Genomic DNA, 222,721 nt, shown 5'->3' with positions numbered 1-222,721 from the left:
ACCGACTTGATCAGGTTGAAGACGGCGTCCGAGACGTCCTTCGTGACCGAGGTCAGGATGGACTCCTTGTAGTTGGCGAGCCCTTCCTGGTTGTACTGGTCGGAGTCGACGCCGATGTTCCACTTGCCCGCCTTGGAGACGGCCTCGATGGCACCGGAGCCGGCCAGACCGGCGGCCGAGTAGACCACGTCGGCCTTCTTGTCGAGCTGGCCCTGGGCGGCGGCCTTGCCGAGGTCGGGCTTGGAGAAGCCGTCGAAGTTCGGCGGCTGGGTCAGGTACTGCGGGAGCACGTTCACCGACGGGTCGGTGTCCTTGACGCCCTGGACGTAACCGGCCTCGAACTTCTTGATCAGCGGGGTCTCGACACCGCCGATGAAGCCGACCACCTTGGACTTGCTGACCTTGGCGGCGGCGACGCCGGCGAGGTAGGAGCCCTGCTCCTCGTTGAAGACCATGTTGGCGATGTTCTTGCCGGTCACCGAGGAGTCGTCGATGATCCCGAACGTGGTGTCCGGGAACTTCGGGGCGACCTTCTTGATGGCGGGCGCGTAGGCGAAACCGACACCGATCACCGGGTTGTTGCCGGCGCGGGCCAGCTCGGTGAGGCGCTGCACCTTGTCGGCGTCGCTCTCACCGTCGGAGGGCTCGGCCTCCTTGCCCTCGATGCCGAGGTCCTTCTGCGCCTTGGAGAGACCGGCGTAGGCGGCGTCGTTGAACGACTGGTCGCCGCGGCCACCGATGTCGTAGGCGATGGCGGCTTTGTCACCGTCGGAGTCGGAGCCCGCCGACGACGACGTCTTTCCGCCACATGCGGTGGCGCTGAGCGCGAGGGCCGCTGACGCGACGCCCACGGTGGCAATCCTGGTGATCCGGCGCAAGGGAGGCTCCTTCAAACCTGACCGAAGCGCCTCTTCCGGCGCTGGTTTCGCCGCGATCGTAACGCGCGTAGATGTCAGATAAGAGCACGTACGGAAGCCGTTATCGGATCGTCGCGAACAGAGGGTGGCGCGTCCGTCCATGGATGGCCCGCGAACAGTTCGTTACGGCTGCCCTACGACCGTCCGGCCAGCAGGGCGGCGGCCGTGAACAGCTCGACCCCCACGGTGATGGCCTCTTCGTCCACGTCGAAGTTGCCCCGGTGCAGGTCCAGACCGCGCGTGTCACCGGGCGGCCGGACGCCCAGGCGGGCCATGGCTCCGGGAACGCGCTCCAGATACCAGGAGAAGTCCTCGCCGCCGAGGCTCTGCTCGGTGTCCTCGATCGCGTACGAGCCGCGACGCTCGGTCATCGCGGCGTCCAGCAGACCGACGGATTCGGCGTCGTTCACCACGGGCGGGACGCCCCGGACGTAGTTGATCACGGTCTTGGCCCGATGCATTCCGGCCACCTCGTCCACGGCGGCGTGCACCAGGTCGGCCGCGTCCCGCCAGGCGTTCAGGTCCAGGCAGCGGACCGTGCCGGACAGCTCGGCGTGCTGGGGTACGACGTTGGGGGCGTGGCCCGTCTGGAGGCGGCCCCAGGTCAGGACGAGGCCGGAGCGGGCGTCGACGCGGCGGGCGAGCAGCGCGGGGACGTCCACGGCGACCCGGGCGGCGGCGGTGACCAGGTCGGTGGTCAGGTGCGGGCGGGCGGTGTGGCCGCCGGGGCCGTCGAGGGAGATCTCCAGGCGGTCGCAGGCGGAGGTGATGGGCCCGACGCGCAGCCCGATCCTGCCCGCGTCCACCTTGGGGTCGCAGTGGACGGCGATGATCCGCCCGACCCCCTCCAGCACCCCGGACTCGATCGCGCTGAGCGCGCCGCCCGGCATGACCTCCTCGGCCGGCTGGAAGACCAGGCGCACCGCGTTCGGCAGGAGCCCCTCGCGGTCCAGCGCCGCGAGCACCAGCCCGGCGCCGAGCACGGTGGTGGTGTGCACGTCGTGCCCGCAGGCGTGGGCCCGGTCGGGGACGGTGGACCGGTAGGGCACGTCCACCTTGGTGTCCGGGATCGGCAGCGCGTCGATGTCCGCCCGCAACGCCAGCATGGGCGTCACGCCGTCCCACTCCCCCACGTCGCAGACGAGCCCCGTGCCCACGTCGAGCACCCGCGGGCGCAGCCCGGCCTTCTCCAGCCGGTCCTTGATGGCGGCGGTGGTCCGGAACTCCTGGTTGCCCAGCTCGGGGTGCATGTGCAGATCCCGGCGGAAGGCGATCAGCTCGGCCCGCAGCTCGTCACCGAGCCTGCCGGGCAGCCCACCTCCTCCCGGCTGGTCGACCGGGTCTTCGGAACGGGCTGCGGCGCGGGACTTCAACTGGTTCACCTGGTGAAGCGTAGGCCCCTTCACCCCCCAACTGGCCACAGATCAAGAAAACTTCAACCGCACAGGGGAACGAAAGGCGGCGTGGAGGTGTGTGACGGGTCGTGACGGTGGGTATGCATTGGGGTTCTCCCCAGGTGTGCGGGGCGGTTGATACGCCCCGCCGCTCCCCTCGCGTACGCCTCTCCCACTCCCCGCCCGTGCGCCCGCTCTCCGCGCGTGCGCCCTCTCCACTTCCTACGCGTGCGCCGTCGACGTCAGCCGCTGCACCCCCCGGGCCGTCTCCGTGACCCCGCTCAGGAAGCCCTGGGCGCGCGGGGAGGCCGTCGTGCGCAGCCACTCCGGGGCGATGTCGCAGACCGCGACGTTCACCCCGGTGCCGGCCAGGGCCAGCGGGAGGGTGTGGACCACCGTGGAGGGGAAGCTCACCACGGTGTGGCCGATGGGGCCGCGGCGGGCGATGAGTTCCAGGGGGAGGTCCGGGCGGACGATCTCCAGGCCGGTGGCGGCTTCCAGGGCGTGGAGCTTCTCGGCGGACTCGCGGCGGTGGGCGAAGTAGCGGGTGGCCCCGTGGGTGCGGGCCAGGGCCGCCACCGCCTCCTGGTACGGGGCGGCGTCGACCACGCCCGTCTCCACCAGGGAGGTGCCGACCAGGTCCGCGCCCCGGCCGATGGTGGGCGGGCCGAAGCGGGCGCGGGTCCAGGTGAAGGCGTTGGCGGTGACGGTGATGCCCTCGGGGGGCTCGACCGGCATCGCGGTGAAGACCTCCACCGCGTGCCGGGCCGTCGGGGTGAAGCGGCGCCGCGCGGTGGCCGTGACCGGGGCCAGGACCAGCTCGCGCGGCCCGCCCCGGCCCTTGCGGTGCCAGCGGGTCAGCCGCTCGCCCCGGGCCAGCTGGGCGACGAACTCCATGGTCGCCGTGCCGTCGTCGACCACCGTGAGGCGCTCGGCGCGGACCAGGGTCAGCAGGAGCTGCACGTAACGGGAGAACGGGTCGCCGATCACGATGTGGTCCGCGCGCCTGACCAGTCCGGCCAGGGCGCGCAGGGCCTTGAGAGGCGCGCCGGACTCCCCGCGCGCCTCCTGCCAGCGGACCGCGATGCCCTCGTCGCGGGCCAGCTCCGCCATCCGGCGCAGCTGACCGCGCGACATCGGGTCGACCGGGGGGAGAACGACGACCGTGGTGGCGGCCGGATCGTCTCCCCCCTCGGTGTGCACCCACTCCAGGACGTTCAGGAGCTGGACCGGGCTCTCGACGAAGGCGAGGTTCACCGGTCGGCGCTCAGACCGCGACCGGCTCGGGGGCCGGGGCGTTGTCGGCCTCGGCGACGACGCCCGCGACCCGGCGGAGCTTCTTCATCGGGCCCAGCTCGGACTCGTACACCTTCTTGACGCCGTCACCGAGCGACTGCTCGATGGTGCGGATGTCGCGGACCAGGCGGGTCAGGCCCTGGGGCTCGACGGAGGCGGCCTGGTCGGAGCCCCACATGGCGCGGTCGAGGGTGATGTGGCGCTCGACGAAGGTGGCGCCGAGGGCGACGGCGGCCAGGGTGGTCTGGAGGCCGGTCTCGTGGCCGGAGTAGCCGATCGGGACGTTCGGGTACTCCTGCTGGAGGGTGTTGATGACCCGCAGGTTCAGCTCCTCGGCCTTGGCCGGGTAGGTGGAGGTGGCGTGGCAGAGCAGGATGTTGTCGCTGCCCAGGACCTCGACCGCGTGGCGGATCTGCTTCGGGGTGGACATGCCCGTGGAGAGGATGACCGTACGGCCGGTGGCGCGCAGGGCTCGGAGCAGTTCGTCGTCGGTGAGCGAGGCGGAGGCCACCTTGTGGGCGGGGACGTCGAACTTCTCCAGGAAGGCGACGGCCTCGGTGTCCCACGGGGAGGCGAACCAGTCGATGCCGCGCTCGGCGCAGTGCTCGGAGATGGCCCGGTACTCCTCCTCGCCGAACTCGACGCGGTGGCGGTAGTCGATGTACGTCATCCGGCCCCAGGGGGTGTCGCGCTCGATGTCCCACTGGTCGCGCGGGGTGCAGATCTCCGGGGTGCGCTTCTGGAACTTGACGGCGTCGCAGCCGGCTTCGGCGGCCACGTCGATGAGGGCGAGGGCGTTGCCGAGGTCGCCGTTGTGGTTGATGCCGATCTCGCCGGTGATGTAGACGGGGTTGCCGGGTCCGGCGGTACGGGTGCCGAAGGTGCGCAGACGGGAGGTGCTCATGGTGGTGCTTCCTTACGTGGTGGGGACAGTGGGGGCTGAGAGGTCAGCGGTGAGGGTGGGGCCCAGCAGCCAGGCCGCGATCTCGCGGATGGCGCCGTAGCCGCCGGGGGTGGTCGTGACGGCGCGCGCTGCCGCGCGCACCGAGTCGTGGGCGCTGCCGACCGCGACGGGCCAGCCGGCGAGGGCGAAGCAGCCGAGGTCGTTGACGTCGTTGCCGACGTAGAGCACGCGCTCGGGGGCGATGTCCTGCTCGTCGCACCACTGCTTGAGCGCCTCGTCCTTGCGGTCGATGCCGTGCAGGACGGGGACCTGGAGCTTGCGGGCGCGGGCGGCGACGACGGGGTTCTGCTCGGTGGAGAGGATCAGGAGGGGGACGCCCGCCCTGCGCAGGGCCGCGATGCCCAGGCCGTCGCCCCGGTGGACGGCGACGGTCTCGCGGCCGTCGGAGTCGACCATGACCCGGTCGTCGGTCTGGGTGCCGTCGAAGTCCAGGACGACCGCGTCCACGTCGGCCCGGGTGGGCAGCGGCGCGGGGTCCAGGAGCGGGGCGAGGGCGCGGGCGCGGGCCAGGTCGTGCGGGTCGTCGATCTCCAGCACCCGGGCCGGGTCGGTGGGGACCAGGGCGGTGTGGCCGAAGAAGCGGTGGCGGTGGGTGCGGAAGCCCGCCGCGTCCATCGCGTAGGCGGCGCCGGTCTCCAGGTAGTCCTGGGGGCGGTCCTGGCGGCGGGGCCGTACGGACTTGTCGTGGTTGACGCCGTACGTGCCCTCCTCCACCGCGTGCCCGTCGCGCCAGACGAAGCCGTGGAAGGCGGCGACGGTGACGGCCGTGTCGGCGCCCTCGTGGACGACCGCCCGCGCCACCCCGTCGATGTCGTCGCGGGAGACGAAGGGGCTGGTGCACTGGACGAGGAGGACCACGTCGACGCGCTTGGCGCGCTCGGCCTCGTAGGTGTCCAGGGCGTGCAGCACGGCCGCCTCGCTGGTGGCGGTGTCGCCCGCGATGGCGGCGGGGCGCTCGACGCAGTGCAGCCGGTGGGCGGCGCCGAGGTCGACGGCGGCGGCGCGGGCGGCCTGGGCGATGGCCCCGTCGTCGGTGGTGACGACGACGTCGGTGACCTCGGGGGCGCCGAGCGCGGCGCGCACGGCGCGGGCGACCAGCGGGATGCCGCCGACCTCGGCGAGGTTCTTGGCGGGCACGCCCTTGGATCCGCCGCGGGCGGGGATCACGGCGAGGACGGTCGGTCTCATCGAAGCTCCTGAGGTGGTGGTCACAGCTCCCCCATCCGGCGGATCACCGGGGCGACGCGCTGGACGCCGTGCCGGTAGGCGCCGCGCGCCGCGTTCCGTACCGTCTCCCGCACCGCGCCGCGCACCCGGCCGGGCTCCTGCGGTGCGGCGGCGCCGGGCAGGGGCGTGCCGTCGGGGGCCAGGTGGTGGCGGGCGAGGATGCCGGGGAGGTAGCCGGGGGCGGTGGTGGGCGTGTAGTACGGCGCCAGGGCCGGGAGTCGGCCCCCGGCCAGCAGCTCGGCCACCGTGGCGCGGGCGCTGTCGTAGGCGGCGGAGTACGAGCCGTCGGAGGCGACGCCCTGTCCGGCCAGCCACTCCCCGTCCGGGCGCGGGCGGTACCCGCCGTCGAGCCGGTCCCAGGAGGTGAGGAGCCCGGAGCCGACGAAGTGGTGGTTGCCGAGGGGTTCGCGTACGCCGAGGTCGGTGAGGACGGCGGTCGGGATGCGGCGGTGCAGGGACTCCAGGGCGGCGGTGGAGGAGACGGTGACCAGGAGGTCGGTGCGGTCCAGCACCTCGCCCATGTGCCCGTACACCAGGCGGAAGTTGGGCGGCAGACCGCCGGGCAGCTTCTGCGCGAGCTTCTGGTACGGGAGTTCCTCGATGTGCGTGGTGTGCTCGCCGGGCTTGGAGCGCAGCTTCAGCAGCACCTCGCGGCGCGGGTGCAGCCGGGCGTGCTCGACGAGCCGGCGGAGCAGGTAGGTGCGGTCGGCGCGGGAGGCCGGTACGGAGGGCTGCGCGGCGAACACCACGGTGTCGCGGCCCTCTTCGGGGGCGTACGGGGCTCCGCCCAGGAAGGGGAGCGCGGCCTCGGTGACGGCGGAGGCGTCGGCGCCCACTCCCTCGTACACCGCGCGGAAACGTTCCGCGTCGTGCGCCGAGTTGGCGAGGACGATGTCCGCGCCGTGGCGGAGGAGGAGCCCGTCGGCCAGCTTCTCGTAGACGACGCCGACGTACCCGGTGACGACGACGGGCCGGCGCTCCAGGCCCAGCGCGGCCAGTCCGTGCAGCATCGCCTGGACCCCGCCGCCGACGAGGGCGAGGACGACCACGTCGTACCCCTCGTCGCGCACGGTGTGCAGGAACTCGACGGCGGTGACCTCACGGACCCGCCCGGCGTCGATCCCGACCTCGCCGACCTCCGCGAGCTGGCGGGGCGTCGGGGTGGCCCGGCCGCGCAGCAGCAGCCCGCTGACCTCCACGGGGCGCGCGTCCCGCCCGTCCCCGGGCACCCCGGCGGTCAGGCGGCGCGCGGTGAGCGCGCCCCATTTCCACCGGGTGTCGGAGTCGGCGAGGACGGCGACCCGCAGCGCCTGGCGGGGCTCGGCGGGGGCGTCGGCCGGATCGGCCTGATTGCTGGTACGTGGGGGCACGTCCCAGAAGTTAGGAAGGCATTCCGATGCGCGGCCCAACGCGACAGCAACAAATGGTTAACAGGGGGCCGACGATTGGGGAATCGGCAGGCCGGATGCACCAAAGAGCCTTTTACGGCGATCGATTCACCCGGACTCCATTCCCCGTTCATCTTCCGCATGCGAGGCGAGAGGGGCCGCGCCGACCATCGATGCCGAGGAGACAGTCCGAGACACCTCTCGACTCACTGGCGGGAGCCGCCCTACGGCATCGGGGCGGACTCGGCCAACCCCCCTCTCTCGGCGTCGCCGCACGGCGAACTTCGACCACCACCCCCTACCGTTCGATCTCGTTCACCGAAAATATGCCGTGGATCAATCTCCCCTTTCCTTCTGCGCGTGTCCGGATTTCGACCGACCTCCGATTTATTGATTGTTTTACGCACGATCACGCTGCGATGCTCCTCGACGAACCCGGAATCGAACCTGAACTCCTTCATGACGAGCGGAGAATCGCCATGTTCCGTCTGAGCAACATGAAATCCAAGGTGGCTGCGGCGGCCCTCGCCGGTGCGTCGGTCATCACCTTCTCCCCTACGGCATCGGCCGCACCGACCGCCGTGTACGCGTCCCTGTACAACGCCGGCACGGGGCACTGCCTCGCCGTGCCCGGCTCCAGCACGGCGAACGGCACCGAACTGGTGCAGTGGACCTGCACCACCAACGATGACCAGTACTGGTCCCTGGAAAGGGTCGCGGGCGGCAACGGTGACCGGGTGAGAGTCCGCAACCTCAACAGCGGCAAGTGCCTGGCGATCGGCGGCTCCGGCACGGCGAACGGCGCCAACGCCATCCAGTGGACGTGCAGCACCAACACCGACCAGGTGTGGATCTACGACAGCGCCTTCCGGCTGCGCAACCTCAACAGCGACCGCTGCCTGGCCATCCCGAACTCCAGCACCACCTCGGGCACCAAGGCCGTCCAGTGGACGTGCAACACCAGCTCGGACCAGCAGTGGGTGTGGTAGCCACCCTCCTGCGGCGCCCGACCGTCCGCGGCGTGGCGGCCCTTCAGGGCCCGCGCCGCGGACGGCTGTTCGGCCGCGCCTCCGCCGCGCCCCTGGTCTGCCCGGCGAGCGGCGCTCCCCCGGCGTACGCCGAAGGGACATCCGCGCAATCCGCGGCCTATACCCATACGGCCGGCCAAGGGAACGGAACACGGACCCCCGGCATCATCGCCACCGGAGAGAAAGGAGCGGTGGTCACCTGGCGCGAGGGGATCCGGACGGGCAAGGTGGACCAGGGACACATCCGTCACGCCTGCACGACCGACGGCGGAGCTACCTGGAGCACGCCGAGGAGTCTCGCCCAGGCCACGTCCGAGGCGATGTGGCACTACGTGATCCCCTATCAGGCCGGCGGCAGCATCTATGCCTTCCCCGGTCGCACCCCGCCGGAGTCGTCCTCGGGGCTCCCGGTCACCCTGGTCGCCAAGCGGAGCACCGACGAGGGCCACACCTGGCACGGCCATGCGATCGCCGTACCGCAGAACATCGCGAACCTCGTCGTGGCCGGCAGGCCCCTTCGCCTGGCCGATGGTACGTATGCCATCCCCTTCCGGTCCTCGGGTCAGCGCAGCAGGGTGCTGCGCTCCTCGGGCGAGAGCCGCACTGGGTGCAGGGCACAACTGCGGACCCGGTCGAGTCCTGCGTGGAGTGGAGCCGCGTGACCTGCGGCTGAAGACAGGGCGACCATCGGGCGGAACCCCGGCTCCGGTCTCCCCTACGGGGTGGCCGTCGCGCCGGTTCACTGCTTCGACGGTCGTCGTTCACCTGACGTCCTCGTCGGGGACAAGGGCTGTGCCGAAGCCCGCCCTAACGTCATCCTCGTGGTTAAGCTCTCCGTCATCGTGCCGTTCTTCAACGTGCAGACCTATGCACCAGACACCCTCAGGAGTCTTCGGGCCAACATCCGGGAGGACTTCGAGTTCATCCTTGTCGACGACTGTTCGACCGACGGGACGGCAGACCTCCTGCGCCGGGCCCAGGACGACATCCCCGGCGCGGTCGTGCACCGGCACGAGCGGAACGGAGGGCTGGCCACGGCCCGCAACACGGGCCTGGACAGGGCGCGGGGGGAGTACCTCGCCTTCCTGGACGGCGACGACTGGGTGGCCCCGGGGTATTTCGCCGAACTGCTCGCCCGAACCGAGTCGCTGGGCTGCGACTTCGTCCGCACCGATCACGTCCAGGTGGAGCGCGCGCACCGTACGGTACGCCGTGTCCCGCACGGACGACGCGGCACGGTGACGGACCCCCGTACGGGCATCCTGCCCGCCGACCGGAGCACTTCGGTGGACTACCCCTACGCCTGGGCCGGCCTCTACCACCGCAGGCTGTTGGATCGCGGTCTGCTGCATTTCACCGACGGGCTCCGTACGGCGGAGGACCGGCCGTGGATCTGGAGGCTCCACCGCCAGGCGGACTCCTTCGCCGTACTCGGCATGCTGGGCGTCTTCTACCGACGGGGCGTGACCTCCTCACTGACGCAGATCGGTGATGTGCGCCAGCTCGACTTCATCCGTGCCTTCGACCAGGTCGTCGAGGAGACGGCCGAGGACCGCGACGCCGACGCGCTGCTGCCCAAGGCGGTACGCACCTACTGCGCCATCATTTCCCACCACATCGGGTCGATCGAGAGGTTCGAGCCTGCAGTGGCACGTCAGTTGAAGTCACGGAGTTCGCAGGCCCTCGGCCGCATGCCGCAGGCGGTCCTGGACGAGGCGCTCGACTCGATGGACGTGGAACGCGCGACGCTCCTGCGCCGGCTGCGGCGGCGTCCCGTCACCGCGAGGGAGGTGGCTGTGGCATGAGCACCGCACCCCATCGCGGCACCACACAGCTCTTCGCGGCGTCCACCCTCTACGGCACGGCCACCCTCGCCGCCGCCCTGGACTCCGGCTGCTTCGGCCCGGCCGACCGCCGCATCCTGGTCGTCTGCAACAACGCCGCCATTCCGGAGACTTCACCGGCCCTGGACACGATGCCCGGGTTCGAGCGGCTTCGGAGCCGGTTCGACGACGTGGTGTCCTGGAACGACACCATCGCCCCGTTCCACCCGAGCGGCTGGTCGCCCCGTCCGGACGACGTCCCCCTGTGGGAGCGGCACCTGCGGTTGCTCTGGGGGCTGGGTGAGGACGACATCGAGCTCACGGTCGAGTCGATCCAGGTCAATCCGGCCCTGGCCATCAGCCAGATCTTCGTCAACGCCCCGATCGACGTGTACGCCGACGGGCTGATGAGCTACGGCCCCACCCGCAACAAGATCGACCCGCTGGTCGGGACTCGGGTACGGCGGCTGTTGCACCTGGACCTGGTACCCGGCCTGCAGCCCCTGCTGCTCACCGAGTTCGGCGTCGAGCCGCTGGTCGTGGAGACCGAGGCCTTCCTGAAGGTGCTCGGCGAACTGGCCGCGACCCCGGTCGAACTGCCGTCCGTCGAGGCCCCTGCCCTCCTGCTCGGACAGTACCTGTCCGCTCTCGGACTGATCTCCGCGGAAGAGGAGGAGGACCTCCACCTGCAGATGATGCGTGGCGCGGTCGCCCTCGGCCACAGCCGGCTGGTGTTCAAACCGCACCCCACGGCCCCGGCCCACTGGTCCCGGTCGATGGAGGCGGAGGCCGATCGGCTCGGCGCGGAACTCACCGTCCTGGACACGGGGATACCACGTGCTCCGATGCTCGCCGAGGTGCTCTATGAGCGAATGCGGCCGACGCTGGTCATCGGCTGCTTCTCGACGGCGCTGCTCACCGCGTCCGCGTTCTACGGGCTGCGGGTCGCCCGCGTGGGTACGGAACTGCTCCTGGAACGACTCACACCGTACGAGAACAGCAACCGCGTGCCGGTCACTCTGGTGGACGCGCTGCTGCCGGAACTGAGCGACCGGACAGCGGTCGAGGAGCAGCGCCCGGCGGACGGTGCCGAGCGGGACGTCTCCGCGCTGGTGGCGGCGGTGGGGTTCGCCATGCAGCCGAGAATCTATCCGGGGCTGCGGCCGAAGGCTGAGCAGTACCTCTCCTCACGGCTCGACCCGGCGACCCGGCGGTACTTCAAACGGCGTCGGCTCACGTCGCTGGGCCTTCCAGGAGGGGTGCCACCGCAGTTCGCGTTCCTGCCGCGCAGTACGACCGTGCGCAGGGCCGTACGGCGAGCGCGCTCGCTGCGGCGTTCCGTACGGAAGTAGTCGCCGCCCCGAGAGGTGGATGTCGGCGGGGTGGAGCCGGACGACGGCTCCACCCCGCCGACACCGCGCACCGGCCACCGGCCCGGGACCGGCCGACGCGCTCCGCGCCGTCGCCACGGGAAGCCGGGCCGGCCACCGGATGAACTTCCCCCGTCGACCCGGGGAACAGAGATCTCTCCGGGCGTTCTGTCCCTTTCGGCAGTCCTACGCTGACCCGGCGCGACAGCAGACAGGGGAGCAGTCTTGACCACCGCACAGCAGGACACGGGGACGGCGTCCGGCCTCGTCCCGCCCACCCGCGACCCGAGCGGTCCGCACATCCGGCGCTCGGCGGCCGGCCCCGAGCCGAAGACACGGCTGCGCGCCCTCGACGGGCTGCGTCTGCTTGCCGCGCTGATGGTGGCCGGGTACCACTACGGAGGCCGCGGTGGCGAGATCACCGAGGCCTGGGGCAGCTCGGCCGCCGTGCAGTTTCCGACCGCCCACGCCTGGCTGGCGTACGGTTGCCTCGGCGTGCAGATCTTCTTCGTGATCAGCGGCTTCGTGATCTGTCTGAGCGGCTGGGGGCGCACGCCGCTGGCCTTCTTCGCGTCGCGTGCCTCGCGTCTCATGCCGGCGTACTGGGCCGCGGTCGTGCTGGTGACACTGGTCTTCGCACTTCCCATGGTCGCGTACCAGGCCGTGTCGCCCAGTGACGCCCTGCTCAACCTGACTCTGTTGCAGCAGCCGTTGGGCGCGGACCGGGTGCTGGGGGTGTGCTGGACGCTATGGGCCGAGGTCCGCTTCTACGCCCTGTTCGCGCTGTGCGTGGTGCTGCCGGGCGTGAACCGGCGCCGTGTGGTGCTGTTCTGCGCGGTGTGGACGCTGGCGGCGGCGCTCGCCCAGGCTTCGGACGAACCGTTCCTCGACGTATTGCTGATGCCGCAGTACGCCCCGTACTTCATCGGCGGCATCGGGCTCTACCTGGTGCACCGGGACCGTCGCGACGCCCTGGCGTGGGGCATCGTCGGGGTCAGCTGGCTGCTCGGGCAGCACCACGCGGTGGCGGAGCTCTGGCGCCCGGAGAGCCCCGACGTGTTCTCCTACCGCTCGTCCGCAGTGATCGTCCTGATCGTGACGGTGGGTTTCGCAGCCGTGGCGGCCGTTGCGCTGGGTGCCATGAACCGGATCGACTGGCCGTGGCTGACGGTCGCCGGTGCGCTCACCTACCCGTTCTACCTGGTCCATGAACACCTGGGCTGGGTCGTGGTCGGCTGGCTGCACCGGGGACTGGGCGTGTCGTCGTGGGCGACGTTCCTCCTGACCCTGGCCGCGATGCTGACCCTGGCGTGGCTGCTGCATCGTTTCGTGGAGCGACGGTTCACACCACTGCTGCGAAACGCTCTGACGAAGGGCCTTTGACGATGCCTCGGTGCCTCCGGAGTTCGATCACCGCCCACGAACGCCGTCGAAGGTTTGAGCCACGTCTCTCTTCAGGTGCGGATCGCAGCCCGCACACCGCAGAACACGTCCGCTGACAGCTGCCCTGGCCTTGACGCTGACGGCGACCGTGCTGGGCGCACCCACTCCTTCCGCGGCCGTACCGGCGGCGGTCACCACCCCGTTCAAGGCGGGCGGCGAGGGCCACCGCTGCTTCCGCATCCCCGCGCTCGTCACGACGCCCTCGGGCGCCCTGCCGACGTTCGCCGAGGGCGGGTGACCACCTGCAGCGACATCGGGCACAACGACATCGTGATGCGGAAGTCCACGGACGGCGGACGGAGTCGGGGCCCGCTGAAGGTGGTCGTGGGCGGCGCCGACGAGGACTCGCACGGGAATCCGGCGCCGGTCGTGGACGCGGCGGCCGGGCGGGTGTCGCTGCTGTACGCGGCCGGCCCCCGGAGCGGGAAGCCGGGCGAGCCGGTCCGTGGGCACCGGAGCCTGCGCGTGGTGCACAGCGTGGACGACGGCACGGGAACGAGGAGGAGCGGGTGCGGCTGGGGTTCTCCGGTATCCGGTAGCGGGAACAGGAGCACCACCCCGCCACCGGCCCGCGAACAGACTTGACCTCAAGCAGAGTTGAGGTTCTAGGTTCGGCGCATGGACTACTCACACGACGACGCGGGACTCGCCCGCCAGCCGATCGGTTACTGGAGCGGGGCCGCGCACGGGGCGACGGTCGCCCATGTCCAGGCGGCGCTCGCCGAGCACGGGCTCACGCAGCCGCCCTGGTGGGTGCTGAACCAGGCGGTCGGCGCGGACGCCGGAGGGGTCGGCCGCGCCGAGGTGACCGCGCTGCTCAGCGGCTATACGGACGCGGGGGCGGACGGCATCGGGACGGCCGTGGACGAGTTGCTGGAACGGGGGCTGGTCACCCAGGACGACGGGGCCCGGCTGCGCATCACGCCTGAGGGGCGGGCGCTGCGCGACCGGGCGTACGAGCGGGTCATGCGGGCCCGTGCGGAGATCCACGCGGGGATCCCGGACGAGGAGTTCGTGGCCGCGCTGAAGGTGCTGCAGCGGATGATCCACAACGTCGGTGGCACCGCCTGGCACGAGTGAGGGCGGCCTCCCCGCGGCCTCCCCTTCGCCGCCCCGCACCCCGCCGAGCGCGAAACCCCTACACGCTGCTGAGCGAGAGCTTCGCCGCGAACCCGAGGAAGAGCACGCCCGCCGCCGAGGTCGCCCCCGCCGAGAGCCGCTTGCGGCGACGGAAGGCGGCGGCCAGGCGGGTGCCGCCGAAGATCAGCGTGGAGAGGTAGAGGAAGCTGGCGAGCTGGAGCAGCGTGCCCAGCACCAGGAACGACAGGGCCGGGTAGGCGTAGCCGGGGTCGACGAACTGCACGAAGAACGAGATCAGGAACAGGATCGCCTTCGGGTTGATCAGGCTGACCACCAGCGCCCGCCGGTAGGGGTTCTCCGTCGTCCCCGCCCCGGACGCCTCGGCGGCCTCCGCCAGTTCGGCGGTCCGCCGGTGCCGTTCGCGCCACAGGGACACCGCCGCGCGCAGCATGCCGATCGCGAGCCAGGTCAGATAGCCGGCGCCCGCGTACTTGACGATGGCGAACAGCAGGGGCGTGGTCTGGAGCAGCGAGGCCGCACCGAGCGCGGCGAGCGTCATCAGGACGGTGTCGCCGGTCCACACGCCCGCGGCGGCTTTGTAACCGGTCCGTACACCGCGTCGCGCCGCGACGGAGAGCACGTACAGCGAGTTCGGGCCCGGCAGGAGAACGATCAGCAGCAGGCCCGCGAGGTAGGTCGGAAGGTCGGTGACACCCAGCATGGACGGAGTTTCGCACACCCGTGCGCCGCCGTGCCCAGCCGTCTCGCCGACGGTCCCCGGCCGTCCTGTCGGCCGCCCGCCCGGCCGCCCCCGGCCACCCCCAGCCGTCTCGCCGTGACCTTTCGGCCGTCCTGCCGTGACCTGGCGCCACTACCGTCGTACGAAGGATTCGACCACCGGGCCGGACGGGCATCCGTCAGAGGAGCGCCGGTGAGGCACCGGACGGACCGGACACGAGCACGGGGGATGGGTGGGGATGGCGGGGATGGCACGCAGGAACGCGGGCAACGTCGGCGGAGAGAGCGACGCGTACGGGAACGGGGGCGACGGCGCCCCGTACGGCGGCACCCCGTACGGCAAGGGCACGCAAGGCGGCACCCCGTACAGCGAGGGCACGCACGGCGGCGCCCCGTACGGCGACGCCTCGTACGGCGACGCCTCGTACGGCAACGCCCCCTCCGCCCGGGGTTCCCGGCACGGGAGCCCGCGCGGCAGGCGTACGGCGACCGCCACCGCGGCCGGCGTCCTCGCGATAGCCGCCCTCGCGGCGGGGTGCGGGCCGCAGGACCCGGCCGCCGACGCGCTCGGGCAGCCGACGGCACCGGCACCCGCCACCACCGCCACGCCGTCTCCCGCCGCCCCCTCCCCCACCGAGGACGGAAAGGCCGACGACACCACGCCCACACCGACGCCCAGCGAGCCGTCCACCGCCCCGCCCCCCGCGTCACCCACCCCCGCACCCCGCCCGAGCACGGCCTCCCCGCAGCCCGAGGCTCTGATGCGGACGGGCTCCGAGGGGCCCCAGGTACGGGAGTTGCAGGCGCGGTTGCGCCAGGTCGGACACTTCGGGCGCAACCCCACCGGCTACTACGGCACGGTCACCGCCGAGGCCGTCCGGTCCTTCCAGGTCAAGCGGGGGGCGGAGGGGACCGGCGCGACGGACGCGGCCACCTGGCAGAAGCTGCTGGCCATGACCCGTACGCCGACGGCCGACGAGCTGGACCCGCCGACCGAGCGGCCGGTGGCGAAGCCGGACGAGCGCTGTCTCACCGGCCGGGTGCTCTGCATCAGCAAGAAGAGCCGGACGCTGGCGTGGATGATCGACGGCCGAGTGGTCTCGGCGATGGACGTGCGCTTCGGCTCGGAGTTCACGCCCACGCGGGAGGGCGAGTTCAAGGTCTTCTGGAAGTCCCGGGACCATGTGTCGACGCTGTACGACACCCCGATGCCGTACGCCCTCTTCTTCAGCGGCGGCCAGGCCGTGCACTACTCCGCCGACTTCGCGGCCAACGGCTACGGCGGCGCCTCGCACGGCTGTGTGAACGTCCGGGACAAGAAGAAGGTCGCGGCGCTCTTCGACCAGGTGAAGGACGGCGACAAGGTCGTCGTCTACTGGTGAGGGAGCCGCGCCGGATCCGGGACGTGCCCGCGGAGTGAGAGGGCGCGGACGGGACCGGGGGAACGTGTCCCGCCCGCGCCGATGCGCTGAGCCGAAGGTACGGGGGGAACCCCGGCTCGTCGCGCGGCCGATGACCAGTCGGCTCACTCTGTACTGCGCCCGGCCCTCGAAAAACGTCACACCTCACGTGAACGCTCGATGCGGGAGGTCTCCGCACGGGAACGGGAAGCGTGCCCGTACGCGAGAGGAAGCGCGTGCGTACGGGCGCGGGAAACCGACACGTCGGGGCAGGAAAGCCCGGGTCAGCGGGTGAGCACGGCGGTCGGGCCAGGCGCCGCCGACCGCATCGGAGCCACCGCCTCCGGCTCCGCCTCCGCGCGCACGCCGGCATCGGCCCGGCGCTCGCTGTCCGCGCGGGGCGGGACGGGCTCGAAGGAGACGGGAGGCAGGGAGCCGCCGTCGCCGTCGCCGGGCCCGTCGCCGTCACCGCCGCCGCTTCCGCTTCCCGGGCCTCCGGGACCGGACCCGTCGAGGAGCCGGTCGCAGAAGCGCTCCAGGTTCTCCTCGCCCTTGGCCAGCTGGACGAGTTGCCGCCGGCTCCGCTCGTCGAGGGTGCCGGCGCGGAAGGCCTTGCAGGCCTTGACGGACTTCGCGTACCAGTTGCCGTCCTGGCCGTGGCCGCCGGAGCCGCCGGGGCGCTCGTCGCCGCCGGTCGGGTCCTTGGTGGCGTTCTCGCGCCCCGACCCGCCCGATCCGCCCGAGGCGTCGGCGCCGCCGGACGTGCCCGGACCGACGGTCCCACCGGGCCGGTTCCGGTCGCCCGGGCGGTCGCCGCCGTCCGCCTCCGCGTCGATGCCGCCGCTCTCCGGCTCGGCCTTCTCCGGTGTGCCGGACTTCCGGCTGCCGGGCGGGGAGGCGGGGTCGGGGGCGTCGGGCGGGGACGGTTCGGGCGCGGTGGTCGGGTCCTCCAGGGGCAGCCCGGAGACCAGCGGTTCGGGGGTCGCCGCGGACACGGAGGAGGCGGGCGCGGGTGAGTCCTGGCCGCCGAAGGGGCCCGGGAGGACCCCCGCACCGGCGGCGACGGCCACCCCGCCGAGCGCGCACCCCGCGAGCGAGACGGCCAGGCCGAAGCGGACCGGGCGGCTCCAGCGCGGGCGGCGGGGCGGGGCGGAGGGGGCGGCTCCGATGTGGACGGAGTGCAGCGTTCCGGGCTGCCCGGGGAGGGCGGGGCCCGCGCTCCGCCCGGCGAGCCGGTCCCGGCCGGACCGGGTGGCCTGCCGGAAGGCGGTGAGCACGGCGTCCTCGCCGGGGAGTTCACCGGCGGGGGCACGGCGGGCGTCACGGGCCGCACCGAGTGCTTCGGCCAGCCGGAGGGCGTCGTCGCGGGCCTGGTCGCCGAGGGGTACGACCGGTTCGCCGCGGAGCAGTTTCTCCGCCGCGTCCTTGTCGAGCCACTCGTACTGCTCGTCGGCCATCACATGTCCCTCTGCGTCCACGGTCGCGAATGCGTCACACCGGGAGTGACCCCGGCCGGCGCCGCCGGACCGCCCCTTCCGGGGCGCTGAGAGGGTACGGCGCCGAGTTCCGCACCACCGACCCCGCCCTGACCTGCGTCGCTCCCGGCCCCCTGCGCCGAGGCCAGGGCACCCGCGTCGGAACCACCGCCGAGCCCGGACCCACCGCCCAGCCCGGGACCGCCGCCGGCCACGGACCCGCCGCCGGGGCCCGCTCCCGTACCGGACGCGGGCCCGCCGCGGGTGCGGGCGCCGGAACGGCCACCGGACGCGGCGGGAAACCCCCCGGCAGGCGCGGGCGGCACGGCGGCGGGGCGGGACGCGTCGGGCTGGTGCTCCCCGAGGAGTTCGGCGAGGCGCTTGAGGCCGCGATGGGCGGCGGTCCGTACGGCGCCGGGCCGCTTGCCGAGGGTCTGGGCGGCGCTCTTGGCGTCCAGCCCGACGACCACGCGCAGGACGACGGCCTCGGCCTGGTCCTGCGGGAGCTGGGCGATGAGGGACATCGTGCGGTCGGTGTCGAGCGCCTCCATGGCGTCACCGGCGGTGTCGGACTCGGCGGGCCGTCCGGTCAGCTCGGTCTCGTCGCCGCCGATCGCGGGGCGGCGGCTGCGCATCCGCAGATGGTCGAGCGAACGGTTGCGGGCGATCCGGGCCGCCCACCCCCGGAACCGGTCGGCGTCCCCGCTGAACCGGTCCAGGTCGCGCGCTATCTGGAGCCAGGCCTCGGATGCCACGTCCTCGGCGTCCGGCTCCCCGACCAGCGTCCGTATGTAACCCAACAACCGTGGCTGCACAGCGCGGTACACAGCACGGAAAGCGTCCTCGTCCCCGTCCTGTGCCGCGAGCACCGCGGCGGTCAGCTCCGCGTCGTCCCCCAGCACTCCCTCAACCCGCCCTGCTGTCCAAATCGCAGCTGGTCACCACTGCCGCGCCACTCTGCGCGACTCAGCACGCTACGTGGTCGGCGGGGGTCACGTCCATGACTTGTACAACTCGCAACAATTCGCGGCCCCGGGGCACGGTGTGACAGAAAACGCAGCCGCGACGCTGAGATGAGTACGGGGTCGTGCTGCGACCCCGTGGAAGACGGCCGGGGCCTCTCCTGTGGGGGGTGGCGGCCCCGGTCGTCGCTCCAACAATTAGCCCTCTGACCTGCGCTTTTGTGGGGCACTTACCCCCTCCGTGACCAACGGCGTGACCAACGCGCCAGCGAGTCCCTCTCGCAGGGTCGCGTGACCAGCGGGATTTCCCTCCGTGACCAACGACGTGACCAACCCGTCGAGCGGTCAGCCAATGCGCCCCAGCCCGATGCGCTGCGCGGTCCCCGACGCGAGCTTCCGCGCCCCCTCCACCCGGCGCTTGCCGTACTGGGACATCGTGTAGCCCGGCGAGTGGTGCCTCACGTTGGCCGAGACCTCAACGGGGTTCTCGCCAGCGTCCAGGTCGTTGGTGACCTTGCTATGCCGCCAGTCGTGGATACGGAACCTCTCGGGAAGCTCCAGCCGCGTCCTGGTGGTTCGCCACCGAGCGCTGACCTGGCCGACGTCCTCCTGGCCGGGCACCTCCACCACGAGCACTCGACACCGACGGACCCAGGACGTTCATCCAGGTACCGGCCCTGGAGTCCGAAAGCACGTGGCGGCGGCACCGGACGGGCACTCGCGGCGCACCCGGCCTGATGGTCATGGTCGCCAAGGACGGCGCGGTCCCAGTGAAGGAAGTGGTCCGGTGACCGAATCCGCGGACTGGTCCGTCATCACCCGAGAGACAACCCTGACGTTTGTGCCTGGCCGGCCATCGGTTCGGATCGGATCGAATCGGTGCGGTAGGACCGGTTTCACGCCGACCCTGCTACGCAGCGCAGCCGAAAATCTCTTGCGTAGTCGTCTGAGTACTCGATACCCAGCATCGAGACGACAAGGAGCACAGAATGACGACCCGTCTGGGTTCATCGAACGAGTTCTGCTGGATGGACCTCAAAACCCGTGACTTGGCCGGCACCGCCACCTTCTTCTCGAAGACGCTGGGCTGGCGCTTCGCGGTGGACGAGAAGGACTGGCGAAAGGCCACCAAGATAGCCATCGACGGCCACCTGATCGGTGGCGTGAGCGACCTGGCGAACCCGGTCTACCCACCGGGAACACCCGCCCACATCGCCTACTACTTGGCAGTCGACAACGTCGACCGTCGCGCCGAAGTGGCGACGGAGAACGGCGCTCGTCTTGTCGTACCTCCCTTCGACGCGGGCGATCAGGGGCGCATGGCGACATTGATTGATCCGGTAGGTGCCGCTTTCTCCCTGTGGCAGCCGCGCAACTTCACCGGATGGCAGTTCCCGCCCCACTTGGCGGGTGCCCCGCACCGCATGGTCCTGACGTGCGACCAGCCTGAGAAAGCCCGGCGCTTCTACGACAAGACGACGGGGACCCCTCTGAACTGCGCCGATTTCATCGCTACACGTGGACCCAGCGCATCCCTTCCGCAGTGGGAACTTGCGGTCGACGTCGAGGATTTGGACAGCGTCGTCGTACGCGCACACGAACACGGCCATGACTCGGCCACCTGGTCCGAGAAAACCGGTCGTCGTGTTGTGCGGTTGAGCAGCCCAGAGGGACTGGCATTCCTGGTTCGCTGCCTTGAGCAGTGACTCGGCCGTCGATCAGGCGGTGGTCGGCGTGAAGCACAGCTCGACCTTGTCTTCTTGCGGGCCCACAGGCGGATCTTGCTGCCCTTGTGGGCGGACCGGTTGTCCAGGATCACGTAAATCGGTGCGCCGTCTGGTCGAGCGGCCCGGATCGATCGCAGCGCGGCCGGCGACGGGGCGGTGCCTTTGCGGCAGCGGTTGACGCCCCGGAGGGTGTCGTCGCCGACCGAGTAGCAGCCGTGGAAGTAGGTCACCCCATGGGTGCGATGGAAGGTCGCCGGCAACCGGTCCGGCTTGCCCTCCTTCGCCCAGCAGGACCCGCCGGTGGGGCGGATGCCGAGCGGCCCGAACTCGTCGAAGGCGAAGGTGCGGTCAGGGCGCTCGGTCAGCGCGTACGCCTGGTTCTTGCGGGAGACTGAGTCTTCCGGGAGGGGAAGTCTGTCAGGAGTGGTACAGGACCCGCACCAGCATGGTGGCGTCCGGCAGTCTGTCCAGGTAGGCGTTGAAGGCGGCGTGATATTCCTGGGTGCCGCCCTCGATCCACCGGCCGTCGAGGGTGAGCAGTGCCCAGGTCGGCAGGACGTCGGCGTACTGCTCCGCAACGTACGCGTCCCGGTCCGGCAGGATGAACTGCACCGGATCGTCGCCGAACCGCTCCCGCAGTACCGGATCGGCGTACACAGCGCGGATCAGCGGCTGGCTCTCGTGCTCCGCCCGTGCCTGCTCGAAGGAGTACCGCTGCTGGGGGTCGAGTCGCACCCGTGCCCAGAAGTGGTGCGCCGGGAGAGCCGCCGGATACCCGGCGGAGAACTCCTGCCACGCGTCCCAGCGCCGGGCCGCTTCCTCGGCGACCGCCACCCGGTCGGCATCGAGGTCGAGCAGAGCTTTGGGCCCGCCGGCGCACCGGTCGCCCAGGCGCGGCTCGTTCTTCTCCTCACCGTCCCTGACGATCCGCGGATCGTCCTCGTATCCGGGGCGTACAGCGAAGTCCCAGCCCGACGCGATGTACCAGTAGTCCCACTCCCCGTCCCCGCCGCCGGGCAGATCGTCCTGCCGGTTCATGTCGAAAGGCGCCATGGCCTCGGCGATTGCCCGGTTCAGGGCCTCCCCGGGCGCGCAGGGCGGGAGACAGACGGTGACGCATTGCTTGGCCATGGTCTTTCCCTCCGGGGGTCTCGGTCGCTGCATGCTCCACCCTCTCAGGCGACGGAAGGCGGCCCACAGTTGTAGATCATGCCGTCGCAGTCACTGAAGACGGTGGTCACACCCGAGGCGATGGAGCCGAGCATGTCTGCGGGCGTGTCCGCAATGTGGGTTGGTCGTTGGTCCGTTCGTGGTGCGTCGTCATGAAGTGACTGATCGGGCCTGGGCGGTGATCGGGCCGTTGTTGGCCCCGTCGCGGATGGGGCGGCCGGTGCGGGACCGGCGGCATCACCTGCACCATCCCCGAACGCACCGACCAGATCAGCGGACGGCGACGACGCGGCGAGACACTCTGCCGCCTCGACCGCACCGCCTACCGGCGCCGCAACGTCGTCGAACGCTGCTTCAACAAACTCAAGCAGAACAGAGCCCTCGCGACCGGCGCGCGTGCTGTGACCGGACCCACCCCGTGGGCCGACGTCGGGCCGTGCCCCCGGCATCCCGACCCTGTGGACCGGTACGGCCGGAGGCCTGTAAGCCCGCGTCGGCTCTATGGCGTCACCCGTCGGCGTCCGGGACATGGCCCGTGTCCCGCTCGTGGTCGACCACCGTGCCGCTCGTGCCGGAGAGCGTGCGGCCCTCGGGGGTGGTCACCGGCAGTCCCGTACGGCCGCAGGCCCTGACCACCGGCCAGGAGGAGAGGCCGTGACGGCACCGGGTCTGCACGCGTTCGACCGGCGCCCTCCCACGGTGTACGTCACCGTGGGCGCGCAGGGGTCGGAGCAGATCACGCGGAGAGACTGGTGGGAGAGGCCGGTGGACGTGGTCCTGTCCGCGGCGTCCCGCTGACGACGCGCCCCGGGGCGGGCCGGCAGGGCACGCTCCGGGTCTCCGGGGCCTCCGGGGTCAGTTCTTCTTCTCGCCCAGACCCTGGACGTACTCCTGGGCTTTGTCGACGGCGGTGTCGATCTTGTCGCTGTGCTTGCCGTCGGTCTTGCTGTCGATGAAGTCGCCCGCCTTCTCCAGCCCGTCGGAGATCTTGTCCCCGTGGGCCTCGGCAAGGGTCTCGGCCTTTTCCTTCAGACCCTTCAGAGCATCGAACATCCGGAATCCGTCTCCTCCACTCGAAACTGCCTGGCGGTGCGCATTCTTTCACGGTGCATCCGGTCCGCCGGACGGAAACCGGAAGGAACCGGACGGCGAAGGGCGAGCCGATAGGCTGCTCGACCGGAAGCAATCGGCGGCGAACTGCATGGGGTGGGCCAGGTCATGACGAGGCGACAGAGCTGGTGGCGGCGAGGGCTGGCGGTCGGGGCCGTGTTCGCGCTGGCCGGATGCGCGGCGATCGAGGACGCGACGCAGCCCGAGCCCGCGGACGGGAAGCCGTCCGCCTCGGCCTCGGCGTCCACCGGGGCCGGCGGCGGTGGCGGTACGGCGGCCGACGACTCGGCCCTGCCGGGCATACCGACCGCGGAGCAGGCGCGGAAGGAGCTGGCCGGGCTCACGGTGGCCAAGCACGGTTCGATGTCCGGATACAGCCGGGCGAAGTTCCCCCACTGGGCGTCGCAGGGCGAGTCCTGCGACACGCGGGAGACCGTGCTGGAGCGGGACGGCACGGACGTCGAGCGCGACGACCAGTGCCGGGCGGTCGCCGGGAAGTGGACCAGCGTCTACGACGACAAGGCCTTCACCGAGGCCCGCGACCTGGACATCGACCACATGGTGCCGCTCGCCAACGCCTGGCGCTCCGGGGCCAGGACGTGGACCCAGGAGAAGCGCAAGGAGTTCGCCAACGACCTGGCGCGGCCTCAGCTGCTGGCGGTGTCGGCCGCGACGAACCGTTCCAAGGGGGACCAGGGGCCGGACGAGTGGCAGCCGCCGTCCAAGGCGTACTGGTGCACCTACTCCCGTGCCTGGGTGTCGGTGAAGGCCTCGTACGAACTCTCGGTGACGGAGGCGGAGAAGGAGACGCTCACCGAGATGCTGGACACCTGCGGCTCGTGACGCCGGGGCGCGCGAAGCCCGGCCCACGGAACGGGAACGCGTGGACCCGAGACGCGTGGACCTGAGACGCGGGTAGCCGGGGCTCGTGCGCCCGTCTCCGTGGGGCCCGCACGCGTGGGGCCCGCGTCCGTGGGCCCGCGGCTCGTTGACCTGTACCTCTCCTGAACGGAAAGCACCTCATGAACGGACCCGACCCGGACCGGACCGAGCAGTTCGTGGACGACGTCGAGGCGGGACGCGGCGGGGCGATGACCGACGAGGTGGGCGTCGTCACCGGTGAGCTGACGGTCTCCACCACCCTGCGGCCCGACGGGCGCGCCGACATCGCCGTCCAGTACACGGGCGCGGAGGAGTGGTACGTCCTCACCGGCAGCCCCGTCCCGCTGCCCTCCGCCGGTCTGGAGGCCCTGCACCGGGACATCCTCGACCGCGTACGCCGGGGAGGCGGCGCTCAGGCCGGGTGACGGGCGACCGGGGGGCTCGCCCGCCGCCAGCCGGTCACGGTCGGCCATGGCCCGCGGCGGGGCCATGGCCCTCGGTCAGTGGTCGTCCCAGTGGCCGTCGTGCGCCGAGTGGCGGTGGCCGTCGTGGATGTAGTCCACGTGGTCGCCGTGCGGGACGGCGACATGGCCGCAGTCCCGGCCGTGCTGGTGGTCGTGGCCCTCGTGGATCTCGTGTCCGGACTTCGCGCATTCGTCCACGTGGTCGCCGTGCACCCGGTGCAGGTGGCTGTCGTGGACGTAGTCGACGTGGTCCTCGTGCGGCACCGCGACGTGGCCGCAGCCCGGAGCGTGCCGATGGTCGTGGTCGGCGTGGGGGCGGTGCTCCGTGGTGGTGGACATCTGCGCGGCTCCTCCTCGACTGGGGCATGGCGGTACCGGCCGAAGAGCCGGACGCACACACCTCGCGGCTTTTAGCCGATTTTATCCCTTCTGGGGTACGGAGTCCGGCGAAGCTGCGCGGAGCGGGTGAGTGGATGGCACGGGTGGCGTGAGCGGCCCGACCCACGCGGGTGACGCGGTCAGCCCCTGATGCGGGCCCGGCGCGACATGACCGCGCGCAGCACCCGGCGCCCTTCCGTGGACAGGTCCAGGGCCTTGCGCACCCCTGCGCCGCTGCCCGCCGTGCCGCCGGTCTCCGCGAGGATCTCCAGGATCCGGATCTGCCGCTCCAGTTCCCCCGCCACCAACGGCCCCGCACCCTCCGCCTCCCCGGCACGTGCCGCCTTCAGGAGGTCGGCGGTGTCCTGCGGGGCGTCCCCGTCCGGGGCGTCGAACCGGCTGTGGATCTCCAGCGCGACCAGCGAGCAGGCGTCCGCCCACTCCCGTAGCGGCGCGGGGGCGAAGTCGGAGGGAGCCGCCGCCAGCATGGCGCGCACCCGGGCGGCCGGACCGTCCCCGCCGTCCCCGTCGGTCCCAGCCCGCGCCGCCTCTTCGTCCAGCTCCGCACGGACGGCCGTGAGGCGGATGGCCCAATCCCGCCCGTTCTCACAGCTCGCCCAGAGCGGTCGCAGCGGCTCGGGCCCGTCCGGCCCCGTGAGCAGGGGCAGACAGCGGTCCAGGCAGGCCACGGCGCCGGCGGCGAGCGCGCGCTCGTCGGCGGATTCGATCAGTTCGAGCAGACTCATCGACATCTCCCTCGGTCTACCGCGTACTGCGCCGAATGGCTGAAAATCGTCACTATCGGCGCCGGAGCAGACGGTGATCCGTCACCAGACCGTCGTACGCAAGCGCCGTACCGAGCCCTCGTACTCAACCGCCGCACCCAACCGCCGTACGAACCGTGGCGAGGAACCGTGGCGCGGAACCGTCGTTCGGAGTTGTCCTGGGGGAAGGCCGTTTACGGAGCCGTCAGCTGCTCGGACCCGGTCCGCGAGGCCCGCAGCTCCGCCCGCGCCACCTGCATGCGGGTCAGGGCGCGGACGAAGACGATGGCCAGCACCGCGGAGACGATCTCGAACGCGTCGGCCGCCACCACCAGTCCGAGGCCCTCCACGGTCTGCTCCGGCGTCTCGGCGCTTTCCTCCATGCGCGCGGTGAACGAATTCAGGAACGTGGAGACGATCCACACGGCCCACCAGAGGCGGAGCGGTGTCCGGGAGACGGTGGGCCTGCCGCCCTCGGGGCCCGGGACGGCGCTCCCCTCCCAGATGCCGGCGGCCACCCGGTAGGGGTACCAGAGGTTGGCGAACGGCACGAACCAGCCGCCGACCGACCAGCCCGGCCCCATCCTCTGCGCGCCCGGGTCGAAGACCTCGGCGTTCCGGCGGGTGCGGTGGAACCAGACGATGAAGACGACGGCGGTGACCACGAAGACGACCAGCTGGCCGGTCTGGGCCGCCGAGAGGAGCCGCTCGGCCGTCACGCCCCGGCTGCCGTGCACGGCCGGGTCACCCTGCTCGGCGAGGCCCTGCCACAGGGAGCGGAGGTGGAGCCCCCCGCCGATGGCGACCAGGTCCGTCACGATGACGGCGCCCAGCAGCACGGTCACCGCGCGGGAGAGGCCGACCGGCGAGCGCGGCCAGGTGCCCACGCCCCAGCCGCCGGGGCCGGTCGCCGCGGGCTCCGGCCGGCCGGGCAGCGGGGTCCGGGCACCCGGGCAGGAGGCGCAGAGGCCGTCGTCGGTGACGGCCGTTCCGGTACGGCAGCGGACGCAGAGCATGAGACGTTCCCCCCGGGGCGCGGGTCACGCGGAGGGCGGCCCTCCGGGACAGCGCCCGTACGACAAGTGGTCGGTGACCTCGCACGTCCCTCCCCCGGGGCGCGCGCGGCCGACGGACCGTAGCCCGTGGAAGGGGCGTCTGTCCAAGGACCCGCACCCCGCACCCGTGGAGAAGCGCGTGTCCAAGGACCCGATCCCCGTACTCGTGGAAGGGGCATCTGTCCGAGGACCCGGCCCCCGCACCCGGGTGCAAGGACCCGCGCCCCGCACCCTCAGCCCGCGCTGCCCGTCCGGGCCGCCAGCTCCTGGAACTGGTCCCAGGTCAGCTCCGGCTTCCGCGGGTCCCACAGCTTCTGCGAGGTCGCCACGAGCGGCATCCTGATGCCGTCCGCGACCTGCTGCACGGTCTGCGCGTCGGGGAGGTCGCCCCAGACCGCGAACCGGCCGCCGAGGATCTGCGGCGAGTAGCGGGCCGCCACCGGCTCGGTGCCGCGCAGCACCAGCGGGGTCCACTGCTCGTAGATCCGCTTGCCGGTCGGGTAGACGAACTCGTTCGGCTCACCGAGCACGTAGTAGAGGAACTCGTCGTTGAGGTTGAGCATCTTGTAGCCCGCCGCCAGGTACTCCTGCGGGGGCCGGGCGCCGATCTCCTTGCCGGTCCAGTACTCGATCTCGATGTTCTTGTCCGCGACGACCTTCGAGTCGCGGAAGAGGCCGTCGTTCCACGCCTTGACGGTGCGGCCCTTGGGCTCCACCACCGCCGCCCGGTCGTTGAGCCAGCCGGTGGCGAGGTCCTCGATCGTGGCGCCGGAGCCGTGCTTCTGCTCGGCGGCCCGCTGGAGCTGCGGGTAGGAGGCGGCGGGGTCGCGGACCATCAGCGCCTGGTACTCGTCGGCGCCCAGGTGCCAGAACTTCCCCGGGAACAGGTCGGTGTACTCGTCGAGCAGCTCGTCGATCAGCTTCGCCGCGCCGGGCTTGGAGATGTCGATGGAGCCGCGCGACTCCCGGCCCTGGGTGTTGCGGAGCTGGAGGTCGGGGTGGGCGCGCAGCACGGCGCCGAGGTGTCCTGGCGAGTCGATCTCGGGGACGACCTCGATGTGCAGGCTGTTGGCGAGCCCGACGATACGGCGGACCTCGTCCTGGGTCAGGGCCTCGTCCGAGACCACCTCGGGGTGGGTCTTCGACTCGATCCGGAACGCCTGGTCGTCGGAGAAGTGCAGGCCGAGCTGGTTGAGCTTGAGGTCGCCCATCTCCCGTATGCGGTCCTCTATCCACTCCGCGCTGTAGTGCTTGCGGGCGATGTCGAGGTTCAGTCCGCGCTGCGGGCGGTCGGGGCGGTCGTTGACCACCCCCTCCGGCACGGTCTTGTCCGCCTTCAGGGACTGCTTGAGTGTGCGGGTGCCATAGAAGACGCCCGACTCGTCGGGGCCGGTGATCCGCACCTTCCGGTCGCGGACGGTCAGCGTGTACGACTCGGCCGGCCCCTGGTCCTTCGCCCCGAGCGCCAGCTGGACATCCCCCTCGCGGGCGTCCTCGGCGCCCCGGTAGTGGATGTTCAGCTCCCTGGCGAGCAGCTGGGCCTCGTCCGCGAGGACCTCGCTGCCCTTGGCGATGACGACCGTGCTGTCCTCGCCGGGCCGCCAGCCGGGTCCGCGCGCGGCGGTGTGCTCACGGACCGCCGGGATGGTGCTCGGGGCGGTGGAGAGCGGGTAGCTGCGGGAGGGTGACGGGGCTGCCGCCGACGCGGAGGTCCCGGACGGGGACGCGGCGTCGCGGGACGGGTGGCTGCCGGAGCCTTCCGGCCAGACGACGACGGTGAGGACGGCGGCGGCCGCGACCGTGGCGGCCGCGCCGGTGACGAGGGCACCTCGCGTGGGCGACATCGCTCAGATTCCTCCGGGATAGGGGCCAGGGCCAGGGGAGCAAAGGGGGAGAGGATTGATGAATAGGCTGAAAGACTGACATTCCTGCCGCCGATCCGCCCACCGAGAACGAGCGCCGAGCGTACGGAACCCCGGATTCCGCAGGTCAGGGGGGTGTCAGCGGAGCGTCAAAGGTTCCGAAACTCTCCCGTTCGGGTGATTTTCAGCCGATCCCCCGGACGGCCGTCGGCCGATCTCGCTAGCGTTGCGCACATTCGTCCCTCCCTTCACTCCCCTCCCTGGAGCCCTCGGGAAGCCGCCCGGAAGCCCTGAGCGGCGCCGGGAGGTCCCGCCCTGGAGGCCGCACTTCCGGAACGTCCCCTCCCACCCCGCGCACGTCCCCCGCACGCCCCACGTGTGCCTCGCCTTCACCCCGCGTACGCCCCCGTGGGGCAACCTTGTCGGCCTCCTGCCCCTCTTCAGGGGCACAGATGCCGTTGATCCGAGGAGTCCACGCTGTCCAGGTCCAGCGAGTCCCCCGCCGGCCTGCCCGAGCAGTCCGCACCCCCGGCCGGGCCCTCCGCCGTACCCGTGCAGCACCGCCGTCCGCCGCAGCCCGGCGGTGGTGCCGGGCTGTCCCCCGCCCAGGTGGCGGCCGGGCTCGCCCGGTTCAACGAGGCCCCCTTCGCCATCGCCGAGGCCGCGCTCGCGGAGTGCTGCGGCAGCCGCCGCTGGGCCCACCGGATGGCCGCCCACCGGCCCTTCCCCGATCTGCCGTCGCTGCTGGCCGCCTCCGACGAGGCGGGGTACGACCTGGCGCCCCGGGACATCGCGGAGGCGCTCGCCGCCGAGCCGGCCCCCTTCCTGCACGACGACGCGCCCCGCGCCGCCCATCTCGCGCTCCAGGCGGCGCACGCGGCGTACGAGAGCAGATTCGGCCATTCCTTCGTGATCTGCCTGGATCCGTGCCCGCCCTCGCAGGCCGTGGACCAGGTTCTGGCCGCCATCCGGGTCCGGCTGACCCACGAGATGGACGACGAGCGGGCCCTCACCGCCGATGAGCTGCGGCGACTGGCCCGGAGCAGGCTCGTCGACCTGGTGGCCGGGGGCTGGTGAGCCGGGGAGCGCGGCCCGGACCCACCTGAGCGGGACGGCAGCCGGGAAAGACCCGCTCTAGCCCGTACGTGCCTGTTTGATTGCCACTTTGATCACACCAGAGGCCCCCGCGCGAACGAACCGACAAAGCGTCGCTACGATGGCCGGGGCCGGTGGACCGTACCCGGCCGGGTCAGACCGACAGTCAAGCCGGCCGACCCCAATCCCCGCTCCCGGAGGGTTCTTCCGTGCCGGCTGGAACGCTGTACCGCGGCCGGGAAGGCATGTGGTCCTGGGTGGCTCATCGAGTCACCGGTGTCCTCATTTTCTTCTTCCTGTTCGTACATGTCCTGGACACCGCTCTCGTCCGCGTCTCCCCCGAGGCCTACGACGACGTCGTGGCCACGTACAAGACGCCGATCGTCGCGCTCCTCGAATACGGCCTGGTGGCCGCGATTCTCTTCCACGCGCTGAACGGTCTCCGGATCATCGCCGTGGACTTCTGGGCCAAGGGCCCGCGACTCCAGAAGCAGATGCTCTGGACCGTGGTGGGCATCTGGATCGTGCTGATGGTGGGGGCCCTGTACCCCGTCCTCGGTCACGCCGTACGCGACGTCTTCGGGAGCTGAGGCCCATGTCCAGCGAGACTTCTTCCGCAGCCGCGATCGGCGACGTCGAGGGCGTGAGCCTGTACGACGTCGACAACCCGGCCCCGGTGATCGAGCCCCCGCGCAAGCGGACCAGCAAGACGCCCAAGGGTTCGCGCACCAACTTCGAGATGTACGCCTGGCTCTTCATGCGCCTGTCGGGCATCCTCCTGACCGTCCTCGTCATCGGCCACCTGCTGATCCAGCTGGTGCTCGACGGCGGCGTCTCCAAGATCGGCTTCGCCTTCGTGGCGGGTCGCTGGGCCTCGCCGTTCTGGCAGGCCTGGGACCTCATCATGCTGTGGCTCGCCATGCTCCACGGCGCCAACGGCCTCCGTACGGTCATCAACGACTACGCCGAACGGGACAGGACCCGCTTCTGGCTGAAGATGCTCCTGTACACCGCCACGGTGTTCACCGTCCTGCTGGGCACGCTGGTGATCTTCACCTTCGACCCGAACATCCGCTAGGCGCCGGGACAGAGGGACCAGAGGAAAACCATGCAGATCCACAAGTACGACACCGTCATCGTCGGAGCCGGCGGCGCCGGCATGCGCGCGGCCATCGAGGCCACCAAGCGCAGCCGCACCGCCGTGCTGACGAAGCTCTACCCCACCCGCTCCCACACGGGCGCCGCGCAGGGCGGCATGGCCGCCGCGCTCGCCAACGTGGAGGAGGACAACTGGGAGTGGCACACCTTCGACACGATCAAGGGCGGCGACTACCTGGTCGACCAGGACGCCGCCGAGATCCTCGCGAAGGAGGCCATCGACGCCGTCCTCGACCTGGAGAAGATGGGCCTGCCGTTCGGCCGCACGCCCGAGGGCAAGATCGACCAGCGCCGCTTCGGCGGTCACACCCGCAGCCATGGTGAGGCCCCGGTCCGCCGGGCCTGCTACTCGGGCGACCGCACCGGCCACATGATCCTCCAGACGCTGTACCAGAACTGCGTCAAGGAGGGCGTGGAGTTCTTCAACGAGTTCTACGTCCTGGACCAGCTGATCACCGAGGTCGACGGGGTCAAGAAGTCCGCCGGCGTCGTCGCGTTCGAGCTGGCGACCGGCGAGATCCACGTCTTCCAGGCGAAGTCGGTCATCTACGCCTCCGGCGGCACCGGCAAGTTCTTCAAGGTGACGTCCAACGCCCACACCCTGACCGGTGACGGCCAGGCCGCCTGCTACCGGCGCGGTCTGCCGCTGGAGGACATGGAGTTCTTCCAGTTCCACCCGACGGGCATCTGGCGCATGGGCATCCTGCTGACGGAGGGCGCCCGCGGTGAGGGCGGCATCCTCCGCAACAAGGACGGCGAGCGCTTCATGGAGAAGTACGCGCCCGTCATGAAGGACCTCGCCTCGCGCGACGTCGTCTCGCGCTCCATCTACACGGAGATCCGCGAGGGCCGCGGCTGCGGTCCGGCCGGCGACCACGTCTACCTGGACCTGACGCACCTGCCGCCGGAGCAGCTGGACGCCAAGCTCCCGGACATCACCGAGTTCGCGCGGACCTACCTCGGCATCGAGCCCTACACGGACCCGATCCCGATCCAGCCGACCGCGCACTACGCCATGGGCGGCATCCCGACCAACGTCGAGGGCGAGGTGCTGGCCGACAACACCACCGTCGTCCCGGGCCTGTACGCGGCCGGCGAGGTCGCCTGTGTCTCCGTGCACGGCGCCAACCGCCTCGGCACCAACTCGCTGCTCGACATCAACGTCTTCGGACGGCGTTCGGGCATCGCCGCCGCCGAGTACGCGGCGAAGAGCGACTTCGTCGAGCTGCCCGAGAACCCGGCCCAGCTCGTCGCCGACCAGGTGGAGCGGCTGCGCAACTCGACGGGCACCGAGCGGGTCGCCGAACTGCGCACGGAGCTGCAGGAGTGCATGGACGCCAACGTGATGGTGTTCCGCACCGAGCAGACCATCAAGACGGCGGTCGAGAAGATCGCCGAGCTGCGCGAGCGGTACCTCAACGTGTCCATCCAGGACAAGGGCAAGCGGTTCAACACCGACCTGCTGGAGGCCATCGAGCTGGGCAACCTGCTCGACCTGGCCGAGGTCATGGCGGTCTCCGCGCTCGCCCGCAAGGAGTCCCGCGGCGGTCACTACCGCGAGGACTACCCGAACCGCGACGACGTCAACTTCATGCGCCACACCATGGCGTACCGCGAGGTGGCCGCCGACGGCGCCGAGTCGATCCGGCTCGACTACAAGCCGGTCGTGACGACCCGCTACCAGCCGATGGAGCGTAAGTACTGATGGCTACCCCGACCCTGGACAAGACCGGCAACGCCGAGGCCGGCTTCGCCGACTCCCCGTTCATCACGGCCACGTTCCGCATCCGCCGCTTCAACCCCGAGGTGTCGGACGAGGTCCAGTGGCAGGACTTCCAGATCGAGATCGACCCGAAGGAGCGTGTCCTCGACGCCCTTCACAAGATCAAGTGGGAGCTCGACGGGACCCTGACGTTCCGCCGTTCCTGCGCCCACGGCATCTGCGGTTCCGACGCGATGCGGATCAACGGCAAGAACCGGCTCGCCTGCAAGACGCTGATCAAGGACATCAACCCGGAGAAGCCGATCACGGTCGAGGCCATCAAGGGCCTCACGGTCCTCAAGGACCTCGTGGTCGACATGGACCCGTTCTTCCAGGCCTACCACGATGTGATGCCCTTCCTCATCACCAAGGGGAACGAGCCGACCCGCGAGCGCCTGCAGTCCCCCGAGGACCGCGAGCGCTTCGACGACACCACCAAGTGCATCCTGTGCGCCGCGTGCACGTCCTCGTGCCCGGTGTTCTGGAACGACGGCCAGTACTTCGGCCCGGCGGCGATCGTCAACGCGCACCGCTTCATCTTCGACTCGCGCGACGAGGCCGGTGAGCAGCGGCTGGAGATCCTCAACGACCGTGACGGCGTGTGGCGTTGCCGTACGACGTTCAACTGCACGGACGCCTGCCCGCGTGGCATCGAGGTCACCAAGGCGATCCAGGAGGTGAAGCGCGCGCTCATCACGCGTCGCTTCTGATCCGGGCGCGGATCTCCGCGCGGCATCTTCGCGGGCCCCGTCCGCCGTGGTCGTCATGACCCCGGCGGGCGGGGCCCGTTGCTGCGTACGGGCGATACGAGCGGTACGGTCGTGCGGAGCCTGACGCGCACAGAGAACGGGGATCCCCATGAGCGAGCCGCAACCCGGACCGGGCGACGCCTACAAGTGGGGTCCTCCCCGGCAGCCCGCCCACCCGCCGACGGTGGCCGACGGCCAGGCGTACGGCTACCCCTCGCCGGGCGCCACGCCCGCGTACGGCTATCCCCAGCCGCTCCCCGAGTCCGCGACCCAGCCCGGTCCCGGTTACGGCTATCCGTACCCGGCGCAGCCGACGATGCCCGGTGCGTACCTGCCCGTGCCCCAGGGCGTGCCCGGCCAGGGCGGGGTGCCGATGCTGTCGATCGGGGACATCACGGTCCTGAGCGACGCGATCGTGACCCCGTCGGGGACGATGCCGCTCAGGGGGGCGGTCTGGACGGCCACCGACATGACGCGCACCGAGGAGAAGATCCCGGCGCACGCGATCGTGCTGGCGATCGTCTTCGCCCTGTTCTGCCTGATCGGCCTGCTCTTCCTGCTGATGAAGGAGAAGCGGACCGTGGGCTTCGTGCAGGTGACCGTCACCAGCGGCGGCCGGCACCACGGCACGATGATCCCGGCCATGGGCCCGCACACCTTCCCCGCCGTGATGGGCCAGGTCAACCAGGCCCGTTCGATGAGCGTCTGAGCGGGGCCACCCGGTCATGGCACGTTTCGAGCACACGGTCACCGTCGCCGCCCTGGACCGCGGCTGGTTCGAGGAGACCGCCGGACATGTGGTGGACCTCTTCGAGGCCTCCCGCGAGCAGGACGGGGCGATCCTCCTGCCCGACGGGCGCCCGGTGCACGGGCTGCGGCTGCTGAAGGGGCGTCATCTGCAGCCGGGGGCGGAGTACGGGGAGACACCCGGGGAGAAGGAGCCCGCCGCGGAGCCCGCCGCCCTGCGGAAGGGTGGCGCCCCGGATTCCGCCGCCCCGCCGGAGAAGGCCCCGCAGGAGCCCGCCGTGGAGTCCGCCGTCCTCCGCGAGTGGCGGCCCTCCCGGGTGATCGCGGTGGAGAGCCACGCGGTGGACGAGGGCATGTCCATGCGTGTGGGAGTACGGCTGCGGGAGCCCCGGGCCCCGAAGTCGCTGGAGTTCTCCCTCGACGGGCACAACCCCGAGGGCGGCTCCCTGTACCGCTTCTCCGGCCGCGCCAAGGCCGACCTGCACGCCTGGTGGGCGGCGCTGGACCTGCCCCCGGCGGCTCCCCCGGCCGCCCGGGCACCGGTCGTCGGCACGGCCGTCCACCGGCTCGGCAAGGCCCGTCTCACGGTCACCCCGCGCGCGACCGGGGACGGCTCCTGGCGGGTCACCGTCGTGCTGAGCGTGCGCGGGCGGTGGCTGCTGCGGCCGGTCGCGGCGGTGGGGCTGCTCTTCGCCCGGAAGCCGGTCGAGCGGGGGTTCCGCGAGGCGGTGGACTCCTCGGTGGCGGAGTGGGCCGGGATGCTGGCGGAGCTGCCGCGGCTGCGCGGTGAGGCGCTGCGCGCGGAGATCGCGGACGCGCTGACCGAGCCGCCGGAGCCCGTGGCCGAGGAGCCGGAGCCCTCGGAGCCCGCGCCGAAGCCCCTCTGACGCGGAGCACCCCTGTAGACCCCTTCTTGAACATGTTCAAGAAGGGGTCTACAGTCATGCCCACAAGGAGTTTTGAACGCGTTCAAAGGAGGGTGGGGCATGGACCTCACTGTGGTCGCGTACGTCGTCTACCTGCTCATCAGCGTGGCGCTCACCGTCTGGGTCGCCCGCACCCTCAGCCGTAACGGCAAGGTCTTCCTCGCCGACGTGCTCAAGGGGAACGAGAAGCTCGCCGAAGCCGTCAACCACCTGCTGGTGGTGGGCTTCTACCTGGTCAACCTCGGGTTCGTCGCGCTCTACCTCAGGAACGCCGACGGGGTGGCCGACGCCCGCGAGCTGCTGGAGGCGCTCTCGGTGAAGGTGGGCGTGGTCCTGCTGGTCCTCGGGATCATGCACCTGGGCAACGTGTGGGTGCTCAGCCGGATCCGCCGCCGGGGCGCGATGGAGCACCGGCAGGCCCCGCCCGTACCGCCGCGCGGCTGGGCCCCGCCGACCGGCCCGGGCCCGTGGGCCGCACCCGCCCCGGCGCCCGGCCCCCGGCAGTGACGGCCTCGCGGCTAGTGTGGGGTCCGTGGTGAAGGAAGAGAAGAACGTGCAGGAGAACGGGGCTCCGAAGCCCGCCGGGACCGGCCGGAGCACACCGTCCGGCAAGGCCGCGAAGAGCGAGCAGACCCGCACGCTGATTCTCGAGACGGCCCTGCGGCTCTTCGCCGAGCGCGGGTACGACAGGACGACCATGCGGGCCATCGCCCAGGAGGCGGGCGTCTCCGTCGGGAACGCCTACTACTACTTCTCCTCCAAGGAGCACCTGGTCCAGGGCTTCTACGACCGCATCGCCGCCGAGCACGCGCAGGCGGTGCGGCCGGTCCTCGCGGCGGAGAGCGAGCTGGCCGACCGGGTCCGCGGGCTGCTGCTGGTCTGGCTGGACGTGGCGGAGCCGTACCACCGGTTCGCCGCCCAGTTCTTCAAGAACGCGGCCGACCCGGAGAGCCCGCTCTCCCCCTTCTCCGACGAGTCGGTGGCGGCCCGGGAGGCGGCGATCTCGCTGCACCGGGAGGCCCTCGCCGGTTCGAGCACCAAGAGCGATCCCGAACTGGCCCCGCTGCTGCCCGAGTTGCTCTGGCTGATGCAGATGGGGCTGGTGCTGTTCTGGGTCTACGACCGCTCCCCGGGCGCGGAGCGCACCCGACGGCTGGTCGAGCGCACCGCGCCGATCGCCGCACGGGCCATCGCGCTCTCCCGGTTCCGGGTGCTGCGACCGCTCGTGCGGCAGGTCCACGCGCTGCTGGTGGAGTTCATGCCCGTCCCGGACGGCCGGGACGGGCACGAGGAGCGCCCGGTCAGATCCGGTTGAGCTCCCACAGACGCCAGAAGCCCGTGCCGTCGGAGAGGTACTGGGAGCCGGCGACGCCCGTCTTGGCGACGACGTAGTCCTTCTTCTGCCACAGCGGCAGCAGCGGTACGTCCTCACCGACCAGCTTCTGCATCTCCTTGAAGTCGTTGGAGGTGCGGCCGCGGTCGCTGTACTGCTGGGTGGCGGCGATCAGCCGGTCCATCTTCTTGCTGGAGTAGCCGCTGTGCAGGACGTTGCCGGTGCCGACGAGCGGCTGGCTGAAGGTGTCCGGGTCCGGGAAGTCGGGGAACCAGCCGACGGTGTACATGTCGTACTCACCGGCCGCGTACCCCTTCTGGTAGCGGGTCCACTCGACGGCCTTGACGGAGACCTTGAAGAGCCCGTCCTTCTCCAGCTGGCGCCGCAGCTCGGCGGTCTCCTTGGTGTACATGTCGCCCTCGCGGTAGGCGAAGTTGACGGGGACCGGGGTCTCGACGCCGGCCTCCGCCAGGAGCTTCTCGGCGCGCTTGGGGTCGGAGGCGGGGTAGGCGTCGAAGAAGGGGGTGCTGTGCCCGATGTAGCCGGTGGGGATCAGCGAGTACAGCGGCTGGACCGTGCCCTGGTAGACCTTGCTGACCAGCGGGCCCCGGTCGAGGAGCGCGGCGACGGCCTGGCGGACCTTCTTCGTGCCGAACGGCGAGTCGTCGCGGGTGTTGAAGATGATGTTGCGGATCTCGGCGCTGGCCGCCTCCGTGACCCGGACGTCCGGGTCGCCCTCGTCCAGCTCGGCGAGGGTCTCGGAGGGCAGCTGGCGGTGGGCGACCTCGATGTCGCCGTTCTTCCACGCCGTCAGCAGGTCCTCGGAGGCCTTGAAGTAGTTGATGGTGACGGCCTGGCCGGTCTTCTTCAGAGCGCCCTTGTACTTCAGGTTCGGCACCAGCTCGGCGCGGGTCCCCGACTCGTACGAGCGCAGGACGTACGGGCCGGAGCCGTCGACCTGGTTGCCCTTGCGCAGCTCGTCCGCCGGGTACTTGGTCGAGTCGACGATCGCCGCGGCGCCGGTGGCCAGCTTCTGCGGGAAGGTCGCGTCCTTGGTGGAGAGGTTGAAGGTGATCGTCCGCCCCTCGGTCGTCACCGAGTCGAGGGTCGGGAAGAGACCGGCGGGGCCGACGTCCGACTTGATCGTGAAGATCCGGTCGAAGGAGTGCTTGACGTCCTCGGCGGTGATCTTCCGGCCGTTGGAGAAGGTCAGGTCGTCACGGAGCTTGCACTGGTACGTCTGGAGCTTCTGCCCGACGAACGCGCAGCTCTCCGCCGCGTCCGGCTCCGGCACGATGGCACCGGGCTTGAAGGTCATCAGCGACTGGTAGATGTTGCTGTAGATCGCCCAGGAGCCCGCGTCGTACGCGCCGGCCGGGTCGAGCGAGGAGACGATGTCCGATGTCCCGACGGTGATCGCGTCGGTCTTCGCCTCCCCTGTCGGGAGAAGTTGCCAGGCCCCCACGCCTGCGATGACCAAAACCGCGAGAATCGCGAGAATCCGTACCCGGACCGACCGCATTGCCGTGCTCTCCCTTACCAGCCCCACCACGGCAGTTGCGCGCAGACACGCACAGCGCCGCACGTTCGCGCTTACCCAATCACACGATTTTCACATCCGGAAGAGTAAATAGGGTACTCACAGCCTTTTATTGGACACGGTCGACGGACCGTGTCCGAAAAGGCCGTTTCCCGCCCCTGACCAGGGGTTTTCCGTAGCTGAGGGTGACGTTACGGTGCAGTTTTGTTGAAGCGTGCATGATCGCAACCGCAACGTCGGGGAGGTTCGGAGAGCGGGTTCCGGGCCCGGCGGGAGGCGCGTCTCAGGCCTGCCGGGAGGCGAGTTGGACGACGGTGATGTCGGCCGGGGCGCCGACCCGTACCGGCGGTCCCCAGGCGCCCGCGCCGCGCGAGACGAACAGCTGCGTGTCGCCGTACCGTTCGAGCCCGGCGACGGTCGGGTTGGCCAGCTCCGCGAGGTAGTTCCCCGGCCAGAGCTGTCCGCCGTGGGTGTGGCCGGAGAGCTGGAGGTCGACGCCGTGCTCGACCGCGTCGTGGATGACGACGGGCTGGTGGGCGAGGAGGACGGCGGCCCGGGAGCGGTCCCGGTCCCCGAGCGCCCGGCCGAAGTCGGGGCCCTGGCCCTCGGTCTCCCCCGCGATGTCGTTGACCCCGGCGAGGTCGAAGCCGCCCATCTCCACCCGGGCGTTCTCCAGCGGGATCAGCCCCAGCTCGCGGACGTGGTTCACCCACTGCTCCGCACCGGAGAAGTACTCGTGGTTGCCGGTGACGAAGAAGCTGCCGTGCCGGGCGCGGAGCCCGGCCAGCGGCTCGGCGGCGGAGCCGAGGTCGGCCACGGAGCCGTCGACCAGGTCACCGACGACGGCGACCAGGTCGGGCGAGGTGGAGTTGATCGTGTCGACGATCCGCCGGGTGTGCGCGCGGCCGAGGATCGGGCCGATGTGGATGTCGCTGACCACGGCGATCCGGAAGCCGTGGGCCGCCCGGGGCAGCTTGGCCAGCGGCACGGTGACGCGCTTCACGGTCGGCCCGCTCAGCACGTCGGCGGCCCCGTACCCGACGGTGGCGAGCCCGGCGGCGGCAGCGGCCCCGCCGACCACCCGGGAGACGAAGAGCCGGCGGGAGGGGTGTGCGAGGGGGGTGGCGGGGGCGCCGGCGGTGGAGGCGTCGGCGGTCGCGGGCGCGGTGGCCGTGGCGGGGTCGGGAGCGGATGATTCCGGTTCCGGTTCGGCGGGCGGGGTGGTCTCGGGGTCCGGGTCGGCCGAGGCGGCGGAGGGGGCGGGACCGGCCGGGACGAGTTCTTCCGTACGGGGCCGGGTTCCGCCTGTCGTCGTGGCGACGGCCTCCGACGACAGCGCGGCGGTGGTCCGGTCCGCGGCGGCCGCGTCGCGCCTCTCGAGCGCCCGGCGCAGCACCGGGCGGACGAACTCGCCCACCAGCAGGGCCAGCGTCAGATAGAGCAGGGTGGCGAGCCAGAGGAAGCCCGGCCAGGCCAGCACCTGCTGGAGCCAGAAGGGCGCCCCGATCCGGCCGGAGGTCATGGCCCCGACGCTCAGCAGGGGCAGCACGAAGGCCGCGACGGTGCCCGCCGTACGCAGGGCGCTGCCGGGTGCCGTCGTGTCACCGACCAGCCGGCGCCAGACATAGCGGTGCACACTCGCCAGCAGCGCCAGCACCACGAGCGCCACCAGGGCGAAGATCACTGCTGCCATCCGTGCTTCCCTACGTTCCTGTCGTCATGCGCGCTCGTCGCGCAAGGCCCGGACACCACGCAACCCGATCGCGCCGACCACCGTCCCCAGAAGAAAGGACGTGATGGCGAGCAGCAGGTGGACCCAGAAGTACCCGGTCGGCTCGCCCGCGTCGTCGAACGCGAGCCCGCTGCCGTCCTGCCACAGGTTCTTGACGAAAGTGATCCAGATGAACCAGCTCCACACCCCGAAGACGAGCAGGAACCAGGAGACGGGGCGGCTGAGCTTCATGGGTCCAGTATCGCCGCCGCCCTCGCGGCCCCTCGTCCGGGGTGGCGTCCGAAAGGAGCAGTCCCGGCCATCCCTCCGGCGGGTCAGCCGGTCCGGGTCCTCATCCACATTTTCGCCCTGTACGTTTTCGACCGTGCCCGCTCTGAAAAAGATCGCTTTGACGGTCGCCTCCGCCGCAGTGATGTCCACTCTTGTCCTTGCTCCCGCGTCGGCGGCCGAGAAGGACAAGGAGAAGGACAAGCAGCCCGTACCGAACCACATCATGTCGAGCGTCGGGGGCGAGCAGCTCTCCATGAACGGCACCCAGGTCAACCTCGGCCCGGGGGCACCCGTGCTGCCGAAGGACCTGACCGCCCGCTCGTGGATCGTCGCGGACGCGGAGAGCGGCCAGGTGCTGGCGGCGCACAACTCCCACTGGCGGCTGCCCCCGGCCTCCACCCTGAAGATGCTCTTCGCGGACACGGTCCTGCCCGCGCTCCAGCCGACCTCCTTGACCTACAAGGTCAAGGAGAGCGACCTCACCGGCGTCGGCGAGGGCAGCAGCCTGGTGGGCGTCAAGGAGGACCACTCGTACACGGTCCACGATCTGTGGCTCGGGGTCTTCCTGCGGTCGGGCAACGACGCGGTGCACGTGCTCTCGGAGATGTACGGGGGCGTGCCCAAGACGGTGGCGGCGATGCAGCGGCACGCCGAGGAGCTCCAGGCGCTGGACACCACGGTGGTCTCGCCGGACGGGTACGACGCGCCGGGCCAGGTCTCCAGCGCCTACGACCTGACGCTGATCGCCCGCAGCGGGATGCAGAAGAAGGACTTCCGCGAGTACGCGGCGACGGCCTCCGCCGACTTCCCCGGGGAGCAGAAGGGGAAGAAGCGCGAGACCTTCGAGATCCAGAACACCAACCGGCTGATCACCGGGGACAACGGCGTCGACCCGTACCGGGGCATCGCGGGCGTCAAGAACGGCTACACCACCCACGCCGGCAACACCTTCACCGGCGTCGCCGAGCGCGACGGCCGGGTGCTGCTGGTGACCGTGATGAACCCGTCGGCGGACGAGAGCCACGCCGTCTACAAGGAGGCGGCCCACCTGCTCGACTGGGGCTTCTCCGCGAGCGGCAAGGTGCGGCCGGTCGGTGAGCTGGTGCCGCCGAAGTCCGTGGACACGGGCGCCGGTACGGTCTCCGGCGGCAAGGGAGCGCAGCCGGCGGCCGGGGCGGACCAGGGCTCCGGGGGCCAGGCGAAGGCCGCGCACGCGGCGGCGGCCGGGCAGGGCTCCGGGGGCGTCGGGATCGCGCTGGCGGTCGTCGGCGGGGTGCTGGTGCTCCTGGCTGCCGGGGTGTTCCTGGTGAACCGCCGCTGGCCGGTGCCGGGCCTGGCCCGCCGCCCGCAGGAAGGAACGGCGGGCGGGCCGGAGGACGAGCGGCCGGAGACGAAGGACCAGCCGGAGAAGCCGGAGAAGTCCGCCGGGGAGTGACTCAGGCGGTGCGGGTGGAGCCGCCGGCGCCCTCCACGGGCCCGGCGGCTTCCGCGTTCCCCGGGCCGTCCTCCGGCGCCCTCTCCGGCTCCCCGGCCGGCTCCAGCTCCTCCTCCTTGGAGCCGGTCGCGGTCCAGGCGGAGCAGAACAGCAGCAGTTTCGCGGTGAAGTTGATCCAGAGCAGCAGCGCGATCGGCACGCCGAACGCCCCGTACATGCTCTTGCCCGCGACCTCCTTCATATAGCTGCCGAGCAGCAGCTTGAGCAGTTCGAAGCCGACCGCGCCGATCACGGCCGCGACCACCAGCCGGCGCCGGGGCGGCTCGACCCCGGGCAGCAGCGAGAGCAGATAGAGCATCAGCAGGAAGCCGCCCAGGGCCGCCACCAGCAGGGCGGCCACCCGGAGCAGGACGCCGCCCGCCCCGCCCTCCGGGATGCCGAGCCGCTCGGCGGTCCACCCGACGGCCGTCGAGCCGACCGTGGAGACCGCGAGGGTGGCGAGTCCGGCGCCGCCCAGGCCGACCAGGAGCACGGCGTCCTTGAGCTTGGCGACGACCGGGTTGGCCTCCTGGACTTCGTCCAGCTCCCAGACCGCGCGCAGGCACTCCCGCATCGAGCCGATCCAGCCGACGCCCGTGAACAGCAGCAGCGCACCGGCCACCAGACCGACCGTCCCCGCGTTGGCCACCAGGCCGTCGATGCCCAGCTGGTCGGAGATGCCCGGCACCTGCTCGGCGAGCTTCTCCTTGATGGTGTCCAGCTGCTGGTCGCTCAGCAGGGCGGCCGCGATGGCCGCGCCGACCGCGATCAGCGGGAAGAGCGCCAGGAAGCTGATGAAGGTGATCGCGGCGGCGAGCCTGGCCCAGTGGACCTTCTCCAGCCGCTCGTAGGAGCGCCAGGCGTGCGTCTCCATCAGCCGGAAGACGAGCGGCCCGACGACGGGGAGTTTCTTGAGCCAGTCCATGGACGTACGCGTACCCTCCCGGGCCCGGAAAACCGTCGGACCGCACCGAGGACTCTTCCGGACGCGTCCGGACGGACCACGCCTCGCCCCGGTGACACGCGCTTCATCACCCATTCCGGTGAGGGGTGTAACAAAGGGGACGAATAGGTTTTCCCGTGTCATACGGCCGGGGCTACGGTCACGGGCATGTCCGTCGACACGGTGTCCTTGACCGGCTGGGGCCGCACCGCCCCGACCACCGCCGTACGGTTCCGCCCCCGTACGTACGAGGAGGCGGCTGCCGTGGTCCGGGGCCGCGGCCCCCGGGGCGCCCTCGCCCGGGGGCTCGGGCGGGCCCCCGGGGACGCGGCGCAGAACGCGGGCGGCTCGGTGCTCGACATGACCGGGCTGGACCGGATCCGCGCCCTGGACGAGGTGGCGGGGACCGTCCGCTGCGATGCGGGGGTGAGCCTGGAGCGGCTGCTGCGCGTGCTGCCGCCGCGTGGCTGGTTCCCACCGGTCGTGCCGGGGACGGGCCGGATCACCGTGGGCGGCGCGATCGGCTCCGACGTGCACGGCCTCGACCACCCGGCCGCCGGTTCGCTCGCCCGGCACGTCGTCGCGCTGGAGCTGCTCACCGCCGACGGCGAGGTCCGTACAGTGGCCCCCGGCACCGCCCTCTTCGACGCGACGGCCGGCGGGCTGGGGCTGACGGGCGTGATCCTCTCCGCCACGCTGCGGCTGAAGCGGGTGGCGACCGGGCTGATCTCCGTCTCCACCGAGCGGGCCCGCGATCTGGACGACCTGCTGGCGCGGTTCACGTCCGGCGGCGACCGGATGCCGTACGCCTCCGCCTGGGTCGACCTCTCCGCGCGGGGCCGGGCTGCCGGGCGCGGTGTCCTCACCCGGGGGGAGCATGCGCCCCTCGCCGTGCTACCGGCGCACGCCCGGCGCACAGCGACTCGGCGACAGCGTGAGCCGTGGGCCGCCGCTCTGTCGGCCCTGCCCGGCGGGCTGCTGGGCCCGGCCGCCGCCACTCTGGCGGACGAGGTCCGCTACCGGAGTGCGCCCCGCGCGCGGAGCGGTGAGCTGCGGACGCCCGCCGCCTTCTTCCACCCGCTGGACGCCGCCCCGGCCGCGGACCGGCTGCACCGGCTGTACGCCCTGTCCACCGGCCGCTCCGGGCTCGTGCGCTACCGGTTCACGGTGGGGTACGGGCAGGAGGAGGCGCTGGGCCGGGTGGTGCGGCGGATCGCGGCGCGCCGCTGCCCCGCGCTCCGGGCCGGGCTGCAGCGGTTCGGCGCCGCCTCCCCGGGGTGGCTGTCGTTCCCCGCGCCCGGGTGGGCGCTCGCCGTCGAGCTGCCCGCCGCGCTGCCGGGGCTGGGCCGCTTCCTGGACGGGCTCGACGCGGAGGTGGCGGCGGCCGGGGGCCGGGTCTGCCTGGCGCAGGACTCCCGGATGCGCCCGGAGACCGCCGCCGCGATGTACCCCCGGCTTCCGGAGTTCCGGCAGCTGCGGGCGGAGCTGGACCCGACGGGGGCGTTCCGCTCGGACCTGGCCCGCCGGCTCGACCTGTGACCCGCCCCGCCCCCCGTAGTCACGTTTTCCCTGAACAGGAGTGTTCCGTGAAGGACGCCTTCGGTGCCCCGCAGTCCCTGCTCGTCCTCGGCGGCACCTCCGAGATCGCCCTCGCCACCGCGCGCCGCCTGATCGCCCTGCGCACCCGCCGGGTCTGGCTGGCGGGCCGCCCCTCCCCCGCCCTGGACGCCGCCGCCGTCGAGCTGCGCGACCGGGGCGCCGACGTCCGTACGGTCGCCTTCGACGCGCTGGACACCGACAGCCACGAGGAGGTGCTCGGGAAGGTCTTCGCGGAGGGGGACATCGACGTGGTGCTGATGGCGTTCGGGGTCACCGGGGACCAGGCACGGGACGAGGAGCAGCCGACGGCCGCCGTGCGGGTCGCCCAGACCAACTACACCGGGTCGGTCTCGGCGGGGCTGGTGTGCGCCGGCGCACTTCAGGCGCAGGGGCACGGTTCGCTGGTGGTGCTCTCCTCGGTGGCCGGTGAGCGGGTCCGGCGCGCCGACTTCATCTACGGCTCCAGCAAGGCGGGGCTCGACGCCTTCGCCCAAGGGCTGGGGGACGCGCTCCAGGGCACCGGCGTACAGGTGCTGATCGTGCGCCCCGGGCCCGTACGGACGCGGGCGAGCGCCGGGCGGCCGGAGCAGCCGTTCACCACCACCCCGGAGGCGGTCGCCGGGGCGATCGTGACGGGGCTGCGGCGGCGGTCGGAGACGGTGTGGGTGCCCGGTTCGCTGCGGGGGGTGATGTCGGCGCTGCGGCACGTGCCGCGCCCGCTGTTCCGGCGGCTGCCGGTCTGACCGGCACCCGTCGGCGGCCGCGGCCGGCAGCGGCTCCGACCGGCGGGTCCTCTCCGGCGGCGGCCCCGGGTCAGGGGCGCAGCGACGGCGCGTCGAGCGTGTAGCCGCCCTGGGCCGGGACGGCGGGGGTGTTGCCGCCGGAGCCGAAGGGGAAGTCGCGGAGCTTGCGCCAGACCGCGTCCGCGCCCTGCTCGTACAGGGCGAAGGAGCCGCAGGTCCAGGCCGCCTCGTAGTCGGCCAGCTCGGCATAGGCCCGGTCCATCGCCTCTTCGGAGATGCCGTGCGCCACGGTGACGTGCGGGTGGTACGGGAACTGGAGCTCGCGCACCAGCGGCCCCGAGGCGTCCCGGACCCGCTTCTGGAGCCAGGAGCAGGCGGAGGCGCCCTCCACCACCTGGACGAAGACCACCGGGGAGAGGGGCCGGAACGTGCCGGTGCCGGAGAGCCGCATCGGGAAGGGGCGGCCGGCCATGGCGATCCGGTCGAGGTGCGCCTCGATCGCCGGCAGGTCGGCCGCCTCCGCCTCGGTGGGCGGCATGAGGGTGACGTGGGTGGGAATGCCGTAGGCGGCAGGGTCCCCGAAGCTCGCGCGCCGCTCCTGGAGCAGGCTGCCGTAGGGCTCCGGGACCGCGATCGAAACGCCGAGCGTTACGGTCCCCACGTCGTTCTCCTCCGTCGTCGATGGTCGATTTCCGGCCTTGCGCCACGACCTGCCGCCGCAAGTGTGGCCCCTCGGGCCCCGATCTCGCCAGGGCCCTTGGACTCAGTGCTTGGCGGGCAGGAAGCCCATCCGGTCGTACGTCTGCGCCAGGGTCTCGGCGGCGACGGCCCGGGCCTTCTCCGCTCCCTTGGCCAGAATGGAGTCCAGCGTCTCCGGGTCGTCCAGATATTCCTGGGTGCGGGCCCGGAACGGAGTGACGAACTCCACCATGGCCTCGGCCAGGTCCGTCTTGAGCGCCCCGTAGCCCTTGCCCTCGTACGACCGCTCCAGCTCCTCCACGGAGCTGCCGGAGAGGGTGGAGAGGATGGTGAGCAGATTGCTGACGCCCGGCTTCTTCTCGGCGTCGAAGCGGATCACCGTGTCGGTGTCGGTGACCGCGCTCTTCACCTTCTTGGCCGTGGCCTTCGGGTCGTCGAGCAGGTTGATGAGGCCCTTCGGCGTGGAGGCCGACTTGCTCATCTTGACCGCCGGGTCCTGGAGGTCGTAGATCTTCGCCGTCTCCTTGAGGATGTACGGCGCCGGGATGGTGAACGTCCGCCCGAACCGGCCGTTGAACCGCTCCGCGAGGTCCCGGGTCAGCTCGATGTGCTGGCGCTGGTCCTCGCCCACCGGGACCTGGTTGGCCTGGTAGAGCAGGATGTCCGCGACCTGGAGGACCGGGTAGGTGAAGAGGCCGACGGTGGCCCGGTCGGCGCCCTGCTTGGCGGACTTGTCCTTGAACTGCGTCATCCGGGAGGCCTCGCCGAAGCCGGTGAGGCAGTTCATCACCCAGCCGAGCTGGGCGTGCTCGGGCACATGGCTCTGCACGAAGAGCGTGCATCGCTCCGGGTCCAGGCCGGCCGCGAGCAGCTGCGCCACCGCGAGCCGGGTGTTGGCCCGCAGCTCGGCGGGGTCCTGCGGGACGGTGATCGCGTGCAGGTCCACGACCATGTAGAAGGCGTCGTGCGTCTCCTGGAGCGCCACCCACTGGCGCACCGCGCCCAGGTAGTTGCCGAGGTGGAACGAGCCGGCGGTGGGCTGGATCCCGGAGAGCACACGGGGGCGGGCGGGCGCGCCGGGGCGGCCCGTCTGCGGCTGGTCGGTGGAGAGCGCGGGGCGATCAGAGGCCATGGGCCCATTGTCTCAGGTGCGGGGGCCATCTCCGGCAGCCGGTGCGGGGCGCAGCGGGGGCGCACCCGCTCGGGCGCGGGGCCGCTCACGCCCCGGGAGCGCGCGCCTGAGACGAAGCACACATTCCGGCCGCCGGAGCGCGCGCGGGGCCGTCGGGAGGTGGGCGTACGGGAAGCGCGCGCGGCCGCACAGGGCGCGTGCGCGGGCCGGTGCGGAGGCGGGCGAGTGGACCGGCCGCGGCGGGGAGGGCGTGCCACAGCACGGGACGCGTGCGCCGGGGAGCGTGCGGCGCTGCGCCGGGGGCTGCGCGGGCGGGCGCGCCGGAGAGTGAAGGTTTCCCCGCGCCGGATGTGACCGACGATACAAAGTGGGCACCACCCCACGCCCACGCCGTACGACGAACGGAGATCCCGTGTCCGCCACGGAAACTGCCATCGCCTCCGCCGAGGCGCACAGCGCGCACAACTACCACCCGTTGCCGGTCGTCGTGGCCTCGGCCGAAGGCGCCTGGATGACCGATGTCGAGGGGCGCCGCTACCTCGACCTGCTCGCCGGGTACTCGGCGCTCAATTTCGGCCATGGGAACCCCCGGCTGATCGACGCGGCCAAGGCCCAGCTGGAGCGGGTGACGCTGACCTCCCGGGCCTTCCACCACGACCGGTTCGCGGACTTCTGCACGCAGCTGGCCGAGCTGTGTTCCATGGAGATGGTGCTGCCCATGAACACCGGGGCGGAGGCCGTGGAGACGGCGGTGAAGACCGCCCGCAAGTGGGGGTACCGGGTGAAGGGCGTCCCGGACGGGATGGCGAAGATCATCGTGGCCTCGGACAACTTCCACGGCCGCACGACGACGATCGTCAGCTTCTCCACGGACCCGGAGGCGAGGGCCGACTACGGCCCGTACACCCCGGGGTTCGAGATCGTGCCGTACGGGGATCTCACCGCGCTCCGGGAGGCGATGACCGAGAACACCGTGGCGGTGCTGCTCGAACCGATCCAGGGCGAGGCCGGTGTGCTGGTGCCTCCGGCCGGCTATCTGCCCGGGGTGCGGGAGCTGACGCGCGAGCGGAACGTGCTCTTCGTCGCGGACGAGATCCAGTCGGGGCTGGGGCGTACCGGGAGGACGTTCGCGCTGGAGCACGAGGGCGTGGTGCCCGACATGTACCTGCTGGGCAAGGCGCTCGGCGGCGGGGTGGTCCCGGTGTCGGCGGTGGTCTCCTCGGCGGAGGTCCTCGGGGTGTTCCGGCCCGGCGAGCACGGCTCCACCTTCGGCGGGAACCCGCTGGCGTGCGCGGTGGCGCTGGAGGTGATCGCGATGCTGCGGACCGGGGAGTTCCAGGAGCGCGCCGCCGAACTGGGCGACCACCTCCACCGGGAGCTGGGGCTGCTGGTGGGCGGCGGGGCGGTGGAGACCGTGCGCGGCCGGGGGCTGTGGGCGGGCGTCGACATCGCGCCCGCCCTGGGGACCGGCCGGGAGATCTCGGAACGGCTGCTGGCGGAGCGGGTGCTGGTGAAGGACACCCACGGCTCGACCATCCGGATCGCCCCGCCGCTGGTGATCTCCAAGGAGGACCTGGACTGGGGACTGGACCGGCTGCGTACGGTGCTCAGCGTCTGAACCGCTCGGAAGAGGACCGAAGGGTCAGAGGATGACGTGGGGCAGGAAGCGGGCGTACTCGTCCGTGACCGGCCCCGCCGATTCCCGGATGCCGAGCCCCGCCGCCTCGTCCTCCACCACCCACGCCCCGAGCACCACCCGGTTGCCGTCGACGTCGGGCAGCGGAGCCAGCTCCTGGTAGCAGCACGGCTCCTCGCGCGGGACGGCCGGGGAACCGGGCCCGTGCAGGTCGACCCCGGCGCCCTCGCGGCCCAGCAGCGGCTTGGAGACGTATCCCGCCCCGCCGGGCCCGGCCAGCTCGCGCGGGCCGTCGAGATAGGCGGGCAGCAGGTTCGGGTGTCCCGGGTACAGCTCCCAGAGGACCGCCAGCAGCGCCTTGTTGGAGAGCAGCATCTTCCAGGCGGGCTCGATCCAGCAGGTGGTGCCGGAGCCCCCGCCGTTGTCGAGGGTCTCCAGCACCTGCGGCCCGAACCGGTCCGTGGTCAGCCACTCCCACGGGTAGAGCTTGAAGCAGCTGCGGATGAAGCGGAGCCGGTCGTCGACGAACCGCCCGCTCAGCCGGTCCCAGCCGATCTCCTCCACGGAGAGCGCCTCGGTGTCGAGCCCGGCCTGCTGGGCGGTCTCGCGCAGATACGCGACCGTCATCAGGTCCTCGCCGGCCTCGTCGCCCTCCGAGTGCGCGAAGTGGACCGGGCCCCGCGGCAAGAGGCGCGCCTGCCGCTTCCAGGCACCGACCAGCCGCTCGTGGAGCGAGTTCCACTGGTCGGCGCCGGGGAACCGTTCCTCCATCCAGAACCACTGCGGACTGGCCGCCTCCACCAGCGAGGTGGGGGTGTCGGCGTTGTACTCCAGCATCTTCGCCGGGCCGTCCCCGTCGTAGCGCAGGTCGAACCGCCCGTACAGGGAGGGCAGTTCGTCGCGGCGGCGCCAGGACTCGGCGACCAGGGCGGCCAGGCGCGGGTCGGTGATCCCGAGGTCGGCGAACCGGTCCCGCTCCACGATGTGCGCGGCGGCGGCCAGGCTCATCGTGTGCAGCTCCTCGACGGTCTCCTCCAGCGCCTCGACCTCGGGCAGCGAGAAGACGTAGTAGGCGCTCTCGTCCCAGTAGGGGCGCAGCGAACCGTCCGGGTGGCGGGTGAGCGGGTAGACGAGCCCCTGGGACTCGACGGTCTGCTGCCAGCCGGGGCGCGGTGCGATCGTGCGGCGCTCCACCGGGCTCAGCCTCCGCCGGACTTGGTGCAGCCGAAGCCGCCCCGGTCGACCGCCGACTTGTCGAAGCTGCCGCCCTGGACCTTGCCGTCGCCGCCCTTGCCGCCGCCGTAGTAGTACGAGCCGCTGCCGCCGCTGCGGCACTCGGAGCTGGGCAGGGTCTTCTGGGTCGTCCGGTCGGCGCACCGCCGGTCCGGCTCCGAGCCGCAGGAGGTGATCGTCAGGGCGAGCAGCCCCATGCCGCCGAGCACGACCGTGCTCGACCTCAGCCTTCGTGGTGCCATGTTCAGTTCTCCCCCGTGGTACGTGGTACGGCCCGGCACCCCGTTCACGCCGGACGTCTTGTCAGACTAGTTGTAGGGTGCGCCGGTTCGAAAGCCGCAAACATCCGGGCGTACGGCGGGGATGCGGCGGGAAGCCCGACGGGGCATGGCCGGGGTCCGGCCGGAGGTGCGGCGGGGGCATGGCCGGGGCACGGGCTACGGCAGCGCACGGCAGAGCGCGTCCAGCGCCCCCGCCCAGGCGCTCTCCGACGGTGCGCCGTAGCCGATGACCAGGGCGTCGCGGCCGGCCGGGGCGTCGGGGTGGCGGAACTCCGCGAGGCCCTCCAGGGGCAGGCCCCGGGCGGCGGCCGCCTCGATCACCGAACGCTCGGTCCCGGCGGGGAGTTCGACGACCGCGTGCAGCCCGGCCGCGATCCCGCCGACCTCGGCGCCGGGCGCGCGTTCGGCCAGAGCGGCGACGAGCTGGTCGCGGCGGCGCCGGTAGCGCGCCCGCATGGAGCGCACATGCCGGTCGTACGCCCCCGAGGCGATGAACTCCGCCAGCGTCAGCTGCTCCACGGCCCCGGAGGTCCAGTCGGCCGCGCTCTTCGCCGCCACGGTCTCCTCCACCAGGCTCCGGGGCAGCACCATCCACCCCAGCCGCAGCCCGGGAGCGAGGGACTTGCTGGCGGTGCCGAGGTACACCACCCGCTCGGGGTCCAGTCCTTGGAGCGCCCCCACGGGCTGCCGGTCGTAGCGGAACTCCCCGTCGTAGTCGTCCTCCAGGATCAGGCCCCCGGTGGCGCGGGCCCAGTCGACGGCGGCGGCCCGCCGGTCCGGGTGGAGCGGCACGCCGAAGGGGAACTGGTGTGCCGGGGTGAGCAGGACCGCCCCGGCACCGCGCATCGCGGCCAGCTCCCCGGTCCGGGCGCCGAGGTGGTCCACCTCCAGGCAGGGGGTGGCCAGGCCGGTGCCGGTGAGGAGGGCGCGGTGGTGGCCGAGCCCGTGCGACTCGACGGCGATCTCGCGCACCCGGCGCCGGCGCAGGACCGTACCGAGCAGCCGCAGCCCGTGGGAGAAGCCGGAGCAGATCACTATGGCGTCCGGGTCGGCGTGGACGCCCCGGGCCCGGGCCAGGTACTCGGCCAGCACCGTGCGCAGCTCGGGGCGCCCGCGCGGGTCGCCGTAGTCGAAGGCCTCGTCGGGTGCGGCGGTGAGCGCCTTGCGGGCGGCCCGGAGCCAGGCGGTGCGCGGGAAGGCCGAGACGTCCGGGGAGCCGGGCATGAGGTGGTGGCCGGTGCGGGGGCGGGACGGGCGGGCGGGTACCGCCACCGGGGCCGCCCGGCGTGGCACGGCCCGCTGCGCGACCCGGGTGCCCGAGCCCTGGCGGGCGGTGAGCCAGCCCTCGGCGACGAGCTCGGCGTAGGCGTCGGCGACGGTGTTGCGGGCGACGCCGAGGTCGGCGGCGAGCGCCCGGGAGGACGGCAGCCGGGTCCCGGGGGCCAGCCGCCCGCCGCGCACGGCCTCCCGCAGGGCCCGGGTCAGCCCGCTGCGCAGCCCCGGACCGACCGGTTCCAGATGCAGGTCGGCGCCGAAAGTGGCCCACGAATCCGTCATGGAGATGGACCATACCGGTGCGCCACCGGGCCCGTAGCGTCGAAGCCATGACGACGAATCCCGTCCACCACGCCCACGGACCCGCGCCCTCCCCGTACGCCCCCGAGCACCCCGCCCGAATGCCCTGGGCCGAGCTGGTCCCCGACGTCTTCCAGGCGATGGTCCGGCTGGACACGGCCGCCCGGAAGGGGCTCGACCCGCTGCTGCTGGAGCTGGTGAAGGTCCGGGCCTCCCAGCTCAACCGGTGTGCGCTCTGCCTGGACATGCACTCCAAGGACGCCCTCGCGGCGGGCGAGAGCGTCGAGCGGCTCGTCCAGCTCAGCGCCTGGGACGAGTCGCGCCACTTCTACACGGAGAAGGAGATCGCGGCGCTCGAACTGACGGAGGCCGTCACCGTCCTGACCGACGGGTTCGTCCCGGACGAGGTGTACGCCCGGGCCGCCGGACACTTCGAGCAGGCCGAACTGGCCCGGCTGATCGCCGCGATCACGGTGATCAACGCCTGGAACCGCTTCGGAGTGACCACCCGCCAGGTGCCGGGGCACTACACACCGGGGGACATCGCGCACTGACCGGCCGCGGCGGGGGCGGCAGCACGGCACCGGGGCCCCGGCAGCGGGTGTGCTGCCGGGGCCCCGGTGTCGTGCGGGTGCGCGTGCGCGTGCGCAGCGCGTGGACAGCCCCGTACGTGGACAGAGCCGTACCTGAACAGCGCCGTACGTGGACAGAGCTGTGCGTACGCGGTGCTGTGCGGGCGCAGGGCCTACGGGTCAGATCAGGCCGAGCTCGCGGACCGCGTCGCGCTCCTCGGTCAGCTCCTTGACCGACGCGTCGATGCGCGTACGGGAGAACTCGTTGATGTCCAGGCCCTGGACGATCTCGTACGAGCCGTTCTTCGTGGTGACCGGGAAGGAGGAGATGATGCCCTCGGGGACGCCGTAGGAGCCGTCCGACGGGATGCCCATCGAGGTCCAGTCGCCCTCGGCGGTGCCGTTGACCCAGGTGTGCACGTGGTCGATGGCGGCGTTGGCGGCCGAGGCGGCGGAGGACGCGCCACGGGCCTCGATGATCGCGGCGCCGCGCTTGGCGACGGTCGGGATGAAGGTGTCGGCCAGCCACACCTCGTCGTTGACGACCTCGGCGGCGTTCTTGCCGGCGATCTCCGCGTGGAAGATGTCCGGGTACTGGGTGGCCGAGTGGTTGCCCCAGATCGTCAGCTTCTTGATGTCGGAGACGGCGGCACCGGTCTTGGCGGCCAGCTGCGAGATCGCGCGGTTGTGGTCCAGGCGGGTCATCGCGGTGAAGCGCTCGGCCGGTACGTCCGGGGCGGCGGCCTGCGCGATGAGCGCGTTGGTGTTGGCCGGGTTGCCGACGACGAGGACCTTGATGTCGTCCGCGGCGTGGTCGTTGATGGCCTTGCCCTGCGGCTTGAAGATGCCGCCGTTGGCGGCGAGCAGGTCGCCGCGCTCCATGCCCTTGGTGCGCGGGCGGGCGCCGACGAGCAGGGCGACGTTCGCACCGGCGAAGCCGACGTTCGGGTCGTCGGTGATCTCGATGCCGCGCAGCAGCGGGAAGGCGCAGTCGTCGAGCTCCATGGCGGTGCCCTCGGCCGCCTTGAGGCCCTGCGGGATCTCCAGGAGGCGCAGGTTGACCGGCACGTCCGGGCCGAGCAGGTGGCCGGAGGCGATGCGGAAGAGCAGCGCGTAGCCGATCTGGCCGGCAGCGCCGGTCACGGTGACATTCACGGGAGTGCGGGTCATGGCGGTCTCCGTTAGAGAGCTGGCGGTGGGGGTCCCGGCCCCTGGTGCCGGACCCTGGTGCGGGAGATCCCTTCGCGCCCGGATCACATCTTGACGTGAAGAGATATCCGGCGGTCAGGCTATCGGACCCGGGCAGGGCGGGCCGCCCTGCCCCCTGTGGCACCGCACACAGCCGGTCACACAGCGCGTGCGGAGTGCGCCGGGCAGGGAGTGCCGGGTCCGGGCGGGACCCGGCTCTCAGGCCGTGCAGCCCTTGGTGCCGGAGGTGAGGGTCGCGCAGGCCTTGACGTCGGCCGGCTTCTCCACCGCGACCATCGGCGTGTACGCCTCCGTGACCGAGACCTGGCCGTTCTGCGCGGCCGCCGCCGCGCTGCCGGTGATCGTCACGGTGTCGCCGGGCCCCGCCTCGGTGAGCCGTGCCCAGGCGGCGGAGCAGACCTCGCTGTAGCGGACCTCGACCCGGGCGGTGCCGATCGCGGTGGTGGTGACCGTACGCGCGTACTCGCCGCCGCACCCCATCGCGTCCGGGTTCTGCCCGGCGCACTCGTCGCCCCGGCACTCGACGCCGTCCGGCAGTCCGGCGGCGGGCTCCTCGGAGGCGCCCCCGGCCGGCTCCCCCTCGGACGGGGTGGCCGCCGGGGTCGTCGCGGCCGTCGTCGGGGTTGCCTTGGTCGGCTTGTCGCCGGGCGCGAGCATCACCGCGCCGGTGATCACGATCAGCGCTCCGACCGCGCCGACGCCGAGCCTGACCGGATTGCTGCCACCACCGGGCGGGCTGTTCCGCCGGGCACCCTGCCCCGGCTGCTGCTGCGGCCCCGGGGTGCCGGAGCCGCGCTGGGCGGGGATGTGCGGGGCGCGGCCGTCTCCGTCGGGGTGGTGTGGACCGTCGCCGAACGGGCTGTCGCCGTGCGGGCCGTTGCCGTACGGACTGTCCCCGAACGGACCGTCGCCGTACGGGGCTTGCGCGTAAGGGCCTTCGCCGTACGGGCCGTTGGCGTACGCGGCGCTGTGATCGCTCGTGCCGGTCGCGGTCGCGCCGCGGCCCACGGCGCCCGCCGCCTCCGCCGAACCGGGCGCCTCGCGCACCTGGCGGATGCGGAGGGTGTCTGTCGTCGTCCCATGGTGCGTACCGGCCCGGCTCCAGGCCCGCTCGGCCGGCTCCCACAGGGTCGTGAGGTGGTGCTGCGGGACGCCCGTCACATCGGCGAGGGCCACGACGGCACGGCGCGGAGGGAGCAACTCACCGTTGAGATAACGCTCCCAGGAGGTCGCGCTGAAGCCCGTACGGTCGGCGACCGTGCCGACGTCCAGCCCGCTGTGGTCCACGAGCCTGCGCAACCCGCTCGCGAACTCCCGTATCCGCGGGTCGATTTCGTCGGGCAGTGCCTTCCAACGAGGCATGGCGCCTCCCCCTTGTCATCCCCCGGTGCATCCCGGACGTGCTTTCCTGTGCCCCCGCTGCCGGCCGGTCCCGCCGGCCTGTGCGCTCCCCGGACCGGTCAGCTGTTCGTCCGTCACGCCGTGCCAGTCTGCCATCGTTGCGCAGCGATCACACCGTGCCGGAATGGTCACTTCCGTGCCACAGGCCCCAGGGGAACCTTGTAGCGACCCTCCATGTCCATGACGCTTGAGCCAGGACGGGGCAAGGCCGCTCCCTTCGCCGTGAGCCGGAGGCTGTCGCTCCGGAGCCCCGGACCGTGCTGTCCGTCCCTCGTCGGGGGTGGGGACGGGCAGCCCGGGCGGGCACCTCCTGACGGGTGTCCGCCCGGCCCCACGGCTTCCGGCAGCCGGGCCGTGCCTGCCGGGCCCGGCCTGCGCTGCCAGGCCTGGCGGGCCGTTCCTGCCGTGCCCGCCGTGCCGCTTCAGCGGATCGTGAAGCGGACCGCGTCCTCCAGGATCGGCACGTCCAGCCACGGTTTCGGCTGCGCGACCAACGCGAGCAGCACGATCAGGGTGCCCATCAGCCCGTACGTCACCAGGTCGGTGAAGCGGGACCGCACCGCGAGCATGCCGACCGACGGGACCGCCCAGCGCAGCACGGCCCCGGCGATCAGGGCCGCGCCGATCAGGATGATGCCGATCCGGAACGCCTCGGCGAACGGGTCCAGCGCCACGATCAGCAGACCGACGCCCGCCGCGGAGATCACGGAGAGCAGCGGCCACTGCCGGGCCGGGGCGGGCGCGTCCCCGGGTGCGGCCCGGCCGCCGCCCTCGGGACGCGCGGTGTCCCGCGTGAAGAGCGGGAACCGCCGGGACTTACGGGGCGCGGCCGCCGGTCCGGCGGGGCCGGCGTCCGCGCGCTCGCCCTCGCCGGACTCGGCGGCTCCAGGCGCCCTGTCTCCCGGCGCCCCGTCTCCGGACCGCCCGTTCCGCGCCGCCGCGTTCCCGGCCTCCGCGCCCGCGCTCACCGCACCCGCGCCTTCCGCCTCCGCACGTCCCGTACCCGCGCTTTCCGCAGCCGCGTCGCCGGTCCCCGGAGAGGCCGCCTCCGGAGAGCTCGCCTCCCCGGAGGTCTCCTCCCGGGGGCCGTCCTCGCGCGGAGCGCCCGGCCCGGAGCGGGGCCCCTCGGGGGCGCGCCCCTCGGAGCCGCCCGCCACGTCACCGCTCTCCGGCCCGCCGACCGGCCGGTCGCCCGCCGGGGCGGGTTCGGCCGGGCTCGTACCAGCACCCATGGGGTTCCCTCCGGATCCGGCCGTCAGCCCGCGGCAGCCGCGTCGGCGGCCTCGGCCGCGGTCCGCTCGGCCGCCTCGACCACGTTGACCAGGAGCTGGGCGCGGGTCATCGGGCCGACGCCGCCCGGGTTCGGGGCGACCCAGGCGGCCACCTCGCGGACGCCGGGGTGCACATCGCCGACGATCTTGCCGTTCTCGTCCCGGCTGACGCCGACGTCGAGCACGGCCGCGCCCGGCTTGACGTCCTCGGCCTTGATCAGGTGCTGGACGCCCGCGGCGGCGACGATGATGTCGGCCTGGCGCAGATGGGCGGAGAGGTCCCGGGTGCCGGTGTGGCACTGGGTCACCGTGGCGTTCTCCGTCTTGCGGGTCAGCAGCAGCGGGATCGAGCGGCCGATGGTGACACCGCGCCCGACGACCACGACGTGCGCCCCGTCGATCTCCACGCCGTGCGCGCGCAGCAGTTGGACGACGCCCTGCGGGGTGCAGGGCAGCGGGCCGGTCTCGTTGAGGACGAGGCGGCCGAGGCTCATCGGGTGCAGCCCGTCGGCGTCCTTGGCCGGGTCCATCAGCTCCAGGACGCGGTTGGTGTCGATGCCCTTGGGCAGCGGCAGCTGGACGATGTACCCGGTGCACTCCGGGTTGGCGTTCAGCTCCCGTACGACGTCCTCGATCTCCTCCTGGGTGGCGGTGTCGGGGAGTTCGCGCTGGATCGAGCCGATGCCGACCTCGGCACAGTCGCGGTGCTTGCCGTTCACGTACCAGCGGCTGCCCGGGTCGTCCCCGACGAGCAGGGTGCCGAGGCCGGGGGTGATCCCCTGTGCCTTGAGGGCCGCCACACGGACGGTCAGATCGGACTTGATCGCGGCAGCGGTGGCCTTGCCATCGAGAATCTGGGCAGTCATGGACCCATCCTCGCGGATGACCCCGCCCGCATACCAATTGCCTGTGCCTCACCTGTGCCGTACCGGTGCGCCACCCGTGCCCCGACTGTGGCCGAGATTGCACTTGCACAACGTCCGGGGCTCCGGACTGGACAAACGCGGGGCGCGCTTATAACGATGAAGCCCGCGGTTGTACGGGGGGCGGGCCGCTGAACGTCGTCCTTCCTCCGTGTGGCCACCCGTCCCCACACGTCTGTTGAAGGAACACCCCTTATGAGCTTCGGCGACCCGAACAACCCGTACGGGCAGCAGCCCGGCCAGCCTCCCCAGGGACCGCCGCAGGGACAGCCGGGCTACGGCTACCCCCAGCAGGCTCCCCAGGGCGTTCCGCAGCAGGGTTACGGCTACCCGCAGAGCCAGCCGGGCTACCCGCAGGCGGGGTACCAGCAGCCCGGCCAGCCCTACGGCGGGGGCTACCCCCAGCAGCCGGGGTACGGCAGCGGCATGCCGCAGCTGGCGCACTGGGGTCTGCGGGCGGGCGGCCTGATCATCGACGGGCTCGTCATCGGCCTCCCGTACGGCATCCTCGTCGGCATCGGCGGCGCCATGGGTGACGCGGCGGGCGGCGTCATCGCGCTGCTCGGCGTCCTGCTGATGATCGGTCTCGCCATCTGGCAGCTGTACCAGGAGGGCACCACCGGCCAGACGATCGGCAAGAAGGCCGTGGGCATCCGCCTGCTGCGCGAGGCCGACGGCCGTCCGCTGGGCTTCGGCATGGCCTTCGTGCGCCGCCTGGCCCACTTCCTCGACAGCATCGCCTGCTACATCGGCTGGCTGTGGCCGCTGTGGGACGAGAAGAAGCAGACGTTCGCGGACAAGGTCTGCTCCTCGGTGGTCGTCAAGGCCAACTGAAGCGCCTCCGGCATGGCGTGAGGGCCGCATCCGTTCCGTACGGGTGCGGCCCTCACGCGTACGGGACCGGAACCAGGACCGGACCGGAACCAGGGCCGGACCGGGACCGGGGCCGGGACCGGGGCCGGGACCGGGGCCGGGACCGGATCGGGGCCGGGACCGGATCGGGGCCGTACGGCCGTTGCGTACGGCCGTTGCGTACGGCCGCTCAGCCCTTGCGCACGCCCGGGATCTCCGCCGGCTCCGGCGTCGTCCGTTCCATCACCACGAAGCTGCCGCCCCGGTGCTTGAGCCGGTAGCGCGCCTCCGGGTGGAGCTGCTGGGCGTACGCCACCGGGTCCTGGATCGGGCGGGACCAGCCGAAGTCCAGGTTGATGGCGACGATGTCGGGCGCGGTGCCGGGGGCGCCCCCGATCCAGTAGACGGTCCGGTCCGAGGTGAGGTGGGCCATGAGCGTGATGTCCGTCTCGACCCGCGCCCCGACCGGGATGGCCCGCATCGCCGCCCGGGCCGCCTCGCTGCGGGCGTCGCCGACGGCGCTGTAGGTGTGCGGGCGCAACAGGTCGCGCAGCGGCAGATGCTGGGTCATCGCCACGGCGACGGCGGCGGCCACGGGGAGGGCGACCTTCGCGTACGAGGAGAGCCAGGGGCGGTCCGAGGCGCGGCTGCGGCGGACGCCGTCGGCCATCGCCAGGAACAGGACCGGCATCAGGATCGCGCTGTAGTGCCAGACCATGCCCCAGTGGTTGCTGTCCTGGGAGAGCAGCCGCCAGCCGAGCGTGGGGATGATCAGCAGCGTCAGGGGCGAGCGCAGCGCCATGAACGCGGTGATGCCGATGAGGAAGACCAGCATCTCGATCTTGACGGCGGAGTTCAGGGCGCCGAGGACCGAGTCCAGCATCGAGACGTCCTGCTCGCCGTTCTTGTCGATCTTCTGCCAGTAGTCGTACGTCCCCGCGCTGCTGGCCGCCGGGATGAGGACGACGAGGGTGACCACGAAGGCGGCCACCCCGAAGGCGGCGAGCAGCGCGCCCTGGAGGCGGCGCCCGTACACGAAGAGCAGGAAGCCGACGACGGCGACGGTCGCGCCCAGGTCCTCCTTGACCAGGACCAGCGGCAGCGACCAGAGCAGGGCGGCCGTGTACCGCTTCAGGAGCAGGGCGCGGCAGACCAGGGCGAGGAGCGGGACGGCGAAGGCGATCTCGTGGAAGTCGGACTTCACCGCCTCCTGGATGCCCCAGGAGAGTCCGTACGCCACCGTGGCGCAGAGCCCGGAGCGGCCGCCGAGCAGTTGCTGCGTGGTGCGGCCGACGATGACCGCGCCCAGCGCGAAGAACGCGGCCTGGGCGAAGAGCAGGGACTCGGCGGAGGGCCAGAGCCAGTAGAGCGGGGCCAGCAGGGCGACGATCGGGGAGAAGTGGTCGCCCAGGATCAGATAGCCGGGGCCCTTGATGTCGACGACGGGCGCCCGGAAGTCCGCGTACGCCCGGACCTCCTGCTCGAAGATCCCGAGGTCCCAGGAGGGCGAGCCGAAGCGGGCGTACTGGAGGTAGGAGTAGAGGAAGTAGAGCCCGCACAGGAGCGCGCCCGCGATCAGATACGGCCCGAGGGGCACGCGTTCGGCGGCGGGGGCCGCGGCCCGGTCCGGGGAGCCGTCGGCGGGGCGGGTGTCCGGACCGGTTCCCTGCGCGGGCAGCCGTCCCGGCTCCGTCCGGTCCGTTCCACTCTTGTTCAGCTCAAGCACGGTGACTGCTCCCGCTGGGATTCCTGCGCTTCTTCGGCCACGGCCGCTCGACCGGACACGGCCGTTCATTAGAACAGAGCGGCGAGGTGATTCCGTACGACGGACACGGCGGACACCGGCAGACATGGCGGACACCGGCAGGCACGGAGAGGCAGGACGGGCACGGCAGGCGCGGGGAGACAGGGCGCGAGGCCGCGCCCCGGTGCGACGGGGCGCGGCCTCGTGTCCTGATCAGTGGAAGAAGTGGCGCGTCCCGGTGAAGTACATCGTGACGCCCGCCTTCTTCGCGGCCTCGACGACCTGCTCGTCGCGGACCGAGCCGCCGGGCTGGGCGACCGCCTTGATACCGGCGGCGGTGAGGATCTCCAGGCCGTCGGGGAACGGGAAGAAGGCGTCGGAGGCGGCGTACGCACCGGCCGCCCGCTCCTCGCCCGCCCGCTCGACGGCGAGCTTCGCGGAGTCGACCCGGTTGACCTGGCCCATGCCGACGCCGACCGAGGCGCCGCCCTTGGCGAGCAGGATCGCGTTGGACTTGACCGCGCGGCACGCCTTCCAGGCGAAGGCCAGCTCCTTCAGCTCGGCCTCGGAGAGCGCGTCGCCGGTGGCGAGCATCCAGTTGGCCGGGTCGTCGCCCTCGGCCTGGAGGCGGTCGGTGACCTGGAGAAGGGCGCCGCCGTCGACGGGCTTGACCTCGGTCAGCGCGGCCGGGGCCTCGGGGGCGCGGAGGACGCGGATGTTCTTCTTGCGGGCCAGCACCTCGACGGCGCCGTCCTCGTAGGCCGGGGCGACGATGACCTCGGTGAAGATCTCCGCGACCTGCTCGGCCAGTTCGACCGTCACCGGGCGGTTGACGGCGATGACCCCGCCGAACGCCGAGAGCGGGTCGCAGGCGTGGGCCTTGCGGTGGGCCTCGGCGACGTCGTCACCGATCGCGATACCGCACGGGTTGGCGTGCTTGATGATCGCGACGCACGGCTCGGCGTGGTCGTACGCGGCCCGGCGCGCGGCGTCGGTGTCCGTGTAGTTGTTGTACGACATCTCCTTGCCGTGCAGCTGCTCGGCCTCGGCCAGGCCGCCGGAGCCGGAGGTGTAGAGGGCGGCGGGCTGGTGCGGGTTCTCGCCGTAGCGCAGGACGCTCTTCCGGGTGAGGGCGTCGCCCAGGAACTCCGGGAGGCCCGAGTCGTCGGCGGGCGCGTAGCCGTCCACGAACCAGGAGGCGACGGCCACGTCGTAGGCGGCGGTGTGCTGGAACGCCTCGGCGGCCAGCCGCTTGCGGGCGGTGAGGTCGAAGCCGCCCGCCTGCACGGCGGCGAGGACGTCCGCGTACCGGTCGGGGCTGGTCACGACGGCCACGGAGGGGTGGTTCTTGGCGGCGGCGCGGACCATGGAGGGGCCGCCGATGTCGATCTGCTCGACGCACTCGTCGTCGGAGGCGCCCGAGGCGACGGTCTCCTTGAACGGGTAGAGGTTCACGACCACCAGGTCGAACGGCTCGACGCCCAGCTCGGCCAGCTGCTCGCGGTGGGCGTCCAGGCGCAGGTCGGCGAGGATGCCGGCGTGGACGCGGGGGTGCAGCGTCTTGACCCGGCCGTCCAGGCACTCGGGGAAGCCGGTCAGCTCCTCGACCTTGGTGACGGGGACTCCGGCGGCGGCGATCCTCCCGGCGGTGGAGCCGGTGGAGACGAGTTCGACGCCCGCCTCGTGCAGGCCGCGGGCGAGGTCTTCGAGCCCCGTCTTGTCGTAGACACTGACCAGGGCGCGGCGGATGGGCTTATTCACCGACATGACCGAGATGAACCTTTCGTCCCTCAATGCGATGGCCGTCACGGGCGATCCGCCCCACGGCCTCGACGAGCAGCGAGCGCTCGACTTCCTTGATGCGTTCGTGGAGGGCGGCTTCGCCCTCCGGGGTGTCCTCCTCGGTCACCTCGACCACGCCCTGCGCGATGATCGGACCGGTGTCGACACCGTCGTCGACGAAGTGGACGGTGCAGCCCGTGACCTTGACGCCGTACGCGAGCGCGTCACGCACCCCGTGGGCGCCGGGGAAGCTGGGCAGCAGGGCGGGGTGGGTGTTGACGGTCCGGCCGCCGAAGGCGGCGAGGAACGCCGGGCCCACGATCTTCATGAAACCCGCGGAGACGACGAGGTCGGGGCGGTGCTCGGCCACGGCCGCGGTGAGCGCAGCGTCCCACTCGGCACGCGTGGCGTGGTCCTTGAGCCGGCACACGAAGGTGGGGATTCCGGCCCGCTCGGCCCGCTCCGCCCCGCCGGTGCCGTCCCGGTCGGCGCCGACGGCGACGATCCGCGCCCCGTACGCCGCCGGGTCGTCGCCGATGGCGTCGAGCAGGGCCTGCAGGTTCGTACCGGATCCGGAGACCAGCACGACCAGCCGGGCGGGAGCGGCGGAGGGGGGCGGGGAGGCCACGTCGGGGCCCTTTCTCGCGTGGTGGACGCGCGGTGACGCGGGTGCGGAGTGCTCTTTGTAGGGTCGTACGAAAGAATCGCTTCGCCCGATACGGGGAACCCTACGAACGGGCCGACCGTCAGCAACGATACCGGCACACCGGGCGGCCCCCACGGGACGGGGGCCGGGCCGGAAGGTAGCGTCTGGGGACAGCGAGCCGTCCGCCGGGCGGACGAACCGCCCTCCGGGGCGGACATGACGAGATGGGGAAGACGTTCACCACATGCCGGACCGACGCCGTCGCACCGCCTTCCGCCTCCCGTTGCCCGCGCGGGCCGCTGCTCTGCTGATGCGGGAGCGCCAGTCCTCCTCGCCCGACTCCCCCGGCGCCTCGGGTGCCTCCGGTTCCTCCAGCGCCCCTGGTTCCTCCGGCGCCTCCGGCTCCTCGTCGCCGGAGGCGCCCGCCCAGCCGGCCGACGACAATCCGTTCGCCCCGCCGCCGCCCGGCCGCCCGGACCAGCCGTGGCAGCCGCGCCACCCCTCCGGGCCCGACGGGGACGGCAAGGGCGACGGTGAGGGCGAGGGCTCCGGCGGTGGCCGGCCGTCCTGGGGCAGCCAGTGGAGCAGCAGACAGCCCGGCCGGGGCGGCGGCGGCTTCGGCGGGCGCTCCGGTGCGAACGGCCCCGGCGGCAAGGGCGGCCCCGACGGCGCCCCCGGCGGGATGCGCTGGGACCCCACCGACCCCGTGCAGCGGCGCGCCCGCTACGCGCTGCTCGGCGGTATCTGGGCCATCTTCTTCGCCCTCTTCGACTTCCCGGAGATCGCACTGCTGTTGGGCGCGCTCTCCGTGTACTGGTCCATCAGCTCGCTGCGGGCCGCGCCCAGGAAGCCGTCCGCGACCGACCGTACGGCGGCCGGCGGCACCGCGGCCCCGACCCCGGTCCCGGGCGACGGGGTCGCCCCGGCGGCGACCGCCCCGGACCGGACCGGCGACCGCCGCCCGCAGACCACGGCGGCGATCAGCGGTCTGGTGACCGCGCTGCTGGCGCTGATCATCGTGATCACGACGTTCACCGTGCAGCTCGTCTACCGCGACTACTACACCTGCGTGAACGACGCCCTGACCAAGACCGGCGCGCTCTCCTGCAACGAGCAGCTGCCGAAGCCGCTGGAACCGCTCTTCGGCGTCAAGGAGTAGGGCCCGGGGCGCCCGGACCGTCCTGGGCGCCGGGACCGTCCTGGGTACCCGGACCGTCCTGGGTGCCCGGAGCGCTCCGGCCGTCGGTGCCGGCGGGAGCCGCTGACGGTTCGTCGGAGCGCAGGGCGGCCGGGATGTACGCGGGGAAGTCGGCCATCAGACCGCCGGAGCCCTGCTTGAGGGAGGCCCACCGGGCCTCCCTCCCGTCTTTCCCGCGCCGGCCCTTCCCCTGCGGGTCCCTCGTGCGCGGGCCCTTCTCGTCCGGGCCCGTCCTGCCCGAATCCCTCCCGTTCAGGTCCTTCTTGTCCAGGTCCCTCTCGTGACGGTCCTTCTCCTGTTCGTGCCAGGGGTCGGTCGGCAGGAAGTCGTACGGCTCGAAGCCCGCGTCGTCCTCATCGTCCCTGGCGTCCCTCTCCAGCGTGGTGACGGGCTCGGGTGCGGCCGGGGCGGACGGGGTGGCCTCCGGGGTGGACGCCGATGTCGCCGGGACGGCGGCGCGCTTCGGCTCGACGGGGTCGGCCCTCCTCCCCCACGCCCTCTTCTTCCTCCCGGCCTCTTCCTTCCTCCCGGCCTCGTCGGGATTCTCCGCGTCCTCCGTCCCGTCCACGTCCGGTGCGTCCCCGCGCCAGGCCCACCCGGGTTCGCGCAGCCGCCAGAGGCGGACGAGCAGAGCCGCCGGTACGCCGACGACCGCCGTCCACGCCAGGGCCGCGGGCCCCGCCAGCCACCCCACGGGCCCGAACGCGCCGAGCGCCCCCGTCCCCAGCGGGCCGCCCGCCGCCGCCGTCAGCAGCGCCATGAGGGCTCCGCACCCCAGCGCGGCGAGGCCGGTGGTGAGCGCCGTCTCACGCGGGCTCCAGGCCCGGGCGGGCGGGCCGTCGGCGGGGGCCGCCCGGCGCAGGACGCACCGGGCGACCGCGAGCGCGGCCACGAGCGGCACGGCGCAGGCCGCCCAGGTCAGCGGGGTGGCCGGACCGGGAGCAGGGACCGCCGCCAGCAGCGGGAAGTCCGGCACGGCCGGGTCGCCGGACAGGCCGAGCGGGGTGGCCGTGGCCCCCGTACCGAGCGCGAAACCGGGGCCGAGCCCGTACGCGGCCGCCCACAGCGCGGCGTTCGGCACCAGGGCCACGGCGAGCAGCAGCACCGCCGTCCGGCCCGACCAGTCGCCCGAGAGCACCAGGAAGGACTCCTGGGCCGCCGCCGCGTTCCGCCCCAGGGCCACCGCCACCACGAGCGCGCCGCCGCCGAGCAGCACCGCCGCCCCGATCGCCGCCGCCCGGCACGCGGTCGCGGCCCGCTCACGGTAGAGGGTCCGCGCCATGGCCTCCTGGAGCACGAGGGGCGCCCAGGACGGCAGCGGTCCGAACGGACGCCCCGCCGCCGTCCACACCCCGGCCGCCACCGCACCGGCCACCACCAGCGCCACCGGGAACGCCAGCGTCTCCGGCACCACCCGCAGCGAACCGCCCCGCGCATAGGCCGCGGCACCGGCCACCACCAGCAGATATCCGGCGGTCACCGCGCAGAACACCCCGGCCTGCGACGGCCTGCGCCCGCCCTCGTCGGGCTCCGCGGCGTCGCGCGCCGCCCGGTGCGCCAGCCAGACGGGGCCCACGACGAGGAACAGCGGGACCACCCCGACCGGGGCCGGCACGCCGTTGAGGGTGTCGGGCCTGAGGAGTTCGGCGCCGTGGGCGAGCAGCCAGATCCCGGCCGCCGTACGCAGCGCACCACCGGGTCCGCTCTCCGGGTACGGGGAGCTGATCCAGAGGACCGTCACCAGCACGGCCAGCGAACCGAGCCCCAGCCCGGCGGCGACCGCGCCCCTCAGCAGGGCGGAGGCCAGAATGAGGGTCCTGGTCCGTTCGGGCGGCAACATCGGGCTGCGTTCGGTCATTTGGGTCACGGCGCCCATGCTCCCAACGACACGCGCTTATGTCGCGTAACGCGCGAACAGCCATTGTGTCGCCCAATATACGTTTATGTACTTTTTCTCCCAGTGCAGCGCTGCCGGGGGTCGTCCATGACCCGGAGCACCACCGACGAGGCCGCCGCACCGCCGCTGCCCTCCCCCAAGGAGCGCCGCAGACTGCGTGAGGCGCGGTCGCTGAGCGAGGAGCAGGTGGCGGAGGCCGTGGGCGTCACGCGCGCCACCGTGCGCTCCTGGGAGACGGGGCGCACGAGCCCGCGCGGCCGCAAGCGCGCGCTGTACGCCAAGCTCCTCGCACCGGACCCGGCCTCGGCTTCGGCAGGGGCTCCGGCTCCGGCAGGGGCTCCGGCTCCGGCAGGGGTGCAGGCCTCGGCTTCGGCTTCGGCCTCGGCAGGAACTCCGGCTTCGACTTCGGCAGCGGAGCCGAAGCCGCGACCGACACCGGCATCGGCCCCGGCCACCGCTCCCAAAGCGCCACCGCCGCCGCCACCTACGGCTCCCTCGTTGGCAGCTCCCGCGCCGGAGCCCGTCCCGGCCGTTGCCGCCCCGGTGTCCCCGCCCCCGCCCTCCGGACCAGCACCCAAGCCAGAGCCCGAGCCCAAGCGCGGAAAAGAGGGCGGGGCAGACGGCAGGGCAGGAGCCGAGGCAGCGGCCGGATCCGGCGCCGGGTCCGGTCCCGAGGCCCCCCGGCTCTCCCCCGACGAGGCGTTCGACGCGCTGTACGCCCACGCCGCCCCCGGTCTCGTACGGCAGACCTATCTCCTCACCGGCCGCCGCCGGCTGGCCCGGGAGTCCGTCGAGCGGGCCTTCCAACTGGCCTGGCACCGCTGGCCCGAGGTGGCCGTCGACCGGGACCCGGCGGGCTGGGTGCGCGCGGCGGCGTACGAGTACGCGATGTCCCCCTGGCACCGGCTGCGCCGCACCCACCGGCACCCGGACGCACCGCCCACCGAACCGGCCAGGCGGGCCCTCTTCGAGGCGCTCCTCGACCTGCCCCCGGCCTACCGGCGCACCCTGCTCCTCTACGACGGGGTCGGCCTGGACCTGCCGGAGACCGCGGCCGAGACGGAGGCGTCCACCCCGGCGGCGGCGGGCCGGCTGGAGGTGGCGCGGGCCGCCCTCGCCGAGCGGCTGCCCGAGCTGGCCGCCGCCGACTCGCCCGCCGAACAGTCCGAGCTGCTCCACGACCGGCTCGGCGGGCTCGCCCGTGCCGAGCACGTACCGACTCCGGCGCCCGCCCGGAAGGTCCGCACCGGCAGCGAGGACAAGGCGCGGCTGTGGACCCGGGCCGCCATCGCCTTCGCCGCCCTGCTCATCGGCGCGACCGCGCTCACCCTGCACACGGCGCCCACGCACTACGAGCCGCCGATCGCGCCCCCGGAACGGGTCGGGGGCGTACCGCCGCGCGGTGGCCCGCAGAAGCTGACCGCGCAGGACCTGAAGCTCCAGAAGTCGCTGAACGAGCAGCTGGCGCACGGCCCGGAACGGCTGGTGCCGGAACTCCGCTGAGACCGGCGGCCGACGGCGTACGCGAACGGCGCGGGCCCGCACCCTCTGAGGATCAGAGGGTGCGGGCCCGCGCCGTGGAGCGTGTGCCCCGGGCTGCCTGCGTCAGGCGCCGAGGATCTCGCGCGCCAGCTTGGCGGTCTCGGTCGGCGTCTTGCCGACCTTCACGCCGGCGGCCTCGAGGGCCTCCTTCTTCGCCTGGGCGGTGCCGGAGGAGCCGGAGACGATGGCGCCCGCGTGGCCCATGGTCTTGCCCTCGGGGGCGGTGAAGCCCGCGACGTAACCGACGACCGGCTTGGTGACGTTCTTCGCGATGAAGTCGGCGGCACGCTCCTCGGCGTCGCCGCCGATCTCGCCGATCATCACGATGAGGTCGGTGTCGGGGTCGGCCTCGAACGCCGCGAGGGCGTCGATGTGCGTCGTGCCGATGACCGGGTCGCCACCGATGCCGACGGCGGAGGAGAAGCCGATGTCACGCAGCTCGTACATCATCTGGTAGGTCAGCGTGCCGGACTTGGACACGAGACCGATGCGGCCGGGCTTGGTGATGTCGCCCGGGATGATGCCGGCGTTGGACTGGCCCGGGGTGATGAGACCGGGGCAGTTCGGGCCGATGATCCGGGTCTTGTTGCCCTTCTCGTTCGCGTACGCCCAGAAGGCGGCGGAGTCGTGAACGGCGATGCCCTCGGTGATGACGACCGCGAGCGGGATCTCGGCGTCGATCGCCTCGACGACGGCGGCCTTGGAGAAGGCCGGCGGGACGAAGAGGACGGAGACGTCGGCGCCCGTCTTCTCCATCGCCTCGGCGACGGAGCCGAAGACCGGGACCTCGGTGCCGTCGAAGTCGACGGAGGTGCCGGCCTTGCGCGGGTTGACGCCACCGACGATGTTGGTGCCGTCACCGAGCATGAGCTTGGTGTGCTTCATGCCCGTGGCGCCGGTCATCCCCTGGACGATGACCTTGCTGTCCTTGGTGAGGAAGATAGCCATGGTGTGGAGTCCCTCGTCCTTACTTCGCAGCCGCGGCGAGCTCGGCGGCCTTGTCGGCCGCGCCGTCCATGGTGTCCACGCGCTGCACGAGCGGGTGGTTGGCGTCGGAGAGGATCTTGCGACCCAGCTCCGCGTTGTTGCCGTCGAGACGCACGACCAGCGGCTTCTCGACCTTCTCGCCCTTGGACTCCAGGAGCGCGAGCGCCTGCACGATGCCGTTGGCGACCTCGTCGCAGGCGGTGATGCCACCGAAGACGTTGACGAAGACGGACTTGACGTCCGAGTCGCCGAGGATGATCTCCAGGCCGTTCGCCATGACCTCGGCGGAGGCGCCGCCACCGATGTCGAGGAAGTTGGCGGGCTTCACGTTGCCGTGGTTCTCACCGGCGTACGCGACGACGTCCAGGGTCGACATGACCAGACCGGCACCGTTACCGATGATGCCGACCTCGCCCTCGAGCTTGACGTAGTTGAGGTTCTTGGCCTTGGCGGCAGCCTCGAGCGGGTTGGCTGCGTCCTTGTCCTCCAGAGCCTCGTGCTCCGGCTGGCGGAAGTCGGCGTTCTCGTCGAGCGAGACCTTGCCGTCCAGCGCCAGGATGCGGCCGTCCTTGGTCTTGACCAGCGGGTTCACCTCGACGAGGAGCGCGTCCTCGGCGACGAAGGTGTCCCACAGCGTGACCAGGACCTCGGCGACCTTCTCGGCCACCTCGGCCGGGAACTTCGCCTGGGCCACGATCTCGCGGGCCTTGACGATGTCCACGCCGGAGTTGGAGTCGACCGGGACCTTCGCGAGGGCCTCGGGGGTCTTCTCCGCGACCTCCTCGATGTCCATGCCGCCCTGCACCGAGGCCATGGCCAGGAAGGTGCGGTTGGTGCGGTCCAGGAGGTACGAGACGTAGTACTCCGCCTCGATCTCCGGCGACAGCTCGGCGATCATCACCTTGTGGACCGTGTGGCCCTTGATGTCCATGCCGAGGATGTCGGTCGCCCGGGCGACCGCCTCGTCGGCGTCGGCGGCCAGCTTGACGCCGCCGGCCTTGCCGCGGCCGCCGACCTTCACCTGCGCCTTGACGACAGACTTGCCGCCCAGCTTCTCGGTCGCCTCGCGGGCCGCCTCAGGCGTGTCGATGACTTCACCGGCCAGCACCGGTACACCGTGCTTGGCGAAGAGGTCCCTCGCCTGGTACTCGAACAGGTCCACGCGCGTCCGTCCCTTTTCAGTGGTATCGCGGTTCGTTCTTCTGCGTGGGCGTGCCGCGAAGGGCATCGTGACTGCTCTGTCACCAGGAAGGCGCACACGGTGTCCGAGCACGCGGCATGTCCATCCGGCAGGTTATCCCCGCGCTCGGTGTGACCCTAAATCGCAGATCACACCTGAGCGGTGATAACGGTCACAGACGGTGCCGGACGGGTGGCCCGGGAGGGGACCCGGCAAGATCGTCCGGGAGCCCTGTCGCGGGAGGCTCCCTGTCTCTACGGCTGGGCCTCCCTGTCCGGTATGGGCAGGGGGCGCTTCTCGATCGCGGCGGCCATGATGTCCGGGAAGAGGTCCGGCGTACAGGCGAACGCGGGCGCGCCCAGCGCGCCGAGCGCCGCCGCGTGCTCGTGGTCGTAGGCCGGGGCGCCCTCGTCGGAGAGGGCCAGCAGGGTCACGAACTGCACCCCGGACGCCTTCATCGCCGCCACCCGCTTCAGCATCTCGTCGCGGATACCGCCCTCGTAGAGATCGCTGATCAGGACGACCACGGTGTCGGCGGGCCGGGTGATCTTCGACTGGCAGTAGGCGAGCGCCCGGTTGATGTCGGTGCCGCCGCCGAGCTGGGTGCCGAAGAGGACGTCGACCGGGTCGTCGAGCTGGTCGGTGAGGTCGACGACGGCCGTGTCGAAGACGACGAGGCGGGTGGCGAGGGTGCGCATGGAGGCGAGCACCGCGCCGAAGACCGAGGCGTAGACGACGGAGGCGGCCATCGAGCCGGACTGGTCGATGCAGAGGATGACGTCCTTCTTCACCGACTGGGAGGCCCGGCCGTAGCCGATGAGCCGCTCGGGGACGACCGTGCCGGTGTCCGGCTCGCCGTCCGCGCCGGGGAGGGTGAGGTAGTTCTTCAGGTTGGCGCGGATGGTGCGGTCCCAGTCGATGTCCCGGTGGCGCGGGCGGCTGATCCGCGCGGAGCGGTCCAGGGCGCCGGTGAGCGTGGCCCTGGTGCGGCTCTCCAGCCGCTTCTCCAGGTCCTCGACGACCTTGCGGACGACGGCGCGCGCGGTCTCCTTGGTCGTCTCGGGCATGGCCTTGTTGAGGGAGAGCAGGGTGCCGACGAGATGGACGTCCGCCTCGACGGCCTCCAGCATCTCCGGCTCCAGGAGCAGCGCGGAGAGGCCGAGGCGGTCGATCGCGTCGCGCTGCATGACCTGGACGACGGAGCTGGGGAAGTACGTACGGATGTCGCCGAGCCAGCGGGCGACGGAGGGGGCCGACGCGCCGAGCCCGGCCGACCGCCCGCCGCTCCGGCCGCCGGGCTTCTTGCCTGCCCCGCCGTAGAGCGCGTCGAGCGCGCCGTCCATCGCGGCATCCTGGCCGGTGAGGGTGCAGCCGGTGGCCTCGGCGCTGTCCGCGCCGAGGACCATGCGCCAGCGCCGCATCCGCTCGCCGTCGGGGGCGGGGGTGCGTGCGGGTGGTGCGGCCGGTGCTGTCGCCGTGTCCGACGCCGTGTCCATCGTGTCCCCCGTGCGGGTGTCGTCCTGTGCGGTGGTTGCGGTGGTTGCGGTGGTTGCGGTCGCCGTGGGGCTGTCCGCCGTGGTCATGCGCTCGCCTCCGCCGGGGTGGCTGCCCCGGCCAGGAGCAGGTGCAGCACCTGCTCCACGGCGTCGGCGCGGTCCGTGTCCAGGCCGGGTCCGAAGCCCGGACAGCCGTGGTCCGCGCCGTCGCTCCCGGGGTGCTCGGGGGCGGGGCCGCGCCGGGCCAGCTCCCCGAGGGTCCGGCGTACGCCCGGCTCGAAGGCGGAGAACGTACGGCGCAGGAGCGGCAGTACGTCGGTGAAGGTGTCGGCGGGGACGCCGGAGAGCCAGGTGTCGACCAGGGCGAGCAGCCGCTCGTCGTGTACCAGGAGCATGCCGCCGCCGGAGGCCCCGCCGACGAACCCCTCGATCCAGGCGGCCGCGTCGGTGGGCGGGGTGCCGGGCGAGAGGGCCAGGCCCATGAGCCGGGCCGCCTCGTCCTCGGTGAGCCCTCCGTCGTCGAGCAGCAGCCGGGTGGCCCGGCCCCGGATGAGGCCGACGACCGTGTCACGCCCGGCGAGCTTGCGCAGGACGGCGCTCCAGCGGTCGCGGAGGCCGTCGGCGGGGGTGGCTCCGGTGGGTGCGGCTCCGGTTGACGACGCGGCGGTGCCGGCTCCGGCGGGCGGGGCGGCTCCGGCGGGCGGCGCCGCTTCGGCGGGCACGCCGGTGCCGGCTCTGGTGGGCGGGGCAGCCGCGGCAGGCACGGCGGCTGCGGCGGGCGGCGCCGCTTCGGCGGGTACGCCGGTGCCGGCTGCGGCGGGCGCGGCTCCGGCGGGCGTGCCGTCGGTCTCGGTAGGCGTGGCCGTGTCCGCTGCCGCGGGCCCGGCACCCGCGGCGAGCAGCCCGATCGCGCCGTGCACCCCGTCGATCTGGCGGCGCAGCGCCTCGGACCCGTCCGCGTCGAGGCCGGTGCAGGCCGGGGGCAGGCCGACGCAGATCCGCTCGGCCAGTCCGGCGGCGACCTCGGAGAGCGCGGCGGTGTCGGTGGCGCGCACGTCCCCGTACCGCAGGGAGCGGGCTAGGGCCGGGAGGGCGTCCGCGAGGTGGCCCACGTCCGCGTCGAGCGCGGCGCGGTCCGCCAGGGCCTTCATGACGACGGGCAGCGCGTCGGCCAGCCCGGCCAGGAGGCAGTGCTCGGCGAGGGCGGTGACTTCGGAGAGCGCGGTCGCCGCGAGGGCCTCGGCCTCGGCCTTGGCCGTGGCGGCGGACTGGACGGTGGTGCCCCACACCCCGGCCTCCGCGACCCGGACGTACAGCTCGGGCTCCCAGCGCAGCCGCCAGCTCTCCCGGAAGGTTCCGGTGCCGCGGCTGGGGCCCTCGGCCGGTTCGCCCCAGCCGATGCCGAGGAGGCGCAGCCGGTGCAGGAGACGGCTGCGGGCGGCGTCGGTCTCCTTGCGCAGGTCGAGGTCGATCTGCCGCTCCAGGGCCTCCGGCTTGAGCCGCAGGGTGCGCTGGGTGCGGGTGAGATCGCGCTGGAGCGGGACGGCGGGGGCGCTGTCGGGCACCTCGCCGAGGGTCTCCCCGACGACCAGGCGGTCCTGGATGAGCGCGAGCGGTACGTCGGAGCCCTCGCACATCACGGCCCGTACCGCGTCCGTGGTCTCGCCCAGCCCGGCCAGCGGGCGGCCGCGCATCGCGGCGAGGGTCTCCGCGAGCCGGACGGCCTCGATGACATGGGCGGTGGAGACGGGCCGGTCCTCCTCGCGCAGGAGTCCGGCGACCTTGGTCATCCAGCGCTCGATGGGCCGGTCGGCGGCGGCGAAGAGGTGCCCGTACCAGCCGGGCGAGTCGATCCCGGCACCGTAACCGCTGTGCCGGGCGAGGCGGCGGTGGGTCCAGGGCACCCACGTCATCTCGGTCCTGACCTTGGGAAGCCCTTTGAGGAGGGCCCGGTCGGCGGCGAGGGTGGTGCGGGTGGCGAGTGCGGGGACGTGCCAGGCGCCGCAGACGACGGCGACCCCGTCCCCGAACTCCTTGCGCGCGGTCCGCAACTGGATCCGCATGTACGCCTCACGCACGGCGTCCCGGGGGTGCCCGCCGTCCCCGTACGCCTCGCGCAGTGCCGTCATGGCCTCCGCGAGCGCGGCGAAGGGGGCGAGCGCGTCGGCGGCCGTACGGGGGGTGGCACCGCCGGCGGGCGAGCGGTGCTCGACGACGTCCTCCCACCAGCGCTCGGGGTCGTCGTATCCGGCGGTCTCGGCGAGCGCGCGGATCGGGTCGACGGCGGGGGTGGGCGACGGGCCGGCGGGGGCCTCGTCCGCCGGGGTCCGAGGAGCGGGTGCGGTCTCCTCGCCGTGGGGTTCCTTCAGGGCCAGGGAGTGGGTGGCCGGGAGGTCGACGAAGCGGACCGGGACATCGTGGGCGAGGGCCCAGCGGATGGCCACCCACTCCGGCGAGAACTCGGCCAGCGGCCAGAAGGCGGCCCGCCCGGGGTCGTCCACGGCGTGGGCGAGCAGGGCGACGGGCGGGCGCATCTGCGGGTCGGCGGCGAGCGGCAGCAGCGCGTCCCCCTCGGGCGGCCCCTCGATGAGGACGGCGGCCGGCCGGGCGGCGTCGAGCGCGGCCCGGACCGCCCGCGCCGAGCCGGGACCGTGGTGGCGCACACCCAGCAGCAGGGGCGCGTCCAGGGCGGGCGCGGCGGTCCCGGCCACGGCGGGTGCCTCGGATACGGTGCGGTCGCTCATACGGAGACCTCGCGGCAGGCGCGGTAGAAGTCCTTCCAGCCGTCCCGCTCGCGCACCACGGTCTCCAGGTACTCCTGCCAGACCACGCGGTCCGCGGCCGGGTCCCGGACGACCGCGCCGAGGATGCCCGCCGCGACGTCGCCGGGGCGCAGGACGCCGTCGCCGAAGTGGGCGGCGAGGGCGAGGCCGTTGGTGACGACGGAGATCGCCTCGGCCGTGGAGAGCGTGCCCGAGGGGGACTTGAGCTTGGTGCGTCCGTCGGTGGTGACGCCGTCGCGCAGCTCGCGGAAGACCGTCACCACGCGCCGGATCTCGGTGAGCCCCTCCGGCGCGGCGGGCAGGTCCAGCGAGCGGCCGATCTGGTCGACGCGCCGGGAGACGATGTCGACCTCGGCGTCGGGCGTGGCGGGCAGCGGCAGGACGACGGTGTTGAACCGGCGGCGGAGCGCGCTGGACAGCTCGTTGACGCCCCGGTCGCGGTCGTTGGCCGTGGCGATGAGGTTGAACCCGCGGACGGCCTGGACCTCCTGGCCCAGCTCGGGGACGGGCAGGGTCTTCTCGGACAGGATCGTGATGAGCGAGTCCTGCACATCGGCGGGGATGCGGGTCAGCTCCTCGACCCGGGCGGTCATGCCCTCGGACATGGCCCGCATCAGCGGACTGGGCACCAGCGCGTCGCGGCTGGGGCCGTGGGCGAGCAGCTGGGCGTAGTTCCAGCCGTAGCGGACGGCCTCCTCCGGGGTGCCCGCGGTGCCCTGCACGAGCAGGGTGGAGTCTCCGCTGACGGCGGCGGCGAGGTGCTCGGACACCCAGGTCTTGGCGGTGCCGGGCACGCCGAGCAGGAGCAGCGCGCGGTCGGTGGCGAGGGTCGTGACGGCCACCTCGACGATCCGGCGCGGGCCGACGTACTTCGGTGTGATCACCGTGCCGTCGGGCAGGGTCCCGCCCTGCAGATAGGTGGCGACGGCCCAGGGCGAGAGGCGCCAGCGGGCGGGCCGGGGGCGGTCGTCGGCGGCGGCGAGCGCCTTCAGCTCATCGGCGAACGCGTCCTCGGCGTGCGGCCGCAGGACCTCGGCGCCGGACGCCTCTCCGGGTGTCTCGCCGGGCGCCCCACCGGCGGCGGCGGTCGTGGCGGTGGTTTCGGACACGGTCATGGATCCCCCTCCAGATCGTCGACAGTTCGGTCGACCTGATGTGGTTCCCACCGTGCACCATGGCACTGACAACGGCCCTCGCGCCGGTCTCCGTACGGGCCCTGACCTGCGGTCGGAGCCCGTACGCCGTGGCGGAGGGGTCAGGTTCAGCCGACGACCGGCGAGACGGCGACGCAGCCGCCCGCGGTGAGCACGCCCTCGCCCTTCGCCTCCTTGATGACCTCGCCCTTGTACGTGATGGTGCAGGCGATGTCCGTACCGTCGGCCTCCACCGCCATGGGCATGACGGCGGGCGGCATGATGCCGCGCAGCGTCACGGTCTTCTTCCACGGCAGGGTGGGCGAGGAGACGGTCTCCAGCTTCGGGTTCATGGCGTCCCCGCCGCCCCCGTGGAAGGTGATCTCGTCGACGCTCTTGCCGGTGACCTCGTACGTGACCTCGTAGGTCTCGTCCACGGTCTTGTCGACCGCCTTGCCGACCGCGTCGTCCACCGACTCGGCCGAACAGGCGCCGAGGGCGAGGACGAGGCCGGTGGCGGCGAGGGCGCCGGCCGCCGCGCGCAGAAGACCGCCGGTGAGGTGGATGTGCTTCATGTGGGACCCCCCTGGATCGGTCCGCGACCGGATCTCTTCCACCCGCGGAGATCGCAGAAAAGCGCAAAGGGAAGGCAAAGTCAAATGGGATGACGAGCACCGAACGCGCAGGTCAAGGGGGACTGTCAGTGGTGGCCCCTACCGTCGTCCCCATGCTGCTATCTCACGGGGGAGAACCCTCGCCCGCCACGGAACCGGTGGCGCGCTGGACGGTGGAGCAGGTGCTGTCCCTGGCGCCTGACGACGCATCACGCAAGGCGGGGAACAAGCTGGCCTCGGCCGGACACTGGTCGGGCACGGGGTGCGACGCGTCGGGGGCGGTGTGGGGACTGTGCAAGGGGAGCGGGAGCAAGCCGTATCAGACGGTGGTCGACACCACGGGCCCCGCGTACAAGTGCAGTTGCCCGAGCCGCAAGTTCCCGTGCAAGCACGCGCTCGGGCTGCTGCTGCTCCGGGCCTCCGGCGACGGCCAGGTCCGGCAGGGCGAGCCGGCCGACTGGGCCTCGCAGTGGCTGGAGGGCCGCCGGGGCCGGGCGGAGGCCAGGCAGGCGGCCGCCGCGAACGGGGAGTCCGCGCCGGGCCCGGCCGACACCGCCGCCGCCCGGAAGCGGGCCGAGCGCCGGGCCGAGCGCGCCGCCTCGGGGGCGCTGGAGCTGGAGCAGCGTCTGACCGACCTGCTGCGCGGCGGACTCGCCACGGCCGACCGCGCGGGCTACACGCTGTGGGAGGAGACCGCCGCCCGCATGGTCGACGCCCAGGCGCCGGGACTCGCGGGCCGGGTAAGGGAGTTGGGGGCCATACCGGGATCGGGGCCGGGCTGGCCGGTGCGGCTGCTGGAGGAGTGCAGCCTGCTCCATCTGCTGGACACCGCCTGGCTGGGCCGGGAGCGGCTCCCGGAGCCGCTGGCCGCCACGGTGCGGACGAGGGTGGGGCTGCCCGTGTCCGCCGGGGGCACGCCGGTCCGCGACCACTGGCTGGTCCTCGCGCAGTACGACACGGCGGACGGCCGGCTCACCACCCGGCGGATCTGGCTGTACGGGAGGGAGTCGGGCCGCACGGCCCTGCTGCTCTCCTTCGGCGCGGCCGGCCGGACCCCGGAGCTGGCGCTGCCGGTGGGCGTCACGATCGACGCCGAGCTGACGCCGTATCCGGGCGGCGGTCTCCGGGCCGACCTGGGCCGCCGGTTCGCCACGCCGGTCCCGGTGCCGGGCACACCGCCGCCGGGCGGCCCCGCCGAGGCCGCCCTCGCCGCGTACGGGGAGGCGCTGCGGGGCGACCCGTGGCTCGACGGCTGGCCGGTCATCCTGCGGGACGTCATACCCGTGCCGTCCGGGGGCGGCTGGCAACTGGCCGACGCAAAGGGCACGGACGCGCTCCCGCTGGCCCCGGCGGCGCTCTCCCGCCAGGGGTTGTGGAAGCTCGTCGCCCTCTCCGGCGGCGCCCCGGTCACGGTCTTCGGAGAGCTGGGGCACCGCGGCTTCGATCCGTTCACGGCCTGGGACACGGGGGCGGGGCGCGGGGCCGGGCCAGGGGAAGCCGGGGGCGGGACCGTACGGCTCATCTGACGGGGGGAGCGGGGTCCGAGGCCGAGGTCCGGGACGCAAGCGGCAGGTCACCGGCGGCGGCCCCGGGCGCCCGGCACTCCCGGACGCTGTCTGACATCTGGTCACGCACCAACGCTCTTCTGCCCGCCCGACCGCCCGCCTGACCGGCCGACCGACCAACCACCTGGCCGACCGACTGACCGCCTGACTGACCGCCTGACCGGCCGACGGCCTGTCCGACCAACCGCCTGTCCGACCAACCGCCCGGCCGACCGACCGCCTGTCCGCCTCCCAGCTCTGTCTGCCCGACGCCACAGAAGGGGACCTGATGCCCAGCACCACCACCGGTCCGACCGGGGCCGTTTCCTCGCCCACCGCCGCCTCCTACCCCCTCGCGCCGCTGCCCTGGGAGGAGTTGGTCACCTCGGCGCTGCTGGGGACCGACCGGCGCCCGCCGACGGCGCCCGGAGGACAGGTGCCGGCCGACGGCGCGGGGGCCTTGCTGGACGCCGCCGCCCTGCACACCGTGCGGCGGCGGGCCGGGCTGCTGCCCGCCGCGGCGGCGCCCAGGCCCGCGCCCGCCCCGCACGACCCGCGCCCGGGGCTCTCCGAGGCGGCCCGGCACCGGCTCGCCCAGCTGCTGGCCGACCGGGCCGCTCCGGCCGCCTCCGGACGGCGCGGGGCTGCGCCCGACCTCACCGAGCTGATACCCCAGTGGCTGGCCGGCGCCAACCGGCGGGGGTTCCGGGCCCCGGCCGACCTGGTGCCGCCGCTGCTGGACGCCGCGCGGGCCCGCACCGACCTGCGCCCGCAGGCGCTCGCCTTCGCCGGGCCGCTGGGCCTGTGGCTGGCGGCGCTGAACCCGGAGTGGAAGTTCGCCCTGCGCGGTTCCGCGGCCGGTGCGCCCACCCCGGACACCGGCGACCCGGAGGCGGTGCGCCGGCTGTGGGAGGAGGGACTGTTCGCGGAGCGGGTCGCGCTGCTCGACGCCGTACGGGCGCAGGACCCCGCCGCCGCGCTCGCCCTGCTCACCACCACCTGGTCCACCGAACGGGCCGAGGACCGGCTGATGTTCCTGGACGCCCTGCGGGCCGGGCTGGGCGCCGGGGACGAGGAGTTCCTGGAGCAGGCGCTCACCGACCGCAGCCGCAATGTGCGCGCCACGGCGGCCGAGCTGCTCTCCGCCCTGCCCTCGTCGGCCTTCGCCGGGCGGATGGCGGCCCGTGCGGCGTCGTGCGTCCACCCCGACCGTACGGGGGCCGGGCTCTCCATCGCCGTGGAGGCGCCGCACGAGTGCGACGCCGGGATGCAGCGCGACGGGGTGGCAGCCGTCCCGCCCAACGGCCGCGGCCGGCGGTCCTGGTGGCTCGGGCAGTTGGTGGAGGCCACGCCGCTCGGGGTCTGGCAGGAGCGGTTCGGCGGGCGCACGGCCGAGGAGGTCGTCGCGCTGCCGGTCGCGGACGACTGGGCGGGCGAGCTGCACGCCGCCTGGTGCCGGGCCGCGATCCGCCAGCGCGACCCGCACTGGGCGCGGGCGCTGCTGGGCGAGGCGTCGGCGCCCCCGGCCGACTCCCCGGGCCCCGCATCGATCGCGGAGCGGTCCAAGCTCCTGACGGTGCTCTCCGAGGCCGAACGGGCCGACTGGGTGGCCGCGTTCATCGCCGCGCACGGGCTCTCCGAGGCGTTCCAGCTGCTCGGGGTCTGCACGGTGCCGTGGACGGGCCCGCTCGGGCGCGCCGTGGTGGACGCGCTCGACATCGCACGGGACGGCGGGAGTTACCCGTGGAGCTTCAGCGGGGTGATGGGCCTGGCCGAGCGCTGCCTCGACCCGGCCGAGGCCGACCGCCTGGAGATCCTCACGACCACCCCGGACGAGCGGGAGGGGGCGTCACCGGGGGCCGGGGGCTACTGGTCGGAGGCGTTCCAGCGACTGGTCTCCACTCTTCGCCTGCGCGCCACGATGGAGGCCGAACTGACCGCCTGAGACCCCGCCGTCGCACCCGGCACCCGCCCCGGCCCCGCCCCGGGTTCCGCCCGTGGCTCCGACCGGGCTCCCGCCCCGGCACGGGGTCGCGCCCCTGCCTCAACACCCTCCCCCGGCCCAGCCCCGGCCTCGGCACCCGCCCTGCGGCCCAGCCCCGGCACCTGCGCCTCCGCCGAAGTCGCGCGGGGATCGCGCGGGAGGCGCCGCGCCCGCGTCACCGAGCGCGCCCCCGGGCCCTCGCGGGCCTCAGGCCGTCGCGGGCCCCGGGCCCTCTCCCGGCCCCGCCCCCGGCCGCGTACGCCGACCCCGGCCTCGTACGCCCTGACGCGGGAACAGCCCCCGGGTCAGGCCTGCGCGGGCTGGCGGACGTTCGCGTTCACCCAGGTGACGATCTCGGTCGTCGTGGCGCCCGGCGTGAACAGCTCCGCCACCCCCAGCTCCTTCAGCGGGGGGATGTCGTCCTCCGGGATGATCCCGCCGCCGAACACCTTGATGTCCTCCGCCTCCCGCTCCTTCAGCAGCTCGATCACCTTGGCGAACAGCGTGTTGTGCGCGCCGGAGAGGATCGAGAGGCCGATCGCGTCGGCGTCCTCCTGGATCGCCGTGTCGACGATCTGCTCGGGTGTCTGGTGGAGCCCCGTATAGATGACTTCCATACCGGCGTCCCGCAGCGCCCGCGCGATCACCTTGGCCCCGCGGTCATGGCCGTCGAGCCCCGGCTTGGCCACCACCACACGGATCGGACCGGTCACACCCATCACTGCCTCCACATGGTCTCCCGCGCCTGACGGGCCGGGGATGTGAACGAACGTTATCCACAGCATCCCGCAAGCCGCCGTTTCGCGGCAGGCGGGGAGGGGGAAATCACACGTGGGACATGTTCGCCAGGCGCCGTTCCCCCTGTGACGCGGCAATCCGGCCGCGCGTGAGCACCGCCCGGGGAGCCGCTACGAGGTCGCCGTACCACCGCGCCGCCAGCCGCACGGCACGGTGGTACGGCCCATCGCCCCCACCACCGCTCGCTGCCCCGTCACCCTCCACCGGGCCCGGCGCCCCTTCCCCACCGTCCGCCCCGCACCGCGTCCCCTGTCGTCGTCGCCGTCGTTCCCGTACGACCGTGCAGGAGGCCGGCCGTGAAGCTTCCTCTTTCCCTCCCGTTACCGCCCCGCCCCTCCACCGCGCTGCTCGCCGCCACCGTGCTGGAACTGGCCGTCCTCACCGGCCATCTCGCCGCCTACCCCTTCGGCATCGCCCAGGAGCGCCACACCCGGCGCCCGGCGCCGGACCCCCGCCACGCCCCCGGCACCGGCCCCGGTACGGGCCTCCGCCCCCTGCCCGGCCCCCCGGACGCCGAGCGGCCCGTCGTCCTGCTCCACGGGTTCATCGACAACCGCTCCGTCTTCGTCCTGCTGCGCCGCGCGCTCGCCCGGCACGGCCGCCGCCACCTGGCGTCCCTCAACTACTCGCCGCTCACCCGCGACCTGCGCACCGCCGCCGGACTGCTCGGGCGGCACGTGGAGGAGGTCTGCGCCCGCACGGGACAGCGCGAGGTCGACATCGTCGGGCACAGCCTCGGCGGCCTGATCGCCCGCTACTACGTCCAGCGGCTGGGCGGCGACCAGCGGGTGCGCACCCTCGTCACGCTCGGCACGCCGCACGGCGGCACCGCCGTCGCCCCCGGAGCCGGCGTTCACCCCATCGTGCGGCAGATGCGCGGCGGCTCCCCGCTGATCGAGGAGCTGCGCCGTCCCGCGCCGGGGTGCCGGACCCGGTTCGTCAGCTTCTGGAGCGAGCTGGACCAGGTCATGGTCCCGGTCGAGACGGCCTGCGTGGACCATCCCGACCTGGACGCCGTGAACGTACGCGTCACCGGAATCGGGCATCTCGCGCTGCCGGTGCATCCGGCGGTCGCCACCGCCGTCCGTGAGGCTCTGGAGTCACAGCAGACCCGGGAGAGCACAGCCACCTCAACCGGAACGCCCTCTGTCGCTTAGAAATAGAACGACTCTCGAACATAGGGCCAAGCCTCTGTCTGCCGTCCACCGAAAGACGGCCGATTGCCCGTTTCCTGAGGGCGCAAAACCTGCCGAAGATTGTCGTCCTCACATACTGCCGGGTACAGTCGCGGCCACTGCTTCCCCCTGGGACTCCCTGTCCGGAACCCAGAACAGTCCTGCTGCCGAGGCGAGAGAGAAGTTGGTGAACGACCAGCACCCCCACGCCGGGCCCGTCGGGTACGACACCCGATCCACCGGCAGCTTCGACACCGACCCGCTCTTCGGTACCCCCTACAGCGGTTCCGACACCACTGATTACGCGGCTTCCGGTTACGACACCTCTTACGGCGCCTCCTACGGCGCTCACAACGGCCACGGCGACCACAACGGCCACACCGGCTCGTACGACTCCTCCGCCTGGGACACGGGCGCGCAGCAGACCGTCACGTACGACCCGTACGCCGCCCCGGCACAGGCGGCTCAGACCCAGACAGCCCAGGCGCAGACGGCCGAAGCCCAGTCGGCGTGGCAGCAGCAGACCGCCGACACGGGCGCCTACGACACCACCGGGTTCACCACGGCCGCGTACGGCACGGCCCCCTACGGGACCGGCACGTACGAGAGCGACGAGTACGACACCGGCGCCTACGCCACCGCCACGTACGGCACGGGCACCGCGTACGTCACCGACGGCTCGTACGGGACGGGCGCCCAGGAGACCGGCGCGTACGGCGTCGGCGCGTACGACACGGGCACGTACGACACCGGGACTTACGACACCACAGCCTTCACGACCGGCGGGTACGACGTCGGCGCGTACGACACGGGCGCGTACGACACCGGGGCCTACGGGACGGCGGCCTACGACACCGGCGCCTATGACGCGACCGCCTGGAACTCCGGCGCCACGCCCGAGGACGCCGCGTACGAGCCCGAACAGATGTCGCACCAGCTGTACGAACAGCAGCAGCCGGAGTCCGAGGAGGGCGGCACCTCCGAGATTCCCGTTCTGGATCTCACCCCGGGGACCGATCCCGACGAGCGGCCCGAGCCGGACACCGCCCCGGCCCCTGCCGCTTCCTCGTACGACGACGGCGGAGAGAGCCCCGCCCCGCTCTCCGCGGACCGCACCGTGGTCCACGCCCCGCGCAGCCGGGCCCGCCGCCGCAGCCCCGCCAAGCGCTCCGCGCTCCTGACCGTCGCCGTCCCCTCCGCCTGTGTGATGAGCGTCGCGGGCATCGCGGCCGCCTCCGTCAGCGGGATCAGCGACGAGGAGAAGCCGGAGAAGACCACCTCGCTGGCCGTCGCGGACCCCAGCACGGTGAAGGCGGTCGCCGCGAACAACAAGCTCGACAGCCAGCTGGAGCAGCTCAGCGAGGGCAGCGACGACTTCCGCCAGCGTGCGAGCCGCACCCAGGAGCGCATCGACCTCAAGCAGCGGCAGGCCGAGGAGAAGAAGAAGCGCGAGGAGGAGGCCGCCCGCCGCGAGGCGCTGCGCCCCAAGTTCGTCCTCCCGGTCAAGCAGCACGGACTGAGCGCCTACTACGGCCAGGCGGGCGTCAACTGGATGTCCGTCCACACGGGCATCGACTTCCCCGTCGGCTACGGCTCCCCCGTGATGGCCGCGACCGACGGCACCGTCCGCACGCAGTACAACAGCGCCTACGGCAACATGGCGATCGTGACCATGGCCGACGGCACGGAGACCTGGTACTGCCACCTGAGCAGCACCAAGATCCGCTCGGGACCGGTGAAGGCCGGTGACGTCATCGCGTACGCGGGCAGCTCCGGCAACTCCACCGGTCCGCACCTGCACTTCGAGGTGCGCCCGGGCGGCGGGGCCTCGGTGGACCCGCTGGCGTGGCTGCGCAGCCACGGCGTCGAGCCGACCTGACGGTGACGGGACGCGCGTAAGTGACAGGAGAGGGGCGGGACGGCTGCGATCAGCCGTCCCGCCCCTCTCCCCTTGCGTCGCCCTACAGCTTCTCGACTGGTGCGTACCGCAGGAGCAGCTTCTTCGGGCGCTCGTCGCCGAAGTCCACCGTCGCCTTGGCCTGGTCGCCGGCGCCCTCGACGGCCACCACCGTGCCCAGGCCGAACTGGTCGTGCGTGACCCGGTCCCCCACCGCCAGCGAGACCGTCGGCTTCTCCGTGGAGCGCCGGGTGGCGAAGCCCGAGGGGCCGGAGCGCGAGCGCGAGGAGGAGAGCGAGGACGTGATGCCCGAGGTGGGGCCGGCCGGGGCGGCCATCGGGCCCTTGCGCTTCCAGTCCAGGTGCGTTTCCGGGATCTCCTCCAGGAACCGCGAGGGCGGGTTGTACGAGGGCTGTCCCCAGGCGCTGCGCATGGCGGCCCGGGTCAGATAGAGCCGCTCGCGGGCGCGGGTGATGCCGACATAGGCGAGACGGCGCTCCTCCTCCAGCTCCTTGGTCTGGCCGAGGGCCCGCATGTGCGGGAAGACGCCGTCCTCCAGGCCGGTGAGGAAGACGACCGGGAACTCCAGGCCCTTCGCCGTGTGCAGGGTCATCAGCGTGATGACGCCGGAGCCGTCCTCGTCCTCGTCGGGGATCTGGTCGGAGTCGGCCACCAGCGCGACCTTCTCCAGGAACTCCGCGAGCGTGCCCGCGCCCTCCTCCTCGCCGCGCTCCTGCTCGAATTCGAGGGCGACGGCGGCGAGTTCCTGGAGGTTCTCGATACGGGTCTCGTCCTGCGGGTCCGTGGAGGCCTGGAGCTCGGCCAGATAGCCCGTGCGCTCCAGCACGGCTTCCAGCACGACGGCGGGCCCGGCGCCGGACTCGACGATCGTGCGCAGCTCCTCCATCAGCGTGTTGAACCGCTTGACGGCGTTGGAGGAGCGGGCCGCCATGCCGTACGCCTCGTCGACGCGGCGCAGCGCCTGCGGGAAGGAGATCTTCTCGCGCATCGACAGGGCGTCGATCATGGCCTCGGCGCGGTCCCCGATGCCGCGCTTGGGCACGTTGAGGATGCGGCGGAGCGGGACGGTGTCCTCGGGGTTGGCGAGGACGCGGAGGTAGGCCAGGACGTCCCGGACCTCCTTGCGCTCGTAGAACCGCACGCCGCCGACGACCTTGTAGGGCAGGCCGACCCGGATGAAGATCTCCTCGAAGACACGGGACTGGGCGTTGGTCCGGTAGAAGACGGCGACATCGCCCGCCTTGGCGTCGCCCTTGTCGGTGAGGCGGTCGATCTCGTCGGCGACGAACTGGGCCTCGTCGTGCTCGGTGTCCGCGACGTAGCCGGTGATGCGGGCGCCGGAGCCGGCGTTGGTCCAGAGGTTCTTCGGGCGGCGGCTCTCGTTGCGCTCGATGACGGCGTTGGCGGCGGAGAGGATCGTCTGTGTGGAGCGGTAGTTCTGCTCCAGGAGGATCGTCGTCGCGTCCGGGTAGTCCTCCTCGAACTGGAGGATGTTGCGGATGGTGGCGCCGCGGAAGGCGTAGATCGACTGGTCCGCGTCACCCACCACGCACAGCTCGGCGGGGGCGTCGGACGCCTCCCCGGAGGGGCCGACCAGCTCCCGAACCAGCGTGTACTGGGCGTGGTTGGTGTCCTGGTACTCGTCGACCAGGACGTGGCGGAAGCGGCGGCGGTAGTGCTCGGCCACGTCCGGGAAGGCCTGGAGGAGGTGGACTGTCGTCATGATGATGTCGTCGAAGTCCAGGGCGTTGGCCTCGCGCAGGCGGGCCTGGTAGAGCGTGTACGCCTGGGCGAGGGTCTTCTCGAAGCCGTCCGCCGCCTGTCCGGCGAAGGTCTCCTCGTCGATCAGCTCGTTCTTGAGGTTGGAGACCTTGGCGGTGAAGGACTTCGGCGGATAGCGCTTGGGGTCCAGGTCCAGATCGCGGCAGACCAGGGCCATCAGGCGCTTGGAGTCGGCGGCGTCGTAGATCGAGAACGACGAGGTGAAGCCGAGCTTCTTCGACTCGCGGCGCAGGATGCGGACGCACGCGCTGTGGAAGGTCATCACCCACATGGCGTTGGCGCGCGGGCCCACCAGCTGCTCGACGCGCTCCTTCATCTCGCCCGCGGCCTTGTTGGTGAAGGTGATCGCGAGGATCTGCCCCGGGTGGACCCCGCGCTCGGCCAGCAGGTGGGCGATGCGGTGGGTGAGCACCCGGGTCTTGCCGGAACCGGCCCCGGCGACGATGAGCAGCGGGCAGCCGGCGTGCACGACGGCGGCGCGCTGCTCGGTGTTCAGCCCGTCGAGCAGTGCGGCGGAGTCGATGACCGGGCGCGGGTGACCGTCCCGGTAGTACCCGTCCCGGGGAGGCGGGGGCGCGTCGAAGACGCCCTCGAAGAGTCCCTCCGGCACCGCTTCGGGTGCGTGCTCCTCGGGGGGCGGCGGCGGGCCGTCCTCCGCGGGCTGGAGGCCGGTCAGGAAGTTGTCGTCAAAGAGGCTGCTCATCGCCCTCCGAGTCTAGGGGGCCGCACCGACAACGTTCGGCCGAAGGCCGCAAGCGGCCACCGGCACGGGCGTCCGCCCCGTACGGACGGAGAGCGGACGTCCACGTTCCGTGAAGGAGCAGCCGGTCGGAGGGGGTGCAGGTTCCGGCCGGGGAGAAGGTCACGAAAATGTATCGGGCATATCGCTCATCCTCCTTCCCAGCGGCGGGCCGCGTTGGCTAGCGTGCTCGGTCAGGTGATCCGTAGCTCCCTGAGGCGAACCGCGTCTCACGGTCACCTCTGCCGAATCCGTGCTGCCCTCGCGGCGGTTCGGAACCGGGGACCCACACGCAGAACCGGGGTGAATCGGTCCGTGCCCGCGCAGGCGGACCGTAGGACAGCCTTCCGTTCCGTCCGAACCCGACAGCTAACCCGGTAGGCGGTCCACGGAAGGAGATGCCGGTCTTGGCATCGCATCGCAAGCCGCGTACGAAGGTGCGCACGACCACCCCCGCCGTCGGGTTCACGACGGCCGCGCTCGCCTCCGTGACGCTGCTCTCCACGCAGAACGCGACGGCGGCGCCCGCCGAGCCGAGGCCGGCCATCGAGGACGTGCAGAAGAAGGTCGACGAGCTGTACCGGCAGGCGGGCAGCGCGACCCAGCAGTACAACCGGGCGAAGGCCGCCTCCACCACCCAGCGGGCCAAGGTCGACACGCTGCTCTCCGACGTGGCGAAGCGGACCGAGCGGATCAACGAGGCGCGCCGGGAGCTGGGCGCCTACGCGGCCGCGCAGTACCGCACCGGCGGCATCGCGCCCACCGCGACCTTCTTCCTGGCGGACGACCCGCAGGGGTACTTCGACCAGAGCCGGCTGATGAGCCGGGCGACCGAGCGGCAGCAGAAGGCCGTCGACGACTTCCGCACGCAGCAGGCCGAGGCCTCGAAGAAGCGCGCGGAGGCCGTGAAGAGCCTGGAGAAGCTGACCGAGACGCAGACCGCGCTGCGCACCGGCAAGCAGACCGTGCAGACCAAGCTGGCCGAGGCCCGGGCGCTGCTGTCGCGGCTGACCGCCGAGGAGAAGGCGCGGCTGGCGGAGCTGGAGCGGAAGAAGGAGGCCGAGGCCCGGGAGAAGGCGGAGCGGCTGGCCGCCCGCCAGGCGGCCGAGGCCAAGGAGCGCGAGGCGGCGGAGAAGAAGGCCCGCGAGGAGGCCGCGAAGGAGTCCGCCGAGGCCGGTGGCTCCGGTTCTGGCTCCGGCAGCGGTACGGGGACGGGGACGAGCCCGGGGTCCGGTACGGGTACGGGGGCCGGGACGGGCAGCGGTTACGCGGCCAAGGCCGAGAAGGTGCTGGCCTTCGCCCGCGCCCAGATCGGGAAGCCGTACGTGTGGGGGGCGACGGGCCCGTCCTCGTACGACTGCTCGGGGCTGACCAAGGCGGCCTGGCGGGAGGCGGGGGTCACCCTGCCCCGGACCACCTGGGACCAGGTGAAGGTCGGCACCCGCGTCGCCACGTCGGACCTCCAGCCGGGTGACCTGGTCTTCTTCTACGACGACATCAGCCACGTCGGCATCTACAAGGGCGACGGGATGATGATCCACGCGCCGAAGCCGGGGGCGAACGTGCGCGAGGAGTCGATCTACTACATGCCGATCTACGGCAGCGTGCGCCCGGCGTAGCGCACGTCGGCCGGGGCGGGCCTCACGCCTCCCCGCCCCGGCCTATCGGGCTCCGGGAGCCTCTCGGGCCCCGGGAAGTTCTCAGGCCCCGGGCGCCGGGGACCCCAGGCCCCTCAGGCGCTCCTCAGGAGCCACCCGGGCCCCTTGGGCACCCCCAGATCCCTCAGGTCCCTCAGCCATCCCGGTCGCCCAGGCCCCTCAGTGCCCCTGGCCTCTCAGACCCCTCAGGTCCAGAGCGTGGCGATGAAGATGTTGGCGACCGTCAGTCCGCCGACCGCCGCGAACGCGCCCTTCTCGACCTTCTCCTGGTCCCGCTTGACGTAGACGAGCGCGAGGATGACGACGAGGACCGCCAGCTTGACGCCGATCTTGATGTTGTTGACGGTCTGGTCGTCGGCCTGGTTGAGCCCGACCAGGGCGACGCCGGTGACCAGCATGGTCAGCGCGCCGTGCAGCATGGCCGGAACGAAGCGCGCGGTGCCTGCGCCCATGGCCTTCATCTGGGTCAGGAAGCCGCCCAGCAGGGAGGCGATGCCGATGATGTGCAGGGCGACGAAGACATTGATGAGTACGTCCATGGCTCCGGAGCCTAGCCATGGCCAAATCTTTACCCAGCAGTGAGGCAAGCCTTCCTTGGCGCCTTCGCCGGAACTGTGCGCGGGGCGCCCGAACCTGCCGGAATAGTCAATTCCGGGTCACCGTCCGCAGTCACTCGCCGACTCCGAAGCGTCACATCCGGGCAATAACTGTCATGGCGACCCTTTTCCGTTCACCCGGATTAGCGTCCCTGGCGAGCCCATCGGTACCCCGGCGGGCAGCCGACAGGAAGGATGCCGCCCCCGTGGCCGCGCACCGGAAATCCGCTCACCGGAAACCCAAGCAGCGCCCGTTCACCGGCCCTGCTGCCCGCACCGCCGCCACTCTGGCGCTCGCCGGAGCCGCCACCGCCACCTCGGCCGGCGGAGCCGGGGCCGCACCCGCCGAGCCCGCCCCCACCGCCGCCCAGGTCCGGGCCAAGGTCGACCGGCTCTACCACGAGGCCGAGGTCGCCACGGAGAAGTACAACGGGGCGAAGGAGAAGGCGGCCGCCGCCACCCGCACGGTCGACGCCCTGGCCGACGAGGCCGCGCGCCGCACCGACCGCCTCAACACCGCCCGTCACACCCTCGGTTCGATGGCCACCGCCCAGTACCGCACCGGCACCCTCGACCCCGCGCTCCAACTGGCGCTCTCCTCCGACCCCGACAGTTATCTGGAGCGCGCCTCCCAGCTGGACCGGGCGGGCGACCGGCAGGCGGGGCTGCTCGGCTCGATCCGGCGCCAGCTCTCCGGGATCGCCCGGGTCAAGGCCCGCGCCGACCGGCAGACGGAGGCGCTCGCCGCCCGGCAGGCCGAACTACGGGAACACCGCAGCGCGATCCGGGCCAAGCTGGCCGACGCCCGCACGCTCCTGGCCACACTCACCGCCGAGGAGCGCGCCGCGTACGAACGCTCGGCGGACGCCGCCCACGGCGGTGGCCCGGCCCGCGCCGACCGGGCGGGCAGCGGCCAGGCCGAGCGCGCCACCCCCCGCTCCTCCGTCGCCGCCCCGAACTCCCGGGCGGGCCGGGCCATCGCCTTCGCCCACGGCGCGATCGGCAAGCCGTACGTCTGGGGCGCCACCGGGCCCAACGCCTTCGACTGCTCCGGTCTGACCCAGGCCGCCTGGCAGGCGGCGGGCGTCAGTCTGCCCCGCACCACCTACACCCAGATCAACGCCGGGCAGCGCGTCTCCCGCTCCCAACTGGCCCCCGGTGACCTGGTCTTCTTCTACTCCGGGATCAGCCATGTCGGCCTCTACATCGGCGGCGGCCAGATGATCCACGCCCCGCGCCCGGGCGCACCGGTCCGGATCGCGCCCATCGACCAGATGCCGTTCGCCGGAGCGACCCGGGTGGCCTGACCCGGCCGACGCCGACCGGACCGGTCGAGGGGCGCCCGAGCCGACCGACGCCCGGCCCGACCCGGCCGAAGGCCGCCCGACCCGGCCGACGGCCTCCTCTCCCGCCGGACCTCCGCCGAGGCGCGACCGCACCTGCCGGGCCCCGCCGGAGCCGGACCCCGCGCGCCCGCCCCGGGAGCCGCCCGCTCAGACCAGCCGGCGGGCCGTCGCCCAGCGGGTCAGCTCGTGGCGGTTGGAGAGCTGGAGCTTGCGCAGCACCGCCGAGACATGCGACTCGACCGTCTTCACCGAGATGAACAGCTGCTTCGCGATCTCCTTGTACGCATAGCCCCGGGCGATCAGCCGCAGCACCTCGCGCTCCCGCTGGGTGAGCCGGTCCATGTCCTCGTCGACCGGCGGGGCGTCCGTGGAGGCGAAGGCGTCCAGGACGAAGCCGGCCAGCCGCGGGGAGAAGACCGCGTCCCCCTCCTGGACCCGGAAGATGGAGTCGACCAGGTCCGTGCCGGTGATCGTCTTGGTGACATAGCCCCGGGCACCGCCCCGGATCACGCCGATGACGTCCTCCGCGGCGTCCGAGACGGAGAGGGCGAGGAAGCGGACCGGGTCGTCGGCCGCGCCCATCAGCGGGGCGCAGCGGCGCAGCACCTCGACCCCGCCGCCGCCCGGGAGGTGGACGTCGAGGAGGACCACCTCGGGGCGGGTCGCCGTGATGACGGTGACCGCCTGGTCGACGTCGGCGGCCTCGCCCACCACCTCGACCCCGGTCTCCTCGGTGCGGCCGATCTCGGCCTGCACCCCGGTGCGGAACATCCGGTGGTCGTCGACGAGCACGACCCGTACCCGTCGCTCCGGGCCCCCGGTGGCTTCGGTGTTCTCGGTCATTCGCTCGCCCTCTCCATCTCCAGCTCGACCTCGGTGCCCCCGCCGGGCACCGAACGCAGCCGGGCAGTGCCGCCGTTGCGCTGCATCCGGCCGATGATTGATTCTCGTACGCCCATCCGGTCGGCGGGAACCTCGTCCAGGTCGAACCCGGGCCCCCGGTCCCGGACGGAGACGAAGACCGTACGGCCCTCGACCTCCGCGAAGACCTGCACGGCACCGCCCTCGCCACCGTACTTGGCGGCGTTGACCATCGCCTCGCGCGCGGCCTGCATCTGCGCCCCCAGCCGGTCGTCGAGCGGGCAGTCACCGACGACGACGACCTCCAGGGGGACGCCGTGCTTGTCCTCCACCTCGGCGGCGGACCGCTTCACCGCCTCGGCCAGCGTCTCCGGCTCCTCGTCCTCGTCCTTTCCGGTGCCCTCCGGGTTGTAGAGCCAGTTGCGCAGCTCGCGCTCCTGGGCGCGGGCCAGGCGTCTGACCTCGCCGCCGTCGTCCGCGTTGCGCTGGATCAGGGTGAGGGTGTGCAGCACGGAGTCGTGGACATGGGCGGCGACCTCGGCACGCTCCTGGGCGCGGATGCGCATCAGCCGCTCCTCGGAGAGGTCCTGGACCATCCGGACCAGATAGGGCCCGGCGAGCAGGGCGATGCCGGTGAGGACGGCGATGGCGGCCGTCAGCACATTGCCCAGTTGGGCGGCCGAGCCGCGCACCACCATGAAGACGGCGAGCCCGAGGCCGACGAGGGCGACCCCGGCGAGGGCGCGGGCCAGTTGCAGCAGCCGGCGGCTGCGGCCGACCTCCATCCAGCGGGCGCGCCGGGCGTTGTCCGCCTGGCGCCAGACGAGGACGGAGCCCGCGCCGATCAGGAGCGTCGGCCAGATGTAGCGGTCGGCATCGCTGCCCATGTCGACGTTGACGACGAAGACCACGGCACCGACGAGCAGGGCGACCAGGGCGAAGACCTGGCCCGGGTCCGGCTTGCGGAGTCTTCGCCGGCCGTCCGCCGCCGTCTCGAAGACCGAGCGCGCGCCGTGCCCCTCCCCGATGCCCCCGACGCCGAGGGGGACGACGATCCAGAACACCGCGTACAGCAGGGCACCGAAGCCGTCGCTGAAGAAGAGCCCGAGGAAGACGAGCCGGACCCAGGCGACCGGCAGTCCGAGGTGTCCGGCGAGCCCGCGCGCGACGCCGCCCAGCATCCGCCCGTCGGCGCTGCGGTACAGCTTGCGCAGCGGCGGCTCCTCCGGGTCGGCGGTGAGTGAGCTGTGCGCGGCTCGGGCGGTGGCGGCTGGCATACCCCGATCGTCACACGCCGTGGGCCCGGGGGGCATCAGGGTAGTCCCCCTGATCGACCCTGATGCCAGCCCCACCCCTCACCGGTGCCACCCCCCGTTCCGGGCCGCACCGTCTGCCCCCTGCGGGGCGCGCCCGGGCAAAATCAGGGACCGGCCAGGGTCGGCGCGGGTCCCGCCGGACCGTGCGTACCGTCACCATGGAGGCATGACCGCTCCCTCGGACGCCGCTCCCGGCGTCGCACCCCCCGACGCCCCCAGACCGCAGCTGCGGCGCAGCCCGCGGCAGAAGACGGTGGCCGGGGTCTGCGGCGGTCTCGGGCGGTACTGCGACGTGGACCCGGTGATCTTCAGGATCGTGCTCGGCGTCCTCGCCGCGACCGGCGGGATCGGTCTGATCTTCTACGGCTTCGCCTGGCTCCTGCTCCCCCTGGAGGGCGAGGAGGAGAACGAGGCGCGCCGGCTGCTGTCGGGCCGGGTCGACGGGGCCTCGCTGGTGGCGCTGCTGCTGGCGCTGATCGGCTGCGGGCTCTTCCTGTCGATGCTGGGCAACCGGGGGATGCTGGCGTTCGCCGCGCTGCTGTCGGTGGCGGTGGTCGGCTGCTCGGTGTGGACGCAGTCCCGCCGGAACGCCGCTCCACCGGAGGACCCGGCGGCCCCGCCGGGCACCCCGGCCGCCGCCCCCGCCCCCGCGCACCCGGGCGGTCTCGGCACGGCTCCGCCGGAGGTGAAGGCCCCGCCGACGCCGGGCGGTCCGTCGTGGTGGCGGGACCCGATCGTCAAGGACGGCACGACGGGCCCGGTCGGCTCCGCCTATCTGTGGGGCCCCTCGGACACCGACCCGGAGGCGGCACGGGAGACGGTCCGGGCCGGGCGCCCCAGCCCCGACGCCCCGTTCCGCCCGCCGGCTCCGGCGCCCGCCCCGCCGGGGCCGCGCTCGATCGGCGGGCTGGTCTTCCTCACCGCGCTGGTGGCGGGCGGTCTGGGCACCTGGCTGAGCTGGCCGCACCAGCCGCTGGGCTCGGTGCTCCAGGTCGGCCTGGTCGCCGCGCTCGCCGTCTTCGGGCTCGGCCTGCTGGTCTCGTCCCTGCTGGGGCGGACCGGTTTCGGCACGGTGCTGCTGGCGGTGGTCACGGCGGTGCTGCTGGCGGGGGCAACGATGCTGCCCAAGGACATCAGCACGGACTGGGCGCGCAAGGAGTGGCGCCCGGCGGAGGTCGCGGCCGTGGAGCCGGTGTACCAGCTGGGCACCGGCGACGCCCGGCTGGACCTGTCCGGCGTGGCGGTCCCCCGGGGCGAGACCGTGCGGACCCTGGTGGAGGTCGGAGCGGGCCGGGCCGCCGTCGTCGTCCCGAAGGACGTGACGGTGAAGGTGCGGGCCGAGGCGGGGCTCGGGGAGATCCGGCTGGAGGAGGGGCAGCGGGTCCAGATCCGGATCAACAGCGACGAGACGACCCAGCGCACCCTGCCACCGCCCGAGGGCAGCCGGCCGGCCGGGACCATCGAGCTGGATGTGCAGGTCGGCATCGGACAGGTGGAGGTCACCCGTGCCACGTCATGAGTTCCGGCCCGCCCCCAAGAAGGGCGGACAGCCAGAGGGCACGCAGGCGGAAGCCGTGCAGGCGGAAGCCGTGCAGGCGGAAGCCGTGCAGGCGGAAGCCGTGCAGGCGGAAGCCGTGCAGGCGGAAGCCGTGCAGGCGGAAGCCGTGCAGGCGGAAGCCGTGCAGGCGGAAGCCGTGCAGGCGGAAGCCGTGCAGGCGGAAGCCGTGCAGGCGGAAGCCGGACCGGTGAAGGCAGAACAGACAGAGGCCCGGCAGGCAGAGACCCGGCAGGAAACGGCCCGGCAGACAGGGACCCGACACGTGGAGGCCCGCCATGCTGCGTCATGAGTTCCGGCCCGGCCGGGCGCTGGCCGGGCTGACGATGCTGGCCCTGGCCGGGGGGTACGCGGCCGAGGCGGCCGGGGCGTGGAAGGTCCCGTGGGCCTTCTTCCTCCCGGTCCTCCTCGGCGGTCTCCTCCTCTCCGCCACCACGACCTTGACCGCCTACATGGTGCGGCGGCGCCGGGACGCCAGGAAGGCGTCGGCGGAGAACACGGAGGCGCCCGCGAGCACCAGCGGCAGCCACGCCATCAGGTAGGGCAGGTCGTTGCCGTAGTAGTACGGCGTCGACTGCCAGCTCACCGTCAGCCAGAGGCTCAGCGAGATCAGCGCCCCGCCGAGGGCGGCGAGCCGGGCCCAGAGGCCGACGAGGGTGCCGAGGCCGACGAGGAGTTCACCGATCGCGATGGCGTAGCCGAACCCCTCGGGGCTCTTGAGCGCCAGGTCGACGAGGGCGGGGATCGCGGAGGAGTCGCGGACCGAGTTCATCAGCTCACCGATGGAGCCGGGCCCGGTGGCGGAGAGGAACGCGCTGTCCGTCAGCTTGTCGATCCCCGCGTAGACGAAGGTGACGCCGAGGAAGATCCGCAGCGGGAGCAGGGCGTACTCCCGCGCCTGCTCGCGCAGTCCCCGCCGCTCGCCCGTCCCGTACAGACCGCCGCTGCCGCCGCCGTAACCGTTCATCACCGCTGCCCCGCTTCCCGAAGACCCGTCACCTGACCATACGTACGCCTGTCCGACGGCGCTCACCAGGGCTGCGGGGCAATCAGCGGAAGAAATCCGCGAGGAGGAGGGCGGAAAACGGGAGGCGGGAGGGAAGAGGCGGGAGCCGGGAGGCGGGGGTCAGTCCGTCACATCGATCGCACAGCGGTTGGTCTCCACCCCGGCGGCGGTGATGACCTGGACGTCGACGGTCCCCGGTTCGACCTCGACGGGCACCGGGACGGTGAGGACGGTGTCGGTCGGGTTGGCGAAGCCTCCGGCGACCGGGATCAGCGGTACGTGGACGTGGACCGTGCCGATCCGGACGACGAGCCGGGCCAGCCGGTCGGGGCTGCCCGCGCCGGGCGGTACGAAGCCCGCGCCCCGGATCTCGATGTCGTCCCCGGTCCGGATCGGGGCGTCCAGGTCCCCGGCCTCCCGGGCCCGGACGACGGAGAGCACGACCGGACGGCCGCCCTCCGCGTACTTGCCCGCGAAGTACGTCGCCGCCGAGACCGCCACCAGCAGGGCGAGCCCCCACGGCAGATCGGGCAGCTGCTCGGGGCGGCGGGCCAGCCGGACGGCGGCGAACAGCACGGCGACGGCGCTGACCAGCACGTACTGCACATCCGTGAACGAACCGCGCCCGGAGTCGTCGGTGAGCAGATCGGCGGCGCGCGGCCGGTCCGCACGCAGCTTCTGGAGCCGCTGCCCCAGCACCCGTACGGTCACCACCCGGCGTACGACGACGGCGACCGCGCACACCAGCGCCAGCACCGCCACGACCCCGGCGGAACGGACCAGGTCGAGCCCCTCGATCAGCGCGTCCCGGTCGGCCGGGTCGGAGGCGCCGGCCAGTTGGAGGGCGAGGACGAGCACGGCGAAGACGGCGAGGAGCACCCAGACTGCGGCGACGGTCCTGGACGTGGAGAGCCGGTTGTCCTCACCGATCAGCGGGGCGAGGAGGCCTCCCCGGGCCCGGTGGAAGCGGGCGGCGACGGTCAGCAGGGCGGCGGTCACGAAGGCGGCGGCCAGGGCGGCGGTACGGGCGGTGGTCCAGCCGGGCCCGATCGCGGTGAGGCTCGCGCCGACGAGCAGGGCGACGACCGCGCCCCAGACGACGAACAGGGTGCCCCGCCACACATGGTGGAGCCAGACGTCCCCGGCGGCCCGGCCCCGTTCTGCGACGGTCCGGGCGGACTCGGTCAGCTCGTCGGAGACCCACTGCCGGGAGGCGGAGGCGGACTGGGCGACCCCGGCGGGCAGGCCGTTCCCGGCGGCCAGTTCGTCCCGCTTGGCGAGGAACGCGGCGACCGCGCGCCGGTGCCCCTCGCGTGCTCCGTGCGGGCAGTCCCCGCACGTACAGCCTCCGCCGTGCGCACCGCTCGCCCTTGCCTCGTCCAACGCCACGGAGATTTACACCCTTTCCCACCCCGGTACAGCCAACTCACCTTCGATACCAGCGAATTGTGCCGTACGGGACGGGCCCGGCCCGCATCGGGGCGGTCGGTGGCGGGCAGCCGTCAGAACGTTCGACTGATCCGCTGCCACAAGGGCTGGTAGTTGATCCACGCCACCAGGTCGCTGCCGAGCTGGTCACGGGTGGTGAGGGCGTCCCGGTGGTCGATCAGCACGGGCTTCCCGGCCGCCCGCGCCAGCAACTGCACCTGGCAGGCGCGCTCCAGGGTCAGGAACCACCAGGCGGCCGCGTCCACCGAGTCCCCCACGGTCAGCAGCCCGTGGTTGCGCAGGACGATTGCCTTCCGGTCCCCCAGCGCGGCGGCGATCCGCCGCCCCTCCTCCTCGTCCACGACGACGCCCGTGTACGTGTCGTAGAGGACATGGTCCTCGTAGAACGCGCAGGACTCCTGGGTGATCGGCTCGATCGGCTCCCCGAGCGCGGCCAGCGCCCGCCCGTGCGTGGAGTGGGTGTGCGCGACGGCGACGGCCCCCGGCCGGGCCCGGTGCACGGCCGCGTGCACGGCGAAGGCGGCCTGGTTCACGTGGAAGCGCCCCTGGACCACCTGCCCGTCCCCGTTGACCAGGATCAGGTCCTGCGGGGCGATGTCGGCGAAGGGCGCCCCGAACGGGTTGACCCAGTAGCAGTCGTCCAGCTCCGGGTCGCGCACGGTGATGTGCCCGGAGACCCCGTCCTCGTACCCGTACTGCCCGAACAGCCGCAACGCCCCCGCGAGCCGCTGCCTCCGGTACGTCCGCTCCTCGTCCGGCGACGCGTGCACGGGCGGCATCGCGAAGTGCAGCTGCTCCACGGGGATGGGTGCGGGGGCGGGCACGGCGGGCGGTTCGGACATGGCGGCTCCTCACTTTCCCGGGGGCGTACGGGATCGGAAGTTACCGGCGGGTGGGGGTGAGGGGAAGGGGTGGGGCGACCTAGGGGCGGCGCTCGTTGATCGCGGTGAGGTCGATGGAGAGGGGGAACGGGACGTCGAGTTTCAGGGTGCTGTGGTGAATGCCCGTGGGCGTGTACGCCTTCAGCGCCGGATCCAGTTCGTAGGTGTACACGACGGGGAGGCCGTCGGGGCCCTGCTCGACGCGCCAGAAGTGCACGATCCCGGCGGCCGCGTACTTCCGGGGCTTCGTCTCGCGGTCCCGGGCCTCGGAGTCGGGAGAGACGACTTCTACGGCGAGGACGATGTCCTCGGGTGCATACCAGGTCTGGTCCGCACCGGTGTCCGCTTCGGCCCGGTAGACCAGCAGGTCGGGCTCCGGGCGGTTGTTGCGGTCCAGCTTGACCGTCATCTCCCGGTCCACATCCAGATCCGCCGGCAGGTGAGCAAGCAATCCGCTTTCCAGCAACCACATCGCTCGCGTGTGGAACTTCCGCTGCGGACTCATGAAGACGAGACTCCCGTCGATCAGCTCGGTGTGGGGCGGGAGGCCCGGAATCCGGTCGAGGTCGTCCGCCGTCCAGCCGCCTTCCGGCGGGACGGGCCACCGGTACGGCTGCTGTTCGAGCCTGGGCTCGGGTGCGGCGCTCATGATTGCTCCCATACACCGAAGTCTCGTCTCTTCACTCAGCGTACCCAGCCGATAGGACGATGCCGCCGCCCAAACGAATGAGCGACGGCATCGACGTTGACCAGGGGCCCTAGGGGTTCACGCGAACCCAGGAGGTCACTCCCACTCGATCGTCCCCGGCGGCTTGCTCGTCACGTCGAGGACCACGCGGTTGACGTCGGCGACCTCGTTGGTGATGCGGGTGGAGATCTTCGCCAGCGTCTCGTACGGGAGGCGGGACCAGTCGGCCGTCATGGCGTCCTCGGAGGAGACCGGGCGCAGCACGATCGGGTGGCCGTAGGTGCGGCCGTCGCCCTGGACGCCGACCGAGCGGACGTCGGCGAGGAGGACCACCGGGCACTGCCAGATGTCGCGGTCCAGGCCGGCCGCCGTCAGCTCCTCGCGGGCGATGGCGTCGGCCTCGCGGAGCAGGTCCAGGCGGTCCTTGGTGACCTCGCCGACGATACGGATGCCGAGGCCGGGGCCGGGGAACGGCTGGCGCTGGACGATCTCCTCCGGGAGGCCCAGTTCCTGGCCGACCATCCGGACCTCGTCCTTGAACAGCTGGCGCAGCGGCTCGACGAGCTGGAACTCGATGTCGTCCGGGAGGCCGCCCACGTTGTGGTGGGACTTGATGTTGGCGGTGCCGGTGCCGCCGCCGGACTCCACCACGTCCGGGTAGAGCGTGCCCTGGACCAGGAAGGCGACCTCGGGGCCCTCCTCCTGGAGGATCTCCAGCTGGGCCTGCTCGAAGACCCGGATGAACTCCCGGCCGATGATCTTCCGCTTCTCCTCCGGGTCGGAGACCCCGGCCAGGGCGTCGAGGAAGCGCTTCTCCGCGTCGACCACCTTCAGCTTCGCGCCGGTCGCGGCGACGAAGTCCTTCTCGACCTGCTCGGTCTCGCCCTTGCGCATCAGGCCGTGGTCGACGTAGACGCAGGTGAGCTGCGAGCCGATGGCCTTCTGGACGAGGGCGGCGGCGACGGCGGAGTCCACGCCACCGGAGAGGCCGCAGATGGCGCGCTTGTCGCCGACCTGCTCGCGGATGAGGGCGACCTGCTCCTCGACCACGTTGGTGGTGGTCCAGTTCGGCTCGATGCCCGCGCCGCGGTACAGGAAGTGCTCCAGGACCTGCTGGCCGTGGGTCGAGTGCAGGACCTCCGGGTGGTACTGGACGCCGTACAGCTTCTTCTCGTCGTTCTCGAAGGCGGCGACCGGGACCACGTCCGTGGAGGCGGTGACCGTGAAGCCCTCGGGAGCGGCCGAGCAGGCGTCGCCGTGCGACATCCACACCGGCTGCTCGGTGGGCGTGCCCTCGAAGAGCGTCGAACCCGCCTTCGTGACGTGCAGCGGGGTGCGGCCGTACTCACGCGCCCCGTTGTCGTCGACCGTGCCGCCGAGGGTGGTCGCCATCAGCTGGAAGCCGTAGCACATGCCGAAGACGGGGACCCCGGCCTCGAAGAGCGAGCGGTCCAGCGAGGGCGCGCCCTCCGCGTAGACCGACGACGGGCCGCCGGAGAGGATGATCGCGCGCGGGTTCTTCGCCAGCATCTCCGCCACCGGCATGGTGGACGGCACGATCTCGCTGTAGACCCGGGCCTCACGGACGCGGCGGGCGATGAGCTGGGCGTACTGCGCGCCGAAGTCGACGACGAGGACCACGTCGGCCGTGGCGTCGGGGGCGGCGGGGGGTGCTGCTGGCACGGGGCGGCCTTCCGGCGGTGGTGAAGGGGGTCGGTTCTCCCGATTCTACCGGCCGTGCGCGAACCCTCCGCCGGGCCCGGGGAGCCCCGGGGGGCGCCGGTCCGGGGAGACCCCGGGGGCGCCGATCCGGGATAGCCGGAGGCGCCGGCCCGGGAAGGCCGGGGAGGCACCGGCCCGGGGAGACCGAGGGCGCCGGCCCGGGAAGGCCGAGAGCGCCGGCCCGAGAGCGCCGGCCCGGGAGGGCCGGGGAGGCGCCGGTCCGGGGAAGCCGGAGGCGGCGGTCCGGGGAAGCCGGAGGCGGCGGTCCGGGGAAGCCGGAGGCGGCGGTCCGAGGATGCCGGAGGCGGCGGTCCGAGGATGCCGGGGCCGTGCCTCCCGTCTCAGGATCCGGGCGCCGTTTTGCCGGGCCCGCCGGGGCGGGGCCATACTGTGCCCCATGCGTCAGCACACGACCTTCGTCTTTACCTATGGCATCCGGCCCGCCGGCTGCCATGGTCGTGCTGCTTGAGCAACTGACAAGCAACGTTCCAGGCGCCCCGGGCCAGCAGGCCCGGGGCGTCTCGCGTGTCCGGGCCCGTCGCCCCGGGTGGCCTCCGGCCCACCAGGAGTCACCACCATGAGCAGCACCACCACCGCCACCACCCCCGCCGAGCAGACCGGCGCCCACACCGACGAGGCCGCCGCCCTGATCGGCGGGGCCCGGGAGCGGATCGACGCCCTCGACGACCGGATCATCGGCCTCGTCCAGGAACGGATGGCCGTCTCGGCGGTCATCCAGGAGGCCCGGATCACCTCCGGCGGCCGCCGGGTCAACCTCTCGCGCGAGACGGCCGTGCTCAGCCACTACAGGGACGCGCTGGGCAAGCCGGGCACCGCGCTGGCGATGACGCTGCTGGAGCTGTGCCGCGGCCGGGTGTGAGGGCCGGGAGGTACGGGGGCGGATGCCCCAGGGGGCCGGGCGCGGGTGCGCGGGCCGGGAGGCAGGGGGGCGGATGCGCCCGGCCCGGGGGCGGATGACCCGTAGGCCCGGGGGCGGATGCGCGGGGCGGGTGGGCGCGGCGGAACGCGCCGGGCGCCGCTCCTGCAGGACCGTATCTGCGTTCGGTGCCCGTCTCACCCGTACGGCGCGTGACCGGGACCGAGGTGCCTTCGTTGGTCCCGGTGTCCGTGTCAACCAGGGGCGGCATCGGTAGAAAACCACGCGTGGCTCCGCCGGGACGTGTGACGTACCGAAGGTACGTCGTGGGACCACATCCCGGCGCAAGTGACCGGTCCGCAGGGGACAGCAGCCCGGTCACCCCATGTGCGGCCGTACCCGGGGACGCCCGGGTCGGTCGCATCGGGACACACGACGGGCCGGAGGCGTTCCCCCTCCCCCGCCACTCCGGATGCCGCTCGCGACGTGAGGCCGCTCGCGCCTTCCGGCTCTCCAGGCCTCCGCCCCTCAGACCCTCAGGCCCCCCGGCGACGCCTCGCCGCCGTGAACAGCACCAGACCCGCCGTCAGGGCCGCCACCGCCAGGCCCGACGCGGCCCTCGCCGTCGGCGAGCCGGTGGCGGCCAGGCTGCCGCCGTTCCCGGTGGCGGTGTTCGGCGCGGCACCGGGGGCGGCCGTGCCGCCCGCTCCTGCCGCACCGGGCGTCGGCGTCGCGGGACCCGGCGTGCCGGGGGCGTCGTCCCCCGGCCCCTCCGGAGGAGCGGGCGACGGGCCGCCGCTCTCCCCGTTCAGCACCACGCGCGCCGCGTTGTTGCCCGGATCCGGGTCGAACGGCAGCCCAGCCGCCCGCGGTTCCGGGCCGCGCACCACGACCCGGCCCACCGCGCCCAGCAGCACCTCGTCGATCCGCAGCCCGAAGGCGAGGTCCAGGCCGCCGTCGTCGCGGACGGTCGCCGGGGTCGGGCAGACGTAGCGCGGCGCGGGACCGGTCCGTCCCGTCGGCAGGGCCGTGCCCTCGGCGCTCACGCCCCGGCACCCCTCGGGCGCGGAGGTGACCGTCGCGCCCTGGGGCACGGTGAAGTCGACGGCGGCGACGCTCTCGCCGGAGCGGAGGTGGCCGATCCAGGCCGGGCCGTCGTTGCGGAAGCCGAGGCGCGCGGTGACCGTGGCGCCCGCCCGGCCGGAGGCGGTGTCCCCGTACGCGACGAAGTCGGCGGTGTTCTCCGTACGGAAGTCGGCCTCGTGCTCGTTGTCGCCCGGTTCGAGGTCCAGGACGCGGGCCGCCATGGGCCTCGGGGCGGGGACGGCCCGGAGCACGTCGTCCGAACCTCCCGCCGGTCCCCGGGCGGCGCGGGCGGCCGTCGCGCCCCGGGCCGTGCCCGCGCTCGCGCCCGCCTCGTGGATACCGTATCCGAAGATGTCCCGGTAGGCGCGGTCGGTGGTCTTCAGGGTCAGCGGGGCGGCCAGCGTGTAGGTCGCGCCCGCCTCGAAGGCGCCCTCCACCGTGCAGCGGGCGGTGGTCCAGGCCCCGTCCGTCGTGTACGCGCAGTTGGAGTAGCGCTGCGGGATGTCCAGGCCGCGCGAGTGGCGCAGGGTGAGGACGACGCCCTCGGCCGCGCGGCTGCCCCGGTTGGTGAAGGTGATCGGCGCCTGCTGCCGCTGCCCGGGGACGGGCTCGTGGTCGAAGGGGAGCCGGTGCATCACCAGGTCGGGGCCGCCGACGGTGACCTCGGTGGTGAAGGGCGTGAAGGGCGTGAAGGCCGCGCCCCGGGCCTCGCCGGTGACCCGGACCGTGCCGGTGTCGCCCTGCTCGCTGCCCTCGGCGGCGGTGAGGAGGAGGTCGGTGACGGTGGAGCGGCCGGGCGAGATGCCGTGGCCGGTGCAGGTGGCCGACCCGGGGGCGGTGGCCGCGCACTCGATCCCGGCCTCCGGTGCGAAGGCCACGTCCGCGACGCCCGCCGCGCCGGTCAGGTCGAAGGTGACCGTGAACTCGCCCTCGTACGCCGTGTCGTCCGCGCCCGTCACCGTGATCCGGGCCGTCGACCGCTTCGGCCCGTCGCCGCCCTCCGCGTACGGATGCAGCGCCGTCCGGGCCGGGCCGCCCAGCGCGACCACCGGGGCGGCGGCCGTGGGCGCGGCGGAGGCCGCGGTGGGCGGGGCGGCGGCGAGCAGCAGGGCGGTGGCGGCCACGAGCCCGCCCGCTCTGATCGGCGGCGCGGTGCGCGGGAGGAATCGTGTCATCGCGGACCTCTGGTTCGGCAGGAGCTGTACGACGGCGGCGGCCGCCACCCGTGGCAGGGCGGTGGTGACGCAGTCAGGCGTTCGACCCCGCAGCGTACGGGGTCGGCCCCACGGCTCTCCGACGAGCGTCCCGGGAGCGGGTCACGGACGGGGTACGGGGGTGTTCCCGACGCCCTTCACGTCCGTGCCCGCCTCCACCGTCCCCTTCGGCGGGACGACGGGGATGCCGAGGAACGGCAGCTTCAGCGCCGCGAACGCGTCCTTCGGCACGGCCGGGGCCAACGGCTCGACCGGGGTGAGGCGTTCGTAGGCCGCGCCGGGCTCGGGCCGGGGGTCCGCCTCGCCCTTGTTGGGCCAGAGCGACATGGCGCGCTCGGCCTGGGCGGTGATGGTCAGCGAGGGGTTGACGCCCAGGTTGGCGGAGACCGCCGAGCCGTCGACGACGCTGATGCCGGGGTGGCCGTAGAGGCGGTGGTAGCCGTCGATGACGCCCTCCTCCGCGCTCGCGCCGATCGGGCAGCCGCCGAGGAAGTGGGCGGTGAGCGGGGTGCCCATCAGCTCGCCCACGTTGGAGCCGGCGAAGCCGTTGATCTCCTCCGCGAGGAGCGAGGCGCTGCGGGTGGCCTCGGGGATCTGGGTGGGGTTGGGGGCGCCGTGGCCCTGGCGGGCGGTGAGCAGCCCTTTGCCGAGGCCCGCCGGTTTGCGGTAGGTCGTGAGGGAGTTGTCGAGGGACTGCATGACGAGCCCGATGATGGTCCGCTCCGACCAGCGGCGGTTGGAGAGCGAACGGGCGGCGAGGGTGGGGTGCTTGACCATGTTGGCGAGCCAGCCGCGCACCCGGTGGGTCCCGTAGGGCACCTGGAGGATCGACATCGCGCCCATGGCGTTGGAGCCCTTGCCGTAGCGGACGGGCTCGATGTGGGTGTTGTCGTCCGGGTGGATGGAGGAGGTGATGGCGACGCCCTGCGAGAAGTCGGCCTTCGCGATGCCGTGCTTCTTTCGGTAGCGGCGGTCGCTGGTCTGGGAGCCCACCAGCGCCTCGGAGTTGGTGCGGGTCAGCATGCCGAGCCTGGCGGAGAGCCGGGGCAGCAGACCCTTGTCCTTCATGGTGTGCAGCAGGGTCTGGGTGCCGTACGTGCCCGCCGCGACGACCACCTTGCGGGCCCGCAGCTTCGTGGGCTTCGCCTTGCGGCGGCGGTCGGTGGGGACGGTGAGGACGCGGTAGCCGCCCTCGGGGTGGTCGGTGACCGCGACGACGGAGGTCATCGGGTGGATGACCGCTCCGGCCTTCTCCGCGAGGTGGAGGTAGTTCTCGTTGAGGGTGTTCTTCGCGCCGTGGCGGCACCCCGTCATGCACTCGCCGCACTCGGTGCAGGCCTTGCGGGCGGGTCCGGCGCCGCCGAAGTACGGGTCGGGGACGGTCTCCCCGGGCTTCGCCCGCGCCGTCCCGTCGGCGTCCTTGCCGTCGCCGAAGAAGACGCCGACCGGGGCGAGGTGGAAGGTGTCGCCGACGCCCATCGCCTCGGCGGCGGACTTGAGGTGGATGTCGGAGGGGGTCATGGTCGGGTTGAGGCGGACCCCGAGCATCCGGCGGGCCTGGTCGTAGTACGGCTTCAGCTCGTCCTGCCAGTCGGTGATCGAGGCCCACTGGCGGTCCTCGAAGAACGGGGCGGGCGGCACGTACAGCGTGTTGGCGTAGTTGAGCGAACCGCCGCCGACCCCGGCGCCCGCGAGCACCATGACGTTGCCGAGCAGATGGACGCGCTGGATGCCGAAAAGGCCGAGCGCTGGGGCCCAGAGGTAGTTCTTCAGGTCCCAGGAGGTCCTGGGGAGCGTGCCGGGGGTGAAGCGGCGGCCCGCCTCCAGGACTCCGACGCGGTACCCCTTCTCGGTCAGCCGGAGCGCCGAGACCGCGCCGCCGAACCCCGAGCCGACGACCAGGACGTCGTAGTCGTACGCGGCGTCGTCCTCGGCCGGGACATGGCTCACGGCCTGTTTCTGGGCAGGGCTGTCCTGGGACATGGCGCTCCTCACTGCGGAATCGGACGGAACGGGCGGGCTGCGGCGTCTTCCGGCGGGCGCTCAGCGCAGCCGGAACGCCTTCATCGCCTTCAGACTGCGGGTCATGAACGCGGCGTACTTCTCGTCGTCCATGCCGAAGGACGGGGCGAGCGGGATCAGCCGCTGCTGGGCGACGGTCTGGGCCTCGGTGAACTTGAGGATGCCCTCGGAGCCGTGCCGCCGGCCGAGGCCGGAGTCCTTCATGCCGCCCATCGGGGACTGGACGCTGCCGTAGGCCGGGGCGTACCCCTCGTTGATGTTGACGGTGCCGGTCCGCAGCCGGGCGGCGACCTGGTGGCCGCGCTTGGCGTCGGTGGTCCAGACGCTGGAGTTGAGGCCGTACGGGGTGGCGTTGGCCAGCGCGATCACCTCGTCCTCGTCGGTGAAGCGGTAGACGGAGACGACCGGGCCGAAGGTCTCCTCGGTGCAGACGGCCATGGGCGCCTCGACGCCGTCCAGGATGGTCGGCTCGTAGAAGAGCGGGCCGATGTCGGGGCGCGCGACCCCGCCCGCGACGAGCGTGGCGCCCTTCTCGACGGCCTCGGCCACATGGCGGCTGACCGTCTCCAGCTGGCGCGGCCCGACGAGGCAGCCCATGTCGGCGCCGTACGCGAGGGAGCTGCCGAGCCGCATGGCCCGGGTCCGGGTGGCGAACCGCTCCACGAAGTCGTCCGCGATCGACTCGTGGACGTACAGCCGCTCGATGGAGATGCAGAGCTGTCCGGCGGAGGAGAAGCAGGCGCGTACGGCGCCCTGGGCGGCCTTCTCCACGTCGGCGTCCTCCAGGACGAGCATGGCGTTCTTGCCGCCCAGCTCCAGCGAGACCCCGACCAGCCGGGAGGCGGCCCCCACGGCGACCTCGCGGCCGGTGCGGGTGGAGCCGGTGAAGGAGACGTAGTCGGCGCGGCCGACGACCTCGGGGCCGACGACCGGGCCCTCGCCCAGCACGATCTGGAAGACCTCGGCGGGCAGCCCGGCCTCGATGAGCAGGTCACGGGCCCAGAGCGCGGTGAGCGCGGTCTCCGTGTCGGGCTTCATCACGACCGCGTTGCCGGAGACGAAGGCGGGCAGCGCGTCGCCCACGGACAGCTCGAAGGGGTAGTTCCACGGGGCGATCTGGCCGACGACCCCGCGCGGCTGGCGCAGCTCGGTGACCTTGGTGAGGGTCGGGACGACACCCGTGTGCCGCTTGGGCCTGAGGTAGGCGGCGGCCCGGCGGCCGTAGTGGCGGGCGGCGACGGCGACGGACTGCACCTCCTCGTGGGCGTGCAGCCGGGCCTTGCCGGTCTCCAGCTGGATCAGGTCGAGCACCTCGGACTGGCGGCTGAGGACCAGGTCGTGGAAGCGCAGCAGGATCGCGGCCCGCTGCCGTACGGGGGTGGCGGCCCAGGCGGGCTGGGCGGCGCGGGCCCGGTCGAAGGCGGTGGCGACGTCCTCGGGGGTGGACTCGGGCAGATCGGCCAGCTTCTCCCCGGTGAAGGGGGTGTGGTTGGCCGTACGTCCCGATCCGACGACGCCGCGGATCAGCTGGGCGACCACCTCGGGGGTGACCACGTCGGCGGCCGTGCGCACGCCTGCGGGGGCGACCGCGACCGGGTTCGTACCGAGGGGGGCGTCAGGGGCCTGCGAGTCCGTCATGAGGCCGAGAGTATGCCCGGCCGAACCCTTTGGGTACCCGTCGGTAACAGTTTTTCACAGGACCCGACGCCCACCGCGGAGCACCCACCCGACCAAGCCAGCGATCACTGGCGACATAACCGCTGATCAGGGGGTATGCAGAGGCGGCGGAGAGCCATCCGGTCCTATGCCCCCGGCGCGCGCCAGCTCCGCAGCATGATGTCGAACTTCTCGCGGCTCTCCGCCCACCCCTCCTGCGGGGCGGTCAGGTAGAGGGCGTACTCGGGGCCGCCGGCACCGCCGAAGTACATCTGGTCGATGCCGTGCCGGGGGCCGGGGTGGTCCTTGGTCTCGTTCCAGGTGAACTCCCAGAGCGCGCCCGGCCGGTCGCGGAAGGTGTTCTTCTCCAGGGCGATCCGCCGGTACCCCGGCAGCCGCTCCACCAACTGCTGCTCCATGTTCCGCACGTGCAGATACGGATGGTCGAAGTCCGGGTCGGGGTCGACGCTGATGCGGATGCGGTGGCGGCCGCCGTCCGGGGTGTAGTCGATCTGCCCGTTGTTCACCTCGCGCGTCCAGTCCTCCGGTACGACGAGGCTGAAGCCCGCCGGGTCCGCGACCCGGTGCCAGCCGTCGGGTATCTCGGACGCGGCGGGCGTGGTGGGGGCGGCCGGGGAGGTCCCGGGGGTGGCGGGGGTGCTCGCGGAGGCGCCGGGCGCGGCCGTGCGGCCGGTGGCCGACGCGCCGTTCCCGTACTTCATCGCGATCAGCCCGGCGCCGCCGCCGAGGACCGCCGCCGCGACGACCACGACGAGGACGGTACGGAGCCGGGAGCCGCCGCGCCGGGTGGTGGGGGCGGAGGCGGGGCCCGCGAAGGGGTGGTGGACGGGGTGGCCGGGCGCGGTGGCGGTGGTGGTTCCGGGGTGGCCGGCCGGTCCGGGGAGCCGGGCCGTGGACCCGTCCGGGCTGGCGTATCCGTAGCGGGCCTCCTCCGGCACCCGCTCGGTCGGCACGTACTGCTGGGCCGAGCGCGGCTTGTGGCCCTCCATCGCGGCCAGCAGCATCTGCTCGGTCCCGGCGGCCGAGGGCCGGTCGGCCGGGTTCTTGCGCAGCAGCGCGGTGATGACGGGGCCGAGGGGACCGGCGTTGACGGGCGCGGGCGGTTCCTCGGTGACGACGGCCTGCATGGTGGAGATCGGGGACGTGCGGCGGAACGGCGAGCGCCCCTCCACCGCCGCGTACAGGGTGGCGCCGAGCGACCAGAGGTCGGAGGCGGGCCCGGGGTCGCCGCCCTTCACCCGTTCCGGCGCCAGATAGTCGATGGAGCCGACCAGTTCACCGGTCCGGGTGATCGTGGAGTCGCCCTCAATCGCGGCGATCCCGAAGTCGGTGAGCAGCACCCGCCCGTCGCGGGCCAGCAGCACGTTGCCCGGCTTGACGTCGCGGTGCAGCACCCCGGCGCTGTGGGCGGCGCGCAGCGCGCTCAGGACGTGGAGGCCGATCCGGGCCGCCTCGCGCGGGGCTATCTCGCCCTTCTCCTTGGCCTCGTCGGCGAGCGAGGGACCGTCGACGTACTGCATGACGATCCAGGGGCGCTTGTCGTACTCGATGACGTCGTGGACGGTGACGACCCCGGGGTGGGTGATCCGGGCCGCCGCGCGCGCCTCCTTCTGGGTGCGGGCGTGCAGGACGAGCCGGTCGGCCTCCGCCACGTACAGCCCGGCGGTCAGCTCCTTGACGGCGACCGTGCGGTGCAGCACCTCGTCATGGGCGCGCCACACCTTGCCCATGCCCCCGCGCCCCAGCTCCTCGCCCAGCCGGTAACGCCCCGCCAGCACCAGTCCCGCAGCCGTGCCTTCTGATCGGTCCACGTGTGTCCCGCCCCCCGTTCCTCGGCTTGCCAGATTACGGAGCCGGGGCGGTACGGCGGAACGGGGGATCGCCCATGAGACCGCACCGTGATGGTTGTCCGCACCGCACAAGGCCCTGGCGGCGGGCGGGGTGACGTCCGGTCAGCCCGCGCTCACCCGGTACGAGGCGATGGCCTGCTGGTAGATCTCGGTGACCTTGTCGCGGTCGTTCTCCGGGCCGATGGCCTGGAGGATGTGGTACCGGCCGTCGACGATCATGACGAGGTTGCGGACGTAGACCTCGCGGCCGCCGCTGTCCTGCCAGGTGAACTGCCCCTCGGCCATGGCCTGCCGGCCGACGTCGACCCGGCGCACCCCGGAGGAGGTGGACCAGCTGGAGTCCCGGAACGGCTGCAGTTCGGGCTGCTTCTCGCGCTGGTAGTCGAGCGGGTCGCCGCCCGCCGCCTTGACGGTGTCCCGGCCGGGGACCACGAGCAGGGTGAACCCGTCGCTGCCGTAACGGATCTGACGGTCCGCGTTGGCGGGGCTGCGCTGCCACTCCTTCGGCACGCCGACCTCGAACCCCTCCGCGTCCTTGCGGAGTTCGTAGCCGGAGGCGAGCGCGACGGCGGAGCGGCTGGTCTGCGGCTGCTGGGAGCCGGGGTCGGTGCTCGCCCCCTGCGAGGGCGCGGGCGAGCCGGAGGCGGCCGGGGGCGGGGCGGCGGAACCGGTGGAGCCCGTGGGCTGCCCGGCCCCGGTCGGTCCGCCCGGCTCCTGCTTGGGCATGAACAGGAACGCGTACGCGATCGCCGCCGCCATCAGCAGCAGGATCAGCACCAGCAGCAGCCGTCCGAGGTGGCGCGGCGAGCGCCCGTCGCGCGGCCGGGACGGCTCCCGCAGCACCCGGGGCCCCTTGGGCTCGCGCGGTGCGCGGGAGGGCCGGGGCTCCCAGGCGTCGGCGGGGTGGCCGGCGGGCTCGGGGGGCAGCAGGGAGTCATGGCGCGGCGGCTCGCGGAGGTCGGCGTCGCGCCGCTTCTCCGGCCGCCGGCCCTCCCGCCTGCCCTGCCGGTGGCGGCCGTGTGCGGAGCCGCCGCCGAACCGGCCCCGGCGCCTGCGGACCAGCTCGCCCCGGCGGCGTACGACGGGGAGCCGGGCGGCGTCGGGGGCGGGCAGCGGGACGACGTCGGCACCGGCCTCGGGCTCGGGTGCGGAGCGCACGAGCGAGCGCAGCCAGCCGCGCAGTTCCTCGAAGTCCGGCCGCTCGGTGGGGTCCTGGCGCAGCAGCGACTCCACGACGGGCCGCAGCGCCCCGCACTCCTCGGCGAAGGCGGGCGGCTCGGCGCAGACCATCTGGACCAGCTCGGCCGCGTTCTCCTCGGGGTAGGGGGCGTGGCCCTGGACCGCCCGGTAGAGCAGCGCGCCGAGCGCCCACAGGTCGGTGGCGGGGCCGATGGGCGGGGCGAGCTGCCAGTTGTCGTGGACCGGACCGGCCTGCTCCGGCGCCCAGCGCTCGGTGACGGGGCCGACGACGGCGATTCGGGCCTGCCGGGCGCGCTCGGCGGCGAGCGGGGTGGTGGGTCCCCGGTAGACGGCGACCGTGCGGCTGCCCGCGACGGCCTCCTCCCAGGTGCTGGAGGGGGACCGCTCGGCGGGGAGGCGGGTGGCCGGGGCGAGGGGGGCGGAGGGCTGCCCGGGGCGGCGGGAGTCGGCGCGCAGCGCGTCCCGGCCCGAGCCGCCGTAGCCGCCGGAACCGCCCGCGGGGACGGACCGCCCGGCGCCGGGGCCGTCGTCCCAGGTCCCGGCGAGATGGACGCGGCGGCCGGGCGTACGGGGGCCCTCCTCGTCGTCCTCGTCCTCCTCGTCGTCGTACGGGTCCTCGGGCGGGACACCCCAGGAACCGCCGGTCAGCCGGGGGCCGGGGGCGGCGTCGGGGCCGGGCTCCGGGGGGACGGGCCCGGAGGCGGGGCCGGGGCGCCGGCCGGGCAGGGCGGCGGACGTGTCCGTGTCCTCGGCCGGGGCTTCCTTGGAGAGGTCGGCGGAGGCGTCCCCGGGCGGCTGCCTGCGGTCCTCGGTGACCCGGGCGGCGGCACGGGCCCCGGCGCGGTAGGCCGCGATGGCCCCGGCGCGGGCGGCCCGCAGCTGGGCGGCGCTCCCGGCTCCCGGCTCGGCGGGGGGCGGCGGGGCGGGGGTGTAGGGCACGGCGGGCGTGGCGGGGCGCGGAACGAGCTGCTGCCCGACGGGGGGCCGGTCCTCCCCGGGGGCCTCACCCCGGTGGTCGTCCGGCCGGTGCTCGGCGTCCTGCGGCTGTGGCTGGGACTGCGGGGGCGCTGCCCGTACGTACGGTGGTACGAGCGGGAGTTCCGGTCCGGCGTCGCTCCCGGCCGGCGGGAGGAAGTAGGGCCGACGGCCCTCGGGCGCCTCCGGCGCCTCCGGCCCCCGTGACGGCTCGACCGACCCGACCGGCTCGACCGGCTCGTCGTGGTCGACCGTCTCGACGACGGGTATCCCGAGGGTCTCCTCGGCGTCGCTCGGCGGCGGCACCTCGTAGGACCCGGTCCCGGCCCCGGGCACCTCGGCCTCAGGCGCCTCGTAGTCCCCGTGCCGGTCCCCGTACGCCTCCGCCCCGCTCCCGTACGTCTCCGCCGCCGGCTCGTCGTCGGGCAGCGGCTCGGGGGCGTACCCGCAGAGCGCCTCCTCGGCGGCGCCCGCCGCGAGGCCGGTGAGCATCACCCGGCCGTCGTCGCAGACCAGGACCGTGCGGACGGTGATGTTCCGGTGGGTCCAGCCGTGCGCGTGGAGCACCCGCAGGGCGGTGAGCACGTCGGAGCCGATCTCGGCGGCCCGGTAGGGGTTCAGGGGGCGTTCGGCTAGGAGCGCGGCGAGCGGGCGGGCCGCTACCAGCTCGCTGACTATCCAGAGCGAACCGGCCTCCGCGAACACGTCGAAGACCTGGTCGAGCCGAGGGTGGTCGGGCACCTGGGCGGCGGCCTGCGCGGCCTCGATCGCGCGCCGGACCGCGGGGTCCGTGCTCCGGCGCACCGCCCGCCCGGTGGCGCGCCCGCCCGCCGCCCGGCCGTCGGGGTCGAGCACCTCCGCGTCCACGATCTCCGGCAACGGGACCTGGCGGACCAGGACTTCCTGTCCGCTGTATGTGTCGAACGCCCGGGTCTCGACCAGTTCGTACCCGTCGGACGGGGGCAGCGGAAGGCGGTAGCGGTCGGCAAGCACCCGACCCGCGTAGTCGTCCACGACGCCTCCCCAGAGCGCGCTCGTCCCCCGGCCATCGCACCGTACGCGCCGGCCGGTTCAGTTCAGTCAGTTGCGGTCGTTCGGCGGGCCATCGGCCCCACCGGTCCGGCTGCGCACGGTCTCCGTCGTCTTACGATACGTGGCAACGCGGGCCGACGGGCCGGGTCGCACCAACCCGGCCCGCCCAATACACCTCGTACCCCGTCCCGTACGCCCTGCACGGGGGTTACTTCGGGGCGAACGTGGCGAACGCCGTCTCGCGCAGGGTGCGGCACGCGTCGCCGTCCCACTCGTCGATCTTGCAGCTGATCATGATCGAGTAGCCGCGCCGGGCGTCGACCTTGAAGCCCCGGTTGAGCACCCGGACCCGGACGCCGTTGTGGCTGCGCTCGAACGTCCAGTCCGCGACGGTCGGGTAGCCGTTGTACTCGACCTTCTCTATGCCCACGTGCCGGTAGTCGTCGCTGAGGACCTTGGTGCCGGCGACGGCCCCGCGCCAGGCGGCGGCCGCGTCGTCCTTGGGCGAGTTGTTGAAGTCGACCTGGACCCGGGGGAAGCTGCCGCGCCCGGCGTTGTAGATGCCGCCGGAGTTGGTGCCCGCTATGGCCGTGCGCTTGAAGTCCCCGGGCATCGCCATCGTGAAGCGGAACCGGTCGTCGGTGACCGTCCGGTACCCCTCGGGCAGCGCGCCGTCGGGGTCCTCGGTCTTCGGGTCGTCGGCGGAACCCTCGCCACCTGCCGGGTCGTCGGTCTTCGGGTCGTCGCCGGAGGGGTCACCGGACGGGTCGCCGGAGGCCCGGCCGTCCTCGTTGCCCTGGCCCTCCTTCTGGCCGCCGCCCTGGTTCTCGCCCTGGCCCTCGCCCTCGGAGCCGCCCGCCGAGGCTCCGGCGGAGGCGGCGGTGTCGCCCTTGCCGTCACCGCCCTTGGCCTTGTCGTCGCCGTCGCCCCCGAGGGAGAGCGCGAGGATCGTGCCGAGGATGGCCAGCACCACGACGGCCGCGATGATCGCGAGCGTGCGGCGCGGCACCACGTCGGTGATCGAGGCGCGGGTGGTGGCCGGGGAGGTCGCGGCGCGCTGCGGGGGGACGGCCGCGCCCGCGGCGGCGGAACTCTTCGGTCCGGCAGCGGACTTGAGGCCGGTGGCGACGGCGGTGGTGGCCGCGGCTCCGGACGGCGAGGCCTTCGCGGGCGTCGCGCCCGGGGTGCCGGGGGGTGTGGCGGGCTTGGGCGGGGTGGCCGACGAGCCGGTCGCCCCGGAGGCGGCGGAAGTCTTCGCGGGAGAGGAGGCGGCGGGTGAGCCCGAGGCGGCCGCCGCACCGGCCGCACCCGCGGCCGCGGCCTTCGCTCCGCGCACGGAGCGCAGGGCTCCGCGCAGTCGGTCGCGGGCGCCCTCGCCGGACTCGCCCGCCGCGCCAGCCGGCTTCGGCGCCTTCGCCGTCTTCGCGTCCGTCGCCGCCCGGTCCGCACCGGGGACTGTCGGCAGGGCCATGACCTGGGTGGAGTCGGCGGGCACCACCGGGGTGTCGGGAGTGTTGATCACCTTCGTGAGCAGCGCTCGCGCCCCGGCGTCGTCGAGCCGCTGCTCGGGGTCGCGGGCGAGGAGTCCGTAGATGACCTCGGTGAGCGGGCCCGCGTTCTTCGGCGGGTCGAGCGGCTCGGTCATCACGGCCGTCAGGGTGGCGATGGCCGAGCCCTTGTCGTAGGGCGGGCAGCCCTCGACGCTCGCGTACAGCAGACCGCCGAGCGACCACAGGTCGGCGGGCGGTCCGGGCTTGTGGCCACGGGCGCGCTCCGGCGAGATGTACGAGGGGGCGCCGACGAGCATGCCGGTGGAGGTGACCGAGGGGTCGCCCTCGACCTGGGCGATGCCGAAGTCGGTGAGGACGACGCGGCCGTCCTCGGCGATCAGCACGTTGGACGGCTTCACATCGCGGTGCAGGATGCCCTGGCGGTGGGCCGAGCGCAGCACGTCGAGGATGGCGAGCCCCACCTCGGCGGCCCGCTTCGGCGTCAGCGTGCCGTCCTCGCGGATGACTTCGGCCAGCGACTTGCCCTCGACCAGTTCCATGACGATCCACGGGCGGTCGTCCTCGTCGACCACGTCGTAGACGGTCACCGCGCTGTTGTTGCGGATCCGCGCGATCGCCTTCGCCTCACGCAGGGTGCGCGTGATGAGCCGGCGCTTCTCGTCCTCGTCGATGGCGGAGGGGAACCGCAGTTCCTTCACCGCCACCGTGCGGCCCAGCGTCTCGTCGTCGGCGCGCCAGACCGTACCCATGCCGCCCCGGCCGAGCACTCCCCCGAGCCGGTAGCGCCCCGCGAGGAGACGACCGTCCTTGTCCCCTTGGGGCTCCCGTGCCTGCTCCGCCTCCGACATGCGTCCCCTCTGCGATCAACCCGCCCTGGCAGAGCGTTCATTGTCCCTCACCCCGGGACCGGTCCTGGTGCCGGGTCCGGGGTCCGTCGCGACACGGTCCGAAGAGGGAATCCCCCACAGCCTCCTACCAACCCGGCCCCCTCGTCCAGCGCCGACCGGGCGGCCACCGCCCCGGAACCGGGCGGTCCGCACCCAACTGGCCCGGAGGTGAAGGGCGGTGGCCTTCGGGGGGGAACGCAGCCGGAGCACCCGTTGAACCGCGGGAGGGCGAACCCGCCCACGCACGACCGGCGGATGGATCCTCAGGCCCGGCACGACGTCACGGGGTCCTCCTGGCTCGGCGCCGGGCCCGGAGGGCTCCCGGCTCGGCACAGCGCCCGGAGCCCCCTTCAGGCGCGGCACACCGTCCGGGACTCCTCCTGGCGCGGCACTGCGCCCGGAGCCCCCTCTTGGCTCGGCACAGCGCCCGGAGCCTCCTCCAGGTGCGGCACAGCGTCCGGGCCTCTGCTTGGCGCGGCGCTGCGCCCGGAGCCCCCCTAGCTCGGCACGATGTCCGGCGCGCCCAGCCGGGCCGCGTCCGCCGTGAGGTCGTCGGGCTGCCGCTGCGACTCGCGCTCGGCCTCCACCCGCTTCTCGTAGTGCTCGACCTCCCGGTCGATCCGCCCTTGGTCCCAGCCCAGCACCGGGGCCATCAGCTCCGCGCAGAGCCGGGCGCTGCGGGTGCCCCGGTCGAAGGTCTCGATGGAGATGCGGGTGCGCCGGGTCAGTACGTCGTCCAGGTGACGGGCGCCCTCGTGGGAGGCCGCGTAGACGATCTCGGCGCGGAGGTAGTCGTCGGCGGCGGGCAGCGGTTCGCCCAGGGCGGGGTCGTCGAGGATCAGCTCCAGAACTTCTTCCGTCATTGAGCCGTACCGGTTGAGCAGGTGCTCCACCCGGACGACGTGGAGCCCGGTCCGGGCGGCGATCCTGGCCCGCGCGTTCCACAGGGCCTTGTAGCCCTCGGCGCCGAGCAGCGGGGTGTCCTCGGTGACGCAGGCGGCGACCCGCTGGTCGAGTCCGTGCACGGCCTCGTCCACCGCGTCCTTGGCCATGACCCGGTACGTCGTGTACTTGCCGCCCGCCACGACGACGAGGCCGGGGGCGGGGTGGGCGACCGTGTGCTCGCGGGAGAGCTTGCTGGTGGCGTCCGACTCACCGGCCAGCAGCGGGCGCAGCCCGGCGTAGACGCCTTGGACGTCGTCCCTGGTCAGGGGGGTGTTGAGGACGGAGTTGACGTGCTGGAGGAGGTAGTCGATGTCGGCGCTGGAGGCGGCCGGGTGGGCCTTGTCCAGGTCCCAGTCGGTGTCCGTGGTGCCGATGATCCAGTGCCTGCCCCAGGGGATGACGAAGAGGACGGACTTCTCGGTGCGCAGGATGAGGCCGGTGGTGGAGTGGATGCGGTCCTTGGGGACGACCAGGTGGATGCCCTTGGAGGCGCGGACGTGGAACTGGCCGCGCTCGCCGATGAGGCCCTGGGTGTCGTCCGTCCAGACGCCGGTCGCGTTGACCACCTGCCGGGCGCGGACCTCGTACTCCGTACCGCCCTCGACGTCCTGCACGAGCGCGCCGACCACCCGCTCGCCCTCGCGGAGGAAGCCGGTCACCCGGGCGCCGTTGGCCACCTGGGCGCCGTAGGAGGCGGCGGTGCGGACCAGCTCGGTGACGAAGCGGGCGTCGTCCATCTGGGCGTCGTAGTACTGCAGGGCACCGACCAGGGCGTCCTTGCGCAGCGCGGGGGCGACCCGCAGGGCGCGGCGACGGGAGAGGTGGCGGTGGACGGGCAGGCCCCGGCCGTGGCCGGAGGAGACCGACATCGCGTCGTAGAGCGCGACGCCGGAGCCCGCGTAGAACCGCTCCCATCCCTTGTGCTGCAAGGGGTAGAGGAACGGCACCGGCTTCACCAGGTGCGGGGCGAGCCGCTCCAGGAGGAGCCCGCGCTCCTTCAGTGCCTCGCGGACCAGGGCGAAGTCGAGCATCTCCAGATAGCGCAGCCCCCCGTGGATCAGCTTGCTCGACCGGCTCGATGTGCCCGACGCCCAGTCGCGCGCCTCGACCAGGCCGGTGGAGAGCCCTCTGGTGGCGGCGTCCAGCGCCGTGCCCGCGCCGACCACACCCGCCCCCACGACCAGCACGTCCAGTTCGCGTTCGGCCATGGCGGCGAGCGCGGCGGTGCGCTCGGCGGGTCCCAGTGTCGCTGTCCTCACTGCTGCCTCCCGGTGGATTCGGGGTGGTCGGACACGGGAGTGCCACCCGGCCGAGGGGCCGGCCGCCCGTGTCCACTCCTCGATTCTGTCCGCGCTCCCCGACTTCAGCCACCGCCTGTGGACAACACCCGGGCGACAGGCGTCACGCAATGCGACATATAGGTCATATTTACGCCTAGTCTGACATTGCGCTGTCCACAGCGGTTGCGCTTTTCGTACTCCGGTCTTAGGGAAGGCGGCCTTCGACATGCCCGCAGACCTCGCCGTCATCGGACTCGGCCACCTCGGCCTGCCCCTGGTACAGGCCGCCGTGGCCGCCGGGATCGACACCGTCGGCTACGACACCGACCCACGCCCCTGCGCCGAACTGCGCGCCGGCCGCACCCCCGTCGAGGGCTCCCTCACCGCGTCCGAGATCCGCCGGATGCTCTCCGGCGGATTCCGCCCCACCACCAGCGCCGCCGAGCTGGGCCGGGTCCGTACCGCCGTGATCTGCTCCCCCACCCCCCTCGGCCCCGACCGCACCGTCGACCTCACCGCCCTCCGCGACGCCGCCCGCGCCCTGGCCGCCCGGCTCCGCCCGCACACCACCGTGCTGCTGGAGTCCGCCGTACCGCCCGGCACCACCGAGAACGTCCTGCGCCCCCTGCTGGAGGAGGGCTCCGGGCTCGTCGCCGGACGCGACTTCCACCTCGCCTGCTCCCCCAGCCGGCTCGACCCCGGCAACCGCACCCACACCTACGCCTCCACCCCCAAGGTCATCGGCGGCCTCACCCCCGCCTGCACCGAGTCGGCCGCCGCCTTCTACGGGCGCCTCACCGACAAGGTCGTACGGGCCCGGGGCCCGCGCGAGGCGGAGATGACCAAGGTGCTGGAGACCAACTTCCGGCACGTCAACATCGCCCTGGTGAACGAGATGGCGGTGGCCTGCCACGATCTGGGCGTCGACCTGTGGGACGTCATCCGGTGCGCCGAGACCAAGCCGTTCGGCTTCCACCCCTTCCGCCCCGGCCCCGGCGTCGGCGGCCACGGCGTCCCGGTGGACCCGGGCTCGCTCCCGTACAGCGGACGCACCCCCGGCCATCCGCTGCGGATGGTCTCGCTGGCGCAGGAGATCAACGAACGGATGCCCAGCTATGTCATCCAGCGCTGCGCGACCCTGCTCAACGAGCACGGGAAGTCCGTCCGGGGCGCACGGGTGCTGCTGCTCGGCGTCACCTACAAGCCGGACAGCGCCGACCAGGAGGCCGCCCCCGCCCGCGAGATCGCCGGACGGCTGATGGACATGGGCGCCCAGATCGGCTACCACGACCCGCACGTCCTGGACTGGCGGGTGCGCCAACTCCCGGTCCCGCGCGCCGATTCGCTCTACGAGGCGGCCGCCGCGGCCGACCTGACCGTGCTGCTCCAGCAGCACCGCACATACGACCTCCAGGGCCTCGCGGTGAAGGCCCAGCTCCTCCTGGACACCCGCGGCGCCACCCCTGCGGGGGCGGCACACCGGCTCTGAGCAGTGACACCGTCGGCTGAGATGACTAGTGACCAATTCGGGTGCGTACTGCTACCGTGCGGCGTCACAGAGCGCACACATGTTCGCGTCACGTACGCGTGCCTGCGCATTTCGCCCCAGGGGGAGACCCACCGTGAGCCAGCCTGTGCAGCCGCCGAACCAGCCCCAGCAGCCCTATCCCGGCGGCCCCGTCGAGGGCAATCCGTACGCGGCCGCTCCGACCGGCACCCCCTACGGTGAGCAGCCCCCCGCCGCTCCCGGCAACCCGTACGGCCAGCAGCCCCCGGCCGGTGCCCCCACCGGCAACCCCTTCGCCGGACAGCCGGGACCGCACGGGCAGCCGGGCCCCGACCAGCAGGGGCAGCCCGGCCCGTTCGGCGGCGGCACCCCCTTCGCCCCGGCCCCGCCCCCTCCCCCGGCCCGCAACAACCTGGCCGTCGGCGTGCTGGTCGCGCTCGGCGCGGCGATCGTCGCGGGCATCCTGTACGGCGTGCTCCTCGGCTCGATCGAGCGCGAGTTCGGTTACGCGGCGGTCGGCGTCGGCTTCCTCGTCGGCTTCGCGGCGGGCAAGCTCGGCGGCGCCAACCCGGTGGTCATCGCCGCGTCCGCCGTCTTCTCGGTCGGCGGCGTCTACTTCGGCCAGCTGATCGGCTACGCCATGGTGATGGCGGACGTCGCCCACGTCCCGTTCTCCGAGGTGTTCTTCGACCACTTCGACACCGTGACGAACATCTGGAAGGAGGAGGCCGACTTCATGCGCTACCTCTTCCTCGCCCTCGGCGCGGTCGCCGCGGTCGGCGGCGTCAAGAAGGCGAGCTGACCCACCCGTTACGACCTGCGGAAGGGCCCGTACCGCGACGGCGGTACGGGCCCTTCCGTTCGGCTGCGAGCGGTCAGCGGCGGTGCTGGGAGTCCGCCACCGTCACCTCGACGCGCTGGAACTCCTTGAGGTCGCTGTAGCCGGTGGTGGCCATCGCGCGGCGCAGGGCGCCGAAGATGTTCATCGAGCCGTCCGGGGTGTGCGAGGGGCCGGTGAGGACCTCCTCCGTCGTCCCGACCGAACCCAGGTCGACCAGCTTGCCGCGCGGCACGTCCTCGTGGACGGCCTCCATGCCCCAGTGGCGGCCCCGGCCGGGCGCGTCCGTGGCGCGGGCCAGCGGGGAGCCCATCATCACGGCGTCCGCACCGCAGGCGATGGCCTTGGGCAGGTCGCCGGACCAGCCGACGCCGCCGTCCGCGATGACGTGCACGTACCGGCCGCCGGACTCGTCCATGTAGTCCCGGCGGGCCCCGGCCACGTCCGCGACGGCGGTGGCCATCGGGACCTGGATGCCGAAGACGTTGCGCGTGGTGTGCGCGGCGCCGCCGCCGAAGCCGACGAGGACACCGGCCGCGCCGGTCCGCATCAGGTGGAGGGCGGCGGTGTAGGTGGCGCAGCCGCCGACGATCACCGGGACGTCCAGCTCGTAGATGAACTGCTTCAGGTTGAGCGGCTCGGCGGCGCCCGAGACGTGCTCGGCGGAGACCGTCGTACCGCGGATGACGAAGATGTCCACGCCCGCGTCGACGACGGCCTTGGAGAACTGGGCGGTGCGCTGCGGGGAGAGCGCGGCGGCGGTGACGACACCGGAGTCGCGCACCTCCTTGATGCGCTGCCCGATCAGCTCCTCCTGGATGGGGGCGGAGTAGATCTCCTGGAGCCGGCGGGTCGCGGTCTCGACCGGCATCTCCGCGATCTCGTCCAGCAGCGGCTGCGGGTCGGCGTGCCGGGTCCAGAGCCCTTCCAGGTTGAGGACGCCCAGGCCGCCCAGCTCACCGATGCGGATGGCGTGCTGCGGGGAGACCACGGAGTCCATGGGAGCGGCCAGGAACGGCAGCTCGAAGCGGTAGGCGTCGATCTGCCAGGCGATCGAGACCTCCTTCGGGTCCCGGGTGCGGCGGCTCGGTACGACAGCGATGTCGTCGAACGCGTACGCCCTGCGGCCGCGCTTGCCGCGCCCGATCTCGATCTCAGTCACGATGTGTGGCCTTTCCCTCTACGTCTGCGCTGACCAGTATCCCCGACACGTGGCAGGGCGCGCCCGGCGGATCAGGGCCGGTCAGGGCCGCGGCGTCTGGTGCGGTGCATCGCAAGGCGCTGGAACGTCCTCATCGCGGAGCGATTCGGGCGTTTCGGCAACGCCGCGAGGTGCCGTGCCGGGCGTCGCGGACCCGGCCCTGATCCGCTGGGCGCGCCCTGGGGGCGGTACCGGGAACTCCGGTCCGCCCCTCACCTGCGCCGATGCGTTACTTCCGGCTGTAGTTCGGTGCTTCCACCGTCATCTGGATGTCGTGCGGGTGGCTCTCCTTGAGCCCCGCCGACGTGATCCGGACGAACCGGCCCTTGCTCTCCATCTCGTCGACGCTCGCGGCACCGACGTAGCCCATGGTCTGGCGGAGGCCGCCGACGAGCTGGTGGAGGACGTTGGCCAGCGGGCCGCGGTAGGGCACCTGGCCCTCGATGCCCTCGGGGACGAGCTTGTCGTCCGAGGCGACCTCGGCCTGGAAGTAGCGGTCCTTGGAGTACGACCGGCCCTGGCCGCGGGACTGCATGGCGCCCAGCGAGCCCATGCCCCGGTACGACTTGAACTGCTTGCCGTTGATGAACATCAGCTCGCCCGGGGACTCCTCGCACCCGGCGAGAAGGCTGCCGAGCATCACGGTGTCCGCACCGGCGGCGAGCGCCTTGCCGATGTCGCCGGAGTACTGGAGGCCGCCGTCGCCGATGACCGGGACACCCGCGGCCCGGGCGGCGAGCGCGGCCTCGTAGATCGCGGTGACCTGCGGGACGCCGATGCCGGCGACCACGCGGGTGGTGCAGATCGAGCCGGGTCCGACGCCGACCTTGACCCCGTCGACCCCGGCGTCGATGAGCGCCTGGGCGCCGTCGCGGGTGGCGACGTTGCCGCCGATGACGTCGATGGAGACGCTCGACTTGATCTTCGCCATCCAGTCGAGGGCGTTGCTGTTGTGGCCGTGCGAGGTGTCGACGATGAGGAAGTCGACCCCGGCGGCGGCGAGCGCCTGGGCACGGTCCAGCGCCTCGGGGCTGGCGCCGACGGCAGCGCCGACGAGGAGGCGGCCCTCGGCGTCCTTGGCCGCGTTCGGGTACTGCTCGGCCTTCTTGAAGTCCTTGACCGTGATGAGGCCCTTGAGAATCCCGGCCTCGTCGACCAGCGGCAGCTTCTCGATCTTGTGGCGGCGCAGCAGCTCCATGGCCTCCACGCCGGAGATGCCGACCTTGCCGGTGACGAGCGGCATCGGCGTCATGACCTCGCGCACCTGGCGCGAGCGGTCGGACTCGAAGGCCATGTCCCGGTTGGTCACGATGCCGAGGAGCTTGCCGGAGCCATCGGTGACGGGCACGCCGCTGATGCGGAACTTGGCGCAGAGCGCGTCCGCCTCGGCGAGGCTGGCGTCGGGGTGCACGGTGATGGGGTCGGTGACCATCCCGGACTCGGACCGTTTGACCAGGTCGACCTGGTTGACCTGGTCCTCGATCGAGAGGTTGCGGTGCAGTACGCCGACGCCGCCCTGGCGGGCCATGGCGATGGCCATCCGGGACTCGGTCACCTTGTCCATGGCGGCCGACAGCATGGGGATGTTCACCCGCACGTTGCGCGAGATGAGCGACGAGGTGTCGACCGCGTTGGGCAGCACCTCGGACGCGCCCGGCAGCAGCAGCACGTCGTCGTATGTCAGCCCGAGCGTCGCGAACTTCTCGGGCACTCCGTCGACGTTTGCAGTCATGACACCTTCCCCAAATGGTCTTGATCGGTGCGGATGTCCATGCTAACGGGCTCCACGGGTGTCTCATTCCACGATCAAGATCACTTGGGCGTTCTGTAGTTTCCTACGGAACGCCCGCACCCGTCCCCGGAACGCCCGGGCACCCCCGCCCTACTGCTCGGCCAGCGCCCGCAGCCGGCTGAGCGCGCGGTGCTGGGCGACCCGCACCGCGCCCGGGGACATCCCGAGCATCCGGCCGGTCTCCTCGGCGGTGAGCCCGACCGCGACCCGCAGGACCAGCAGTTCGCGCTGGCTCTCCGGAAGGTTGGCCAGAAGCTTCTTCGCCCAGGCGGCATCGCTGCTGAGCAGGGCGCGCTCCTCCGGGCCGAGGGAGTCGTCGGGCCGCTCGGGCATCTCGTCGGAGGGGACGGCGGTCGAGCCGGGGTGGCGCATCGCGGCCCGCTGGAGGTCGGCGACCTTGTGGCCGGCGATGGCGAAGACGAAGGCCTCGAAGGGCCTTCCGGTGTCCTTGTAGCGGGGCAGCGCCATCAGCACGGCGACGCAGACCTCCTGCGCGAGGTCCTCCACGAAGTGGCGAGCGTCACCGGGCAGCCGGTTCAGCCGGGAGCGGCAGTAGCGCAGGGCGAGGGGGTGGACATGGGCCAGCAGATCGTGGGTGGCCTGCGCGTCGCCGTCCACGGCCCGGTGCACGAGGGCACCGATCACCGTGGTTTCGTCGTCGCGCATCGGACCATGGTGCCTCGGTGCCGTACGGTCCGCTCCATCGCGTCCCGAGTTGTGCACCGAAGCGTTATGAGCGGGTGCGCCGGATGTCATGTCCTGCGCCCTCCCCTTCCGCTCGACCGAATCGTCCCTACCGTTCCTGAGGAACTCCACGACTCAAGGATGCGTCATCGGCCGGGAAGCGTCACATGGCGCCGTCGGCTCCACCCGGATCCGCGGTGGACCGCCGCGCCCGGAGGCGGGGTGCACCGCCGGTGACCCGTCCCGTCCGCCCGTCCGCCGGTCTGCGGACGGGAGCGGTCCGGGCCGGGCGTCAGCGGACCAGACCCCAGCGGAATCCCAGGGCCACCGCGTGGGCGCGGTCCGAGGCCCCGAGCTTCTTGAAGAGCCGCCGGGCGTGGGTCTTGACCGTGTCCTCGGAGAGGAACAGCTCGCGGCCGATCTCCGCGTTGGAGCGGCCGTGGCTCATGCCTTCGAGCACCTGGATCTCCCGCGCGGTGAGCGTGGGGGCGGCCCCCATCTCGGCGGAGCGGAGCCGGCGCGGGGCGAGCCGCCACGTCGGGTCGGCCAGCGCCTGGGTGACGGTGGCCCGCAGCTCGGCGCGGGAGGCGTCCTTGTGCAGATAGCCGCGGGCGCCGGCGGCGACCGCGAGCGCGACACCGTCCAGGTCCTCGGCGACGGTCAGCATGATGATCCGGGCGCCGGGGTCGGCGGAGAGCAGCCGCCGGACCGTCTCCACACCCCCCAGACCGGGCATGCGTACGTCCATCAGAATCAGATCCGAACGGTCGGCCCCCCAGCGGCGGAGGACTTCCTCGCCGTTGGCCGCCGTGGTCACGCGCTCGACACCGGGCACGGTGGCCACCGCGCGACGGAGCGCTTCTCGGGCAAGCGGGGAGTCGTCGCAGACGAGGACGGATGTCATGACTGTCCTCCGCAGCTGATGCGCGTCACCTTGAGCCTCCAGGCTGATACAAGTCGTCACCTGTGCGGTCGACCCCTTCGGACATGTGCCCGAGCCGGTTCTCCGTCAACCGCATCCACCCTCTTAACGACGGTCACTCGAAAGAGTTACGGGTCCGACCTTCGGGTTCGGCACTCTACGTGAGGGCCCGCATACAGAGGAGAACGACGCGGGTGATTCACCCGTCAACCGAATCTTCACTCCCTGGCTTGCCCTATTTGGCGAGATTTCTTCCCTTTTGAGGGTGTCTGTGGCTAGATTCGCAAACAGTCATATTTACATCTACTAGCACCACAGATGTACGGTCGAGACTCAGGTCACCGAAGATGACGATCGCCGATCACGGACCGCCGGTGAACCGGCGGTCGAGGATGCCGCTTCCGACGCAGCACGGCTTCGAGGGGACAAGCAATGGCAGATTTCTCCCGCCTTCCCGGACCCAACGCAGACCTGTGGGACTGGCAGTTGCTCGCCGCCTGCCGAGGCGTCGACAGCTCCCTGTTCTTCCACCCAGAGGGTGAGCGCGGCGCCGCCCGCAGCGCTCGCGAGACCTCGGCGAAGGAGGTCTGCATGCGGTGCCCGGTACGCGCCGAGTGCGCCGCCCACGCCCTGGCCGTACGGGAGCCCTACGGGGTGTGGGGCGGCCTGACCGAGGACGAGCGCGAAGAGCTGATGGGCCGGGCCAGAACCCGGCTGATCACCGCCGCGCCCTCGGGCGCCACCACGGCCACCACGGGTTCCCGCCCGACCTGACACCCGACGGCCGCGATCGAACGCAGAAACGTTTCCCCAATATCGCCCCCACGGCCTCCGGAGGACGGCCCCGACTCCGCCGCGTACGGAGCCGGGCTCCTCAGCGGGCGGCCGCCAGGGACAGCTGGTCCAGGGTGGCCGCGACCGCCGGGACCCGGGCCAGGTCCGGCAGGGTGAGCGCCACGATCTCCCGCTCGATCGCGGGCGCCACCGGGACGGTCCGCGCCCCCTTGGGCCGTACCGACTCCACCGCCAGCTCCGGCAGGACCGCCACCCCGAGCCCGGCCCCCACCAGGCCCATCACCGCCGGGTAGTCGTCGGTGGCGAAGTCGATCCGGGGGGTGAACCCGGACGCCTCGCACACCTCCACCAGCTGACGGCGGCAGCGCGGGCAGCCCGCGATCCACGACTCGTCCGCCAGCTCGCCGATGGAGACCTCCGGCGCTCCGGCCAGCCGGTGCCCCTCCGGGACCAGGCCGATCAGCCGGTCGGTGAGCAGCGGCCGCACCACCAGGTCGTCCCACTCACCGCCGGAGGCGCCGTACCGGAAGGCCAGCGCGATGTCGCAGTCGCCGTCGCGCAGCAGGTCCACCGAGCGCGGCGGCTCGGCCTCCACCAGCGAGACCCGGGTCCCGGGATGCTCGGCGCGCAGGGCCGCCAGCGCGCCGGGCACCAGGGTGGAGCTGCCACTCGGGAAGGAGACGAGCCGGACCCGGCCGGCCCGCAGTCCGGCGATGGCGGCGACCTCCTCCTCGGCCGCGGTCAGCCCGGCGAGGATGCCGGAGGCGTGCCGGACGAGCGCCTCACCGGCCTGGGTGAGGCGCATCTCGCGCCCGGTGCGGATGAGCAGGGTGGTGCCGGCGGAGGACTCCAGGGCCTTCATCTGCTGGCTCACCGCGGGCTGGGTGCAGCCGAGTTCACGGGCGGCGGCGGAGAACGAGCCGGTGGTGGCGACGGCGCGCAGGACGCGGAGGTGGCGGGCTTCGATCACCCCTCCACCATAAGAGATACTTGGATGATGGGCCAACTAATCGCGTATATCTTTGAGGTTTGAGCCGTTAGCGTGACCCTCATGAGATTGCTGAGCGTGAATGTCGGCCGCCCCACCCCGTCCCCGTCTGCCGGTGGCCCCGGCGGTCTGACCGGGATCGACAAGCGGCCCGTCGAGGGGGGCGTGCACGTCACCGATCCCGGCGCCAAGGGGGTCGGCGGCAGCGGGCTCGCCGGTGACGCGGTCTGCGATCTGCGCCACCACGGCGGCAGCGACCAGGCCGTGTACGCCTTCGCCCGGGAGGAGCTGGACACCTGGCAGCGGCTGCTGGGCGGCCGGGAGCTGGCCAACGGGGCGTTCGGCGAGAACCTCACCACCGCCGGGGTCGATGTGAGCGGGGCGCTGATCGGGGAGCGCTGGCGGGTGGGGGACGAGCTGCTCCTGGAGGTGACCTCCGGCCGCATCCCGTGCCGGACGTTCGCGGACCACGTCGCGGAGGAGAAGTGGATCCGGCGGTTCACCGAGGAGGCCGTCACCGGCGCCTATCTCCGGGTGGTCGAGCCGGGCACGATCCGGGCCGGGGACCCCGTCGAGATCGTCCACCGCCCGGACCACCGGGTCACCGCCTCGCTCCAGTTCCGGGCCGTCACGACGGAGCGCGCCCTGCTGCCCTCCCTGCTGGCCGCCGGGTCGGCCCTGCACCCGGAGGCGCTGCGCAAGGCCCGGGCGTACATGGCGGCGGCCGGTGGCCGGGAGGCGGGCGCGGGGCACTAACGTGCCGCGTATGACGACTGCACTGATCACGGGCGCGACGGCGGGTATCGGGGCTGCGTTCGCGCGACGGCTCGCGGCCCAGGGGCACAACCTGGTGCTGGTGGCACGGGACACCGCACGCCTGCGCGAGCAGGCCACCGAACTGCACGACCGGCACGGCATCGAGGCCGAGGTGCTCCGCGCGGACCTGGCCACGGACGGCGGGATCGAGGCGGTCGAGAAGCGGCTCGCGGACCGGACGCACCCGGTCGATCTGCTGGTCAACAACGCCGGCTTCGGCAACAAGGGGCGCTACCTGGAAGTGTCCATGGCCGATGAGCTGACGATGCTGAAGGTGCACTGCGAGGCGGTGCTGCGGCTGACCTCGGCGGCCACTTCGGGCATGAAGGAGCGCGGCCGGGGCGCGGTGGTCAACGTGGCGTCCGTGGCGGCGTTCGTGCCGCGCGGGACGTACGGGGCGTCGAAGGCGTGGGTCGTGCAGTTCACCCAGGGCGCGGCGAAGGACCTGGCCGGTTCGGGGGTGCGGCTGATGGCGCTCTGCCCGGGCTTCGTCCGTACGGAGTTCCACGAGCGGGCCGGGATGGGCACGGACAACATCCCGGGGTGGATGTGGCTGGACGCTGACAAGCTGGTGGCCTCGGCCCTGGCGGACCTGGCCCGGGGGAAGTCGGTGTCGATCCCGGACCCGCGCTACAAGGCACTGATGGGGCTGGTGAAGGTGACGCCGCGCGGTCTGCTGGGCGGGGTGACCTCGCGTACGGGACGCAAGTACGGGCCGCAGTAGCCCGGTCCGGGGCCGCCCGGCTCCGGACGCACCGAGGCCCGGTGCCCCCGCGACGGGGGCACCGGGCCTCGGACGTACCGGCGGGTACTAGTGGGAGTGGCCGTGGCCGCCGTGACCGGCGTCGGCCTCTTCCTCGGCCGGCTTCTCGACGACCAGGGTCTCGGTCGTGAGCAGCAGCGACGCGATGGACGCGGCGTTCTCCAGGGCGGAGCGGGTGACCTTGACCGGGTCGATGACGCCGGCCTTGACCAGGTCGCCGTACTCGCCGGTGGCGGCGTTGAAGCCCTGGCCCTTGTCCAGCTCGGAGACCTTGGAGGTGATGACGTAGCCCTCCAGGCCGGCGTTCTCCGCGATCCAGCGCAGCGGCTCGACGGCGGCGCGGCGGACGACCGCGACACCGGTGGCCTCGTCGCCGGTCTTGCCGAGGTTGCCGTCCAGGACCTTCACGGCGTGGACGAGGGAGGAGCCACCGCCGGAGACGATGCCCTCCTCGACCGCGGCGCGGGTGGCGGAGATGGCGTCCTCAAGACGGTGCTTCTTCTCCTTGAGCTCCACCTCGGTGGCGGCGCCGACCCGGATGACGCACACGCCGCCGGCCAGCTTCGCGAGGCGCTCCTGGAGCTTCTCGCGGTCCCAGTCGGAGTCCGTGGACTCGATCTCGGCCTTGATCTGGTTGACGCGGCCCTTGACGTCGTCGGGGTTGCCGCCGCCGTCGACGATGGTCGTGTCGTCCTTGGAGACGGTGACGCGGCGGGCGGTGCCGAGCACGTCCAGACCGGCCTGGTCGAGCTTGAGGCCGACCTCCTCGGCGATGACGGTCGCACCGGTGAGGGTGGCGATGTCACCGAGCATGGCCTTGCGGCGGTCGCCGAAGCCCGGAGCCTTCACCGCGACGGCGTTGAAGGTGCCGCGGATCTTGTTGACGACGAGGGTGGAGAGCGCCTCGCCCTCGACGTCCTCGGCGATGATCAGGAGCGGCTTGGAGCCACCGGACTGGATGACCTTCTCCAGCAGCGGGAGCAGCTCCTGAATGGCGCCGATCTTGCCCTGGTGGATCAGGATGTACGGGTCGTCGAGGACGGCCTCCATACGCTCCTGGTCGGTCACCATGTACGGGGACAGGTAGCCCTTGTCGAAGGCCATGCCCTCGGTGAACTCCAGGTCCAGACCGAAGGTGTTGGACTCCTCGACGGTGATGACACCGTCCTTGCCGACCTTGTCCATCGCGTCCGCGATCAGCTCGCCGACCTGCGGGTCCTGGGCGGAGAGCGCGGCGACGGCGGCGATGTCGGCCTTGTCGTCGATCGGGCGGGCCGTGGCGAGCAGCTCCTCGGAGACGGCCTTGACGGCGGCGTCGATGCCCTTCTTCAGGGCGGCCGGGGAGGCGCCGGCGGCGACGTTGCGCAGACCCTCGCGGACGAGCGCCTGGGCCAGGACGGTCGCGGTGGTGGTGCCGTCACCCGCTACGTCGTTGGTCTTGGTCGCCACCTCCTTGACGAGCTGGGCACCGAGGTTCTCGTACGGGTCGTCCAGCTCGACCTCGCGCGCGATGGTGACACCGTCGTTGGTGATGGTGGGGGCACCGAACTTCTTGTCGATGACGACGTTGCGGCCCTTGGGGCCGATCGTCACCTTGACCGTGTCGGCAAGCTTGTTGACGCCGCGCTCAAGGGCGCGACGGGCGTCCTCGTCGAACTTCAGGATCTTCGCCATGGGCTGTACTTCCCTCTCAAAACGAACTGCGCCCCTCGCCGCCCGGCTAGTGATGTCGCAGGGGGCCAGGGGCGCAGAACACAAGCAGACGTGGGTGAATTACTTCTCGACGATCGCGAGGACGTCGCGGGCCGAGAGGACGAGGTACTCCTCGCCGTTGTACTTCACCTCGGTGCCGCCGTACTTGCTGTACAGGACGACGTCGCCGGTCTTGACGTCGAGCGGAAGACGCTCGCCGTTCTCGAAGCGGCCCGGGCCCACGGCGAGGACGACGCCCTCCTGGGGCTTCTCCTTCGCGGTGTCCGGAATGACCAGGCCGGAAGCGGTGGTCTGCTCGGCGTCGAGCGGCTGGACCACAATGCGGTCCTCGAGCGGCTTGATCGCAACCTTGGAGCTGGTGGTCGACACGATCCGGTCTCCCCCTTCGGAGATCTCACGGGGTTTAGCAGTCGGTGGGCGGCGACCAGACCGATCCGTCGTCGCGGGTGCCGGACCTGCCCTGTCGCACAGTGTGGTGCTGGCACTCTCCAGGGGGGAGTGCCAGACCCGAGACTATGACCGCGATTAGCACTCGGTCAAGCGGAGTGCCAATTCACCACCCTCGCGCCGCCCCTGTCGGGACTCGACCGACGCTCGACCGGGGGCTCCATGGGGCCACCGTCCGGACAACGCGGGGGCGGAGCGCGGTGTTCCGTACGGCGGAGACGACGACGGGACGGCGGGGGACGGCCGGGGACGGCGGGTGGGGCAGGCCGGGGACGACGTGCGTGGCGAGGGGCGACGGGCGGGGCGGGGAGGGCGGACGAGGGCGGACGACGGATGCGCGCGCGGCGCGGGCCGCGCGCGCATCCGGGGCGTACGGGGAGGGCGTCGGGTCAGACGTAGTCCTCCAGCTTCGCCACCGCGTACCCCTTGTCCGTGATGGTCTTCATGACCAGCCGGATCATGTCGGGCATGGTCCCCTTCCAGTCCCCCTTGCCCCGGAAGTGCGTGAGGACGATGTCGCCCGGGTGCAGGTCCCGGTCCCACTCGCGCCACTCCATGCGGTCGGCGAAGGCCTCGGCGGACCAGAGCGGTACGGCGGTGATGCCGCAGGACTTGGCGACGACGAGGGTGTCGCGGTTGTAGTTGCCGTAGGGCGGACGGAAGAGGGTGGGCCGCTTCCCGTACTGCTTGAGGATCTTCTCCTGCTGGCCGCAGATCTCCCGCTTCTGCTCGGCGTAGGAGAGGCCGGGCAGATAGCGGTGGTTGAGCGTGTGGTTGCTGATGGCCACCCCGCGCTTCTGCATCTGCCTGAAGTAGCCGTAGTCGTCGTTGGTGACGTAGTCACTGAGGAACGCGCTGTACGGGATGTCCAGTTCGGTCATCATCCGCAGCAGCGCGGGATCCTTCTCCGCCCCGTCGTCCATGGTGAGGAAGACGATCTTCTCCTTGGTGGGGACGGTGGTGAAGACGGGCGGCAGCCCCTCCCCGTCCCGGACCTCGAACCCCTTGCGGGTGGTGATGCGCGGCTTCACCTCGGGGGGCTCGGGGGCGGTGAGCGGGGTCTTGGCCAGCCCCCACTTCTTCGCGGCGAGGGCCCGTGCGGCCTGCTTCCGCTTCAGCTCCTCGGCGTACGTGTCCAGGGCGCGGGCCGGTCCGGCCTGCTGGGCGGCCTCGCCCTGCTGCCCGGCGGCGGGCTTGGCCGGACCGTCCGGGGCCCCCGTGCCGCCGTCGGCCGTCGCCGCCGCGCAGGCCGAGGTGACGGTGGCGGCCAGGAGGGCGGCCAGCACGGCGGAGACCGGCCGGTGCCGTCCCGTGGACGAGTGCCGCTTCGCGGGTGATTTTCCCTTTTGTCGTACTAGTTGCATGGCGCCGCATCCTGCCAGCCGCCCGCGCTCCTCCCTCCCCGACACCGCGAGGGGGCCGGACCCGTCGCCCGACCGGCGGACAGGGGCCCGCACCGGCCCGTACCGGCCCGCCTCCGCGCACCGGCCACAATGGACCGGGTGAACGCAACCACCCCCGCCACCCCGGCCGGCGACCCCGCGCGCGCCGCCTTCGCCGCCCTGCGCACCCCCGAGGGCGAACACCTGCTGGCCGAGCTGCGCGACCACGACCCGGCCGACGAGCTGGCCACCGCGACCCGGCTGCGCCGCACGCACCCGGCGGAGCTGGTGTCGGCCGCCCTGGGGCAGGCGCGGCTGCGGCAGCGGGCGGTGGCGAAGTTCGGGGCCGAGGACGCGTACCGGATGTACTTCACGCCCAACGGCGTCGAGCAGGCCACCCGCACCTCGGTGGCGGAACACCGCGCCGCCCGGTTCGCCGCGCTCGGCGTGCGGAGCGTGGCGGACCTGTGCTGCGGCATCGGCGGCGACGCCGTCGCCCTGGCCCGCGCCGGGATCTCCGTGCTCGCCGTGGACCGCGACCCGCTCACCGCCGAGGTGGCCCGCGCCAACGCGGCGGCCCTCGGTCTCGCCGCGCTGATCGAGGTGCGGTGCGCCGACGTGACGGAGATCGACACCTCCCCGTACGACGCCGTCTTCGTGGACCCGGCCCGGCGGGGCGGACGCGGCAGGATCTTCGACCCGGAGGCGTACTCGCCGCCGCTCTCCTGGGCCACGGCCGCCGCGCTGAAGGCCCCGCGCGCGGCGCTGAAGATCGCGCCCGGCATCCCGCACGAGGCGATCGGGCCGGAGGCCGAGGCGGAGTGGATCTCGGACGGGGGCGATGTGAAGGAGGCGGTGCTCTGGTACGGCGAGGGCATCGCGCCCGGCTCGTTCCGGGCCACCCTGCTGCCGTCCGGGGCCGCCCTCACCGCCCCGGCCCCGCTGCCCGCCCCGCCGGTGGGCCCGGTCGGGCGCTATCTGTACGAGCCGGACGGGGCGGTGATCCGGGCGCATCTGGTCGCGGACATCGTGGAGCGGTGCGGCGGGCGGCTGGTGGACGAGACGATCGCGTACGTCACGAGCGATGCGCCGTACTCCTCCCCGTACGTCGCCGGGTACGAGATCACCGACCAGCTGCCGTTCAACATGAAGCGGCTCAAGGCGCTGCTGCGGGAGCGCGAGGTGGGCGTACTGACCGTCAAGAAGCGCGGCTCGGCGGTCGAACCGGAGGAGTTGCGCCGCCGGATGAAGCTCGCCGGACCGCACGCGGCGACGGTGTTCCTCACCCGCGTGGCGGGGGCGCCGACGATGCTGATCGGCCGTCCGCTGGGGTGAGCCGGGTCCGCCTGCCCTTCCCGGCCCACCCGATCCGTGTGGCCCGTCCGGTCCGCCCGGCCCTCCCGGCGGCCCGGTCCGCCGGCCCTTCCCGGCCAGCCCGATCCGCCCAGCCCTCCCGGTCCGTCTGGCCCGCCCGGCCCCCGGCCCCCGGCCCGCCCTGTTCAGGCGTCCCGCAGTGCCTGGATGTCCAGCTTCCGCATCCCGAGCATCGCCTTCATCGTCCGTTCCGCCTTCGCCGGGTCCGGGTCGGCCAGCAGTCCCGGCAGCTCGCGGGGGACGATCTGCCAGGAGACGCCGTAGCGGTCCTTGAGCCAGCCGCACTGGCTCTCCTCGCCGCCCTCGGAGAGCGCGGCCCAGAGCCGGTCCACCTCGGCCTGGTCGGCGCAGTCCACGGAGAGCGAAATGGCCTCGGTGAACGGGAACTGCGGCCCGCCGTTGAGGCCCATGTACTCCTGGCCCGCCAGCCGGAAGCTGACGGTCAGCACGTCCCCCGCCCGGCCGGGGCCCGCCTCGCCGTAGTGGGTGACGTCCAGGACGCGGGAGTCGCCGGCCTCGCCTCCGAAGATCGCGACGTAGTGCTCGGCGGCCTCCTTCGCCCGGCCGTCGTACCAGAGACAGGGGGTGATCTTCTGCATGGCGGTGGTCTCCTCGTCCGGTCGCCCCGGGTCCGGGGCGGATGCCGTGTCGAACCTCTTGGTGGGTAGACCGGCCCGGGCCCGCGAACTCATCGGCCCGCCGCACCCTCCTCACTCTCCGATGCCACCGGCCCGGCGGCCACCGGGCCGCCCGCGGCCCGGCTCTCCCCCGGCAGCAGGACGTACGCCGCCAGTGCCGCGGCCGCCAGGAGCCCGGCCGCGACCCAGAACGCGGCCGCGTACCCCGAGGAGAGCGCACCGCGCCCGGTCGCGCCGCCCGTGACCTGCGCGGCGACGGTGACCAGGACCGCGAGGCCGAGCGACCCGCCGACCTGGCGTGAGCTGTTGAGCAGCCCCGACGCCATCCCGGTCTCGCCCGGCACCACGTCGGTGGTGGCGGCCGTGCCGAGCGGGACGAAGCAGAGCCCGATGCCGAGCGAGCAGAGCAGCGACGGGCCGAGGATCGAGGCGAGGAAGGAGCCGTCGACGGTGGCGGCCGCCGCGAACCAGCCCATCCCGAGCGCCGCCAGCGCCCCGCCCACGGTCATCAGGCGGCGGATGCCGAGCACCGCGACCGCGCGGGTGGCGAGGATCGAGCCCGCGACGACACCCGCGCAGAACGGCAGGAACGCGAACCCGGTGGCGGTCGCCCCGTAGCCGAGGACCAGTTGCAGGTAGAGCGAGACGAAGAAGAACGCGCCGAACTGGGCCGAGGCCAGCAGCAGGCAGAACAGGTTGGCGGTGAGCACCGGCCGCCCCCGCAGCAGGCCGGGCCGGAGCAGGGGCGAGGGCGTACGGAGTTCGACGGCGACGAACGCGGCCAGCAGGGCCACCGCCGCGCCGAGCGTGGCAAGCGTGACGGCCGAGCCCCAGCCGTCGTCCGAGGCCCGTACGAGCCCGAGGACCAGCAGGGTCGTCCCGGCCGTGGCCAGGAGCGCCCCGGCGAGGTCCAGCCGGGCGCCGGACCTCCGCTGCCGGCCGACCGGGCCGGTGCGTGCGGCGGCGGCCAGGGCGAAGGCCACGATCGGCACGTTGACGAGCATCACGGCCCGCCACCCCGCCAGATCGGTGAGCACACCGCCCGCCAGCACCCCCACCGCGCCGCCCGCCGCGCCCGCCATGCCCCAGAGCCCGAGCGCCCGGGAGCGGGCGGGCCCGGCCGGGAAGGCGAGGGTGATCAGGGCGAACGCCACCGGTGCGAGGGCCGCCGCGCCGACGCCCTGGACCGCGCGCGCCGCGACCAGCGACCCGGGCGACCAGGCGAGGCCCCCGGCCAGGCTGGCGAGGCCGAAGAGGACCAGCCCGGCGGTGAGCACGCGGCGCGGTCCCGCCAGGTCGGCGAGGCGCCCGCCGAGCAGGAGGAGGCCGCCGAAGGCGAGGGCGTACGCGTTCACCACCCAGAGCAGCCCGTCCGGGCCGAAGCCGAGGTCGCCGCGGATGTCGGGCAGCGCCACGTTGACCACGGACATGTCCAGCGACACCAGGAACTGCACGGTGAGCGCCCCCACCAGCAGCCACCGGGCATGCCGTGCGTACGGTTCCGCCCCGCCCCCGCCGGCCACCTTGTGCTCCATGCCCCGCCCCTCCCCTTCGCCGATCCCCTGCGACCGAGAATTACCATACACGTATAGAAAATAAACCCGCCGGTACCGAGGACGACCCGGAAGGGGAGAATGCCCAGGTGTCAGGCAGCGAGAAGACCAAGAAACCCGGGAAGCCCGGGAAAGCCGAGAAGCCGGGGAAGGCCGAGAAGCCCGGGGCGAAGAAGCCGGTGGGCCGCCCCCGCAGGCTGGACCCGGACGTGATGGTCGCCACCGCGCGCCGCATCGTCGAGGAGGAGGGCGTGGCGGCCCTGTCCATGCGGCGGGTGGCGAAGGAGCTGGGCAGCACGCCGATGGCGCTGTACCACTACGTGCAGGACAAGGACGAGCTGCTGATGCTCACCCTCTCCGGCACCGCCGCCGCCTTCCCGCGCCCCGAGCTGCCCGAGGACCCGCGCGAACGGCTGGTCGCGGTGGCCGTGCACATGCACGACATCATCGGCGAGATCCCCTGGGTGCTGGACATCCTGGCCCTGGGCGAGCTGACCGACCGCCACGCCCTGTGGATGGTGGAGGAGATCGTCGACTGCGCCCTCGCCTGCGGGCTCTCCCCGGCCGGCTCGGTGCGCGCCTACCGGACGATCTGGAGTTACGTCTACGGCGACCTGGTCTTCCGGCGGGCCGCGGCCCGCCGGGCGGAGCAGCCCTCACGCCGGGAGTTCTTCCCGGAGATGATCACGGAGAAGGACACGGCGGAGCTGCCCCGGCTGACCGAGGTCAAGGATCACTGGCGGGAGTACGCCGCCGACTACGAGGTCGCGGCCGAGCTGGACGCCATCGTGAAGGGCCTGATCAGCCGGGGGCACGGCTCGGCCGGCCCGGGACGAGGGGCTGATCAGCCGAGGGGCGAGGGGCAGAGCGGCTGAGGGGCAGAGCGGCTTTCCGGTCGAAGGCCACCGCTCACCCCACCGCCTCGAACCTCCACCGGTGCACCGGCCGGGTGATCACGGCGGCGTCGGGCTCGGGGAGTTCGGGGAGGTCGTCGGCGTACGAGGCGTCCTCCCACCACGTCATGACCAGCACCCGGTCCTGCGGGGCGCGCAGGAGTTCGCGGCGGGCGGGCTCGCGCGCCAGCTCCGTGGACCGGGCGCGGGCCCACTCCAGGAGTTCGCCGCCACGGCCCTCCACGGCCCGGGCCTCCCACATCAGGACGATGGTCGCGCCGCCGCTCATGAGTACAGGTTGTCCTTGCTGATCTCGTGCACGTGGTCGTGGTCGTGAGAGCTGCCGTGGGAGTGGCCGTGCCCGTGCTGCGCACCCGGAACGTGCGGCTCCGTCACCGGCAGCGAGGAGTCCGCCGACAGCTCCAGGTCGGAGGGGCGCCGGTTGCGGGCCACCATCTCCGCGCCGAGCGCCGCGACCATCGCGCCGTTGTCCGTGCAGAGCCCCGGCCGCGGCACCCGCAGCCGGATGCCCGCCCGCTCGCACCGCTCCCGCGCCAGCGCGCGGAGCCGGGAGTTGGCCGCCACCCCGCCGCCGATCATCAGGTGGTCGACGCCCTCGTCCTTGCAGGCCCGCACGGCCTTCCGGGTCAGCACGTCCACCACGGCCTCCTGGAAGGACGCCGCCACGTCCCGTACGGGCACCTCCTCGCCCGCCGCCCGCTTCGCCTCGATCCAGCGGGCGACCGAGGTCTTCAGGCCGGAGAAGGAGAAGTCGTACGGGGCGTCGCGCGGACCGGTCAGCCCGCGCGGGAACGCGATGGCCTTCGGGTCGCCCTCGCGCGCCAGGCGGTCGATGACCGGGCCGCCGGGGAAGCCGAGGTCCAGCACCCGGGCGATCTTGTCGAACGCCTCGCCCGCCGCGTCGTCGATGGTCGCCCCGAGCGGGCGGACGTCGGCGGTGATGTCGGGGGCCAGCAGGAGCGAGGAGTGGCCGCCGCTGACCAGGAGCGCCATGGTCGGCTCGGGCAGCGGGCCGTGCTCCAGCTGGTCGACGCAGATGTGGGAGGCCAGGTGGTTGACCCCGTAGAGCGGCTTGTCCAGGGCGTACGCGTACGCCTTCGCGGCCGAGACGCCGACCAGCAGCGCCCCCGCGAGCCCGGGGCCAGAGGTGACCGCGATCCCGTCGAGGTCACGAGCGCTGACCCCGGCCTGCTTCAGGGCGCGCTCGATGGTGGGGACCATCGCCTCCAGGTGGGCGCGCGAGGCGATCTCCGGGACGACGCCGCCGAAGCGGGCATGGGTGTCGACGCTGGAGGCGACGGCGTCCGCGAGCAGGGTGGTCCCGCGCACGATGCCGACGCCGGTCTCGTCGCAGGAGGTCTCGATGCCGAGTACGAGGGGTTCGTCGGCAGCCATCATTCAGTCCCGGTCTCCGGTGCGTTGTCCGCTACGTGTTCTTGCATGGTGAGGCGCATGACGAGCGCGTCGATGTTGCCCGGCTGGTAGTAGCCGCGCCGGAAGCCGATCGGCTCGAAGCCGAACCGCTCGTACAGCCGCTGCGCGCGGGCGTTGTCGACGCGCACTTCGAGGAGCACGGTGGCGCACTCGAAGGCGGTGGCGGCCTTCAGCAGGTCGGTGAGGAGTTCGGCGCCGAGGCCGGTGCCCCAGGCGTCGCGGCTGACCGCGATGGTCTGGACGTCGGAGAGGTCACCGAGGGCGGCGAGCCCCGCGTAGCCGACGATCCGGCCGGTGGCCGGTTCCTCGGCGACGACGTAGTGGCGGGTGGCGCCGGGGCCGCGGGCGTGGGCCAGCTCGGACCAGAACATGCCGGTCGACCAGGCGTCGTCCGGGAACAGCTCGTGCTCCAGCTCCAGCACCGGGGCGATGTCCCACCAGCGCATCTCGCGCAGCACGGCGGTGGTGGTGCTCACTGGGGGGTGACCACCTTGTAGTTCTTCGGCACCTGGGCGTCCGGCCGGCGCAGATAGAGCGGCTGCGGCTCCAGCAGTTCCTGCCCGGCGGCCAGCCGTTCGGCGGCGAGGGCGGCGAGCGCCCCGGCGGCCACGTGCTCGGGCCCGCGCGCGTCCGGGAAGGCCTCCGGGTAGAGGGCCGCGCCCGCGCCGACGACGGGGAGCCCGGCCAGCGCCCGGGCGATGTCGGCGGGCCGGTCGACGGCGGGCTCACCCGTACGGGTGCGGGCGTCCTCGTACCGCGCCCAGTACACCTCCTTGCGCCGCGCGTCGGTCGCCACGGCGAAGGGCCCCTCCACCGCACCCTCCTGCCCGGCGGCGTACGCGAGGCCGTCCAGGGTGCAGATGCCGTGCACGGGGACGGCGAGGGCGGAGCCGAAGGTGGCGGCGGTGACCAGGCCGACCCGCAGCCCGGTGTACGGGCCGGGGCCGACGCCCACGACGACGCCGGTCACGGCGTCGAGCTTGACGTCGGCCTCGGCGAGGACCCGGTCGACGGCGGGCAGCAGCAGTTCGCCGTGGCGGCGGGCGTCGACCTGGCCGGAGGAGGCGACGACGGACGTGCCGTCGTGCAGGGCGACGGTGACGGCGGGGGTGGCGGTATCCATGGCGAGCAAGAGCACGCAAACAGCCTACGGCTCCGCCGACGGCGGTACGGCGCCCGTACGGCGTCCCGGCCCGCCCGCCGCCTGCTGCTACCGTCACCGGGTATCCGCGGGTACGACGTAAAAGCTTGTACGACAACGTCGGCGCGGCAACCGTCCGGCAACGGTCGTACGACTCCCGCAGGCGGCGGGCGAAAGGGGAGTTCACGGTGTCAAGGGGAAGCTCGGGAATGGTGGCCGGGCTCACTGCGGCGGCGATCGTCGTGGTCGGCGTCCTCGCCTACCAGGCATCGGCGAATGCCCCCGATTCGGTGGCGTCCTCCTCCTCGACGCCGAAGGCGTCGGCATCCGCACCGGCCTCCGCCCAGCCCACCGCGAAGCCGAAGCCCACGAAGGACGCCCTGGCGGTCCCGGCGGACTCGGGCACCGGTGAGCGGGTCGTCTACGCGCTGAAGGACCGGCGGGTCTGGCTGGTGGACGCGGACGGCACGTCGCTCCGTACGTTCACGGTGATGCCGAGCCCCGTCAGCCCGCCGCCCGACATCTACCAGGTCACCTCGCGCTCGGGCACGGTCCAGGGCTCGGACGGCGTGCCCATCGAGCACGTGGTGCGCTTCGCCAACGTCGACGACGTCGCGGTCGGGTTCAGCGCGGCGCAGGACGGTTCGATGGAGCCCCCGGACCCGACGTCGAAGACCGGCGGCGTCCGGATGAAGCGGGCGGACGGCAACGCGATGTGGACGTTCGCGACGGTCGGCGCCAAGGTGGTCGTGGTCCCGTAGGCCCGCGACGGCCCGTCACGCGGCCCGGCGGCGTCTTACGCGGCCCGGCACCGCCGTCTCACACGGTCCCGCACCGTCTCACGCGGCCCGGCGCCTTCTTACGCGGCCCGGCGGCGCACGGCGCTTCCGTGACCGCTCTCCGCGTCCCCGCCCCCGTCCGCTCCGCCGGCCGCCGTCTCGGGCTCGCTCGGCGGCGGAGTGGAGACGGCGGTGGCCGCGGCGCACGAGGCCAGCAGGTCCTTCATCGACAGGTCGGACGGGGTCGGCTGCTGCCGGGGCGGCCGCTCCGCGCGCTCGGGCGTCGGCATGGATGCCTCCTGGGGTTCCGGTGGAGGTCGTGGTTAGGCAGACCTAACCAGGTCTCGTACCCATGTGACCACGACCACGGTCCCGTACGCAACAATTTACCGACAGCCCGTCGGGAAAGCGACCTCCGTGCGGGGCGGGCGTTACGCCAGTTCGTCCCGCAGCCCCGCCCAGCGCGGGCCGATGCCCATCAGGGTCACCTCGCGCCGCTCGTCGTCCGTGTCGCCGGTGGCGCGGTAGATGAGCACACGGAGCCGGTCCTCGGACAGCTCCTCCACCTTGCCGTCGCCCCACTCCACGACCACCACCGACTCCGGGAGCGAGACGTCGAGGTCCAGGTCCTCCATCTCGTCGAGCCCGCCGCCCAGGCGGTACGCGTCCACGTGGACCAGGGCGGGCCCCTGGACCAGCGAGGGGTGGACGCGGGCGATGACGAAGGTGGGCGAGGTGACCGCCCCCCGCACGCCGAGGCCCTCCCCGAGCCCCCGCGTGAGCGTCGTCTTCCCGGCGCCCAGCTCGCCCGTGAGCATCACCAGGTCGCCGGGGGCGAGGACCCGGGCGAGGCGGCGGCCCAGATCCTGCATCTGTTCGGGGGACTCGACGGTGAGCGTGACGGTGACGGCCGTTCCGGGGCCGGGGGCGACGCCGGGGCCGGTGACGGGCGTCCCGGGGCCGGACGTTCCGGGGCCGGTGACGGGCTTCCCCGTGCTATCGACGGCCGGGCTGCTGTGCGGTGCTTCCATGCTCGCCAACGTTAGCGGCAGCCACCGCTCCGGCGCGTACGAGCAGGTCGGCCAGCCGGTCGGTGACCGTCTCCGGGTGCTCCAGCATCACCAGGTGCCCGGCGTCCGGGACCAGGACCAGCTCGGCGTCCGGCAGCACGTCCGCGATGGCCTCGCTGTGCGAGCTGGGGGTGACCAGATCCTTCTCCCCCGCCAGGATCAGCACCGGCAGATCCCGGAAGACGGGCAGCGCACCGCTCTTGTCGTGCTCGGTGAAGGCCGGGTAGAACTCGGCCACCACGTCGATCGGGGTCGACTCGATCAGCCGCTCCGCGAACCGGGCCACCGCCGGGTCCACGTCCCGCGAGCTGAACGAGTACCGCTTGATCAGCCCCGCGAAGAGGTCCGCCGTGGCCCGGCGCCCCTTCTCCACCAGCTCCGCCTGGGTGCCCAGCGCCCGCAGCACCCCCGGCAGCACCCGGCGCACCGCCCGCACACCCGCCACCGGCAGCCCGAAGTTCACCTCGCCGAGCCTGCCGCTGGAGGTGCCGACGAGGGCGACGGCGGCGACCCGGTCGCGGATGAGGTCCGGGTACTGGTCGGCCAGCGCCATCACCGTCATGCCGCCCATGGAGTGGCCGACGAGCACGATCCGCCCCTCGGGGACCGCCGCGTCGATGACGGCCTTCAGATCGCGGCCGAGCTGGTCGATGCCGAGCGCCACGCCGTCCGCCTGGGCCCGGCCGCGCTCGGAGTGGCCGTGGCTGCGCTGGTCCCAGTGGACGGTACGGACGAGGCCGCGCAGGGCGGCGCGCTGGAAGTGCCAGGAGTCCTGGCCGAGGCAGTAGCCGTGGCTGAAGACGACGGTGACGGGGGCGGGGGCCTTGCGCCCGAAGAGCCGACGGCGGCGGCTGCCACCGGGACCGGTCCCGGCTTCCGGCTGCGCGGGCTCGGCCTCGTCGACCTCGTAGTACAGCTCCGTGCCGTCGTCGGCGACCGCCCGGCCCGGGGTACCGCGCAGGGAGCCGTACGGTCCGGTGGCGTCCAGCGCGAGGCGGGCCTTCTTGCGCATCCCGCGCCCGACGGTGAGCCGCTCCACGGCGACCCCGGCCGCCGCGCCCGCGGCGAGCACCCCTATGGCGGCCCCGGCGACACCCGCCCGCCGCCACCCGGCCGCCGTGCTCGCGGCCGCCGCCACGACGTCCCCCGCCGCCGCCCCGGCGCTGCTGTCACTCACCGCGCCGGGCCTCCGCTCGGGTCGGGTCGGCGGTCGTGGGCACGGCGGGGGCCGTTCCGTGGGCGGGCCCGGCCGCCGTGCCGCCGCTCATGCGGGCGGCCGTCCCGGCCGTGGCCGCGACCGCCGTGCCGTTCACGTGCCCGGCCGTCCCGCCCACGGTTCCGGCCGCCCTGCTCGCGGTTCCGGCCGTCCCGCCCGCGGCCTCGCCCGCCGTGCCGCGCACGGTCGCGGCCGCCCCGATCCCGGGCCCGGCCGCCGTGCCGTCCACGCTCGCGCCGTTCACGTACTCCGCCGCCACCCCGTCCAGCTCCCCCGTCGCCCCGGCCGACTCGTTCACGTACACCCTCGGGACCCGCGTCCCGATCCGGGTGACGATCTCGTACCCGATCGTGTCGGCGGCCACCGCCCAGTCCTCCACGCTCGGCTCGCCCCGGTCGCCCGGGCCGAAGAGCAGGGCCTCGGCGCCCGGTTCGGGGCGGTCGCCGCCGAGGTCGACGACGAACTGGTCCATGGCGACGCGGCCCGCCGCCGTACGGACCCGGCCGCCCACCAGGACGGGGCCCCGGCCCGAGGCGTGGCGCGGGATGCCGTCCGCGTAGCCGACGGGGATCAGGCCGAGCGTCGTCTCGGCGGCGGTGGCGTAGTGGTGGCCGTAGCTGACGCCGTGCCCGGCGGGGACGTCCTTCACCAGGGCGACGGCGGCGGCGAGGGTCATCACCGGGCGGAGCCCCAGCTCGGCGGGGGTGCCCAGCTCGGGGGCGGGCGAGATGCCGTACATCGCGATGCCGGTCCGCACCAGATCGAAGTGGGTCTCGGGGAGCGTCAGCGTGGCCGGGGAGTTGGCGAGGTGGCGCACCTCGGGGTCGACGCCCTCCTTCTCGGCGTACGCGACCATGTCCCGGAACACGGAGAGCTGGGCGGCGATGGAGGGGTGGCCGGGCTCGTCGGCGCAGGCGAGGTGGGACCAGAGGCCGGTGATCCGGATGGTGCCCGTCTGCTCGGCGGCGCGGGCCTCGGCGACGAGTTCCGGCCAGTCGGCGGGCTGGCAGCCGGCCCGCCCGAGCCCGGTGTCGGCCTTGAGCTGGACGCGGGCCGGGCGACCGGCGGCAGCGGCCCCGGCGACGGCCTCGCGCAGCGACCACAGGGCGCTCACCGACACGTCGATGCCGGCCTCGATCGCCTCGCGCCAGGGCCCGCCCGGCGTCCAGAGCCAGCACATGATGCGGCCGTCGAGCCCGGCGGCCCGCAGGGCGAGGGCCTCGTGCGGGGTGGCGGTGCCGAGCCAGGTGGCCCCGGCCTCCCGGGCGGCCCGCGCGCACGGCACGGCCCCGTGCCCGTACCCGTCGGACTTCACCACGGCCATGAGCTGCGCCCCGGCCGCACGCTCGCGCAGGGCACGCACGTTGGCGCGCAGCGCGGCGAGGTCGATCTCGGCACGGGCTCTCAGGGACGCTGTCTCGTTCATCGCGCCCAGTGTCTCAGAGGCGCCCGTCGCCTCCCCGGTACCGCACGCCGGTATCCACACCTATGTACGTTTCATCACATGGTCGAGGTGGTCGACGAGGACGGGCACATGGCTGTCGGCCACGTCCTTCACCGCGGTGATCAGCGTGACCGGACCGCCCGAGCGCACCAGCCCCACCAGGCGCTCGACGGCCTCGGCGTGGGCCGGGTCGTCCAGCTCGGTGCGGTAGCGCTCGACGAAGGTGTCGTGCCGGGCGCCGGACCGGTCCTGGTGGTACCAGGAGCGCAGCTCGTCCGAGGGGGTGACGTCCTTCAGCCACACGTCGATCGCGGCACGCTCCTTGGAGACGCCGCGCGGCCAGAGCCGGTCGACGAGGACGCGGGTGCCGTCGCCGCCCTCGGGCGGGTCGTAGACCCTGCGTACGCGTACGGGTTCGCTGCCGCTCACCGTGCCGGCCCCTTTCCTCGTCCTGCCGGGGCTTCCACCTTCGCCTCCGCTCCCCCCGCCCGCGAGTCGCACCGCCTCCCCCGCGCCCTCTCGCCGGCTCACCCCGCCCGCACGTCGCGCCAGGCCGCCGGGACGGCGTCCGCCACGTCCTGGGCGGAGAGCGGGCCGCCGTCGGAGCCGTGCCGGGCGGCGAGTCCGTGGAGGTAGGCGCCGACGGAGGCGGCGTCGCGCGGGGCCAGCCCGGCCGCCAGCAGCGACCCGGTCAGCCCGGAGAGCACGTCGCCGCTGCCCGCCGTGGCGAGCCAGCCGGTCCCGGTCGGGTTGACCCGCACCGGGGTGTCCCGGGCCTCGGCCACCAGGGTCGTGGAGCCCTTGAGGAGGACGGTGGCGCGGTAGCGGGCGGCCAGTTCCCGTACGGCGGCGAGCCGCCCGGCCTCCACCTCCTCGCGCGCCACGCCGAGCAGGGCGGCGGCCTCCCCGGCGTGCGGGGTCAGGACGGTGGCGGCGGTCCGGGTCCGCACGGTGTCGGGCTCCAGCAGCCGCAGCCCGTCGGCGTCGACGAGTACGGGGACGTCGGCGGCCAGCACGTCGGCGGCGGCCTCCTCCGCCCACCGGCCGTCCCCGAGGCCGGGCCCGAGCACCCACGCCTGGACGCGTCCGGCCTTCGACGGCGGCCCGGGGTGCACCAGGGCCTCCGGGAAGCGGGCGATCACCGCGTCCGCGCCCGGCCCCACGTACCGCACCGCCCCCGCCCCGCCGCGCAGCGCGCCCGCGACCGCCAGGACCGCCGCGCCCGGGTAGCGCTCGGACCCGGCGACGACGCCGACGACGCCCCGGCTGTACTTGTCGCTCCCGGCCCCCGGCACCGGGAGCAGCGCCGCCACGTCCGCGTACTGGAGCGCCTCCAGGTCCGGCGGCTCCGGCAGCTCCGGCCCGAGCCCGATGTCCACCAGCCGCAGGGCGCCCGCGTGTTCGGCGGCCGGGTCGATGAGGAGCCCCGGCTTGTACGTGCCGAAGGTGACGGTCGCGTCGGCGCGTACGGCCTCGCCGTGCACCTCCCCGCTGTCGGCCTCGACCCCGCTGGGCAGGTCGACGGCGACGACGGGGGTACGGGGCCGGTCCCGGAGCACCGCCCGCAGCAGGGCGACCGCGTCGTCGCGGAGCCCGCCGCGCCCGCCGATGCCGGTGATGCCGTCCACGACGAGGTCCAGGGGGCCGTCCACGGCGTCCGGCCCGTCGGCCACCTGTCCCCCGGCGGCCAGGAGCGCGGCGAGGCCGCCCGCGTGCGCCCGGTCGGGCGAGAGGAGGAGGGCGCGCACCCCGACGCCCCGGCGGACGAGCCGCGCACCGGCGTACAGGGCGTCGCCCCCGTTGTCACCGCTGCCGACCAGGATCAGGACCCGGGCCCCGTACACCCGGCCGGTGCGCCGGAGCAGATCACCGCAGGCGGCGGCGAGCCCGGCGGCGGCGCGCTGCATCAGGGCACCTTCCGGCACCCGCTTCATGAGGGCGGCCTCGGCGGCCCGTACGGTCTCCACGCTGTAGGCACGTCGCATGGGACCAACCCTGGGCGATCACCCCGGCGGACGCCAACCCCACGGAGCGAGCGGCGCATACGGACCGGGCCAGCGCGGCCGACGGGCCAACGGGGCCCAACAGGCCGCCCGAGGGCGACGTCCGGGCCCGACGGGGCTGGCCTGCCTCCTGACCGGGCCCGACGGAGCCGACCAGGCCGGCCGAGTCGACGGCCGGGGCCACCGAGGTCCAACACGACCGAGGGCGACGACCGGGCCCGACGGGGCCCGCAGGGCGCCACTCCCCCAGGCCCCGGTCCGATCAGACCGCCGATCGCCGCCTCGGAGGTCCGTCGGGCCCCGATCGAGGCCGGCCGGGGCCCGACGGGGCTGGTCTGCCCCCGGCCGGGGGCCGACCGGGAGGCCGGCCGGGGCCCGCCCGGAGGCAGACCCGCCCCGCACCTCCCGAAGGCGCGCTCTCACCCCTCCGCGATCACCACCGCCGACGCCACCCCCGCGTCATGGCTGAGCGAGACGTGCCAGCCGCGGACGCCCAGTTCGGCCGCGCGGGCGGCGACCGTGCCGGTCACCCGCAGGCGGGGCTGCCCGCTCTCCTCGACCCAGACCTCCGCGTCGCTCCAGAGCAGCCCGCCGGGGGCGCCGAGCGCCTTGGCCAGGGCCTCCTTGGCGGCGAAGCGGGCGGCGAGCGAGGCGATGCCGCGCCGCTCGCCGCTGGGAAGTGTCAGCTCGCTCTCGACGAAGAGCCGGTCGGCCAGCTGGGGCGTACGCTCCAGCGCGGCGCCGAACCGCTCGATCTCGGCCACGTCGATCCCGACTCCGATGATCACGAACCCACCCTCGCCATCCCCATCACCCGGGGCGCGTGCCCCGGCTCACTCCACGGTCACGGACTTCGCCAGATTGCGCGGCTGGTCCACTTCGTTGCCGCGGGCCGTCGCCAGCTCGCAGGCGAAGACCTGGAGCGGCACGGTGGCGACCAGCGGCTGAAGAAGCGTAGGCGTTGCGGGGACGGTGATGAGGTGGTCGGCGTACGGGACGACGGCCTCGTCGCCCTCCTCGGCGACGACGACGGTGAGCGCGCCCCGGGCCCGGATCTCCTGGATGTTGGAGACGATCTTGTCGTGGAGGACCGAACGCCCGCGCGGGGAGGGGACGATGACGACGACGGGCAGGCCCTCCTCGATGAGGGCGATGGGCCCGTGCTTCAGCTCGCCGGCCGCGAACCCCTCCGCGTGCATGTAGGCGAGTTCCTTGAGCTTGAGCGCGCCTTCGAGGGCGACCGGGTAGCCGACGTGGCGGCCGAGGAAGAGCACGGTGTCGTGGTGGGCGAGGGAGCGGGCCAGCGCGCGGACGGGCTCCATGGTGGCGAGGACGCTCTCCACCTCGGCGGAGATCGCGGAGAGCTGGCGCACCACCGTACGGATCTCGTCGCCCCACTTGGTGCCCCGCAGCTGGCCGAGGTAGAGGGCGACCAGGTAGCAGGCGACGAGCTGGGTGAGGAAGGCCTTGGTGGAGGCGACGGCGACCTCGGGCCCGGCGTGGGTGTAGAGGACGGCGTCGGATTCCCGGGGGATCGTGGAGCCGTTGGTGTTGCAGATGGCGAGGACCTTCGCGCCCTGTTCGCGGGCGTGGCGCAGGGCCATCAGGGTGTCCATGGTCTCGCCGGACTGGGAGATGGCGATGACCAGGGTGCGCTGGTCGAGGATCGGGTCGCGGTAGCGGAACTCGCTCGCCAGCTCGGTCTCGCAGGGCAGCCGGGTCCAGTGCTCGATGGCGTACTTGGCGATCATCCCGGCGTGGAAGGCGGTGCCGCAGGCGACGATGACGACCTTGTCGACCTCGCGGAGTTCGGCGTCGGGGATGCGCACCTCGTCCAGGGTCAGCGATCCCTCGCCGTCGACCCGGCCGAGGAGGGTGTCGGCGACGGCCTGGGGCTGGTCGGCGATCTCCTTGAGCATGAAGGAGGCATAGCCGCCCTTCTCGGCGGCGGAGGCGTCCCAGTCGACGTGGTACTCGCGCACCTCCGCCGGTGCCCCGTCGAAGCCGGTGACGGTGACGCCCTCGCGGCTCAGCTCGACGACCTGGTCCTGGCCCAGCTCGATCGCGGCGCGGGTGTGGGCGATGAAGGCGGCGACGTCGGAGGCGAGGAACCACTCGTCCTGGCCCACGCCCACCACGAGCGGGGAGTTGCGCCGGGCGCCGACCACGACGTCCGGCTGGTCGGCGTGGACGGCGACGAGGGTGAAGGCGCCCTCCAGCCGTCGGCACACCTGCCGCATGGCGTCCGCGAGGTCCCCGCCCGCCGAGAACGCCTCGGCCAGCAGATGCGCGACGACCTCGGTGTCCGTCTCGGACTCCAACGCGTGGCCGCGCCCGGTCAGCTCGCGCCGCAGGGCCGCGAAGTTCTCGATGATCCCGTTGTGGACGACGGCGACCCGGCCCGCGTTGTCCAGGTGGGGATGGGCGTTGGCGTCGGTGGGCGCGCCGTGCGTCGCCCACCGCGTGTGCCCGATCCCGGTCCGCCCGGCCGGCAGCGGCCGGTCCCCCAGCTCCTTCTCCAGATTGACGAGCTTGCCCGCCTTCTTCGCGGCGGCGAGCCCGCCGTCCGCGAGCACGGCGACACCCGCCGAGTCGTAGCCCCGGTATTCGAGGCGCTTGAGTCCTGCGACGACGACGTCCTGCGCCGACTGCCCACCGACATAACCCACGATTCCGCACATAGCGGCACCATAAGGCCGGAGGCACCTCGGCGACAGGGCGGTGCGGGTCCGACGGCATGTCATGCCGTCGGACCCGCACCCCTGTTCCGCCTCCCGGCGGATCAGGTGCAGTACTGCGCCTCCTTGCCGATCGACCGGTACATGCAGTCGGCGTTCTCGATCAGCTGGAGCACCGCGTCCCGGTTACGCGAGGTCTCGCGCTCGATGACCTCGTCGGGCGGGTAGAAGCCGCCGCCGGAGGACGAGCGCGGGTACATCTCGAAGGTGTAGCCGAAGATGCGCTGCGAGCCCCACAGCCAGTCGTCGATCGAGCCGTCGGTGATGTAGAGGTCGCTGGACTGCTCGGCGGTGTAGCCGTTGCTGGCCGCCATCTTGCGGCCCACCGCGGCGAACGCGTTGCGGTCGTCGGCCGTCATGCCGGGGGCCGTGTCGGCGTAGGTGTAGCCGTACGGCCAGAGCACCAGCTCGCTGTAGGTGTGGAAGTCGATGGCCGCCGTGATCTGCTGTTTCCCGCCGACCACCCGGCTGCGCACGAAGTCCGCGACGACCTTGGTCTCGGGCGCGGACTCGGGGCCCGTACCGCGGTACGTCTCCGAGGACGGGCTGGTGGACGAGCCGCCGCAGCAGCCCCACTTGAAGGCCCAGTTGCGGTTGAGGTCGGTGCCGACCGCGCTGGAGCCGGAGTTGGGCTGCCGGTTCTTGCGCCAGCTGCGGTACGAGCCGGTGGCGATGTCGTACTCGCCGCCGTCCGGGTTCATGTCCGGGATGATCCACAGCTCGCGCCCGTTGACGGCCTGGGTGATCCGGGGGTCGGAGCCGTACCCCTGGGCGAACTCGCGGAGCAGGTAGAGCGCCATCTCGACGGTCAGATGCTCGCGGGCGTGCTGGTGGGCGGTGAAGAGGACCTCGGGCTCGGCCTCGTCGGTGGCCACGTTGTCGCTGATCTTGATGGCGACGATGTCGCGGCCCTGGTAGGTCTTGCCGATCACGCGCTTGCTCATGATCGAGGGGTTGGCGGCGATCCGGGCGTCGATGGCCGCCGTCATCTCGGCGTAGTTGTGGTACCGGGAGTCGGCGGGCGGGAAGTCGAGCGCCCCGACCCCCTCCGCCGGCCCGTGGTCATGCGCGCCGGGTGCGGGCAGCGCCTCCAGGACATGGCCCTTGGCCCGCAACTTCCTGGCCTGGGCGGCGTCCGCGGTGATCACCACACCGTGGTCGTGGACCTCGTCGATCGAGACGCCCGCGCGGGCGATCTCGGTCCGGGCGGCGGGCGTGGTGCGACCGGTGATCTCGTACTGGAGCGTCCGCTCGTCCGCGGCGACGGCCGCGTTCGGGGCGGAGGTCTCGGCGGTGGCGACAGCGGTCGCCGGGGCCGCGAGGGCGAGAGCGAGCAGGACGGCGAGGGCGGCGTTCCGCCTCACCCTGGGCCTGGTCTTCCGTGCGTCGGCACGTCGCATGCTGGCAGTCTCCTGAGTCCGTCGGGGTGGGGGGTGGAGCTGTGCGACGGGCACAGGATGGAGCTATGTCATGCACGGGTCAAGGTGAGGATTCCGGCCATGATTCCTCCGGCGGCCCCTCCGGCCCGGCCGGACACACCGTCACAGGGGCGCGGGGACGGCTGAGTACGGCGAATGAGCACGGCTACTCACGCCCCGGGCTCCCCTCCCGCACCACCATGGGCTCGGCGCCACCCACCGGCGCCACCCCGACCACCACGGAGGAACCCCATGTCGAAGCGCGTCGTCACCGTCTCCGCCCTCGCCGGTGCCGCCCTGCTCGCGGGCGCCGGCGCCTACGCCTTCGCCGGCGAGACGGGGAGCACGGGCCCCGAGGTCACGCGGGCCTCCGCCGTGTACGCCGCGCCCGCCTCCGGCAAGGACGGCTCGCTCACCTTCACCGCCCGCGTCACCGACGACTCCGGTGTCCGGGGCCTGAAGGTGCTGGCCTGGCCCGCGGACCTGGCGCCCGCCCCGAAGGCCGAGGAGATGGCCTACGTGGAGCCCGCCACCTGCGAGCCGTCCGGCGCCGGGGCCGCGCGCTGCACCTACACCGTGCGGATCACCGCCGCCGAGGCCGCCGACTCCCCGAAGGGCGCCTGGCACGTGGCGGTCCTGGCCTCGGCGAAGGACGGCGGCAGGACGTTCGCACCGGAGGCGGCGGACTTCACGGTCGGGGGGTGAGCCACGGGAGTACGGCGACGAGCGCGGGCCGTAGGGGCGGGTCCGCGCGGGCCCTCGGCTCAACCCCCCGCGAGCCCGCCCGGCCCCTCCCCCAGCTTCCTGGACGAAGGCCACGGCGGACGGCTCCTTCCGCTGCCCCTCCCCGGCACGGCCACCTCCCCGGCGGTCAGCTCCGCGGCCGACTACGCCGACGTGAAGCAGCCCGGAGCCCCGGCCGGTTCACGGCCGGGGCTCCCCCAGCTTCCGCCGCAGCGCCGCCCGCTCCGGTTCCGTGCCCGCCAGTTCCAGCGCCGCCCGGTAGGCCTCGGCCGCCTCGCCGTCCCGGCCCAGGCGGGTCAGCAGGTCGCCGCGGGCCACCGCGTACGGTCCGTACGTCTGCAGCCGGGGCTCCCCGCCCAGCGCGTCGAGCAGGGCCAGCCCGGCCCCCGGGCCGTCGCGCATCGCCACCGCGACGGCGCGGTTCACCGCCACCACGGGGGACGGGGTGAGGGTGAGCAGCACGTCGTAGAGGGCCACGATCTGGGCCCAGTCCGTCGACTCCACGTCCGCTGCCTCGTCGTGCAGGGCGGCGATGGCGGCCTGCACCCCGTACGGACCGGCCGGGCCGCCGGTCAGGGCGCGGACCACCAGGGTCCGCCCCTCCTCGATCATCTCCCGGTCCCAGAGCCGCCGGTCCTGGTCCTCCAGGAGCACCGGCTCGCCCTCCGGGCCGGTGCGGGCCGCGCGCCGCGCGTGGACGAGGAGCAGCAGCGCGAGGAGCCCGGCGGCCTCGCGTTCGGCGGGGAGCAGGCGGTGCAGTATCCGGGCGAGGCGGAGCGCCTCCCCGGCCAGGTCCAGCCGCTGGAGGGAGAGGCCCGAGCTGGCCGCGTACCCCTCGGTGAAGACCGAGTAGACGACCTGGAGCACCCCGGGCAGCCGCTCGGGCAGTTCGTCGGGGCCGGGCACCCGGAACGGGATGCGGGCCTCACGGATCTTCTTCTTCGCCCGGACGATCCGCTGCGCCATGGTCGCCGTCGGCACGAGGAAGGCCCGCGCCACCTCGGGCGTGGTGAGCCCGGCGAGGCAGCGCAGGGTGAGGGCGGTGCGGTCCTCGGCGGCCAGGGCGGGGTGGGCGCAGGTGAAGAACAGCTGGAGCCGCTCGTCCGGCAGTTCACCGTGCCCGGCCGGGGCGGCGGCGGCCCCCGCCCGTTCGGTGTCCGCCCGCTCGGCGTCCGCCCGGAGGACCGCGAGCCGTGCCGCGTACACCTGGTCCCGCCGCAGCCGGTCCACCGCCTTGCGCCGCGCGGTCGTCAGCAGCCAGGCCCCGGGCCTGGCGGGGACGCCCTCGGCCGGCCAGTGGCGCAGGGCCGCCTCGATCGCCTCGGACGTCACCTCCTCGGCCAGGTCGAGATCCCCGAACCTCCGCACGAGGGAGGCGAGCAGCAGCCCCCGCTCCTCCCGGAACACCGCCTCGACGGCGACCCGGGCCTCCTCCGGCTCCCCGGGCGGCGCGCCCTCACCCGCCACCGCCCTCAGCCTCCGAAGTCCCCGGCGCCGCGGGAGCCGCCGGAGGCCCCAGGGCTCTGGGAGTCCCCGGAGTCCCCCGGGCCGCCGAAGTCCGCGACCGGGCGCACGACGACCGAGCCGCCGTCCCGCGCCCCGGGGCAGCGGGCGGCCCAGTCCAGGGCGGCGTCCAGATCCGGTACGTCGATGACCAGGAACCCGCCCAGCAGCTCCCGCGTCTCCGCGAACGGCCCGTCCGTCACGGTCCGCTCCCCGGCCGGCGAGACCCGCACGGTGGTCGCGGTGACGAGATCGGCCAGCGACTCCCCGGAGACGAGGATCCCCGCGTCCCGTACGTCCTTGTCGTAGGCCATCCAGTCCTCGACCGTGCACTGCGGCGCCCCACCCTGCTCGTCGACGGCCCCGCTGCGGATCAGCAGCATGTACTTCATGGTCCGGCTCCCTCGCCTCTGTCTGCCGCGCCCGCCGTACGGGCGCCTTACACGATGACGACGAACGGGCCCGGCGCCGATCGACACGCCCCAGGAAGGAATTCTGCTTCTTTTTCGGGTCGGGGTGGCCGCGTGGGGGCGGTCTCCGTCCGTAGTCGGGGATCAGGGATACGGGACCGGGACCGGTACCGGTCAGGGCGCACTCGCCGTGTCGCCCGGGGGCCGGATCCCGGCCATGGGGGCCGGATACGTATAGGTGATCGGCCCGCCCCGGATATTCAGGCCCGCGTGTGCTCCGTACGTTGGTGGTACCTGTCAGCGGTTGATCCGACGCGAGGGAACGCAGCCCCACCGGCGCCAGTCCGCAGCAGTCGGCGCAGGTAGGGCAGGAAACCGCGATCCCAAGGAGATGGCGCCATGACCAAGCTCTACTTCCAGGTCGATGTCCCCACCAGGAACGCTGCGCAGCCCGACCGGTGCGGCCTGCACGTCTTCACCGGAGCCGCCGAGACCGAGACCGAAGCCCTCCGCATGGCGCGCGAGACCTGCGACGCCGCGGTGGCCGCCCACGCGGCGGGCTTCGCGATCCCGCGCCGGCGCCCGGACGGCTGGGGAGCGCGCGGGGTCCGGTCCGGCTGGGAGCTGGACTGGGCGGCCGCGACCGTCGCCGTCTGGGAGCACGACAGCACGCTCCGGACCTTCCAGCCCTTCCGGGCTCAGGGAGCCCCGCCCAGCCGGTGAGCGAGGTCCCGGCGGGAGAGCGCGCCGGTCTTGCGCATCGCCCCGGCGATGTGCTGCTCCACGGTCCGCGGGGAGAGGTGCAGGGTCGCGGCGATCTCCCGGTTGGTCAGACCAGCGACCGCCAGCTGGGCCACCTCCTCCTCGCGCGGCGACAACTGGTCGGCGTGCGAGGGGCGGCCGGGAGGGCGGCCCTTCCTGGCGGGCCGCCGGGTCCGCAGCAGGGCCCTGGCCCGGGCGGCGTCCCAGACGGCCCCGAGATCGGTGAAGCGCCGGGCGCAGGACTCCAGCTCCGCGAGCGCCGCCGCGGTGGCGGCCTCGCCGGGGACGGCGGCAGGGCCGGCTCCGTCCCCGGTCTTCCGGTCCGGGGAGGCGGAGCCGACGGCCTTCCCGGCCTTCGCAGCTTTCTCGGCTTTCCCGGCCTTCGCGGCATTCTCGGCCTTCGCTGTCTTCCGGGCCGGTGAGGCAGTGGTGTCCGTGGTGTCGGTGGTGTCGGTGGTGTCCGTCGTGTCCCTCCGCTCCGCCGTTTCCTCGGTGTCCGCCGGATCCGCTCCGTCCGCCGCCGTTTCCGCCGTATCCGCCGTATCCGCAGCCAGTACGCAGCGTGCCGCGCCCTCCGTGGTCAGGGCCTGGGAGTAGGGGCGCCGCAGCTCCCCGTACGCCGCCGCGGCCTCCTGGTACAGGCGCGCGGCCTCCAGCAGTCCGTCCCGGCGCTCCTGGGCCAGCGCCTCCGTCTCGGTGAGCACGGCCCGGCTCCAGACCAGCGCGACCCGGGCGGCGGGCGCGTCACCGGGGCCCAGGCCCTGGGAGAAGTTACGGACCATGGTGCGGGCGGTGGCCCCGTCGCCCGCCCGCGTCAGCGCCTCCACGGCCCAGGGCGCGAGTTCCGCGGCCCAGGGCCACACCCCCTTGTCGGCCACCACCTTCCAGGCGGCGCGCGCCCGCTCCGCCGCGTCGTCCACGTCCTGCCGGGCCAGCGTCAGGCGGATCACGGCCCCGGCCGCCGCCGCGCCCAGGGGCACGGGCAGCTTCTCCGTCGCGAACGTCCCCTGCTGGGAGAGCCAGGACCTGGCCTCTCCCCAGTCCCCCTGCGCGACGGCGAGCAGACCGCGTACGACATAGGCGTCGGAGGCGATGAACGGCATGTCGGCGGTGGCGGCCACGAAGTCCTCGCACCGCTTGTCCAGCCCCAGCCACCGGCCCGTCCACCACTCCTGGAGCAGCCGGGTCGCCATCGCGCTGTGCTCGGTGTAGGGCGCGCCGGTCCGCGCGGACAGCTCACGCCCCTCCGCCAGCAGATCGTCCACCCGCCCGTGGAAGCCGAGCCAGACGGCGGAGTCGGCGGCGTTGCACAGGCCGCGCGCCGCCTGCCGGGCGCACGCGGGGTCCGCGCTCCGCACGCGCAGCCGCTCCAGCAGGTCCCACACCTCGGGGTCGGCCCAGCTCATGGCGAGCCCCACGTGATTGGCGAGGACCGCCGTACGCATCGCGTCGTCCCCGCTCTCCTCGGCGGCGGCCTCGGCCCTGATCAGCCACCCCCGGTGGACGTCGAGGGAGACGCCCGGCCAGTTGGGGCTGACCAGGGCCGCCATGGCACGGACGGCGAGGGGGGAGCGGACCTCGTGCAGCTCGGCGGCGGCGATCTCCAGCACCCGCCACCCCTCCGCGAACCGGCCCATCTGGTTGCAGAGCATCAGCCCCAGGTCGAGCCGCAGCTCTCCGCGTACGGCCTGCGGCAGCGCCGCGTCCTGCACGATCTGCGCGAGCACCTCCACGGTCTGGTCCGAGCGCAGCCCGGTCACCGCGTTGCGGGCCAGCAGCGGGGCCAGCCGGGCGCGGGCCTGCGGCGGGAGGTCGGGCAGGGCCAGCGTCCGCTCCAGGAGCGTGATCGCCTGCTCGTGCCGGCCGGAGGCCTCCGCCGCCCCGGCCGCCCGTTCCACCGCCCTGAGCCACCGGTGGCGGTCCCCGGCCGCACGGTGGTGATCGGCCACGGCAGCCCAGGCCACGGGCTGCCTGCGGCTGAGCGCGTTCGCCGTCCGCCGGTGCAGATCCTGGCGTACGGGGCCGGGCACGGCGGCCCGTACGGCCGAGGCGGCCAGCGGGACGGCAAAGCCGTAACGGCCCTCGTCCAGCTCCGTCAGGGCCGCACTCCCCAGGGCCCGCAGCAGCGCGCGGCCCCCTGCCGCGGCCCCGAGCCCCGACACGGCGGCCAGTTCGTCACGGCCCGCGGGTCCGTCGAGGACGGCGGCCGCCCAGACGACCGGCCGGTCCTCCGGTGCCAGGGCGTAGGTGCGGCTCAGCGCCAGCTCGGCCAGCCGGGCCGGGACCCCGGCCGCGTCCACCTCGGCGGCCGTACCGGTGAAGGCCGGCCACCGCTCCCGCACCATGGCCAGCAGGTCGACGACGACCCGGGGCACTCCGGCGGTGCGCTCGTACAGCCTGGCCACGGCCTCGGCCGTACAGCTGCTCCCGTCCAGCGTCTCGGCGGCGGCCCGGCGGACCCGCTCCTCGTCCCAGGGGGCCAGGCGGTTCCTGAGCACCGTCAGCCCGGCCGGATACGCGATCGGCGGGCCGCCCAGCGGGAGACCGGGCACGGCCAGCTCCTCCGGGCGGTAGGTCACCACGGCCGCCGAGCCCGGCCCGAGCGCTTCCAGCATCCGGCGCAGCCGCCGCAGTTCGTCCTCGCCCGCCCGGTGCACGTCGTCCACCAGCCACAGGGTCGGCCCGGGCCGGTCCTGTGGCCCGGTCTCCTTCGCAGATTCCTCGGGTTTCTCGGGCTCCCCAGGCTCCTCTGGCCGCCGCAGTTCCTCGGGCTTCTCGGGCTTCCCCGGCTTCTCGGGCCTCCGCGGCACGGGGGGCTCGTCCGGGGGGCCGCCGTCGGTTCCGCAGCGCCACCAGCGGCGGGCCGGCTCCGGTGTCCCGGGCAGCTCGGCGAGTTCCCGGAGCAGGTGGCTCTTCCCGGTACCGGCCGGGCCCTCGACGTACATCAGGACCGGTTCGGCGTGCCGGGCGGGCAGAGCGCCCACGAGAGACCGCAGGGCAGAACCACATGTCGTGATCACGTAGCCGCTCTCGCTCTCCTCCGCCCGGGCGGGCCCGAATGCGTCCTGGCGGTCGGACACGCCACGAGCTTTCTTTCCTGCCTCCTGGAGAAACAAGTAGATCACTTGTTCCCGGTGAACGACAGCGGGCCGGAGACCTTCGGTGAGAAGTCGCGCGCGGGCGGCCACCGAAATCGCCGTCGGTGGTCTCCGGGCGGGTACGTACACGGGCGGGCGGAAGAACTCTCGGCGACAGGAGGCGCAGCGGAGCACGCTCGGCCGACTGCTGAAAGCAGGGCGCGATGCCGTCCGGCCGGGACTGCCCGACGGCGGTGCGCACAGCTCGTCCCGCACGCCCGTGCACGGCGTCGGCCGACCGGGCCGCGCGGTGCGTCGCGCATCCCGCGCGTACGTTCCGCACGGCCGGTGGACCGGCCCCTGAAGCTACGTGTCCCGGGTGCGCGCGAACATCCGGGGGCCGCGTTCACGGATACGCAATCAACCCTCCGGGCCCGCCGGCCGCCCGCCCGCCGACCGCTCCGCACGCGCTCGACACCCGCTCGGCGCTGGTTGCCGTAGGACCGCCGGGGATCGGGCGCCGGGGCATCGGGCGTCCCGGGGGCGACGGGTCCTCGCCCTCCCAGGTGCGGCCCCCGGACGGCAGGCCCCACGAACTGCAAGCGCCGGACGGCAGGCAACGGCCAGCGGGCAAGGGGCGACGGGCAGAGGACGACGAGCACCAAACGGCAGGCGCCGGGCGACCGGCGACCAGCGACCGGACCGGCCACCGGCCACCGGCCACCGGCCACCGGCCACCGGCGAGTTAATCAGGGGTCCGTATAAGAGGCACCCGGATGGTCACCGGGGTGCCTCGTTCGTAGGTTTCCCCCACCGGCCGACCACTCGCACCCCACAGCGATCAGCCGCACCACGCCGGACTCCCACCCCACAGGCCCCGGACATTTCACAGAAGGCCAAAGCCCACCCTTCCCGCTCCCATCTTTACCCGCGCTCCCCACCTTCCCCCTTTTCTCTTTCCCTGTACCGAGTGCGGGGAATTCCCCTGCCACCACAGGAAACAGTTCCATCGAATTCTGTTAAACATTCGCCGCCTCTTCCGTCTGGTCATGGCCGCGACCGGTTCAACAGAATTCATCCACCGGTCACATGAAATCCGGGATTCCGCTTCAGCACTCGGGCGGGATCAGCCATGCCGAAAACACCAGGGGAGAACCCGTGAACAAGCTCAGCAGGACTCTGTCCATCGGCGCGATAGCCGGGGCGGTGGCTCTGACCGGCGGCATGGCGGCCGCCTCGCAGCCCGCCGGGGACCCGACACCCGCCCCGTCCGCCCGTACGCAGCCCTCCGGCATGGTGAAGGCGCTCGCCGACTCGCTCGGCGTCTCCGTGGCGGAGGCCGGGCGGAAACTCGACCGGCAGACCGCCCAGCAGGAGACCCTGGAGCGCCTCGGCAGGTCCGGAGTGCCCACCAGGAGCGCGTACTTCGACGCCAAGGGCACCCTGACGGTCGATGTCGCCACCGCGCGGCAGGCGGCCGAGGTCCGGGCGGCCGGTCTCACCGCCCGGATCCCGGCCCGGGCCCCCTCGGCACTCGAAAGGATCAAGGCGGAGCTCGACCGGCTCGCCGAGAAGAAGCTGCCGGCCGGCGTGGAGTCGTGGCACGTCGACCCGGTCGGGAACAAGGTCGTCGTCACCGTCCGGGACACCGCCGACGCCACCAGCCGAGCCTTCGTCGCCGCGGCGCGCGCCCACGGTCCGGCCGTCTCCGTGGAGACCACCACCGACGACGCCCCGCAGGCCACCGCCGCCATCTCGCCCGGCAGCAAGATGAACATCAACACCTCGGACGTGAACGGCGGTTACTGCTCGGTCGGGTTCGGGGCCCGGGACCAGCAGGGCCGGCAGTACCTGGCCACCGCCGGCCACTGCATCAAGGGGCTGGACACGCTGTACTTCAACGGGTCGTCGTTCGCCAAGGGGACGCAGACCCGCTTCGCGCACGGCTACGACAGCGTCGACATGGGCATCGCGGCCATCAGCTCCGGCAACTCCGTCACCACCACGGTCGGCGGCTGGGGCGTCGTGTCGAACACCCCGGTCCGGGGCGCCCAGCGGGCCGCCGTCGGTTCGACGGTGTGCAAGTCCGGCGCGACCACCAAGTGGACCTGCGGCACCATCAGCAGCTACAACCACTCGGTCACCTACACCGACCCCGGCCAGCCGCGGACGCTCGTCAAGGGCCTGGCCAAGTCCAGCGTCTGCATCCACAAGGGCGACAGCGGCGGCGCCTGGATCACCAACCAGGGCCAGGCCCAGGGAGTGACCTCAGGTTCCAGCGACCTCAGCTGCGACGGCAGCTTCGGCAGCGGTGCCAGCTGGATGCAGCCGCTGGACGACCTGCTCCGCTACTACGGCCTGACGCTGAACACCGCCTCCTGACAGGCGCGGCACCCGACGGGCCCGCTCCGGCCCGATGGACCGGCGACCGTCCGGCCACCCCCCTCGGACGGCCGCCGGCCTCCCCCTCCCGTCCGGACGGGAGGGGGAGCGAGGAGAGGCGAGACAAGGAGAGACCATGGCCGACCACCACCCCATCCGCCCCGCCCGCCCCGGCTCCGCCGCACCCTCCAGTCCCTCCACCCCCTCCAGCCCGGACGCCCTGTCACCCCAGGGGCGTGGCCGTCCCCCGTCCGCGTTCGGGCAGGCGCTGCGGGAGGCGCGGGAGCGCAAGGGGCTGACGCTGGCCCGGCTGCGCGACCATCTCGCCCGCCGCGGGGTCCGCGTGAGCACGGTGACGCTGAGCCACTGGCAACGCGGCCGCAGCCAGCCCGAGCGGCCGGAGTCCCTGCGCGCGGTCTCCGCGATCGAGTCGATCCTCGGCTGCCCGGCCGGCGGGCTGCTGGCCCTCCTCGGCCCGCGCCGCCCGCGCGGCCGCCCGCTGCCCACCCCGCCGGAGCGCCTGGAGAACGCCCGCCCCGTCTACGGGCCGGAGCCGCTGCTCGCCCGGGCGCTGGGAGAGGAGGAGTTCAGCAGGCTGAACGAGGGAACGGTGCCGGTCAGCGTCCAGGAGACCGTCCATCTGGACCGTACGGGCCGCACCGCCCGCCACACGGTGACCCAGGTGGTGCGGGCGACGCACGACGGGGCCGACCACGTCACCGCCCACCTCAACATCGACGAGCCCCCCGGTCCCCCGATGACGGCCTCCGCCCAGTGCGGCGTCCTCCTCGACCAGCGGTGCGTCCCCGCGCTCGGGCTGACAACCCTCCGGGTCGGCTTCGGGCGCCCGCTCGCGCGCGGCGAGAGCACCGTCGTCGCGTACACCGTGGACCTCGGGCCGCACCGGCACCGGACCACCCACCACGAGCGCGCCCTGCCGCTCCACGTCCGGCACTACTTCCTCCACGTGGTCTTCCACCCGGAGGCCCTCCCCGCCTCCGTCTACGGCTACTACCGCGAGCACGACGGCGCTCCCCGCTCCGACATCCGCACCCTTCCCCTGAGCGGCTCGGGCACGGCGCACATCCTGCCCGCCGACGCCGCGGCCGGGGTGCACGGCATCTTCTGGAAGTGGCCCGACACGTCCGCCTGACCTCGGGCACCGCCCGGCGCCCCGCCCCACCGGACCACCCACGTGACCGACCCCACCCCCCACTCCGTTAAAACTCCCGCAACAATGAAGGGTGATCACTTCGCCCGCACGGAGCCCGCAGCGCCGCACCGAGCATGCGCCGACCCCCTACGTGGACCTCTCGCGCGACGAGTGGAGCGCCCTGCGGGACAAGACGCCGCTGCCGCTGACCGCCGACGAGGTGGAGCGGCTGCGGGGGCTCGGGGACGTCATCGACCTGGACGAGGTACGGGACGTCTACCTGCCGCTCTCCCGGCTGCTCAACCTGTACGTCCAGGCCACCTCCGGGCTGCGCGGCGCACTGAACACCTTCCTCGGGGACGCCGGGAACGGCCACGGGGAGCAGCGCGGCACCCCGTTCGTCATAGGGGTCGCGGGCAGTGTCGCCGTCGGCAAGTCCACCAGCGCCCGTATCCTCCAGGCGCTGCTGGCCCGCTGGCCGGAGCACCCGCGGGTGGAGCTGGTGACCACGGACGGGTTCCTGCTGCCGATGAAGGAGCTGCGGGCGCGCGGGCTGACCTCGCGCAAAGGGTTCCCGGAGTCGTACGACCGGCGGGCGCTGACCCGGTTCGTCGCGGACATCAAGGCGGGCAAGGACGAGGTGACCGCGCCCGTCTACTCGCACCTGATCTACGACATCGTCCCCGGTGAGCGGCTCACCGTCCGCCGCCCGGACATCCTCATCGTGGAGGGGCTCAACGTCCTCCAGCCCGCCCTGCCGGGCCGGGACGGCCGGACCAGGGTCGGGCTGGCGGACTACTTCGACTTCAGCGTGTACGTGGACGCGCGCGCCGACGACATCGAGAGCTGGTACCTGAACCGGTTCCGCAAGCTGCGCGCCACGGCGTTCCAGGACCCGTCCTCGTACTTCCGCAAGTACACCCAGGTCTCCGAGGAGGAGGCGCTGGAGTACGCCCGCACCATGTGGCGGACCGTCAACAAGCCGAACCTGCTGGAAAACGTGGCTCCGACGCGCGGCCGTGCCACTCTGGTCCTCCGCAAGGGGCCGGACCACAAGGTCCAGAAGCTCTCCCTGCGCAAGCTCTGACACTTCCGGGGAAGGCGTGCCGCGTGCTGCATCTGCGTCTCATCGTGCCCGCCGCGTCCACGGACGAGGTCGTCGCCCTCCTGGACTCCACCGTCGGCACCGCCCACCTGGTGGTCCTGCCGGACGCGGCCCGCTCCCCGGCCGGGGACGTGATCCTGTGCGACGTGGCGCGGGAGGCCGGGGACGAGCTGATCGGCGCGCTGCGCGGGCTCGGCATCGACCGGTCCGGCGCGATCAGCGTCGAGCAGCCGGACCTCACGCTCTCCTCGCGCGCCGACCGGGCCGAGCGCGAGGCGCCGGGCGACGGCGCGGACGCGGTGCTGTGGGAGGAGCTGAAGGAGACCACGCACGAGGACTCGACGCTCTCCATCACGTACGTCTCCTTCCTCTCCCTCGCCACCATGCTCGCCGCGTGCGGGGTGATGCTCGACAACGCGGTGCTGATCGTGGGCGCGATGGCGCTCGGCCCGGAGTTCGGCCCGCTCGCGGGGGTATCCACGGCGCTCGTGCAGCGCGCGCCCCGGCTGGTGGCGCGCTCGTTGTGGGCGCTGATCGCCGGCTTCGCCCTGGCGATGATCATCACGGCGGGGTTCGCCTGGCTGATGGACGCCCTCGGGCTCTTCCGGGAGTCGATGATCGAGGCGGAGCGGCCCATCACCGGGTTCATCTGGCAGCCGGACTGGATGTCGTTCGTCGTGGCGTTCCTGGCGGGCACCGCCGGGACGCTCTCGCTCACCTCGGCCAAGTCCGGCGCCCTGATCGGCGTGGCGATCTCCGTGACGACGGTCCCGGCCGCCGCCAACGCGGCCGTCGCGTTCAGCTACCGCGACTACCAGCAGACCGTCGGCTCCGGGCAGCAGCTCCTGGCCAACCTCGGCGGAATCGTCCTCGCCGGCACCCTGACGCTGCTGCTCCAGAAGGCGCTGTGGCGGGTCCGGCGCACGCAGAAGCCCCCGGCGAGCACGCCGGGGGCCTCGGTGGACGGATCCTCCGTACGCCGGTGAGGCTGCGGGCTCAGCCCAGCGCGGACTTCACCACATCGGCCAGCCGGCCCGCGATGGCGCGCGCCTGCTCGATGTCGGCGGCCTCGACCATCACCCGTACCAGCGGCTCCGTACCCGACTGGCGCAGCAGGACGCGGCCGGTGGAGCCCAGCTCCCGCTCCGCCTCCACGACGGCGGTGGCCAGCTCGGAGGAGGTGTTCACCCGGGACTTGTCGACGTCGGGCACGTTGACGAGGACCTGCGGCAGCCGCTGCATGACCCCGGCCAGCTCCGCCAGGCTCCGGCCGGTGGCGGCGACACGGGCCGCCAGCATCAGGCCGGTCAGGGTGCCGTCGCCGGTCGTGGCGTGGTCCAGGACGATGACGTGGCCGGACTGCTCGCCGCCGAGTGCGAAGCCCTCGGCCTTCATCGACTCCAGGACGTAACGGTCGCCGACCGCCGTCTGGACGAGCTGGATGCCCTCGCGCTCCATGGCGATCTTGAAGCCGAGGTTCGACATCACGGTGCCGACGACGGTGTTCCTGCGCAGCTGCCCTGCCTCGCGCATGGCGAGGGCCAGGACGGCGAGGATCTGGTCGCCGTCGACCTCCTCGCCCGCCGCGTCCACGGCGAGGCAGCGGTCGGCGTCACCGTCGTGGGCGATGCCGAGGTCGGCGCCGTGCTCGACGACGGCGGCGCGCAGCAGGTCCAGGTGGGTGGAGCCGCAGCCGTCGTTGATGTTCAGGCCGTCCGGTGCGGCGCCGATGGTGACGACCTCGGCCCCGGCCCGGGTGAACGCCTCGGGCGAGACCCGGGCGGCGGCGCCGTGCGCCTCGTCCAGGACGACCTTCAGCCCGTCGAGCCGGTTGGGGAGGACGCCGATGAGGTGGGCGACGTAACGGTCGAAGCCTTCGGTGTAGTCGGTGACCCGGCCGACGCCGGCGCCGGTCGGGCGGTTCCACGGCTCACCGGTGCGGTGCTGCTCGTAGACCGTCTCGATCCGGTCCTCCAGCTCGTCGGCGAGCTTGTGGCCGCCGCGCGCGAAGAACTTGACGCCGTTGTCCGGCATGGCGTTGTGGCTGGCGGAGAGCATGACGCCGATGTCGGCGCCGAGCGCACCGGTGAGGTACGCGACGGCCGGCGTCGGCAGCACGCCGACGCGCAGGACGTCCACGCCCGCGCTGGCCAGCCCGGCCACGACGGCGGCCTCCAGGAACTCTCCGGACGCCCGGGGGTCACGGCCGACCACGGCCGTCGGGCGATGGCCCTCGAAGGTGCCCGCCTCGGCGAGTACGTGCGCCGCCGCGACCGAGAGCCCGAGCGCCAGCTCGGCCGTCAGATCGGCGTTGGCGACACCGCGCACTCCGTCCGTACCGAAGAGTCGTCCCACTGGTGTCCTCCGAAGTGCTCAGAACCGCAAAAATCAAAGCAAAGCGAACTCAACAACCACAGCTACCACTACAAGAACAGCAAAGAGGCCAGGCAGCCGACATGACGCGCCTCGTGCGCGAGAGGCAGCAGCGAGCGGGCCGATGAACGTCTCAACGCCTGAACGTCTCATGCCGTTATACGCCTGCGGGGCCCGATAAACGAACGCCCCAGCAGCACGGAGTGTGCCGCCGGGGCGTACGTGTGGTGCAGACGGAGCAGGCGATATTTAGCGCTTGCTGTACTGCGGGGCCTTGCGGGCCTTCTTGAGACCGGCCTTCTTGCGCTCGACCGCACGGTCGTCGCGGGAGAGGAAGCCGGCCTTCTTCAGGGTCGGACGGTTGTTGTCCACGTCCGCCTCGTTCAGCGCGCGGGCCACGCCGAGGCGCAGGGCGCCGGCCTGACCGGAGACGCCGCCACCCGAGATGCGGGCGATGACGTCGTAGCGGCCGTCGAGCTCGAGCACCTTGAAGGGCTCGTTGACTTCCTGCTGGTGCACCTTGTTGGGGAAGTAGTCCTCAAGGGTGCGACCGTTGATCTTCCACTTGCCGGTGCCCGGAACGATCCGGACGCGGGCGATGGCGTTCTTGCGACGGCCCAGGCCGGCGGCGGGCTGCGGGTCACCGAAGCGGCCCGCGAGGGACTCGCTGGTGTACTCGCCCTCGACGGGAACCTCCGACTCGAAGGTGGTCACCTCGGCGAAGTTCTCCTCGCCCTCGGTGCCCTCGACGGGGTTCTCAACAGTGGTCTCGGCCACGATTCTCCTCAGATCTTTCTGTACGTCTTAGGGGGTGGCCGGAACTACTGCGCGACCTGGGTGATCTCGAACGGGACCGGCTGCTGAGCAGCGTGCGGGTGCTGGTCGCCCGCGTAGACCTTGAGCTTCGAGAGCATCTGACGGCCCAGGGTGTTCTTGGGGATCATGCCCTTGATGGCCTTCTCGACGGCCTTCTCGGGGTTCTTCGCGAGAAGCTCGTCGTAGCGCACCGAACGGAGACCGCCCGGGAAGCCCGAGTGGCGGTACGCCATCTTCTGGGTCTTCTTGTTACCCGACAGGTGGACCTTGTCGGCGTTGATGATGATGACGAAGTCGCCCATGTCCATGTGGGGGGCGTAGATCGCCTTGTGCTTGCCGCGGAGGAGGTTGGCAGCCGTGGTGGCCAGACGCCCCAGGACGATGTCCTGAGCGTCGATGATGTGCCACTGGCGAGTGACATCGCCGGGCTTGGGGCTGTACGTACGCACTTCGTAGCCTTCGCTTCTTCAGTGGATGAGGTCCAGACACATGGCACCCCTGAAGCGATCATGCAGCTGGGGCTCACAATGCCGGGACGCCGCCCGTATGCGAGCCACTGGTAACTGCTCCAGAGAACCTACGTATGGGCCCTGAGCGCCACAGGGACGCGGCCGATACGCATAACAAAGAGGAAGCCTACCGTCGGCCCCCCACAGGGGTCAAAACACCCCCGAGCCACCGGCCCCCACCGATCCGCACCGGCCCCGCCGCACCATCCAGCCCCGCCGGCGCTTGAGGCGATCCCTTAAGCCCCGCCGGCGCTTGAGGCGATCCCTTAAGCCCCGCCGGCGCTTGAGGCGATCCCTTCAGCCCCGCCGGCGTTTGAGGCGCGGGGGCCCGGGGGCAGAGCCCCCGCAACGGCGCCGCACGGCACAGCGCACCGCACCGCGCCCCCACAGATACCCCCCCCCCGCCCCGCCGACCGCCAAGGTCACCGCACGCGGTCCACCCTCCGCTCGTCCCACACCGGCTCCGCCGTCTCCCGTACGACCCCGTCCGAGCCGAAGACCAGATACCGGTCGAAGGACTTCGCGAACCACCGGTCGTGCGTGACGGCCATCACCGTGCCGTCGTACGACTCCAGACCGTCCTGCAGCGCCTCCGCCGACTCCAGGTCCAGGTTGTCCGTCGGCTCGTCGAGCAGCAGCGCCGTCGTCCCCGCCAGTTCCAGCAGCAGGATCTGGAAGCGTGCCTGCTGCCCGCCGGACAGCCGCTCGAACGCCTGGTCCCCCTGCCGCTCCAGCTCGTACCGCCGCAGCACCCCCATCGCCCCGCCCCGGTCCTTGGCGTGCTCGGACCAGAGGATGTCCACCAGGGTCTTCCCCAGCAGCTCCGGGTGCGCGTGGGTCTGCGCGAAGTGCCCGGGCACGACGCGCGCCCCGAGCTTCCACTCCCCCGTGTGCGCCACCGGCTCCCCCGCCAGCAGCCGCAGGAAGTGCGACTTGCCGGACCCGTTGGAGCCGAGGACGGCGACCCGTTCCCCGTAGAAGATCTCCAGGTCGAACGGCTTCATCAGCCCGGTCAGCTCCAGGCCCTTGCAGGTCACCGCCCGCACCCCGGTCCGCCCGCCGCGCAGCCGCATGCGGATGTCCTGCTCGCGCGGCGGCTCCGGCGGCGGTCCCGCCTCCTCGAACTTCTTGAAGCGGGTCTGCATCGCGTGGTAGCGGTTGGCCATGTCCGGGCTGTTCGCCGCCTGCTGCCGCATCCGCAGGACGAGCGCCTTCAGCCGGGCGTGCTCCTCCTGCCAGCGCCGCAGCAGCTCCTCGAACCGCGCGAACCGCTCCTTGCGCGCCTCGTGGTACGTGGCGAAGCCCCCGCCGTGCACCCACACATCGCTGCCCGCCGGGCTCGGCTCGACGCTGACGATCTTCTCGGCGGCCCGGGAGAGCAGCTCGCGGTCGTGGGAGACGAAGAGGACAGTCTTCCGGGTCTCCTTGAGCTTCTCCTCCAGCCACCGCTTGCCGGGGACGTCCAGATAGTTGTCCGGCTCGTCGAGCAGCAGCACCTCGTCCGGTCCGCGCAGCAGCGCCTCCAGGACCAGCCGCTTCTGCTCACCGCCGCTGAGCGTGCGCACCTCGCGCCACTGCGCCTTCTCGTACGGGACGCCCAGCGCGGCCATGGTGCACATGTCCCAGACGGTCTCGGCCTCGTACCCGCGCGCCTCGGCCCAGTCGCTGAGCGCCTGCGCGTACGCCATCTGCGCGGCCTCGTCGTCGACGGTGAGGATCTTCTCCTCGGCCGCGTCGACCGCCTTCGCCGCCTCCCGGATACGCGGCTGGGACACCGACACCAGCAGGTCCCGCACGGTCCGCTCGTCCCGCACCGAGCCCACGAACTGCGGCATCACACCGAGCCCGCCGCTCACCGAGACCGTGCCGCCGTGCGGCTGGAGCTCGCCCGCCAGCAGCCGCAGCAGGGTGGTCTTGCCCGCCCCGTTCGCCCCGACGAGGGCGACCACGGCTCCGTCGGCCACCCGGAAGGAGGCGTCGCCGAGCAGCACCCGCCCGTCCGGTAGGTAGTACTCCAGGTGGCCTGCTTCGAGATGTCCCATACCGAGCATTGTCACGGCCCGCGAAGCGAAGGCCCAACCGGTTTACCGCGACGGACCGCCCGGTTCCCGGAGGCCGCGTCCCCCGCCGGACGACACCCCCTAGGATTCGCGCATGAGTTCATGGCAAGGGGGGCCCTCCTGGGGGCCAGGGGACAACGGAACTCCGGACTGGGCCGCGCTGGCCGAGCAGTCGGCCGCACGCGCCCGGCGCAGGCGGTGGCTGATGATCGGCGGCGGGGTGCTGGCCACCGCGCTCGTCGGCGCGATCGTGGCCACCGCCGTGGTCTCCACGGGCGGCGGCACGGGCGATCCGGGCAACAACGCGAGCAAGCTGCCGGCACCGGCCGACCTCCCCGAGGACACCTCGGCGCCCGAGCCCTCCTTCTCGTCGGTGGCACCGCCGCCCCCGCCGGACCCGAAGGAGTACATATCCAGCGCCGGCAAGGACAAGGCGCCGGTCACCGTCGACGGCTTCTTCCCCGGCGAGAAGCTCGCCATGGGCGACCGCGTGCACATCAAGGGCGCCACGGGCAGCACCACCGACTGCGCGACCGGCACCCAGGGGGCCCTGGGCACGGTCCTCGAGAACAACGGCTGCGAGCAGCTCATCCGCGCGACCTACCGCAAGGAAGGGGTGGCCGTCACCGTCGGCATCGCGGTCTTCGACACCGAGGCGCGGGCCAAGAAGACGGTCGAACAGGCCTCGGGCGGCCTCGCCTCCCTCAGCGGCGCGGGCGTCCCGACGTTCTGCCGCGGCGGTACGGTCTGCCGCCGCACCACCAACTCCTACGGCCGCTACGCCTACTTCACCGTCGGCGGCTTCACCGACGGCACCCGTGTCACCACCCAGGACAAGGACGTCTTCGCGGTCGGCGACGACCTGACGGACTTCGTCTTCCGCCAGATCCACCAGCGCGGCCGGGCCCAGGCGTCGCAGGCGGCCGCGGAGCCGGGTTCGTAGGAGGCCGGTCCGCACCCGCGGAGCCGAACGCGCTCGCCTGGAGGTACGGGCGGGGGCACCCCCGCCCTGCCCCGGTCCCGGCCCCCACCGCCTCGGCACGTCAACGCCTCAGCCCCGCGGCCCCTCAGCAGCACCCCGCCGCGCCCGGCAACGTCCTCACGTTCCGGGCCTCCTGGGCGCGCGCGGCCAGCAACTCGTCCGCCGGGTAGGCCACTTCCTCCAGCGTCAGCCCGTGCGGCCGCACCACGTGCACCGCGGGGTCGCGCACCTTCGCCGCCAGGACCTCGGCGGGCCAGGAGGGCGGGCGCCGGCCGTCGCCCACGAAGAGCGCGGCACCGATCAGCGCCCGCACCATGTTGTGGCAGAACGCGTCCGCCTGCACGGTCGCCGTGAGGACGCCGGAGCCCGGGTCCCGTACCCAACTCAGCTTCTGGAGCGTGCGGATGGTGGTCGCGCCCTCGCGCTTCTTGCAGTACGCGGCGAAGTCGTGCTCGCCCACCATCGGCGCGGCCGCCTCGTTCATGGCGTCCACGTCCAGCGGCCGGTCGTGCCACAGCACATGACCGCGCGTCAGCGGGTCCACCCCGCCGGGCCGGTCGCCCACCCGGTAGGCGTACCGCCGCCAGAGGGCGGAGAAGCGGGCGTTGAACCCGGCCGGTGCGGGGACCGCGCGCCAGATCCGTACGTCCTGCGGAAGCCGCCCCGCCAGCCGCCGCAGCAGCTTCTCCTCGTGCTCCGCCCACACCGCCTCCGGCAGGTCCACATGGGCCACCTGCCCCCGCGCGTGCACCCCGGCGTCCGTGCGGCCCGCCACCGTCAGGTCGTACGTCACCGCCGACCGGGTCACCGTCCGCAGCGCGTCCTCGATCTCGCCCTGCACCGTGCGCCGGCCGGTCTGCTTCGCCCAGCCGGAGAAGTCCCTGCCGTCGTAGGCCAGGTCCAGCCGCACCCGGACGGACCCGGGCTCCGCCTCGTCACTCACCCGCACATCTCCTCATCCACCTGGTCAGCGAAACGGGCCCGCACCGCCCCGAAGGGTGATGCGGGCCCGTCCCGTGATGCTCAGAACGCTCAGGCGTCCTTCGACTCCTCGTCGGCCTTCTCGACCGGCTTGGCGTCCTCGACGGCCTCGGTGGACTCGGCCGCGGGGGCCTCCTCCTTCTTGAGGGCGTCCTCCTTGACCGCGCGCTTCGTGGCGGCCTCGGCCTCACCGGTGGCCTGCTGGGCCACGGTCAGCGCCTCGACCAGCTCGATGACGGCCATCGGGGCGTTGTCGCCACGACGGTTGCCGATCTTGGTGATACGGGTGTAACCACCGGGGCGGTTCTCGTACCGGGGCGCGATCTCGGTGAAGAGCGTGTGGACGACGCTCTTGTCCGTGATCGTCTGGAGCACCAGGCGACGGTTGTGGATGTCGCCCTTCTTCGCCTTGGTGACGAGGCGCTCGGCGACGGGGCGCAGGCGGCGGGCCTTGGCCTCGGTCGTCGTGATGCGGCCGTGCTCGAACAGCGACTTCGCCAGGTTCGCGAGAAGCAGCTTCTCGTGAGCGGCGCTACCGCCGAAACGGGCTCCCTTGGTGGGACGCGGCATGGTGATTCTCCTTGTGTGCTGCACCGGCCGTACCAGGTACCGGTGTCAGTTCCCGTGCGGCGGACGCCTCACGGAAGTCGTACGGGGTGGTGCTCAGTACTGCTCGGTCTCCACGAAACCGGCGTCCGCGTCGTCGTCGGCACCGAAGGCGTCGGCGGCGGCGGTCGGGTCGAAGCCGGGAGGCGAGTCCTTCAGCGCGAGGCCCATACCGGCCAGCTTCGCCTTGACCTCGTCGATCGACTTGGCACCGAAGTTGCGGATGTCGAGCAGGTCCGCCTCGGAGCGGGCCACCAGCTCGCCCACCGAGTGGATGCCCTCGCGCTTGAGGCAGTTGTACGAGCGGACGGTGAGCTCCAGCTCCTCGATCGGCAGAGCCAGATCGGCGGCGAGAGCGGCGTCCGTCGGGGACGGGCCCATGTCGATGCCCTCGGCGTCGATGTTGAGCTCGCGCGCCAGACCGAACAGCTCGACCAGGGTCTTGCCGGCCGACGCCATGGCGTCACGGGGACGCATGGCCTGCTTGGTCTCGACGTCGACGATCAGCTTGTCGAAGTCGGTGCGCTGCTCGACACGGGTCGCCTCGACCTTGTACGTGACCTTGAGCACCGGCGAGTAGATGGAGTCGACCGGGATCCGGCCGATCTCCTGGCCCACCTGCTTGTTCTGGACGGCGGAGACGTAGCCGCGACCGCGCTCGACGGTCAGCTCCATCTCCAGCTTGCCCTTGCCGTTGAGCGTGGCGAGGACGAGGTCCGGGTTGTGCACCTCGACACCGGCCGGGGGCGCGATGTCGGCGGCGGTGACCAGACCCGGGCCCTGCTTGCGCAGGTACATCACGACGGGCTCGTCGTGCTCCGAGGAGACGACCAGCTGCTTGATGTTCAGGATGAGGTCGGTGACGTCCTCCTTGACGCCCGGCACGGTGGTGAACTCGTGCAGGACACCGTCGATCCGGATGCTGGTGACAGCGGCACCGGGGATCGAGGAGAGGAGGGTACGGCGCAGGGAGTTGCCGAGGGTGTAGCCGAAGCCCGGCTCCAGCGGCTCGATCACGAACCGGGAACGGAACTCGTCGACGACCTCTTCGGTCAGCGACGGACGCTGAGCGATAAGCATGGGGTGTGTCCTTCAGTCGTGGGCACCCACTATTTGATGCCCGACAGATGTAACAAGGGTACGGGCGGTACGCCCCTTTCGAGGCGCACCGCCCGGTCCCGGCGCTACTGGCGCGCGGCCGTCACCGGCCGCGACGGATCAGACGCGGCGACGCTTCGGCGGACGGCAGCCGTTGTGCGGCGTCGGGGTGACGTCCTGGATCGAGCCGACCTCGAGGCCGGTGGCCTGGAGGGAGCGGATCGCGGTCTCACGGCCGGAGCCGGGACCCTTGACGAAGACGTCGACCTTGCGCATGCCGTGCTCCTGCGCGCGGCGGGCGGCCGACTCGGCGGCCATCTGCGCGGCGAAGGGGGTGGACTTGCGCGAGCCCTTGAAGCCGACGTGGCCGGCGGAGGCCCAGGAGATCACGTTGCCCGAGGGGTCCGTGATCGAGACGATGGTGTTGTTGAACGTGCTCTTGATGTGCGCGTGGCCGTGAGCGACGTTCTTCTTTTCCTTGCGACGCACCTTCTTGGCTGCGCCCTGACGACCCTTGGGGGGCATGTCTTGACTCCAGATGGAGAGGGGAGGTGATCGGTCCTACAGCGAAGACCGCTGGTTGCTGCGCCGCTCCGGCGGACCGGACTGGCGCAGTGCGTCCGCTGAGGACTACTTCTTGCCCGGCTTCTTCTTACCGGCGATGGCGCGACGCGGGCCCTTGCGGGTACGAGCGTTCGTGCTGGTGCGCTGACCGTGGACCGGCAGACCACGACGGTGCCGGATGCCCTGGTAGCAGCCGATCTCGACCTTGCGGCGGATGTCGGCCTGGATCTCGCGACGGAGGTCACCCTCGGTGCGGAGGTTGGCGTCCACGTACTCGCGGATCTTGACCAGGTCCTCTTCGGCCAGGTCACGAACGCGGGTGTTCGGGTTCACGCCGGTGGTGGCGAGGATCTCCTTGGACCGGGTGCGCCCGATACCGAAGACGTAGGTGAGGGCAACCTCCACGCGCTTTTCGCGCGGGATGTCAACACCTGAAACGCGTGCCATTCAATGGCTCCAGTTGTTAGATCGGGGGTCTTCCGCAGTGCCGCTCCCGACCGCCGACCACCCGCTGGGAGTGGTGGTACGTCCGGGTCCCCGGCCCCCGCCGGAGGTGTCGTCAGCCGTGGCTTGGACGGGCACTGCGTATGTACGTGATTACGTGCGTCGCGCGAAGAACTGCGAGATGCAGGCGGTCGTGCGTCAGCCCTGGCGCTGCTTGTGGCGCAGGTTGTCGCAGATGACCATGACCCGACCGTGGCGGCGGATCACCTTGCACTTGTCGCAGATCTTCTTGACGCTCGGCTTGACCTTCATGGGATGTCAGGTTCTCCGGGTCAGTGCCATCACCGCGCCGAAGCGGGGTGGGGGCAAGATCTACTTGTAGCGGTAGACGATCCGGCCGCGCGTGAGGTCGTACGGAGAGAGCTCCACCACAACCCGGTCATCGGGGAGGATACGGATGTAGTGCATCCGCATCTTGCCGCTGATGTGCGCCAGGACCTTGTGACCGTTCTGGAGCTCCACCTTGAACATTGCGTTCGGGAGGGACTCGATCACGGTGCCCTCAATCTCGATGGCACCTTGCTTCTTGGCCACGCTTCGCCTTTCGAATCGGCTACCTTGATCGGCTCCTTGCGATCCCCTGTCCTACCTGCGGACATACGGATGCACCGGAGCCGACGAGTCAGTCTACGTCAGCGGACTCCAAAAGACGAATCCGTCAAGTTTGCCCACTGCGGGTGATCCTTAGACCTCCCGAAGGGGGCGTATCACCCCAGCGGGTCCGGCGCCGCCTCGATGCCGTACTCCGCGAGCTTCGCCCTGCCGCAGTCCGGGGCGGTGAGGACCAGCGGGCCCTGCTCGGTCAGGGCGATGGAGTGCTCCCAGTGCGAGGACCAGGTGCCGTCCGTCGTGATGACCGTCCAGTCGTCGGCGAGGGTCTCCGTACGGGCCGTGCCGAGCGAGACCATCGGCTCGATCGCCAGGCAGACGCCCGGGACCAGCTTGATGCCCTTGCCGCGCTTGCGGGAGACGTAGTTCAGCAGATGCGGGTCCATGTGCATCTCGGAGCCGATGCCGTGGCCGCCGAAGTCCTCGATGATCCCGTACTTGCCGGTGGCCGGGCGGGGCTGGCGGCGGATGAAGGTCTCGATGGCCCGGGAGATGTCGACGAGCCGGTTGTTCACCTTCATCGCCGCGATCCCGGCCCACATCGACTCCTCGGTCACCCGGGACAGCTCGACCAGCTCCGGAGCGTGACCCGTGCCCACGAAGGCGGTGTACGCGGCGTCGCCGTGCCAGCCGTCCACGATGGCGCCGGCGTCGATCGAGATGATGTCGCCGTCCTTGAGGACCGTCTTCTCGTCCGGGATGCCGTGGACGACGACCTCGTTGACCGAGGTGCAGATGGTCGCGGGGAACCCGCCGTAACCGAGGAAGTTCGACTTCGCCCCGTGGTCGGCGATGACCTTCCGGGCGACCTGGTCCAGGTCCTTGGTGGTGGCGCCGGGCACGGCGGCCTCCCGGGTGGCCGCGTGAATGGCAGCGACCACCAGCCCCGCCTCGCGCATCTTCGCGATCTGCTCGGGGGTCTTGATCTGCACCATTGCTCGGCGCCTCTCTGCATCGACGGTGACGGGGGTACGGGCGGACTGCGGCCGTATCCAACGATACGGGCGCAAACAGTCGGCCGCGGCGCCCTGGGGCGCCGCGGCCGGCTGTACAGCGGTGGTACGGGGTGGGGCTCAGCCCTCGTCGGACTTGAGCGCCTCCATGGCGCGGGCGGTCACCTCGGTGACCTTGCCGAGCGCGGAGATGGTCACTACCAGGCCCTGGGCCCGGTAGTAGTCGATGATCGGCTCGGTCTGCGTGTGGTAGACCTCCAGCCGCGTCCGGACCGTCTCCTCGCTGTCGTCGTCCCGCTGGTACAGCTCGCCGCCGCAGGTGTCGCAGACGCCCTCGGTCTTCGGCGGGTTGTACGTCACGTGGAAGACGTGCGCGCTGTCGCTGCGGCAGATGCGGCGACCCGCGATCCGCTTCACGACCTCGTCCTCGGGTACTTCGAGGTCGAGGACCGCGTCGAGCTTCACGCCCTCGTCCTTGAGCATCACGTCAAGGGCTTCGGCCTGGCCCACGTTCCGCGGGAAGCCGTCCAGCAGGAAGCCGTTCACGGCGTCCGACTGGGACATGCGGTCCTTGGCCATTCCGATGGTGACTTCGTCCGGCACCAGTTGGCCTGCGTCCATGTAGGCGCGGGCCTGCTTGCCAAGGTCCGTGCCCTGGCTGATGTTGGCGCGGAAGAGGTCGCCCGTGGAGATGTGCGGAATCGAGAGGTTCTTGGCAAGGTACGCAGCCTGCGTTCCCTTGCCGGCACCCGGAGGCCCGACGAGGACGATTCGCATCAGCGGAGGAACCCTTCGTAATTGCGCTGCTGGAGCTGACTCTCGATCTGCTTCACGGTTTCCAGACCGACACCCACGATGATGAGGATGCTCGTCCCGCCGAACGGGAAGTTCTGGTTCGCACCGCCGAAGCCTGCCAACGCCATCGTCGGCACCAGAGCGATCAGGCCCAGGTACAGCGAGCCCGGCCAAGTGATCCTGTTGAGCACGTAGCTCAGGTACTCGGCAGTAGGTCGACCTGCCCGGATGCCCGGGATGAAGCCACCATACTTCTTCATGTTGTCGGCGACTTCGTCGGGGTTGAACGAAATGGCCACGTAGAAGAAGGCGAAGAACACGATGAGTACGAAGTACACCGCGATGTAGTACGGGTGGTCACCCGTCACGAAGTGGTCCTGGATCCAGGTCGCCCAGCCCGCGGTGGAGTTGGAGAACTGGACGATCAGCGACGGGATGAAGAGCAGCGAGGAGGCGAAGATGACGGGAATCACACCCGCCTGGTTCACCTTCAGCGGGATGTACGTCGACGTACCGCCGTAGGAACGGCGCCCGATCATGCGCTTCGCGTACTGCACGGGGATCCGGCGCTGGGCCTGCTCGACGAAGACGACGAGGGCCACCATGACGAAGCCGATGAGGATGACCGTGCCGAACTCGATCCAGCCGTCGGCCAGCTTGCCGCTCTCCTTGATGGCCCAGAGGGCGCCGGGGAACGTGGCGGCGATCGAGATGAACATGAGGATCGACATGCCGTTGCCGATGCCGCGGTCGGTGATCAGCTCACCGAGCCACATGACGCAGGCCGTACCGGCGGTCATGGTGACGACCATGACCAGCGTCGTGAAGATCGACTTGTCGGCGACGATCTGATCGCCCACCGAGCAGTTCTGGAACAGCGCGCCGCTGCGCGCCGTGGCGACGAGGCCGGTGCCCTGGAGGACGGCCAGCGCGACCGTCAGATAACGCGTGTACTGCGTGATCTTGGCCGTGCCGGACTGCCCCTCCTTCTTGAGGGCTTCCAGACGGGGGATCACCACGGTCAGCAGCTGGAGAATGATGCTGGCCGTGATGTACGGCATGATGCCGAGCGCGAAGATGGTGATCTGCAACAGGGCGCCACCGCTGAACATCTGCATCAGACCGAGCAGGCCACCCGAATCGGCCTGGTCGATGCACTGCTGGACCTTCGCGTAGTCGACGCCGGGCGCCGGGACGTGGGCCCCGAGCCGGTAGATCACGATGATGCCGAGCGTGAAGAGCAGCTTCTTGCGCAGGTCGGGCGTCTTGAACGCTCGGGCGAACGCGGTGAACACGGTGCCTCCTGCGACCCCCGCGCTATGCGTCAGAGGCGACGGGTCTGGATGGGACTGGATGGGATCGGATACAAGGCAGCCCTACATCGTAAGGAGGCCACAAAAGATTAACGGCGCTACCCTACCCGGCCCGGGACTGAGCAGGAAACACGCGCTGCACCCCGGTGCACCGCCCGTCCCCCGGCCCAGGCCGCGAAAGACCGGCCAAGCCACACCATTTGGGACGTGAACGCCCCTCCGCTCCCCCACCGCCGGTGCGGTGGACACCCGTTCAACCTTTCCCGAGCCTTTACGGTTCCCGTACATCGCCCCGAAATGGTCCCGGACACGAAAAAACCTGGCCGGCCGCCTCCGAGGAGGCAGCCGGCCAGGCTCAGTTCTGTCCCGTGGCTCAGACGAGCTCGGTGACCGTACCGCCGGCGGCGGTGATCTTCTCCTTGGCGGAGCCGGAGACGGCGTCGACCGAAACCTGCAGCGCTACGGAGATCTCGCCCTGTCCGAGGACCTTGACGAGGTGGTTGTTGCGCACGGCACCCTTGGCGACCAGGTCGGCCACCGTGACCTCTCCACCCTCGGGGTAGAGCGTCGCGAGCTTGTCCAGGTTCACGACCTGGTACTCCGTGCGGAACGGGTTCTTGAAGCCCTTGAGCTTCGGGAGACGCATGTGGAGGGGCATCTGGCCACCCTCGAAGCGCTCCGGAACCTGGTAACGAGCCTTCGTACCCTTGGTACCACGGCCTGCGGTCTTACCCTTGGACGCCTCACCACGACCCACACGGGTCTTGGCGGTCTTGGCGCCCGGGGCAGGCCGGAGGTTGTGGGCCTTCAGCGGGCTGTTCTCCGCCATGTCAGTCAACCTCCTCAACCGTCACGAGGTGGCGGACGGTGTGCACCATGCCGCGGAACTCGGGGCGGTCCTCCTTGACAACCGAGTCGTTCAGGCGCTTGAGCCCGAGCGAACGCAGGGTGTCGCGGTGGTTCTGCTTGCTGCCGATGTACGACTTGGTCTGCGTGATCTTGAGGCGAGCCATTACGCACCCGCTCCCGCACGCGCACGGAGCAGAGCCGCGGGGGCGACGTCCTCGAGGGGCAGACCGCGGCGGGCCGCGATCTCCTCGGGACGCTGCAGGCCCTTGAGGGCCTCCACGGTCGCGTGCACGATGTTGATCGCGTTGGACGAGCCAAGCGACTTCGACAGGATGTCGTGAACGCCGGCGCACTCGAGCACGGCACGCACCGGGCCACCGGCGATAACACCGGTACCGGGGGAAGCCGGCTTGAGCAGGACGACGCCCGCAGCCTTCTCGCCCGTGATCGGGTGAGGGATGGTGCCCTGGATGCGCGGGACCTTGAAGAAGTTCTTCTTGGCCTCTTCGACACCCTTGGCGATGGCCGCGGGAACTTCCTTGGCCTTGCCGTATCCGACACCGACGGTGCCGTCACCATCGCCCACCACGACCAGCGCGGTGAAGCTGAAGCGACGACCACCCTTCACAACCTTGGCGACGCGGTTGATCGCGACGACGCGCTCGACGTACGCGGTCTTCTCGGCGGCGCTGGCGCCACCGTCACGGCCCTTCCGGTCCCGCCGCTCGCCGCCACCGGCACCGCTTCCGCGGCGCTGGGGTCCAGCCATTGGATTTACCTCTCTCTGTTACGTCCGCTGTGCGTAGGAACCGGGGCTTAGAACTTCAGCCCGGCTTCACGGGCGGCGTCAGCCAGAGCGGCAATCCGCCCGGCGTACTGGTTACCACCGCGGTCAAACACGACGGCCTCGACGCCTGCGGCCTTGGCGCGCTCGGCGACCAGGGCGCCGACCTGCTTGGCCTGGGCGCTCTTGTCACCCTCGCCACCACGGATCGAGGTGTCCAGGGTCGACGCCGACGCGAGCGTGTGGCCCGCGATGTCGTCGATGACCTGGGCCACGATGTGGCGGTTGGAACGCGTCACGACCAGACGGGGCCGCTCCGGCGAACCCGACAGGTGCTTGCGGACGCGGATGTGGCGCCGCTTGCGGGCAGCGCGCTTGTACGCGTCGCCCTTGGCGATCTTCACACCGTATGCCATGGCTACTTACCAGCCTTTCCGACCTTGCGGCGGATGACCTCGCCCGCGTACTTGACGCCCTTGGCCTTGTACGGGTCGGGCTTCCGCAGCTTGCGGATGTTGGCGGCCACCTCGCCGACCTTCTGCTTGTCGATGCCCTCGACGCTGAGCTTCGTGGGCGACTCGACCTTGAAGGTGATGCCTTCCGGCGCCTCGATGAGGATCGGGTGGCTGTAGCCCAGGGCGAACTCCAGGTTGGAGCCCTTCGCCTGGACGCGGTAACCGACACCGCTGATCTCGAGCGCCTTGGAGTAACCCGCGGTCACGCCGGTGATCATGTTCGCCACCAGCGTGCGGGACAGGCCGTGGAGGGCCTTGTTCTGACGCTCGTCGTTCGGGCGGGTGACGTTGAGCACGCCGTCCTCACCCTTGGAGACCTCGATCGGCGCGGCGACGGTGTGCGTGAGGGAACCCTTGGGGCCCTTCACCGCGACCGTGCGGCCATCGATGGTGACGTCCACACCGGCGGGAACCTGGATGGGGAGCTTGCCGATTCGCGACATGAGCTTTCCTTCCTTTCCCGACTACCAGACGTAGGCGAGGACTTCCCCACCTACGCCCTTCTTGCCTGCCTGCTGGCCGGTCAGGAGACCGTGGGACGTGGAGATGATCGCCACGCCCAGGCCGCCGAGCACCTTCGGCAGGTTGGTGGACTTTGCGTACACACGCAGACCCGGCTTCGAGATGCGCTTGATGCCGGCGATCGAGCGCTCGCGGTTCGGGCCGAACTTCAGCTCGAGGACGAGGTTCTTGCCGACCTCGGCGTCCTCGACCTTCCAGCCGGTGATGAAACCCTCCTGCTTGAGGATCTCCGCGATGTGCGACTTGATCTTGCTGTGCGGCATCGAGACATCGTCGTGATATGCCGAGTTCGCGTTACGCAGACGCGTGAGCATGTCTGCGATGGGATCAGTCATGGTCATGAGTTGGCCTTCGGCCTCTCTCGCCGGGGTTTCCTGTATGCGCCATCCCTCTCCCCACTCAGTGGCGGGACGGGTGCGGCGCGGGGACCTACGGCGTAGTAAGTCGGTCGTGGGCGGCAGGCGCCCAACCCTTCAAGCCTACGGCATGAAAGGAGGGGCTCCTGCCGACCAGATGCTTACCGAGAGTCTCCGGAACTTCCCTTCGCCCTAGGGCGGAGGAGAGTTACCAGGAGCTCTTGGTCACGCCCGGCAGCTCGCCACGGTGAGCCATCTCACGAAGGCACACGCGGCACAGGCCGAACTTGCGGTAGACGGAGTGGGGCCGGCCGCAGCGCTGGCAGCGGGTGTACCCGCGGACGCCGAACTTCGGCTTACGGGCGGCCTTAGCGATCAGAGCCTTCTTCGCCACGGTCAGTTCTCCTTGAACGGGAAGCCGAGGTGACGAAGCAGGGCACGACCCTCGTCGTCGTTGGTCGCCGTGGTGACCACGGTGATGTCCATGCCCCGGACCCGGTCGATCTTGTCCTGGTCGATCTCGTGGAACATGACCTGCTCCGTGAGACCGAAGGTGTAGTTGCCACGGCCGTCGAACTGCTTCGGCGACAGGCCACGGAAGTCACGGATACGCGGCAGCGCGAGCGACAGCGTACGGTCCAGGAACTCCCACATCCGGTCACCGCGGAGGGTGACGTGGCAGCCGATCGGCTGGCCCTCGCGCAGCTTGAACTGCGCGATGGACTTGCGGGCCTTGGTGACGGCCGGCTTCTGACCGGTGATCGTGGTGAGGTCCTTGACGGCACCGTCGATCAGCTTGGAGTCGCGGGCGGCGTCGCCCACACCCATGTTGACCACGATCTTGACCAGACCGGGAACCTGCATGACGTTCTCGTACGAGAACTCCTCACGCAGCTTGCCGGCGATTTCCTCGCGGTAGCGCGTCTTGAGACGCGGCGCAGTGGTGGCAGTCATCAGATGTCCTCACCGGTCCGCTTGGCAACGCGGATCTTGTTGCCCTCGTCGTCGAAGCGGTAGCCGACGCGGGTGACGACCTTGTTGCCGTCCTTCTCCACGACCAGCTGAACGTTGCTGACGTGGATCGGAGCCTCGGTGGTCACGATGCCACCGGTCTGCGAACCGCGAGCCGTCTGACCGGCCTTGGTGTGCTTCTTGACCCGGTTGACACCCTCGACGAGGACGCGGTCCTGAGCGGGGTAGGCCACGATGACCTTGCCCTGCTTGCCCTTGTCCTTACCGGTGATGACCTGGACCAGGTCGCCCTTCTTGATCTTCATGCTTACAGCACCTCCGGCGCGAGCGAGATGATCTTCATGAACTTCTTCTCGCGCAGCTCCCGGCCCACCGGGCCGAAGATGCGGGTGCCGCGGGGGTCGCCGTCGTTCTTCAGAATGACGGCGGCGTTCTCGTCGAAGCGGATGTACGAGCCATCCGGGCGACGACGCTCCTTGACGGTGCGAACGATGACGGCCTTGACGACGTCACCCTTCTTCACGTTGCCACCGGGGATCGCGTCCTTGACGGTGGCGACGATGACGTCACCGATACCCGCGTAGCGGCGACCCGAGCCACCGAGAACACGAATGGTGAGAATTTCCTTCGCACCCGTGTTGTCGGCGACGCGCAGTCGCGACTCCTGCTGGATCACGTCTATCTCCTGATCGTCTGCCGGTTCCCGGTGGGGAGCCGCGTAGGTGACCTACGCGGCTCCCTCACCGAGCCTGGCGGAACTGACCTGAGGGAAAACCCCTCAGGAATTACTTGGCCTTCTCGAGGATCTCGACGATGCGCCAGCGCTTCGAGGCGGACAGCGGACGCGTCTCCATGATGAGGACGCGGTCGCCGACGCCGGCGGAGTTCTGCTCGTCGTGGGCCTTGAGCTTGTTCGTACGGCGGATGACCTTGCCGTACAGCGCGTGCTTGACGCGGTCCTCGACAGCGACGACGACGGTCTTGTCCATCTTGTCGCTGACGACCAGACCCTCACGGGTCTTGCGGAAACCGCGCTCGGTGTTCGTCTCAGCAGTCACAGTCTTCTCGCTCATCAGGCGCTCTCCACCGTCTCGATGCCCAGCTCGCGCTCACGCATCAGGGTGTAGATCCGGGCGATGTCCTTACGGACGGACTTGAGCCGGCCGTGGTTCTCGAGCTGGCCCGTCGCCGCCTGGAAGCGGAGGTTGAACAGCTCTTCCTTGGCTTCGCGGAGCTTGTTGAGGAGCTCCTCGTCGCCCAGCTCGCGCAGCTCGGACGCCTTGGTACCGGCCGACATCACGACTCACCTGCCTCGCGCCGAACGATCCGGCACTTCATCGGAAGCTTGTGAGCAGCGCGGGTGAGCGCCTCACGAGCAATCTTCTCGTTCGGGTAGGACAGCTCGAACATCACCCGACCGGGCTTGACGTTCGCGATCCACCACTCGGGAGAACCCTTACCGGAACCCATGCGGGTCTCGGCCGGCTTCTTCGTCAGGGGACGGTCCGGGTAGATGTTGATCCAGACCTTGCCGCCACGCTTGATGTGACGGGTCATCGCGATACGAGCGGACTCGATCTGACGGTTCGTCACGTACGCCGGGGTCAGCGCCTGGATGCCGTACTCGCCGAACGCAACCTGCGTGCCACCCTTGGACATACCGCTGCGCTTCGGGTGGTGCTGCTTGCGGTGCTTGACCCTACGGGGGATCAGCATTTCGGTCAGGCCTCCGTTCCGGTGCTCTCAGCAGCCGGAGCAGCGGCGGCGTCGGCCTTGGGGGCCTCGGCTGCCGGCGACTGCTGCGGCTTACGGCCGCGACCGCCACGCTCGCCACCACGGCCACCGCGGCCGGCCGGGCGGTCAGCGCCGCCACGAGCCGGACGGTTGCCGGCGCGGGCCGCGGCGTTCTCGGCGCGAACCTCGGCGATGTTCTTGACGTCGCCCTTGTAGATCCAGACCTTCACACCGATGCGGCCGAAGGTCGTCTTGGCCTCGAAGAAGCCGTAGTCGACGTTCGCGCGGAGCGTGTGCAGGGGCACACGGCCCTCGCGGTAGAACTCCGAGCGGGACATCTCGGCGCCGCCGAGGCGGCCACCGCACTGGATCTTGATGCCCTTGGCGCCGGCCTTCATCGAGGACTGCATGCTCTTGCGCATGGCCCGACGGAAGGAGACGCGGGAGGAGAGCTGCTCGGCGACGGCCTGGGCCACCAGCTGAGCGTCCACCTCGGGGTTCTTGACCTCGAGGATGTTCAGCTGGACCTGCTTGCCGGTCAGCTTCTCCAGCTCGCCACGGATGCGGTCGGCCTCGGCGCCGCGGCGGCCGATGACGATGCCCGGGCGGGCGGTGTGGATGTCAACGCGGACGCGGTCGCGGGTGCGCTCGATCTCGACCTTCGAGATGCCGGCCCGCTCCATGCCCTTCGTCATCATGCGACGAATGGCGACGTCTTCCTTGACGTAGTCCTTGTACAGCTTGTCGGCGTACCACCGGGACTTGAAGTCCGTGGTGATGCCGAGCCGGAACCCGTGCGGGTTTACCTTCTGGCCCATTACCGGGTTCCTTCCTTGCTGCTGACGACCACGGTGATGTGGCTGGTCCGCTTACGGATCCGGTAGGCACGGCCCTGGGCACGCGGACGGAACCGCTTCAGGGTCGGGCCCTCGTCCACGTACGCCTCGCTGATGACCAGCGAAGAGGCGTCGGTGTGGTCGTAGTTGTGTGCAGCGTTGGCGATGGCGCTGTCCAGCACCTTGCCAACCGGCACGCTCGCGGCCTGCGGGGCGAAACGCAGGACCGCCTGAGCCTCCGTGGCATCCATGCCACGGATGAGGTCCACCACGCGGCGGGCCTTCATGGGCGTGACGCGGATGTACCGCGCCTGGGCCCTGGCTTCCATGGTTGTCCCTTCGGTGTAAGTCATAGTCGTTTCCACCCCGCGCTTAGCGGCGCTTCGACTTCCGGTCGTCCTTGACGTGGCCGCGGAAGGTGCGAGTCGGCGAGAACTCGCCGAGCTTGTGGCCGACCATCGACTCGGTGACGAACACCGGGACGTGGATCTTGCCGTTGTGCACCGCGATGGTGTGACCCAGCATGGCCGGGACGATCATCGAGCGACGGGACCAGGTCTTGATGACGTTCTTGGTGCCTGCCTCGTTCTGTACGTCCACCTTCTTGATGAGGTGTCCGTCGACGAAGGGCCCCTTCTTGAGACTGCGCGGCATCTAAACCCGCTCCTAGCGCTTCTTGTTCGTCTTGCGGCGGCGGACGATGTACTTGTTGCTCGCCTTCTTGGGAGAACGAGTACGACCCTCCTTCTGACCCCACGGCGAGACCGGGTGGCGACCACCGGAGGTCTTGCCTTCACCACCACCGTGCGGGTGGTCAACCGGGTTCATCGCGACACCGCGGACGGTCGGGCGGACGCCCTTCCAGCGCATGCGGCCGGCCTTGCCCCAGTTGATGTTCGACTGCTCGGCGTTGCCGACCTCACCGATCGTCGCGCGGCAGCGCGCGTCGACCAGGCGGATCTCACCCGACGGCATACGAAGGTGGGCCATGGTGCCCTCCTTCGCCAGCAGCTGCACGGAGGCACCCGCGGAACGGGCGAACTTCGCGCCGCCGCCGGGCCGCAGCTCGATGGCGTGGATGGTCGTACCGACCGGGATGTTGCGCAGCGCCAGGTTGTTACCGGGCTTGATGTCGGCGGTCGGACCGTTCTCGACACGGTCACCCTGCGACAGGCCACGGGGAGCGACGATGTAACGCTTCTCGCCGTCCGCGTAGTGCAGCAGCGCGATGCGCGCGGTGCGGTTCGGGTCGTACTCGATGTGCGCGACCTTGGCCGGCACGCCGTCCTTGTCGTGACGACGGAAGTCGATCACGCGGTAGGCGCGCTTGTGGCCACCACCCTGGTGGCGAACGGTCACACGACCGGCGTTGTTACGGCCGCCCTTGCTGTGCAGGGGGCGGACCAGCGACTTCTCCGGCGTGGACCGCGTGATCTCGACAAAGTCGGCGACGCTGGAGCCACGACGGCCCGGGGTCGTCGGCTTGTACTTGCGGATACCCATTATCTCTCAGTCCTCGGAAGAATTCCGGATCCTGGACGTCTCGACCTCCGTCAGGAGGTCGGGCCGCCGAAGATGTCGATACGGTCGCCCTCGGCGAGGGTCACGATGGCGCGCTTCGTGTCGGCGCGCTTGCCGAAACCGGTGCGGGTGCGCTTGCGCTTGCCCTGCCGGTTGATCGTGTTGACCCCGGTGACCTTGACCGAGAAGACCGCCTCGACGGCCTGCTTGATCTGGGTCTTGTTGGAGCCGGGCGCGACGATGAACGTGTACTTGTTCTCGTCGAGCAGCGCGTAGCTCTTCTCGGAGACCACGGGCTTGACGAGAACGTCACGCGGGTCCGAGTACGTCTTGCTGGTAACGGTCGCCTCACTCATCAGGCGGCGCTCCCTTCGGTCTCAGCGGTCTGGGGGCCAGACACGAAGGACTCGAGGGCGGCCTGGGTGAAGACCACGTCGTCAGAGACGATCACGTCGTACGTGTTGAGCTGGCCCGGCTCCAGGATGTGCACCTGGGGCAGGTTGCGCGCGGACAGCCACGCGGCCTCGTCGGAGCGCTCGGCGACCAGGAGCACGTTGGGGCGCTCCGAGATCTTGCCGAGGAGCGCCTTGGCGGCCTTGGTGGAGATCTCGCTCTCGACCACGCCGGTGACGACGTGGATGCGGGAGTGACGGGCCCGGTCCGAGAGGGCACCGCGCAGGGCGGCGGCCTTCATCTTCTTCGGGGTCCGCTGCGAGTAGTCACGCGGCTGCGGGCCGTGGACGACGCCACCGCCGGCGAACTGCGGGGCGCGGGTCGAGCCCTGACGGGCGCGGCCGGTGCCCTTCTGGCGGTACGGCTTCTTGCCACCGCCGCGGACTTCGCCGCGGGTCTTGGTCTTGTGCGTGCCCTGACGGGCAGCCGCCAGCTGAGCGACAACGACCTGGTGGATCAGCGGAACGCTGGTCTTGGCGTCGAAGATCTCCGCGGGGAGCTCGACGGTACCGGCCTTGTCGCCTGCCGGCGAAAGGATGTCAATGGTGCTCATTACCTCAAGCCCCCTTGGCCGCGGTACGGACCAGGACGAGGCCGCCGTTCGGACCGGGGACCGCGCCCTTGATGAGGAGCAGACCCTTCTCCGCGTCAACCGCGTGGATGGTCAGGTTCTGGGTGGTGACGCGCTCGTTACCCATGCGGCCCGCCATGCGCATGCCCTTGAAGACACGCCCAGGGGTGGCGCAGCCACCGATGGAACCGGGGGAACGGTGCTTGCGCTGGGTGCCGTGCCCGGCGCCGAGGCCCTTGAAGTTGTGACGCTTCATGACACCGGCGAAGCCCTTGCCCTTGCTCTTGCCCGTGACGTCGACCTTGACGCCGGACTCGAACACCTCGGCAGTGACCTCCTGGCCCAGCGTGTACTCGCTGGCGTCAGGGGTGCGGAGCTCCACCAGGTGGCGGCGCGGGGTGACGTCGGCCTTGGCGAAGTGACCCTTGAGGGGCTTGTTCACCTTGCGCGGGTCGATCTCGCCGAAGGCGATCTGGACCGCTTCGTAGCCGTCGCTGTCGTTGGTGCGAACCTGCGTCACGACGCACGGCCCGGCCTTGACGACGGTCACCGGGACGACCCGGTTGTTCTCGTCCCAGACCTGGGTCATGCCGAGCTTCTCGCCCAGGACGCCCTTGATGTTCTTGCTCATCTCGGCCCGTCCCCTCAGAGCTTGATCTCGATGTCGACGCCGGCCGGCAGGTCGAGACGCATCAGCGAGTCAACCGTCTTCGGCGTGGGGTCGAGGATGTCGATGAGGCGCTTGTGGGTGCGCATCTCGAAGTGCTCGCGAGAGTCCTTGTACTTGTGCGGCGACTTGATGACGCAGTACACGTTCTTCTCAGTGGGCAGCGGCACCGGGCCCGCGACCGACGCACCAGTGCGGGTCACCGTCTCGACGATCTTCTTCGCCGAGGAGTCGATGACCTCGTGGTCGTAGGCCTTGAGCCGGATGCGGATCTTCTGTCCCGCCATGGCTACTAGTAGTCCTGTCTCTCTGTTTAACGCTCTGGAACCCGGGGGTTCTCTGGACTCCTCCGCCGACCCACGCGGTCGGGCGTGTCGCATCCCCTCTACGAAAATCTCCCGAAGGAGATCCCAACCAAGGGGGTGCGGGCCCGAGGACCGCGGAGCCGGGGGTGGAACACCCACCGGGTGCCTGGCCGGCGCCCTGCCTTGCTTCCCGGAAGATTCCCGTACGTCCGGCCCTTATAGAGCCGACGAGTACTGTGGGACTCGCTTCCGGTCCTCCCGGCGGGAGGCGCGCAGCATTGACACTCAACCGAGCAACCTGGTCAGTGTGCCATACGGGGCGCGGGCCTGGCCAATCGAGTCGGGAATCCTACCCCGTGCGAGCGAGTACTCAAACGCGGGCGCGCATCCGGCGGAGCCGCGTGTCGCACGGGACCGCGTCCGGCCCCTCCCCCAGGGCCCGGGAGGGGCGCCGCCCGGCCCTGGCAGAATCCGGCCATGCCGACGATCACACCGTACGACTGGAGTCTCCGCCCCGCCGTACCCGAGGACGTCGAGGCCGTCGCCGAGCTGCGGGCCGTCGTCATGCGCGCCGACCTGGAGCGGCTGGGGCGGTACGACGAGCACCGGGTGCGGCAGCGGCTGCGGGACGCCTTCCTCCCCGGGCACACCTCGGTCATCGAGTCGGGCGGCGCCTTCGCGGGATGCGTGACGCTGCGGCCGGGCGCGGACGGCTGGTGGCTGGAGAACTTCCTCCTCTCCCCCGCCCTCCAGGGCCACGGCATCGGCTCGGCCGTCCTGCGATCGGTGCTGGCCCGCGCGGACGCGGAGCGTCTGACCGTACGGCTGGACGTGCTGCGGGGCAGCGCGGCCCGGCGGCTCTACGAACGGCACGGGTTCGTACGGGAGCGGGAGGACGCGGTCGACGTGTTCCTGGTGCGCGAGCCGGTGGTGCGCGAGACCCCGTGACGCGCGGCCCCGCGGCGCGTGACGCCGTGGTGCGTGACGCCGTGGTGCGTGACGCCGTGGTGCACGGCTTCTTCCTCGTACGTGGCTCCGTCGTACGTGGCTCCGTCGTCCGCGCTTCCGTGGTGCGCGACGCCACAGCCCGACCGGGCAACCCGGCCGCCCCGATCCCCGTCTCTCCCCCCGCAGGCGCCGCTCGACCAGCCGCTGACCTGCGCGAGGAGCGAAGAGCCGGGAGTACGCAGCGCGGGGCGACCGTTCGCCCGCTGCGGGGGAAGCGGGAGCGGACGGAGTGCGTGGCGTGGTGGACCGATCTCTCCTGTCCCGGATGCGGATGCCCCGGCGCACGCTCCTGCTGACCGCCACGGCCACCGCGGCGACCGCCGCCGCCGGCTGTGCCGTACCGGCTCCGCGGCGCCGGGGCCCGATGGCGGACCCGGCGCCCGGGCTGGCCATAGCGACCACCCGGCGGGCGCAGATCATGCAGCTGCTGGCGCACCCGGACGACGACCTCTACTTCATGAACCCGGACACCCGGCAGTCCCTGGACGCCGGAACCCCGCTGGTCTGCGTCTATCTCACGGCGGGCGAGGCGGACGGCGTCAACAGGATCCCCGGGGCGCCCCGCCCGGCCGCCGACAGGACCGCGTACTCCTCCTCCCGCCACCAGGGGCTGCGCCAGGCGTACGCCGTCCTGCTCGGCCTGGACCGTTTCACGTCCTGGGAGCGTTCCGTCCTCGCCCTGCACGGCGGCCACCGGGCCGAGGTGAACGTGCTGACCGACGGGGTGCGCCGGGTGGAGCTGGTCTTCCTCAACACCGCGATGCACACCGGGCGGGGGCGGCTCGGGCTGCCGAGCCTCTGGCGGGACCGGCGGCTCGTGCTGCGTACGGTGGTGGCCGACAACTCCCCGCTGGAGAAGGCGGGTTCGTATACGTACGACGGTCTCGTCGACGTCCTCGCGGGGCTGCTGGAGCGGTACCGTCCCACCCTCGTGCACACCCTGGACCCCGACCCGGACCTCCAGTTCAGCAGCGAGTCCGAGCGCCGCCGGGACAGCGAGCAGCGCGGCTACTCCGACCACGCCGACCACACGGCGGCGGCCTGCTTCTCCTGGGCGGCGCTGATCCGCTGGGTGGCGCGCGCGACGGCTGCGGGCGAGCCGGTGCCCGGGTTCACGGTCTCCTCCTTCCGGGGCTACTACAACCGGCACTGGCCGAAGAACCTCCCGCCGGAGGTGCTGGAGCGCAAGGCCGCCCATCTCGTCCCGTACGGCGGCTCGCCCGACTGGGAGTGCGGGAACCCGGCCGGCTGCGGCGACTACAACGTGGGCGGCGACCGCCCCCTGACCAACCGGAAAGGCTGGGTCCGCTCGACCCACCACCGCTACCCCGGCCCCCGTGCGGCCGTGGTCTCCGGCGAGGACGGCCGGCTCACCGCGTACGGGGTGCTGGGGCTGCGCGCGGTGCGGTGGCGCGAGAGCGCGCCCGGCAGCGGGGTGTGGGAGGCGCCGGACGACCTCGGCGGCGGCCCGCTCGCCCCGGTGCTGGGCTCGGCGGTCACGGCGGACGGGCGCCAACTGCTGTTCGGGCTGCGGTTCGCGGCGCTCGGCGGGCACGGCTCGGACAACGAGCGCGAGATCGTGGTGCTGGAGCAGCGCTCGCCGGGCGGGCCCTTCCGCGCCTGGGAGGGGCTCGGCAACCCGGCGACGGGCAGCGATCACGGCCGCCGGATCGGGATACCGGTCGCCGTGACCGCCCCGGACGGCCGCGTCCACCTCTTCGTGCGGAACGCGGAGAAGGGGGTGAGCACCCGGATCCGCCGAGCGGGGAACGGCGGTTGGGGCGCGTGGCGCGATCTGGGCGGTGGCGAGGTGCAGGACGGGCTGAGCGCGGTGGTGGACACGGCGGGGCGGGTCCATGTCCACGCCGCCGGGCACCACAGCGTGCACCACTGGACCCAGGACGCCCCGGACACGGACGTCACCGCCCGCACGCAGCTCACCGAGGCGCCGGTCCCCGCGCACGCCCCGGCCGCGGTCCCCGCGCCGGACGGCTCGGTGGACCTCTACTACCGGGCGGCAGCGGCGGCCGACCTCACGACCCTGACCAGCGGGAGCACCTCGGCGCCCGGCTTCGAGGGGTACGGTCCGGTGGCGGCGGCGGCCACGCCCCGGGGCCCGGTCCTGCTGGGCCGCACGGCGGAGGGCGCCCTCCGCCTCCGTACCGCCGGGGCCACCGCCGTACGCTCTCAGGGACCGGTCGCCCTGGACGGGGCCGCGCTCCACCTCGGCGCGGACGGCGCACCGGTGGTCGTGGGGTTCGGGCCGGACGCGGCGCCGTGGATCTGGCGACCGGGTACCGCCACCTAGTGTTCACCGGGGCATAACGCGACGTTATGGGGAAGCGTTAGTACCCGGCGGGGTCCGTTCTTCGACAACCTAGGGGCCGTCAACCCCCACAAACACGCCCCTCAGCGTGATCCCCGAAATGAGGAACCATGCGAATAGCAAGGCTCGTTCCCGCTGCCCTCGCCGCCGCGGCCACCGTCCTCGCTCTTCTCACCCCCGCCGCCACCGCCGCCCCGCAGCCCCCGCTCACGGACGCCCCGCCGCCCACCACGCAGATCATCGGCGGCGGTCTCGCGCAGAACGCGCCGTGGGCCGCGCGGCTCTTCTCCAACGGCAGAGAGACCTGTTCGGCGACGATCATCGCGCCGACCTGGATCCTCACCGCCCGGCACTGCGTCACCGGCGGCGGGCTGTCGTTCCGCATCGGCAGCCTCGACCAGCACAGCGGCGGCGTGGTGGCCAACGGCGTCCAGACGTACAACCACAGCGCCGACATCTCGCTGGTCCGCCTGGACCGCTCCGTGCAGACCACCTACTCCCGCCTGGGTTCGCCCGGTTCGGTGAGCGTCGGCCAGAGCGTCCAGGTCTGGGGCTGGGGCGCCACCTCGCAGTGCGGCTCGGAGGCCAACTGCCAGTCGCGCTACCTGAAGGTCGCCAACGTGACGGTGACCGGCGGCTGCGGTGACGCGTACGGCGGCTCGGCCATCTGCGCCCGCCGCGGCAACGGCATCACGGCCGGCGGCGACTCCGGCGGCCCGATGACGGCCAACGGCATCCAGGTCGGCGTGGCCTCCACCAGCGACCGCCAGACCACGACGGCGTACACGAACGTCACCGCGTACCGCTCCTGGATCCAGTCCATCGCGGGCGTCTGACCGGCCGTCACATCCGGGGTGGCGGCCACCTGACCGGGCCGCCACTCACGGGGGGAGCGACGCCCGTCGGGCCCGCCGCCCTCAGGGGCGGCGGCGCCGCCGCACGGGCCCGCTCCTCCCGGAGGTGGCACCGCCCGGCCGGCCCGCCACCCCACCCGCCGGGACGGCGGACACCTGACCGGCCGCCGTCCCCGTAGTCCGTAGGGCCCCCTTACCTCGCCGCCCTGAGGTACCGGGGCCCTACATCCATTTACGGGCCCCGGCCTTCCGGCCGGGGGCCAGGTACAGGCCCCAGAGGAACCGGAACCAGGCCATCGACGCCGCGCCGCCGAGCGCCGCCAGGGCGAGGGCGACGAGCACGCTGTCCGCCTCCCGGGCCGGGAGGAGCAGCAGCAGGAGGAGGCCCGCGAGTGCGGCGGTCGCGAGGGTGGCGTGGAGCAGGCGGTGCATGCGGGTCACCTCGGGTTCAGGGGCGGAGAGGTACGACGGGCAGGGCCGCGAGTCCACATCCTGCCCTGGTCGGTGGCGATGCGGACATGGCGAAGGGCCCCGCACCTCGGAAGAGGTGCGGGGCCCTTCGTGCAGCTCAGTGAGCCACCAGGTCCAAGGACCAAGCAGAAACTACTTGATGATCTTGGTGACCTGGCCGGCGCCCACGGTCCGGCCACCCTCACGGATGGCGAACTTCAGGCCCTCTTCCATGGCGACCGGCTGGATCAGCGCGACGTCCATGAGGGTGTTGTCACCCGGCATGACCATCTCGGTGCCCTCGGGAAGGGTCACAACGCCCGTCACGTCCGTGGTACGGAAGTAGAACTGCGGGCGGTAGTTGTTGAAGAACGGGGTGTGACGGCCACCCTCGTCCTTCGACAGGATGTAGGACTGCGCCTGGAACTCGGTGTGCGGCGTGACCGAACCCGGCTTGATGATGACCTGGCCGCGCTCGACGTCCTCGCGCTTGATGCCACGGAGGAGCAGACCGACGTTCTCACCGGCCTGGCCCTCGTCGAGCAGCTTGCGGAACATCTCGATGCCGGTGACCGTGGTGGTGGTCTTCTCGGTCTTGATACCGACGATGTCGACGGTCTCGTTGACCTTGAGGACACCACGCTCGATGCGGCCGGTGACGACCGTACCGCGACCGGTGATCGTGAAGACGTCCTCGATCGGCATGAGGAACGGCTTCTCGACGTCACGCTCGGGCTGCGGGATGGACTCGTCCACGGCGGCCATCAGGTTCAGGACCGACTGGCCCCACTCCTTGTCGCCCTCGAGGGCCTTGAGCGCCGAGACCTTGACGACGGGAACGTCGTCGCCCGGGAACTCGTACTCGGAGAGGAGCTCACGGACCTCGAGCTCGACGAGCTCCAGGATCTCCTCGTCGTCCACCATGTCGGCCTTGTTCAGGGCGACGACGATGTAGGGGACGCCGACCTGGCGGGCCAGGAGCACGTGCTCCTTGGTCTGCGGCATCGGGCCGTCGGTGGCGGCGACCACGAGGATGGCGCCGTCCATCTGCGCGGCACCCGTGATCATGTTCTTGATGTAGTCCGCGTGACCGGGGCAGTCGACGTGCGCGTAGTGACGCGACTCCGTCTGGTACTCGACGTGCGCGATGGAGATGGTGATACCGCGCTGGCGCTCCTCGGGAGCCTTGTCGATCTGGTCGAAGGCCGAGGCCTCGTTCAGGTCCGGGTACGCGTCGTGCAGCACCTTGGTAATGGCGGCCGTGAGGGTCGTCTTACCGTGGTCGATGTGACCGATGGTGCCGATGTTGACGTGGGGCTTAGTCCGCTCGAACTTTGCCTTCGCCACTGGGGTCCTCCTGAGTGGTTCTGTACGCCTTGCTTCATCGGCGCCAGGTGATCTTTGCTGGGGTGCCGGCGCCGGGGGCATGCGGCACAGTGCTCGCGCGCTGTGCCGCATGCCCGCCCGGCTCCGGTGACAAGCCTAAAGCGTGTGCTCGGGAGAGTTACTCGCCCTTGGCCTTCGCGATGATCTCCTCGGCGACGTTCCGCGGAACCTCGGCGTAGGAGTCGAACTGCATCGAGTAGCTTGCGCGACCCGAGGTCTTGCTGCGGAGGTCTCCGACGTAGCCGAACATCTCCGAGAGGGGCACGAGGCCCTTCACGACGCGAGCGCCGCTGCGCTCCTCCATGGCCTGGATCTGGCCACGGCGGGAGTTGAGGTCGCCGATGACATCGCCCATGTAGTCCTCGGGCGTGGTGACCTCGACGGCCATCATCGGCTCGAGGAGCACGGGAGAGGCCTTGCGGGCACCCTCCTTGAACGCCTGCGAACCGGCGATCTTGAAGGCGAGCTCGGAGGAGTCGACCTCGTGGAAACCACCGTCGAGAAGGGTGACGCGGACGCCGACCATCTCGTAACCGGCCAGGATGCCGAACTGCATGGCTTCCTGGGCACCCGCGTCCACCGAGGGAATGTACTCACGGGGGATGCGGCCACCGGTGACCTTGTTGACGAACTCGTAGGATGCGTCGCCGCCCTCGATGGGCTCGATGGCGATCTGCACCTTCGCGAACTGACCGGTACCACCGGTCTGCTTCTTGTGCGTGTAGTCGATGCGCTCGACGGCCTTGCGGATCGTCTCGCGGTACGCGACCTGGGGCTTGCCGACGTTCGCCTCGACGCGGAACTCGCGCTTCATGCGGTCGACGAGCACCTCGAGGTGAAGCTCGCCCATACCACCGATGATGGTCTGGCCGGTCTCCTCGTCGGAGTGCACCTGGAAGGAGGGGTCCTCCTCCGAGAGACGCTGGATGGCGACACCCAGCTTCTCCTGGTCACCCTTGGACTTGGGCTCGATGGCGACCTGGATGACCGGCGCCGGGAAGTCCATGGACTCCAGGATGACCGGGTTCTTGTCGTCGCACAGCGTCTCACCGGTGGTGGTCTGCTTCAGGCCCATGACGGCGATGATGTCGCCGGCGCCCACCGACGCGATCTCCTCACGCTTGTTCGCGTGCATGCGGTAGATCTTGCCGATGCGCTCCTTCTTGCCCTTGACGGAGTTCAGCACCGCGGTGCCGGCCTCCAGGCGACCGGAGTAGATCCGGACGAAGGTGAGCTTGCCCAGGTGCGGGTCGCTCGCGATCTTGAACGCCAGGCCGGAGAACGGCTCGTCGTCCGAGGGCTTGCGGGCGATGACCTTCTCCGGGTCCTTCACGTCGTGGCCCTCGATGGCCTCGACGTCCAGGGGGGAAGGCAGGTAGCGCACGACCGCGTCGAGCAGGGGCTGGACGCCCTTGTTCTTGAACGCGGTGCCACAGAACACCGGGGTGACGGTGACGGAGTCGGCACTGCCCTTCGACGCCAGCGTGATGCGGCGGATCGCCTCGTGCAGCTGCTCCTGGGTGGGCTCGTTGCCCTCCAGGTACAGCTCCATCATGGCGTCGTCGTTCTCGGCCACGGCCTCCAGGAGCTTGCCGCGCCACTCGGCGGCCGACTCCTTGAGGTTGTCCGGGATCTCGACGATGTTGTACATCTCGCCCTTGGCGGCCTCTTCGGGGTACACGAAGGCCTTCATCGACACGAGGTCGACGACGCCCGTGAAGTCCGCTTCGGCGCCGATGGGGAGCTGCATGACGATCGGGGTCGCGCCGAGGCGGTCCACGATCATGTTGACGCAGCGCAGGAAGTCCGCGCCGGTGCGGTCGAGCTTGTTGACGAAGCAGATGCGCGGCACGCCGTAGCGGTCCGCCTGACGCCACACGGTCTCGGACTGCGGCTCGACGCCCGCCACACCGTCGAACACGGTGACGGCGCCGTCGAGGACGCGGAGCGAACGCTCCACCTCGACGGTGAAGTCGACGTGACCCGGGGTGTCGATGATGTTGATGGTGTGGTCAACATCGTTGAGCGGCCAGTGACAGGTCGTCGCGGCGGACGTGATCGTGATGCCGCGCTCCTGCTCCTGCTCCATCCAGTCCATCGTGGCAGCGCCGTCGTGGACTTCACCGATCTTGTAGCTCACACCGGTGTAGAAGAGGATCCGCTCAGTGGTGGTCGTCTTGCCCGCGTCGATGTGGGCCATGATCCCGATGTTGCGGACCTTGGCCAGGTCAAGCGAAGTGGTGGCCATATGGCTCAGTCTTCTCTCGGTCTCGATGGGGGTAGCGACTACCAGCGGTAGTGCGCGAAGGCCTTGTTGGACTCGGCCATCTTGTGGGTGTCCTCACGCTTCTTGACCGAAGCGCCGAGGCCGTTGGAGGCGTCGAGCAGTTCGTTCATGAGGCGCTCGGTCATGGTCTTCTCGCGACGGGCGCGGGAGTAACCGACGAGCCAGCGCAGCGCCAGGGTGGAGGCACGACCGGGCTTGACCTCGATCGGCACCTGGTAGGTGGCGCCACCGACACGGCGGGACTTGACCTCGAGCGAGGGCTTGACGTTCTCCAGCGCGCGCTTCAGCGTGATGACCGGGTCGTTGCCGGTCTTCTCGCGGAGGCCTTCCATGGCGCCGTAGACGATGCGCTCGGCGGTGGAACGCTTGCCGTCGAGGAGGATCTTGTTGATCAGCGACGTGACAAGAGGAGAGCTGTAGACCGGGTCGATGATGACCGGGCGCTTCGGGGCGGGGCCCTTACGAGGCATTCTTACTTCTCCTTCTTGGCGCCGTAGCGGCTGCGGGCCTGCTTGCGGTTCTTGACACCCTGGGTGTCGAGCGAACCGCGGATGATCTTGTAACGAACACCCGGCAGGTCCTTCACACGGCCACCACGCACGAGCACGATGGAGTGCTCCTGCAGGTTGTGTCCCTCACCCGGGATGTAGGCCGTGACCTCGATACCGGAGGTCAGACGCACACGCGCGACCTTACGGAGGGCCGAGTTCGGCTTCTTCGGGGTGGTCGTGAACACACGCGTGCAGACACCGCGACGCTGGGGCGAACCCTCGAGCGCGGGCGTCTTGTTCTTCTCGACCTTGTCCTGCCGGCCCTTCCGGACCAGCTGCTGGATCGTAGGCACTACTTCTCCGGTTTCTGTGTGCCGTTCGTGAAACTAACCTGGAACATCACCGACCCACGCGGTCGGGTGTGTCGAATACTGCGGACTCCCGCCCGAGGGGCGGCAGGGCACAGATTGCGGTGGCTACGGACGGACTCGCGGTGCGGTTGAGGACACGCACCGGAGCCCAGGCACACCCCAGGCACAAGGCTTGAGCGTACCTACCTCACGGACCTGGGTCAAAACAAATGCTGTCCACCCCGACACGCCGGGGGCGGGACCGGTTCGCGCGGGGCCGTCGCGAGATCGACAGCGCCCGCCGCGGCCCCGTGCTCACTCGGAGGCGAGCGGGGCCCGGCGCCCGGCGGTGACCGCCGGGTCGGGGAGGAACTGGCCCGCCACCCGGACGAACATCTCGCGCTGGTCCGCCGGTACGCCGAGTGCCACGGCGGCCTCTTCGAGGGTGAGCGGGCGGCCGCCCGCCGCCGGTGCGCCCGCGGGGGCGCCGGGCAGCGGCAGGTCCTCCTCCGTGAGCCGGCCGGAGCGGATGAGCATGTCGCGCACCGGGACCTGGAGCACCTGCGCGAGACGCCTGGTGGTCTCCAGGTCGGGCATGCTCTGGCGCTGGAGGAGACGGGTGATGGCGGCCCGGTGGACCCCGGCCTCGTCGGCGAGACGGGATTTGCCGCCGCCGCGTGGACTGTCGATGTCGAAGCCGCGCCGACGGATCAGTTCTTCGATCCAGGTCGCGAAGCTGTCGAGTTCGCCCGTGGTCATGGGGCACTCGCCTCCCTCCGAAGCAACCATCACACTATCGCGCTTGCGCGCAAGGAATTACCCCGCCCACCCATACCGTTTGGGCAAAATCTGTGGAGATAAAGGTGGCGGACCTCTCAATTCCTCCTTGCGTGCGAGCGCGCAACATGTCAGGGTGCGGACTCGCAACACCTTGTGCGGGGAGAAGGGATCGCCATGAACACACCGAACACGTCCACATCGAGTACACGGACATCCGGAGCCGGGACACGGACCGAAGCCCGGAAGCCCGGTGACCGGAAGCCTGGAGACCGGGGGCTCGGTGACCGGAAGCCTGGAGACCGGACGTCCGATGGCGGTCCGTCCGCGGCCACCGCGACCGCCCCGGCCATGGCAGCGGACGCCATGACCGCCGACGCCGTGCTCTGGATCGAGCTACTGCTGCGCCAGTACCCGGAGCTGCTCGCCGAACTGGCCCCCGCCTACCGCTCCCCATCCGCCCCGCGCGCGATCCCGGCCCGCGCCCACCGGGCCCCGGCCGGCCCGACCCGCGCCGAGCGCGAGGAGGCCCTGCGCGCCGAGCAGGCGCACGGCCTCACCCCGTCCGGAGCCCGTACCTCGCCGCTCCGGCTGCACGTCTCCGACGCCGTACGGGACATCACGGATGGCGTGATCGAGCTGGACGAGGCGGTCCACGACCGGCTCCGGCTGCCCCGCCCGCGCCGCGAGCAGGTGCCCGGCCGGCTGCTGCGCGTCGCGGGACTGCTCGACCGGGCCGCCGGCGACGACGTCCTCCTCGCCCACGTCCGGGACGAGGTCCGCCGGATGGCCCGGCGCTGCACCCGGGCCCTGGGCGGCGCCGAACCGGTGGTGCGGGTGAGCGGCCGCTGCCCCTGGTGCGACTCGGTCTCGCTGCGGGCCTTCCCCGCGCGCCGCGCGGTCCTCTGCGTCAACCCGGCCTGCCGCTGCGCGGACCGGGCCTGCGACTGCCGTACGGATCCGGCGCACCGCCACGCGTGGAGCGAGGGCGCCTGGGCGCGGCTCGCGGCGGAGTCGGGCGCCGATCTCGCGGAGCTGACCGCCTCGACGGCGGACACCGCACGGCGGGAGACGGCCCCCACCGCAGGCACGACGGACACGGCGCGGCGGGAGACCGGCCCCACCACCGGCACGGCCGGCACCGCACGGCGGGAGGGCAGCCGATGAGGGGCATGGACGGGGCACCGACCCTGGTGACGGGCGCCCTGGCCGCCCACGAGGCGGGCGTGACCCCGGCGACGATCCGCAAGTGGGTCCAGCTGGGCCACCTCAGCCCGGCGGGCCGGCGGGGCCGGGCGCACACGTTCCGGCTGGCGGACGTCTTCGCGGCGGAACGGGCGGCCCGGCGCAGGACGCCGACGGCGCGCTGAACGACAGGAGCGGTGAAGGAGGGGCGGCACCCCGCGGGTGCCGCCCCTCTCACCGTTCCCGCCTCCGCAGGCTCCCCGGTTACTTCTCCGGCACGTTCACGTTCGCCATGCGGAGCACCTGGGCGCCGCCCTCCGTACCCCCGGCCACCAGGGCGATCGCCTCGCCCCAGCCGCTGCGGAACCCCCGGGTCTCCGCCTCGACGGCGACTCTCGCGCCGACCTTGCCGACGACGGCGGTGAGCGTGCGGGCGACCTCCGCGGTGTACGTACCCGACTCCCCCGACTCCGCGGCCACCTCGACCGCCGCAGCCACGACATCGGCCAGCCTCTCCTGGGCACCGATCACCGGCTCACTCCCGTCCACCCGCTCCCCCGCTCCCTCGCTCCACATGCCTCGTCCGGGCGCTTCCCGCCGCAGAACCGCCGCCTTTCGAATGTCAGTTCGATAACCGCAGACTAACGCACCGGGGGCGGGGATGCGGGAGACGAGAACAGGCCCCGCCGCACACCGAGGGGGCGCGGACGACCCCGAATCGCACGAGAGCCGCGGGCGGTGAAATTGCGCCTCCGCGCCAATAGGTTGCGCGCTCGCACGATCTCAGTCACAATAGGTGCAGCGGCGGAGCTGCGCCCACCCTCCGGGCGCGGCTCCGCCGCCCGCGTTCCGGCCCTTCGAGCGCGCCTCGAACGGTCCCGCCGGACGCCTCCCTGACCACCTCTCACCACCTCTCACCACCTCCGCGAACAGGAGTGATCGCCCTGCCATGACCTCACCTCCGAGCACCTTCCCCGACGTGGAAGCCATCGTCGTGGAGCTTCTCTCCGAGCGCGCCGATCTGGCGGACGCGGTCGTGGACGAGACTCCGCCGCCGGGCTTCGACGGCACGCAGAAGGCGGTGATCGTCTCCCGGCGCGGTGGCGCCTGGATCGACGACCTCCACCTGGACCAGCCGCTGATCGAGCTGGAGGCCTACGGGCCGGACAAGGCCACGGCCCACCGCCTGGCCAACTCCGCCCGGGCCGAACTGCTCGCCGCGGTCGGCCGGCGGTACGGGACGAACATCGTGATCAGCGATGTCGTCGAGTCGGACGGCCCGCGCTGGCTGCCCGAGTACCTGTACCCGGCGGCCAACCGCTACCTCTGCGTCCTGCGCGTCTCGCTGCGCATCGGCTGACGCGGCGCGCCGGTCCCGTACGCCCCGGATCGGCCCGTACGCCTCGTACCGGTCCCGTACGCCCCCGACCGCGCGCGTGAGCGCTGGGCCGGTCCCGTACCACCGGCCGACCGATGGCCGTACGCCCCACCGCGGTCGGTACGCCTTCGAGGCCGTACGCCGACGAGGCGGCGCGCCCCGGGACCCGTGCGCCCGCGATCCCCGTACGCACACCGGCCGTACGCGCCCCACAGACCAGGCCCTGCCCCTCGGGCGGGGCCTTTGCCGTACCCGGTACGGCACGCACCACCCCAGGCACCACCAGCGCACCACACCCGCCCCTTCCAGGGGCCAACCACCCAAGGAGCCATCCATGGCAGGCAACAACGCCTCCGAGATCCGCGTGGCCGGAACCGGCCGCATCCTCGTCGCCGAGATCGACGCCCCGCTGCCGGAGGCCTTCTCCGACAACCCGGCGGCCGACTGGGGCCCGGCCTGGACCGATCTGGGCTACACCTCCACCGAGGGCGTGACCTTCTCCAAGAAGGACAAGCTGGACCCGGTCGAGACGTGGCAGTCCATCAGCCCGGCCCGGTTCGTCTACGCGGACCGCGACCTGACGCTGAAGTTCGCGATGCTCCAGTTCAACGAGGACACGCTGCCGTTCTTCCTCGGCGGCAAGTCCACGGACATCCGCAAGGACGGCGAGGCGGCGAACGTCTTCCAGTTCGACGTGCCGGACGGACCGACCTTCGACGAGCGGGCCCTCGGCCTGGAGTTCACCGACGGCTCCGAGGTCACGTACCGCTTCGTCATCCCGCGCGGCCAGGTCACCGCGACCGACGACATCAAGCTCGCCCGGAAGGCGGCGGCGCAGCTGGGCGTCACCTTCACCGCGCTGTCGCCGGGCGAAGGCCAGGCGCTGGCGACCTTCGTCATGAAGGACGCGGCCTACGCGGTGCCGACGGTCCCGGCGCCGTAACTCCCGTACGCCCGCAACACCCGCCGGGGCGGGGCCGGTTCACGCCGGCCCCGCCCCGGCACCTCACTTCCGGCACCCCCCTGAAACGGAGACACCGCATGGCTTCCTTCGACGTGAACGCGGCGCGCGCCCAGCGCCTGGAGGCGCTCGGCCGCACCTGGTCGTTCGATCTGGACGGCGACACCTTCGAACTGCCCACCGAGCTGACCCGCGCCACCGCCGCCGCGCTGCGTTCGCTGGACGACAACGACGTGGACGGGCTGCTGCGGCTGCTGCTCGGCGAGGAGCAGTTCGGCCGCTTCGAGCGCCACGACATCACCATGCAGGACATCGCCGCACTCCTGGAGGCGTACGGCAAGGAGACCGGGCTCGGCCTGGGGGAAGGCTGAGCCTCGACGCGTTCGTCACCGAGCACGCCGAGGCCCTCGAAGCCGACCTGCTGCGGCACTACGGCGTGGACCTGCTGGACTGGCACCGCGGCCGGCTGACCTCCCGCCGGCTCGCGGTGCTGGTCAAGCACATGCCACGCGACAGCGCCGTCTCCCGAGAACTCGACGGGGACGGCGCGGAGTGGACCGTGTCCGACTACCTGCTGGCCGCGGCGGTGGACCATCTCGCCGCCGCCAACTGGATGTTCGCCTCGGTCAACACGGACGAGGACAGCGAACCGCCTGAGGCGCCGGTGCCGGTGCCGAGGCCGGGGGACGGTGCGGAGGCCAGGGAGGCGCCGGACGAGGAGCCCGGCCCCGCCCAGGCGCCGAGCCGGACCGAACTCCTGCGCTTCTTCGCCTGATCCGGTCGCGGCGGCCGCCCGAGCTCGCCCCCGTACTGGCCGCTCAACCGAACAGCGGGCCTTGGACGATCAAGGTCACCAAGCCGATGAGCGCCGCCAGGCCCACCGCGCAGAAGAATCCTCCCGCACCGTACGAACCGACCTTGGGGCTTTCATCATTGACGACCGGCTCGGCCTTGTGCTCCACGTCGTAGAGCACACGAGCCGGCTTCCCGACCTGCACGGGAATCGTACGGCGGGGCCTGGTCCATGCAACACGGGAACGCCCTTCAGTGTCCGTGTACCTGATACCGCTCGAAACCAGACCCTCCCCTGTCCATTTCAGGTTCACACATACACCGGAAGTGCTCATTCCTTTTCCGCCCGACAGAAGACGCGCCTGAAGGGCCCTCAGACGCACTGCCCGAGCGCCGAGGAAAAGAAAAGCAACGGGAAAAGACAAAGCCAGAAGAGCGACAAGGATGTGCCCCATGAGCGTCATGGGCGAATTTTAACATGCACCCAGGAGCACATCAGCAGGCAATGCCTATGTTCCAGGAGGTGAGGAGCATGAACGAAGATGAAGGCGCCGAAGCCATCAGGTCCTTGATCAAGGAAATGAAAGAGATCTCGGACGACCTGGAGGCGGCACAGAGAAAAATAAAAAGCCTCCGGACCGCTGACGAAAATCGGAAGGACGACGTATCCAGGGTTGAGGAGCGACTGAATTCGCTGGAAAATCCACCGCAGGATCCGAAGGAATGGTCGGAAGCCCGGTGGTCGGGTCTCCTCGGTGAGGATTTCGTCGAAAATAACGCGTCCGTATCCCAACAGTGGCTGTACTCCAGTCTCCAGGGTGTGAAACTCGATCCGACCGTCTTCACCGTGGCACCGGACATGCTGAAGCTGGGGCCGACCGGCATCGAGATTCTCGGGGTGAACGTCACTCCGAATTGGGAGGAGTCCGTCACCGGGAGAGTGCGTTCGATCTTTTCGAGGCGTACGGGGCGCAATAATCCAGAGGACGGCGGTTCACGCGACGAGGAATCCGGTACGTCCAGCGGAGACAACAGGCGTCTACAACGGATAGAGCAAGGTCTCACAAACGTCCGCACCCGGACGCGGAACACCAACATTCGGGTCAATCGCCTGGAGAGTTCGGTCTCGGCGCTACGCGGCAGGGCAACACGCCACGACACCGCGATCAGAGGACTGCTCCAGGGCCAGCGGAGCACGGCGAGCGCCTCCCGTGGTGAGGTCGCGGCCCGGCGCGCGACCGCTGAAAGCCAGCGGCAGCGGCGCGTCCTGGGCGGTCCTACCCGAGCCGCCCAGGATGCCGCCCGGCTGCGCCAGCTGGAGTCCGCGCTCCGTGCCGTCGAAGACCGTTCCCGAGCGCTTGAGCGAGCCCTGTGACCGTGTCGCGGACACCGCTCGCCGATCGGAGTTGACCCATGTCTCTTTCCTCAGCAGCAGGGCGGGCCTCATCCGCCCTGCAGCGGCTCAAGGGCCAGACCGACGCCGCCGCCCGCTCCGCCCAGGGGCTCGGGCGTTCCGCGCAGACCGGCGACCGCGAGCTCAAGAAGATCCGCGCCTCCGCCCAGACCTCCGCCCGCGAGCTGTCCACCCTGCAGCGCTCCGCCGACAAGGCCGAGCGGTCGCTCGCCAAGGCCGGGACCACCGGGCAGAAGGGCGGTACGCAGATCGGGACGTTCAAGTCCGGGGCCGACAAGGCGTCCAAGGGCATGAACGGCCTCAACAAGTCGATGCGCGGGAACATCATCGGGCAGCTGCTCTCGCTGCTCGCCCCGCTCATCGAGCGGGTCGTCGACATGGCGTCCCGCTCCAAGACCCTGCAGAAGGTGCTCAAGGTCGCCTTCGACGCGATCAGGAAGGTCATCAGCACGGTCATGAAGGCCGTCGGGCCGATCATGACCAAGGCCGGCGCCCTGATGAAGACGGTCTGGAACGGCATCAAGAAGGCCGTCACCGTGGTCGTCAAGGCCGTCGCCGCCGTCATCACGACCTACTTCAACGCCTGGCGCAAGCTCATCACGACGGTGATGAACGCGATCAGGAGCGTGATCTCCAGCGTCTGGAACGGGATCCGGAAGGTCATCACCCCCGTCGTCAACTGGATCCGCAACACCGTCCCGCAGGCCTTCAGCCGGGTCAGGGAGCGGCTCTCCGCCGTCTGGGGCGGGCTCAAGGACATCGCGGGCCGGGCCTTCGGACGGATCACGGGGGCGGTGAGGGGGCCGGTCAACGCGGTGATCCGGCTCATCAACTCCGCGATCGACCGGCTCAACCGGATCAAGGTCTCCATCCCCGGCTGGGTCCCCGGCGTCGGCGGCAAGAGCTTCGGCATCAGCCTGCCGAAGATCCCGCAGCTCGCGGCCGGCGGCATCGTGCAGCCGCGCAACGGAGGTGTCCACGCCATCGTCGCGGAGGCCGGTGAGGCCGAGGCCGTCCTGCCGCTCTCCAAGCTGGACCGGCTGCTGCGCCACACCGCCCGCCGCTCCCGGGCGGACGCGTACAACGCCACGACCGGGGCCGTCGCAGGCTTCCAGATCGAGCACTACTACGAGGCGTCCTCCGCCGACCTCCAGGAGACCGCCGCCGCCCTGCTGTTCCTCTCCAAGGCGCGCGGATGAGTACGGCAGCGATCCGGGCGGGCGCCGACCCGCTCGCGGGCGTGGCCGGTCCGCTCGCCGCCTTCCGCACTCGGCTCGGCGCGGCCGGCACCTCCCTCCGCAACGCCGTGCGGGACGTCGGCCGGGCCCGGTCCGCCTCCGACGGCATCCGGGGCGGCGCGGCCTCCGCCGACCCGGCCCTGCGTCAGCTGAGGACCGGGGCGGACGCGGCCGGGAGGGCGGTGGCGAAGACCGGCCGCACCGCCGGGACCACGGCGACCAGGCTCCGTACCGGCAGCGGCGGGGCCCGGTCCGCAGCCGCACCGCTCGGCCCCCTCTCCGCCGGCTCCACCGCCTTCGGAGGCGTGGCCGGGATCCTGGGCAAGGGCACCGGCACGGTCTCCGGGCTGATGGGCTTCTTCGGCGGGGCGCTCACCGTCGCCGCCGGTGCGGTGACGGCCGTCAACGTGGCGATGCGGGCCAATCCGTTCGGGTTCGTCCTCGGGCTGATCGTGCCGCTCGCGGGCTTCCTCATCGAGTACGCGCTCAGCTCGCAGACCGGCCAGAAGATCATGAAGCAGGTCTTCGACCAGGTCCTGGCGGTCTTCCGGGCCATCGGCAAGTTCCTCGGGCCCGTCGTGCAGGGGTACGCCAAGGTCGTCTCCGCGCGGTTCACCGCCGTACGCACCATCGTCACCGCGGTGCTCAAGGGGATCGGCGCCGCCCTGTCCGCCGGCTTCAACGGCGCCCGTACGGCCGTCGGTTCGGCGACCCGGGCGGTGACCGGGCTGGTGAGCGGGGCCTGGAACGGCTTCCGGCGGATGATCCAGCCCACCCTGGACTGGATCACCCGGCGCATCCCGGCCATGTTCACCCGGGTCAGGGACGCCACCTCGCGCACCCTGCACGGCATGGGCGACTTCGTCTCCACCGGGATGCAGGGCGTCATGGCCGCCGTCACCGGCCCGGTCAAGGCGCTGATCTCCTTCGCCAACTGGGTCGTCGACGGCCTCAACCAGCTGAGCTTCTCCGTCCTCGGCAAGAAGTTCGGCGTGGACCTGCCCAAGATCCCGCAGCTCGCGGAGGGCGGAGTCGTCCAGCCCGCGGGCGGCCGCTCGGGCGCCGCCTCCGTCCAGCCGCTCTCCGCGCTGAGCCGGCTGCGCCCGGCCGAGGCGGGCCCGCGGCCGGACCGGGCCGCCGGTTCCCCGGAGCGGACCCGGCTGCGCACGTACCACGCGGCCGGGCGCGGCGGCCCGCTCGCCATCGCCTCCGACCTGCTGTTCCTGCACGGGGCGGCGGCATGAGCCCCCGACCGCCGCACGACTGACGCAGCCCCACGGCTGAAGCCGCCCGACGACCGAAGCGAGGTGACGGCCCCTCATGGCCGAGACCACAACCACATACGCGTACGAGACCGCACCCGGCTCACTGATCACCCGCGACGGGCAGATCCAGTGGGCCGGACTGCTGATGGGCCCCGGTACCCCGTACGAGATCGACCGCACCGGCATCACCGGCTGGGACGACCTGCCGACCCTCGACAGCGGCGACGTCTCCCGTCCCGACCGGCACGGCGCCTGGCCCGGCGCGCAGTGGGCGCAGTCCCGGCTCGTCGGGGCGACCGTCTGGCTGCTGCCCCGCACCGCCGGGGACGCCCTGGCCGTGTCCACCGCCTTCCGGGACGCCACCGGGGCGGACGGCTCGGAGGACTGGCTGGCGGTACGGCTGCACGGGGAGACCCTGGCGGTACGGGCCCGGATCAGCCGGAAGGTCGTACCCCAGGACCGGTCCTACGTGGTGCACGGCGCCTCGAAGACCACTCTCCAGTGGACGGCCACCGACCCCCGCCGCTTCGGCGCCGTGCTCCGGGAGTGCCGCGCCCGGCTGCCGGTCCCCGAGCCGGGGCTGCTCTGGCCCGAGAAGGCCGAGGAGGGCGGGCTCGGCCTGGAGTGGCCGCTGGACTGGGGGCTCACGGGCCCGGCCGGGACCGGCGCCTCCGGCTCCTGCACCGCCGTCAACGCGGGCTCGGCGACGGCCCATCCGCTGATCGAGTTCCGGGGGCCGGTCCGGCGCCCGACGCTGACCCGGCTCACCGACGGCCGGCAGCTCCAGTACGACATGGTGCTCGGCCCCCAGGACGTGCTGGGCGTCGACACCGAGGCCGGGACCGTCCTGCTCAACGGGACGGCCTCCCGCCTCTACACCGCCACCGCCGCCTCCGCCCCCGAGCAGCTGTTCGGTCTGGCGCCGGGCGCCACCGAGCTGGCGTTCCGCTCCAACGACACCACCCCCGCCCCGGAGGCCTCCGTCACCGTCCGGTGGCGCGACGCCCACTGGTGAGCCCCTCGCGCACCCGCCGTCGAGGCGGCGCGGAGCGCGAAACCTCTCCGGCCCACCACGACCACCCCATCCGTCTTGCTCCCAGGAGGACCCCATGCCCGTACGCAGCGCCTGGCTGATCAACCGCACCGAGACCGAATCCGGCCAGTCCCGCGCCGACACCCGCCTCTCCCCGCTCGGGACGATGGCCCCGACCGGCCCCCTGACCAGCGCCGGCGGGGTGATCCCCGGCGCCGAGAACGGCACCTACCTGATGTCCGGGCTCTACGTGTACGGCGAGACCGCGGGCATGCGCGCCACCGTCGTTCCGGGCCGGGCCGTGATCCAGGGCCAGGGCCGGGCCGGGGCCTACCCGGTCGTCCTCACCGACTACACCGACGTGGGCTTCGACGACGGCGACGCCGCCAACCCCCGGATCGACCTGGTGGTCCTGCGGGTCCGCGACGCCCAGTTCGACGGCGAGGGGGGCGCCACCGAGGCCACCCTGGAGGTCATCAAGGGCGAGCCGAAGGGCTCCCCCGAGCCGCCGCTCCTCCCGGACGCCGCCCTGCCGCTCGCCCGGGTGCTGGTCCCGGCCGGCGCCTCCGTCGGCACCGGCGGCATCGACTGGGCCAACGCCGTGTACGACCTGCGCGTGCCCACCGTGGCCGTCGGCGGCATCCTCCCGGAGTCCTGGAACCGCGATGTGCCCGGCGGTTACGTCGGCCAGTACCGCGACACCAGCCGGGAGCTGCAGCGCTGGGACGGCACCCGCTGGTCCGCCTACCCGCGCCAGGTCGGCGGCATCGCCCCGCAGGGCGCACTCGCCCAGGGCGAGTACACCGGGCAGTACCGCGACGAGGGCGGGCGGCTCCAGCGCTGGGACGGCACCGTGTGGCGCCCCGCCGTCACCGCGTCCGGCTGGGCCAACAACACCGACGGCGGCTACTGCACCAGCACCACCTGGGTCGAGGCGGTGACCGGCACGGTCGGCCCGACCATCACCGCAGCGTTCACCGTACCGGTCTCCGGCGCGGTCATGGTGACCCTGGGATTCCTGGGGAACACCGCGGTGGAGGGCCAGTGGGCCCGGATGAGTGCCAACATCCGCAAGGACGGGGTGCTGGTCGTCGCCGCCGACGAGCGGCGCTCGGCCGAGGTCGGCACCAAGTCGTCGGTCTCGGTGTCGGCGACGTTCCGGGTGACCGGGCTCCAGGCCGGCGCCGTCTACACGGCCGTCTCCGCCTACTGCTCCTCCGCGACCAGCAGCCGGGGCTGGTACGACAACCGCTTCATCCGCGTCGACCCGGTCCTGTGAGGAAGCCCGTGTCCCGTACCCCCTCATCCCCGGACCCCGTCTACCGGGCCCTCTTCTGCGATCTGCGCACGGACCGGCTGCTGGACGTCCTGCCCCTGACAGAGACCAAGTTCGACGACTTCATCGGCAAGCCGGGCTCCCTCTCCGCCACCGTCCCCCTTCCGCAGGGGGCGCTCGCGGCCCGGGCCCGGGAGGCGCTGCGGCCCGGCCGCACGGCGGTCTGGCTGGAGCGGGACGGCGACATCTGGTGGGGCGGGGTGCTCTGGACCTGCACCCCGGCCTCGGACGAACAGGGCCGGCTCACCGTGCAGTTCCAGGCCGGGACCTTCGACTCGTACCTGGACCACCGCATCCTGGGCCCGGACCTGGGTCCCGGCATCGGGCTGGACCAGTTCGACATCGCCCGGATCCTGGTCGCCCACGCCCAGGAGCAGCCGGGCGGGGACATCGGGATCAGCCTCGGCCATGAGCGGTCGGGGATCGTACGCGACTACGCCCCCGCCTACTCGGCGCTCGCCCGTATCCGCGAACTCCTCGACAAGCTGGGCCAGTTGAACGACGGCTTCGAGTGGCGCATCCACTGCTACCGGGATGCCGAGGGCAACCGCGTCAAGCAGCTCCAGCTCGGCCACCCGGAGATCCGCACCGGCCACAGCGACCTGGTACTGGACCACCCCGGCCCCGTCCTCGCCTACAGCCTGCCCACCGACTCGACCGTGCAGGCGAACGTGTGGGTGGCCCGGGGCGAGTCGGCCAACACCGACCAGTCCCAGGAGTCCGAACCGCTGACGGTCTCCGAGGAGCTGCCCGAGGAGTTCGCCCAGGGCTGGCCCCGGCTGGAGCAGACCTCGGACCACGGCGGGGTGAGCGACGTGGCGACCCTGCGGTCGCTGGCCCGCGCCGAACTGGCCCGGCAGCGGCGGCCCGAGGTCATCCCGGAGCTGACCGTACGGCTGGACGGGCAGGTCACCCCGGCGCTGATCGGCGCCCGGATCCGGCTGCGTGTCCACGACCTGTGGCACCACGAGGGGCTGGACGCGCACTACCGGATCGTCGGGATGGCGGTCACCCCGCCGCAGCGCGCCAAGCAGGAGACCGCCGTCCTCTACCTGGAAGGAGTGTGACCCGTGGCGATCATCCCCACCGACCTGCTCGACCGCATCCGCGCGCTGGAGCGCCAGGTCAGGGAGTTGATGTTCAGCGCCAACGCCACGCCCGCGCTGAACAGCATCGCGGACGGCGAGGTGGTCATCGGTGAGCACGGCCGGCTGCGGGTGCGTACGGCGGGCGACCAGGACCTCCTCTACCTCGGCCGGGTCGCGCCCGACCGCGACGAGGAGACCTCGCAGCAGGGGCTGGTGGTCCGCCGCGACGACGGTTCGCTGGCGCTGACGGTGTGGACCGGGGCGCCGGACCCGCAGGCGGTCCAGCCGGTGCGGATCCTGGACCGGCGGGGCAACGTGGTCCTGGCCGACGACACCGTAAGGGGCGGGCTGGCCCGTCCCTACCTCCCCTTCGCGCTGCCCGCCCCCGTCGACCCGGCCCGCTGGGAGTCCACCGGCGCCACCGCCTGGACCACGCTCCGCCGGGGCCCCGGCCTCGTCCAGCACCCCCGCCTGCACTGCGAGATCGCGGTGGCGGGCGCGCCGGGCGAGGTCCGGCTGCTGGTGGACGGCGTCCAGCTGGGCCCGGTGGGCGGACCGGGGGCGGGGCTGGTGCTGACGGAACGGGTGGGGGTGGAGTACGGGGCGACGGTGACGTTCGAGATCCAGGCCAGGGTCACCACGGCCGGCACCACGATCCGCTGCCACCCGCTGACGCTGTACGGCCTGGAGTCGTAGGGCCCGGCCGCACCACCTCAGCCCGTCCGCACCACCTCAGCCCGTCCGGCGCTTGAGGACGGAACCCTCGCGGGGGACGAGCCCGCACCCACATCCGCCCGCCCGCAGGCGCACCCCACCCCACCCCCAGGCTTCCGTCCTCAAACGCCGGACGGGCTGGGGGTGGCACCCCGCCCCCCACGCCCGACGGGCCGGGAGGGCGGCCCACCCAAGGAGCCCCATGCTGCCCCAGAGCATCCCCACCGTGACCGTCACCGCCCGCTACCTCACCCCCGACGGCCGCCCCATGAGCGGTACGGTCGACTTCCGGACGCCCGCCCTGCTCACCCACGCCGAGGAGGACCTCTTCCTGGGCGGCCCCACCCGCGCCACCCTCGACTCCGAGGGCCGGGTCCACGTCGTGCTGCCGGCCACCGACGCCCCCGGCTGGAACCCCGCCGCGTGGACGTACACCGTCACCGAACGGCTCTCCGGCCTCGGCCGCACCGCCCGCAGCTACCAGATCGCGCTGAGCGCCGACCACCCCACCGTGGACCTGGCCGACATCGCCCCGGCCGACCCGGCCAACCCGCAGTACGTCGCCGTACCGGGCCCGGCCGGACCGCCCGGCGAACTCGGCCCGCAGGGGCCCGCCGGAACCGTGCACTCCGTCAACGGGAAGACCGACGCGGACATCGTGCTCACCGCAGCCGACGTCTCCGCCGTGGACGCCTCCCGGGCCGGCACCCCCGGCGGCGTCGCCACCCTCGGCACCGACGGCCTGGTCCCGGCCGACCAGCTCCCGCCCGGCGGCGGTGCCGTGGCCTCGGTCAACGGCAGGACCGGCAACGTCACCCTCGCCGCCACCGACGTAGGCGCCCTCTCCCAGGCCGCCGGCGACGCCCGCTACCTGGCCGTCGACGGCTCCCCCGTCACCTCGGTCAACGGCCGCACCGGCGCGGTCGTCCTCAACGCCACCGACGTCTCGGCCGTGGCGAGCGGCGACGCCGTCCTGCTCACCGGCGCCCAGACCGTCCAGGGCACGAAGACCTTCGCCGCCCCGCCGCTCACCACCGTCACCCCCACCACCGACGACCAGCTCACCCGCCGCGGCTACGTGGACGCGGTCTCCTCGGCGGGCAGCTGGTCCCCGTCCGCCGCCGGGTTCGCGGGCTGGGCCTTCGACCCGGCCTGCGGCTCCGCCGCCACCGCGCAGTACTGCGTCAACGGCTGGGTCTACCTCATCGGCGTCCCGCTGCACGCACCGACGATCGTGAAGAACATCGCCTTCTACGTCCCCGGCTATGCGGGCAACACCCTGGGCGCCGCCTCCTTCGCGGGCCTCTACACCAGCGCCGGAGCACTCGTCGGCGTGACCGCCGCCCTGAACACCCTGTTCACCGCGACCGAGGGCCGCACCGTCGTCTGCCCGCTCACCGACGCGTACACCGCCGCCCCGGGCAACTACTGGGTGGCGCTGGTGATCAACGGCCCCAGCCCCAACACCACCGGCCCCGCCTTCCTGCGCGGCTCCAGCGTGGGCCAGGCCCCGGGCGGCAGCGCCCGGATGCCCGGCTACTTCATCCGGCACGGCCGCCTCAGCACCACCGGCCAGACCTCGCTGCCCGCCTCCTTCCCGGTGAGCAGCATCGTCGCCGACTCCAACGCGATCTGGGCCGCGCTCGCCACCTGACCCACCCGCGCCACCCCGAGCCCGAGCCCCGTACCGGTCCCGCCCCCTTCCGGTACGGGGCTCCGCCACGCCCGCCCCCGTACACCGCCCCACCCGTACGCGACCCCGTACCGACCCCACCCCCGCACACCCACCGACCGCACACCGCACCGGAAGGACCGTCCCCGTGGCCACACCACTCACCGCCGACCGGCTGCTCGCCGCCCTGCGCGCCGAAGGCGTCACCGTCGTCGAGCACCCGGGGTGGCGCACCCACCACCGCAACCACAAGGGCGCCTGGGGCCCCGTGAACGGGGTGATGATCCACCACACCGTGAGCAGCGGAAGCGCCGCTTCCGTCGCCCTCTGCCGCGACGGCTACGCCTCCCTTCCCGGCCCGCTCTGCCACGGGGTCATCGACAAGGCGGGCACCGTCCACCTGATCTCGGCCGGCCGCGCCAACCACGCGGGCGGCGGCGACCCGGCGGTGCTCGCCCGCGTCGTCGCGGAGGACTACGGCGACCGCCCGCCCGCCCCGCGCGCCCACGACGGCAGCGCGGGCGCCGTCGACGGCAACGCCCGCTTCTACGGCTTCGAGTGCGTCAACCTGGGCGACGGCAAGGACCCCTGGCCCGCCGCCCAGCTGGAGGCGATCGAACGCGCGTCGGCGGCCCTCTGCCGGGCCCACCGCTGGACCGCCCGCTCGGTCATCGGCCACGCGGAATGGTCGGCCGCAAAGATCGACCCGCGCGGCTTCACCATGACGTCGATGCGGACCCGCATCGCGACCCGTCTGACGGCCACCCCGGGAACGCCCCCGAAGCAGCCCTCGAAGCCGTCGCCCCCCGCGAAGCCCGCCCGGCCCAACCGCCCCGCCACCCCCCGCCACCAGCCCTTCCCCGGCGCCTCCTTCTTCAGCGCCCGCCCCAGCTCCCCCGTCGTCACCGCCATGGGCCGGAGGCTGGTGGCCGAGGGCTGCGGGGCGTACGCCGTCGGGCCCGGGCCCCGGTGGACCGAGGCCGACCGGCGCTCGTACGCCGCCTGGCAGCGCAAGCTCGGCTTCCGCGGCGCCGACGCCGACGGCCTGCCCGGCCGCACGTCCTGGGACGCCCTGAAGGTCCCGTACACCACCGAGAACCCGTGAATCCGCGCACCCGTGACCGGATGGAGGAGCCTGCCATGTCCGACGCCGCCCGGCGTACCGCCCGTACCGTCCTGCAGACGGCCCTCGCCCTTGCCGTGCTCCTGCCCGCACTCGTGGACGCGTCCGGCGTCCCCGCGACCCTGCCCCGGGTCGCCGGGGCCCTGGCCGTCGCGGGGGCGGTGACCCGGGTGATGGCCGTACCGGGCGTCCAGGCCCTGCTGCCGCGCTGGCTGCGCACCGAACCGCCGGAGGGCCGCCCATGACCGATACCGACCCGAACAACCCCGTGGCCGTCGCCCTGGAACTGGAGCGGATGCGCGGCAGCCTGGAGGCCGGCTTCGCCCGCGCCGACGGGCAGCTGGCGCTCCTGGTCCAGCGCAGCGACCAGACCGACAAACAGCTCGCCGACCACGAGGCCCGCCTCGACCTGCTGGAACGCTCCCGCTGGCCGCTGGCGAGCATCGCCGCGCTCACCGCCACGGCCGGCGTCGCCATCGCGCTCTGGGAGACGCTCCGCTGAACCGGACCGGCCCCACCGGCCCCGCACACGCCGAAGGGCGGCCACCCCGTGACGTACGGGACGGCCGCCCTCAGGCGTTCAAGCGACTCGCTTACTGGTTGTACGGACCGTAGTCGTAGTCCTCCAGCGGAACGGCCTGGCCGGAGCCCGTGCCGAACGGCGAGTAGTCGATGTCGTCGTAGCCGACGGCCGAGTACATCGCGGCCTTGGCCTCCTCGGTCGGCTCGACCCGGATGTTGCGGTAGCGGGAGAGACCCGTACCGGCCGGGATGAGCTTACCGATGATGACGTTCTCCTTGAGGCCGATCAGGGAGTCCGACTTGGCGTTGATCGCCGCGTCGGTCAGGACCCTGGTCGTCTCCTGGAAGGACGCCGCCGACAGCCACGACTCGGTGGCGAGCGAGGCCTTGGTGATACCCATCAGCTGCGGACGGCCGGAGGCGGGGTGACCGCCCTCGGTGACCACACGCCGGTTCTCGGTCTCGAACTTCGACCGCTCGACCAGCTCGCCCGGAAGCAGCTCCGCGTCGCCGGACTCGATGATCGTCACACGGCGGAGCATCTGCCGGATGATGATCTCGATGTGCTTGTCGTGGATCGACACGCCCTGCGAGTTGTAGACCTTCTGGACTTCGCCGACCAGGTGGACCTGGACCGCACGCTGGCCGAGGATGCGCAGCACGTCGTGCGGGTTGGTGGCACCCACGGTGAGCTTCTGGCCCACCTCGACCGGGTCGCCCTCGCCCACGAGCAGACGGGCACGCTTCGAGATCGGGAACGCCGTCTCGTCGCTGCCGTCGTCCGGGGTGACGACGATCTTCTTGGTCTTCTCGGTCTCCTCGATCCGCACGCGGCCCTTGGCCTCGGAGATCGGGGCGACACCCTTCGGCGTACGGGCCTCGAAGAGCTCGACGACTCGGGGCAGACCCTGGGTGATGTCGTCACCGGCCACACCACCGGTGTGGAAGGTACGCATCGTCAGCTGGGTGCCGGGCTCACCGATGGACTGGGCGGCGATGATGCCGACCGCCTCACCGATGTCGACCAGCTTGCCGGTGGCGAGCGAGCGTCCGTAGCAGAAGGCACAGGTGCCGACCGCGGACTCACAGGTCAGGACCGAGCGGGTCTTGACCTCCTCGACGCCGGCGCCCACCAGGGCGTCGATCAGGACGTCACCGAGGTCGACGTTGGCAGGCGCGATGACCTTGCCGTCCACCACGACGTCCTCGGCGAGCATGCGGGCGTAGACCGAGGTCTCGACGTCGTCCGTCTTGCGGAGCACGCCGTCGGCGCCCTTGACCGCGATCTTCAGCTTCAGGCCGCGGTCGGTGCCGCAGTCCTCCTCGCGGATGATCACGTCCTGCGAGACGTCCACCAGACGACGGGTCAGGTAACCCGAGTCGGCGGTACGCAGGGCGGTGTCCGCCAGACCCTTACGGGCACCGTGCGTGGAGATGAAGTACTCCAGAACGGTGAGGCCCTCGCGGAAGGACGCCTTGATGGGACGGGGGATCGTCTCGTTCTTGGCGTTCGACACCAGACCACGCATACCCGCGATCTGACGCATCTGCATCATGTTTCCTCGGGCACCCGAGTCGACCATCATGAAGATGGGGTTCGTCTTCGGGAAGTTCGCGTTCATCGCCTCGGCGACCTCGTTGGTCGCCTTGGTCCAGATCGCGATGAGCTCCTGCGTGCGCTCGTCCTTGGTGATCAGACCGCGCTCGTACTGCTTCTGGACCTTCTCGTCCTGCTCCTCGTAGCCCTTGACGATGGCCTTCTTGGCCTCGGGCACGACGACGTCGGAGATGGCCACGGTGACGCCCGAACGGGTCGCCCAGTGGAAGCCCGCCGCCTTCAGGTTGTCGAGCGTCGCCGCCACGATGACCTTGGGGTAGCGCTCGGCCAGGTCGTTGACGATCTCGGAGAGCTGCTTCTTGCCCACCGAGTAGTCGACGAACGGGTAGTCCTCGGGCAGCAGCTCGTTGAAGAGCGCGCGGCCCAGGGTGGTCCGCAGCCGGAAGGTGTCACCCGGCTGGTACTCGGGCTCGCCCTCCTCGGCGACCGGCGGCACCCAGCCACGCGGCGGCATGGTGCCGACCGGGAAGCGGATGTCGACGGTGGACTGGAGCGCCAGCTCACCGGCGTCGAACGCCATGATCGCCTCGGCCGTGGAGCCGAACGCGCGGCCCTCGCCCTTGGTGTCACGGAGCTGGCCGTCGGTGGTGAGGAAGAACAGCCCCAGCACCATGTCCTGGGTCGGCATGGTGACGGGACGGCCGTCGGCCGGCTTCAGGATGTTGTTCGAGGACAGCATCAGGATGCGGGCCTCGGCCTGCGCCTCCGCGGAGAGCGGCAGGTGCACGGCCATCTGGTCACCGTCGAAGTCCGCGTTGAACGCGGTGCAGACGAGCGGGTGGATCTGGATGGCCTTGCCCTCGACCAGCTGCGGCTCGAAGGCCTGGATGCCCAGGCGGTGCAGGGTGGGCGCACGGTTCAGCAGCACCGGGTGCTCGGCGATGACCTCTTCGAGGACGTCGTACACGACGGTGCGGCCACGCTCGACCATGCGCTTGGCCGACTTGATGTTCTGCGCGTGGTTCAGGTCGACCAGGCGCTTCATCACGAACGGCTTGAACAGCTCCAGCGCCATCGCCTTCGGCAGACCGCACTGGTGCAGCTTGAGCTGCGGACCGACGACGATCACGGAACGCGCGGAGTAGTCCACACGCTTGCCGAGGAGGTTCTGACGGAAGCGGCCCTGCTTGCCCTTGAGCATGTCGCTCAGGGACTTCAGCGGGCGGTTGCCCGGGCCGGTGACCGGACGGCCGCGACGGCCGTTGTCGAACAGCGCGTCGACAGCCTCCTGGAGCATGCGCTTCTCGTTGTTCACGATGATCTCGGGCGCACCGAGGTCGAGAAGGCGCTTCAGGCGGTTGTTGCGGTTGATCACACGGCGGTACAGGTCGTTCAGGTCGGAGGTCGCGAAGCGGCCACCGTCCAGCTGCACCATCGGACGCAGGTCCGGCGGGATGACCGGCACGCAGTCGAGCACCATGCCCTTGGGCTTGTTGCTGGTCTGCAGGAACGCGGAGACGACCTTGAGGCGCTTGAGCGCACGGGTCTTCTTCTGGCCCTTGCCGGTACGGATGATCTCGCGGAGGCGCTCGGCCTCCTCGTCGAGGTCGAAGGACTCCAGGCGCTTCTGCAGCGCGGCGGCGCCCATGCAGCCGTCGAAGTACGTGCCGAAGCGGTCACGCAGCTCGCGGTAGAGCAGCTCGTCGCCCTCCAGGTCCTGGACCTTGAGGTTCTTGAAGCGGCTCCACACCTCGTCGAGGCGGTCGATCTCGCGCTGCGCGCGGTCGCGCAGCTGCTTCATCTCGCGCTCGGCACCTTCGCGCACCTTGCGGCGTACGTCGGCCTTGGCGCCCTCGGCCTCCAGCTCGGCCAGGTCGGTCTCGAGCTTCTTGGCCCGGGCCTCCAGGTCGGCGTCGCGGCGGTTCTCGGTCTGCTGGCGCTCGACGGAGACGTGCGCCTCCAGGGACGGCAGGTCGCGGGTACGACGCTCCTCGTCCACGAACGTGATCATGTACGCGGCGAAGTAGATGACCTTTTCCAGGTCCTTCGGCGCGAGGTCCAGCAGGTAGCCGAGGCGCGAGGGAACGCCCTTGAAGTACCAGATGTGGGTGACGGGAGCGGCCAGCTCGATGTGGCCCATCCGCTCACGACGCACCTTGGCGCGAGTGACCTCGACGCCGCAGCGCTCACAGATGATGCCCTTGAAGCGGACACGCTTGTACTTGCCGCAGTAGCACTCCCAGTCCCGGGTCGGACCGAAGATCTTCTCGCAGAAGAGTCCGTCCTTTTCGGGCTTGAGGGTGCGGTAGTTGATGGTCTCCGGCTTCTTCACTTCGCCGTGGGACCAGGTCCGGATGTCGTCCGCGGTGGCAAGGCCGATCCGCAGCTCGTCGAAGAAGTTGACGTCGAGCACTTGTCGTCAATCCCTCTTTCGGGGGTTCGAGCCCCTTCGCCTCAGGCGAGAGAACGGGGCACTTCAGCAATGGTCTGAACGGGTCCGGGGAGAGCCGGCCGGATCACGGGGATCCGGCCGGCGAACCCGTCAGACCTCTTCGACGCTGCTCGGCTCGCGCCGGGACAGGTCGATACCGAGTTCCTCCGCCGCGCGGAAGACGTCCTCGTCCGTGTCGCGCATCTCGATGGACATGCCGTCCGAGGACAGCACCTCCACGTTGAGGCAGAGCGACTGCATTTCCTTGATGAGCACCTTGAAGGACTCGGGGATCCCGGGCTCGGGGATGTTCTCGCCCTTGACGATGGCCTCGTAGACCTTCACGCGGCCGGTGACGTCGTCGGACTTGATCGTCAGCAGCTCCTGGAGGGCGTAGGCGGCACCGTATGCCTCCAGTGCCCACACCTCCATCTCACCGAAGCGCTGTCCACCGAACTGGGCCTTACCACCCAGCGGCTGCTGGGTGATCATGGAGTACGGACCGGTCGACCGGGCGTGCAGCTTGTCGTCGACCAGGTGGTGGAGCTTGAGGATGTACATGTACCCGACCGAGACCGGGTCCGGGAACGGCTCACCGGAGCGGCCGTCGAACAGCTTGGCCTTGCCGGAGGGCTGGACCAGGCGGTCGCCGTCGCGGTTGGGGATCGTGGCCTCGAAGAGACCGGAGATCTCGTCCTCGCGCGCACCGTCGAAGACGGGGGTGGCGACGTTGGTGCCGGGGGCGACCTGGTCGGCGCCGATGGACTGCAGGCGCTTGGCCCACTCGTCACCGAGGCCGGAGACGTCCCAGCCGCGGCTGGCGAGCCAGCCGAGGTGGATCTCCAGGACCTGTCCCGGGTTCATTCGGGACGGGACACCCAGCGGGTTGAGGATGATGTCGACCGGGGTGCCGTCCTCCAGGAACGGCATGTCCTCGATCGGCAGGATCTTGGAGATGACGCCCTTGTTGCCGTGACGGCCGGCGAGCTTGTCACCGTCGGTGATCTTGCGCTTCTGCGCGACGTAGACGCGGACCAGCTGGTTCACGCCCGGCGGCAGCTCGTCGCCCTCTTCGCGGTCGAAGACGCGGACGCCGATGACCTTGCCGATCTCACCGTGCGGCACCTTCAGCGAGGTGTCGCGCACCTCGCGCGCCTTCTCACCGAAGATCGCGCGGAGCAGGCGCTCCTCGGGGGTCAGCTCGGTCTCGCCCTTGGGCGTGACCTTGCCGACGAGGATGTCACCGGCGACGACCTCGGCACCGATGCGGATGATGCCGCGCTCGTCGAGGTCGGCGAGGACCTCCTCGGAGACGTTCGGGATGTCCCGGGTGATCTCCTCGGGGCCGAGCTTGGTGTCACGGGCGTCGACCTCGTGCTCCTCGATGTGGATCGAGGAGAGGACGTCGTCCTGCACGAGGCGCTGCGACAGGATGATCGCGTCCTCGTAGTTGTGACCCTCCCACGGCATGAACGCCACGAGGAGGTTCTTGCCGAGGGCCATCTCACCGTTCTCGGTGGCCGGGCCGTCGGCGAGGACCTGGTCGGCGATGATCCGGTCGCCCTCGGAGACGACGACCTTCTGGTTGACCGAGGTGCCCTGGTTGGAGCGCATGAACTTGGCGATGCGGTACGTGGTGTACGTACCGTCGTCGTTCGTGACGGTGATGTAGTCCGCGGAGACCTCCTGGACCACACCGTCCTTCTCGGCCTTGAGCACGTCACCGGCGTCGGTGGCGCAGCGGTACTCCATGCCGGTGCCGACGAGCGGGGCCTCCGACTTGATCAGCGGCACCGCCTGGCGCATCATGTTCGCGCCCATGAGGGCACGGTTGGCGTCGTCGTGCTCCAGGAAGGGGATCATCGCGGTGGCGACGGACACCATCTGGCGCGGCGAGACGTCCATGTAGTCCACCTCGGAGGCGGGGACGTAGTCGACCTCTCCCCCGCGGCGGCGGACCAGGACGCGCGGCTCGGTGAAGCGCAGCTCGTCGGAGAGGGTCGCGTTCGCCTGGGCGATGACGAAGCGGTCCTCCTCGTCGGCGGTGATGTAGTCGACGTCGTCGGTGACCTGGCCGTCGACGACCTTGCGGTACGGCGTCTCGATGAAGCCGAACGCGTTGACGCGGCCGTACGAGGCGAGCGAACCGATCAGACCGATGTTCGGGCCTTCAGGGGTCTCGATCGGACACATGCGCCCGTAGTGGGACGGGTGCACGTCACGGACCTCGAAGCCGGCCCGCTCACGCGAGAGACCACCCGGGCCGAGCGCCGAGAGACGGCGCTTGTGGGTGAGACCCGAGAGCGGGTTGTTCTGGTCCATGAACTGCGACAGCTGGCTGGTGCCGAAGAACTCCTTGATGGAGGCGACGACCGGCCGGATGTTGATCAGGGTCTGCGGCGTGATCGCCTCGACGTCCTGGGTCGTCATGCGCTCGCGCACGACGCGCTCCATCCGCGCCAGACCCGTACGGACCTGGTTCTGGATGAGCTCGCCGACGTTGCGCAGACGGCGGTTGCCAAAGTGGTCGATGTCGTCGGTCTCGACGACGATCTCCCGGCCCGACTCGCCGATCGTCTCGGTCTCACCGGCGTGCAGCTTGACCAGGTACTTGATGGTCGCGATGACGTCGTCGGTGGTGAGCACGCCGGCGTCCAGCGGCTCGTCGGCGCCGAGCTTCTTGTTCACCTTGTAGCGGCCGACCTTCGCGAGGTCGTAGCGCTTCGGGTTGAAGTAGAGGTTCTCGAGCAGCGTCTGAGCGGCCTCGCGGGTGGGCGGCTCGCCCGGGCGCAGCTTGCGGTAGATGTCGAGCAGCGCGTCGTCCTGGCCCTGGGTGTGGTCCTTCTCCAGGGTCGCGCGCATGGACTCGTACTCGCCGAACTCCTCGAGGATCTGCTCGGTCGTCCAGCCGAGAGCCTTGAGGAGGACGGTGACCGACTGCTTGCGCTTGCGGTCGATGCGGACACCGACCATGTCGCGCTTGTCGATCTCCATCTCCAGCCAGGCACCCCGGGAAGGGATGATCTTGGCCGAGAAGATGTCCTTGTCGGACGTCTTGTCGATGGAGGAGTCGAAGTAGACACCCGGCGAGCGGACCAGCTGCGACACGACGACACGCTCGGTGCCGTTGATGACGAAGGTGCCCTTGTTGGTCATGAGCGGGAAGTCGCCCATGAAGACCGTCTGGGACTTGATCTCGCCGGTCTCGTTGTTGGTGAACTCGGCCGTGACGAAGAGCGGCGCGGCGTACGTGAAGTCGCGCTCCTTGCACTCGTCGATCGAGTTCTTCGGGGGCTCGAAACGGTGGTCGCGGAACGTGAGCGACATCGACCCGGAGAAGTCCTCGATCGGGGAGATCTCCTCGAAGATCTCCTCCAGGCCGGACTTGGTGGGGACGTCTTGTCCACTGTCCAGAGCAGCCTCGACGCGAGCCTTCCAGGCGGCGTTGCCGAGGAGCCAGTCGAAGCTCTCGGTCTGCAGCGCGAGGAGGTTCGGAACCTCGAGGGGCTCCTTGATCTTTGCAAAGGAGATGCGCAGCGGGGCGGTGCTGGCACCGTTGTTCGTATTCGCGGTCGAGGCGTTGCGCGAGGCGGCCAAGAGGGGGTCCTTCCGAGGGCTCGGACTCACTACGCGCGTACCGGTCCCGCATTGGACACCCAGACACACCGTCCCGAACGGGCCGAAAAGGGCCAGCTCAGCGAGGGTCGGTCATCGATGCTCAAGTGCGGGCATGCCCCTGGTGACGGGCAGGAGGCAGCTAACAGGCAGCGCAAAGGGTCAGTGTAGCCAAGCGGCACACTGATGTCCAGTCGGGGTTCTCAGAGACCCACGTCGCTCTCAACAGCTGTTCTCAACTACCTATGTGTTCAGGCCCTCGCGCGGGGTGCGCGCTTCTTTACTTCCCTCTTCACTCTCGATCCATGCCTCGGATACGGATCGAAGTGATGACGCGTCCTGAGAATTGCGCGCCTCGTGCCGTTCGTCAAGGCCCACCGGCCCGAACGGGCCCCCGGAGGGTCGCTCCAGCCGCCCCGGGGAAGGCTGTGGCAGGCCCCTGGGCGCCTCGCGGGAGACGCACGGCGAAGATCACCCTACTCGCCACCGGCGGAAGAGCAAGGCAGCCGCCACGGGTACGCCGAAGGGCGACCACCCGGATGGATGATCGCCCTTCGGTACGGACGCGGGACGCGCCCGGGGAGCCGTGAGGCCCCCGAGGTGTTACTTGACCTCGACGGAAGCGCCGGCGGCCTTGAGGGACTCGGCAGCCTTCTCGGCGGCCTCCTTGGCGACCTTCTCGAGGACCGGCTTCGGGGTGCCGTCGACGAGGTCCTTGGCCTCCTTCAGACCCAGCGAGGTCAGCTCACGCACGACCTTGATGACCTGGATCTTCTTCTCGCCGGCACCGGTGAGGATGACGTCGAACTCGTCCTGCTCCTCAGCGGCCTCGGCAACGGCGCCCGGGCCGGCCGGACCGGCGACGGCGACGGCCGCGGCGGCGGTGACGTCGAACTTCTCCTCGAAGGCCTTCACGAACTCGGAGAGCTCGATGAGGGTCATCTCCTCGAACTGCGCGAGCAGGTCGTCCTGGGACAGCTTCGCCATGACAGGCGTCCTTCCACTATTCGGCAGGTGCCGGATGTATATGTCGGCGGGCGTACGTGGAGCCCGCTGGACCGCTGAGCGTGATTACTCGGCGGCCTCGGCGGGAGCCGGAGTACCGGCACCGCCCTGCTCTTCCTTCTTGGCGCGAAGAGCTTCCGCGGTGCGGACGAACTTGGAGGGCAGGGCCTGGAAGACCTGCGCCGCCTGCGTCTGCTTGCCCTTGAAAGCACCGGCCAGCTTGGAGAGCAGAACCTCGCGGGACTCGAGGTCCGCGAGCTTCTTGATCTCATCGGCGGACAGCGCCTTACCGTCAAGGACACCGCCCTTGATGATGAGGTTCGGGTTGTCCTTGGCGAAGTCACGAAGACCCTTCGCCGACTCCACCGGGTCACCGGTGACGAAGGCAACCGCCGTCGGACCCGAGAACAGGTCGTCCAGCGCGTCGATCCCGGCCTCGTTGGCCGCAATCTTGGTCAGCGTGTTCTTCACCACGGCGTACTGGGCGTTCTCACCGAGCGAACGACGCAGCGTCTTGAGCTGCGCCACGGTGAGACCCCGGTACTCGGTCAGCACAGCGGCGTTCGAGCTGCGGAACTGGTCCGCGAGCTCGGCTACCGCGGCAGCCTTGTCGGGCCTTGCCATGAGCGTCGGCCTCCTTCCGGGTGATGAGGACCGCTCAGAAGGGGCCGGGAAAGACGAAACGCCCCAGCACAAGTGCCAGGGCGCGGCTCGACCGGACTCACGTCCGGGAGCAGTTCCACAGTCACCTGCGCAGGTCGTCCGATCTAGCGGAACCTTCGGTCACCGTCACCCTTGCGGGAGCACAGCGACGACCAGCGGTCTTTGGCTTCCTGTGGAGCGTACGCGACCGGGGGCGCGCCGGGCAAATCCGGCGCCGCCCGCCCCGGCGCGGAGGGTTTAACCGCAGGTCAGGAGGACCGATCCCGACTGCCGCTCGACGACGTCGAGGAAGTCCACGGCGTCGTCGGCCGGCGGCCTCTCGACCGGGACCTCCGTCGCGTGGTCGCCGGAGCAGACCGTGGAGTCGGACGCGGCGGTCCCGCTCTCGTCGCGCGCGGCCGGCTCGGCCACGTCGACGGTGCCGGAGCAGCGGGTCGCGGAGACGCCCCGTACGGCCTCCTGGCCGGCCTTCCTGCCGTCCCCGGCGGGCGCGGTGCCGCCGGTGTACGTGACGGTGAGCGAGCCCGAGAGACCGTCGGCCCGGCCGATGGCCCCGTGGACTCCTTCCCTCGGATACGAGGACGGGCCCCGCAACCTGTGAAGGTTGCGGGGCCCGTCCACACAGAGCACGCCTGTGACGCGGCTACCGGGTGAGCGCGGTGGCTCAGACGGCGGCCGGGTCCTCCTCGACGAGGAGGTTGCGGGTGCGGTTGGCGTCCAGCGGGATGCCGGGGCCCATCGTGGTGGCCAGTGCGGCCTTCTTGATGTAGCGGCCCTTGGCGGCGGACGGCTTCAGACGGAGGACTTCCTCCAGCGCCGCTGCGTAGTTCTCCACCAGCTTGGTCTCGTCGAACGAGACCTTGCCGATGATGAAGTGCAGGTTGGAGTGCTTGTCGACGCGGAACTCGATCTTTCCGCCCTTGATGTCGGTGACAGCCTTGGCGACATCGGGGGTGACGGTGCCGGTCTTCGGGTTCGGCATCAGACCACGCGGACCGAGCACGCGGCCGAGGCGGCCGACCTTGCCCATGAGGTCCGGGGTGGCGACGACGGCGTCGAAGTCCAGACGGCCCTTGGCCACCTCGTCGATGAGCTCGTCGGCGCCGACGATGTCGGCTCCGGCGGCTTCCGCGGCCGCAGCACGGTCACCGGTCGCGAAGACCAGGACCCGGGCGGTCTTGCCGGTGCCGTGCGGGAGGTTCACGGTGCCGCGGACCATCTGGTCGGCCTTGCGCGGGTCGACACCCAGGCGGAAGGCGACCTCGACGGTGCCGTCGAACTTCGTGGAGGCGGTGTCCTTGGCGAGGCGGACGGCCTCGAGCGGGGCGTACAGGCGCTCCCGGTCGATCTTGGCGTCCGCAGCGCGGAGGTTCTTGCTGCGCTTCACTTCTACTCCTGTGGTTTCAGAGTGTGGAGTCGTGGTGCGGACCAGCGCTTGGTCCTACCACTGGGGGTGACGGGGCTGGATCAGCCTTCGACCGTGATGCCCATGGAACGGGCGGTGCCGGCGATGATCTTCGACGCGGCGTCGAGGTCATTGGCGTTCAGGTCGGGGAGCTTCGTCGTGGCGATCTCGCGGACCTGGGCAGCCGTCAGCTTGGCGACCTTGGTCTTGTGCGGCTCGCCGGAGCCCTTCTCCACACCCGCGGCCTTGAGGATCAGCTTGGCGGCCGGCGGAGTCTTCGTGATGAAGGTGAAGGAGCGGTCCTCGTAGACCGTGATCTCCACCGGCACGACCATGCCACGCTGCGACTCGGTCGCGGCGTTGTAGGCCTTGCAGAACTCCATGATGTTGACGCCGTGCTGACCGAGCGCGGGGCCGACCGGCGGGGCCGGGTTCGCCGCACCGGCGTTGATCTGGAGCTTGATAAGCCCCGTGACCTTCTTCTTCTTGGGAGGCATTGCTCTCTCCGGGTCCTAGTGAGAGGTGTTTCGCCGCCGATCCGGTCATCCGGATGGAGGCATACCGCACAACGATAACGGGTATAGGTGTGCGACCAAAAACCCAGCAGGTCAGAGCGGCCGCGAAGCCCCTCTGACCTGCTGGGTAGGCATGTGTCCAGATACCGGCGGGAAGCGCTAGTTCTTCTGGATCTGGTCGAAGCTCAGCTCGACCGGGGTCTCGCGGCCGAAGATCTCGACGAGGCCCTTGACCTTCTTCGAGTCGGCGTTGATCTCGTTGATCGTGGCCTGGAGCGTGGCGAACGGGCCGTCGGTGACGGTGACCGAGTCGCCGACCTCGAAGTCCAGCACCTGGACCTCGACCTTGCGGGCCGGAGCCGGCTTGCCCTCGGCCTCGGCGGCCTCGCGGGCGGCCTTCTCCTCGGCCTCCGGGGCGAGCATCTTGACGATCTCGTCCAGGGTCAGCGGGTACGGGTCGTAGGCGTTGCCCACGAAGCCGGTGACGCCCGGCGTGTTCCGGACGACGCCCCAGGACTCGTTCGTCAGGTCCATGCGCACCAGCACATAGCCGGGGAGCTTGTTCTGCCGGACGTTCTTGCGCTCACCGTTCTTGATCTGGACGATTTCCTCTTCAGGCACCTCGGCCTGGTAGATGAACTCCTCCACGTTGAGCGAGACGGCGCGCTGCTCCAGGTTGGCCTTCACGCGCTTCTCGTACCCGGCGTAGGTGTGGATGACGTACCACTCGCCGGGGAGACCGCGCAGCTCGTCACGGAGGGCGGCGACGGGGTCGACGGGGGCGGCCGGCTCGGCCTCCTCCTCGTCGGCGCTCTCGTCGTCGTCGGCCTCGGCGTCTCCCGCAGCCTCGGCGACGGCGGCGTCCTCGTCGGCCTCGACCGTCTCGTCCGCCACGGCCTCGGTGTCCACAGCGGCCTCGGCCCGGTCGGGCTCCACGGAGTCAGCAGCCTCAACGATGTCGAGCTCGTCCTTGCCGGACTTGGAGGCGCCCGCCTCGGGCTCGACGGAGTCGTTCAGGTTCGGGTCAGACACGATGGCTGCTTCTTCCTGGATACAAAGGGTGGAACATGCGGAGGGGGGCGCCGGTCGGACGCCTTCCGCCGGCTCAGCCGAAGACGTACTTGATGACCCGCGCGAATCCCATGTCGAGAACGGTAACGATACCGATCATCACGACGACGAACACGATGACGACGGAGGTGTACGTCGTCAGCTGGCTGCGGGTCGGCCAGACAACCTTACGGAGTTCGGCGACGATCTGGCGGTAGAACAGCGCGAGGCGGCCCAGAGGACCCTTCTTGCCGCGCTTGCCGCCCTTCCGAGTCTTCTTCTTGGACTCGGGGGATTCATCCTCAGCATCAGGCATGTCGATGGAGCCCACGGCGTCCGTCACGCTTCTCACCTGATTCCGGGTCGTGGCCGTGCCGCGCCCGGTGGAGCCGCACGGCTGTGCAATGAAGTACGTACATGCGCACACATCCTGGCGAAGGAGTGTGTAGCAGGGCCGGAGGGACTTGAACCCCCAACCGCTGGTTTTGGAGACCAGTGCTCTACCAATTGAGCTACGACCCTTTGTGGTTTCCACCAACCTACCGCATCCTCCCCGGTGCCCGGGCGCAGGAACAGTGCGGCTGGTGAAGGCCAACGACAGGTGAGTGTACGTGCTCGGGGCCGCTGCGTCGAACAGACAACTACCGACCGGTCCTGTCCGGTTCCCGTACAGCTCGTGTCCGGTCCCTGAAACCCGTGTGCCGACGGGTTTTCCGGTCTGGGAGCATGGCCCCATGAGCGCTGCAACTTCCCCGTCCGAGCGCAGGGTTTCCGCCCGCGTCGGTGCGATCTCCGAGTCCGCGACCCTCGCCGTCGACGCCAAGGCCAAGGCCCTCAAGGCCGCCGGCCGTCCGGTGATCGGCTTCGGTGCCGGTGAGCCCGATTTCCCGACACCCGACTACATCGTCGACGCCGCGGTCGAGGCCTGCCGCACCCCGAAGTACCACCGCTACACCCCGGCCGGGGGCCTCCCCGAGCTGAAGGCCGCGATCGCCGAGAAGACCCTGCGGGACTCCGGCTACGAGGTCGACGCCAGCCAGATCCTGGTGACCAACGGCGGCAAGCAGGCCATCTACGAGGCCTTCGCCGCGATCCTCGACCCGGGCGACGAGGTCATCGTCCCCGCCCCGTACTGGACCACCTACCCCGAGTCGATCCGGCTCGCGGGCGGTGTCCCGGTCGAGGTCGTCGCCGACGAGACCACCGGCTACCGGGTCTCCGTCGAGCAGTTGGAGGCCGCGCGCACCGAGCGGACCAAGGTCGTCCTCTTCGTCTCGCCGTCCAACCCGACCGGCGCCGTCTACAGCGAGGCCGACGCCGAGGCGATCGGCCGCTGGGCCGTCGAGCACGGCCTGTGGGTGATGACCGACGAGATCTACGAGCACCTCGTGTACGGCGACGCGACGTTCACCTCGCTCCCGGCGATCGTGCCCGAGCTGCGCGACAAGTGCATCGTGGTCAACGGCGTCGCCAAGACGTACGCGATGACCGGCTGGCGCGTGGGGTGGATCATCGGCCCCAAGGACGTCGTGAAGGCCGCGACCAACCTCCAGTCGCACGCCACCTCCAACGTCTCCAACGTGGCCCAGGTCGCCGCGCTCGCGGCCGTCTCCGGCCCGCTGGACGCCGTCGCGGAGATGCGGACCGCCTTCGACCGCCGCCGCAAGCTCATCGTGCGGATGCTCAACGAGATCGACGGCGTGTTCTGCCCGGAGCCCGAGGGCGCGTTCTACGCCTACCCGTCGGTCAAGGGGCTGCTCGGCAAGGAGATCCGCGGCAAGCGCCCGGCGGACTCGGTCGAGCTGGCCGCCCTGATCCTGGACGAGGCCGAGGTCGCGGTCGTCCCGGGCGAGGCCTTCGGCACCCCGGGGTACCTCCGCCTCTCCTACGCCCTGGGCGACGACGACCTGATCGAGGGCGTCTCCCGCATCCAGAAGCTGCTGGCCGAGGCCAAGGCCTGAGAAGCCCGCGCGATTGTGCCCCCGGCCGCCACGGCCGGGGGCACTTTTCGTCCAGGGCCCACTCCAAAGAGGAAAGCGGCTTTCGCTCCGGCCCGCCCGTGCGGCAGGATCTTCCGATGGAGCGTGATGTACGTCTGTTGCCCAAGGCCCACCTGCACCTGCACTTCACCGGGTCGATGCGGCCCACCACCCTGCTCGAACTCGCCGACAAGTACGGGGTCCACCTCCCCGACGCACTGACCGGCGGCGAGCCGCCCAGACTGCGGGCGACCGACGAGCGCGGCTGGTTCCGCTTCCAGCGGCTCTACGACATCGCCCGGTCCTGCCTCAGATCCCCCGAGGACATCCACCGGCTGGTCCGCGAGAGCGCCCAGGAGGACGTCTCGGACGGCTCCGGCTGGCTGGAGATCCAGGTAGACCCCACCTCGTACGCCCCGCTGCTCGGCGGACTGATCCCGGCCATCGAGATCATCCTGGACGCGGTGGACAGCGCCTCGCGGGACACCGGGCTCGGGATGCGCGTGGTGATCGCCGCGAACCGGATGAAGCACCCGCTGGACGCCCGCACCCTGGCCCGGCTGGCCGTGCGGTACGCGGACCGGGGCGTCGTCGGCTTCGGGCTCTCCAACGACGAGCGGCGCGGGATGGCCCGCGACTTCGACCGGGCCTTCGCCATCGCCCGGGACGGCGGTCTGCTGGCCGCGCCGCACGGCGGGGAGCTGGCGGGACCCTCCAGCGTCCGCGACTGCCTGGACGACCTGGACGCCTCCCGCATCGGCCACGGGGTCCGGGCGGCCGAGGACCCCCGGCTGATGGCGCGGCTGGCCGAGCGCCAGGTGACCTGTGAGGTCTGCCCGTCCTCCAACGTGGCCCTCGGCGTCTACGAGAAGGCCGCTGACGTCCCCCTGCGCACTCTGTTCGACGCGGGGGTGCCGATGGCCCTGGGCGCGGACGACCCGCTGCTGTTCGGCTCGCGGCTGGCCGCGCAGTACGAACTGGTCCGCCGCGACCACGGCTTCACCGACGCGGAGCTGGCCGAGCTGGCCCGCCAGTCGGTCCGCGGCTCGGCGGCGCCCGTCGACGTACGGCGGAAGCTGCTGTCGGGGATCGACGACTGGCTGGCTAGCTGATCCCGGCCAGCAGCGTGCGGACGAGGGCCGCGGCGAACTCCTCCGGCGGCTGCGGGGGCGTGCCGCCGGGCAGCGCGTCGTAGGCGAAGGCCCGCTGGGCGCAGGCGCCGAGCAGGAGTGAGGCGGCCGCGTAGGTGTCGGCGTCCGCCCGGAGCCGGCCCGCGCGCCGCTCGGCGCGGAGGTAGCCGTCGAGCCCCTGGATCGGCATGTGGGGGCCGGTGCCCAGCTCCCGCATGCGCTCCTCGTGACGGCGTTTGAGCTGCGGTTCGGCGTACAGGGACGCGGCCATCGGGAACGTCTGCTCGTAGAAGAGCGCGGCCTGCCGGGCGACCTCGGTGAGGTTGCCCTCGACGGTGCCCTCCCCCGCCACCAGCCCGGCGAGCAGCCCGCCGAGCCCCGGCAGCCGCTCCTTGAGGACGGTGACGAAGAGCTCTTCCTTGCTGGGGAAGTACTTGTACAGCGCCGCCTCCGAGCAGCCGGCCGCCCGTGCGATCTCCTTGGTGGTGGTCCGGGCGAGGCCGATGGAGAGCATCAGCTCATGGGCGGCGTCGACGATCCGGACCCGGGCGGGCTTCGGCTCCACAGCACTCCCTCGGTCGCTTGACGGGTGGATGACCAACCACCCACCCTAGGGGTGAGTGAATACTTACCCACCTGAGGAGAGTGCCATGCGGCTCACGGTGTTCGGCGCGACCGGCGGTGTCGGCCGGGAGATCGTGGGCCAGGCGCTCGCGGCGGGCCACGAGGTGACGGCGGTGGTCCGGGACCCGGACCGGCTGCCGGAAGGGCCGGACCCGGCCGCGCCGCACGGGGTCGTCGCCCTGGACGACCCGGCGGCCGTCCGGGCGGCGGTGGCGGGGCGGGACGCGGTGCTCTCGGGGCTCGGCGCGCGGGGCCGGCGGCCGGACGGGATCGCGGAGCGGCTGACCGGGCGGATCGTGGCGGCGATGGAGGCCGAGGGGGTGCGGCGGCTGGTGGTGGTGAGCGCGGGGCCGGTGGGTCCGAAGGCGGCGGGCGATCCGCTGGTCGACCGGCTCGCCCGCAAGGCGGTCGAGGCGGTGCTGGCCGAGGTGTACGCCGATCTCGCCCGGATGGAGGCGGTACTGGCCCGCAGTGCGACGGAGTGGACCGCGGTGCGCCCGCCGAGGCTGACGGACGGACCGCGTACGGGCGTCTACCGGCGGGCCGTGGGCGGGACGCCGCGCAGCAGCCGGACCATCTCCCGGGCCGACGTGGCGCACGCGATGCTGGCGCTGGTCGACGACCCGGCGGCGGTGCGGACCGGCGTGGGTGTGGCGTACTGAGCGTCGGCGCCCCGGCGGCTCAGAGGCTGACGCCGACCGTCACCGGCTCATTGACCAGGGTGACGCCGAAGGCGGCGTGGACCCCGGCGACGACCTCACGGGCCAGGGCGAGGAGGTCGTCGGTGGTGGCCT

Annotated in this window: 213 protein-coding genes, 1 tRNA gene, 3 pseudogenes and 1 riboswitch (2 of these 218 running past the window's edge); of the genes and pseudogenes, 79 read left to right on the top strand and 138 right to left on the bottom strand. The window is 72.0% G+C overall.

Features of this window, described 5'->3' with window-relative positions; translation table 11 throughout:
• The 6 genes from ACQ9ZG_RS21670 to ACQ9ZG_RS21645 all read right to left on the bottom strand — a co-directional run.
• Positions 1-878, bottom strand: partial view of a BMP family lipoprotein gene (locus tag ACQ9ZG_RS21670; protein ID WP_028416573.1) — the 5' portion only. It extends 172 nt beyond the left edge of the window; the window shows 878 of its 1,050 coding nt (coding positions 1-878); it begins with the start codon at positions 876-878; the stop codon falls past the left edge of the window.
• Between the two features lie 173 nt (positions 879-1,051).
• Positions 1,052-2,290 (bottom strand): amidohydrolase, encoded by a 1,239-nt coding sequence (locus ACQ9ZG_RS21665; RefSeq protein ID WP_028416574.1) that lies wholly within the window; start codon positions 2,288-2,290, stop codon positions 1,052-1,054.
• Positions 2,291-2,533: 243 nt separating this feature from the next.
• A complete protein-coding gene (locus ACQ9ZG_RS21660) occupies positions 2,534-3,568 on the bottom strand; it encodes a hypothetical protein (protein WP_018490951.1) in 1,035 nt (344 codons plus the stop codon).
• 10 nt (positions 3,569-3,578) lie between these two features.
• Complete coding sequence (locus ACQ9ZG_RS21655) at positions 3,579-4,511, bottom strand: N-acetylneuraminate synthase family protein (RefSeq protein ID WP_028416575.1); 933 nt, start codon at positions 4,509-4,511, stop codon at positions 3,579-3,581.
• A gap of 12 nt (positions 4,512-4,523) precedes the next feature.
• Positions 4,524-5,759, bottom strand: a complete 1,236-nt coding sequence (locus ACQ9ZG_RS21650; protein WP_018490949.1) for an acylneuraminate cytidylyltransferase — start codon at positions 5,757-5,759, stop codon at positions 4,524-4,526.
• Positions 5,760-5,779: 20 nt separating this feature from the next.
• The gene (locus tag ACQ9ZG_RS21645; RefSeq protein WP_499281115.1) at positions 5,780-7,168 is read right to left on the bottom strand and encodes a DUF6716 putative glycosyltransferase; all 1,389 of its coding nucleotides are present in this window, start codon (positions 7,166-7,168) and stop codon (positions 5,780-5,782) included.
• 497 nt (positions 7,169-7,665) lie between these two features.
• On the opposite strand from ACQ9ZG_RS21645, the gene ACQ9ZG_RS21640 reads away from it, so the two are divergent.
• The 8 genes from ACQ9ZG_RS21640 (at position 7,666) to ACQ9ZG_RS21605 (ending at position 13,930) form a co-directional block, all read left to right on the top strand.
• Positions 7,666-8,175, top strand: coding sequence for an RICIN domain-containing protein (locus ACQ9ZG_RS21640; protein ID WP_258312130.1), 510 nt, complete (start codon positions 7,666-7,668; stop codon positions 8,173-8,175).
• 230 nt (positions 8,176-8,405) lie between these two features.
• A complete protein-coding gene (locus ACQ9ZG_RS21635; protein ID WP_181398214.1) occupies positions 8,406-8,876 on the top strand; it encodes an exo-alpha-sialidase in 471 nt (156 codons plus the stop codon).
• A gap of 159 nt (positions 8,877-9,035) precedes the next feature.
• Positions 9,036-10,019, top strand: a complete 984-nt coding sequence (locus ACQ9ZG_RS21630; protein WP_109915174.1) for a glycosyltransferase family 2 protein — start codon at positions 9,036-9,038, stop codon at positions 10,017-10,019.
• Positions 10,016-11,389: a polysialyltransferase family glycosyltransferase gene (locus ACQ9ZG_RS21625; RefSeq protein WP_109915173.1), complete on the top strand. Its 1,374-nt coding sequence runs from the start codon at positions 10,016-10,018 to the stop codon at positions 11,387-11,389. Before ACQ9ZG_RS21630 ends, ACQ9ZG_RS21625 begins: the two co-directional genes overlap by 4 nt.
• Positions 11,390-11,632: 243 nt before the next feature.
• Positions 11,633-12,790, top strand: coding sequence for an acyltransferase family protein (locus ACQ9ZG_RS21620; protein ID WP_109915172.1), 1,158 nt, complete (start codon positions 11,633-11,635; stop codon positions 12,788-12,790).
• A 130-nt stretch (positions 12,791-12,920) separates the two neighbouring features.
• Positions 12,921-13,088 (top strand): sialidase family protein, encoded by a 168-nt coding sequence (locus ACQ9ZG_RS21615; RefSeq protein ID WP_181398213.1) that lies wholly within the window; start codon positions 12,921-12,923, stop codon positions 13,086-13,088.
• On the top strand, positions 13,085-13,435 hold the full coding sequence (locus tag ACQ9ZG_RS21610) for a sialidase family protein (protein WP_181398212.1): 351 nt from the start codon (positions 13,085-13,087) through the stop codon (positions 13,433-13,435). The genes ACQ9ZG_RS21615 and ACQ9ZG_RS21610 overlap by 4 nt, the downstream gene beginning before the upstream one ends.
• A gap of 33 nt (positions 13,436-13,468) precedes the next feature.
• Entirely contained in the window at positions 13,469-13,930 is a 462-nt protein-coding gene (locus ACQ9ZG_RS21605) for a MarR family winged helix-turn-helix transcriptional regulator (RefSeq protein WP_109915171.1), read from the top strand.
• A gap of 58 nt (positions 13,931-13,988) precedes the next feature.
• Here ACQ9ZG_RS21605 and leuE read toward each other — a convergent pair whose 3' ends face one another.
• Positions 13,989-14,651, bottom strand: coding sequence for a leucine efflux protein LeuE (leuE, locus tag ACQ9ZG_RS21600; RefSeq protein WP_028416582.1), 663 nt, complete (start codon positions 14,649-14,651; stop codon positions 13,989-13,991).
• A gap of 256 nt (positions 14,652-14,907) precedes the next feature.
• Here leuE and ACQ9ZG_RS21595 point away from each other — a divergent pair, with 256 nt between their 5' ends.
• Positions 14,908-16,050 (top strand): L,D-transpeptidase family protein, encoded by a 1,143-nt coding sequence (locus ACQ9ZG_RS21595; RefSeq protein WP_499281111.1) that lies wholly within the window; start codon positions 14,908-14,910, stop codon positions 16,048-16,050.
• 302 nt (positions 16,051-16,352) lie between these two features.
• Here the strand turns inward: ACQ9ZG_RS21595 and ACQ9ZG_RS21590 are convergent, their stop codons facing one another.
• The 3 genes from ACQ9ZG_RS21590 to ACQ9ZG_RS21580 form a co-directional block, all read right to left on the bottom strand.
• Complete coding sequence (locus ACQ9ZG_RS21590; protein ID WP_499281628.1) at positions 16,353-17,525, bottom strand: hypothetical protein; 1,173 nt, start codon at positions 17,523-17,525, stop codon at positions 16,353-16,355.
• Positions 17,525-18,445 carry an RNA polymerase sigma factor gene (locus tag ACQ9ZG_RS21585; RefSeq protein ID WP_386699275.1) on the bottom strand — a complete coding sequence of 307 codons (921 nt, stop codon included), beginning with the start codon at positions 18,443-18,445 and terminating at the stop codon, positions 17,525-17,527. The genes ACQ9ZG_RS21590 and ACQ9ZG_RS21585 overlap by 1 nt, the downstream gene beginning before the upstream one ends.
• A gap of 405 nt (positions 18,446-18,850) precedes the next feature.
• Positions 18,851-19,132: a site-specific integrase gene (locus ACQ9ZG_RS21580; protein WP_181398218.1), complete on the bottom strand. Its 282-nt coding sequence runs from the start codon at positions 19,130-19,132 to the stop codon at positions 18,851-18,853.
• A gap of 362 nt (positions 19,133-19,494) precedes the next feature.
• Between ACQ9ZG_RS21580 and ACQ9ZG_RS21575 the strand changes: the two genes are divergently transcribed.
• Positions 19,495-20,211, top strand: a complete 717-nt coding sequence (locus tag ACQ9ZG_RS21575; protein WP_109915225.1) for a VOC family protein — start codon at positions 19,495-19,497, stop codon at positions 20,209-20,211.
• A gap of 15 nt (positions 20,212-20,226) precedes the next feature.
• Here ACQ9ZG_RS21575 and ACQ9ZG_RS21570 read toward each other — a convergent pair.
• Together ACQ9ZG_RS21570 and ACQ9ZG_RS21565 are read right to left on the bottom strand one after the other, a co-directional pair.
• Positions 20,227-20,603: pseudogene (locus ACQ9ZG_RS21570) on the bottom strand (transposase); the annotation flags it as partial.
• Positions 20,604-20,649: 46 nt separating this feature from the next.
• Positions 20,650-21,363: a hypothetical protein gene (locus tag ACQ9ZG_RS21565; RefSeq protein ID WP_109915226.1), complete on the bottom strand. Its 714-nt coding sequence runs from the start codon at positions 21,361-21,363 to the stop codon at positions 20,650-20,652.
• A 272-nt stretch (positions 21,364-21,635) separates the two neighbouring features.
• On the opposite strand from ACQ9ZG_RS21565, the pseudogene ACQ9ZG_RS21560 reads away from it, so the two are divergent.
• Positions 21,636-21,791, top strand: a pseudogene (locus ACQ9ZG_RS21560) (IS5/IS1182 family transposase); the annotation flags it as partial.
• A 265-nt stretch (positions 21,792-22,056) separates the two neighbouring features.
• Complete coding sequence (locus tag ACQ9ZG_RS21555; protein ID WP_499281109.1) at positions 22,057-22,200, top strand: hypothetical protein; 144 nt, start codon at positions 22,057-22,059, stop codon at positions 22,198-22,200.
• Between the two features lie 57 nt (positions 22,201-22,257).
• Here the strand turns inward: ACQ9ZG_RS21555 and ACQ9ZG_RS21550 are convergent, their stop codons facing one another.
• The gene (locus tag ACQ9ZG_RS21550) at positions 22,258-22,455 is read right to left on the bottom strand and encodes an antitoxin (RefSeq protein WP_018490940.1); all 198 of its coding nucleotides are present in this window, start codon (positions 22,453-22,455) and stop codon (positions 22,258-22,260) included.
• A 165-nt stretch (positions 22,456-22,620) separates the two neighbouring features.
• Here ACQ9ZG_RS21550 and ACQ9ZG_RS21545 point away from each other — a divergent pair, with 165 nt between their 5' ends.
• Together ACQ9ZG_RS21545 and ACQ9ZG_RS21540 are read left to right on the top strand one after the other, a co-directional pair.
• On the top strand, positions 22,621-23,355 hold the full coding sequence (locus tag ACQ9ZG_RS21545) for an HNH endonuclease family protein (protein ID WP_050451274.1): 735 nt from the start codon (positions 22,621-22,623) through the stop codon (positions 23,353-23,355).
• 179 nt (positions 23,356-23,534) lie between these two features.
• On the top strand, positions 23,535-23,819 hold the full coding sequence (locus ACQ9ZG_RS21540; RefSeq protein ID WP_018490938.1) for a hypothetical protein: 285 nt from the start codon (positions 23,535-23,537) through the stop codon (positions 23,817-23,819).
• Between the two features lie 75 nt (positions 23,820-23,894).
• Here ACQ9ZG_RS21540 and ACQ9ZG_RS21535 read toward each other — a convergent pair whose 3' ends face one another.
• From ACQ9ZG_RS21535 to ACQ9ZG_RS21520, 4 genes are all read right to left on the bottom strand, one after another.
• Complete coding sequence (locus tag ACQ9ZG_RS21535; protein ID WP_028416589.1) at positions 23,895-24,197, bottom strand: hypothetical protein; 303 nt, start codon at positions 24,195-24,197, stop codon at positions 23,895-23,897.
• A gap of 179 nt (positions 24,198-24,376) precedes the next feature.
• Positions 24,377-24,982, bottom strand: coding sequence for a hypothetical protein (locus tag ACQ9ZG_RS21530; RefSeq protein ID WP_109915227.1), 606 nt, complete (start codon positions 24,980-24,982; stop codon positions 24,377-24,379).
• Positions 24,983-25,194: 212 nt separating this feature from the next.
• The gene (locus ACQ9ZG_RS21525) at positions 25,195-26,016 is read right to left on the bottom strand and encodes a DUF4328 domain-containing protein (protein ID WP_499281106.1); all 822 of its coding nucleotides are present in this window, start codon (positions 26,014-26,016) and stop codon (positions 25,195-25,197) included.
• A gap of 272 nt (positions 26,017-26,288) precedes the next feature.
• On the bottom strand, positions 26,289-27,899 hold the full coding sequence (locus tag ACQ9ZG_RS21520; protein ID WP_109917490.1) for a beta-N-acetylhexosaminidase: 1,611 nt from the start codon (positions 27,897-27,899) through the stop codon (positions 26,289-26,291).
• 570 nt (positions 27,900-28,469) lie between these two features.
• Between ACQ9ZG_RS21520 and ACQ9ZG_RS21515 the strand changes: the two genes are divergently transcribed.
• The 9 genes from ACQ9ZG_RS21515 to ACQ9ZG_RS21475 all read left to right on the top strand — a co-directional run bounded on the left by ACQ9ZG_RS21515 (position 28,470) and on the right by ACQ9ZG_RS21475 (position 35,669).
• Complete coding sequence (locus ACQ9ZG_RS21515; protein WP_499281104.1) at positions 28,470-28,994, top strand: 2-oxo-4-hydroxy-4-carboxy-5-ureidoimidazoline decarboxylase; 525 nt, start codon at positions 28,470-28,472, stop codon at positions 28,992-28,994.
• 227 nt (positions 28,995-29,221) lie between these two features.
• Positions 29,222-29,602 (top strand): succinate dehydrogenase, cytochrome b556 subunit, encoded by a 381-nt coding sequence (sdhC, locus tag ACQ9ZG_RS21510; protein ID WP_073740310.1) that lies wholly within the window; start codon positions 29,222-29,224, stop codon positions 29,600-29,602.
• 5 nt (positions 29,603-29,607) lie between these two features.
• Positions 29,608-30,090: a succinate dehydrogenase hydrophobic membrane anchor subunit gene (locus tag ACQ9ZG_RS21505; protein ID WP_028416594.1), complete on the top strand. Its 483-nt coding sequence runs from the start codon at positions 29,608-29,610 to the stop codon at positions 30,088-30,090.
• A gap of 30 nt (positions 30,091-30,120) precedes the next feature.
• The gene (gene sdhA / locus ACQ9ZG_RS21500; protein WP_028416595.1) at positions 30,121-31,875 is read left to right on the top strand and encodes a succinate dehydrogenase flavoprotein subunit; all 1,755 of its coding nucleotides are present in this window, start codon (positions 30,121-30,123) and stop codon (positions 31,873-31,875) included.
• On the top strand, positions 31,875-32,642 hold the full coding sequence (locus tag ACQ9ZG_RS21495; RefSeq protein ID WP_018490929.1) for a succinate dehydrogenase iron-sulfur subunit: 768 nt from the start codon (positions 31,875-31,877) through the stop codon (positions 32,640-32,642). Before sdhA ends, ACQ9ZG_RS21495 begins: the two co-directional genes overlap by 1 nt.
• Before the next feature lie 148 nt (positions 32,643-32,790).
• A complete protein-coding gene (locus ACQ9ZG_RS21490; RefSeq protein WP_109916250.1) occupies positions 32,791-33,390 on the top strand; it encodes a hypothetical protein in 600 nt (199 codons plus the stop codon).
• Between the two features lie 16 nt (positions 33,391-33,406).
• Positions 33,407-34,315, top strand: coding sequence for a hypothetical protein (locus ACQ9ZG_RS21485; protein ID WP_499281101.1), 909 nt, complete (start codon positions 33,407-33,409; stop codon positions 34,313-34,315).
• Between the two features lie 99 nt (positions 34,316-34,414).
• Positions 34,415-34,861 (top strand): hypothetical protein, encoded by a 447-nt coding sequence (locus tag ACQ9ZG_RS21480; RefSeq protein ID WP_018490926.1) that lies wholly within the window; start codon positions 34,415-34,417, stop codon positions 34,859-34,861.
• A gap of 25 nt (positions 34,862-34,886) precedes the next feature.
• On the top strand, positions 34,887-35,669 hold the full coding sequence (locus ACQ9ZG_RS21475) for a TetR/AcrR family transcriptional regulator (RefSeq protein ID WP_109917011.1): 783 nt from the start codon (positions 34,887-34,889) through the stop codon (positions 35,667-35,669).
• Here ACQ9ZG_RS21475 and ACQ9ZG_RS21470 read toward each other — a convergent pair.
• The 3 genes from ACQ9ZG_RS21470 to ACQ9ZG_RS21460 all read right to left on the bottom strand — a co-directional run bounded on the left by ACQ9ZG_RS21470 (position 35,656) and on the right by ACQ9ZG_RS21460 (position 39,190).
• Positions 35,656-37,209, bottom strand: a complete 1,554-nt coding sequence (locus ACQ9ZG_RS21470; RefSeq protein WP_028416600.1) for an ABC transporter substrate-binding protein — start codon at positions 37,207-37,209, stop codon at positions 35,656-35,658. The genes ACQ9ZG_RS21475 and ACQ9ZG_RS21470 overlap by 14 nt on opposite strands.
• Positions 37,210-37,510: 301 nt before the next feature.
• The gene (locus ACQ9ZG_RS21465) at positions 37,511-38,920 is read right to left on the bottom strand and encodes a metallophosphoesterase (protein ID WP_499281099.1); all 1,410 of its coding nucleotides are present in this window, start codon (positions 38,918-38,920) and stop codon (positions 37,511-37,513) included.
• A gap of 24 nt (positions 38,921-38,944) precedes the next feature.
• The gene (locus tag ACQ9ZG_RS21460) at positions 38,945-39,190 is read right to left on the bottom strand and encodes an SCO4848 family membrane protein (protein WP_015610857.1); all 246 of its coding nucleotides are present in this window, start codon (positions 39,188-39,190) and stop codon (positions 38,945-38,947) included.
• A 133-nt stretch (positions 39,191-39,323) separates the two neighbouring features.
• Here ACQ9ZG_RS21460 and ACQ9ZG_RS21455 point away from each other — a divergent pair, with 133 nt between their 5' ends.
• Positions 39,324-40,664 (top strand): D-alanyl-D-alanine carboxypeptidase family protein, encoded by a 1,341-nt coding sequence (locus ACQ9ZG_RS21455; RefSeq protein ID WP_332836317.1) that lies wholly within the window; start codon positions 39,324-39,326, stop codon positions 40,662-40,664.
• A 1-nt stretch (position 40,665) separates the two neighbouring features.
• Here the strand turns inward: ACQ9ZG_RS21455 and ACQ9ZG_RS21450 are convergent, their stop codons facing one another.
• A complete protein-coding gene (locus tag ACQ9ZG_RS21450) occupies positions 40,666-41,628 on the bottom strand; it encodes a YihY/virulence factor BrkB family protein (RefSeq protein ID WP_109914458.1) in 963 nt (320 codons plus the stop codon).
• Between the two features lie 186 nt (positions 41,629-41,814).
• On the opposite strand from ACQ9ZG_RS21450, the gene dprE1 reads away from it, so the two are divergent.
• Positions 41,815-43,185, top strand: a complete 1,371-nt coding sequence (gene dprE1, locus ACQ9ZG_RS21445) for a decaprenylphosphoryl-beta-D-ribose oxidase (RefSeq protein ID WP_499281098.1) — start codon at positions 41,815-41,817, stop codon at positions 43,183-43,185.
• A 47-nt stretch (positions 43,186-43,232) separates the two neighbouring features.
• On the top strand, positions 43,233-43,988 hold the full coding sequence (dprE2, locus tag ACQ9ZG_RS21440; protein WP_499281096.1) for a decaprenylphospho-beta-D-erythro-pentofuranosid-2-ulose 2-reductase: 756 nt from the start codon (positions 43,233-43,235) through the stop codon (positions 43,986-43,988).
• A 70-nt stretch (positions 43,989-44,058) separates the two neighbouring features.
• Here dprE2 and ACQ9ZG_RS21435 read toward each other — a convergent pair whose 3' ends face one another.
• Both ACQ9ZG_RS21435 and trpS read right to left on the bottom strand, forming a co-directional pair.
• Entirely contained in the window at positions 44,059-44,649 is a 591-nt protein-coding gene (locus tag ACQ9ZG_RS21435; protein WP_084992740.1) for a 2'-5' RNA ligase family protein, read from the bottom strand.
• 102 nt (positions 44,650-44,751) lie between these two features.
• Positions 44,752-45,744 carry a tryptophan--tRNA ligase gene (trpS, locus tag ACQ9ZG_RS21430; protein ID WP_109914265.1) on the bottom strand — a complete coding sequence of 331 codons (993 nt, stop codon included), beginning with the start codon at positions 45,742-45,744 and terminating at the stop codon, positions 44,752-44,754.
• A 487-nt stretch (positions 45,745-46,231) separates the two neighbouring features.
• On the opposite strand from trpS, the gene rocD reads away from it, so the two are divergent.
• Entirely contained in the window at positions 46,232-47,437 is a 1,206-nt protein-coding gene (gene rocD / locus ACQ9ZG_RS21425; protein ID WP_084992742.1) for an ornithine--oxo-acid transaminase, read from the top strand.
• A 24-nt stretch (positions 47,438-47,461) separates the two neighbouring features.
• Here the strand turns inward: rocD and ACQ9ZG_RS21420 are convergent, their stop codons facing one another.
• The 3 genes from ACQ9ZG_RS21420 to pdxR form a co-directional block, all read right to left on the bottom strand.
• The gene (locus ACQ9ZG_RS21420; protein ID WP_109917228.1) at positions 47,462-48,649 is read right to left on the bottom strand and encodes a glutathionylspermidine synthase family protein; all 1,188 of its coding nucleotides are present in this window, start codon (positions 48,647-48,649) and stop codon (positions 47,462-47,464) included.
• Between the two features lie 5 nt (positions 48,650-48,654).
• Complete coding sequence (locus tag ACQ9ZG_RS21415; protein ID WP_084997038.1) at positions 48,655-48,930, bottom strand: hypothetical protein; 276 nt, start codon at positions 48,928-48,930, stop codon at positions 48,655-48,657.
• A 195-nt stretch (positions 48,931-49,125) separates the two neighbouring features.
• Entirely contained in the window at positions 49,126-50,526 is a 1,401-nt protein-coding gene (gene pdxR / locus ACQ9ZG_RS21410) for a MocR-like pyridoxine biosynthesis transcription factor PdxR (RefSeq protein ID WP_499281094.1), read from the bottom strand.
• A gap of 47 nt (positions 50,527-50,573) precedes the next feature.
• On the opposite strand from pdxR, the gene ACQ9ZG_RS21405 reads away from it, so the two are divergent.
• Entirely contained in the window at positions 50,574-51,098 is a 525-nt protein-coding gene (locus ACQ9ZG_RS21405; protein WP_028416611.1) for a carboxymuconolactone decarboxylase family protein, read from the top strand.
• 198 nt (positions 51,099-51,296) lie between these two features.
• On the opposite strand, the gene ACQ9ZG_RS21400 is transcribed toward ACQ9ZG_RS21405, so the two are convergent.
• The 4 genes from ACQ9ZG_RS21400 to ACQ9ZG_RS21385 all read right to left on the bottom strand — a co-directional run bounded on the left by ACQ9ZG_RS21400 (position 51,297) and on the right by ACQ9ZG_RS21385 (position 55,863).
• Entirely contained in the window at positions 51,297-52,286 is a 990-nt protein-coding gene (locus tag ACQ9ZG_RS21400) for a malate dehydrogenase (protein ID WP_028416612.1), read from the bottom strand.
• Between the two features lie 237 nt (positions 52,287-52,523).
• A complete protein-coding gene (locus ACQ9ZG_RS21395) occupies positions 52,524-53,687 on the bottom strand; it encodes a helix-turn-helix domain-containing protein (protein ID WP_499281092.1) in 1,164 nt (387 codons plus the stop codon).
• Positions 53,688-54,148: 461 nt separating this feature from the next.
• Positions 54,149-54,958 (bottom strand): DUF3017 domain-containing protein, encoded by an 810-nt coding sequence (locus tag ACQ9ZG_RS21390; RefSeq protein ID WP_499281090.1) that lies wholly within the window; start codon positions 54,956-54,958, stop codon positions 54,149-54,151.
• Between the two features lie 23 nt (positions 54,959-54,981).
• On the bottom strand, positions 54,982-55,863 hold the full coding sequence (locus ACQ9ZG_RS21385; protein WP_018490907.1) for a bifunctional methylenetetrahydrofolate dehydrogenase/methenyltetrahydrofolate cyclohydrolase: 882 nt from the start codon (positions 55,861-55,863) through the stop codon (positions 54,982-54,984).
• A 252-nt stretch (positions 55,864-56,115) separates the two neighbouring features.
• Here ACQ9ZG_RS21385 and ACQ9ZG_RS21380 point away from each other — a divergent pair, with 252 nt between their 5' ends.
• A complete protein-coding gene (locus tag ACQ9ZG_RS21380) occupies positions 56,116-56,754 on the top strand; it encodes an RDD family protein (RefSeq protein ID WP_028416615.1) in 639 nt (212 codons plus the stop codon).
• 208 nt (positions 56,755-56,962) lie between these two features.
• Here the strand turns inward: ACQ9ZG_RS21380 and ACQ9ZG_RS21375 are convergent, their stop codons facing one another.
• The 3 genes from ACQ9ZG_RS21375 to purN all read right to left on the bottom strand — a co-directional run bounded on the left by ACQ9ZG_RS21375 (position 56,963) and on the right by purN (position 60,926).
• On the bottom strand, positions 56,963-58,498 hold the full coding sequence (locus ACQ9ZG_RS21375) for a DUF2079 domain-containing protein (RefSeq protein WP_109915653.1): 1,536 nt from the start codon (positions 58,496-58,498) through the stop codon (positions 56,963-56,965).
• A gap of 231 nt (positions 58,499-58,729) precedes the next feature.
• Complete coding sequence (purH, locus tag ACQ9ZG_RS21370; RefSeq protein WP_109915654.1) at positions 58,730-60,283, bottom strand: bifunctional phosphoribosylaminoimidazolecarboxamide formyltransferase/IMP cyclohydrolase; 1,554 nt, start codon at positions 60,281-60,283, stop codon at positions 58,730-58,732.
• Complete coding sequence (gene purN / locus ACQ9ZG_RS21365; protein WP_028416618.1) at positions 60,270-60,926, bottom strand: phosphoribosylglycinamide formyltransferase; 657 nt, start codon at positions 60,924-60,926, stop codon at positions 60,270-60,272. Before purN ends, purH begins: the two co-directional genes overlap by 14 nt.
• Positions 60,927-61,188: 262 nt before the next feature.
• Here purN and ACQ9ZG_RS21360 point away from each other — a divergent pair, with 262 nt between their 5' ends.
• On the top strand, positions 61,189-62,103 hold the full coding sequence (locus ACQ9ZG_RS21360; RefSeq protein ID WP_499281088.1) for a hypothetical protein: 915 nt from the start codon (positions 61,189-61,191) through the stop codon (positions 62,101-62,103).
• Here ACQ9ZG_RS21360 and ACQ9ZG_RS21355 read toward each other — a convergent pair.
• Positions 62,093-64,000, bottom strand: a complete 1,908-nt coding sequence (locus ACQ9ZG_RS21355; RefSeq protein WP_499281627.1) for a cell division protein PerM — start codon at positions 63,998-64,000, stop codon at positions 62,093-62,095. The two genes, ACQ9ZG_RS21360 and ACQ9ZG_RS21355, sit on opposite strands and share 11 nt — an antisense overlap.
• 126 nt (positions 64,001-64,126) lie before the next feature.
• Here ACQ9ZG_RS21355 and ACQ9ZG_RS21350 point away from each other — a divergent pair, with 126 nt between their 5' ends.
• The gene (locus ACQ9ZG_RS21350) at positions 64,127-65,542 is read left to right on the top strand and encodes a helix-turn-helix domain-containing protein (RefSeq protein ID WP_499281086.1); all 1,416 of its coding nucleotides are present in this window, start codon (positions 64,127-64,129) and stop codon (positions 65,540-65,542) included.
• 102 nt (positions 65,543-65,644) lie between these two features.
• Here the strand turns inward: ACQ9ZG_RS21350 and sucD are convergent, their stop codons facing one another.
• The 6 genes from sucD to ACQ9ZG_RS21320 form a co-directional block, all read right to left on the bottom strand.
• Entirely contained in the window at positions 65,645-66,529 is an 885-nt protein-coding gene (gene sucD, locus ACQ9ZG_RS21345; protein WP_018490899.1) for a succinate--CoA ligase subunit alpha, read from the bottom strand.
• Positions 66,530-66,548: 19 nt separating this feature from the next.
• Positions 66,549-67,730 carry an ADP-forming succinate--CoA ligase subunit beta gene (gene sucC, locus ACQ9ZG_RS21340; RefSeq protein ID WP_028416622.1) on the bottom strand — a complete coding sequence of 394 codons (1,182 nt, stop codon included), beginning with the start codon at positions 67,728-67,730 and terminating at the stop codon, positions 66,549-66,551.
• Between the two features lie 272 nt (positions 67,731-68,002).
• Positions 68,003-69,331, bottom strand: coding sequence for a VWA domain-containing protein (locus ACQ9ZG_RS21335; RefSeq protein WP_109916491.1), 1,329 nt, complete (start codon positions 69,329-69,331; stop codon positions 68,003-68,005).
• Positions 69,328-71,988, bottom strand: coding sequence for a DUF5682 family protein (locus ACQ9ZG_RS21330; protein WP_499281084.1), 2,661 nt, complete (start codon positions 71,986-71,988; stop codon positions 69,328-69,330). The genes ACQ9ZG_RS21335 and ACQ9ZG_RS21330 overlap by 4 nt, the downstream gene beginning before the upstream one ends.
• Positions 71,985-73,142, bottom strand: coding sequence for an ATP-binding protein (locus ACQ9ZG_RS21325; RefSeq protein ID WP_258312501.1), 1,158 nt, complete (start codon positions 73,140-73,142; stop codon positions 71,985-71,987). The genes ACQ9ZG_RS21330 and ACQ9ZG_RS21325 overlap by 4 nt, the downstream gene beginning before the upstream one ends.
• Positions 73,143-73,288: 146 nt before the next feature.
• The gene (locus ACQ9ZG_RS21320; RefSeq protein ID WP_109917642.1) at positions 73,289-73,735 is read right to left on the bottom strand and encodes an MmpS family transport accessory protein; all 447 of its coding nucleotides are present in this window, start codon (positions 73,733-73,735) and stop codon (positions 73,289-73,291) included.
• Between the two features lie 152 nt (positions 73,736-73,887).
• Between ACQ9ZG_RS21320 and ACQ9ZG_RS21315 the strand changes: the two genes are divergently transcribed.
• Together ACQ9ZG_RS21315 and ACQ9ZG_RS21310 are read left to right on the top strand one after the other, a co-directional pair.
• Positions 73,888-75,300, top strand: coding sequence for an SWIM zinc finger family protein (locus tag ACQ9ZG_RS21315; protein ID WP_499281082.1), 1,413 nt, complete (start codon positions 73,888-73,890; stop codon positions 75,298-75,300).
• 307 nt (positions 75,301-75,607) lie between these two features.
• The gene (locus ACQ9ZG_RS21310; protein WP_499281080.1) at positions 75,608-77,263 is read left to right on the top strand and encodes a DUF5691 domain-containing protein; all 1,656 of its coding nucleotides are present in this window, start codon (positions 75,608-75,610) and stop codon (positions 77,261-77,263) included.
• Between the two features lie 344 nt (positions 77,264-77,607).
• On the opposite strand, the gene icmB is transcribed toward ACQ9ZG_RS21310, so the two are convergent.
• A complete protein-coding gene (icmB, locus tag ACQ9ZG_RS21305) occupies positions 77,608-78,021 on the bottom strand; it encodes a coenzyme B12-dependent isobutyryl CoA mutase small subunit (RefSeq protein ID WP_028416629.1) in 414 nt (137 codons plus the stop codon).
• A 375-nt stretch (positions 78,022-78,396) separates the two neighbouring features.
• On the opposite strand from icmB, the gene ACQ9ZG_RS21300 reads away from it, so the two are divergent.
• Together ACQ9ZG_RS21300 and ACQ9ZG_RS21295 are read left to right on the top strand one after the other, a co-directional pair.
• Entirely contained in the window at positions 78,397-79,257 is an 861-nt protein-coding gene (locus tag ACQ9ZG_RS21300) for a lipase family alpha/beta hydrolase (RefSeq protein ID WP_499281079.1), read from the top strand.
• Between the two features lie 205 nt (positions 79,258-79,462).
• Entirely contained in the window at positions 79,463-81,154 is a 1,692-nt protein-coding gene (locus ACQ9ZG_RS21295) for a M23 family metallopeptidase (RefSeq protein ID WP_109915131.1), read from the top strand.
• An 82-nt stretch (positions 81,155-81,236) separates the two neighbouring features.
• Here ACQ9ZG_RS21295 and pcrA read toward each other — a convergent pair whose 3' ends face one another.
• Positions 81,237-83,678: a DNA helicase PcrA gene (gene pcrA, locus ACQ9ZG_RS21290; RefSeq protein WP_109915130.1), complete on the bottom strand. Its 2,442-nt coding sequence runs from the start codon at positions 83,676-83,678 to the stop codon at positions 81,237-81,239.
• Between the two features lie 269 nt (positions 83,679-83,947).
• A riboswitch (cyclic di-AMP (ydaO/yuaA leader) is annotated at positions 83,948-84,114 on the top strand.
• Here pcrA and ACQ9ZG_RS21285 point away from each other — a divergent pair.
• Positions 84,113-85,333, top strand: a complete 1,221-nt coding sequence (locus tag ACQ9ZG_RS21285) for a C40 family peptidase (protein ID WP_181398205.1) — start codon at positions 84,113-84,115, stop codon at positions 85,331-85,333. It overlaps the preceding riboswitch by 2 nt.
• A gap of 224 nt (positions 85,334-85,557) precedes the next feature.
• On the opposite strand, the gene ACQ9ZG_RS21280 is transcribed toward ACQ9ZG_RS21285, so the two are convergent.
• Positions 85,558-85,911: a hypothetical protein gene (locus ACQ9ZG_RS21280; RefSeq protein ID WP_109915129.1), complete on the bottom strand. Its 354-nt coding sequence runs from the start codon at positions 85,909-85,911 to the stop codon at positions 85,558-85,560.
• Positions 85,912-86,174: 263 nt separating this feature from the next.
• Between ACQ9ZG_RS21280 and ACQ9ZG_RS21275 the strand changes: the two genes are divergently transcribed.
• Positions 86,175-87,275 (top strand): C40 family peptidase, encoded by a 1,101-nt coding sequence (locus ACQ9ZG_RS21275; RefSeq protein ID WP_499281077.1) that lies wholly within the window; start codon positions 86,175-86,177, stop codon positions 87,273-87,275.
• 186 nt (positions 87,276-87,461) lie between these two features.
• Here the strand turns inward: ACQ9ZG_RS21275 and ACQ9ZG_RS21270 are convergent, their stop codons facing one another.
• Positions 87,462-88,157 carry a LuxR C-terminal-related transcriptional regulator gene (locus tag ACQ9ZG_RS21270; RefSeq protein ID WP_028416635.1) on the bottom strand — a complete coding sequence of 232 codons (696 nt, stop codon included), beginning with the start codon at positions 88,155-88,157 and terminating at the stop codon, positions 87,462-87,464.
• Complete coding sequence (locus tag ACQ9ZG_RS21265; RefSeq protein ID WP_109917445.1) at positions 88,154-89,452, bottom strand: ATP-binding protein; 1,299 nt, start codon at positions 89,450-89,452, stop codon at positions 88,154-88,156. Before ACQ9ZG_RS21265 ends, ACQ9ZG_RS21270 begins: the two co-directional genes overlap by 4 nt.
• Positions 89,453-89,657: 205 nt before the next feature.
• Here ACQ9ZG_RS21265 and ACQ9ZG_RS21260 point away from each other — a divergent pair, with 205 nt between their 5' ends.
• From ACQ9ZG_RS21260 to ACQ9ZG_RS21250, 3 genes are read left to right on the top strand one after another with little or no spacing between them, the layout of a single operon-like run.
• Positions 89,658-91,010, top strand: a complete 1,353-nt coding sequence (locus ACQ9ZG_RS21260; RefSeq protein WP_415738057.1) for a PspC domain-containing protein — start codon at positions 89,658-89,660, stop codon at positions 91,008-91,010.
• A complete protein-coding gene (locus ACQ9ZG_RS21255; RefSeq protein ID WP_146225719.1) occupies positions 90,997-91,338 on the top strand; it encodes a hypothetical protein in 342 nt (113 codons plus the stop codon). The genes ACQ9ZG_RS21260 and ACQ9ZG_RS21255 overlap by 14 nt, the downstream gene beginning before the upstream one ends.
• A complete protein-coding gene (locus ACQ9ZG_RS21250) occupies positions 91,325-91,588 on the top strand; it encodes a hypothetical protein (protein WP_109915640.1) in 264 nt (87 codons plus the stop codon). The genes ACQ9ZG_RS21255 and ACQ9ZG_RS21250 overlap by 14 nt, the downstream gene beginning before the upstream one ends.
• On the opposite strand, the gene ACQ9ZG_RS21245 is transcribed toward ACQ9ZG_RS21250, so the two are convergent.
• From ACQ9ZG_RS21245 to guaA, 5 genes are all read right to left on the bottom strand, one after another.
• Positions 91,495-92,013 (bottom strand): DoxX family protein, encoded by a 519-nt coding sequence (locus ACQ9ZG_RS21245; protein ID WP_028416639.1) that lies wholly within the window; start codon positions 92,011-92,013, stop codon positions 91,495-91,497. The genes ACQ9ZG_RS21250 and ACQ9ZG_RS21245 overlap by 94 nt on opposite strands.
• 159 nt (positions 92,014-92,172) lie before the next feature.
• Positions 92,173-93,441, bottom strand: a complete 1,269-nt coding sequence (locus ACQ9ZG_RS21240) for a hypothetical protein (RefSeq protein ID WP_109915641.1) — start codon at positions 93,439-93,441, stop codon at positions 92,173-92,175.
• 113 nt (positions 93,442-93,554) lie between these two features.
• A complete protein-coding gene (locus tag ACQ9ZG_RS21235; RefSeq protein WP_028416641.1) occupies positions 93,555-94,343 on the bottom strand; it encodes a class II aldolase/adducin family protein in 789 nt (262 codons plus the stop codon).
• Between the two features lie 79 nt (positions 94,344-94,422).
• On the bottom strand, positions 94,423-95,031 hold the full coding sequence (locus tag ACQ9ZG_RS21230; RefSeq protein ID WP_109915642.1) for a Uma2 family endonuclease: 609 nt from the start codon (positions 95,029-95,031) through the stop codon (positions 94,423-94,425).
• A 135-nt stretch (positions 95,032-95,166) separates the two neighbouring features.
• Positions 95,167-96,753 carry a glutamine-hydrolyzing GMP synthase gene (guaA, locus tag ACQ9ZG_RS21225; RefSeq protein ID WP_032779283.1) on the bottom strand — a complete coding sequence of 529 codons (1,587 nt, stop codon included), beginning with the start codon at positions 96,751-96,753 and terminating at the stop codon, positions 95,167-95,169.
• 616 nt (positions 96,754-97,369) lie between these two features.
• On the opposite strand from guaA, the gene ACQ9ZG_RS21220 reads away from it, so the two are divergent.
• Positions 97,370-97,672: a chorismate mutase gene (locus ACQ9ZG_RS21220; protein WP_018490877.1), complete on the top strand. Its 303-nt coding sequence runs from the start codon at positions 97,370-97,372 to the stop codon at positions 97,670-97,672.
• A gap of 533 nt (positions 97,673-98,205) precedes the next feature.
• Here ACQ9ZG_RS21220 and ACQ9ZG_RS21215 read toward each other — a convergent pair.
• The 7 genes from ACQ9ZG_RS21215 to ACQ9ZG_RS21185 form a co-directional block, all read right to left on the bottom strand.
• Entirely contained in the window at positions 98,206-99,930 is a 1,725-nt protein-coding gene (locus tag ACQ9ZG_RS21215) for a peptidase (protein ID WP_499281074.1), read from the bottom strand.
• Positions 99,931-100,071: 141 nt separating this feature from the next.
• Positions 100,072-101,952: a GMC family oxidoreductase N-terminal domain-containing protein gene (locus ACQ9ZG_RS21210; RefSeq protein WP_109916584.1), complete on the bottom strand. Its 1,881-nt coding sequence runs from the start codon at positions 101,950-101,952 to the stop codon at positions 100,072-100,074.
• Between the two features lie 60 nt (positions 101,953-102,012).
• On the bottom strand, positions 102,013-103,629 hold the full coding sequence (locus ACQ9ZG_RS21205) for a succinic semialdehyde dehydrogenase (protein WP_084992797.1): 1,617 nt from the start codon (positions 103,627-103,629) through the stop codon (positions 102,013-102,015).
• 164 nt (positions 103,630-103,793) lie between these two features.
• Positions 103,794-105,479, bottom strand: a complete 1,686-nt coding sequence (locus tag ACQ9ZG_RS21200) for a serine/threonine-protein kinase (RefSeq protein WP_499281073.1) — start codon at positions 105,477-105,479, stop codon at positions 103,794-103,796.
• A 141-nt stretch (positions 105,480-105,620) separates the two neighbouring features.
• On the bottom strand, positions 105,621-108,707 hold the full coding sequence (locus tag ACQ9ZG_RS21195) for a serine/threonine kinase C-terminal domain-containing protein (protein WP_499281072.1): 3,087 nt from the start codon (positions 108,705-108,707) through the stop codon (positions 105,621-105,623).
• Positions 108,708-108,933: 226 nt separating this feature from the next.
• A complete protein-coding gene (locus ACQ9ZG_RS21190) occupies positions 108,934-111,084 on the bottom strand; it encodes a serine/threonine-protein kinase (RefSeq protein WP_499281071.1) in 2,151 nt (716 codons plus the stop codon).
• A 536-nt stretch (positions 111,085-111,620) separates the two neighbouring features.
• Positions 111,621-113,327 carry a glycerol-3-phosphate dehydrogenase/oxidase gene (locus tag ACQ9ZG_RS21185; protein WP_099219728.1) on the bottom strand — a complete coding sequence of 569 codons (1,707 nt, stop codon included), beginning with the start codon at positions 113,325-113,327 and terminating at the stop codon, positions 111,621-111,623.
• Between the two features lie 247 nt (positions 113,328-113,574).
• On the opposite strand from ACQ9ZG_RS21185, the gene ACQ9ZG_RS21180 reads away from it, so the two are divergent.
• Positions 113,575-114,837 (top strand): nucleotide sugar dehydrogenase, encoded by a 1,263-nt coding sequence (locus ACQ9ZG_RS21180; protein WP_109916348.1) that lies wholly within the window; start codon positions 113,575-113,577, stop codon positions 114,835-114,837.
• Between the two features lie 145 nt (positions 114,838-114,982).
• Positions 114,983-115,657, top strand: a complete 675-nt coding sequence (locus ACQ9ZG_RS21175; RefSeq protein WP_028416650.1) for a hypothetical protein — start codon at positions 114,983-114,985, stop codon at positions 115,655-115,657.
• Positions 115,658-115,730: 73 nt separating this feature from the next.
• Here the strand turns inward: ACQ9ZG_RS21175 and ACQ9ZG_RS21170 are convergent, their stop codons facing one another.
• The 4 genes from ACQ9ZG_RS21170 to ACQ9ZG_RS21155 all read right to left on the bottom strand — a co-directional run bounded on the left by ACQ9ZG_RS21170 (position 115,731) and on the right by ACQ9ZG_RS21155 (position 120,274).
• Positions 115,731-116,855 (bottom strand): GuaB3 family IMP dehydrogenase-related protein, encoded by a 1,125-nt coding sequence (locus tag ACQ9ZG_RS21170; protein ID WP_018490868.1) that lies wholly within the window; start codon positions 116,853-116,855, stop codon positions 115,731-115,733.
• Between the two features lie 268 nt (positions 116,856-117,123).
• Positions 117,124-118,626, bottom strand: a complete 1,503-nt coding sequence (gene guaB, locus ACQ9ZG_RS21165) for an IMP dehydrogenase (protein WP_028416651.1) — start codon at positions 118,624-118,626, stop codon at positions 117,124-117,126.
• A 150-nt stretch (positions 118,627-118,776) separates the two neighbouring features.
• On the bottom strand, positions 118,777-119,352 hold the full coding sequence (locus tag ACQ9ZG_RS21160) for a sigma-70 family RNA polymerase sigma factor (protein ID WP_006126954.1): 576 nt from the start codon (positions 119,350-119,352) through the stop codon (positions 118,777-118,779).
• A gap of 310 nt (positions 119,353-119,662) precedes the next feature.
• Positions 119,663-120,274 carry a response regulator transcription factor gene (locus tag ACQ9ZG_RS21155; protein ID WP_003948568.1) on the bottom strand — a complete coding sequence of 204 codons (612 nt, stop codon included), beginning with the start codon at positions 120,272-120,274 and terminating at the stop codon, positions 119,663-119,665.
• Positions 120,275-120,724: 450 nt separating this feature from the next.
• On the opposite strand from ACQ9ZG_RS21155, the gene ACQ9ZG_RS21150 reads away from it, so the two are divergent.
• Positions 120,725-121,066, top strand: coding sequence for a WhiB family transcriptional regulator (locus ACQ9ZG_RS21150; protein ID WP_026238029.1), 342 nt, complete (start codon positions 120,725-120,727; stop codon positions 121,064-121,066).
• A 100-nt stretch (positions 121,067-121,166) separates the two neighbouring features.
• On the opposite strand, the gene ACQ9ZG_RS21145 is transcribed toward ACQ9ZG_RS21150, so the two are convergent.
• A complete protein-coding gene (locus ACQ9ZG_RS21145) occupies positions 121,167-122,057 on the bottom strand; it encodes a LysR family transcriptional regulator (protein ID WP_109914042.1) in 891 nt (296 codons plus the stop codon).
• An 81-nt stretch (positions 122,058-122,138) separates the two neighbouring features.
• Here ACQ9ZG_RS21145 and ACQ9ZG_RS21140 point away from each other — a divergent pair, with 81 nt between their 5' ends.
• Together ACQ9ZG_RS21140 and ACQ9ZG_RS21135 are read left to right on the top strand one after the other, a co-directional pair.
• Positions 122,139-122,831 carry an MOSC domain-containing protein gene (locus ACQ9ZG_RS21140; protein ID WP_109914046.1) on the top strand — a complete coding sequence of 231 codons (693 nt, stop codon included), beginning with the start codon at positions 122,139-122,141 and terminating at the stop codon, positions 122,829-122,831.
• Between the two features lie 10 nt (positions 122,832-122,841).
• Positions 122,842-123,615 (top strand): SDR family NAD(P)-dependent oxidoreductase, encoded by a 774-nt coding sequence (locus ACQ9ZG_RS21135; protein WP_028416654.1) that lies wholly within the window; start codon positions 122,842-122,844, stop codon positions 123,613-123,615.
• 87 nt (positions 123,616-123,702) lie between these two features.
• Here ACQ9ZG_RS21135 and groL read toward each other — a convergent pair whose 3' ends face one another.
• From groL to ACQ9ZG_RS21120, 3 genes are all read right to left on the bottom strand, one after another.
• Complete coding sequence (groL, locus tag ACQ9ZG_RS21130; protein ID WP_109914043.1) at positions 123,703-125,328, bottom strand: chaperonin GroEL; 1,626 nt, start codon at positions 125,326-125,328, stop codon at positions 123,703-123,705.
• A 99-nt stretch (positions 125,329-125,427) separates the two neighbouring features.
• Positions 125,428-125,736 carry a co-chaperone GroES gene (gene groES, locus ACQ9ZG_RS21125; protein ID WP_003966899.1) on the bottom strand — a complete coding sequence of 103 codons (309 nt, stop codon included), beginning with the start codon at positions 125,734-125,736 and terminating at the stop codon, positions 125,428-125,430.
• A gap of 467 nt (positions 125,737-126,203) precedes the next feature.
• Positions 126,204-127,178 carry a polysaccharide deacetylase family protein gene (locus ACQ9ZG_RS21120; RefSeq protein WP_078562536.1) on the bottom strand — a complete coding sequence of 325 codons (975 nt, stop codon included), beginning with the start codon at positions 127,176-127,178 and terminating at the stop codon, positions 126,204-126,206.
• A gap of 129 nt (positions 127,179-127,307) precedes the next feature.
• Between ACQ9ZG_RS21120 and ACQ9ZG_RS21115 the strand changes: the two genes are divergently transcribed.
• Positions 127,308-128,531 (top strand): THUMP-like domain-containing protein, encoded by a 1,224-nt coding sequence (locus tag ACQ9ZG_RS21115; RefSeq protein WP_084992808.1) that lies wholly within the window; start codon positions 127,308-127,310, stop codon positions 128,529-128,531.
• Between the two features lie 164 nt (positions 128,532-128,695).
• Here the strand turns inward: ACQ9ZG_RS21115 and ACQ9ZG_RS21110 are convergent, their stop codons facing one another.
• Both ACQ9ZG_RS21110 and ACQ9ZG_RS21105 read right to left on the bottom strand, forming a co-directional pair.
• Complete coding sequence (locus ACQ9ZG_RS21110; protein WP_018490858.1) at positions 128,696-129,169, bottom strand: VOC family protein; 474 nt, start codon at positions 129,167-129,169, stop codon at positions 128,696-128,698.
• Between the two features lie 89 nt (positions 129,170-129,258).
• Positions 129,259-130,743 (bottom strand): MFS transporter, encoded by a 1,485-nt coding sequence (locus ACQ9ZG_RS21105; protein ID WP_499281067.1) that lies wholly within the window; start codon positions 130,741-130,743, stop codon positions 129,259-129,261.
• Between the two features lie 107 nt (positions 130,744-130,850).
• Between ACQ9ZG_RS21105 and ACQ9ZG_RS21100 the strand changes: the two genes are divergently transcribed.
• Positions 130,851-131,636, top strand: coding sequence for a TetR/AcrR family transcriptional regulator (locus ACQ9ZG_RS21100; RefSeq protein WP_109917159.1), 786 nt, complete (start codon positions 130,851-130,853; stop codon positions 131,634-131,636).
• A 34-nt stretch (positions 131,637-131,670) separates the two neighbouring features.
• Here ACQ9ZG_RS21100 and ACQ9ZG_RS21095 read toward each other — a convergent pair whose 3' ends face one another.
• Genes ACQ9ZG_RS21095 through tsaB form a run of 4 tightly spaced genes read right to left on the bottom strand, consistent with a single transcriptional unit; the run spans position 131,671 to position 134,232 of the window.
• A complete protein-coding gene (locus ACQ9ZG_RS21095; RefSeq protein ID WP_109917158.1) occupies positions 131,671-131,943 on the bottom strand; it encodes a hypothetical protein in 273 nt (90 codons plus the stop codon).
• Entirely contained in the window at positions 131,940-133,070 is a 1,131-nt protein-coding gene (gene tsaD, locus ACQ9ZG_RS21090; RefSeq protein ID WP_109917160.1) for a tRNA (adenosine(37)-N6)-threonylcarbamoyltransferase complex transferase subunit TsaD, read from the bottom strand. The genes ACQ9ZG_RS21095 and tsaD overlap by 4 nt, the downstream gene beginning before the upstream one ends.
• Positions 133,070-133,585 carry a ribosomal protein S18-alanine N-acetyltransferase gene (gene rimI / locus ACQ9ZG_RS21085; RefSeq protein ID WP_019762529.1) on the bottom strand — a complete coding sequence of 172 codons (516 nt, stop codon included), beginning with the start codon at positions 133,583-133,585 and terminating at the stop codon, positions 133,070-133,072. The genes tsaD and rimI overlap by 1 nt, the downstream gene beginning before the upstream one ends.
• On the bottom strand, positions 133,582-134,232 hold the full coding sequence (gene tsaB, locus ACQ9ZG_RS21080; protein ID WP_499281626.1) for a tRNA (adenosine(37)-N6)-threonylcarbamoyltransferase complex dimerization subunit type 1 TsaB: 651 nt from the start codon (positions 134,230-134,232) through the stop codon (positions 133,582-133,584). The genes rimI and tsaB overlap by 4 nt, the downstream gene beginning before the upstream one ends.
• 227 nt (positions 134,233-134,459) lie before the next feature.
• On the opposite strand from tsaB, the gene ACQ9ZG_RS21075 reads away from it, so the two are divergent.
• Positions 134,460-135,011: a hypothetical protein gene (locus tag ACQ9ZG_RS21075; protein WP_109914514.1), complete on the top strand. Its 552-nt coding sequence runs from the start codon at positions 134,460-134,462 to the stop codon at positions 135,009-135,011.
• A gap of 98 nt (positions 135,012-135,109) precedes the next feature.
• On the opposite strand, the gene ACQ9ZG_RS21070 is transcribed toward ACQ9ZG_RS21075, so the two are convergent.
• The 9 genes and pseudogenes from ACQ9ZG_RS21070 to ACQ9ZG_RS21030 all read right to left on the bottom strand — a co-directional run bounded on the left by ACQ9ZG_RS21070 (position 135,110) and on the right by ACQ9ZG_RS21030 (position 144,900).
• Positions 135,110-135,319 carry a hypothetical protein gene (locus ACQ9ZG_RS21070; RefSeq protein WP_499281066.1) on the bottom strand — a complete coding sequence of 70 codons (210 nt, stop codon included), beginning with the start codon at positions 135,317-135,319 and terminating at the stop codon, positions 135,110-135,112.
• A 141-nt stretch (positions 135,320-135,460) separates the two neighbouring features.
• Positions 135,461-136,060, bottom strand: a complete 600-nt coding sequence (gene tsaE / locus ACQ9ZG_RS21065; protein WP_109914134.1) for a tRNA (adenosine(37)-N6)-threonylcarbamoyltransferase complex ATPase subunit type 1 TsaE — start codon at positions 136,058-136,060, stop codon at positions 135,461-135,463.
• Positions 136,026-137,276, bottom strand: a complete 1,251-nt coding sequence (locus tag ACQ9ZG_RS21060; protein WP_499281064.1) for an alpha/beta fold hydrolase — start codon at positions 137,274-137,276, stop codon at positions 136,026-136,028. Before ACQ9ZG_RS21060 ends, tsaE begins: the two co-directional genes overlap by 35 nt.
• Positions 137,277-137,598: 322 nt before the next feature.
• Positions 137,599-138,741: pseudogene (alr, locus tag ACQ9ZG_RS21055) on the bottom strand (alanine racemase); the annotation flags it as partial.
• Positions 138,742-138,801: 60 nt separating this feature from the next.
• The gene (locus ACQ9ZG_RS21050; RefSeq protein WP_028416667.1) at positions 138,802-139,188 is read right to left on the bottom strand and encodes a DUF488 domain-containing protein; all 387 of its coding nucleotides are present in this window, start codon (positions 139,186-139,188) and stop codon (positions 138,802-138,804) included.
• A 98-nt stretch (positions 139,189-139,286) separates the two neighbouring features.
• Entirely contained in the window at positions 139,287-140,744 is a 1,458-nt protein-coding gene (locus tag ACQ9ZG_RS21045) for an NAD(P)H-hydrate dehydratase (RefSeq protein WP_499281063.1), read from the bottom strand.
• Positions 140,745-141,181: 437 nt separating this feature from the next.
• Complete coding sequence (locus tag ACQ9ZG_RS21040) at positions 141,182-141,550, bottom strand: holo-ACP synthase (protein ID WP_018490844.1); 369 nt, start codon at positions 141,548-141,550, stop codon at positions 141,182-141,184.
• Positions 141,551-141,595: 45 nt separating this feature from the next.
• The gene (gene glmS / locus ACQ9ZG_RS21035; RefSeq protein WP_109916443.1) at positions 141,596-143,443 is read right to left on the bottom strand and encodes a glutamine--fructose-6-phosphate transaminase (isomerizing); all 1,848 of its coding nucleotides are present in this window, start codon (positions 143,441-143,443) and stop codon (positions 141,596-141,598) included.
• A 101-nt stretch (positions 143,444-143,544) separates the two neighbouring features.
• The gene (locus ACQ9ZG_RS21030) at positions 143,545-144,900 is read right to left on the bottom strand and encodes a M14 family metallopeptidase (RefSeq protein ID WP_028416670.1); all 1,356 of its coding nucleotides are present in this window, start codon (positions 144,898-144,900) and stop codon (positions 143,545-143,547) included.
• Positions 144,901-145,170: 270 nt separating this feature from the next.
• Here ACQ9ZG_RS21030 and ACQ9ZG_RS21025 point away from each other — a divergent pair, with 270 nt between their 5' ends.
• Entirely contained in the window at positions 145,171-145,623 is a 453-nt protein-coding gene (locus ACQ9ZG_RS21025) for a DUF5707 domain-containing protein (protein ID WP_084992831.1), read from the top strand.
• 219 nt (positions 145,624-145,842) lie between these two features.
• Here the strand turns inward: ACQ9ZG_RS21025 and ACQ9ZG_RS21020 are convergent, their stop codons facing one another.
• Both ACQ9ZG_RS21020 and ACQ9ZG_RS21015 read right to left on the bottom strand, forming a co-directional pair.
• Positions 145,843-147,129 (bottom strand): RNA polymerase sigma factor, encoded by a 1,287-nt coding sequence (locus ACQ9ZG_RS21020; RefSeq protein WP_499281060.1) that lies wholly within the window; start codon positions 147,127-147,129, stop codon positions 145,843-145,845.
• A 5-nt stretch (positions 147,130-147,134) separates the two neighbouring features.
• Entirely contained in the window at positions 147,135-147,557 is a 423-nt protein-coding gene (locus tag ACQ9ZG_RS21015) for a YciI family protein (RefSeq protein ID WP_109914403.1), read from the bottom strand.
• Between the two features lie 417 nt (positions 147,558-147,974).
• On the opposite strand from ACQ9ZG_RS21015, the gene ACQ9ZG_RS21010 reads away from it, so the two are divergent.
• Positions 147,975-148,298: a hypothetical protein gene (locus tag ACQ9ZG_RS21010; RefSeq protein ID WP_028416674.1), complete on the top strand. Its 324-nt coding sequence runs from the start codon at positions 147,975-147,977 to the stop codon at positions 148,296-148,298.
• On the opposite strand, the gene ACQ9ZG_RS21005 is transcribed toward ACQ9ZG_RS21010, so the two are convergent.
• Positions 148,274-151,417, bottom strand: a complete 3,144-nt coding sequence (locus ACQ9ZG_RS21005) for a LuxR C-terminal-related transcriptional regulator (RefSeq protein WP_499281059.1) — start codon at positions 151,415-151,417, stop codon at positions 148,274-148,276. The two genes, ACQ9ZG_RS21010 and ACQ9ZG_RS21005, sit on opposite strands and share 25 nt — an antisense overlap.
• Positions 151,418-152,572: 1,155 nt before the next feature.
• On the opposite strand from ACQ9ZG_RS21005, the gene ACQ9ZG_RS21000 reads away from it, so the two are divergent.
• The 4 genes from ACQ9ZG_RS21000 (at position 152,573) to ACQ9ZG_RS20985 (ending at position 157,040) form a co-directional block, all read left to right on the top strand.
• A complete protein-coding gene (locus ACQ9ZG_RS21000; protein WP_109916939.1) occupies positions 152,573-153,796 on the top strand; it encodes a S1 family peptidase in 1,224 nt (407 codons plus the stop codon).
• Positions 153,797-153,932: 136 nt separating this feature from the next.
• On the top strand, positions 153,933-154,949 hold the full coding sequence (locus ACQ9ZG_RS20995; protein ID WP_499281058.1) for a helix-turn-helix domain-containing protein: 1,017 nt from the start codon (positions 153,933-153,935) through the stop codon (positions 154,947-154,949).
• Between the two features lie 91 nt (positions 154,950-155,040).
• Positions 155,041-156,036 carry a type I pantothenate kinase gene (gene coaA / locus ACQ9ZG_RS20990; RefSeq protein WP_028416677.1) on the top strand — a complete coding sequence of 332 codons (996 nt, stop codon included), beginning with the start codon at positions 155,041-155,043 and terminating at the stop codon, positions 156,034-156,036.
• A gap of 23 nt (positions 156,037-156,059) precedes the next feature.
• Complete coding sequence (locus tag ACQ9ZG_RS20985; protein ID WP_109915030.1) at positions 156,060-157,040, top strand: DUF389 domain-containing protein; 981 nt, start codon at positions 156,060-156,062, stop codon at positions 157,038-157,040.
• 10 nt (positions 157,041-157,050) lie between these two features.
• On the opposite strand, the gene glmM is transcribed toward ACQ9ZG_RS20985, so the two are convergent.
• The 4 genes from glmM to ACQ9ZG_RS20965 form a co-directional block, all read right to left on the bottom strand.
• Positions 157,051-158,409 (bottom strand): phosphoglucosamine mutase, encoded by a 1,359-nt coding sequence (gene glmM / locus ACQ9ZG_RS20980; RefSeq protein ID WP_028416679.1) that lies wholly within the window; start codon positions 158,407-158,409, stop codon positions 157,051-157,053.
• 267 nt (positions 158,410-158,676) lie between these two features.
• Entirely contained in the window at positions 158,677-159,204 is a 528-nt protein-coding gene (gene rpsI, locus ACQ9ZG_RS20975; protein WP_018490831.1) for a 30S ribosomal protein S9, read from the bottom strand.
• Positions 159,205-159,248: 44 nt separating this feature from the next.
• Complete coding sequence (gene rplM / locus ACQ9ZG_RS20970) at positions 159,249-159,692, bottom strand: 50S ribosomal protein L13 (RefSeq protein WP_003966932.1); 444 nt, start codon at positions 159,690-159,692, stop codon at positions 159,249-159,251.
• Positions 159,693-160,174: 482 nt separating this feature from the next.
• Positions 160,175-161,794, bottom strand: a complete 1,620-nt coding sequence (locus ACQ9ZG_RS20965) for an ABC-F family ATP-binding cassette domain-containing protein (protein ID WP_026238023.1) — start codon at positions 161,792-161,794, stop codon at positions 160,175-160,177.
• A gap of 112 nt (positions 161,795-161,906) precedes the next feature.
• Here ACQ9ZG_RS20965 and ACQ9ZG_RS20960 point away from each other — a divergent pair, with 112 nt between their 5' ends.
• Positions 161,907-162,755, top strand: coding sequence for a hypothetical protein (locus ACQ9ZG_RS20960; protein WP_109915031.1), 849 nt, complete (start codon positions 161,907-161,909; stop codon positions 162,753-162,755).
• A gap of 124 nt (positions 162,756-162,879) precedes the next feature.
• Here the strand turns inward: ACQ9ZG_RS20960 and truA are convergent, their stop codons facing one another.
• From truA to rpsJ, 31 genes are all read right to left on the bottom strand, one after another.
• A complete protein-coding gene (gene truA / locus ACQ9ZG_RS20955; protein WP_099219713.1) occupies positions 162,880-163,737 on the bottom strand; it encodes a tRNA pseudouridine(38-40) synthase TruA in 858 nt (285 codons plus the stop codon).
• A gap of 89 nt (positions 163,738-163,826) precedes the next feature.
• Positions 163,827-164,345, bottom strand: a complete 519-nt coding sequence (rplQ, locus tag ACQ9ZG_RS20950; protein ID WP_018490827.1) for a 50S ribosomal protein L17 — start codon at positions 164,343-164,345, stop codon at positions 163,827-163,829.
• Between the two features lie 93 nt (positions 164,346-164,438).
• On the bottom strand, positions 164,439-165,461 hold the full coding sequence (locus ACQ9ZG_RS20945; protein ID WP_003966937.1) for a DNA-directed RNA polymerase subunit alpha: 1,023 nt from the start codon (positions 165,459-165,461) through the stop codon (positions 164,439-164,441).
• 138 nt (positions 165,462-165,599) lie between these two features.
• Positions 165,600-166,004 (bottom strand): 30S ribosomal protein S11, encoded by a 405-nt coding sequence (gene rpsK, locus ACQ9ZG_RS20940; RefSeq protein WP_003956432.1) that lies wholly within the window; start codon positions 166,002-166,004, stop codon positions 165,600-165,602.
• Between the two features lie 105 nt (positions 166,005-166,109).
• Complete coding sequence (gene rpsM, locus ACQ9ZG_RS20935) at positions 166,110-166,490, bottom strand: 30S ribosomal protein S13 (protein ID WP_018490826.1); 381 nt, start codon at positions 166,488-166,490, stop codon at positions 166,110-166,112.
• Between the two features lie 195 nt (positions 166,491-166,685).
• On the bottom strand, positions 166,686-166,799 hold the full coding sequence (gene rpmJ / locus ACQ9ZG_RS20930) for a 50S ribosomal protein L36 (protein WP_003956441.1): 114 nt from the start codon (positions 166,797-166,799) through the stop codon (positions 166,686-166,688).
• Between the two features lie 60 nt (positions 166,800-166,859).
• Positions 166,860-167,081, bottom strand: a complete 222-nt coding sequence (gene infA, locus ACQ9ZG_RS20925) for a translation initiation factor IF-1 (protein ID WP_003956442.1) — start codon at positions 167,079-167,081, stop codon at positions 166,860-166,862.
• Positions 167,082-167,254: 173 nt separating this feature from the next.
• The gene (gene map / locus ACQ9ZG_RS20920) at positions 167,255-168,091 is read right to left on the bottom strand and encodes a type I methionyl aminopeptidase (RefSeq protein WP_028416683.1); all 837 of its coding nucleotides are present in this window, start codon (positions 168,089-168,091) and stop codon (positions 167,255-167,257) included.
• A 138-nt stretch (positions 168,092-168,229) separates the two neighbouring features.
• Entirely contained in the window at positions 168,230-168,886 is a 657-nt protein-coding gene (locus ACQ9ZG_RS20915; protein ID WP_109916447.1) for an adenylate kinase, read from the bottom strand.
• On the bottom strand, positions 168,886-170,199 hold the full coding sequence (gene secY / locus ACQ9ZG_RS20910; protein ID WP_018490823.1) for a preprotein translocase subunit SecY: 1,314 nt from the start codon (positions 170,197-170,199) through the stop codon (positions 168,886-168,888). The genes ACQ9ZG_RS20915 and secY overlap by 1 nt, the downstream gene beginning before the upstream one ends.
• 391 nt (positions 170,200-170,590) lie before the next feature.
• A complete protein-coding gene (rplO, locus tag ACQ9ZG_RS20905; protein WP_003966942.1) occupies positions 170,591-171,046 on the bottom strand; it encodes a 50S ribosomal protein L15 in 456 nt (151 codons plus the stop codon).
• Between the two features lies 1 nt (position 171,047).
• Complete coding sequence (gene rpmD / locus ACQ9ZG_RS20900; protein WP_003966943.1) at positions 171,048-171,230, bottom strand: 50S ribosomal protein L30; 183 nt, start codon at positions 171,228-171,230, stop codon at positions 171,048-171,050.
• Positions 171,230-171,835 carry a 30S ribosomal protein S5 gene (gene rpsE / locus ACQ9ZG_RS20895; protein WP_010058791.1) on the bottom strand — a complete coding sequence of 202 codons (606 nt, stop codon included), beginning with the start codon at positions 171,833-171,835 and terminating at the stop codon, positions 171,230-171,232. Before rpsE ends, rpmD begins: the two co-directional genes overlap by 1 nt.
• Positions 171,836-171,882: 47 nt before the next feature.
• Positions 171,883-172,266: a 50S ribosomal protein L18 gene (gene rplR, locus ACQ9ZG_RS20890; RefSeq protein WP_018490822.1), complete on the bottom strand. Its 384-nt coding sequence runs from the start codon at positions 172,264-172,266 to the stop codon at positions 171,883-171,885.
• A gap of 2 nt (positions 172,267-172,268) precedes the next feature.
• On the bottom strand, positions 172,269-172,808 hold the full coding sequence (rplF, locus tag ACQ9ZG_RS20885; RefSeq protein WP_003966946.1) for a 50S ribosomal protein L6: 540 nt from the start codon (positions 172,806-172,808) through the stop codon (positions 172,269-172,271).
• Positions 172,809-172,829: 21 nt separating this feature from the next.
• A complete protein-coding gene (rpsH, locus tag ACQ9ZG_RS20880; RefSeq protein WP_018490821.1) occupies positions 172,830-173,228 on the bottom strand; it encodes a 30S ribosomal protein S8 in 399 nt (132 codons plus the stop codon).
• 223 nt (positions 173,229-173,451) lie between these two features.
• Positions 173,452-173,637, bottom strand: coding sequence for a type Z 30S ribosomal protein S14 (locus ACQ9ZG_RS20875; RefSeq protein ID WP_003948630.1), 186 nt, complete (start codon positions 173,635-173,637; stop codon positions 173,452-173,454).
• Between the two features lie 2 nt (positions 173,638-173,639).
• Positions 173,640-174,197 carry a 50S ribosomal protein L5 gene (gene rplE, locus ACQ9ZG_RS20870; RefSeq protein WP_003966948.1) on the bottom strand — a complete coding sequence of 186 codons (558 nt, stop codon included), beginning with the start codon at positions 174,195-174,197 and terminating at the stop codon, positions 173,640-173,642.
• Positions 174,197-174,520, bottom strand: coding sequence for a 50S ribosomal protein L24 (rplX, locus tag ACQ9ZG_RS20865; RefSeq protein WP_003966949.1), 324 nt, complete (start codon positions 174,518-174,520; stop codon positions 174,197-174,199). The genes rplE and rplX overlap by 1 nt, the downstream gene beginning before the upstream one ends.
• Before the next feature lie 2 nt (positions 174,521-174,522).
• Positions 174,523-174,891 (bottom strand): 50S ribosomal protein L14, encoded by a 369-nt coding sequence (gene rplN / locus ACQ9ZG_RS20860; protein ID WP_003974257.1) that lies wholly within the window; start codon positions 174,889-174,891, stop codon positions 174,523-174,525.
• Positions 174,892-175,000: 109 nt separating this feature from the next.
• A complete protein-coding gene (gene rpsQ / locus ACQ9ZG_RS20855) occupies positions 175,001-175,288 on the bottom strand; it encodes a 30S ribosomal protein S17 (RefSeq protein ID WP_019765151.1) in 288 nt (95 codons plus the stop codon).
• Entirely contained in the window at positions 175,288-175,512 is a 225-nt protein-coding gene (gene rpmC, locus ACQ9ZG_RS20850) for a 50S ribosomal protein L29 (RefSeq protein WP_003966952.1), read from the bottom strand. Before rpmC ends, rpsQ begins: the two co-directional genes overlap by 1 nt.
• Entirely contained in the window at positions 175,512-175,931 is a 420-nt protein-coding gene (gene rplP / locus ACQ9ZG_RS20845; protein ID WP_003966953.1) for a 50S ribosomal protein L16, read from the bottom strand. The genes rpmC and rplP overlap by 1 nt, the downstream gene beginning before the upstream one ends.
• A gap of 5 nt (positions 175,932-175,936) precedes the next feature.
• Positions 175,937-176,767: a 30S ribosomal protein S3 gene (gene rpsC / locus ACQ9ZG_RS20840; protein WP_003966954.1), complete on the bottom strand. Its 831-nt coding sequence runs from the start codon at positions 176,765-176,767 to the stop codon at positions 175,937-175,939.
• Positions 176,767-177,114 carry a 50S ribosomal protein L22 gene (gene rplV, locus ACQ9ZG_RS20835; protein ID WP_004571827.1) on the bottom strand — a complete coding sequence of 116 codons (348 nt, stop codon included), beginning with the start codon at positions 177,112-177,114 and terminating at the stop codon, positions 176,767-176,769. Before rplV ends, rpsC begins: the two co-directional genes overlap by 1 nt.
• A gap of 43 nt (positions 177,115-177,157) precedes the next feature.
• Positions 177,158-177,439 carry a 30S ribosomal protein S19 gene (gene rpsS, locus ACQ9ZG_RS20830; RefSeq protein WP_003966956.1) on the bottom strand — a complete coding sequence of 94 codons (282 nt, stop codon included), beginning with the start codon at positions 177,437-177,439 and terminating at the stop codon, positions 177,158-177,160.
• 12 nt (positions 177,440-177,451) lie between these two features.
• A complete protein-coding gene (gene rplB, locus ACQ9ZG_RS20825) occupies positions 177,452-178,288 on the bottom strand; it encodes a 50S ribosomal protein L2 (RefSeq protein ID WP_003966957.1) in 837 nt (278 codons plus the stop codon).
• Positions 178,289-178,338: 50 nt separating this feature from the next.
• Complete coding sequence (gene rplW / locus ACQ9ZG_RS20820; protein WP_003966958.1) at positions 178,339-178,662, bottom strand: 50S ribosomal protein L23; 324 nt, start codon at positions 178,660-178,662, stop codon at positions 178,339-178,341.
• Entirely contained in the window at positions 178,662-179,312 is a 651-nt protein-coding gene (gene rplD, locus ACQ9ZG_RS20815) for a 50S ribosomal protein L4 (protein WP_018490819.1), read from the bottom strand. Before rplD ends, rplW begins: the two co-directional genes overlap by 1 nt.
• A 4-nt stretch (positions 179,313-179,316) precedes the next feature.
• Positions 179,317-179,961, bottom strand: a complete 645-nt coding sequence (gene rplC, locus ACQ9ZG_RS20810; protein WP_003966960.1) for a 50S ribosomal protein L3 — start codon at positions 179,959-179,961, stop codon at positions 179,317-179,319.
• A gap of 14 nt (positions 179,962-179,975) precedes the next feature.
• On the bottom strand, positions 179,976-180,284 hold the full coding sequence (rpsJ, locus tag ACQ9ZG_RS20805; RefSeq protein WP_003948644.1) for a 30S ribosomal protein S10: 309 nt from the start codon (positions 180,282-180,284) through the stop codon (positions 179,976-179,978).
• A 495-nt stretch (positions 180,285-180,779) separates the two neighbouring features.
• On the opposite strand from rpsJ, the gene ACQ9ZG_RS20800 reads away from it, so the two are divergent.
• The 3 genes from ACQ9ZG_RS20800 (at position 180,780) to ACQ9ZG_RS20790 (ending at position 184,472) form a co-directional block, all read left to right on the top strand.
• The gene (locus tag ACQ9ZG_RS20800) at positions 180,780-181,250 is read left to right on the top strand and encodes a GNAT family N-acetyltransferase (protein ID WP_109916117.1); all 471 of its coding nucleotides are present in this window, start codon (positions 180,780-180,782) and stop codon (positions 181,248-181,250) included.
• Positions 181,251-181,581: 331 nt separating this feature from the next.
• A complete protein-coding gene (locus tag ACQ9ZG_RS20795) occupies positions 181,582-183,618 on the top strand; it encodes a PIG-L family deacetylase (protein WP_499281625.1) in 2,037 nt (678 codons plus the stop codon).
• A gap of 128 nt (positions 183,619-183,746) precedes the next feature.
• Positions 183,747-184,472 (top strand): S1 family peptidase, encoded by a 726-nt coding sequence (locus ACQ9ZG_RS20790; RefSeq protein WP_018490816.1) that lies wholly within the window; start codon positions 183,747-183,749, stop codon positions 184,470-184,472.
• A 240-nt stretch (positions 184,473-184,712) separates the two neighbouring features.
• Here ACQ9ZG_RS20790 and ACQ9ZG_RS20785 read toward each other — a convergent pair whose 3' ends face one another.
• The 6 genes from ACQ9ZG_RS20785 to ACQ9ZG_RS20760 form a co-directional block, all read right to left on the bottom strand.
• Positions 184,713-184,922, bottom strand: coding sequence for a hypothetical protein (locus ACQ9ZG_RS20785; RefSeq protein WP_109915935.1), 210 nt, complete (start codon positions 184,920-184,922; stop codon positions 184,713-184,715).
• 171 nt (positions 184,923-185,093) lie between these two features.
• Positions 185,094-186,287 (bottom strand): elongation factor Tu, encoded by a 1,194-nt coding sequence (gene tuf / locus ACQ9ZG_RS20780; protein WP_018490814.1) that lies wholly within the window; start codon positions 186,285-186,287, stop codon positions 185,094-185,096.
• Between the two features lie 157 nt (positions 186,288-186,444).
• Positions 186,445-188,574 (bottom strand): elongation factor G, encoded by a 2,130-nt coding sequence (gene fusA, locus ACQ9ZG_RS20775; RefSeq protein WP_028416687.1) that lies wholly within the window; start codon positions 188,572-188,574, stop codon positions 186,445-186,447.
• Positions 188,575-188,612: 38 nt separating this feature from the next.
• Complete coding sequence (rpsG, locus tag ACQ9ZG_RS20770) at positions 188,613-189,083, bottom strand: 30S ribosomal protein S7 (RefSeq protein WP_003966970.1); 471 nt, start codon at positions 189,081-189,083, stop codon at positions 188,613-188,615.
• 2 nt (positions 189,084-189,085) lie between these two features.
• On the bottom strand, positions 189,086-189,457 hold the full coding sequence (gene rpsL, locus ACQ9ZG_RS20765; protein WP_003948652.1) for a 30S ribosomal protein S12: 372 nt from the start codon (positions 189,455-189,457) through the stop codon (positions 189,086-189,088).
• Positions 189,458-189,769: 312 nt separating this feature from the next.
• Entirely contained in the window at positions 189,770-190,213 is a 444-nt protein-coding gene (locus tag ACQ9ZG_RS20760) for a helix-turn-helix domain-containing protein (RefSeq protein WP_099219711.1), read from the bottom strand.
• A gap of 195 nt (positions 190,214-190,408) precedes the next feature.
• Here ACQ9ZG_RS20760 and ACQ9ZG_RS20755 point away from each other — a divergent pair, with 195 nt between their 5' ends.
• Both ACQ9ZG_RS20755 and ACQ9ZG_RS20750 read left to right on the top strand, forming a co-directional pair.
• A complete protein-coding gene (locus ACQ9ZG_RS20755) occupies positions 190,409-191,398 on the top strand; it encodes a hypothetical protein (RefSeq protein ID WP_499281045.1) in 990 nt (329 codons plus the stop codon).
• Positions 191,395-191,601, top strand: a complete 207-nt coding sequence (locus ACQ9ZG_RS20750) for a MerR family transcriptional regulator (protein WP_499281043.1) — start codon at positions 191,395-191,397, stop codon at positions 191,599-191,601. The genes ACQ9ZG_RS20755 and ACQ9ZG_RS20750 overlap by 4 nt, the downstream gene beginning before the upstream one ends.
• Before the next feature lie 79 nt (positions 191,602-191,680).
• Here ACQ9ZG_RS20750 and ACQ9ZG_RS20745 read toward each other — a convergent pair whose 3' ends face one another.
• The gene (locus ACQ9ZG_RS20745; RefSeq protein ID WP_420881519.1) at positions 191,681-191,965 is read right to left on the bottom strand and encodes a hypothetical protein; all 285 of its coding nucleotides are present in this window, start codon (positions 191,963-191,965) and stop codon (positions 191,681-191,683) included.
• A gap of 400 nt (positions 191,966-192,365) precedes the next feature.
• Here ACQ9ZG_RS20745 and ACQ9ZG_RS20740 point away from each other — a divergent pair, with 400 nt between their 5' ends.
• From ACQ9ZG_RS20740 to ACQ9ZG_RS20725, 4 genes are all read left to right on the top strand, one after another.
• Entirely contained in the window at positions 192,366-192,776 is a 411-nt protein-coding gene (locus tag ACQ9ZG_RS20740; RefSeq protein WP_019765138.1) for a phage tail termination protein, read from the top strand.
• 352 nt (positions 192,777-193,128) lie between these two features.
• Complete coding sequence (locus tag ACQ9ZG_RS20735; protein WP_028416692.1) at positions 193,129-193,737, top strand: phage tail tube protein; 609 nt, start codon at positions 193,129-193,131, stop codon at positions 193,735-193,737.
• Between the two features lie 98 nt (positions 193,738-193,835).
• Entirely contained in the window at positions 193,836-194,126 is a 291-nt protein-coding gene (locus tag ACQ9ZG_RS20730) for a hypothetical protein (RefSeq protein ID WP_019765136.1), read from the top strand.
• Positions 194,127-194,191: 65 nt separating this feature from the next.
• The gene (locus tag ACQ9ZG_RS20725; protein WP_109916057.1) at positions 194,192-194,530 is read left to right on the top strand and encodes a hypothetical protein; all 339 of its coding nucleotides are present in this window, start codon (positions 194,192-194,194) and stop codon (positions 194,528-194,530) included.
• Between the two features lie 43 nt (positions 194,531-194,573).
• Here the strand turns inward: ACQ9ZG_RS20725 and ACQ9ZG_RS20720 are convergent, their stop codons facing one another.
• Positions 194,574-195,011 carry a hypothetical protein gene (locus tag ACQ9ZG_RS20720; RefSeq protein WP_181398275.1) on the bottom strand — a complete coding sequence of 146 codons (438 nt, stop codon included), beginning with the start codon at positions 195,009-195,011 and terminating at the stop codon, positions 194,574-194,576.
• 68 nt (positions 195,012-195,079) lie between these two features.
• Here ACQ9ZG_RS20720 and ACQ9ZG_RS20715 point away from each other — a divergent pair, with 68 nt between their 5' ends.
• The 11 genes from ACQ9ZG_RS20715 to ACQ9ZG_RS20665 all read left to right on the top strand — a co-directional run bounded on the left by ACQ9ZG_RS20715 (position 195,080) and on the right by ACQ9ZG_RS20665 (position 205,932).
• Positions 195,080-195,922 carry a hypothetical protein gene (locus tag ACQ9ZG_RS20715; protein WP_146225744.1) on the top strand — a complete coding sequence of 281 codons (843 nt, stop codon included), beginning with the start codon at positions 195,080-195,082 and terminating at the stop codon, positions 195,920-195,922.
• Between the two features lie 38 nt (positions 195,923-195,960).
• On the top strand, positions 195,961-197,160 hold the full coding sequence (locus ACQ9ZG_RS20710) for a phage tail protein (protein ID WP_109916055.1): 1,200 nt from the start codon (positions 195,961-195,963) through the stop codon (positions 197,158-197,160).
• A complete protein-coding gene (locus tag ACQ9ZG_RS20705; RefSeq protein WP_499281042.1) occupies positions 197,157-198,443 on the top strand; it encodes a phage tail family protein in 1,287 nt (428 codons plus the stop codon). Before ACQ9ZG_RS20710 ends, ACQ9ZG_RS20705 begins: the two co-directional genes overlap by 4 nt.
• A 76-nt stretch (positions 198,444-198,519) precedes the next feature.
• The gene (locus tag ACQ9ZG_RS20700) at positions 198,520-199,479 is read left to right on the top strand and encodes a phage distal tail protein (protein ID WP_109915952.1); all 960 of its coding nucleotides are present in this window, start codon (positions 198,520-198,522) and stop codon (positions 199,477-199,479) included.
• A gap of 94 nt (positions 199,480-199,573) precedes the next feature.
• Positions 199,574-200,776, top strand: coding sequence for a hypothetical protein (locus tag ACQ9ZG_RS20695; RefSeq protein WP_028416699.1), 1,203 nt, complete (start codon positions 199,574-199,576; stop codon positions 200,774-200,776).
• Positions 200,777-200,784: 8 nt separating this feature from the next.
• Entirely contained in the window at positions 200,785-201,900 is a 1,116-nt protein-coding gene (locus ACQ9ZG_RS20690) for a hypothetical protein (RefSeq protein ID WP_084992870.1), read from the top strand.
• 3 nt (positions 201,901-201,903) lie between these two features.
• Complete coding sequence (locus ACQ9ZG_RS20685) at positions 201,904-202,617, top strand: hypothetical protein (RefSeq protein ID WP_099219702.1); 714 nt, start codon at positions 201,904-201,906, stop codon at positions 202,615-202,617.
• A 220-nt stretch (positions 202,618-202,837) separates the two neighbouring features.
• Positions 202,838-204,289, top strand: coding sequence for a phage tail protein (locus ACQ9ZG_RS20680; RefSeq protein ID WP_109915950.1), 1,452 nt, complete (start codon positions 202,838-202,840; stop codon positions 204,287-204,289).
• A gap of 166 nt (positions 204,290-204,455) precedes the next feature.
• A complete protein-coding gene (locus tag ACQ9ZG_RS20675; protein ID WP_499281040.1) occupies positions 204,456-205,412 on the top strand; it encodes a peptidoglycan-binding protein in 957 nt (318 codons plus the stop codon).
• Between the two features lie 35 nt (positions 205,413-205,447).
• Positions 205,448-205,675 carry a hypothetical protein gene (locus ACQ9ZG_RS20670; protein WP_019765124.1) on the top strand — a complete coding sequence of 76 codons (228 nt, stop codon included), beginning with the start codon at positions 205,448-205,450 and terminating at the stop codon, positions 205,673-205,675.
• Positions 205,672-205,932: a hypothetical protein gene (locus tag ACQ9ZG_RS20665; RefSeq protein WP_018490793.1), complete on the top strand. Its 261-nt coding sequence runs from the start codon at positions 205,672-205,674 to the stop codon at positions 205,930-205,932. The genes ACQ9ZG_RS20670 and ACQ9ZG_RS20665 overlap by 4 nt, the downstream gene beginning before the upstream one ends.
• A gap of 91 nt (positions 205,933-206,023) precedes the next feature.
• On the opposite strand, the gene ACQ9ZG_RS20660 is transcribed toward ACQ9ZG_RS20665, so the two are convergent.
• From ACQ9ZG_RS20660 to ACQ9ZG_RS20615, 10 genes are all read right to left on the bottom strand, one after another.
• A complete protein-coding gene (locus tag ACQ9ZG_RS20660) occupies positions 206,024-209,923 on the bottom strand; it encodes a DNA-directed RNA polymerase subunit beta' (RefSeq protein WP_018490792.1) in 3,900 nt (1,299 codons plus the stop codon).
• A 129-nt stretch (positions 209,924-210,052) separates the two neighbouring features.
• Complete coding sequence (gene rpoB, locus ACQ9ZG_RS20655; RefSeq protein ID WP_018490791.1) at positions 210,053-213,538, bottom strand: DNA-directed RNA polymerase subunit beta; 3,486 nt, start codon at positions 213,536-213,538, stop codon at positions 210,053-210,055.
• Positions 213,539-214,159: 621 nt separating this feature from the next.
• Entirely contained in the window at positions 214,160-214,543 is a 384-nt protein-coding gene (gene rplL, locus ACQ9ZG_RS20650; RefSeq protein WP_010058811.1) for a 50S ribosomal protein L7/L12, read from the bottom strand.
• An 84-nt stretch (positions 214,544-214,627) separates the two neighbouring features.
• Positions 214,628-215,185 carry a 50S ribosomal protein L10 gene (gene rplJ, locus ACQ9ZG_RS20645; RefSeq protein ID WP_018490790.1) on the bottom strand — a complete coding sequence of 186 codons (558 nt, stop codon included), beginning with the start codon at positions 215,183-215,185 and terminating at the stop codon, positions 214,628-214,630.
• Between the two features lie 276 nt (positions 215,186-215,461).
• Positions 215,462-215,818 (bottom strand): hypothetical protein, encoded by a 357-nt coding sequence (locus ACQ9ZG_RS20640; protein ID WP_109916492.1) that lies wholly within the window; start codon positions 215,816-215,818, stop codon positions 215,462-215,464.
• A 70-nt stretch (positions 215,819-215,888) separates the two neighbouring features.
• Positions 215,889-216,611 carry a 50S ribosomal protein L1 gene (gene rplA, locus ACQ9ZG_RS20635; RefSeq protein WP_018490788.1) on the bottom strand — a complete coding sequence of 241 codons (723 nt, stop codon included), beginning with the start codon at positions 216,609-216,611 and terminating at the stop codon, positions 215,889-215,891.
• Positions 216,612-216,691: 80 nt separating this feature from the next.
• Positions 216,692-217,126 (bottom strand): 50S ribosomal protein L11, encoded by a 435-nt coding sequence (gene rplK, locus ACQ9ZG_RS20630; RefSeq protein WP_018101261.1) that lies wholly within the window; start codon positions 217,124-217,126, stop codon positions 216,692-216,694.
• A gap of 177 nt (positions 217,127-217,303) precedes the next feature.
• Entirely contained in the window at positions 217,304-218,176 is an 873-nt protein-coding gene (gene nusG, locus ACQ9ZG_RS20625) for a transcription termination/antitermination protein NusG (protein ID WP_109916493.1), read from the bottom strand.
• A gap of 73 nt (positions 218,177-218,249) precedes the next feature.
• Entirely contained in the window at positions 218,250-218,537 is a 288-nt protein-coding gene (gene secE, locus ACQ9ZG_RS20620; protein ID WP_018490786.1) for a preprotein translocase subunit SecE, read from the bottom strand.
• A gap of 106 nt (positions 218,538-218,643) precedes the next feature.
• Positions 218,644-218,716, bottom strand: a tRNA-Trp gene (locus tag ACQ9ZG_RS20615).
• Between the two features lie 212 nt (positions 218,717-218,928).
• On the opposite strand from ACQ9ZG_RS20615, the gene ACQ9ZG_RS20610 reads away from it, so the two are divergent.
• Together ACQ9ZG_RS20610 and ACQ9ZG_RS20605 are read left to right on the top strand one after the other, a co-directional pair.
• Positions 218,929-220,155 (top strand): pyridoxal phosphate-dependent aminotransferase, encoded by a 1,227-nt coding sequence (locus ACQ9ZG_RS20610; RefSeq protein WP_018490785.1) that lies wholly within the window; start codon positions 218,929-218,931, stop codon positions 220,153-220,155.
• Positions 220,156-220,271: 116 nt separating this feature from the next.
• A complete protein-coding gene (locus tag ACQ9ZG_RS20605; RefSeq protein ID WP_109916494.1) occupies positions 220,272-221,285 on the top strand; it encodes an adenosine deaminase in 1,014 nt (337 codons plus the stop codon).
• Here ACQ9ZG_RS20605 and ACQ9ZG_RS20600 read toward each other — a convergent pair.
• A complete protein-coding gene (locus tag ACQ9ZG_RS20600; protein ID WP_028416708.1) occupies positions 221,278-221,868 on the bottom strand; it encodes a TetR/AcrR family transcriptional regulator in 591 nt (196 codons plus the stop codon). The two genes, ACQ9ZG_RS20605 and ACQ9ZG_RS20600, sit on opposite strands and share 8 nt — an antisense overlap.
• 85 nt (positions 221,869-221,953) lie before the next feature.
• On the opposite strand from ACQ9ZG_RS20600, the gene ACQ9ZG_RS20595 reads away from it, so the two are divergent.
• On the top strand, positions 221,954-222,589 hold the full coding sequence (locus tag ACQ9ZG_RS20595; RefSeq protein ID WP_386698299.1) for an NAD(P)-dependent oxidoreductase: 636 nt from the start codon (positions 221,954-221,956) through the stop codon (positions 222,587-222,589).
• A gap of 19 nt (positions 222,590-222,608) precedes the next feature.
• On the opposite strand, the gene ACQ9ZG_RS20590 is transcribed toward ACQ9ZG_RS20595, so the two are convergent.
• Positions 222,609-222,721: the final stretch of a UDP-N-acetylmuramate dehydrogenase gene (locus ACQ9ZG_RS20590; protein ID WP_099219697.1), read on the bottom strand. It continues 943 nt past the right edge of the window; 113 of the gene's 1,056 nt are visible here — the last part of the coding sequence; its start codon lies off the right edge, out of view; the stop codon is at positions 222,609-222,611.

This window comes from Streptomyces araujoniae (assembly GCF_050871195.1).
Taxonomy (GTDB): domain Bacteria; phylum Actinomycetota; class Actinomycetes; order Streptomycetales; family Streptomycetaceae; genus Streptomyces; species Streptomyces bacillaris.
This window is presented reverse-complemented; position numbering and strand designations above follow the sequence as displayed.

Excerpts from the sequence above, each read along its gene's own strand:
- rpsK (WP_003956432.1), bottom strand. The coding sequence starts at position 166,004 with ATGCCCCCCAAGGGTCGTCAGGGCGCAGCCAAGAAGGTGCGTCGCAAG.
- ACQ9ZG_RS21205 (WP_084992797.1), bottom strand. The coding sequence starts at position 103,629 with ATGACGGACTCGCAGGCCCCTGACGCCCCCCTCGGTACGAACCCGGTC.
- tsaE (WP_109914134.1), bottom strand. The coding sequence starts at position 136,060 with ATGGAAGCACCGCACAGCAGCCCGGCCGTCGATAGCACGGGGAAGCCC.
- ACQ9ZG_RS21520 (WP_109917490.1), bottom strand. The coding sequence starts at position 27,899 with ATGTCGCCCACGCGAGGTGCCCTCGTCACCGGCGCGGCCGCCACGGTC.
- ACQ9ZG_RS20915 (WP_109916447.1), bottom strand. The coding sequence starts at position 168,886 with ATGCGAATCGTCCTCGTCGGGCCTCCGGGTGCCGGCAAGGGAACGCAG.
- icmB (WP_028416629.1), bottom strand. The coding sequence starts at position 78,021 with ATGGGTGTGACCGGTCCGATCCGTGTGGTGGTGGCCAAGCCGGGGCTC.
- ACQ9ZG_RS21535 (WP_028416589.1), bottom strand. The coding sequence starts at position 24,197 with ATGTCCACCACCACGGAGCACCGCCCCCACGCCGACCACGACCATCGG.
- rplX (WP_003966949.1), bottom strand. The coding sequence starts at position 174,520 with ATGAAGATCAAGAAGGGCGACCTGGTCCAGGTCATCACCGGTAAGGAC.
- rplR (WP_018490822.1), bottom strand. The coding sequence starts at position 172,266 with ATGGCATACGGTGTGAAGATCGCCAAGGGCGACGCGTACAAGCGCGCT.
- ACQ9ZG_RS21545 (WP_050451274.1), top strand. The coding sequence starts at position 22,621 with ATGACGAGGCGACAGAGCTGGTGGCGGCGAGGGCTGGCGGTCGGGGCC.
- rpsC (WP_003966954.1), bottom strand. The coding sequence starts at position 176,767 with ATGGGCCAGAAGGTAAACCCGCACGGGTTCCGGCTCGGCATCACCACG.
- ACQ9ZG_RS20960 (WP_109915031.1), top strand. The coding sequence starts at position 161,907 with ATGAGTTCATGGCAAGGGGGGCCCTCCTGGGGGCCAGGGGACAACGGA.
- ACQ9ZG_RS20700 (WP_109915952.1), top strand. The coding sequence starts at position 198,520 with ATGGCCGAGACCACAACCACATACGCGTACGAGACCGCACCCGGCTCA.
- ACQ9ZG_RS21415 (WP_084997038.1), bottom strand. The coding sequence starts at position 48,930 with ATGGCACCACGAAGGCTGAGGTCGAGCACGGTCGTGCTCGGCGGCATG.
- ACQ9ZG_RS21210 (WP_109916584.1), bottom strand. The coding sequence starts at position 101,952 with ATGTCCCAGGACAGCCCTGCCCAGAAACAGGCCGTGAGCCATGTCCCG.
- ACQ9ZG_RS21150 (WP_026238029.1), top strand. The coding sequence starts at position 120,725 with ATGGCAGATTTCTCCCGCCTTCCCGGACCCAACGCAGACCTGTGGGAC.
- ACQ9ZG_RS21070 (WP_499281066.1), bottom strand. The coding sequence starts at position 135,319 with ATGCCGACGCCCGAGCGCGCGGAGCGGCCGCCCCGGCAGCAGCCGACC.
- rplL (WP_010058811.1), bottom strand. The coding sequence starts at position 214,543 with ATGGCGAAGCTGTCCCAGGACGACCTGCTCGCGCAGTTCGAGGAGATG.
- ACQ9ZG_RS21405 (WP_028416611.1), top strand. The coding sequence starts at position 50,574 with ATGACGACGAATCCCGTCCACCACGCCCACGGACCCGCGCCCTCCCCG.
- rpsS (WP_003966956.1), bottom strand. The coding sequence starts at position 177,439 with ATGCCGCGCAGTCTCAAGAAGGGGCCCTTCGTCGACGGACACCTCATC.
- rplO (WP_003966942.1), bottom strand. The coding sequence starts at position 171,046 with ATGGCGGAGAACAGCCCGCTGAAGGCCCACAACCTCCGGCCTGCCCCG.
- ACQ9ZG_RS21460 (WP_015610857.1), bottom strand. The coding sequence starts at position 39,190 with ATGAAGCTCAGCCGCCCCGTCTCCTGGTTCCTGCTCGTCTTCGGGGTG.
- rpmJ (WP_003956441.1), bottom strand. The coding sequence starts at position 166,799 with ATGAAGGTCAAGCCGAGCGTCAAGAAGATCTGCGACAAGTGCAAGGTG.
- ACQ9ZG_RS21380 (WP_028416615.1), top strand. The coding sequence starts at position 56,116 with ATGAGCTTCGGCGACCCGAACAACCCGTACGGGCAGCAGCCCGGCCAG.
- ACQ9ZG_RS21640 (WP_258312130.1), top strand. The coding sequence starts at position 7,666 with ATGTTCCGTCTGAGCAACATGAAATCCAAGGTGGCTGCGGCGGCCCTC.
- ACQ9ZG_RS21330 (WP_499281084.1), bottom strand. The coding sequence starts at position 71,988 with ATGAGCGACCGCACCGTATCCGAGGCACCCGCCGTGGCCGGGACCGCC.
- purH (WP_109915654.1), bottom strand. The coding sequence starts at position 60,283 with ATGTCGGTGAATAAGCCCATCCGCCGCGCCCTGGTCAGTGTCTACGAC.
- ACQ9ZG_RS20670 (WP_019765124.1), top strand. The coding sequence starts at position 205,448 with ATGTCCGACGCCGCCCGGCGTACCGCCCGTACCGTCCTGCAGACGGCC.
- ACQ9ZG_RS21540 (WP_018490938.1), top strand. The coding sequence starts at position 23,535 with ATGAACGGACCCGACCCGGACCGGACCGAGCAGTTCGTGGACGACGTC.
- ACQ9ZG_RS21530 (WP_109915227.1), bottom strand. The coding sequence starts at position 24,982 with ATGAGTCTGCTCGAACTGATCGAATCCGCCGACGAGCGCGCGCTCGCC.
- ACQ9ZG_RS21625 (WP_109915173.1), top strand. The coding sequence starts at position 10,016 with ATGAGCACCGCACCCCATCGCGGCACCACACAGCTCTTCGCGGCGTCC.
- ACQ9ZG_RS20735 (WP_028416692.1), top strand. The coding sequence starts at position 193,129 with ATGGCAGGCAACAACGCCTCCGAGATCCGCGTGGCCGGAACCGGCCGC.
- fusA (WP_028416687.1), bottom strand. The coding sequence starts at position 188,574 with ATGGCCACCACTTCGCTTGACCTGGCCAAGGTCCGCAACATCGGGATC.
- ACQ9ZG_RS20610 (WP_018490785.1), top strand. The coding sequence starts at position 218,929 with ATGAGCGCTGCAACTTCCCCGTCCGAGCGCAGGGTTTCCGCCCGCGTC.
- rpsM (WP_018490826.1), bottom strand. The coding sequence starts at position 166,490 with ATGGCACGCGTTTCAGGTGTTGACATCCCGCGCGAAAAGCGCGTGGAG.
- ACQ9ZG_RS21285 (WP_181398205.1), top strand. The coding sequence starts at position 84,113 with ATGCCGGTCTTGGCATCGCATCGCAAGCCGCGTACGAAGGTGCGCACG.
- ACQ9ZG_RS21095 (WP_109917158.1), bottom strand. The coding sequence starts at position 131,943 with ATGAGCGGCGGCGCGACCATCGTCCTGATGTGGGAGGCCCGGGCCGTG.
- ACQ9ZG_RS21235 (WP_028416641.1), bottom strand. The coding sequence starts at position 94,343 with ATGTCCGAACCGCCCGCCGTGCCCGCCCCCGCACCCATCCCCGTGGAG.
- ACQ9ZG_RS20715 (WP_146225744.1), top strand. The coding sequence starts at position 195,080 with ATGAACGAAGATGAAGGCGCCGAAGCCATCAGGTCCTTGATCAAGGAA.
- rpmD (WP_003966943.1), bottom strand. The coding sequence starts at position 171,230 with ATGGCTCGCCTCAAGATCACGCAGACCAAGTCGTACATCGGCAGCAAG.
- ACQ9ZG_RS20605 (WP_109916494.1), top strand. The coding sequence starts at position 220,272 with ATGGAGCGTGATGTACGTCTGTTGCCCAAGGCCCACCTGCACCTGCAC.
- ACQ9ZG_RS21395 (WP_499281092.1), bottom strand. The coding sequence starts at position 53,687 with ATGCCTCGTTGGAAGGCACTGCCCGACGAAATCGACCCGCGGATACGG.
- rplP (WP_003966953.1), bottom strand. The coding sequence starts at position 175,931 with ATGCTGATCCCCCGTAGGGTCAAGCACCGCAAGCAGCACCACCCGAAG.
- ACQ9ZG_RS21115 (WP_084992808.1), top strand. The coding sequence starts at position 127,308 with ATGGACCGGGTGAACGCAACCACCCCCGCCACCCCGGCCGGCGACCCC.
- ACQ9ZG_RS21390 (WP_499281090.1), bottom strand. The coding sequence starts at position 54,958 with ATGGGTGCTGGTACGAGCCCGGCCGAACCCGCCCCGGCGGGCGACCGG.
- sdhA (WP_028416595.1), top strand. The coding sequence starts at position 30,121 with ATGCAGATCCACAAGTACGACACCGTCATCGTCGGAGCCGGCGGCGCC.
- ACQ9ZG_RS21350 (WP_499281086.1), top strand. The coding sequence starts at position 64,127 with ATGACCCGGAGCACCACCGACGAGGCCGCCGCACCGCCGCTGCCCTCC.
- ACQ9ZG_RS21270 (WP_028416635.1), bottom strand. The coding sequence starts at position 88,157 with ATGACCGAGAACACCGAAGCCACCGGGGGCCCGGAGCGACGGGTACGG.
- rplK (WP_018101261.1), bottom strand. The coding sequence starts at position 217,126 with ATGCCTCCCAAGAAGAAGAAGGTCACGGGGCTTATCAAGCTCCAGATC.
- ACQ9ZG_RS21250 (WP_109915640.1), top strand. The coding sequence starts at position 91,325 with ATGCTGCGTCATGAGTTCCGGCCCGGCCGGGCGCTGGCCGGGCTGACG.
- tsaB (WP_499281626.1), bottom strand. The coding sequence starts at position 134,232 with ATGGATACCGCCACCCCCGCCGTCACCGTCGCCCTGCACGACGGCACG.
- ACQ9ZG_RS20750 (WP_499281043.1), top strand. The coding sequence starts at position 191,395 with ATGAGGGGCATGGACGGGGCACCGACCCTGGTGACGGGCGCCCTGGCC.
- ACQ9ZG_RS21650 (WP_018490949.1), bottom strand. The coding sequence starts at position 5,759 with ATGAGACCGACCGTCCTCGCCGTGATCCCCGCCCGCGGCGGATCCAAG.
- pcrA (WP_109915130.1), bottom strand. The coding sequence starts at position 83,678 with ATGAGCAGCCTCTTTGACGACAACTTCCTGACCGGCCTCCAGCCCGCG.
- tsaD (WP_109917160.1), bottom strand. The coding sequence starts at position 133,070 with ATGGCTGCCGACGAACCCCTCGTACTCGGCATCGAGACCTCCTGCGAC.
- ACQ9ZG_RS21485 (WP_499281101.1), top strand. The coding sequence starts at position 33,407 with ATGGCACGTTTCGAGCACACGGTCACCGTCGCCGCCCTGGACCGCGGC.
- ACQ9ZG_RS20680 (WP_109915950.1), top strand. The coding sequence starts at position 202,838 with ATGCTGCCCCAGAGCATCCCCACCGTGACCGTCACCGCCCGCTACCTC.
- ACQ9ZG_RS21385 (WP_018490907.1), bottom strand. The coding sequence starts at position 55,863 with ATGACTGCCCAGATTCTCGATGGCAAGGCCACCGCTGCCGCGATCAAG.
- rpsG (WP_003966970.1), bottom strand. The coding sequence starts at position 189,083 with ATGCCTCGTAAGGGCCCCGCCCCGAAGCGCCCGGTCATCATCGACCCG.
- rplE (WP_003966948.1), bottom strand. The coding sequence starts at position 174,197 with ATGACTGCCACCACTGCGCCGCGTCTCAAGACGCGCTACCGCGAGGAA.
- ACQ9ZG_RS20740 (WP_019765138.1), top strand. The coding sequence starts at position 192,366 with ATGACCTCACCTCCGAGCACCTTCCCCGACGTGGAAGCCATCGTCGTG.
- ACQ9ZG_RS21110 (WP_018490858.1), bottom strand. The coding sequence starts at position 129,169 with ATGCAGAAGATCACCCCCTGTCTCTGGTACGACGGCCGGGCGAAGGAG.
- ACQ9ZG_RS21010 (WP_028416674.1), top strand. The coding sequence starts at position 147,975 with ATGACCAAGCTCTACTTCCAGGTCGATGTCCCCACCAGGAACGCTGCG.
- ACQ9ZG_RS21595 (WP_499281111.1), top strand. The coding sequence starts at position 14,908 with ATGGCGGGGATGGCACGCAGGAACGCGGGCAACGTCGGCGGAGAGAGC.
- ACQ9ZG_RS21120 (WP_078562536.1), bottom strand. The coding sequence starts at position 127,178 with ATGCAACTAGTACGACAAAAGGGAAAATCACCCGCGAAGCGGCACTCG.
- ACQ9ZG_RS20755 (WP_499281045.1), top strand. The coding sequence starts at position 190,409 with ATGAACACACCGAACACGTCCACATCGAGTACACGGACATCCGGAGCC.
- ACQ9ZG_RS20665 (WP_018490793.1), top strand. The coding sequence starts at position 205,672 with ATGACCGATACCGACCCGAACAACCCCGTGGCCGTCGCCCTGGAACTG.
- ACQ9ZG_RS20965 (WP_026238023.1), bottom strand. The coding sequence starts at position 161,794 with ATGGGACATCTCGAAGCAGGCCACCTGGAGTACTACCTACCGGACGGG.
- ACQ9ZG_RS20800 (WP_109916117.1), top strand. The coding sequence starts at position 180,780 with ATGCCGACGATCACACCGTACGACTGGAGTCTCCGCCCCGCCGTACCC.
- ACQ9ZG_RS21465 (WP_499281099.1), bottom strand. The coding sequence starts at position 38,920 with ATGGCAGCAGTGATCTTCGCCCTGGTGGCGCTCGTGGTGCTGGCGCTG.
- ACQ9ZG_RS21190 (WP_499281071.1), bottom strand. The coding sequence starts at position 111,084 with ATGTCGGAGGCGGAGCAGGCACGGGAGCCCCAAGGGGACAAGGACGGT.
- ACQ9ZG_RS21155 (WP_003948568.1), bottom strand. The coding sequence starts at position 120,274 with ATGACATCCGTCCTCGTCTGCGACGACTCCCCGCTTGCCCGAGAAGCG.
- ACQ9ZG_RS21565 (WP_109915226.1), bottom strand. The coding sequence starts at position 21,363 with ATGGCCAAGCAATGCGTCACCGTCTGTCTCCCGCCCTGCGCGCCCGGG.
- ACQ9ZG_RS21480 (WP_018490926.1), top strand. The coding sequence starts at position 34,415 with ATGGACCTCACTGTGGTCGCGTACGTCGTCTACCTGCTCATCAGCGTG.
- ACQ9ZG_RS21180 (WP_109916348.1), top strand. The coding sequence starts at position 113,575 with ATGCCCGCAGACCTCGCCGTCATCGGACTCGGCCACCTCGGCCTGCCC.
- guaB (WP_028416651.1), bottom strand. The coding sequence starts at position 118,626 with ATGACTGCAAACGTCGACGGAGTGCCCGAGAAGTTCGCGACGCTCGGG.
- ACQ9ZG_RS20695 (WP_028416699.1), top strand. The coding sequence starts at position 199,574 with ATGCCCGTACGCAGCGCCTGGCTGATCAACCGCACCGAGACCGAATCC.
- ACQ9ZG_RS20785 (WP_109915935.1), bottom strand. The coding sequence starts at position 184,922 with ATGCACCGCCTGCTCCACGCCACCCTCGCGACCGCCGCACTCGCGGGC.
- ACQ9ZG_RS21215 (WP_499281074.1), bottom strand. The coding sequence starts at position 99,930 with ATGACACGATTCCTCCCGCGCACCGCGCCGCCGATCAGAGCGGGCGGG.
- rpsH (WP_018490821.1), bottom strand. The coding sequence starts at position 173,228 with ATGACCATGACTGATCCCATCGCAGACATGCTCACGCGTCTGCGTAAC.
- rplQ (WP_018490827.1), bottom strand. The coding sequence starts at position 164,345 with ATGCCGCGTCCCACCAAGGGAGCCCGTTTCGGCGGTAGCGCCGCTCAC.
- dprE1 (WP_499281098.1), top strand. The coding sequence starts at position 41,815 with ATGTCCGTCGACACGGTGTCCTTGACCGGCTGGGGCCGCACCGCCCCG.
- rplF (WP_003966946.1), bottom strand. The coding sequence starts at position 172,808 with ATGTCGCGAATCGGCAAGCTCCCCATCCAGGTTCCCGCCGGTGTGGAC.
- ACQ9ZG_RS21590 (WP_499281628.1), bottom strand. The coding sequence starts at position 17,525 with ATGGCCGACGAGCAGTACGAGTGGCTCGACAAGGACGCGGCGGAGAAA.
- ACQ9ZG_RS21045 (WP_499281063.1), bottom strand. The coding sequence starts at position 140,744 with ATGCGACGTGCCTACAGCGTGGAGACCGTACGGGCCGCCGAGGCCGCC.
- rplW (WP_003966958.1), bottom strand. The coding sequence starts at position 178,662 with ATGAGTGAGGCGACCGTTACCAGCAAGACGTACTCGGACCCGCGTGAC.
- ACQ9ZG_RS21550 (WP_018490940.1), bottom strand. The coding sequence starts at position 22,455 with ATGTTCGATGCTCTGAAGGGTCTGAAGGAAAAGGCCGAGACCCTTGCC.
- ACQ9ZG_RS20760 (WP_099219711.1), bottom strand. The coding sequence starts at position 190,213 with ATGACCACGGGCGAACTCGACAGCTTCGCGACCTGGATCGAAGAACTG.
- rpsQ (WP_019765151.1), bottom strand. The coding sequence starts at position 175,288 with ATGAGCGAGAAGACTGTGACTGCTGAGACGAACACCGAGCGCGGTTTC.
- ACQ9ZG_RS21335 (WP_109916491.1), bottom strand. The coding sequence starts at position 69,331 with ATGACCACGGCGGACAGCCCCACGGCGACCGCAACCACCGCAACCACC.
- ACQ9ZG_RS20790 (WP_018490816.1), top strand. The coding sequence starts at position 183,747 with ATGCGAATAGCAAGGCTCGTTCCCGCTGCCCTCGCCGCCGCGGCCACC.
- ACQ9ZG_RS20720 (WP_181398275.1), bottom strand. The coding sequence starts at position 195,011 with ATGACGCTCATGGGGCACATCCTTGTCGCTCTTCTGGCTTTGTCTTTT.
- ACQ9ZG_RS21505 (WP_028416594.1), top strand. The coding sequence starts at position 29,608 with ATGTCCAGCGAGACTTCTTCCGCAGCCGCGATCGGCGACGTCGAGGGC.
- ACQ9ZG_RS21400 (WP_028416612.1), bottom strand. The coding sequence starts at position 52,286 with ATGACCCGCACTCCCGTGAATGTCACCGTGACCGGCGCTGCCGGCCAG.
- ACQ9ZG_RS21075 (WP_109914514.1), top strand. The coding sequence starts at position 134,460 with ATGGTGGCCGGGCTCACTGCGGCGGCGATCGTCGTGGTCGGCGTCCTC.
- rplJ (WP_018490790.1), bottom strand. The coding sequence starts at position 215,185 with ATGGCAAGGCCCGACAAGGCTGCCGCGGTAGCCGAGCTCGCGGACCAG.
- ACQ9ZG_RS21280 (WP_109915129.1), bottom strand. The coding sequence starts at position 85,911 with ATGGACGTACTCATCAATGTCTTCGTCGCCCTGCACATCATCGGCATC.
- ACQ9ZG_RS21245 (WP_028416639.1), bottom strand. The coding sequence starts at position 92,013 with ATGAACGGTTACGGCGGCGGCAGCGGCGGTCTGTACGGGACGGGCGAG.
- ACQ9ZG_RS21310 (WP_499281080.1), top strand. The coding sequence starts at position 75,608 with ATGCCCAGCACCACCACCGGTCCGACCGGGGCCGTTTCCTCGCCCACC.
- rpsJ (WP_003948644.1), bottom strand. The coding sequence starts at position 180,284 with ATGGCGGGACAGAAGATCCGCATCCGGCTCAAGGCCTACGACCACGAG.
- ACQ9ZG_RS21490 (WP_109916250.1), top strand. The coding sequence starts at position 32,791 with ATGAGCGAGCCGCAACCCGGACCGGGCGACGCCTACAAGTGGGGTCCT.
- ACQ9ZG_RS21360 (WP_499281088.1), top strand. The coding sequence starts at position 61,189 with ATGCCGGACCGACGCCGTCGCACCGCCTTCCGCCTCCCGTTGCCCGCG.
- groL (WP_109914043.1), bottom strand. The coding sequence starts at position 125,328 with ATGGCGAAGATCCTGAAGTTCGACGAGGACGCCCGTCGCGCCCTTGAG.
- ACQ9ZG_RS21230 (WP_109915642.1), bottom strand. The coding sequence starts at position 95,031 with ATGAGCGCCGCACCCGAGCCCAGGCTCGAACAGCAGCCGTACCGGTGG.
- ACQ9ZG_RS20995 (WP_499281058.1), top strand. The coding sequence starts at position 153,933 with ATGGCCGACCACCACCCCATCCGCCCCGCCCGCCCCGGCTCCGCCGCA.
- ACQ9ZG_RS21140 (WP_109914046.1), top strand. The coding sequence starts at position 122,139 with ATGAGATTGCTGAGCGTGAATGTCGGCCGCCCCACCCCGTCCCCGTCT.
- ACQ9ZG_RS21495 (WP_018490929.1), top strand. The coding sequence starts at position 31,875 with ATGGCTACCCCGACCCTGGACAAGACCGGCAACGCCGAGGCCGGCTTC.
- rplD (WP_018490819.1), bottom strand. The coding sequence starts at position 179,312 with ATGAGCACCATTGACATCCTTTCGCCGGCAGGCGACAAGGCCGGTACC.
- sucD (WP_018490899.1), bottom strand. The coding sequence starts at position 66,529 with ATGGCTATCTTCCTCACCAAGGACAGCAAGGTCATCGTCCAGGGGATG.
- ACQ9ZG_RS21325 (WP_258312501.1), bottom strand. The coding sequence starts at position 73,142 with ATGACCGTGTCCGAAACCACCGCCACGACCGCCGCCGCCGGTGGGGCG.
- ACQ9ZG_RS21015 (WP_109914403.1), bottom strand. The coding sequence starts at position 147,557 with ATGAAGTACATGCTGCTGATCCGCAGCGGGGCCGTCGACGAGCAGGGT.
- ACQ9ZG_RS20705 (WP_499281042.1), top strand. The coding sequence starts at position 197,157 with ATGAGTACGGCAGCGATCCGGGCGGGCGCCGACCCGCTCGCGGGCGTG.
- ACQ9ZG_RS21575 (WP_109915225.1), top strand. The coding sequence starts at position 19,495 with ATGACGACCCGTCTGGGTTCATCGAACGAGTTCTGCTGGATGGACCTC.
- ACQ9ZG_RS21260 (WP_415738057.1), top strand. The coding sequence starts at position 89,658 with ATGACCGCTCCCTCGGACGCCGCTCCCGGCGTCGCACCCCCCGACGCC.
- ACQ9ZG_RS20710 (WP_109916055.1), top strand. The coding sequence starts at position 195,961 with ATGTCTCTTTCCTCAGCAGCAGGGCGGGCCTCATCCGCCCTGCAGCGG.
- ACQ9ZG_RS21030 (WP_028416670.1), bottom strand. The coding sequence starts at position 144,900 with ATGCGACGTGCCGACGCACGGAAGACCAGGCCCAGGGTGAGGCGGAAC.
- ACQ9ZG_RS20945 (WP_003966937.1), bottom strand. The coding sequence starts at position 165,461 with ATGCTTATCGCTCAGCGTCCGTCGCTGACCGAAGAGGTCGTCGACGAG.
- ACQ9ZG_RS21655 (WP_028416575.1), bottom strand. The coding sequence starts at position 4,511 with ATGAGCACCTCCCGTCTGCGCACCTTCGGCACCCGTACCGCCGGACCC.
- ACQ9ZG_RS21320 (WP_109917642.1), bottom strand. The coding sequence starts at position 73,735 with ATGAAGCACATCCACCTCACCGGCGGTCTTCTGCGCGCGGCGGCCGGC.
- glmS (WP_109916443.1), bottom strand. The coding sequence starts at position 143,443 with ATGTGCGGAATCGTGGGTTATGTCGGTGGGCAGTCGGCGCAGGACGTC.
- ACQ9ZG_RS21605 (WP_109915171.1), top strand. The coding sequence starts at position 13,469 with ATGGACTACTCACACGACGACGCGGGACTCGCCCGCCAGCCGATCGGT.
- ACQ9ZG_RS21160 (WP_006126954.1), bottom strand. The coding sequence starts at position 119,352 with ATGCGCGACGACGAAACCACGGTGATCGGTGCCCTCGTGCACCGGGCC.
- ACQ9ZG_RS21265 (WP_109917445.1), bottom strand. The coding sequence starts at position 89,452 with ATGCCAGCCGCCACCGCCCGAGCCGCGCACAGCTCACTCACCGCCGAC.
- ACQ9ZG_RS20730 (WP_019765136.1), top strand. The coding sequence starts at position 193,836 with ATGGCTTCCTTCGACGTGAACGCGGCGCGCGCCCAGCGCCTGGAGGCG.
- pdxR (WP_499281094.1), bottom strand. The coding sequence starts at position 50,526 with ATGACGGATTCGTGGGCCACTTTCGGCGCCGACCTGCATCTGGAACCG.
- ACQ9ZG_RS21025 (WP_084992831.1), top strand. The coding sequence starts at position 145,171 with ATGTCGAAGCGCGTCGTCACCGTCTCCGCCCTCGCCGGTGCCGCCCTG.
- ACQ9ZG_RS20795 (WP_499281625.1), top strand. The coding sequence starts at position 181,582 with ATGCCCCGGCGCACGCTCCTGCTGACCGCCACGGCCACCGCGGCGACC.
- ACQ9ZG_RS21315 (WP_499281082.1), top strand. The coding sequence starts at position 73,888 with ATGCTGCTATCTCACGGGGGAGAACCCTCGCCCGCCACGGAACCGGTG.
- ACQ9ZG_RS21355 (WP_499281627.1), bottom strand. The coding sequence starts at position 64,000 with ATGACCGAACGCAGCCCGATGTTGCCGCCCGAACGGACCAGGACCCTC.
- rpmC (WP_003966952.1), bottom strand. The coding sequence starts at position 175,512 with ATGTCGGCCGGTACCAAGGCGTCCGAGCTGCGCGAGCTGGGCGACGAG.
- ACQ9ZG_RS21105 (WP_499281067.1), bottom strand. The coding sequence starts at position 130,743 with ATGGAGCACAAGGTGGCCGGCGGGGGCGGGGCGGAACCGTACGCACGG.
- ACQ9ZG_RS21220 (WP_018490877.1), top strand. The coding sequence starts at position 97,370 with ATGAGCAGCACCACCACCGCCACCACCCCCGCCGAGCAGACCGGCGCC.
- ACQ9ZG_RS21470 (WP_028416600.1), bottom strand. The coding sequence starts at position 37,209 with ATGCGGTCGGTCCGGGTACGGATTCTCGCGATTCTCGCGGTTTTGGTC.
- ACQ9ZG_RS21450 (WP_109914458.1), bottom strand. The coding sequence starts at position 41,628 with ATGGACTGGCTCAAGAAACTCCCCGTCGTCGGGCCGCTCGTCTTCCGG.
- ACQ9ZG_RS20595 (WP_386698299.1), top strand. The coding sequence starts at position 221,954 with ATGCGGCTCACGGTGTTCGGCGCGACCGGCGGTGTCGGCCGGGAGATC.
- map (WP_028416683.1), bottom strand. The coding sequence starts at position 168,091 with ATGGTGCAGATCAAGACCCCCGAGCAGATCGCGAAGATGCGCGAGGCG.
- leuE (WP_028416582.1), bottom strand. The coding sequence starts at position 14,651 with ATGCTGGGTGTCACCGACCTTCCGACCTACCTCGCGGGCCTGCTGCTG.
- rplB (WP_003966957.1), bottom strand. The coding sequence starts at position 178,288 with ATGGGTATCCGCAAGTACAAGCCGACGACCCCGGGCCGTCGTGGCTCC.
- rplV (WP_004571827.1), bottom strand. The coding sequence starts at position 177,114 with ATGGAAGCCAGGGCCCAGGCGCGGTACATCCGCGTCACGCCCATGAAG.
- rplC (WP_003966960.1), bottom strand. The coding sequence starts at position 179,961 with ATGAGCAAGAACATCAAGGGCGTCCTGGGCGAGAAGCTCGGCATGACC.
- ACQ9ZG_RS21525 (WP_499281106.1), bottom strand. The coding sequence starts at position 26,016 with ATGCTCTGCGTCCGCTGCCGTACCGGAACGGCCGTCACCGACGACGGC.
- ACQ9ZG_RS21135 (WP_028416654.1), top strand. The coding sequence starts at position 122,842 with ATGACGACTGCACTGATCACGGGCGCGACGGCGGGTATCGGGGCTGCG.
- rpsE (WP_010058791.1), bottom strand. The coding sequence starts at position 171,835 with ATGGCTGGACCCCAGCGCCGCGGAAGCGGTGCCGGTGGCGGCGAGCGG.